At 51.7% G+C, this 230,686-nt stretch carries 212 protein-coding genes, 2 pseudogenes and 1 other annotated feature (2 of these 215 running past the window's edge); of the genes and pseudogenes, 95 read left to right on the forward strand and 119 right to left on the reverse strand.

The genetic code is table 11. The annotated features are described in order from the left end of the window. The 6 genes from sufB to leuC form a co-directional block, all read right to left on the reverse strand. Positions 1-1,015: the 5' portion of a Fe-S cluster assembly protein SufB gene (sufB, locus tag GCWU000342_RS03795; RefSeq protein WP_006905943.1), read on the reverse strand. It extends 398 nt beyond the left edge of the window; 1,015 of the gene's 1,413 nt are visible here — the first part of the coding sequence; the start codon lies at positions 1,013-1,015; its stop codon lies beyond the left edge, outside the window. 1 nt (position 1,016) lies between these two features. Further along, on the reverse strand, positions 1,017-1,769 hold the full coding sequence (gene sufC / locus GCWU000342_RS03800; RefSeq protein WP_045000257.1) for a Fe-S cluster assembly ATPase SufC: 753 nt from the start codon (positions 1,767-1,769) through the stop codon (positions 1,017-1,019). A 458-nt stretch (positions 1,770-2,227) separates the two neighbouring features. Further along, positions 2,228-2,776 (reverse strand): glutathione peroxidase, encoded by a 549-nt coding sequence (locus GCWU000342_RS03805; protein WP_006905945.1) that lies wholly within the window; start codon positions 2,774-2,776, stop codon positions 2,228-2,230. A 290-nt stretch (positions 2,777-3,066) separates the two neighbouring features. Continuing rightward, the gene (gene thrC / locus GCWU000342_RS03810) at positions 3,067-4,554 is read right to left on the reverse strand and encodes a threonine synthase (RefSeq protein ID WP_045000258.1); all 1,488 of its coding nucleotides are present in this window, start codon (positions 4,552-4,554) and stop codon (positions 3,067-3,069) included. A 178-nt stretch (positions 4,555-4,732) separates the two neighbouring features. Beyond that, positions 4,733-5,224 (reverse strand): 3-isopropylmalate dehydratase small subunit, encoded by a 492-nt coding sequence (gene leuD, locus GCWU000342_RS03815; protein WP_006905948.1) that lies wholly within the window; start codon positions 5,222-5,224, stop codon positions 4,733-4,735. Between the two features lie 14 nt (positions 5,225-5,238). Further along, complete coding sequence (leuC, locus tag GCWU000342_RS03820; RefSeq protein ID WP_045000649.1) at positions 5,239-6,501, reverse strand: 3-isopropylmalate dehydratase large subunit; 1,263 nt, start codon at positions 6,499-6,501, stop codon at positions 5,239-5,241. Between the two features lie 196 nt (positions 6,502-6,697). Between leuC and GCWU000342_RS03825 the strand changes: the two genes are divergently transcribed. Then, positions 6,698-7,597, forward strand: coding sequence for a LysR family transcriptional regulator (locus GCWU000342_RS03825; RefSeq protein WP_006905951.1), 900 nt, complete (start codon positions 6,698-6,700; stop codon positions 7,595-7,597). Between the two features lie 62 nt (positions 7,598-7,659). On the opposite strand, the gene GCWU000342_RS03830 is transcribed toward GCWU000342_RS03825, so the two are convergent. From GCWU000342_RS03830 to rho, 22 genes are all read right to left on the reverse strand, one after another. After that, positions 7,660-7,839, reverse strand: a complete 180-nt coding sequence (locus tag GCWU000342_RS03830; protein ID WP_156784478.1) for a hypothetical protein — start codon at positions 7,837-7,839, stop codon at positions 7,660-7,662. Between the two features lie 322 nt (positions 7,840-8,161). Then, positions 8,162-9,184: a ketol-acid reductoisomerase gene (gene ilvC, locus GCWU000342_RS03835; RefSeq protein WP_006905954.1), complete on the reverse strand. Its 1,023-nt coding sequence runs from the start codon at positions 9,182-9,184 to the stop codon at positions 8,162-8,164. Positions 9,185-9,230: 46 nt separating this feature from the next. Beyond that, the gene (gene ilvN, locus GCWU000342_RS03840; protein ID WP_006905955.1) at positions 9,231-9,731 is read right to left on the reverse strand and encodes an acetolactate synthase small subunit; all 501 of its coding nucleotides are present in this window, start codon (positions 9,729-9,731) and stop codon (positions 9,231-9,233) included. A gap of 237 nt (positions 9,732-9,968) precedes the next feature. Continuing rightward, positions 9,969-11,264 (reverse strand): PLP-dependent aminotransferase family protein, encoded by a 1,296-nt coding sequence (locus tag GCWU000342_RS03845; RefSeq protein ID WP_045000260.1) that lies wholly within the window; start codon positions 11,262-11,264, stop codon positions 9,969-9,971. Positions 11,265-11,491: 227 nt separating this feature from the next. Beyond that, positions 11,492-12,163, reverse strand: coding sequence for an LbetaH domain-containing protein (locus tag GCWU000342_RS03850; protein ID WP_006905957.1), 672 nt, complete (start codon positions 12,161-12,163; stop codon positions 11,492-11,494). 4 nt (positions 12,164-12,167) lie between these two features. Beyond that, entirely contained in the window at positions 12,168-14,480 is a 2,313-nt protein-coding gene (locus GCWU000342_RS03855; RefSeq protein ID WP_006905958.1) for a DNA topoisomerase, read from the reverse strand. A gap of 1 nt (position 14,481) precedes the next feature. Further along, on the reverse strand, positions 14,482-16,164 hold the full coding sequence (recN, locus tag GCWU000342_RS03860; RefSeq protein ID WP_006905959.1) for a DNA repair protein RecN: 1,683 nt from the start codon (positions 16,162-16,164) through the stop codon (positions 14,482-14,484). Positions 16,165-16,394: 230 nt separating this feature from the next. Continuing rightward, positions 16,395-16,880: an arginine repressor gene (argR, locus tag GCWU000342_RS03865; protein ID WP_006905961.1), complete on the reverse strand. Its 486-nt coding sequence runs from the start codon at positions 16,878-16,880 to the stop codon at positions 16,395-16,397. An 18-nt stretch (positions 16,881-16,898) separates the two neighbouring features. Continuing rightward, positions 16,899-17,747, reverse strand: coding sequence for an NAD(+)/NADH kinase (locus GCWU000342_RS03870; protein ID WP_006905962.1), 849 nt, complete (start codon positions 17,745-17,747; stop codon positions 16,899-16,901). Positions 17,748-17,774: 27 nt separating this feature from the next. Further along, positions 17,775-18,584 (reverse strand): TlyA family RNA methyltransferase, encoded by an 810-nt coding sequence (locus GCWU000342_RS03875; protein WP_044959711.1) that lies wholly within the window; start codon positions 18,582-18,584, stop codon positions 17,775-17,777. A 3-nt stretch (positions 18,585-18,587) separates the two neighbouring features. Continuing rightward, positions 18,588-20,468, reverse strand: coding sequence for a 1-deoxy-D-xylulose-5-phosphate synthase (gene dxs / locus GCWU000342_RS03880; protein WP_006905964.1), 1,881 nt, complete (start codon positions 20,466-20,468; stop codon positions 18,588-18,590). A gap of 37 nt (positions 20,469-20,505) precedes the next feature. Continuing rightward, positions 20,506-21,399 carry a polyprenyl synthetase family protein gene (locus GCWU000342_RS03885; RefSeq protein ID WP_045000269.1) on the reverse strand — a complete coding sequence of 298 codons (894 nt, stop codon included), beginning with the start codon at positions 21,397-21,399 and terminating at the stop codon, positions 20,506-20,508. Between the two features lie 20 nt (positions 21,400-21,419). Continuing rightward, entirely contained in the window at positions 21,420-21,656 is a 237-nt protein-coding gene (xseB, locus tag GCWU000342_RS03890) for an exodeoxyribonuclease VII small subunit (protein WP_006905966.1), read from the reverse strand. Positions 21,657-21,674: 18 nt separating this feature from the next. After that, positions 21,675-22,967 carry an exodeoxyribonuclease VII large subunit gene (xseA, locus tag GCWU000342_RS03895; RefSeq protein WP_006905967.1) on the reverse strand — a complete coding sequence of 431 codons (1,293 nt, stop codon included), beginning with the start codon at positions 22,965-22,967 and terminating at the stop codon, positions 21,675-21,677. Further along, positions 22,964-23,422: a transcription antitermination factor NusB gene (gene nusB / locus GCWU000342_RS03900; protein ID WP_006905968.1), complete on the reverse strand. Its 459-nt coding sequence runs from the start codon at positions 23,420-23,422 to the stop codon at positions 22,964-22,966. Before nusB ends, xseA begins: the two co-directional genes overlap by 4 nt. A gap of 139 nt (positions 23,423-23,561) precedes the next feature. Further along, a complete protein-coding gene (locus tag GCWU000342_RS03905) occupies positions 23,562-23,915 on the reverse strand; it encodes an Asp23/Gls24 family envelope stress response protein (RefSeq protein ID WP_006905970.1) in 354 nt (117 codons plus the stop codon). Between the two features lie 67 nt (positions 23,916-23,982). Beyond that, positions 23,983-25,056 carry a peptide chain release factor 1 gene (gene prfA, locus GCWU000342_RS03910; RefSeq protein WP_006905971.1) on the reverse strand — a complete coding sequence of 358 codons (1,074 nt, stop codon included), beginning with the start codon at positions 25,054-25,056 and terminating at the stop codon, positions 23,983-23,985. Beyond that, positions 25,049-25,942, reverse strand: coding sequence for a peptide chain release factor N(5)-glutamine methyltransferase (gene prmC, locus GCWU000342_RS03915; RefSeq protein WP_045000271.1), 894 nt, complete (start codon positions 25,940-25,942; stop codon positions 25,049-25,051). The genes prfA and prmC overlap by 8 nt, the downstream gene beginning before the upstream one ends. Further along, entirely contained in the window at positions 25,881-26,960 is a 1,080-nt protein-coding gene (locus GCWU000342_RS03920; protein ID WP_006905973.1) for a DUF1385 domain-containing protein, read from the reverse strand. The genes prmC and GCWU000342_RS03920 overlap by 62 nt, the downstream gene beginning before the upstream one ends. Positions 26,961-27,186: 226 nt before the next feature. Further along, complete coding sequence (rpmE, locus tag GCWU000342_RS03925; RefSeq protein ID WP_006905975.1) at positions 27,187-27,390, reverse strand: 50S ribosomal protein L31; 204 nt, start codon at positions 27,388-27,390, stop codon at positions 27,187-27,189. Between the two features lie 234 nt (positions 27,391-27,624). After that, entirely contained in the window at positions 27,625-28,548 is a 924-nt protein-coding gene (locus tag GCWU000342_RS03930; protein ID WP_006905976.1) for a carbohydrate kinase family protein, read from the reverse strand. Between the two features lie 73 nt (positions 28,549-28,621). Beyond that, positions 28,622-30,661: a transcription termination factor Rho gene (gene rho / locus GCWU000342_RS09910; protein WP_006905977.1), complete on the reverse strand. Its 2,040-nt coding sequence runs from the start codon at positions 30,659-30,661 to the stop codon at positions 28,622-28,624. Between the two features lie 261 nt (positions 30,662-30,922). On the opposite strand from rho, the gene GCWU000342_RS03940 reads away from it, so the two are divergent. Beyond that, a complete protein-coding gene (locus tag GCWU000342_RS03940; protein WP_169304663.1) occupies positions 30,923-31,438 on the forward strand; it encodes a DUF4364 family protein in 516 nt (171 codons plus the stop codon). On the opposite strand, the gene GCWU000342_RS03945 is transcribed toward GCWU000342_RS03940, so the two are convergent. From GCWU000342_RS03945 to nifJ, 5 genes are all read right to left on the reverse strand, one after another. Continuing rightward, positions 31,432-32,775 carry an MATE family efflux transporter gene (locus GCWU000342_RS03945; protein WP_006905980.1) on the reverse strand — a complete coding sequence of 448 codons (1,344 nt, stop codon included), beginning with the start codon at positions 32,773-32,775 and terminating at the stop codon, positions 31,432-31,434. The genes GCWU000342_RS03940 and GCWU000342_RS03945 overlap by 7 nt on opposite strands. 97 nt (positions 32,776-32,872) lie before the next feature. Beyond that, positions 32,873-33,436 carry a flavin reductase gene (locus GCWU000342_RS03950; RefSeq protein WP_045000657.1) on the reverse strand — a complete coding sequence of 188 codons (564 nt, stop codon included), beginning with the start codon at positions 33,434-33,436 and terminating at the stop codon, positions 32,873-32,875. Between the two features lie 34 nt (positions 33,437-33,470). Then, entirely contained in the window at positions 33,471-35,132 is a 1,662-nt protein-coding gene (locus tag GCWU000342_RS03955; RefSeq protein ID WP_006905982.1) for a putative manganese-dependent inorganic diphosphatase, read from the reverse strand. A 74-nt stretch (positions 35,133-35,206) separates the two neighbouring features. Then, on the reverse strand, positions 35,207-36,421 hold the full coding sequence (locus tag GCWU000342_RS03960; RefSeq protein ID WP_045000273.1) for a hypothetical protein: 1,215 nt from the start codon (positions 36,419-36,421) through the stop codon (positions 35,207-35,209). Between the two features lie 173 nt (positions 36,422-36,594). After that, positions 36,595-40,125 carry a pyruvate:ferredoxin (flavodoxin) oxidoreductase gene (gene nifJ, locus GCWU000342_RS03965; protein ID WP_006905984.1) on the reverse strand — a complete coding sequence of 1,177 codons (3,531 nt, stop codon included), beginning with the start codon at positions 40,123-40,125 and terminating at the stop codon, positions 36,595-36,597. Between the two features lie 324 nt (positions 40,126-40,449). On the opposite strand from nifJ, the gene GCWU000342_RS03970 reads away from it, so the two are divergent. Together GCWU000342_RS03970 and GCWU000342_RS03975 are read left to right on the forward strand one after the other, a co-directional pair. After that, positions 40,450-42,090, forward strand: a complete 1,641-nt coding sequence (locus tag GCWU000342_RS03970) for an ABC-F family ATP-binding cassette domain-containing protein (RefSeq protein WP_006905986.1) — start codon at positions 40,450-40,452, stop codon at positions 42,088-42,090. A 3-nt stretch (positions 42,091-42,093) separates the two neighbouring features. Continuing rightward, positions 42,094-43,371, forward strand: coding sequence for a DNA polymerase Y family protein (locus GCWU000342_RS03975; RefSeq protein WP_006905987.1), 1,278 nt, complete (start codon positions 42,094-42,096; stop codon positions 43,369-43,371). A 19-nt stretch (positions 43,372-43,390) separates the two neighbouring features. Here the strand turns inward: GCWU000342_RS03975 and GCWU000342_RS03980 are convergent, their stop codons facing one another. The 5 genes from GCWU000342_RS03980 to polA form a co-directional block, all read right to left on the reverse strand. Next, positions 43,391-44,755 carry a PFL family protein gene (locus GCWU000342_RS03980; protein ID WP_006905988.1) on the reverse strand — a complete coding sequence of 455 codons (1,365 nt, stop codon included), beginning with the start codon at positions 44,753-44,755 and terminating at the stop codon, positions 43,391-43,393. 114 nt (positions 44,756-44,869) lie between these two features. Further along, a complete protein-coding gene (locus tag GCWU000342_RS03985) occupies positions 44,870-45,148 on the reverse strand; it encodes an ACT domain-containing protein (RefSeq protein ID WP_006905989.1) in 279 nt (92 codons plus the stop codon). A 35-nt stretch (positions 45,149-45,183) separates the two neighbouring features. Next, on the reverse strand, positions 45,184-45,993 hold the full coding sequence (locus tag GCWU000342_RS03990) for an MBL fold metallo-hydrolase (protein WP_045000275.1): 810 nt from the start codon (positions 45,991-45,993) through the stop codon (positions 45,184-45,186). Beyond that, on the reverse strand, positions 45,980-46,576 hold the full coding sequence (gene coaE, locus GCWU000342_RS03995; protein WP_242649990.1) for a dephospho-CoA kinase: 597 nt from the start codon (positions 46,574-46,576) through the stop codon (positions 45,980-45,982). The genes GCWU000342_RS03990 and coaE overlap by 14 nt, the downstream gene beginning before the upstream one ends. A gap of 148 nt (positions 46,577-46,724) precedes the next feature. Beyond that, entirely contained in the window at positions 46,725-49,457 is a 2,733-nt protein-coding gene (gene polA / locus GCWU000342_RS04000; RefSeq protein WP_006905992.1) for a DNA polymerase I, read from the reverse strand. Between the two features lie 710 nt (positions 49,458-50,167). Between polA and mscL the strand changes: the two genes are divergently transcribed. Next, positions 50,168-50,596 (forward strand): large conductance mechanosensitive channel protein MscL, encoded by a 429-nt coding sequence (gene mscL, locus GCWU000342_RS04010; RefSeq protein WP_006905994.1) that lies wholly within the window; start codon positions 50,168-50,170, stop codon positions 50,594-50,596. Positions 50,597-50,926: 330 nt separating this feature from the next. Here mscL and GCWU000342_RS04015 read toward each other — a convergent pair whose 3' ends face one another. The 55 genes from GCWU000342_RS04015 to GCWU000342_RS04275 all read right to left on the reverse strand — a co-directional run bounded on the left by GCWU000342_RS04015 (position 50,927) and on the right by GCWU000342_RS04275 (position 100,632). After that, a complete protein-coding gene (locus GCWU000342_RS04015) occupies positions 50,927-52,189 on the reverse strand; it encodes a toxic anion resistance protein (RefSeq protein ID WP_006905995.1) in 1,263 nt (420 codons plus the stop codon). Between the two features lie 103 nt (positions 52,190-52,292). Beyond that, positions 52,293-53,654 (reverse strand): 5-bromo-4-chloroindolyl phosphate hydrolysis family protein, encoded by a 1,362-nt coding sequence (locus tag GCWU000342_RS09915; protein WP_006905996.1) that lies wholly within the window; start codon positions 53,652-53,654, stop codon positions 52,293-52,295. A 131-nt stretch (positions 53,655-53,785) separates the two neighbouring features. Beyond that, entirely contained in the window at positions 53,786-54,814 is a 1,029-nt protein-coding gene (locus GCWU000342_RS04025; protein WP_006905997.1) for a sugar kinase, read from the reverse strand. Between the two features lie 189 nt (positions 54,815-55,003). Further along, on the reverse strand, positions 55,004-55,627 hold the full coding sequence (locus GCWU000342_RS04030) for an ABC transporter permease (protein WP_006905999.1): 624 nt from the start codon (positions 55,625-55,627) through the stop codon (positions 55,004-55,006). Then, positions 55,627-56,397: an ABC transporter ATP-binding protein gene (locus GCWU000342_RS04035; RefSeq protein WP_045000279.1), complete on the reverse strand. Its 771-nt coding sequence runs from the start codon at positions 56,395-56,397 to the stop codon at positions 55,627-55,629. The genes GCWU000342_RS04030 and GCWU000342_RS04035 overlap by 1 nt, the downstream gene beginning before the upstream one ends. A gap of 13 nt (positions 56,398-56,410) precedes the next feature. Further along, positions 56,411-57,322, reverse strand: a complete 912-nt coding sequence (locus GCWU000342_RS04040) for a 4Fe-4S binding protein (protein WP_006906001.1) — start codon at positions 57,320-57,322, stop codon at positions 56,411-56,413. Next, entirely contained in the window at positions 57,306-58,199 is an 894-nt protein-coding gene (locus GCWU000342_RS04045; RefSeq protein ID WP_006906002.1) for a glycine betaine ABC transporter substrate-binding protein, read from the reverse strand. Before GCWU000342_RS04045 ends, GCWU000342_RS04040 begins: the two co-directional genes overlap by 17 nt. Before the next feature lie 157 nt (positions 58,200-58,356). Next, positions 58,357-59,022: an ABC transporter permease gene (locus tag GCWU000342_RS04050; RefSeq protein ID WP_006906003.1), complete on the reverse strand. Its 666-nt coding sequence runs from the start codon at positions 59,020-59,022 to the stop codon at positions 58,357-58,359. Between the two features lie 24 nt (positions 59,023-59,046). Next, positions 59,047-60,357, reverse strand: a complete 1,311-nt coding sequence (locus GCWU000342_RS04055) for an O-acetylhomoserine aminocarboxypropyltransferase/cysteine synthase family protein (RefSeq protein WP_006906004.1) — start codon at positions 60,355-60,357, stop codon at positions 59,047-59,049. 40 nt (positions 60,358-60,397) lie between these two features. Continuing rightward, the gene (locus GCWU000342_RS04060; protein ID WP_006906005.1) at positions 60,398-60,832 is read right to left on the reverse strand and encodes an RrF2 family transcriptional regulator; all 435 of its coding nucleotides are present in this window, start codon (positions 60,830-60,832) and stop codon (positions 60,398-60,400) included. Between the two features lie 27 nt (positions 60,833-60,859). Next, positions 60,860-61,795 carry a cysteine synthase A gene (cysK, locus tag GCWU000342_RS04065; RefSeq protein WP_045000664.1) on the reverse strand — a complete coding sequence of 312 codons (936 nt, stop codon included), beginning with the start codon at positions 61,793-61,795 and terminating at the stop codon, positions 60,860-60,862. Positions 61,796-62,057: 262 nt separating this feature from the next. After that, complete coding sequence (locus GCWU000342_RS04070) at positions 62,058-62,969, reverse strand: LysR family transcriptional regulator (protein ID WP_045000281.1); 912 nt, start codon at positions 62,967-62,969, stop codon at positions 62,058-62,060. A gap of 509 nt (positions 62,970-63,478) precedes the next feature. Then, positions 63,479-64,624: a lactaldehyde reductase gene (gene fucO, locus GCWU000342_RS04075; RefSeq protein ID WP_045000283.1), complete on the reverse strand. Its 1,146-nt coding sequence runs from the start codon at positions 64,622-64,624 to the stop codon at positions 63,479-63,481. A gap of 86 nt (positions 64,625-64,710) precedes the next feature. Next, positions 64,711-65,550: a rhamnulose-1-phosphate aldolase gene (gene rhaD / locus GCWU000342_RS04080; protein ID WP_006906010.1), complete on the reverse strand. Its 840-nt coding sequence runs from the start codon at positions 65,548-65,550 to the stop codon at positions 64,711-64,713. 265 nt (positions 65,551-65,815) lie between these two features. Continuing rightward, on the reverse strand, positions 65,816-67,075 hold the full coding sequence (locus GCWU000342_RS04085) for an L-rhamnose isomerase (RefSeq protein WP_006906012.1): 1,260 nt from the start codon (positions 67,073-67,075) through the stop codon (positions 65,816-65,818). 78 nt (positions 67,076-67,153) lie between these two features. After that, on the reverse strand, positions 67,154-68,554 hold the full coding sequence (gene rhaB, locus GCWU000342_RS04090; RefSeq protein WP_006906013.1) for a rhamnulokinase: 1,401 nt from the start codon (positions 68,552-68,554) through the stop codon (positions 67,154-67,156). A 176-nt stretch (positions 68,555-68,730) separates the two neighbouring features. Beyond that, positions 68,731-69,690, reverse strand: a complete 960-nt coding sequence (locus GCWU000342_RS04095) for an AraC family transcriptional regulator (protein WP_006906014.1) — start codon at positions 69,688-69,690, stop codon at positions 68,731-68,733. Between the two features lie 37 nt (positions 69,691-69,727). Then, complete coding sequence (locus GCWU000342_RS04100) at positions 69,728-72,079, reverse strand: glycoside hydrolase family 31 protein (RefSeq protein WP_006906015.1); 2,352 nt, start codon at positions 72,077-72,079, stop codon at positions 69,728-69,730. A 69-nt stretch (positions 72,080-72,148) separates the two neighbouring features. Next, positions 72,149-73,318, reverse strand: coding sequence for an ATP-binding protein (locus GCWU000342_RS04105; RefSeq protein ID WP_045000666.1), 1,170 nt, complete (start codon positions 73,316-73,318; stop codon positions 72,149-72,151). 288 nt (positions 73,319-73,606) lie between these two features. After that, the gene (locus tag GCWU000342_RS04110; RefSeq protein ID WP_006906017.1) at positions 73,607-73,906 is read right to left on the reverse strand and encodes an ArsR/SmtB family transcription factor; all 300 of its coding nucleotides are present in this window, start codon (positions 73,904-73,906) and stop codon (positions 73,607-73,609) included. 25 nt (positions 73,907-73,931) lie between these two features. Further along, complete coding sequence (locus GCWU000342_RS04115; protein WP_242649973.1) at positions 73,932-75,830, reverse strand: heavy metal translocating P-type ATPase; 1,899 nt, start codon at positions 75,828-75,830, stop codon at positions 73,932-73,934. Between the two features lie 67 nt (positions 75,831-75,897). Next, the gene (locus GCWU000342_RS04120) at positions 75,898-76,116 is read right to left on the reverse strand and encodes a cation transporter (RefSeq protein WP_006906019.1); all 219 of its coding nucleotides are present in this window, start codon (positions 76,114-76,116) and stop codon (positions 75,898-75,900) included. A gap of 511 nt (positions 76,117-76,627) precedes the next feature. Next, positions 76,628-77,644: an N-acetylmuramoyl-L-alanine amidase gene (locus tag GCWU000342_RS04125; protein ID WP_006906022.1), complete on the reverse strand. Its 1,017-nt coding sequence runs from the start codon at positions 77,642-77,644 to the stop codon at positions 76,628-76,630. Between the two features lie 9 nt (positions 77,645-77,653). Next, a complete protein-coding gene (locus tag GCWU000342_RS04130; RefSeq protein WP_330360267.1) occupies positions 77,654-77,935 on the reverse strand; it encodes a holin in 282 nt (93 codons plus the stop codon). Further along, positions 77,922-78,260, reverse strand: a complete 339-nt coding sequence (locus GCWU000342_RS04135) for a hypothetical protein (protein WP_006906024.1) — start codon at positions 78,258-78,260, stop codon at positions 77,922-77,924. The genes GCWU000342_RS04130 and GCWU000342_RS04135 overlap by 14 nt, the downstream gene beginning before the upstream one ends. After that, on the reverse strand, positions 78,257-79,618 hold the full coding sequence (locus GCWU000342_RS04140; RefSeq protein ID WP_006906025.1) for a hypothetical protein: 1,362 nt from the start codon (positions 79,616-79,618) through the stop codon (positions 78,257-78,259). The genes GCWU000342_RS04135 and GCWU000342_RS04140 overlap by 4 nt, the downstream gene beginning before the upstream one ends. Further along, positions 79,618-80,670, reverse strand: a complete 1,053-nt coding sequence (locus tag GCWU000342_RS04145; protein ID WP_006906026.1) for a hypothetical protein — start codon at positions 80,668-80,670, stop codon at positions 79,618-79,620. Before GCWU000342_RS04145 ends, GCWU000342_RS04140 begins: the two co-directional genes overlap by 1 nt. Beyond that, the gene (locus GCWU000342_RS04150; protein ID WP_006906027.1) at positions 80,667-83,006 is read right to left on the reverse strand and encodes an RICIN domain-containing protein; all 2,340 of its coding nucleotides are present in this window, start codon (positions 83,004-83,006) and stop codon (positions 80,667-80,669) included. Before GCWU000342_RS04150 ends, GCWU000342_RS04145 begins: the two co-directional genes overlap by 4 nt. After that, positions 83,006-85,606 (reverse strand): phage tail tape measure protein, encoded by a 2,601-nt coding sequence (locus tag GCWU000342_RS09920; RefSeq protein WP_006906028.1) that lies wholly within the window; start codon positions 85,604-85,606, stop codon positions 83,006-83,008. Before GCWU000342_RS09920 ends, GCWU000342_RS04150 begins: the two co-directional genes overlap by 1 nt. 10 nt (positions 85,607-85,616) lie before the next feature. Beyond that, positions 85,617-85,742, reverse strand: a complete 126-nt coding sequence (locus GCWU000342_RS10840; RefSeq protein ID WP_278081234.1) for a hypothetical protein — start codon at positions 85,740-85,742, stop codon at positions 85,617-85,619. A 44-nt stretch (positions 85,743-85,786) separates the two neighbouring features. Next, the gene (locus GCWU000342_RS04160; RefSeq protein ID WP_006906030.1) at positions 85,787-86,179 is read right to left on the reverse strand and encodes a hypothetical protein; all 393 of its coding nucleotides are present in this window, start codon (positions 86,177-86,179) and stop codon (positions 85,787-85,789) included. 55 nt (positions 86,180-86,234) lie between these two features. After that, positions 86,235-86,822, reverse strand: coding sequence for a major tail protein (locus GCWU000342_RS04165; RefSeq protein ID WP_006906031.1), 588 nt, complete (start codon positions 86,820-86,822; stop codon positions 86,235-86,237). A gap of 8 nt (positions 86,823-86,830) precedes the next feature. Then, on the reverse strand, positions 86,831-87,142 hold the full coding sequence (locus tag GCWU000342_RS04170) for a hypothetical protein (RefSeq protein WP_006906032.1): 312 nt from the start codon (positions 87,140-87,142) through the stop codon (positions 86,831-86,833). After that, on the reverse strand, positions 87,139-87,549 hold the full coding sequence (locus tag GCWU000342_RS09925; RefSeq protein ID WP_006906033.1) for an HK97 gp10 family phage protein: 411 nt from the start codon (positions 87,547-87,549) through the stop codon (positions 87,139-87,141). The genes GCWU000342_RS04170 and GCWU000342_RS09925 overlap by 4 nt, the downstream gene beginning before the upstream one ends. Further along, positions 87,539-87,853, reverse strand: coding sequence for a hypothetical protein (locus GCWU000342_RS04180; RefSeq protein WP_006906034.1), 315 nt, complete (start codon positions 87,851-87,853; stop codon positions 87,539-87,541). Before GCWU000342_RS04180 ends, GCWU000342_RS09925 begins: the two co-directional genes overlap by 11 nt. 2 nt (positions 87,854-87,855) lie before the next feature. Continuing rightward, the gene (locus GCWU000342_RS04185; protein ID WP_006906035.1) at positions 87,856-88,134 is read right to left on the reverse strand and encodes a hypothetical protein; all 279 of its coding nucleotides are present in this window, start codon (positions 88,132-88,134) and stop codon (positions 87,856-87,858) included. 10 nt (positions 88,135-88,144) lie between these two features. After that, positions 88,145-89,299, reverse strand: coding sequence for a phage major capsid protein (locus GCWU000342_RS04190; RefSeq protein WP_006906036.1), 1,155 nt, complete (start codon positions 89,297-89,299; stop codon positions 88,145-88,147). Beyond that, complete coding sequence (locus GCWU000342_RS04195) at positions 89,296-89,943, reverse strand: head maturation protease, ClpP-related (protein ID WP_049921534.1); 648 nt, start codon at positions 89,941-89,943, stop codon at positions 89,296-89,298. The genes GCWU000342_RS04190 and GCWU000342_RS04195 overlap by 4 nt, the downstream gene beginning before the upstream one ends. Then, positions 89,930-91,129 carry a phage portal protein gene (locus GCWU000342_RS04200; protein WP_006906038.1) on the reverse strand — a complete coding sequence of 400 codons (1,200 nt, stop codon included), beginning with the start codon at positions 91,127-91,129 and terminating at the stop codon, positions 89,930-89,932. The genes GCWU000342_RS04195 and GCWU000342_RS04200 overlap by 14 nt, the downstream gene beginning before the upstream one ends. A 7-nt stretch (positions 91,130-91,136) precedes the next feature. Beyond that, a complete protein-coding gene (locus GCWU000342_RS04205) occupies positions 91,137-92,786 on the reverse strand; it encodes a terminase large subunit (protein ID WP_006906039.1) in 1,650 nt (549 codons plus the stop codon). Next, positions 92,779-93,132, reverse strand: coding sequence for a hypothetical protein (locus GCWU000342_RS04210; protein ID WP_006906040.1), 354 nt, complete (start codon positions 93,130-93,132; stop codon positions 92,779-92,781). Before GCWU000342_RS04210 ends, GCWU000342_RS04205 begins: the two co-directional genes overlap by 8 nt. Positions 93,133-93,871: 739 nt before the next feature. Beyond that, complete coding sequence (locus GCWU000342_RS04220) at positions 93,872-94,309, reverse strand: sigma factor-like helix-turn-helix DNA-binding protein (RefSeq protein WP_045000289.1); 438 nt, start codon at positions 94,307-94,309, stop codon at positions 93,872-93,874. Beyond that, complete coding sequence (locus GCWU000342_RS04225) at positions 94,299-94,517, reverse strand: hypothetical protein (RefSeq protein ID WP_045000291.1); 219 nt, start codon at positions 94,515-94,517, stop codon at positions 94,299-94,301. The genes GCWU000342_RS04220 and GCWU000342_RS04225 overlap by 11 nt, the downstream gene beginning before the upstream one ends. A gap of 31 nt (positions 94,518-94,548) precedes the next feature. Beyond that, on the reverse strand, positions 94,549-94,917 hold the full coding sequence (locus GCWU000342_RS04230) for a hypothetical protein (protein WP_006906044.1): 369 nt from the start codon (positions 94,915-94,917) through the stop codon (positions 94,549-94,551). 69 nt (positions 94,918-94,986) lie between these two features. Then, positions 94,987-95,901 carry a ParB/RepB/Spo0J family partition protein gene (locus GCWU000342_RS04235; RefSeq protein WP_006906045.1) on the reverse strand — a complete coding sequence of 305 codons (915 nt, stop codon included), beginning with the start codon at positions 95,899-95,901 and terminating at the stop codon, positions 94,987-94,989. Positions 95,902-95,923: 22 nt separating this feature from the next. Then, a complete protein-coding gene (locus GCWU000342_RS04240) occupies positions 95,924-96,346 on the reverse strand; it encodes a single-stranded DNA-binding protein (protein WP_006906046.1) in 423 nt (140 codons plus the stop codon). Positions 96,347-96,361: 15 nt separating this feature from the next. Next, on the reverse strand, positions 96,362-96,571 hold the full coding sequence (locus GCWU000342_RS10435; protein ID WP_156784479.1) for a crAss001_48 related protein: 210 nt from the start codon (positions 96,569-96,571) through the stop codon (positions 96,362-96,364). Positions 96,572-96,605: 34 nt separating this feature from the next. After that, positions 96,606-96,890: a DUF968 domain-containing protein gene (locus tag GCWU000342_RS11080; protein ID WP_456299935.1), complete on the reverse strand. Its 285-nt coding sequence runs from the start codon at positions 96,888-96,890 to the stop codon at positions 96,606-96,608. After that, a complete protein-coding gene (locus tag GCWU000342_RS04250) occupies positions 96,847-97,458 on the reverse strand; it encodes a hypothetical protein (RefSeq protein ID WP_156784480.1) in 612 nt (203 codons plus the stop codon). The genes GCWU000342_RS11080 and GCWU000342_RS04250 overlap by 44 nt, the downstream gene beginning before the upstream one ends. Beyond that, the gene (locus GCWU000342_RS04255) at positions 97,367-98,023 is read right to left on the reverse strand and encodes a replicative helicase loader/inhibitor (protein WP_006906049.1); all 657 of its coding nucleotides are present in this window, start codon (positions 98,021-98,023) and stop codon (positions 97,367-97,369) included. Before GCWU000342_RS04255 ends, GCWU000342_RS04250 begins: the two co-directional genes overlap by 92 nt. Further along, a complete protein-coding gene (locus GCWU000342_RS04260) occupies positions 98,020-98,916 on the reverse strand; it encodes a phage replisome organizer N-terminal domain-containing protein (RefSeq protein ID WP_006906050.1) in 897 nt (298 codons plus the stop codon). The genes GCWU000342_RS04255 and GCWU000342_RS04260 overlap by 4 nt, the downstream gene beginning before the upstream one ends. A 1-nt stretch (position 98,917) precedes the next feature. Then, complete coding sequence (locus tag GCWU000342_RS04265; RefSeq protein WP_045000296.1) at positions 98,918-99,244, reverse strand: hypothetical protein; 327 nt, start codon at positions 99,242-99,244, stop codon at positions 98,918-98,920. Between the two features lie 151 nt (positions 99,245-99,395). Further along, positions 99,396-100,220 (reverse strand): LbetaH domain-containing protein, encoded by an 825-nt coding sequence (locus GCWU000342_RS04270; protein ID WP_006906052.1) that lies wholly within the window; start codon positions 100,218-100,220, stop codon positions 99,396-99,398. 5 nt (positions 100,221-100,225) lie between these two features. Continuing rightward, positions 100,226-100,393 (reverse strand): hypothetical protein, encoded by a 168-nt coding sequence (locus tag GCWU000342_RS10440; RefSeq protein ID WP_006906053.1) that lies wholly within the window; start codon positions 100,391-100,393, stop codon positions 100,226-100,228. Beyond that, entirely contained in the window at positions 100,390-100,632 is a 243-nt protein-coding gene (locus GCWU000342_RS04275; RefSeq protein ID WP_006906054.1) for a transcriptional regulator, read from the reverse strand. The genes GCWU000342_RS10440 and GCWU000342_RS04275 overlap by 4 nt, the downstream gene beginning before the upstream one ends. Before the next feature lie 50 nt (positions 100,633-100,682). Here GCWU000342_RS04275 and GCWU000342_RS09930 point away from each other — a divergent pair, with 50 nt between their 5' ends. After that, positions 100,683-101,348, forward strand: a complete 666-nt coding sequence (locus tag GCWU000342_RS09930; protein ID WP_006906055.1) for a DUF4145 domain-containing protein — start codon at positions 100,683-100,685, stop codon at positions 101,346-101,348. Between the two features lie 247 nt (positions 101,349-101,595). Here the strand turns inward: GCWU000342_RS09930 and GCWU000342_RS10445 are convergent, their stop codons facing one another. Both GCWU000342_RS10445 and GCWU000342_RS10450 read right to left on the reverse strand, forming a co-directional pair. Beyond that, the gene (locus tag GCWU000342_RS10445; protein WP_006906057.1) at positions 101,596-101,772 is read right to left on the reverse strand and encodes a hypothetical protein; all 177 of its coding nucleotides are present in this window, start codon (positions 101,770-101,772) and stop codon (positions 101,596-101,598) included. After that, positions 101,762-101,935 carry a ribbon-helix-helix domain-containing protein gene (locus tag GCWU000342_RS10450; RefSeq protein WP_006906058.1) on the reverse strand — a complete coding sequence of 58 codons (174 nt, stop codon included), beginning with the start codon at positions 101,933-101,935 and terminating at the stop codon, positions 101,762-101,764. The genes GCWU000342_RS10445 and GCWU000342_RS10450 overlap by 11 nt, the downstream gene beginning before the upstream one ends. A gap of 119 nt (positions 101,936-102,054) precedes the next feature. Between GCWU000342_RS10450 and GCWU000342_RS10150 the strand changes: the two genes are divergently transcribed. Then, positions 102,055-102,234 carry an Arc family DNA-binding protein gene (locus tag GCWU000342_RS10150; RefSeq protein WP_083790723.1) on the forward strand — a complete coding sequence of 60 codons (180 nt, stop codon included), beginning with the start codon at positions 102,055-102,057 and terminating at the stop codon, positions 102,232-102,234. On the opposite strand, the gene GCWU000342_RS11040 is transcribed toward GCWU000342_RS10150, so the two are convergent. Both GCWU000342_RS11040 and GCWU000342_RS10980 read right to left on the reverse strand, forming a co-directional pair. After that, positions 102,182-102,364, reverse strand: a complete 183-nt coding sequence (locus GCWU000342_RS11040; protein WP_006906059.1) for a ribbon-helix-helix protein, CopG family — start codon at positions 102,362-102,364, stop codon at positions 102,182-102,184. The two genes, GCWU000342_RS10150 and GCWU000342_RS11040, sit on opposite strands and share 53 nt — an antisense overlap. 65 nt (positions 102,365-102,429) lie before the next feature. After that, positions 102,430-102,636 (reverse strand): DUF739 family protein, encoded by a 207-nt coding sequence (locus tag GCWU000342_RS10980; RefSeq protein ID WP_006906060.1) that lies wholly within the window; start codon positions 102,634-102,636, stop codon positions 102,430-102,432. Between the two features lie 171 nt (positions 102,637-102,807). Here GCWU000342_RS10980 and GCWU000342_RS04300 point away from each other — a divergent pair, with 171 nt between their 5' ends. From GCWU000342_RS04300 to GCWU000342_RS04345, 10 genes and pseudogenes are all read left to right on the forward strand, one after another. Then, a complete protein-coding gene (locus GCWU000342_RS04300; RefSeq protein WP_006906061.1) occupies positions 102,808-103,239 on the forward strand; it encodes a helix-turn-helix domain-containing protein in 432 nt (143 codons plus the stop codon). 135 nt (positions 103,240-103,374) lie between these two features. Then, a complete protein-coding gene (locus GCWU000342_RS04305; RefSeq protein ID WP_045000298.1) occupies positions 103,375-104,346 on the forward strand; it encodes an Abi family protein in 972 nt (323 codons plus the stop codon). 10 nt (positions 104,347-104,356) lie between these two features. Then, on the forward strand, positions 104,357-104,590 hold the full coding sequence (locus GCWU000342_RS04310; RefSeq protein ID WP_006906063.1) for a hypothetical protein: 234 nt from the start codon (positions 104,357-104,359) through the stop codon (positions 104,588-104,590). A gap of 11 nt (positions 104,591-104,601) precedes the next feature. Further along, positions 104,602-104,868, forward strand: coding sequence for a DUF4177 domain-containing protein (locus GCWU000342_RS04315; RefSeq protein ID WP_006906064.1), 267 nt, complete (start codon positions 104,602-104,604; stop codon positions 104,866-104,868). 221 nt (positions 104,869-105,089) lie between these two features. Beyond that, positions 105,090-106,085: an IS30 family transposase gene (locus GCWU000342_RS04320; RefSeq protein ID WP_045000091.1), complete on the forward strand. Its 996-nt coding sequence runs from the start codon at positions 105,090-105,092 to the stop codon at positions 106,083-106,085. 41 nt (positions 106,086-106,126) lie between these two features. Next, on the forward strand, positions 106,127-106,447 hold the full coding sequence (locus tag GCWU000342_RS04325; protein WP_045000300.1) for a DUF3847 domain-containing protein: 321 nt from the start codon (positions 106,127-106,129) through the stop codon (positions 106,445-106,447). Positions 106,448-106,686: 239 nt separating this feature from the next. Beyond that, the gene (gene mobQ / locus GCWU000342_RS04330) at positions 106,687-108,147 is read left to right on the forward strand and encodes a MobQ family relaxase (RefSeq protein ID WP_006906067.1); all 1,461 of its coding nucleotides are present in this window, start codon (positions 106,687-106,689) and stop codon (positions 108,145-108,147) included. 61 nt (positions 108,148-108,208) lie between these two features. After that, complete coding sequence (locus tag GCWU000342_RS04335; protein WP_045000302.1) at positions 108,209-108,628, forward strand: nuclear transport factor 2 family protein; 420 nt, start codon at positions 108,209-108,211, stop codon at positions 108,626-108,628. Positions 108,629-108,640: 12 nt separating this feature from the next. Continuing rightward, positions 108,641-109,257 (forward strand): annotated as a pseudogene (locus GCWU000342_RS04340) (SAP domain-containing protein). A gap of 108 nt (positions 109,258-109,365) precedes the next feature. Then, positions 109,366-109,530 carry a transposon-encoded TnpW family protein gene (locus GCWU000342_RS04345; RefSeq protein ID WP_006906070.1) on the forward strand — a complete coding sequence of 55 codons (165 nt, stop codon included), beginning with the start codon at positions 109,366-109,368 and terminating at the stop codon, positions 109,528-109,530. A gap of 410 nt (positions 109,531-109,940) precedes the next feature. Here the strand turns inward: GCWU000342_RS04345 and GCWU000342_RS04350 are convergent, their stop codons facing one another. From GCWU000342_RS04350 to GCWU000342_RS04370, 5 genes are all read right to left on the reverse strand, one after another. Next, a complete protein-coding gene (locus GCWU000342_RS04350) occupies positions 109,941-111,251 on the reverse strand; it encodes a glycoside hydrolase family 1 protein (protein WP_045000304.1) in 1,311 nt (436 codons plus the stop codon). 166 nt (positions 111,252-111,417) lie between these two features. Further along, the gene (locus GCWU000342_RS04355) at positions 111,418-113,796 is read right to left on the reverse strand and encodes an alpha-L-rhamnosidase (RefSeq protein WP_006906072.1); all 2,379 of its coding nucleotides are present in this window, start codon (positions 113,794-113,796) and stop codon (positions 111,418-111,420) included. Then, entirely contained in the window at positions 113,793-114,659 is an 867-nt protein-coding gene (locus tag GCWU000342_RS04360) for a sugar phosphate isomerase/epimerase family protein (protein WP_049921540.1), read from the reverse strand. The genes GCWU000342_RS04355 and GCWU000342_RS04360 overlap by 4 nt, the downstream gene beginning before the upstream one ends. A 76-nt stretch (positions 114,660-114,735) precedes the next feature. Then, positions 114,736-117,036, reverse strand: coding sequence for a glycoside hydrolase family 2 protein (locus GCWU000342_RS04365; RefSeq protein WP_006906074.1), 2,301 nt, complete (start codon positions 117,034-117,036; stop codon positions 114,736-114,738). A 1-nt stretch (position 117,037) separates the two neighbouring features. Beyond that, entirely contained in the window at positions 117,038-118,531 is a 1,494-nt protein-coding gene (locus tag GCWU000342_RS04370) for an MFS transporter (protein ID WP_045000306.1), read from the reverse strand. A 217-nt stretch (positions 118,532-118,748) separates the two neighbouring features. Here GCWU000342_RS04370 and GCWU000342_RS04375 point away from each other — a divergent pair, with 217 nt between their 5' ends. Next, positions 118,749-120,065: a helix-turn-helix transcriptional regulator gene (locus GCWU000342_RS04375; RefSeq protein ID WP_006906076.1), complete on the forward strand. Its 1,317-nt coding sequence runs from the start codon at positions 118,749-118,751 to the stop codon at positions 120,063-120,065. Positions 120,066-120,071: 6 nt separating this feature from the next. On the opposite strand, the gene GCWU000342_RS04380 is transcribed toward GCWU000342_RS04375, so the two are convergent. From GCWU000342_RS04380 to GCWU000342_RS04415, 9 genes are all read right to left on the reverse strand, one after another. After that, positions 120,072-121,448 carry a TrpB-like pyridoxal phosphate-dependent enzyme gene (locus tag GCWU000342_RS04380; protein WP_045000308.1) on the reverse strand — a complete coding sequence of 459 codons (1,377 nt, stop codon included), beginning with the start codon at positions 121,446-121,448 and terminating at the stop codon, positions 120,072-120,074. A 193-nt stretch (positions 121,449-121,641) separates the two neighbouring features. After that, positions 121,642-121,889, reverse strand: a binding site (T-box leader). A 100-nt stretch (positions 121,890-121,989) separates the two neighbouring features. Next, positions 121,990-125,037, reverse strand: a complete 3,048-nt coding sequence (locus GCWU000342_RS04385; protein WP_045000681.1) for a type III restriction-modification system endonuclease — start codon at positions 125,035-125,037, stop codon at positions 121,990-121,992. Then, on the reverse strand, positions 125,021-126,112 hold the full coding sequence (locus tag GCWU000342_RS04390) for a PDDEXK nuclease domain-containing protein (protein ID WP_006906079.1): 1,092 nt from the start codon (positions 126,110-126,112) through the stop codon (positions 125,021-125,023). The genes GCWU000342_RS04385 and GCWU000342_RS04390 overlap by 17 nt, the downstream gene beginning before the upstream one ends. A 13-nt stretch (positions 126,113-126,125) precedes the next feature. Next, entirely contained in the window at positions 126,126-127,991 is a 1,866-nt protein-coding gene (locus tag GCWU000342_RS04395; protein WP_006906080.1) for a site-specific DNA-methyltransferase, read from the reverse strand. Between the two features lies 1 nt (position 127,992). Next, positions 127,993-129,117, reverse strand: coding sequence for a hypothetical protein (locus GCWU000342_RS04400; RefSeq protein WP_006906081.1), 1,125 nt, complete (start codon positions 129,115-129,117; stop codon positions 127,993-127,995). Continuing rightward, positions 129,114-129,233: a hypothetical protein gene (locus GCWU000342_RS11045; protein ID WP_408640211.1), complete on the reverse strand. Its 120-nt coding sequence runs from the start codon at positions 129,231-129,233 to the stop codon at positions 129,114-129,116. Before GCWU000342_RS11045 ends, GCWU000342_RS04400 begins: the two co-directional genes overlap by 4 nt. Before the next feature lie 685 nt (positions 129,234-129,918). Next, entirely contained in the window at positions 129,919-130,839 is a 921-nt protein-coding gene (locus tag GCWU000342_RS04405) for an IS3 family transposase (RefSeq protein ID WP_006906085.1), read from the reverse strand. Then, entirely contained in the window at positions 130,836-131,522 is a 687-nt protein-coding gene (locus tag GCWU000342_RS04410) for a helix-turn-helix domain-containing protein (RefSeq protein ID WP_045000311.1), read from the reverse strand. Before GCWU000342_RS04410 ends, GCWU000342_RS04405 begins: the two co-directional genes overlap by 4 nt. Positions 131,523-131,724: 202 nt before the next feature. Continuing rightward, the gene (locus tag GCWU000342_RS04415; protein WP_006906088.1) at positions 131,725-133,110 is read right to left on the reverse strand and encodes a nucleotidyltransferase family protein; all 1,386 of its coding nucleotides are present in this window, start codon (positions 133,108-133,110) and stop codon (positions 131,725-131,727) included. Between the two features lie 123 nt (positions 133,111-133,233). On the opposite strand from GCWU000342_RS04415, the gene GCWU000342_RS04420 reads away from it, so the two are divergent. The 39 genes and pseudogenes from GCWU000342_RS04420 (at position 133,234) to GCWU000342_RS04620 (ending at position 176,001) form a co-directional block, all read left to right on the forward strand. Continuing rightward, the gene (locus GCWU000342_RS04420) at positions 133,234-134,424 is read left to right on the forward strand and encodes an acetate kinase (protein ID WP_006906089.1); all 1,191 of its coding nucleotides are present in this window, start codon (positions 133,234-133,236) and stop codon (positions 134,422-134,424) included. A 171-nt stretch (positions 134,425-134,595) separates the two neighbouring features. Further along, the gene (locus GCWU000342_RS04425) at positions 134,596-135,129 is read left to right on the forward strand and encodes a YceD family protein (protein ID WP_006906090.1); all 534 of its coding nucleotides are present in this window, start codon (positions 134,596-134,598) and stop codon (positions 135,127-135,129) included. A 2-nt stretch (positions 135,130-135,131) separates the two neighbouring features. Continuing rightward, the gene (rpmF, locus tag GCWU000342_RS04430; protein WP_044958890.1) at positions 135,132-135,311 is read left to right on the forward strand and encodes a 50S ribosomal protein L32; all 180 of its coding nucleotides are present in this window, start codon (positions 135,132-135,134) and stop codon (positions 135,309-135,311) included. A gap of 360 nt (positions 135,312-135,671) precedes the next feature. Further along, positions 135,672-136,709 (forward strand): phosphate acyltransferase PlsX, encoded by a 1,038-nt coding sequence (plsX, locus tag GCWU000342_RS04440; protein ID WP_045000686.1) that lies wholly within the window; start codon positions 135,672-135,674, stop codon positions 136,707-136,709. Further along, a complete protein-coding gene (gene acpP / locus GCWU000342_RS04445) occupies positions 136,699-136,932 on the forward strand; it encodes an acyl carrier protein (RefSeq protein ID WP_006906093.1) in 234 nt (77 codons plus the stop codon). Before plsX ends, acpP begins: the two co-directional genes overlap by 11 nt. A 132-nt stretch (positions 136,933-137,064) precedes the next feature. Next, on the forward strand, positions 137,065-137,757 hold the full coding sequence (rnc, locus tag GCWU000342_RS04450) for a ribonuclease III (protein ID WP_006906094.1): 693 nt from the start codon (positions 137,065-137,067) through the stop codon (positions 137,755-137,757). After that, positions 137,747-141,307: a chromosome segregation protein SMC gene (smc, locus tag GCWU000342_RS04455; RefSeq protein ID WP_006906095.1), complete on the forward strand. Its 3,561-nt coding sequence runs from the start codon at positions 137,747-137,749 to the stop codon at positions 141,305-141,307. The genes rnc and smc overlap by 11 nt, the downstream gene beginning before the upstream one ends. Positions 141,308-141,358: 51 nt before the next feature. Next, positions 141,359-142,285: pseudogene (ftsY, locus tag GCWU000342_RS10985) on the forward strand (signal recognition particle-docking protein FtsY); the annotation flags it as partial. Between the two features lie 524 nt (positions 142,286-142,809). Beyond that, on the forward strand, positions 142,810-144,021 hold the full coding sequence (ilvA, locus tag GCWU000342_RS04465; RefSeq protein WP_006906097.1) for a threonine ammonia-lyase: 1,212 nt from the start codon (positions 142,810-142,812) through the stop codon (positions 144,019-144,021). Between the two features lie 93 nt (positions 144,022-144,114). Then, complete coding sequence (gene ylxM / locus GCWU000342_RS04470) at positions 144,115-144,453, forward strand: YlxM family DNA-binding protein (protein ID WP_006906098.1); 339 nt, start codon at positions 144,115-144,117, stop codon at positions 144,451-144,453. Next, positions 144,453-145,808 carry a signal recognition particle protein gene (gene ffh, locus GCWU000342_RS04475; protein WP_006906099.1) on the forward strand — a complete coding sequence of 452 codons (1,356 nt, stop codon included), beginning with the start codon at positions 144,453-144,455 and terminating at the stop codon, positions 145,806-145,808. The genes ylxM and ffh overlap by 1 nt, the downstream gene beginning before the upstream one ends. 75 nt (positions 145,809-145,883) lie before the next feature. Continuing rightward, positions 145,884-146,129 (forward strand): 30S ribosomal protein S16, encoded by a 246-nt coding sequence (rpsP, locus tag GCWU000342_RS04480; RefSeq protein WP_006906100.1) that lies wholly within the window; start codon positions 145,884-145,886, stop codon positions 146,127-146,129. Between the two features lie 36 nt (positions 146,130-146,165). After that, entirely contained in the window at positions 146,166-146,396 is a 231-nt protein-coding gene (locus GCWU000342_RS04485) for a KH domain-containing protein (protein ID WP_044958946.1), read from the forward strand. A gap of 125 nt (positions 146,397-146,521) precedes the next feature. Further along, positions 146,522-147,040, forward strand: a complete 519-nt coding sequence (gene rimM / locus GCWU000342_RS04490; RefSeq protein WP_006906102.1) for a ribosome maturation factor RimM — start codon at positions 146,522-146,524, stop codon at positions 147,038-147,040. Between the two features lie 14 nt (positions 147,041-147,054). Further along, positions 147,055-148,350: a tRNA (guanosine(37)-N1)-methyltransferase TrmD gene (gene trmD, locus GCWU000342_RS10160; protein ID WP_006906103.1), complete on the forward strand. Its 1,296-nt coding sequence runs from the start codon at positions 147,055-147,057 to the stop codon at positions 148,348-148,350. A gap of 163 nt (positions 148,351-148,513) precedes the next feature. Continuing rightward, positions 148,514-152,272, forward strand: coding sequence for an FMN-binding protein (locus tag GCWU000342_RS04500; RefSeq protein WP_045000315.1), 3,759 nt, complete (start codon positions 148,514-148,516; stop codon positions 152,270-152,272). Positions 152,273-152,281: 9 nt separating this feature from the next. Next, entirely contained in the window at positions 152,282-152,983 is a 702-nt protein-coding gene (locus GCWU000342_RS04505) for a ferric reductase-like transmembrane domain-containing protein (protein ID WP_006906105.1), read from the forward strand. A gap of 194 nt (positions 152,984-153,177) precedes the next feature. Further along, entirely contained in the window at positions 153,178-153,531 is a 354-nt protein-coding gene (gene rplS, locus GCWU000342_RS04510; RefSeq protein ID WP_044958880.1) for a 50S ribosomal protein L19, read from the forward strand. 224 nt (positions 153,532-153,755) lie between these two features. Then, positions 153,756-154,409 (forward strand): signal peptidase I, encoded by a 654-nt coding sequence (gene lepB, locus GCWU000342_RS04520; protein WP_049921545.1) that lies wholly within the window; start codon positions 153,756-153,758, stop codon positions 154,407-154,409. 11 nt (positions 154,410-154,420) lie between these two features. Further along, positions 154,421-155,266, forward strand: coding sequence for a ribosome biogenesis GTPase YlqF (gene ylqF, locus GCWU000342_RS04525; protein WP_006906109.1), 846 nt, complete (start codon positions 154,421-154,423; stop codon positions 155,264-155,266). Between the two features lie 37 nt (positions 155,267-155,303). Next, positions 155,304-155,888: a signal peptidase I gene (lepB, locus tag GCWU000342_RS04530; RefSeq protein WP_006906110.1), complete on the forward strand. Its 585-nt coding sequence runs from the start codon at positions 155,304-155,306 to the stop codon at positions 155,886-155,888. 8 nt (positions 155,889-155,896) lie between these two features. Next, positions 155,897-156,679, forward strand: coding sequence for a ribonuclease HII (locus GCWU000342_RS04535; protein WP_006906111.1), 783 nt, complete (start codon positions 155,897-155,899; stop codon positions 156,677-156,679). A gap of 18 nt (positions 156,680-156,697) precedes the next feature. Then, complete coding sequence (locus tag GCWU000342_RS04540) at positions 156,698-157,048, forward strand: YraN family protein (RefSeq protein WP_006906112.1); 351 nt, start codon at positions 156,698-156,700, stop codon at positions 157,046-157,048. A 30-nt stretch (positions 157,049-157,078) separates the two neighbouring features. Then, positions 157,079-158,017, forward strand: a complete 939-nt coding sequence (gene pgeF / locus GCWU000342_RS04545) for a peptidoglycan editing factor PgeF (RefSeq protein WP_006906113.1) — start codon at positions 157,079-157,081, stop codon at positions 158,015-158,017. Positions 158,018-158,035: 18 nt separating this feature from the next. Next, positions 158,036-159,385, forward strand: coding sequence for a DUF512 domain-containing protein (locus GCWU000342_RS04550; RefSeq protein WP_006906114.1), 1,350 nt, complete (start codon positions 158,036-158,038; stop codon positions 159,383-159,385). Between the two features lie 17 nt (positions 159,386-159,402). Next, positions 159,403-160,728, forward strand: a complete 1,326-nt coding sequence (gene der, locus GCWU000342_RS04555; RefSeq protein WP_006906115.1) for a ribosome biogenesis GTPase Der — start codon at positions 159,403-159,405, stop codon at positions 160,726-160,728. After that, complete coding sequence (plsY, locus tag GCWU000342_RS04560) at positions 160,725-161,390, forward strand: glycerol-3-phosphate 1-O-acyltransferase PlsY (RefSeq protein ID WP_006906116.1); 666 nt, start codon at positions 160,725-160,727, stop codon at positions 161,388-161,390. Before der ends, plsY begins: the two co-directional genes overlap by 4 nt. 2 nt (positions 161,391-161,392) lie before the next feature. Next, positions 161,393-162,400, forward strand: coding sequence for an NAD(P)H-dependent glycerol-3-phosphate dehydrogenase (locus GCWU000342_RS04565; protein ID WP_006906117.1), 1,008 nt, complete (start codon positions 161,393-161,395; stop codon positions 162,398-162,400). Positions 162,401-162,423: 23 nt separating this feature from the next. Next, positions 162,424-162,861, forward strand: a complete 438-nt coding sequence (gene dut, locus GCWU000342_RS04570) for a dUTP diphosphatase (protein WP_006906118.1) — start codon at positions 162,424-162,426, stop codon at positions 162,859-162,861. Between the two features lie 11 nt (positions 162,862-162,872). Then, positions 162,873-164,795, forward strand: coding sequence for a DNA gyrase/topoisomerase IV subunit B (locus GCWU000342_RS04575; RefSeq protein ID WP_006906119.1), 1,923 nt, complete (start codon positions 162,873-162,875; stop codon positions 164,793-164,795). Between the two features lie 10 nt (positions 164,796-164,805). Next, the gene (locus GCWU000342_RS04580; protein WP_006906120.1) at positions 164,806-167,049 is read left to right on the forward strand and encodes a DNA gyrase/topoisomerase IV subunit A; all 2,244 of its coding nucleotides are present in this window, start codon (positions 164,806-164,808) and stop codon (positions 167,047-167,049) included. Between the two features lie 45 nt (positions 167,050-167,094). Then, positions 167,095-167,814, forward strand: coding sequence for a hypothetical protein (locus GCWU000342_RS04585; protein WP_006906121.1), 720 nt, complete (start codon positions 167,095-167,097; stop codon positions 167,812-167,814). Positions 167,815-167,957: 143 nt separating this feature from the next. After that, positions 167,958-168,242: a co-chaperone GroES gene (locus GCWU000342_RS04590; protein WP_006906122.1), complete on the forward strand. Its 285-nt coding sequence runs from the start codon at positions 167,958-167,960 to the stop codon at positions 168,240-168,242. A gap of 54 nt (positions 168,243-168,296) precedes the next feature. Continuing rightward, the gene (gene groL / locus GCWU000342_RS04595; RefSeq protein WP_006906123.1) at positions 168,297-169,913 is read left to right on the forward strand and encodes a chaperonin GroEL; all 1,617 of its coding nucleotides are present in this window, start codon (positions 168,297-168,299) and stop codon (positions 169,911-169,913) included. A gap of 304 nt (positions 169,914-170,217) precedes the next feature. Beyond that, positions 170,218-171,102, forward strand: coding sequence for a DegV family protein (locus GCWU000342_RS04600; protein WP_006906124.1), 885 nt, complete (start codon positions 170,218-170,220; stop codon positions 171,100-171,102). 29 nt (positions 171,103-171,131) lie between these two features. Beyond that, entirely contained in the window at positions 171,132-172,427 is a 1,296-nt protein-coding gene (locus GCWU000342_RS04605; RefSeq protein WP_006906125.1) for an adenylosuccinate synthase, read from the forward strand. A gap of 17 nt (positions 172,428-172,444) precedes the next feature. Beyond that, on the forward strand, positions 172,445-174,877 hold the full coding sequence (gene leuS / locus GCWU000342_RS04610) for a leucine--tRNA ligase (protein ID WP_006906126.1): 2,433 nt from the start codon (positions 172,445-172,447) through the stop codon (positions 174,875-174,877). 58 nt (positions 174,878-174,935) lie between these two features. Next, positions 174,936-175,439 (forward strand): HD domain-containing protein, encoded by a 504-nt coding sequence (locus GCWU000342_RS04615; RefSeq protein WP_006906127.1) that lies wholly within the window; start codon positions 174,936-174,938, stop codon positions 175,437-175,439. 25 nt (positions 175,440-175,464) lie between these two features. Further along, complete coding sequence (locus GCWU000342_RS04620; RefSeq protein WP_006906128.1) at positions 175,465-176,001, forward strand: SEC-C metal-binding domain-containing protein; 537 nt, start codon at positions 175,465-175,467, stop codon at positions 175,999-176,001. A gap of 7 nt (positions 176,002-176,008) precedes the next feature. Here GCWU000342_RS04620 and GCWU000342_RS04625 read toward each other — a convergent pair whose 3' ends face one another. From GCWU000342_RS04625 to GCWU000342_RS04640, 4 genes are read right to left on the reverse strand one after another with little or no spacing between them, the layout of a single operon-like run. Beyond that, entirely contained in the window at positions 176,009-176,584 is a 576-nt protein-coding gene (locus GCWU000342_RS04625) for a xanthine phosphoribosyltransferase (RefSeq protein ID WP_006906129.1), read from the reverse strand. Further along, positions 176,581-177,912, reverse strand: coding sequence for a nucleobase:cation symporter-2 family protein (locus tag GCWU000342_RS04630; protein WP_006906130.1), 1,332 nt, complete (start codon positions 177,910-177,912; stop codon positions 176,581-176,583). The genes GCWU000342_RS04625 and GCWU000342_RS04630 overlap by 4 nt, the downstream gene beginning before the upstream one ends. Positions 177,913-177,967: 55 nt before the next feature. After that, entirely contained in the window at positions 177,968-179,236 is a 1,269-nt protein-coding gene (aroA, locus tag GCWU000342_RS04635; protein WP_006906131.1) for a 3-phosphoshikimate 1-carboxyvinyltransferase, read from the reverse strand. Between the two features lie 15 nt (positions 179,237-179,251). After that, a complete protein-coding gene (locus GCWU000342_RS04640; protein WP_044958847.1) occupies positions 179,252-180,349 on the reverse strand; it encodes a prephenate dehydrogenase in 1,098 nt (365 codons plus the stop codon). Between the two features lie 230 nt (positions 180,350-180,579). On the opposite strand from GCWU000342_RS04640, the gene GCWU000342_RS04645 reads away from it, so the two are divergent. The 37 genes from GCWU000342_RS04645 to GCWU000342_RS04825 all read left to right on the forward strand — a co-directional run bounded on the left by GCWU000342_RS04645 (position 180,580) and on the right by GCWU000342_RS04825 (position 225,690). Beyond that, on the forward strand, positions 180,580-182,658 hold the full coding sequence (locus GCWU000342_RS04645) for an elongation factor G (RefSeq protein ID WP_006906134.1): 2,079 nt from the start codon (positions 180,580-180,582) through the stop codon (positions 182,656-182,658). Between the two features lie 90 nt (positions 182,659-182,748). After that, positions 182,749-183,957: an NADP-dependent isocitrate dehydrogenase gene (locus tag GCWU000342_RS04650; protein ID WP_045000318.1), complete on the forward strand. Its 1,209-nt coding sequence runs from the start codon at positions 182,749-182,751 to the stop codon at positions 183,955-183,957. A gap of 11 nt (positions 183,958-183,968) precedes the next feature. Further along, positions 183,969-185,900: a ribosomal protection-like ABC-F family protein gene (abc-f, locus tag GCWU000342_RS04655; RefSeq protein ID WP_006906136.1), complete on the forward strand. Its 1,932-nt coding sequence runs from the start codon at positions 183,969-183,971 to the stop codon at positions 185,898-185,900. A gap of 11 nt (positions 185,901-185,911) precedes the next feature. After that, entirely contained in the window at positions 185,912-186,553 is a 642-nt protein-coding gene (locus tag GCWU000342_RS04660; RefSeq protein WP_006906137.1) for a redox-sensing transcriptional repressor Rex, read from the forward strand. Positions 186,554-186,579: 26 nt separating this feature from the next. Then, positions 186,580-188,094: a bifunctional ADP-dependent NAD(P)H-hydrate dehydratase/NAD(P)H-hydrate epimerase gene (locus GCWU000342_RS04665; RefSeq protein WP_006906138.1), complete on the forward strand. Its 1,515-nt coding sequence runs from the start codon at positions 186,580-186,582 to the stop codon at positions 188,092-188,094. 14 nt (positions 188,095-188,108) lie between these two features. After that, the gene (gene alr / locus GCWU000342_RS04670; RefSeq protein ID WP_006906139.1) at positions 188,109-189,272 is read left to right on the forward strand and encodes an alanine racemase; all 1,164 of its coding nucleotides are present in this window, start codon (positions 188,109-188,111) and stop codon (positions 189,270-189,272) included. Positions 189,273-189,397: 125 nt separating this feature from the next. Next, the gene (locus GCWU000342_RS04675) at positions 189,398-190,270 is read left to right on the forward strand and encodes a hemolysin family protein (RefSeq protein ID WP_006906140.1); all 873 of its coding nucleotides are present in this window, start codon (positions 189,398-189,400) and stop codon (positions 190,268-190,270) included. A gap of 44 nt (positions 190,271-190,314) precedes the next feature. Then, the gene (locus GCWU000342_RS04680; RefSeq protein WP_006906141.1) at positions 190,315-191,043 is read left to right on the forward strand and encodes a YebC/PmpR family DNA-binding transcriptional regulator; all 729 of its coding nucleotides are present in this window, start codon (positions 190,315-190,317) and stop codon (positions 191,041-191,043) included. Positions 191,044-191,193: 150 nt separating this feature from the next. Continuing rightward, positions 191,194-194,091, forward strand: coding sequence for a DNA translocase FtsK (locus GCWU000342_RS04685; protein WP_045000320.1), 2,898 nt, complete (start codon positions 191,194-191,196; stop codon positions 194,089-194,091). Positions 194,092-194,143: 52 nt separating this feature from the next. Beyond that, on the forward strand, positions 194,144-195,814 hold the full coding sequence (locus GCWU000342_RS04690; protein ID WP_006906144.1) for a formate--tetrahydrofolate ligase: 1,671 nt from the start codon (positions 194,144-194,146) through the stop codon (positions 195,812-195,814). Positions 195,815-195,825: 11 nt separating this feature from the next. Beyond that, a complete protein-coding gene (gene folD, locus GCWU000342_RS04695; RefSeq protein ID WP_006906145.1) occupies positions 195,826-196,674 on the forward strand; it encodes a bifunctional methylenetetrahydrofolate dehydrogenase/methenyltetrahydrofolate cyclohydrolase FolD in 849 nt (282 codons plus the stop codon). Continuing rightward, on the forward strand, positions 196,674-197,159 hold the full coding sequence (gene rlmH / locus GCWU000342_RS04700; RefSeq protein WP_006906146.1) for a 23S rRNA (pseudouridine(1915)-N(3))-methyltransferase RlmH: 486 nt from the start codon (positions 196,674-196,676) through the stop codon (positions 197,157-197,159). Before folD ends, rlmH begins: the two co-directional genes overlap by 1 nt. Positions 197,160-197,171: 12 nt before the next feature. After that, entirely contained in the window at positions 197,172-198,206 is a 1,035-nt protein-coding gene (locus tag GCWU000342_RS04705) for a PhoH family protein (RefSeq protein ID WP_006906147.1), read from the forward strand. Further along, on the forward strand, positions 198,203-198,697 hold the full coding sequence (gene ybeY, locus GCWU000342_RS04710; RefSeq protein WP_006906148.1) for an rRNA maturation RNase YbeY: 495 nt from the start codon (positions 198,203-198,205) through the stop codon (positions 198,695-198,697). The genes GCWU000342_RS04705 and ybeY overlap by 4 nt, the downstream gene beginning before the upstream one ends. 11 nt (positions 198,698-198,708) lie before the next feature. Next, complete coding sequence (locus GCWU000342_RS04715; protein WP_006906149.1) at positions 198,709-200,376, forward strand: putative polysaccharide biosynthesis protein; 1,668 nt, start codon at positions 198,709-198,711, stop codon at positions 200,374-200,376. Between the two features lie 10 nt (positions 200,377-200,386). After that, entirely contained in the window at positions 200,387-201,649 is a 1,263-nt protein-coding gene (locus tag GCWU000342_RS04720) for an aminoacetone oxidase family FAD-binding enzyme (RefSeq protein WP_006906150.1), read from the forward strand. Then, positions 201,646-203,298, forward strand: coding sequence for an NAD(P)/FAD-dependent oxidoreductase (locus tag GCWU000342_RS04725; RefSeq protein WP_006906151.1), 1,653 nt, complete (start codon positions 201,646-201,648; stop codon positions 203,296-203,298). The genes GCWU000342_RS04720 and GCWU000342_RS04725 overlap by 4 nt, the downstream gene beginning before the upstream one ends. Positions 203,299-203,350: 52 nt before the next feature. Further along, positions 203,351-206,038 (forward strand): DNA mismatch repair protein MutS, encoded by a 2,688-nt coding sequence (gene mutS / locus GCWU000342_RS04730; RefSeq protein WP_006906152.1) that lies wholly within the window; start codon positions 203,351-203,353, stop codon positions 206,036-206,038. A 20-nt stretch (positions 206,039-206,058) separates the two neighbouring features. Continuing rightward, positions 206,059-208,023 carry a DNA mismatch repair endonuclease MutL gene (gene mutL / locus GCWU000342_RS04735; RefSeq protein ID WP_006906153.1) on the forward strand — a complete coding sequence of 655 codons (1,965 nt, stop codon included), beginning with the start codon at positions 206,059-206,061 and terminating at the stop codon, positions 208,021-208,023. Next, the gene (miaA, locus tag GCWU000342_RS04740; RefSeq protein WP_006906154.1) at positions 208,020-208,970 is read left to right on the forward strand and encodes a tRNA (adenosine(37)-N6)-dimethylallyltransferase MiaA; all 951 of its coding nucleotides are present in this window, start codon (positions 208,020-208,022) and stop codon (positions 208,968-208,970) included. Before mutL ends, miaA begins: the two co-directional genes overlap by 4 nt. Next, positions 208,957-210,252: a methionine gamma-lyase family protein gene (locus tag GCWU000342_RS04745; RefSeq protein WP_006906155.1), complete on the forward strand. Its 1,296-nt coding sequence runs from the start codon at positions 208,957-208,959 to the stop codon at positions 210,250-210,252. The genes miaA and GCWU000342_RS04745 overlap by 14 nt, the downstream gene beginning before the upstream one ends. A 54-nt stretch (positions 210,253-210,306) precedes the next feature. Further along, positions 210,307-210,996: a RadC family protein gene (gene radC / locus GCWU000342_RS04750; RefSeq protein WP_044958814.1), complete on the forward strand. Its 690-nt coding sequence runs from the start codon at positions 210,307-210,309 to the stop codon at positions 210,994-210,996. A 14-nt stretch (positions 210,997-211,010) separates the two neighbouring features. Beyond that, a complete protein-coding gene (gene mreB, locus GCWU000342_RS04755; protein WP_006906157.1) occupies positions 211,011-212,024 on the forward strand; it encodes a rod shape-determining protein in 1,014 nt (337 codons plus the stop codon). Positions 212,025-212,033: 9 nt separating this feature from the next. Beyond that, a complete protein-coding gene (gene mreC, locus GCWU000342_RS04760; RefSeq protein WP_006906158.1) occupies positions 212,034-212,894 on the forward strand; it encodes a rod shape-determining protein MreC in 861 nt (286 codons plus the stop codon). After that, complete coding sequence (gene mreD / locus GCWU000342_RS04765) at positions 212,887-213,423, forward strand: rod shape-determining protein MreD (RefSeq protein WP_006906159.1); 537 nt, start codon at positions 212,887-212,889, stop codon at positions 213,421-213,423. Before mreC ends, mreD begins: the two co-directional genes overlap by 8 nt. Further along, positions 213,416-216,271 carry a penicillin-binding transpeptidase domain-containing protein gene (locus tag GCWU000342_RS04770; protein WP_006906160.1) on the forward strand — a complete coding sequence of 952 codons (2,856 nt, stop codon included), beginning with the start codon at positions 213,416-213,418 and terminating at the stop codon, positions 216,269-216,271. Before mreD ends, GCWU000342_RS04770 begins: the two co-directional genes overlap by 8 nt. Positions 216,272-216,293: 22 nt before the next feature. Next, complete coding sequence (locus GCWU000342_RS04775) at positions 216,294-216,992, forward strand: septum site-determining protein MinC (protein WP_044958809.1); 699 nt, start codon at positions 216,294-216,296, stop codon at positions 216,990-216,992. 2 nt (positions 216,993-216,994) lie between these two features. Then, positions 216,995-218,134: an FtsW/RodA/SpoVE family cell cycle protein gene (locus tag GCWU000342_RS04780; RefSeq protein WP_006906162.1), complete on the forward strand. Its 1,140-nt coding sequence runs from the start codon at positions 216,995-216,997 to the stop codon at positions 218,132-218,134. After that, entirely contained in the window at positions 218,131-218,526 is a 396-nt protein-coding gene (locus GCWU000342_RS04785; RefSeq protein WP_006906163.1) for a methylglyoxal synthase, read from the forward strand. The genes GCWU000342_RS04780 and GCWU000342_RS04785 overlap by 4 nt, the downstream gene beginning before the upstream one ends. Further along, positions 218,510-219,514 (forward strand): D-alanyl-D-alanine carboxypeptidase family protein, encoded by a 1,005-nt coding sequence (locus GCWU000342_RS04790; protein WP_006906164.1) that lies wholly within the window; start codon positions 218,510-218,512, stop codon positions 219,512-219,514. The genes GCWU000342_RS04785 and GCWU000342_RS04790 overlap by 17 nt, the downstream gene beginning before the upstream one ends. A 206-nt stretch (positions 219,515-219,720) precedes the next feature. Beyond that, the gene (locus GCWU000342_RS04795) at positions 219,721-220,137 is read left to right on the forward strand and encodes a hypothetical protein (protein WP_006906166.1); all 417 of its coding nucleotides are present in this window, start codon (positions 219,721-219,723) and stop codon (positions 220,135-220,137) included. 77 nt (positions 220,138-220,214) lie between these two features. After that, a complete protein-coding gene (locus tag GCWU000342_RS04800) occupies positions 220,215-221,582 on the forward strand; it encodes an HlyD family efflux transporter periplasmic adaptor subunit (RefSeq protein WP_156784483.1) in 1,368 nt (455 codons plus the stop codon). 21 nt (positions 221,583-221,603) lie between these two features. Then, positions 221,604-222,311, forward strand: coding sequence for a YggS family pyridoxal phosphate-dependent enzyme (locus GCWU000342_RS04805; protein ID WP_006906168.1), 708 nt, complete (start codon positions 221,604-221,606; stop codon positions 222,309-222,311). Between the two features lie 85 nt (positions 222,312-222,396). Then, positions 222,397-222,909 (forward strand): cell division protein SepF, encoded by a 513-nt coding sequence (locus tag GCWU000342_RS04810; RefSeq protein WP_006906169.1) that lies wholly within the window; start codon positions 222,397-222,399, stop codon positions 222,907-222,909. 58 nt (positions 222,910-222,967) lie between these two features. Next, positions 222,968-224,074 (forward strand): 3-dehydroquinate synthase, encoded by a 1,107-nt coding sequence (aroB, locus tag GCWU000342_RS04815; RefSeq protein WP_006906170.1) that lies wholly within the window; start codon positions 222,968-222,970, stop codon positions 224,072-224,074. Between the two features lie 14 nt (positions 224,075-224,088). Further along, positions 224,089-224,643, forward strand: a complete 555-nt coding sequence (gene lspA / locus GCWU000342_RS04820) for a signal peptidase II (protein WP_242649992.1) — start codon at positions 224,089-224,091, stop codon at positions 224,641-224,643. Positions 224,644-224,769: 126 nt separating this feature from the next. Continuing rightward, on the forward strand, positions 224,770-225,690 hold the full coding sequence (locus tag GCWU000342_RS04825; protein ID WP_006906172.1) for an RluA family pseudouridine synthase: 921 nt from the start codon (positions 224,770-224,772) through the stop codon (positions 225,688-225,690). Positions 225,691-225,820: 130 nt separating this feature from the next. On the opposite strand, the gene GCWU000342_RS04830 is transcribed toward GCWU000342_RS04825, so the two are convergent. Together GCWU000342_RS04830 and yneA are read right to left on the reverse strand one after the other, a co-directional pair. After that, positions 225,821-226,903, reverse strand: coding sequence for a tyrosine-type recombinase/integrase (locus GCWU000342_RS04830; protein ID WP_006906173.1), 1,083 nt, complete (start codon positions 226,901-226,903; stop codon positions 225,821-225,823). Positions 226,904-227,173: 270 nt separating this feature from the next. Beyond that, the gene (gene yneA, locus GCWU000342_RS04835; RefSeq protein WP_006906174.1) at positions 227,174-227,581 is read right to left on the reverse strand and encodes a cell division suppressor protein YneA; all 408 of its coding nucleotides are present in this window, start codon (positions 227,579-227,581) and stop codon (positions 227,174-227,176) included. A gap of 257 nt (positions 227,582-227,838) precedes the next feature. Between yneA and lexA the strand changes: the two genes are divergently transcribed. After that, positions 227,839-228,453 carry a transcriptional repressor LexA gene (lexA, locus tag GCWU000342_RS04840; RefSeq protein WP_006906175.1) on the forward strand — a complete coding sequence of 205 codons (615 nt, stop codon included), beginning with the start codon at positions 227,839-227,841 and terminating at the stop codon, positions 228,451-228,453. 908 nt (positions 228,454-229,361) lie between these two features. Here the strand turns inward: lexA and rsfS are convergent. Both rsfS and nadD read right to left on the reverse strand, forming a co-directional pair. Further along, positions 229,362-229,709 (reverse strand): ribosome silencing factor, encoded by a 348-nt coding sequence (rsfS, locus tag GCWU000342_RS04855; RefSeq protein ID WP_006906178.1) that lies wholly within the window; start codon positions 229,707-229,709, stop codon positions 229,362-229,364. Beyond that, positions 229,706-230,686, reverse strand: the 3' portion of a protein-coding gene (gene nadD, locus GCWU000342_RS10165) for a nicotinate (nicotinamide) nucleotide adenylyltransferase (RefSeq protein WP_006906179.1). The gene runs 468 nt beyond the window's last position; the window shows 981 of its 1,449 coding nt (coding positions 469-1,449); the start codon falls outside the window, past its right edge — the gene reads right to left on this strand; it ends in the stop codon at positions 229,706-229,708. The genes rsfS and nadD overlap by 4 nt, the downstream gene beginning before the upstream one ends.

Below are 230,686 nucleotides of genomic sequence, written 5' to 3' on the forward strand. Positions count from 1 at the left end.
TGTGGACCACCTTGCAGCCCGTGTCCAGGTTCTGCCCCTTTCCGGCAAAGGTGACGGAGGTGAACTCACTTCTGGCCCCCTCTCCCACCAGATAACTGGAGGGATAGAGGTAAGAGACGTGAGATCCGAAGGAGCCTGAGATCCACTCGATCTTGCCCCCCTCTTCCACCCTGGCCCGCTTGGTGTTGAGGTTATACATGTTCTTGGACCAGTTCTCAATGGTGGAGTAGCGCAGGGTCGCGTTCTTGCCGACATAGAGCTCGACACAGCCGGCATGCAGATTAGCTACATTATATTTGGGAGCGGAACAGCCTTCAATAAAGTGCAGATAAGCCCCCTCATCTACAATAATCAGGGTGTGCTCGAACTGACCGGCTCCGGCTGCGTTCAGGCGGAAATAGGACTGAAGGGGGATCTCCACGGAGACGCCGGGCGGGACATAGACGAAAGAACCCCCGGACCAGACCGCCCCGTGCAGAGCCGCGAATTTGTGATCGGTGGCCGGAACCAGTTTCATAAAGTGATCCCGGATCATCTGGGCATAGGGCCCATGCAGAGCGGATTCCAGATCGGTATAGATCACGCCCTGGGCAGCGACCTCCTCGCGGACATTGTGATAGACCAGCTCGGAATCATACTGGGCGCCCACGCCGGCCAGAGACTCCCGCTCCGCCTGGGGAATCCCCAGCTTCTCGAAGGTGTCCTTGATATCCTTTGGAACCTGCTTCCAGTCCTTGACCATATGGTTATCCCTGGGACGGATGTAGGTGACAATATTGTTCATGTCAAGACCGTCGATTGATGGACCCCACTGCGGAAAAGCCGTCTCCTCGTATATCTTCAGACAGGACAGGCGAAATTCGCGCATCCAGTCCGGATCCTTCTTCTCCTCAGAGATCTGCTCGACAATGGCGGGGGTCAGACCCTCCTCGACCTTATAGGCATCCTTCTCGTCATAGCGGAAGTCATACAAACTGCGATCAATATCGTCTACGTATGTTTTCTCTTTACTCAAATCAGGCCTCCTTGGGAAGATACTTCTCAAAGCCGTTCGCATTGATCTCATCTACCATAGAGGCGTCTCCATTGGCGACAATCTGCCCGTTGACCAAAACATGCGTCGCGTTCACCTCAAGAGCCTCTAAAATACGGGTGGCGTGCGTGATAATCATCAGGGCTCCGCCGACAGAATTCTTGTACTCCTCAATCCCCTTGGAGACAATACGGACCGCGTCCACATCCAGACCGGAATCGGTCTCGTCAAGGATCGCCAGAGAGGGCTTTAGCATGAGAAGCTGCAGGATCTCAGCCTTCTTCTTCTCACCGCCCGAGAACCCGACATTGAGATCTCTGTCCGCGTAGGAAGGATCCATCTCCAGAATTTCCATGGTCTTGGTCAGATCTTTCTTAAAGTCCCAGAGACGGATATGCTTGCCTGTGCGATTCTCCATCGCCGTGCGAATGAAGTTGGACAGGGTGATTCCGGGAACCTCAATGGGGTTTTGGAAGCTGATAAAAAGCCCTTTTCTGGCAATCTTGTCCGCGGGCTCCCCGGCAATCTCCTCTCCATCAAATCGGATGGAACCGGATGTAATCTCGAATCGGGGATCTCCCATAATGGTTGACCCCAGGGTCGACTTGCCTGCCCCGTTGGGTCCCATGATGACATGGGTCTGTCCGGCGCCGATTTGAAGGTTCAGACCATGCAAAAGCTCCTTGTCCTCAATGCGGGCATGCAAATCCTGAATCTCGAGAATATTGTTTGCCATGATAACCTCCTTAAAGCAGAGCCATATTCTCTCTCTCTGCTGTCTCTCTGATTTACGGCTAAAATTATATGGCAGAAGGGTCATCATCACTGTTGCAGTAACAACATTCTGATTTGATTTCAAACGCTTTTGCCCCTTTAGACCACACTGCGCCCTATTATAGCTTAATTCCCGGCTGACTGACAACGAATTAACGGTAGAATCCACACTGATTAACGATAGAATCCACGCTGAAATGCACGGCGAATTACACAGGGGAAATGCGCGCGCCAAGATTTTTCAATGTAAACGCAACAGCTTGTTACATTTACTCTGGAAGATCTCTGTGTTGCAGTTAGTCTGACAGGTGGCTTATCCATAGTGGCATGCATCCTATGGTCATGAATAAAGGGCGAAAGGACCAATGGTCCCCCGCCCCCTGCCATCACTTTCATTTTCCAAGTTCGGATTCTTCCGGTCTATGAAAAAAGTCTGCCGACTTCCTCGGCGAACTTACCCATATCATAGGTGGGCTCATATCTGCCGATGACATTGCCATCGCGGTCAACAAGAAACTTGGTGAAGTTCCACTTGATATCCGGATTCTTCTTATAATTCCTGTCCATCTTTAAAAGCAGGGCGCTCATTGCCAGAGCCTTCGGCCCCTTCCCAAAGCCCTCAAAGCCCTTCTGACTCTTCAGATAGCGATAGAGATCCAGCTGATGATCCCCATTGACCTCAGACTTCTTAAACTGCTCAAACTGCGTGTGGTACTTTAACTGGCAGAATTCGTGAATCTCCTGATCCGACTCGGGCGCCTGACCGGCGAACTGGTTGCAGGGAATATCAATGATCTCAAGACCCTGCTCATGGTACTTCTCATAGAGAGCCTCCAGGGGCTCATAATGTGGGGTGAATCCGCAACCGGTGGCTGTGTTGACGATAATCATGACCTTTTCCTTGTTCTCAGCCAGGGAAAACCTGCTTCCGTCCGCTCTCTCAAGCTCATAATCATAAATGCTGGCCATAGGAACTCCTCTCCTGATTTCAATCTTTCGTTTACGATGACTTAATTATATTGTGCTCAATTTATTTTGTCAAGCACGGATTCCATTTGCATAAAAAATGTATAGATTCATTTTGCATGTTACATAAAAAATGCTCGGATTCGCTTTTTATGAAAGTACACAGATTCACATTGTAAAAAATCCCGCTCACGGGGAGCGGGATTTCTGTGCCATACCCTCATAAAGTCGAAAAACACATAAGAGGGCTTGTCTTCTTTTGGTGCCTGTTCATGTGATGCACAGGCCGGAACTTAGAGTCCCAGAAAGCTGCATACCACCTGGTCCATCTGTTCGGGCTCACAGACGGTGTCATGGCGGATGGGAGCCGCCACAATATCAGAGACGGCCCTTGGAACGGGGCAGCCTGAAATCTCAGACAGGGGGCCGATCAGATCAAAGTCCTCCACATTCGCGTACTTGGGATCGATCGCCGTCATGACGGCGTGAAGGAACTTGTAGGGTGACGCGGTAGAGGCAATCACTGTCTTTGTCTCATCTGCCGTCTCCGCCTTGTACTTGCCGTAGACAGAAGCAGCGACGGCAGTATGTGTATCGATAACATAACCGCAGGTCTGGTAAATTTCACGGATGGCCTCTTCTGTCTGGTCCTCATCGGCGTAATTGCCGTAGAAATCCCCGAGCTTCTGTCTCATTTGATCCGTGATCTCATAAATCCCCTTCCTTGCGAGTGAATCCATGAGCCCGGCATTGACGATGTCGGATTCTCCCGCGATCTCATAGATCAGACGCTCCAGGTTGGAGGAGATCAGAATATCCATAGAGGGCGAGTTCGTCACCTGAAAGGGACGATTCTTATTATAGGTACCCGTCGAGAAGAAATCATAGAGAACCCGGTTCTCATTGGAGGCGCAGATCAGCTTCGCGATGGGAAGTCCCGCCCTCTTGGCGTAATATGCCGCCAGAATATTGCCGAAATTGCCGGTTGGGACAACGACATTGATCTTCTCCTTCGCCCCGATCTTCCCATTCTCCAAAAGCTTCACATAGGCGTAGACATAATAGACGATCTGGGGAACCAGACGGCCGATGTTGATGGAATTGGCAGAGGAGAACTGAAAGCCCTTCTCACGGATCTTCTCGTTTAAGACGGGATCATTGAACATGCGCTTGACCCCGGACTGAGCCTGGTCGAAGTTACCGTGAATACCGACCACATGCGTATTATCTCCCGTCTGGGTCAGCATCTGCCGCTCCTGAATGGCGGAGACCCCATCCTTGGGATAAAAGACAATGATCCTGGTCCCCTTGACATCCTCAAATCCAGCCATGGCGGCTTTTCCGGTATCGCCGGATGTGGCGGTTAAGATGACAATCTCCCTGTCAACGCCATTCTTCCTGGCCGAAGTAAGCATCAAATGAGGAAGGATGGACAGGGCCATATCCTTAAAAGCGATGGTTTTGCCGTGAAAGAGTTCCAGGTAGTATGCCCCCTGGGCATAAGTCATGGGGGCGATCTCCTCTGTGTCAAACTTGCTGTCATAAGCCAGGGCAATGCAGGATTTTAATTCTTCCTCCGTAAAGTCCGTCAGAAAATGACGCATCACCTCATAGGCGACCTCCTGATAGGTCTTTCCGATCAGATCCTCTGGACTGAAGTCAAATTGGGGCAATTGATCCGGGACATAGAGTCCGCCGTCAGAAGCCAGGCCCTGTAAGATGGCCTGGGAGGCCGTTACCCGATTCAAATAATCTCTGGTGCTCACGTAATGCAGATCCATGCTGTACCTCATCTATACTCGTACAATATCCGTTTTACAAAGAATTATAGGGGTGACAGGCCGCATACGTCAACGGCCGGGCAGGATCAAGGCGATCAAAAACGGAACCGAAGGCGGGCTGAAAGCAAGACACGGATAAAATCAAAAAGAGCTTCTATCAGGGGAATCGAAAGTCAACCTATCGATTGGTATTGATATAGTTGACCAGTCCCTCCGCGTCGATGATCTTCTGCATGAAGGGCGGAAAGGCCTGTCCCTGATAGGTCTTTTTTCTTGTGTGATTGGTGATGAGACCGGAATCGAAGTCAACCTCAACCTCGTCTCCCGCCTCAATATCAGCGGCCGCCTCTTTGCACTCCACAATGGGCAGACCGATGTTGATGGCATTTCGATAGAAAATCCGGGCGAAGGTCTCCGCGATGACACAGGAGACGCCTGCCGCCTTAATTGCGATCGGGGCGTGCTCTCTGGAGGAGCCGCAGCCAAAATTCTTTTCCGCGACAATAATGTCTCCGGTATCGACCCGGGAGACAAAGTCCCTGTCGATATCTTCCATGCAATGCCTGGCCAGATCTGCCGGATCAGATGAGTTCAAATACCTTGCCGGGATAATGACATCTGTATCGACATTATCCCCATACTTAAATACCTTACCGTGTGCTGCTTTCATCTTTTTCTCCTGTCTCAGATCAGATCCGCGGGTCCTGAAATCCTGCCGGTAACCGCACTCGCCGCGGCAACCGCGGGACTGGCAAGATACACCTCGGATGTGACATCGCCCATGCGGCCGACAAAATTGCGGTTGGTCGTGGATACGCATCGCTCACCGGCAGCTAAGATTCCCATATAGCCGCCCAGGCAGGGGCCGCAGGTCGGAGTGGACACGACGGCTCCGGCTTCAATAAAGGTCTTTAAATAACCCGCCTGCATGGCGTCCAGATAAATCTGCTGTGTGGCCGGAATGATAATGGTGCGAACCCGATCCGCCACCTTGCGCCCCTTTAGGATTTCCGCCGCCGCCTTCAGATCCGAGAGGCGGCCGTTGGTGCAGGAACCGATGACCACCTGATCAATCGCTATATCTTCTATCTGATCAATGGTGCGGGTATTCTCCGGCAGATGGGGAAAGGAGACCGTCGGCTTGAGCGAAGACAGATCGATGGTGTATTCAGCGGCGTAGTCAGCGTCCGCGTCAGCCTCATAGACCAGGGGCTTGCGGTCCGCATGCTCTTTGATATAGGCGAGGGTCTGGTCATCGACCGGGAAAATACCGTTCTTGGCTCCGCCCTCAATCGCCATATTGGCGATGGTGAAGCGATCATCCATGGACAAATACTGTATCCCCTCTCCGTCAAACTCCATGGACTGATATCTGGCGCCGTCAACTCCGATCAGACCAATGATATGAAGGATAATATCCTTACCGGAGATATAGGGGCCGGGCTTGCCGACCAGCTTGAACCGGATGGCCTCAGGAACCTTGAACCAGGCCTGGCCGGTCGCCATTCCCGCCGCCATATCAGTGGATCCGACCCCTGTGGAGAAAGCCCCCAGGGCGCCATAGGTACAGGTATGGGAATCCGCTCCAATCACGACATCTCCGGCCACAACAAGCCCCTTCTCGGGAAGGAGGGCGTGCTCAATCCCCATCTGCCCCACATCATAGAAATGACTGATCTCATGCTGACAGGCGAATTCGCGGACACACTTGCAGTGCTCGGCGGACTTGATGTCCTTGTTGGGGACAAAATGGTCCATGACCAGAGCGATCCTCTCCCTGTCAAAGACCCCCTTCGTATCCATGTCCTTCATGACATCGATCGCAACCGGAGAGGTGATATCATTGCCCAATACCAGGTCCAACTGAGCCATAATCAGCTGTCCCACCTCGACATGATCCAGACCGGCATGCGCGGCCAGGATCTTCTGCGTCATTGTCATTCCCATGCGTCCATCTCCTTGCTTCCCATAAAAAATGCCATAAATCATATTGCTTCTCTCATGTTAACATCAGAGGGGAAAGAAGAAAAATAGCAGCTTTGCCTGTATTTTATAACTTGAAGTTATGGAAAAGCTGTGTGACAATAGCCTCTGACAGGGATGATACAGGATTGATTCATTGCGCTGGGAGGAAAGTGTCGTCATGGCCGAGTCTTTATCCGGATATCGCATCTTCTATGAAGTTGCCAATTGCAAAAATATTTCAAGGGCGGCGTCTCAGCTCTATATCAGCCAGCCCGCCATCTCCAAGTCCATACAAAAACTGGAGGAGCAGCTGGGAGCCAAGCTCTTTATCCGCTCCTCCAAGGGAGTCCTTCTGACCCCCGAGGGACAAATGCTCTATGAGACTGTTCAGGAAGCCTTCTCATCCCTGGATTCCGGGATTGAGCGCCTGCGCCAGCGGGTATCCATGGGCATGGGTTCTCTTCGCATCGGCGTCTCCTCTACCCTCTGCAAGCATACCCTCCTCCCCTATCTGACGGAATTTACACGCAGGGAACCCAACGTCAGTCTCTCCATCACAACCGGCTCATCCAGAGAGACCTTATCCCTGATCGAGGAATACAAGGTAGATGTGGGGCTGGTCGGCAAGCCCGAGCGCATGGATGATATTACCTTTGAGCCGGAGACTTGCATTCAGGACTGCTTCGTGGCAGCGCCGGACTACTTAAAGCGCCTGAATCAGGACAGGATCGGGAAGGATCAGATTCTCTCCCGGGCCACTGTCATGATGTTAAATGAAGAAAACATGACCCGTCTCTACATCGACGACTTTCTCCGCCGCAGACAGATCCGAATCAGGGAGACCCTGGATATCTCAGATATGGATCTGCTCATCTCCTTCGCGAAGCTTGGCATTGGCGTCGCCGCCGTCATCCGCAACTTCGTCGAAGAAGACCTGGCAAATCATGTTCTTGTGGAGCTTCCCCTGCCCGGAGGCAGGACCATCCCCTCCAGAGAGATCGGCTTTGCCTACAAGAAAAATCACCTGCAGAACCCTGCTCTTGTTAAGTTCCTTGCGCTGAAGAAGGAACTGCAGTGATTCCGCCTGCATGAGTCAAATCAGGAGTTCATTCTTTTGATCCATTTGTTCTTCTCCATTCATTAGTAATGAAGAAAATGGTAGATGACATAAGCCGCCATCGCACACATCCATAGGACAAAAAGGATCAAACTGATCTTGCGATGCTTTTTCTCCTTGATATGTTCCCTCCAAATAACCACTATGATGGCAATTGTGTATCCGATTGCGACAATGACGGAGCCTAATATTCTATCATCCATACTCTCACCTGCCTTATAAAACTCTGTTTGTAGGTTTGCAATTTGTGCCGCTTCCTTGCAATAAATAAATCTGGATTGCCCTCTTGATTTCATTATCTACCTTTTTTTACGATTTGAAATCCTCAAAATAGATAATTTCTCTCTTCTATATTTGTTTGCATTTCACAAATTCAATTCATGAGAAGTCACTTTGGCTGCTGCATCATCAGCGAACAAAAAAACTGCGCATGTCAGTCTTTCTTTATGCACATGGCGGCGCTCAAAAAGAGCGGGTTCCCAAAGGAACCCGCCCCGACATTCAAGACATATGATCTGATAGAGATCAGTTGTTAATAAGCTTATCGCTCTCGTCATTCCAGCTGTAGAGCTTGCGGATCTCCTTGCCGACTTCCTCGCAGGGATGCTCAGCAGCCTTGCGCCGCATGGCCTGGAAGTTGATCTGGCGGCCGGCGGACATATCCTGCATGAACTCAGAGGCGAATTTACCGGACTGGATGTCAGCCAGAACAGCCTTCATATTCTCCTTGACGTCAGGCGTAATGATCCGGGGGCCTGCCTTATAATCCCCGAACTCAGCCGTATTAGAGATGGAGTATCTCATACCGGCGAAGCCTGACTGATAGATCAGGTCTACGATCAGCTTCATCTCGTGAATGCACTCGAAGTACGCGTTGCGGGGATCGTAACCGGCCTCGCAGAGAACCTCGAAACCGTTCTGCATCAGGGCGCAGACACCACCGCAGAGGACAGCCTGCTCACCGAAGAGGTCTGTCTCGGTCTCCGTTCTGTAGGTAGTCTCAAGAAGACCCGCGCGGGCACCGCCGATACCGGCCCCGTATGCCAGCGCCAGTTCAAGAGCATGACCGGTTGCATCCTGCTCTACCGCTACCAGACAGGGAGTTCCCTTGCCCTCAAGGTACTCAGACCGAACGGTATGACCGGGAGCCTTGGGAGCGATCATGGTCACATCGACATTGGCGGGAGGAACAATGCACTTGTAATTGATGTTAAAGCCATGAGCGAACATCAGCATGTTGCCGGCCTCGAGATTAGGCTCAATATCCTTCTTATACATATCGGCCTGAAGCTCATCATTGATAAGGATCATAATGATGTCGGCCCACTTGGCTGCCTGGGCCGTGGGGAGCACCTTGAGTCCCTGCGCCTCTGCCTTGGCCTTGCTCTTGGATCCCTCGTAGAGACCTACAACAACATCACAGCCGGAATCTCTCAGATTCAGAGCATGCGCATGTCCCTGAGAGCCATAGCCGATGACCGCGATGTGCTTGCCCTTTAAGAGATCAACATTACAATCCTCATTGTAGAACATTCTTGCTTCTGCCATTTGTCATTCCTCCTGATTAAAATTAGTATTTATTGCCAGACCTCGATTACTCGATGATCGTAACATCATCCGACCCGCGGGACAGGCCCGTCAGACCGGTTCTGGCCAGTTCAAGTATCTCGTATCCGTCAAGCATATCCAAAAAGGCAGCCAGTTTATCCTGCCCTCCGGTGATTTCGATCACCATGGAATCGTGAGTCACATCCACAACTCTTCCCTTGAAGATCTCCGTGATACTGAGCACATTCTGGCGATCGGAATCCTTGGCACTGATCTTGACCAGCATCAGTTCTCTCTGAACGGACGCACCGGTCTCCAACTTTTTGATGCTGATCACATCCTCCAGCTTAGCCAGTTGTTTTCGGATCTGATCCAAGATCAGGCGATCCCCATGTGCAACAATGGTAAGTCGTGTGAAGCGCTCATCCGCGGTGACGCCGGCTGAGAAACTGTCGATGTTGAATCCTCTTCTGGAGAAGAGGCCGGAGATGTGACTCAAGACGCCTGAGGTGTTCTCTACTAAAATGGATAATACCTGTTTTCTCATAAGGGTCAGCCTTTCGCCTCAACACGTTATTGAAATCATAGCACTTCGCCCTACCCTGTCAACGAAATACCGGCGATCGCGATATTCCAATCTATTATAGGGTCTATAACCATGAAATCATCTCAGATACATGATCTTTCCAAACCCAGGCCACTGCTGTTCTCTTTCATCTCATCTCCCAATAGAAAGGGAAAAAGACTGCTCACGGGATTTTGATCCGGGTACAAGCCCCTGCTTTCATTTGTTTTCTGAATCCTCAAGCAGTTTCTCAACAGAGACCAGCTTGACACAGAGGGCAAAGAGATCTGCTGCCTTAGCCAGATCCTCCACAGATGGATAGGTGGGCGCAATGCGGATATTGCTGTCAGCGGGATCCCTGTGGTATGGATAGGTCGCACCGGCACCGGTCAGTGTCACTCCCGCCTTCTTGCAGCGGCTGACCACCTTTTTGGCACAGCCCTCCAGGGTCTCGAAGCTGATGAAATAGCCGCCGTTGGGTACAGTCCAGGAGCCGATTCCCAGGCCCTCCAGCTGCTCATCGAAGGTCCTTTCCACTATTTCGAACTTGGGACGGATGACATCCGCGTGCCTTCTCATATGGGCCCTGATCCCGTCTAAATCCTTGAAATAGCGGACATGGCGCAGCTGATTGACCTTGTCGTGACCGATGGTCTGATTCTTCATCTGGTTCTTGATGTCCTCCAGATTATTCAGAGAGGTTGCCAGAGCTGCCACCCCTGACCCCGGGAAGGTGATCTTAGATGTGGAGGCAAATTTGTAGACCATGTCCGGGTTGCCTGCCTTCTTGCACTCATGCAGGATTTCAATCAGCTGATCCTGCCTGTCGTCATAGAGATGGTGCACTCCGTAGGCATTGTCCCAGTAGATCCTGAAATCCTTGGCCGCCGGCGCAAGCCTTGCGAAACGCCGCACCGTCTCATCGGAGTAGGAATATCCCTGGGGATTGGAATACTTGGGGACACACCAGATCCCCTTGATCGCCTCATCCTCCGATACGAGTTTCTCAACCAGATCCATGTCCGGTCCCTGCTCCGTCATGGGAATATTGATCATCTCTATGCCAAAGTATTCTGTGATCCCAAAGTGACGGTCATATCCGGGAACCGGGCAGAGCCATTTGATCTTGTCCAGCTTGCACCAGGGGGTATTTCCCATGACTCCATGTGTATAAGAGCGGCTGATGCAGTCGTACATGACATTGAGAGAGCTGTTTCCGTAGATAATGATATTATCCGGCTTGTTCTCCATCATGGCCCCGATCAGTTCCTTGGCCTCCGGCAGTCCATCCAGAACGCCGTAATTGCGGCAATCAGTCCCGTCCTCACAGGTCAGGTCGGAATCGGAATTCAAGATATCCATAAGTTCCATAGACAGATCAAGCTGTTCCTTGCAGGGCTTCCCACGGCTCATGTTCAGGGAGAGTTCCATGTCCTGATACTTTCGGTAAGCGGCTTTTAATTCTGCCCGCAGCTGCTCCAGCTCCTCTTTTGACATTTCAAGATATGACTTCACTCTAATCTCCTAACTCACGGGATCCGCCGCCGGCCTTTTCCGCATTTCCTTTTATGATTTCTTTCTTTTCCTGTAACGCCTTTCATTATCCTAGTGGATATCTCCGATGGCAAGTCTAAATTTGTTTTTCTGAGACGAATATTTGTCTCTGTCTCGCGGATTCTTTGTGCAGTTTTCTGATTCGAAATTGATTTGGCTTTTAAATTGCTAAAAGAATTTCCAAAAGATCAATTCTTGGCGACGATCTGTGTCCCCTTGCCGGACTTGAAAATGGACCGGGCCGGTACGACTCCCCTGACGCTGGAGAGGGGATAGATATTGGAGTGGGGGCAGATCACGGTTCCCGGATTGAGGACAGAATTACAGCCGACCTCGACATAGTCCCCCAGCATGGCTCCGAGCTTCTTTCGGCCCGTCTCAATCGTCTCCATCCCGTCTTTCACCAGAACCAGACTCTTGTCCGATTTGACATTGGATGTGATAGACCCGGCTCCCATATGGGAGTGAAAGCCAAGGACAGAATCTCCTACATAGTTATAGTGGGGCACCTGAACCACATTGAAGAGGATGGCATTTTTCAGCTCGGTCGAGTTCCCAACCACGCAGTTTTTCCCGACAATGGCCTTGCCCCGGATGAAGGCGCCGGGTCGCACCTCCGTCCTCTCATCAATGATACAGGGCCCGGTGATGTGGGCGCTTGGATCTACTGAGGCGGATCTGGCGATCCAGATATTCTCCCCCCGCTTTTCGTAGCGGTCAGGATTCAAAGTCGCGCCCAGCTTCATGATGAAATCTCCGATATCATCCAGAACCTCCCACGGATACTCCCTGCCGGCAAAAATCTCTCCGGCAATCGTCTCTTTTAAGTCGTACATCTGACTGATTTTACAAGCCTGCATCTTCTCACCCTTCCTTTCCTGACTTTCTGACGGCCTTCTTTTTGACAGCCCTGGTCTTTACGTTTCCTTTCGGCTTTGGATAACTGGCGGCGACCGCGGCAAACTGACTTCCAAGCAAGCTTTGATTTTGCATGGCTTTCACCCGGTCGACGCGCAATCGGATAAAAGCGTCCAGCTTCTTCATATATTCGTCCTCTGAAATGGTCCCCTCCGCCACATAGGTCAGTCCCTTCTCCCAGCTGGCTGTCAGCTCCGCGTTTAGCATCTGCGGCATGGACGCGGCAATCACATCAAAGACTAGCTCCCCGCGCAGGGTGGGGCTGATGATCTGCGTCTTCTTGTTGAGCGACAGGTAGGAAATGCGGATCAGTTTATTTAAGATTTCCGCCCGGGTCGCGGAAGTACCGATTCCCTGACTCTTGATCTGCGCGCGCAGCTCCTCATCCTCAATCAGTTGACCCGCATTCTCCATGGCCAGGATCAGAGAGCCTGAGTTATAGCGCTTTGGAGGGGAGGTCTCCCCTTCCTTTACACAAAAGGCAAGAAAGCAGACCGGATCGCCCTTCTTCAGCTTTGGCAGAAGCCTTGCGAGAAGCGCCTGATTCTCCCTGCTGTCCTCCGCGTCGTCTTTTTTCGTCTCATCCTGGCCTATGGCATTCCCCTCCTGCTCTTCCTCCTCTTTTCGACCGGATCCCCCCTCCTTTTTTTGAAAGGAGTAATGCATCACCTTCAGATAGCCCTCTTCCACCAGGTACTTATCCGAGGCAAAGAAGGACTCCCCCCAGGCGCAAACCGTCAGGTTGAGCTTCTCATAGACCGCCGGATCATAGAAAATCGCCAGGAAACGCCTCACAATGATCTCATAGACCATGGCCGCTCTTCTCGGCATCCGTCCCAGGGCTCCCAGTCCCTGTCCCGTCGGAATCAGGGCGTAGTGATCTGTGATCTTCTTGTCGTCCGTATAGCGGGTTTTGGCAATTCCCTTATAGAGTCCCTGATCCAGGATCTCCCTGACAAAGGTCCGCACTCCCGGAATTCCCGCAAGGCCCCGGATATTTTTGTCGATCTCCTTGGCGACCGCTGTTGACAGAACGCGCGCGTCTGTCCTGGGATAGGTCACAAGCTTCTTCTCATAGAGCTCCTGTATGATGGCCAGCGTCTCATCGGGCGAAATCTTGAAGAATCTGGAGCAGTCGTTCTGGATCTCGGCCAGATTATAGAGCAGAGGAGGATTCTTCTTCTCCTTCTTCCTGCCGATCTTTTGTATCTTTCCCTTGAGGCTGCAGGGATAATCCTCCTCTTTCTCCAGAGAGAGCGACTTCTTCGGCAGCTGATTCAGCTCCTCGATCAGGCCCAGGGCGTCCGTCCTCTCCTTGAACCCGTTCTCCTTATAGAGGAGGGGAGAATTCTCATAGCGGCTTCCTGGAACAGCCCGCCACTCCAGGCCCTTGAGAATGGCCTGCCTCAAGTCCCCTCTGCCCTGTCCCGTCCGATCTACACCAGGGCTTCCAAGCTCTTGTCCCGTCTGTTCTGCCCCAAGGCTGTCAGATCCCTGTCCCGTCTGTTCTGCCCCAAGACTGACGGAGCTCTGTCCCGGGGATTCCGGCAAAAGATTTACATCGCCCAGGACCCGATAGAAGGGGGTCTTCACAAAGTCGCGGATCTCCCTCTCTCTTCGAACCACCATTCCCAGCACGCAGCTCATCACCCGTCCCACAGAAATCGAGCTGTACCCTTCCTTGAGCATATTGGCGATGGCGCTCCCGTACTTTAAGGAGAGGATCCTTGAGAAGTTGATTCCCATCAGATAATCCTCTTTGGCCCGCAGATAGGCGGAAGCGGCCAGGTGATCGTAGTCGGACTCGTCCCTGGCTTCTTTGATTCCCCGCAGGATCTCCTCTCGGGTCTGAGAATCGATCCAGACCCGCTTCTGCACCTTGTCCTGGACGCCGGCCTCCTGAGCCACCAGGCGGTAAATATACTCCCCCTCCCGCCCCGAGTCTGTGCAGACATAGATGGTATCGACATCTGACCGGTTGAGCAGGGAAGCCACGATCTGATACTGCCTGGCGGAATTGGGCAGGACCTCATATCGGAAGGTCTCGGGGATAAAGGGCAGGGTATCCATGCGCCATTTTTTCAGGCCAGGGTCATAGGCCTCCGGATAGGACATGGTGATCAGATGTCCCAGGCACCAGGTTACAATCAGATGTTCCCCCTCCAGATATCCGTCTCTTCGGCTGGTATTCTCCCCCAGCGCGCTGGCGAACTCCCGGGCGACAGAGGGCTTCTCCGCGATAAAAAGTGACTTGCCCATGCTATTGATCCCTCTTCTCTTTTGCGGCTGCGTCCCGCATCTGACGGGCATTTTCCAGAACGCTTTCGCTGATCACATCCCCGGAAATCATGCGGGCAAGCTCCCTTACCGTCTCCTCCTCATCCAGCTGGCGGATTCCGGATACTGTCCTCCCGGCCTGCAGGGACTTTTCAATCAGAAAATGCCGGTCCGCCTCGGCGGCTATCAGCGGCAGGTGTGTGATGCAGATCACCTGCACCTCTCTTCCCAGGCGGCGCAGCTTACGGGCGACCGCCTGGGCCGTTTTCCCTGAGATACCGGCGTCCACCTCATCGAAAATCAGGCTGTCCACCAGGTCTTCTCTGGCTGCCAGTTCCGTCTTGATGACAAGCATAATACGGCTTAATTCTCCGCCCGAGGCCACCTGACTCAGTGGACGTGCCTCCTCTCCCGGGTTGGTGGAGATATAGAACTCCGCCTCGTCAATCCCTCCCGCCGTATAGGAGGATGTCTCTGTAAAGCGCATCTGAAAATTGGCGGAGAGAAAATTGAGGGACAAAAGGGCTTCTGATACTCTGGCGCAGAGTTTTTTTGCCGCCTGCTTCCTCCGGGCCGAAACCTGTCTGGCCAGATCCAGATAGGCCTCCTCTGCCCTCTTTAGCCTCTTCTTCAGTTCCTCCTGATAGCGGTCATAATCCTGCAGCTTAAAAAGCTCTTTTTGCTTGTCTTCTAAAGCGGCCAGAATCTCCTCGATGCTTCTTCCGTACTTGGCCTTGAGGTCATTGATCAGATCAAGCCTCTGCTCAAGCTCATAGAATCTCTCCTCATCGAACGCCGCATCCTCCAAATGGGAATCAATCTCTCCTGAGACATCCGAAATCAGAGACTCGACATCCATCAGGGCTGACAGATAGTCCCCGATTTTGCTGTCATAATCCTCCGCCTGGCGCAGGGAATGAATCGCCTGGGCGATCAGATCCCCGCAGGCGGACTCATCCGACAAAAGATGGCGGACCCGATCCAATTCCTCTGTGATCTTAGAGGCGTATTTCATCTTTCGATACTCCGCCTCCAGATTCAGGTCCTCTCCAATCGCAAGCTCCGCTTCCCTGATTTCCTCCACCTCATGCTCTAAAAAGGAGATCTCACGCAGGCGGGCGGACAGATCCAGGGAGGCCGAATCTGCCTCCTTCTTCAGATCGGCATAGGTCTGATAAGCCAGAGACAGATCCCCTTTCAGGCCGTCGAGCTCCTCTCCGGCAAAGGCGTCCAAAAGAGCCAGGTGTCTGCTCTTCTTCAGGAGTGTCTGCTGCTCATTCTGACCATAGACATCCAGGAAGGCCTCTCCGGCCCTCTTTAAGGTCTGGGCGGGCATGGTCTCCCCGTTGATCTTAGAGATGGTTCTGCCCGATGAAATGCGTCTTGAGAAGATGACCTGGTCGTCGTAGACGGGAATCTCAAGTTCAGCAAGGACCTGCCTCTGCGCCGGACTGGTCACGGCAAAGACAGCCTCTGCGAGCCCGTCTTCTTCGGGTCTGCGAAGGATCTCCCTGGAGGCCTTCTTACCCAGAGCGATCCCCAGGGCTCCCAGGATGATGGATTTCCCGGCCCCGGTCTCTCCGGTCAGGATATTCAGTCCCCCTCCGAAGTGAATTTCCTCCTCCTCGATCAGGGCCAGATTTTTGACATGCAGATCTAAAAGCATGTGTATCCTTTCTACTCTCTTCTCGTCCGCGTCATCTTAGCTGCCTTTTTTATCCGTATCATCGCGGCTGCCTTCCTCGCCCGCGTCATCTTTGCTTTTCTTCTCATCCCCACAATAGAAGGCTCGCTCACAGCACATCGATTGCTACAAATCTGATGCAAATCGGCGGAAGCAAAACCGGGCCTGTTAAAGCTCCCGGTCTCTCCCGTTAAGCCTTCCGGTCTCTCCCGTCAAGCCTCCCGGTCTCTCCTGGCTGCCGGACCGGTCTCTTCTAAAACATGCCGAAGCCTGGTCATCAGGGCCGCTGTATCGTCAATACTGCGGACAGCGCACATGACGGTATCATCTCCCGCGATGCTTCCCACAATCTCACCCAGCTGCATATTGTCCAGGGCGGCCGCCACGGCCATGGCCATCCCGGAGACCGTGCGGATGACCAGGATGTTCATGGCATTATCCATACTCAAAAAGCCGTCCCGAAAGATTCTCACATACTTCTCGCTCAGATCCTGCGGACTGCTCTGATAGGAGACGTAGACGAGGCGTCCGTCCGCCCTGGCCACCTTGGTCAGCTGCATCTCACGGATATCCCGGCTGACGGTGGCCTGCGTCACCTGATAACCGGCCCTTTTCAACTCTCTGGTCAACTCCTCCTGGGTCCCGATCTCTCTGGTTACAATCAGATCCAGAATTTTTGCCTGTCTGTCCTGCTTCACTGCTCGCTCCTCGTCTGTCTAATTGGACTGCATTTTGTTGCGGATACGCTCTAAGAAGTTCATCTTAGAGAGCTTCATCATCTTGATCTCCTCCCTGGACCGGTAGACCACAAGCTCTTCCCCGGGGACCAGCTGTCTTCTGTGATTGCCGTCGAAGGAGACCTCCGCGACCGGCTCGTCGCCCTCTCTTCTGGCCGTCAGTTTTACTGAGATGATATCATTGGGATCTAAGACAATAGACCTGGAATTTAAGGTGTGGGGATTGATGGGGGTCAAAAGAATCAACCTGGTCTTGGGATCGACAATCGGTCCCTTGGCCGATAGATTATAGGCCGTAGACCCGGTCGGCGTCGCGAATATCATACCGTCGCAGTGGTAGGTATAGAGGGGCTGCCCGTTGACATAGACCGTCAAACACAGGATCTCCATAGGCCGCCTTGAGACGATCACAACGTCGTTTAGCGCGACGGATTCCTGGTCCGGTTTTTTCTGCGCGTCATATACCATGCCCGCCAGAAGCATCCGGCTCTCAATCTCATACCTGTCCTCCATGAGCAGGTCGATGGCCTCGTCAACGCCGTCGGGATCCAGATCGCAGAGATAGCCCAGGTGTCCCCCGTTGATTCCGATTAGAGGGACCCCGCTGCCCAAAGTATTCTGCGCCGCCCGGATCATGGTTCCGTCTCCGCCCAGAGTCAGGATCCCGTCCGTATTCTCCGGAACCGGGATAGATCCCGGGTTCGTGGAATCCTGGGGATTCTCCAGACAGATCAGACTCCCTCCCCTGGACGCAATCACCGCCTTTAACCTGTCAATCCAGTCCCGGCTGACCTCCATATTTCTTGTGACAAGTAAGAAGTTCTTCATGGATAAAATCCTCCGGTCTCTATCTACTCACCGGTCCAGCTCTTCATGCGCCTGCTTCACGACAGTCTCGGGATCCACAGGCGGCAGCTCCTCCGCGAAAGAATCCGCGGACTTTTTCAGGTAAATCAGGTACTCGATATTCCCCTCCGGCCCCTTGATGGGCGAGTAATCCAGTCCAAGCACAGCAAAGGCATTCTCCCCCGCGTAAGAGATGACCGATTCGATCACCTCCCTGTGAACCCCGGGATCCCGGACAACGCCCCTTTTGCCCACCTTATCTCTTCCGGCCTCAAACTGCGGCTTGATCAGGCAGACCATCTCTCCTCCCTCGGCCAAGAGCGGATTGACGGCTGGCAGGACCTTGCTCAGCGAGATAAAGGAGACGTCGCAGGAGGCGAAATCCAAAGGCTGGCCGATCTCCTCTGCCGTCACATAGCGGATATTCGTCTTCTCCATACAGACGACCCGCTCGTCCTGGCGGAGCTTCCAGGCCAGCTGTCCATAGCCGACGTCGACCGCAAAGACCTTGTCGGCTCCATTTTGCAGCATGCAATCGGTAAAGCCGCCGGTAGAAGCCCCGATATCCATGCAGACCTTTCCCCTAAGAGAAATGGGAAAACTTGCCATGGCCCGCTCCAGCTTCAGGCCGCCTCTGCTGACATAGGCCAGGACTTTGCCGTGAATCTCAATATCCGCATCCGTCTTCACCTGGGTTCCCGCCTTGTCTTCCCTCTCCTGGTTGACAAAGACATTCCCCTCCATAATCATCGTCCTGGCCTTCTCGCGTGAGGGAGCCAGTCCGCGTTTTACCATAAGAACATCCAGTCTTTCCTTCAAGGCTCACTCCTCACTCGATAACAGGGAAATAATTTTCCGGGAGATCTTTTCGGCTGTCAGACCCTCCTCCTCCATCAAAGCCTCCACTGACCCGTGCGGGATGAAGTGATCCGCGAAGCCGACCAAAAAGGTCTTCCCCCTATAGCCGATTTCCTTCAGACAGATCTCAACATGCTCCCCGAAACCGCCTGCCAGGACATTCTCCTCCATGGGGACAACCAGATCGACCCGGTTGGCGTAGTCGGCCAGGATCGCTTCATCAACCGGCTTGGCAAAGCGCATATTGACCAGGGCGACATCATACCCCGCCTGAAGGAGCAATTCTCTTAAGCGAAGCGCGCGCTCCACCATAGACCCGATCGGGGCCAGAAGGATCATCTTTGTCCCTCTGCCGCGCAGGGGATAAATTTCCTCCGCCCGGCCCCTTTGAATCGGTTCCCGAAACTCCCTCAGTCCATCGAAAGCCGCCCCCCTGGGATAGCGAATCGCCACCGGCCCCTCTGTGTCAATAGCCCATTTGAGCATATCCGAAAGCTCCCACTTATTCTTGGGCGCCAGAATCACCATGTTGGGGATCAAAGAGAGATAGGAGAGGTCAAAGATTCCCTGATGCGTCTCTCCGTCCGGTCCGACCAGACCGGCCCTGTCAATCGCGAAAATCACATGCAGCTTCTGAATGGCGACATCGTGCAGAATCTGGTCAAAAGCCCTCTGCAGGAAAGAGGAATAGACGGCGAAAACCGGAATCAGCCCCTGGCTGGCAAGTCCCGCCGCGAAGGTCACCGCGTGCTGCTCCGCAATTCCCACATCGAAAAATCGGCCGGGATAACGGTTATGAAAGCGAACCAGACCGGTCCCCGTCTCCATCGCCGCTGTCAGCGCCAGAAGACGATCATTGCGCCCCCCCATCTTGCGCATCACTGTGGAGAAGACATCCGTGTAGGTCGTCGCCGGATTCTTCAGGGGCAGACCCGTCGCCATATCATAGGGCGCTGTCCCGTGGAACTTGGCCGGGTGACGCTCCGCCGGGGCGAAGCCCCTTCCCTTGGTCGTGAGCACATGGACAATCACAGGCCCCTCGATTTTGGTGGCCTCCAGGAAAATCTGCCGCATCCCCTCGATATCACTTCCGTCGATCGGTCCCAGATACATAATCCCCATCTGCTCAAACATCATCCCGGGAATAACCAGCTGCTTAATTCCCTCCTTGGTCTTGCGCATCCGGTCTACAATCCGATTGCCGTAGACCGGGATCTTTTCCAGAGAGCTCTGCATGCCGGACTTGAAATTCTTGTAGTTTTCCGAGGTCCTCATCCTGGCCAGGTTCATGGACAGGCCGCCCACATTGCGGGAAATGGACATGTTATTGTCATTTAAAATAATGACAAAGTTCTTCTTGAATTCGGCCGCGTTGTTCAGGGCCTCGTAGACCATGCCCCCTGTCATGGCCCCATCGCCGATCACAGAGAAAATCTTATAGTCCTCCCCCTTTAACTCTCTGGCCACAGCCAGTCCCAGACCGGCGGAAATAGAGGTTGAAGAATGGCCTGTCCCGAAGATATCGCAGTCGCTCTCCTCCCGCTTCGGAAATCCGGCCAGTCCTCCCATGGCGCGCAGTCTGTCAAAATCTCCCTTGCGTCCGGTCAGGATCTTATGCGTGTAGGACTGGTGCCCTACGTCCCAGACAATCTGATCTCTCGGCAAATCACAGATCGAGTGCAGGGCGATCGTCAATTCCACCACGCCCAGATTCGAGGCCAAATGTCCTCCCGTCACAGATAACTTCTCAATCAGGAAGGAGCGAATCTCCCGCGCCAGTTTTTCCCTCTCGAACGCGTCCAGTTTATGCACGTCGTTCGGGCCCTGTATTCGATCAAGAACCATAGTATCCCTCTGCCTTCGATCCGGCGATCACATCTCGCTACCTGTTGCGCCTGGCCAGATAAGCGACCAGCTCCATGAGAAAGTCATTTTTCCTGGGGAGAGAGGCAAGATTCTCAAGAGCCTCTCTTGTCAGGCTCTCCGCGTCCCTGCGGGCCCCCTCCAGACCGGCGAAGGTCACATAGGTGACCTTGTGGTTTCGCTCATCGCTTCCCACAGGCTTGCCGATGGTCTTCTCATCTCCGGTGATGTCCAAAATGTCATCTTCAATCTGAAAGGCCAGCCCGATCTTGGCAGCCGCCTGCTCCACGGTCAGCAGCTGACTCTCATCTGCGCCGCCCAAAAGAGCCCCAATGCACATGGCGGCCTCGATCAGCGCCCCGGTCTTCAGCTCATGAATGAAATCCAGCCGGTGCTTGTCCATCCCCTGGATGTGCTCCGACTCCACGTCAACGACCTGGCCGCCAATCATTCCGTAAATCCCCGCCTTTCTGGCCAGAAGAATCAGAGACTTGTGAACAGCCGGATTTGTCCCGTCTGTCTCAAGAGACTGAAGCGCCGTCTCAAAGGCGTAATTGAGCAGGGCGTCGCCCGCCAGAACTCCCATGGCCTCTCCAAAGCGGGCGTGCGTTGTTGGCTTCCCCCGGCGCAAGAGATCATTGTCCATAGCCGGCAGATCGTCATGGACCAGGGAATAGGCGTGTATCATCTCAATTGCCGCCATAAAGAAGGGCAGCGCCTGGGGGCTTGTCTGATCAAAGCAGGCGGCGCATTCTCTCATGAGAATGGGACGCAGTCGCTTACCCGGGCTCATAAGGGCGTAGGACATCGCCTCCATGATTGTCTTCTGATAGCCCTCTTCCCGGGGCAAAAAGCGTCGGATGATCCCCTCCGCCTCCAGAGTCCGCTCTTCCAGTTCCCTACGAACATCCATATCTCGCACCGCTTTCTGCGTCATTTTGACAGGGTCAGATCACTGGTCTGCCCCTGAGCGTCCAGAATCTGTACCTTCCGGTCGACGGCGTCAATCTTGTCGTTAATCGCCTTGATTACCAGGGTTCCCTCCTGATAGGCCGCAAAAGAATCCTCCAGACTGCTGTCCTTATTCTCCAGTCTGGCCAGGACCTGATCCAGATAGTCAAATGACTCCTCAATCGACAGGTCCTCCCATGTCTTTTTTTCTTCTGTCATTCTTCCTCCCCGGGCATATCAGCCCTTGAAACCGTCCTTTTTCAGAGAAATTCCGGACACCTCTGCGTCCAGCTGCCCTCTGTGCAGATAGATGTGGATAAAATCACCCACCTTAAGCTTCCCTGCGTCTTCAACCCGTCTTCCCGCCTTATCCTGCACATAGGAGAAGCCGGAGGCCAGCTTTCTGACCGGCGACAATCCGTCCAGCCGTTCCACCGCGACCGCTAAGAGCTGCTTCTTCTGCTCCAATCTTCGGTCCATATCCTGACAAAGACGCTGCCTTGCCCGCAGGACCTCTTCCCTCATCAGAGAAATTCGCCTGCTGGGATGAGCCTGGTCCAGTCGATGTCTGGCCCCGTCCAGACGCCCTCTTAAATTTCGGATCATCTCCTGCGGAGAAGCCGTTTCCAACCGGTGCTCGATGTCGGCCAGACGATTTCTGAATGTATTGAGCCGGTACTGCATGGCGGATGCCATACGCTCTCTTTTCGAGCGCAGGTCTTTTTGCAGGCTCGCGTAGTCAAAAACAGCCAGTTCCGCTGCGGCCGACGGCGTCGGCGCTCTCAGATCCGCCACAAAATCGGCGATCGTGGTGTCTGTCTCATGTCCGACCGCGGAGATCAGCGGGGTCCTGCAGTCAAAAATCGCCCTGGCCACAGACTCCTCGTTAAAGGCCCAGAGGTCTTCCATAGAGCCTCCGCCGCGGCCGACAACCAGAAGATCCATCCCCATGGCGTCCAGGGTCTGAATTCCCCTGACAATGGAGGCAACCGCCTTCTCTCCCTGTACCAGGGCAGGGTAGAGGACGATTTCAATGCCCGGATACCTTCTCTTGGAGACCTGAATGATATCGCGGATAGCTGCCCCCGTGGGAGCGGTCACGATACCGATTTTAGTCGCGTATCTGGGGATTTGCTTCTTATAGGAGGCGTCGAACATCCCCATCTCAGACAGCTGCTTCTTGAGGGCCTCGAAGCGCACATAGAGATCTCCCAGTCCCTCCTTTTCAATCTGAGAGGCGATCAGCTTATAGGAGCCCCCCTTCTCATAGACCTGAACCGTCCCGCTGACAACGACCTGATCTCCCTCCCGCATGGCAAAGGTCAGACCGGAGGCTCGCTGACTCCTCCACATAGCCGCGCCTAAGACACCGGAACTGTCCTTGAGACTGAAATAAATATGTCCCGACTTGTGATAGATCAGATTGGACACCTCACCCTTGACACGGATCCGGCGCAGGAGGAAATCCTCCTGAAAGAGGCCCGCGATATAGTGATTAACTTGTCCGACAGTATAGGTTTGACCGCTCATGAGATTTTTGCCAGAACCCCGTTGACGAAAGCGGGGGATTTATCCGTTCCATAGCGCTTTGCCAGTTCGACCGCCTCGTTGATGGCGATGCCGGAGGGCAAATTTTCAAACTTCATTTCATAGACCGCCAGCCGAAGCAGAGTCAGGTCCACCTTGGTCAGGCGGCTCAGCTTCCAGCCCTCAGAGGACTCCTCGATGATCCGGTCAATCTCCGGCAAGTGTCCGGCCGCGCCCAGGCATTTTGCCGTGATCTCCGGCCAGGACGCCTGGTCCAGCCGGATGACGGCCTTCTGATCCTCCTCCTCGGTCAAATCGTCTATTTCAAGCTCGGTATGATCGGTGAAGTAGAGATTCAGCTGATCCTGCATCTGATCTGCCGGGCAGAAATTAAGGACAAAGAGAATGCGAAATGCGGTTTCACGAATCTGACGCCTTATCATGGTCTTCTTCTCCATCTTCTGACTCTGGTGCCGCGCGGCCCATCCCTCCTCTGAGAGAAAAGCCGCGGGTCAATCCCTCTACAACAAAGAAAAAGGTGTCTGCTGTACAGACACCTGAATGATACAACAGATAGATTGTCTGTCCCTATCCCGCTCAAGACAAGCGCACGCCCTCGACGCGCACATTGACCTCAGAGACCTTGAGTCCGGTCATATTCTCGACCGTCGTCTTGATCCGGTCCTGTACCTGGGCACAGACCTTGGGAATCTCATAGCCGAATTCCAGGTTGATAATAATCGCCACCCGAAGCGTATTGTCATCCGCCCTGACCAGGCGGACGGACCTGGACAGCTTGGACGAGGTCGTCTTGGAAATAGAGCCGGCATCCAGATTCCCGCCCAGAGAGGAGACGCCGTCCACCTCACAGGCGGCCAGGCCGGCGATAATGGAAAAGACATCATTGGCCACGTTGACGCCCTCATTGATTGCGAAATGATTCTCAGCCATGCAAAGCCTCCTGCACTCAAAAGACAAAAAGCGGTAAAAACACGATCAAATTAACAAAAATATTATATCAATCCCTCTCCTGCTGCGCAAGCTTGGCGGCCTGATCCGCGGCCATCAGGGCATCTAAAAGCTCCTGAAGATCTCCGTTCAAAATCTTGTCCAGCTTGTACAGAGTCAGATTGATCCGGTGGTCCGTCACCCGACCCTGGGGAAAATTATAGGTTCGAATTTTCTCCGAGCGGTCTCCGCTTCCAATCTGCGCGAGGCGGCGGGCAGAGGCCTCCTCCTGCTGACGCAGCATTTCCATGGTATAGAGCTTGGCCCGCAGCAGGGCAAAGGCCTTGTTCTTGTTCTGCAGCTGGGACTTCTCCGTCTGACTGTAAATAACAATTCCCGTGGGATAGTGGGTCAGCCGTACGGCGGAATCCGTTGTATTGACGCACTGACCGCCGTTTCCGGAAGCCCGCATCACGTCGATGCGGATGTCCGCCGGATCGATAACTACATCTACCTCCTGCGCCTCGGGCATAACAGCCACGGTAACTGTCGATGTGTGGATGCGGCCGCCGGATTCTGTGGCGGGGACCCTCTGTACCCGGTGCACGCCGGACTCGTACTTAAGGGTGGAATAGGCTCCTCTTCCCCTGACCATGAAATTGATCTTCTTCATGCCCCCGATTCCGGTCTCCTCAAGCTCCATCACCTCGCATGCCCATCCTCTGGACTCAGCGTAATGGCGGTACATGCGGTAGACCTCCGCCGCGAAGAGGGCCGCCTCATCTCCTCCGGCGCCGCCGCGAATCTCAATGATCACGTTCCTGTCATCATTGCTGTCCTTGGGAAGAAGGAGGACCTTGAGCTGATTTTCCAGTTCCTCCGCCGAAGCCCTGGCCTCGGCCAGCTCTTCCTTGGCCAGCTGGCGCATCTCCTCATCGGACTCCGCGTCAAGCAGCTCCAGAGAATCCTCTATTGACTGTTTTTGCTTTTGATAGGCGCGAAAGGTCTCCACGATCGGGGCCAGCTCGCTCTGTTCTTTCATCAGCTCCGTGAATTTCGCTCCGTCCGAGGCGATATCCGGCTCCGCGATCTGACGCATGATTTCCTCGTAGCGGGCAACCAGATCTTCTAGCTTGTCAAACATGTATCATCCTTCCTTTCAGAACCCGATCCCTCCCTGAAAGGTCCTGTATGATCTCGATTTCCTCAAAGGGGCCGTCGGCCAGCATCTGCCGGACAGCCTGTCCCTGATCGAACGCGATTTCCATCAAGAGCCAGCCTCCTTCTCTCAGATAATCCGGAGCCTGACCCGCGATTCGCCGGTAGAAGGCGAGTCCGTCTTCATCCCCGTCCAAAGCCATACGGGGCTCGTGATCTCTCACCTCCGGCATCAGATCCTCCAGCTGCCCGGAGGGAATATAGGGGGGATTGGCCGTAATCAGGTCAAAGCTTCCCTCAATCTCCGCAAAGAGGTCTGAGAGGACAAATGCAGCGGATACCCCATTTCTTTTGGCGTTCTCTCTCGCGACAGCCAGAGCCTCGGGCGAGAGATCAGCGGCCAGTCCATGTATCGGTGTTTCCTGTCCCCGGGCGAGCGCGAGAAGGGAAATCAGGATGCAGCCGCTTCCGGTACAGAGATCAAGCAGACGGATTTCTCTGTCCGCGTTTGCCTGTCTATTTTTGACGCTGCCCGATTGAAGCGAGGCAAGAATCGTAAGTCCCTCCTCCACCAGAGTCTCCGTGTCCTGCCGGGGGCAGAGGACATGCTCATTGACCATGAAGTCAAGGCCCATAAAGGCCTGGCTTCCTGTGATCTGCTGGAGGGGAATTCGCTGCGCCCGCCGTTCGATGCAGCTGCGATATTTCCCGAGCAGAGCATCCGGCATCTGCTCTCCATCGGACAGAATTAAGTCTACATGCCTTCTGCCGCTTGCAAATTCCAGAAGATAACCTGCATCCAGCGCAAAGTCAGGAACCTGGGCTGTCTGCAATTGTTCTTTGCCCCAGGTCAGGGCCTCCCGATAGGTCATTTGCACGCTCCTTGGCTTCCACGCCTTCCATTTTCGTATGGATCGAATCAGAATGCTCCCGAACCGTTCCTAGATTCTCCCTCTGCCAGGTCTTCCAGTCAAAGACCGCCTCCACAGAAGCAATGCCCACTTCCATCATCTCATCCTCAGGCTCCTGCGTCGTCAGCCCCTGAATCCACAGACCGGGCGCAGACAAAATCCGCAGCCAGCGCGCATCGCTTCGGCCTGCCAGACGGATAAACTCATAGGAAATCCCGGCGATCAAGGGCACAAGCAAAATACGAAGAAGAAGCTGCAGCAAGGGCTGGTCAGCCCGAATCAGCATGAATACGAAGACAGAGATCATCAGAACCAGGAAGATGAAGCTGGTTCCGCACCGCTTATGGCGGCAGGACGCCCTGCGGACATTGACCAGATTCAGTTCCCAACCGTTTTCAATACAGTTAATGCACTTGTGCTCCGCCCCGTGATACATATAGGTTCGGTGAATATCCTCTGTCCTGCCGATGAAAAGCAGATAGACCAAGAATATTGCCACTCGAATAACACCCTCCAGAAGTGCCAGAAGAGCCGAAGATGAAATCACGCGGGCAAAGAAGCGGGAGAGACCATAGGGGAGGGCAAGAAACAGAGCCAGAGCAATCAGCAGGGAGAGGGCCAGCGTTCCAAAGAGTGCCGCCGTTTCTTTTCGCTTTTCCCCCGCAGGCGCATTTGTCCTCAGACAAGTCCCGTCGCTTCGAGAGCCGGCATTTTCCCTATCTCCCCCTTGCTCCTTGTCCTCATCTTCGAAATATTCTGCCGATTTCATCAGGCTTCTGATCCCCAGCAAGAGGGATGACAGGAAGTTCTCCGTTCCTCTTAAAATGGGAATCCGGGCAAAGCGCTGTCCCTTTCCTATATTTTCAACTGTGACCTCAATCTGTCCATCGGGCTTTCGAACCGCGATGGCATAGCGATCCTGATTTCGCATCATGATCCCCTCAATAACAGCTTGTCCGCCAATACCGGAATATGCCATAAATCACCCTTTATATTCTCATATTTGTCTGTCACATATCAATTTGCAATTTGCAGATCCCTGTCATCAAGTTATATCCCGGCGAAGGGCAGAAGATTTTACAGAGAATGCATTTACGCAGTAACCTTGGATATAAAGAAAAGAGACTGTGACCTATAGAAAAGATCGGCCGCGATAAGTGGTCGTCTTTCTATTGTCACAGCCTCTCTTGCGATCTGATATCGAATTACTCGCTGATGCCGTACTTCTTGTTGAAGCGGTCGATGCGTCCGCGGGCCTTGGCAGCCTTCTGCTGACCGGTGTAGAAGGGATGGCACTTGGAGCAGATCTCGACGTGAATGTTCTCCTTGGTCGAACCGGTGACGAAGCTGTTGCCGCAGTTGCATGTCACTGTTGCCTGATAATAATCCGGATGAATACCCTGTCTCATACTGATACCTCTTTATCATTGATACGATACGTTGATTCCCTGTTTCATGTCCCTGCGGACATACACGATACTATTTACATCCCGATAAACAGCTTTTTTATATTAGCACGGTCTCTCATCTTTTGCAAGGTATCTCCCAATCACTTTTTGCATCTTATCCTTATCCTTAATCGTTTCTTTCACAGATTACGAAAGGGGCTGTAATCAAACGCTCTCCCTTCAACATCTCGCAAATCAGCCAAAATACTGCTGATACATTTGTTCTAAATTTTCGACGGACAGATCCTGGTTGTACAGGAAAGGAGAGGCAATCGTAAAACCCGAAACAAGGGTGGCGTATTTCATACATATCTCAGCTGGAAACCCATTTTTGACTCCGTAAAGATAACCTGAGACAAAAGCGTCTCCCGCGCCGTTACTGTCAACGGGAGAAAATTGCTCCACAATATCCTGAAATATTTCTTTTCCGTCCGGGCTAAAATACTCTGCACCCTTTTTACCATGCGTACAAACAACGAATTGTTTATCCCGAAGAAGAGCACTTACCACCTCCTTCACTTTTTCTTCTGTCTTAAGGACATCCGAACTCATAAAAACGGCATTTGCGAAAGGAAGAAATTCCTGATGCCAGGGATTTATCCCGTCAAAATCATGAATATCCACCCAGATTTTATGTTTATGTTTTTTGAGAATAGGGAATAGATGTTTGACAAACTCACAGATATCTAACAGGATAATATCTGCCTCTTCAATGCTTTTTTCATAGGCAATGATGTCAAAATCCTGTCCAAATTTACCATAGTCCGTATAAATACTAATTCTCTCCCCATTTTTATTCATCAGATTCGTATGTCTTTCCGTGGAAGTCTCATCTTCAATATACTGATAGTTGATACCCTCGGATTCTAAGCTGGCCCGTATCTTTCGGCCTGCATCATCATTTGCCAGTTTGGTCAACAAAGTGACATTAAAACCCAATCTATGTAAATTGATAGCTTTCCCGGAAGCCGTTCCACCTAGTACATCTCGGCGGGCACTGGCAAAGCAGGTGCCTGCTTTTTTAGGAAAATCCTCTATATCAATAATTGTATCCCAGGAGCATGTTCCAATAACGAGTACCTTAAGTTGTTTATGCTTCATATTCATATAACCATCCATTTAAAATGACTGTCCTGGATTCTGCAACTTTCTACACAAACATCATCCAAACATCTGCGTACCCAAACAAAGATCAAAAAATCGGATGACGCAGAAGCTGCCGGATGAAGTCCTTATTGTCCTTGGTGTGGGCAAACATATTGAGCAGATCCTCCGTATTCTCTTCTGCCCGGCGGCCGTTAATCCCCCGGTGCATAATACGGGCCGCTTCCATCTCGTCAGCGTCCAGCAGGAGGTCTTCTCTTCTGGTTCCGCTGGCCACAATATCCACCGCAGGGAAAATGCGGCGTTCAGACAGCCTTCTGTCCAAAATCAGCTCCATATTGCCGGTCCCCTTGAACTCCTCGTAGACCACATCGTCCATACGGCTGCCGGTATCCACAAGAGCTGTCGCCAGAACAGTCAGACTGCCGCCCTCTCTCATATTGCGGGCCGCTCCGAAGAAGCGCTTTGGCATATAAAGAGCCGCCGTATCCAGTCCCCCAGAGAGAATGCGGCCGGAAGAGGTCACCGTCAGATTATAGGCGCGGGCCAGCCGGGTAATAGAATCCAGGAGAATGATCACGTCCTCCCCCTGTTCCACCAGGCGCTTGGCGCGTTCAATTACCATTTCAGAGACCTTGGTGTGGTGATCAGGCATCTGGTCGAAGGTGGAATAGATGATCTCCACATTGTCGCCCACGATGGTCTCCTTCATGTCGGTGACCTCCTCGGGGCGCTCATCGATCAGGAGGATCATCATGTGCATCTCGGGATGGTTTTCCTGCACACTCTTGGCCACTTCCTTGAGCAGGGTCGTCTTGCCTGCCTTGGGCGGAGAGACGATCAGTCCTCTCTGGCCCTTGCCGATGGGGGCAATCAGATCAATGACACGGCTGGCGACCGAACTTCCTTTTCGCTCGAGACGCAGCCGCTCCCTTGGGAAAATCGGCGTCAGATTCTCAAAGGACTGACGGCCCCGCAGCTCCTCCGGATTACGTCCATTGATACTGTTGATCCGAAGGAGGGCAGCGAACTTATCTGTGGGATTATTTCTCTTCTTAAGCCCCTCGACCCGGTCGCCGGTTTTCATGGCGAAGCGGCGGATCTGAGAGGGCGCCACATAGGCGTCGTCCTCTCCCGTCAGGAAATTATCCGTGTGCAAAAAGCCGTATCCATCGGGCATAATCTCTAAAATGCCATCAGCCTCGCTGGCGTCAGACATCTGTTCAGCCAGCTGGGGAGAAACGGCATCGCTGACTTCTTCCCTGTGAGGCCTGAAGCTGTGGCCATACTCACTGTAGGATCTGCGCGGCGACTCGTGGTAGGTCTCCTGCCTGTCTCCCCTCGATTCATCCCTGGAGTCGTAACTCCTGCGCGAATCGGCTGAATCCTGCTCATGGCGACGGGGCCGATCAAAGGTCTGTTCCTGCTCATGGCGGCGGGGCCGGTCGGAGGTCTGTTCCTGCTCATGGCGGCGGGGCCGGTCGGAAGTCTGTTCCTGCTCATGGCGACGGGGCCGGTCAAGCCCCTGTTCATTGTATCTGCGGTAGAAGCCGGAATATCCCCCGTGTCCCGCCGCGTCCGCGGATTCTTCTTCCACTCCCAGGTCCATATGTCTCTTGGGGCGGTGCTGGGTCTTCCCGATTTCCTCCCTCGACTGGTCCTCTGACAGCTGGTTCTCTGTCCTTCGAGCAGGTGTCCTCCGCTTTGCGCGCCCGATCTCAGGCGATGGTTGAGAATTCTCCGGATTCCCGCTCTCTCTCTTCTGCTCTTCCGAGCCCGCGCTCTCAGCGACCGCGGTTGTATCGGCGGACAGCTGATCCTCAACCCGCTTCTTCCGGGGTCTTCCTCTCCGCCTGACCGGTTTTACAGCTTCTCCATCGGTCGAAGCGGCATTCTCTGCCTCTTCCGTCTCGCTTCCCGTCGACTTCTCTGTGATCTTTCCTGTCCTCAGCGCTCTCTCCGCCGCCGCGACATCCTCAGTCTCTCTGGCATCTAAAGCCACCATCTCGGCGATCAGATCCGCCTTGCGTCGATTTGTGACGCGCTTGATCCCCCTCTTCTTGGCAATGGCCTTTAAATCGACCAGCTTCAGGGTTTTGTAACGGGCTTCCATAGCACTTGTAGCCATCAGCAACTCCTCAAAAATGAATATTTGATTCGACGAATGATTTCAAAGTGAATTTCATTGTCCAAACGGACCTATATGTGATGAATTCAATACTGGAAGTATATCTTATATATTCTGCGTATGCTATCATTATTTTAAATTTTATGAACAGGCAGGATATTGAGTCGCTTCTTGTAGCCGCAACTGTCTGGGCCATTGCCGGGCGCCAGGCAAGCTAAGCCGGCCAGAAAAGCTTATGCCATGGCAGGGAAGGATTTCATTTTGACCGAACAGAATCTCCTCTTCAAAATAATGGTTTTGCAATTGATCCACTCCGCTCAGGAGCCCTTGAGCAAGTCGCAGATCACAGACTTTTTCACAGATTTCCGCTACGCGGACTACTTTCGCGTTCAGTCTGTCATCTTTGAACTGCTTGAAAGCCAAATGCTGATCGAGGGTCCCAGATCCACAGTTCACCTCTACAGACTCAGCGAGGAGGGCGAGAGAACTCTTGAGGCCTTCTCGGACCGTATCAGCGAGGCAATCGCCGGAGACATCCGGGCCTATCTCTCATCTCAGGGCAAACGAATCTGCCGGGAGAACTCCCTGACCGCCAATTATGACAGGTCTGTCGGCGGCGGCTATATTGTCCGCCTGATTGCCAGAGAGGGGAATCAGGAAATCATCCGTCTCGATTTGCACGTGACCGGGAAAGAACAGGCTGAAGCCCTCTGCTACAACTGGAAAATCCGCTACGATGAAGTCTATATGCAGATCGTAGATCTCCTGCTTCAATAGAGCCGATATTTCTCTCGATACCGCGTCACAAGAAAGCCCGTCAGAAGGATAGCCCCCGTCTCGACCAGGGCCGCAATCATCCAGAGAGAGGTCCCTCCCAAAATAAGCGGCAAAAGCAGCACAAGAACGACCTGCAAAAGGACAGACCTGACCAGGGACAAAACCGCTGACACTTTTCCATTGCCCAGAGCTGTAAAGAGGGCTGAACCGAATATATTGAATCCCATAAAAAGATAAGCGACGCTGTAAATTCTCATCCCGCGCACGGTCAGCGCATACAGCTGTGGATTGTAGCCGACGAAAATCCCAGCCAGAAGACCGGCGCTGAGTTCCGCCAGAAGCGTCAGAATCAGACTGGCCCCTGCGAGGAGAGACAGACTGCGCCGAAAGAGATTGCGCAATTCCGCCTGATTCCTGGCTCCATACTGGTAACTGATGATTGGAGAAACGCCCATGGCGTAGCCAAAGAAAATGCCCACAAAAATGAAATTGACGTACATAATCACACCGTAAGCCGCAATTCCATTGGTCCCCATGTAGCAAAGGAGCTGTCTGTTGTAGAGCATGCCGATAAAGGAGGCGGCGGCGTTGGACAAGAACTCACTGGCGCCGTTGGTACAGGTTTTCACCAGAGCCCAGGGCATCCAGCCTGTCTTTCCCAATCGCAGCGGAGTCTTATTGGGCAGAATAAAAAAGACCAGAGGAACCAGCCCTCCCACCAGTTCGCTTCCCACGGTTGCCCAGGCAGCCCCTGCCAGCCCGAGGCCAAATCCTGCCACAAAGACATAATCGAGGATCATGTTCGTCACGCCGGCAATTACCGTGATCCAAAAGCCCATGCGGGGGCGTTCCGCGGCGATCAGAAAGCTCTGAAAAAAGTGCTGCAGCATAAAGGCGGTCATGCTGACCATACTGATCCTGGCATAGAGAACGCCATAGGGAAGCAGTTCCTCCGAAGCTCCCAGAAGCACTGCCGCCTGCGGGGCAAACAGGTATCCCAGCAAAGAGAGAAGGATCCCCAGGACCATAAGAGTATAGGTTGTCAGAGAAAAAATCTCCTTTGCCTGTCTCTCCTCCTTTTGTCCCAGCTTCAGAGAGACCAGGGCGACGCCGCCTGTACCGAACATAAAGCCCACTGCCGCGATCAACATCAGAAGGGGCATCACCAGATTCAGAGCCGCAAAGGCAACTTCTCCGGCGTAATTGGACACAAAAAAGCCGTCCACAATGCCGTAAATGGACGTGAAAATCATGGTCAAAATGGAGTGGCTGGTGAAACGCAAAAGCTTCCTGTCATCAAAATGATCCGCCAGACTGATTGCCTTTCTGTCGGCCATATCCTGCTCCTTTTCACACGGAATATTTCATATCGGCAAGCCTGTATCGCGCGTGTTTTCAGCGCGTGTTCTCAGCATATGTTCTCTTCGCCTCTTTCTATCTCTTTCTCACCGAACAGCCAAAGGTCCCCAGTTCCTGCCCCAGATCATAATAACTCCCGTGGCTGTAAACAATCGGATCCGCCTTTTCCAGGCAGAACTTGCCCCTCTCATCCATATATCTGCTGTCGGCATGAATCCGCAGGACGTCCGCAAGAAACATGGAGTGGCTCCCCAGCGCTATCTCCTGGCGAACCCTGCACTCCATATTGACCGGGCTCTCCGCGATCATGGGACAGCTGATCAATTCCGCCTCCTCTTTCGTGAGATTGCAACGCTGAAATTTATCCAGGTCTTTCCCTGAGGTCACCCCGCAGAAATCCGTAGCTCGCATCAACTCACGGGTCGTTAGATTCACTGTGAAAACGCCGCTCTCCTGAATCATCAGATAGGAGTGACGGGAGGGGCGGATCGAAATTGACAGCATGGGAGGATTGGTATTGATGGTTCCTGTCCAGGCCACAGTCAGAATATTATCCTCTCCCGCCTTGTTTCTACAGCTGACCATCACGACCGGAAGGGGATAGAGCATATTGCCCGGCTTCCAGGATTCTTTCTTCATTCCTCTCTCCATTCCTCTTCCCATTCCTTTCTCTTCAGATGGACCGGTAGTGAATCGCCTCAATCATCTGCGGCACCACCTGCTTCTTTCTGGATACAACTCCTGGGAGGATCGCGGAATTCTCTGCCATCCGATCTTCTCCATAAGCGTCAAGAACGATATCCCGGCTGTCCGTCCCCGCATAGAGCAGCTCGGTGCTCTGCTCCAAAATATTTGTCAGCATGACGAAGATCATATGCAGATTTTTCTCCACAATGACCGTCTCCATGTACTTGAGCAGTTTTTCCTTGATTGCTGCCAACTGCTTGGCGGAGACGCTGGACACCTGGGAGACGCCAAAATTGACATCCCCCGCGGTGAAGGTCTTAAAATCCGTGAACATAATCTCCTCCGTAGACTTGTTCCTGAAGTTGCTCCCCGCCTCGAACATGGCCATTGCGTGCTCTTCAATGTCAATATCCGCAATCTCTGCCAGGGTTCTCGCCGCGGCCTCGTCATAGGGTGTGCAGGTGGGGGAACGGAACATCAGTGTGTCCGAGAGGATGGCCGAACACATCAGGCCCGCGATTTTCCTTGGAATCTCGATCTTCTTTTCCTGATACATCTGATAAATAATGGAGCAGGAGCAGCCCAGGGGCTGATTGCGAAAGACAATGGGGCTGATCGTCTCCAGGCTTCCAAGCCTGTGATGATCGATGATTTCCAGAATATCCGCGTCCTCAATCCCGTCCACCGCCTGATTCTTTTCATTGTGGTCGACCAGGATCACCTTTTTCTTCTGCTTGGACAAGAGGATCCTGCGGGAAAACATCGCCACATAGTGCATCTGTTCGTCAACAATCGGGAAATCCCTGTGCCGGATCTTGTTGAGCCGGTCCGTCACATCCTCCAAATAGTCATCCATCCCAAACCAGATCAGATTCTTGCTCATCGTCATGAACTGGCGGATCGGCATGGCCTGATGAATCAGGCGGGCCGTCGTGAAGATATCATAGGTCGTAGAGATAATCACGATATCCTTCTCCCTGGCCATGGCAATAATAGAGTCCTCCACGCTGTTCACCCCGCAGATGATCAAGCAGGAGGGATTCTCATTGATGGCAATCACCTGTCTCTCCCAGGCATTTCCCGTAATCACCATGTCATTGGCGGCGATCTCCCGCCGCATATTGTCCCGGTCGCCGGATCCGATCACAACCTTGCCCCTGTGAAAGACACCGTGGTCATTGCCGGTCCAGAGCCTCCCGTCCAGGGTCTCTACAACATTTGCGTAGGAGGTGCGGGAGCTACTCATCGTCTCGTTGTCATAGACATTCATGTAGGACCTGGCAATGTCATCAGAAGTGATGATCCCCTCCACCTGGCCTTTGTCATTGACAATCGGAAGCGTGACCACATTCAGCTCGCGCATCTGCTCCCAGGCCCTTCGCAGGGAGTAGCTGCCCTTAACGCCCGGCGTGTATTTAAGGGCCAGATCCTTAATCTGGGCGCTGACATCAAATACCGTTTCCGGCTCCTCACACTGGAAGGTTTTTAAGACATAGCGAGTCTCCTCGTTCATCTCTCCCGCCTTCTTTGGTACATATGTCCCCTTATCTGTCATATTCTTGAAATTAGCATAGGCAATTGCCGAGCATATGGCGTCCGTATCCGGATTCTTATGTCCCAGCACCCAAATCAGATCATCACGATTCATCTTTTCTCCTCAGGCACTTTATTGTCTAAAAGAAAAATGCAGCAAAACTGCTGCATTTCCCCTCGATATCATCATCAGAATATTCCAAACAGTTTCAGCAGAATCACAAGCAGAGCGACAAAATCAACAGCGGCGAAGGTCGAAACCAGCGCAAAGCGTTTTCTGAGTGAAGTTGCTCTCGAATCAGCCTCTTTTAACTCCTCTTCCCTATGATCCAGTTCCTTCAGAAGGGCCTGAATATTTCGATAGGATTGGACGTTTTCCTTGTGCACCTTATTGGCAATGTCGGATTTGACTCCGTCAAGTCCTCCATTCATGCTGGCGATCGCCTCTGTCAGCTCCTCCGACATCATTTTTACGGTATCATCCAGCTTGGATCGCATCCCCAGCATCTGCCCGTCCATATCCCGGGTCATCTGCGTCACCTGACTTCCCATGTCCTGGGTCAGCTGATTCAGCTGTTGATCCATATTCTGGGCCAGCTGGCTCACCTGATCTCCCATGTTCTGGGTCAACTGGTTCACTTGCTGATCCATCCCGCTCGTCATCTGCTGAAACTGCCCTGTCACAGACGACTGCATCTGACTCAGCTGATCTCCCATATTCTGGGTCAGCTGGCTCATCTGCCGGTCCATCCCGCTCGTCATCTGCTGAAACTGTCCTGTCACAGATGACTGCATCTGACTCACCTGATCCCCCATATTCCGGGTCATCCGGCTCATCTGCTGATCCATCCCGCTTGTCATCTGCTGAAGCTGTCCTGTCACAGACGACTGCATCTGGCTCATCTGATCCCTGAGAAAGGCATCCTGATCAGCCCTGCTCTCCTCTGTCTGCTTCAGGGAATCCGAAAGCTTCTGATTGAGAGCTCCCATATCGCCGGACAGCTTGCTGAGAACCCGGTCAACCTGATCCTCGACATCTCCGGCGATGCTGTCCGCCTCTTCCTTCTTCTCAGAAATCAGTTGATTCAGGCGGGATTTCTCCTCCTCCTTGACCCGGACAATCGCATCCAGCTCCCGGACCTGGTTCTGCCTGGACAGGATCAGATTCTGCAGCTGTGTCGCCTTCTGGCGGAAGGAATCAATCTCAGCCAGAAAAGCCATATCCTCACTGTTGAACTGCTCTTCGGCCGAATCAACCTCTTCATCATCAGGCCGATCGAAGTTCTCCTCTTCAGACGGATTGGTCTCCTCGTCCTGAAGTCGATCCCTGTCCGTATCGCCAAAGCGATCGATATCCGCATCATTTGGCAGAATATTGAATTTGATCTCTGAAGTCTCTGGCATAATGGCTACATCCTTTCGTAACATATGGATCATTCTATCATCACTGGAAAATCTTGACAAGATAAACAGCCCCCGGGCCTAAGCTCGGGGACTGTTTATCAGGTCATATGAGAGCCTCATACTCTTTGATTCGAGGTGATCCTCTTTGGAATTTGAAGTGACTCTTTTTGGAATCAGTCTTCCGGCTTTTTGTAGAGGTTCACCAGCTTCTGAAGGTGTTCATACTTATCTCTCGCATCCTGCTCGGACTTGGCGAAGAGTTCGGCTGCCTTCTGCGGGTCGAACTTCTGCAGGGCCGCGTATCTGTTCTCACCAAGAAGGAATTCCTTATAGTCTCCGCTGGGCTGCTTGGAATCAAGAGAGAACTTGCTGTCAGCCTGGGGATTGAAGCGGAAGTTGAACCAGTAACCGGACTGAACTGCCAGCTTCTCCTCTGTCTGCGCCTTGCTCATGCCCTTCTTGATACCGTGGTTAATGCAGGGCGCGTAGGCGATGATCAGAGAGGGACCCGGATAAGCCTCTGCCTCGGCAATTGCCTTGACCGTCTGCTGCATGTCGGCGCCCTGAGAGATCTGAGCAACATACACATAGCCATAGCTCATGGCAATGGACGCAAGATCCTTCTTCTTAGTCTCCTTACCGCCGGCAGCGAACTGGGCAACCGCGCCGATCGGTGTTGACTTGGAGGACTGACCGCCCGTATTGGAGTAAACCTCCGTATCGTAAACCATGACGTTGATATCCTTGCCGGATGCCAGGATGTGGTCAACACCGCCGAAGCCGATATCATAGGCCCATCCGTCACCGCCAAATACCCACTGGGATTTCTTGGCCAGGAAGCTCTTCTCGTCAAGGATCTCCTTTGCGGCCTCAGATCCCTCCTTCTCAAGCTCGGCAATCAGGATATCGGTCGCGGCGCCATTTGTTGCGCCGACACGGAAGGTCTCCTTCCAGACTGCAATCGCATCCTTCAAGCCTGCGGAAGCTGTGGTCTTCTCCAGGGCATCCAGCTTGTTCTTCAGCTTGTCGCGCATAGCGTTCTGAGCCAGGAGCATGCCGTAACCGAACTCGGCCGCATCCTCAAAGAGTGAGTTGGACCATGCGGGTCCGTGTCCCTTGGCATCTACCGTATAGGGTGTAGAGGGTGAAGAGTTGCCCCAGATGGAAGAACATCCTGTTGCATTGGCAATGTACATGCGATCGCCAAAGAGCTGAGTGATCAGCTTGGCATAAGGAGTCTCTCCGCAGCCTGCGCAAGCGCCTGAGAACTCAAGCAGGGGCTGCTTGTACTGGGAACCCTTGACCGTATTGGGCTTGAACTTCTCTACAACATCATCCTTGACGGGAAGCTCAACTGCGTAGTCGAAGTACTTCTGCTCACCCTCGTTCTCCTCGAAGTTCTGCATGGTCAGAGCCTTGTTGCCCTTCATGCCGGGACATACATTGGCGCAGGAGCCGCATCCGGTACAATCGTAAGCGGATACAACAACAGCGTACTTGTAATCGGTGGGTCTGAGATCCTTGGCTGCAAAGCCCTCGGGAGCATTGGCAACTTCGTCATCAGTCAGAGCAATCGTACGAATCGCTGCGTGCGGGCAAACGTAAGAGCAGAAGCCGCATCCGATACAGTTGTCAGAATTCCACACGGGAACATCAGTTGCGACACCGCGCTTCTCGTAAGCTGCCGTCCCGTTCGGAGTGGAACCGTCCTGATAGGGAAGAACGTCAGATACAGCAAGCCTGTTGCCGGTCTGTGCATTGACCTTCTGCTGGATATTCTTGACAAAGGCGATTGCGTCTGCGCGTCCGGTTGAGGGAACGGCAGCCTCAAGGTCATCATCTTTGGCATCCTTCCAGGAGGCGGGAACATTTACCTTGTGGTAAGCGGTTGCACCGGCGTCGATGGCATCCCAGTTCATCTTAACAACGTTATCACCCTTCTTGGCGTAAGATGCCTTAGCCGCATCCTTCATGAGCTTCAATACCTGCTCCTCGGGAATCAGCTTGGTCAAAGAGAAGAAAGCGGACTGGAGAACGGTGTTGATCCGTCTTCCAAGGCCAATCTCCTTACCGATCTTTACACCGTCGATAATGTAGAAGTTGATATCATTCTCGGCGATGAAGCGCTTTACCTGTCCGGGAAGCTTCTCATCTAATTCATCCTCGGTCCACTGGGTGTTGAAGAGGAAGGTGCCGCCGGGAACCAGATCCTGAACCATGGGATACTTGTAGATATATGCCTGGCAGTGGCATGCTACGAAGTTGGCCTGGCTGATCAGATAGGTCGAACGGATGGGGGTATGGCCGAATCTCAGGTGAGACACGGTAACGCCTCCGGACTTCTTGGAATCATAGTCGAAGTAAGCCTGGGCATACATATCGGTGTTATCGCCGATGATCTTGATGGAGTTCTTGTTGGCTCCAACGGTTCCGTCTGCGCCAAGTCCCCAGAACTTGCAGTTGGTAGTCCCCTTGGGAGTGGTAACCGGATTCTCATGAACATCGAGAGAGAGGTGGGTTACATCATCCTTGATGCCAATCGTGAATTCCTTCTTCTCGTCATTCTTGAATACGGAAATGATCTGGCCGGGCGTGGTGTCCTTAGAGCCAAGACCATAGCGGCCGCCGAAGACGGGAACCTGATCGAACTTGCTGCCTCGCAGGGCCGCAACAACATCGAGGAAGAGGGGCTCGCCAAGAGCGCCGGGCTCCTTGGTGCGGTCAAGGACATTGATCCTCTTGACTGTGTCGGGAATTGCCTCAATCAACTTCTCTGCAACGAAAGGACGATAGAGACGAACCTTGACAACACCGACCTTCTCGCCGCGGGCCATCAAAAAGTCAATGGTCTCATCGATGGTCTCACAGACAGAGCCCATAGCGATAATCACTGACTCCGCATCCGGGGCGCCATAGTAATTAAAGAGACCGTAATTGGTGCCAAGCTTCTGGTTCACCAGATCCATGTAGTGCTCAACGATCGCTGGCATATCATCATAAGCCTGGTTGGATGCCTCACGGGTCTGGAAGAAGATATCGGGGTTCTGTGCAGACCCCATCTCACGGGGATGTGTGGGATTAAGCGCATTCTGACGGAAGGCCTTTAAGGCATCCTGGTCAACGAAATCCTTGAGGTCCTCGTAGTCCCAGGTCTCGATCTTCTGGATCTCATGGGAGGTGCGGAAGCCATCGAAGAAATTGATGAAGGGAAGACGCCCCTTCAGGGCAGCGGCGTGCGCTACAGGCGTCAGGTCCATAACCTCCTGTACAGACGACTCACAGAGCATGCAGACGCCTGTCTGACGGGCGGCGTATACATCGGAATGATCTCCGAAAATGCTCAGTGCGTGAGAAGCGATGGCCCTGGCGGACACATCGAAGACGCCCGGCAGTCTCTCACCGGCGATCTTGTAGAGGTTGGGGATCATCAGCAGAAGACCCTGAGACGCGGTATAGGTCGTGGTGAGGGCGCCTGCGGCAAGAGAACCGTGGACGGCACCGGCAGCGCCGGCCTCGGACTGCATCTCGGTGATCTGTACGACCTGGCCGAAGAGGTTCTTGCGCCCCTGGTTGGCCCACTCATCGGTTGCCTCAGGCATCACTGACGAGGGGGTGATGGGATACATAGCCGCTACATCGGTAAATGCATAAGAAGCATGTGCCGCTGCATGGTTACCATCCATGGTTTTCATAGTTCTTTTCATGTTGGTTCCTCCTAATAGATTTGCGTAACATCCTAGTAGCCGTCTGCCACACGGCCCCATCAAACGTTATAAATAAAGTGTAGGGTCTTTATCATGGAAAATCAACAAATTTCCCCTGAATCTCTGTTTTTAATTGTAAACATCGTCGAAGATCGCTTGTAAGACACCAACAGGTTTCCTTCTGCACTCCCCCTGCTCTCCTGGCAAAAGCGGGGCAAATCGTGTACACTTGACCAGAACTCTGGCAATGGGCCCATGTCATCTGTGAACGTATTCTGACGCCCATACCATTCATACACTAATCTAAGACAAGGAAGAACAAGCATGATCCAGGCAGTCAACGTATCTCTTCGTTTCGGCAAGAAGGCCCTCTTTGAAGATGTGAATGTCAAATTCACCGAGGGGAATTGTTATGGTCTGATCGGCGCCAACGGAGCCGGCAAGTCCACCTTTCTCCGCATCCTCTCCGGCGCTCTGGAGCCGACCACAGGCGACATCGTCATCAGTCCCGGTCAGAGACTGTCCGTCCTGGAGCAGGATCATTTTAAATACGACGATTACACAGTCCTTGACACGGTCATCTCCGGCAATGCCCGCCTCTATGAGATTATGAAGGAAAAGGACGCCATTTACGCCAAACCCGATTTCTCAGATGAGGATGGCGTCAAGGCGGCGGAGCTGGAAGCCGAGTTCGCCGAGATGGACGGCTGGAACGCGGAATCCGACGCCCAGACCCTGCTCAACGGCCTCTCTGTTGACCCTAACTGGCACTACTCTGTCATGAAAGATGTCCCCACAGACATCAAGGTCAAGATCCTTCTGGCACGCGCTCTCTTTGGAAACCCTGACATCCTCATCTTAGACGAGCCGACCAACCATCTGGATCTGGACGCCATCGCCTGGCTGGAGGAGTTCTTAATCAACTTTGAAAATACAATCATTGTGGTCTCCCATGACCGCTATTTCCTGAACAAGGTCTGCACCCACACTGCCGACATTGACTATGGAAAGATCCAACTCTACGCCGGCAACTACGACTTCTGGTACGAGTCCTCTCAGCTGATCATGAAGCAGCGCAAGGAGGCCAACAAGAAGAAGGAGGAGCAGATCAAGGAGCTCAAGGAGTTCATCTCCCGCTTCGCGGCCAACGCCTCCAAGTCCAAGCAGGCAACCTCCCGCAAGAAGGCGTTGGAAAAGATTGAACTGGACGATATCCGTCCCTCCTCCCGCAAGTATCCCTACATTGACTTCCGCCCCAAGAGAGAGATCGGAAATGAGGTTCTCTCCGTGGAGAACCTGACCAAGACCATCGATGGAGAACTGCTCTTAGATCATTTGACCTTTAACCTCAATTCCACCGACAAGGTCGCCCTGGTAGGCTCGAACGAGGCTGCCAAGTCCGTCCTCTTCCAGATTCTGGCCGGCCAGATGGAGCCCGATGAGGGGAGCTACAAGTGGGGCATCACCACCTCTCAGTCCTACTTTCCCAAGGACAACAGCAAGATTTTTGACAACGACATGATCATCGCCGACTGGCTGACCCAGTTCTCCGAGATCAAGGACGCCACCTATGTCCGCGGATTTTTGGGCCGCATGCTCTTTGCCGGCGAAGACGGCAACAAGAAGATGCGGGTCCTCTCCGGAGGTGAGAGAGTTCGTGTCCTCCTCTCCCGCATGATGATCGAGGGCTCCAATGTCCTCATGCTGGACGAGCCCACCGACCACCTGGATATGGAGTCCATCACAGCCTTAAACACCGGACTGACCAAGTTCCCGGGCGTCCTCATTTTCTCTTCCCGCGACCACCAGGTCGTACAGACCACAGCCAACCGCATCATCGAGATCCTGCCGAATGGAACTATTGTCGACAAGGTATCCAGCTACGACGAATATCTGGAGAGCGATGAGATGGCCAGAAAGCGAACCGTCTACTCCACCACGGAGGACGAGGAAGAAGACGATTGAGTTATGCCCGATCCCATTATCTTTCACGTCGACGTCAACTCCGCCTTTCTCTCCTGGACCGCGTCAGACCGCATGGCAAAGGGCATCGACAAAGTAGACCTGCGCGATCTCCCCTCTGCCATCGGAGGCGATCCCAAAACCAGGCATGGCATTATTACCGCCAAGTCCATCCCCGCCAAGCGATACGGAATCGTCACCGGAGAGCCGGTCAGCCAGGCCCTGCGCAAGTGTCCCTCCCTGATCCTCGTCCCCGGCGATTATTCTCTCTACGCCCGGCAATCTCAGGCTCTGATGGACCTTCTGCGCAAATACGCCCCTGCCGTGGATCCCTTTTCCATCGACGAGGCCTTCTGTGATATGACCGGAACCGCCAGCCTCTATGGCGATCCGGTCCTTTTTGCCCACAAGCTCAAGGATGAAATCCGCAGAGATCTAGGCTTCACCGTCAATGTTGGCATTTCCTCCAACCATCTTTTGGCTAAGATGGCCTCTGACTTCACCAAGCCGGACCGGGTTCACACGCTCTGGCCCCGGGAGATTCCCCGGAAAATGTGGCCTCTTCCCGCGGCTGATCTCCTCTTCGTGGGCGAATCTACAGCCCAAAAGCTCAAGAGTCTCGGCATTCTGACCATCGGAGATCTGGCCGGGACACCTGAGGATCTTCTGGTCTCGCACTTTGGAAAGCACGGATCCCAGATGCTGGCCTACGCCAACGGGACGGAACCGTCAGACCTGACTTCCCGTCACAGGAAAAGCAGAGGCTTCTCCAATGAAATCACGATCTCTCACGATCTGGTCGACCGGGAAGAAGCCAGGCTCATTCTCCTCTCTCTCTGCGAAACTCTGGCTGCCCGGATCAGGCTTCAGGGGGACAAAATCCGTCTGGTCGGCGTCTACTACAAGGACAGCAGCTTCGTCTCCGCCTCCCGGCAGACAAGGTTAAACCGATCCAGTTCCTCAACGCAGACCATCTATGAGACCGCCTTGTCTCTCTTACATGAGCTCTGGGATGGAAGGCCTCTTCGTCTGCTCGGCGTTCGCGGCTCGGAGATTGACAAGGACAGCGGCAGCTATCAGATGGATCTCTTTGATGCCGGAAAAAACAGGAAACTGGATCAACTGGACGCCGCTGTAGATCAGATTCGGGATAAATTCGGCGATTCCTCCATCAGACGAGCTGTCTTCCTGGGAGCGGATGAGACCGACTTAAAGAAACGCAGGTCAAATCGCAGCAGGAAAAAGCCAGAGGACCCGACTGAGCCGGAAACTCCGTGCTGCTAAAACATGACAAAGGCTGCGCTTAATTTTTAAAGGAGTGTATGGGAGCTGGAATTCTGCCGCCGCGGTTCACGAAATCCGAGCATCCGAAAGCGGATACCGGCTGTACGGGAGCTGTTCCGAGCAGACCTCCCAGCTCCACACTGTCTCCGACGTCTTTGCCGATGACAGGAATCAGACGAACCGCCGTCGTCTTCTGATTGATCATACCAATTGCCATCTCATCCGCGATAATCCCGGAAATGGTATCCGCGCTGCTGGCCCCGGGGATGGCAATCATGTCAAGTCCCACAGAGCAGACGCAGGTCATTGCCTCAAGCTTCTCCAGGGTCAGGGCATTGGCCTGTACAGCGTCAATCATTCCCTGATCCTCCGAGACAGGGATAAAGGCTCCGGATAAGCCCCCGACATAGGACGAGGCCATAATGCCGCCCTTTTTGACCTGGTCATTGAGCAGGGCCAGGGCCGCGGTCGTACCGGGAGCCCCCACCCGTTCCAATCCGATCAGCTCCAGAATATCCGCGACAGAATCTCCGATCGCCGGCGTCGGGGCCAAAGACAGGTCAATGATCCCGAAGGGGATGTTCAGACGCTTAGAAGCCTCCTTGGCCACCAGCTGCCCCACGCGGGTAATCTTAAAGGCCGTCTTCTTAATCGTCTCACAGAGGATTTCAAAGCTCTCTCCCCTGACAGACTCCAGAGCTGTCTTGACCACACCCGGCCCGGAGACGCCGACATTAATAATCGCATCCGCCTCCGTCACCCCATGGAAGGCACCGGCCATAAAGGGGTTGTCATCGGGGGCATTGCAGAAAACCACGAGCTTGGCGCATCCCAGAGAATCCTCCTCTTTCGTGTAGACCGCAGTCTCGTGTACGATCTCTCCCATGAGGCGGACAGCGTCCATGTTGATCCCTGTCCTGGTGGAGGCAAGATTTACAGAAGCGCAGACCAGCTCGGTCTCAGCCAGAGCCTGGGGGATCGATCGGATCAGGTTCTCCTCCGCGGCCGTCATCCCCTTGGAAACCAGGGCGGAGTAGCCGCCGATGAAATTGATTCCCAGCTGATGGGCCGCCTTATCCAGCGTGTGAGCGATAGTCACAAAATCCTCTGGTCTCTTACAGGCCGCGGCGCCCACCAGAGCGATGGGGGTGACGGAAACCCTCTTGTTGACGATGGGGATCCCATACTCCCGTTCTATCTGACTTCCCACCTTGACCAGATCCCGCGCGACGCTGGTCAGCTTGGTGTAAATCTTCTCATTGACAGAATCTAAATCAGAATCAATGCAGTCGAGAAGGCTGATGCCGATGGTAATGGTACGGACGTCCAGGTTCTCCTCTTCTACCATGTGATTTGTCTCAAGAACCTCATACTGGCTAATCATTGCATATCCTCATATCATTTCCTATTGTCACGCGCACTTTCTTCTTGTTGTCACGCGCGCTGTCTTAGCCCGCTTTTCGGGAGCGGATGAACTGGTCTCCTCTGACACGGTCAATCAAACGCGGTGCATCATCTCAAAGATCTCTTCCTTCTGGCACTTGATCTGCACTCCCTTATCCCTGCCGATCTGATCTAGACTCTTCTGCACATCTTCAAGCTGCAGAAGAGCACGGTCAAAGTCAACGATCATCATCATGTTGAAGTAGCCGTTTACAATGGTCTGGGAAATGTCTAAGATATTGATCTGCTCCTGAGCCAAATAGGTGCAGACCGCGGCAATAATCCCTACCGTATCCTTGCCGACAACAGTAATAATTACTTTGGTCTTCTCCATATGCTTCTCCTTTATCCGGTCCTTTCTTCCTGTATTCAGACAACAACCCTCACGGAGGGACGATCTCTGTGGGCTACCGTAATCGGAAAGTCGCTGCCCTGATAGGGATTATCTCCCAGCGTCACCTCCAGACGAACTGTCTCGTAGGCCAGTTCTTCCAGATTGTTCTCATGCGAGAGATGACCCAGCAGAATATGCTTGATCTTGTCATGCAAAAGCCGCCCCAGAAGCTGCCCCGAGGATTCGTTGGACAGGTGTCCCCGAGATCCCAGGATTCTCTGCTTGAGAGGATAGGGATAGGGCCCGACCTCCAGCATTTTCACATCGTGGTTGGCCTCCAGAAGCATGGCGTCCATTCCCTGAAGGCGCTCTATCGTATAGTCGTCATAGGCGCCGAGGTCGGTGCAGACGGCGACCCTCTTATCCCCATCTTCTGTTCTTTGCCGCATGGTATAAGCCACGGGATCCGCCGCGTCATGAGAGATATGCATGGGACAGATCTCCATATCTCCGATTGTAAATGTCTGGTCCGGTCGAATCACATGATAGAGCGATGGGTCAATGGTTCCCAGACTCCGCTTTGTGGCAACGGCGTCTATTGTCCCCTGGGTGGCATAGATCGGCAGGTGATACTTCCGGGCCAGAACACCCAGTCCGCTGATGTGATCAGAGTGTTCATGCGTCAGCAGGATCGCGTCCATATCTAAGCTGGTCATATCAAAAGAGTTAAGGCCCGCCTCGATCCGTTTGGCGCTGATCCCTGCGTCTACCATCACATGACTCTGATCTGTCCCGACACACACGCAATTTCCGCTGCTGCCGCTCCTCACACTAAATAATTCCATCACCTAAAATACTCCGAATCTGCCGATAGGATTCTTCCACACTTCCGCTGTTGTCAATCACATGTGTACAGTTCCTTCGAAAAAGCTCCTCAGATAACTGGGAGGCGAAAATCGCATTGATCTTCTCATCGCTGTAGCCCCGCGACTTTCTCAATCGGTCTCTGCGACGATTCTCATCCGCGTAAATATACCATAATTCATCACAGATTTTTTTGTAACCGTCCTCAATCAGAAGCGCCGCTTCCACAACGAAGTAGGGGGTTCTTCCTTCCTTTTTCCTGTCGGCAATCTGCCGGATCAGCTCTGTCTTGACCGCAGGGTGAATCAAATCATTCATTCGCGCGCGCAGGGTCGGATCTTTGAAAATCAGCTCCGCCGCCCTCGTCCGAATCAATCCTCCCTCCGGATCAAAGGCATTTTTCCCGCGAAAAAGCTCCTGAAGACTGCCGTGCAGGTCTGTTCCCGGCCTGATCAGCTCCTGGGCCAGCTCATCGGTTCGGACGACACAGGCCCCGTATTTCTCCTCAAGATATGCCAATAGCAGGCTTTTCCCCGCTCCGACTCCGCCGGTGACCCCAATCACTTTCAATCTAAATCACTCTCCATCCAAGTCACTCTCCATCCAAGTCACTCTCCGTCCAAGTCACTCTTTATCCAAGTCACTCTCCATATTCGATTTGTCCCGGCCCTTCAGGCACGGACAGCGTCAACCGCTCATGACAATGGAAGCTTCATTTGGCATCATACCAGTTCCTGCCGCTGTGCGTGTCAATTTCCAGCTCGACGGAGAGCTGAGCGGCTCCCCTCATCTCCTGATCCAGGATTTCTCTGACCTCTTGCTCTTCCTGCTCGAAGGTCTCAACCAGGAGCTCATCGTGAACCGTCAGAATCAGGCGCGACCGCAATCCCTCTTTGGCAAGACGATCGTGAACCCGAACCATGGCAATCTTGATAATATCCGCCGCCGTCCCCTGAACAGGCGCATTCATGGCAACTCGCTCTCCGAACTGCCGCTGCATGAAATTGGAATTCTTCAACTCGGGAACAGGCCTGCGTCTTCCAAAGAGAGTGACCGCGTAGCCCTCCTTCCTGGCAAATTCCACAAGGCCATCCAGATAGTCATGCAGCCTGGGATAGGCGGCAAAATATCCGTCGATATATTCCTGGGCTTCCTCTCTGGAAATTCCCAGATCCTTGGCCAGACCGAAGGCCGAGATCCCGTAGACGATTCCGAAGTTGACCGCCTTGGCGTTAGACCTCTGCTGATCCGTGACCTCTTCAAAGGGAGTATGGAAAACCAGAGAGGCTGTCGCCCGGTGAATGTCCTTTCCCTGCCGATAGGCCTCGATCAACTTGGGATCCTGGGACAGATGCGCCAACACGCGAAGCTCAATCTGCGAGTAATCGGAATCGACAAAGACGCAGCCCTCCATGGCGGGGAAAACCCGGCGGATCTCCTTGCCGAGCTCCATGCGTATGGGGATATTCTGCAAGTTAGGCTCCGTCGAGGAGAGACGTCCGGTGGCCGTCACTGTCTGCTGAAAAGAACTGTGTATCCGACCATCATCCGCAATCACCTTGGCCAGTCCATCCGCGTACGTCGACTTGAGCTTTGTCAGCTGGCGAAACTCCAGGACATCTCTCACAATCTGATAATTGACAGCCAGAGGGTCTAAAACATCCGCGGCAGTGGAATAGCCCGTCTTGGTCTTTCTGGCGCCGGGCAGCCCCAGCTGACCAAAGAGAACCTCTCCCAGCTGCTTTGGAGAATTGATGTTAAAGGTCTCTCCCGCCTCCCGGTAGATACCCTCCTCCAGCTCGTTAATACGGCCGACCAGCTGATCTCCATAGCTCTTAAGGGCCTCTTTTTCAACCGCGATTCCTGCCGTCTCCATGTCATAGAGCGTATAGACTAAGGGGAGCTCTACTTCTTCGTAGAGAGCGCGCATCCCCTGCTCCTCCAAACGTTTTAATAGCTTCTGAGGGGCCCTGGAAGCAACATAGGCCTGATAGCAGGCATAATGCATCCGATGCTCTACCTCCTCAGGATCCTCCCAGATCTGGTCCGCCTTCTTCTTTCCAAAGAATTCAGAATAGGATGGAATGCTCAGGGCAAGCTGGTCTCTCGCGATATCCTCTGTCGGATAAGAGGAGGACAGAGGATCTAAAAGATAGGCCGCCACCTGCAGGTCAAAGGACCTGCCGCGGTCTGAAAAGCTAAGCTGTGACAGCGCCTCTTTTAAGTCCAAAAAAGCAAGGTTTTTCCCCGCGTCCGCGAGAGCCTGCAGTCCGCGCCGCAGGTCAGTGGATTGGATCAGGTCCCCGGAGCCGTCATCCGCTTCAGAACCAAACAGGCTCAGCTGCCTGGCCTCTGTGTCCGCTTCCGCAAAAAACGCCTTCCCCTCGAAGGAGATGGCAAGCGCCCGGATCTGCCCGGCCCTGGCGGCCGAGTGATCCTTGAGAAAGAGTCCTGCCCCGATCCATGTCTCCTGGCTTTGCCCGGCCCTTTCAATCATCTCCTCAAAGGCCGTTCTCGATGTCAGATGAGAAAATCGACTGGTCAGATCCTTCTCTTCCCTGTCAACAGACTCCTTGTCAAATCGGAGAAGGATATTCTTAAATCCCCAGTCCTTACAGAGACGATAGGCGTCATCTGTGAAGATATTCCCTATCTGAGCCGCTGCCAGATCATAGTCGATTTTTGCGTGAACATCGATCGTTGCCAGTGTCTTACTGAGTCTGGCCTGATCCCAGAAGTCAACAATGTTCCTGGCGGCTCTGGGCGGTTTCAAGTCCTCGGCGTGCTCATGAGCGGCCTCAATGGAACCATAGGCCGCAATGATATTAATCGCCGTCTTCTCTCCGATCCCGGGAACCCCCGGGATATTGTCTGCCGTATCCCCCCAGAGGGCCTTCACATCGATGAACTCGGTCGGACTGACCTGATAGGTCTCCCTGACGTCTTTGGCATAATAGCTCTCGGTCTCCGTGCCGCCCTTTTTGGTCTTCGGAATCATAATCTTGACCTTGTCCGTAGCCAGCTGCAAGAGATCGCGATCCCCGGACAGAATTGTCACATCCATCCCGGCAGCTTCTCCGATTTTTGACATGGTCCCCAGCAGATCATCCGCCTCCAGCCCCTCCTTGGTCACCAGGCATATCCCCATGGCGGCGAGCATCTCCTTTATCATGGGAACCTGCTCCCTTAACTCGGCTGCCATGGGCTTACGGGTCCCCTTGTAGTCGGCAAACATTCGGTGGCGAAAGGTCGGAGCCGACAGGTCAAATGCCACCGTCAGATGATCCGGCTTCTCCTCCTCCATTGTCTTAAAGAGAATATTCAAGAACCCATAGACCGCGTTCGTGTGCTGTCCCTTGCTATTGGTCAGGTCAGGCAATCCGTAAAATGCCCGGTTTAAAATACTGTGACCGTCGATGAGGAGAAGCTTGCTCTGCTCTGCCATAGGGATACCTCTTGTCTGCAAACAATACTGTTCCTATTATGCCACCAAGCCCCGCCTCCTGCAATCCATGCAGGCTCTGTCAGACTTGTAGCCTGCGAAGCTTGCAGGACTTGCTCCCTGTCAAGCAACTGCTAAACGCAGGCTCTGTCAAACAGCCCCCCTGTCTTCCTGCCTGTCTGACCCGCTTTGTTAAACAGCAGCGTAACGCCTTCTTTTATTCGTACGTCAGGCAGCTTTCCCGCTTTCCTCCCAGTAATCCCGGTAATCATCCTCGCTGGAAAAAAGCATGTAGCAATTCAGCACATAGCCCATATAGCCCTCATTGGTGTAATATCCCTTCATTCTGTCCTCCTGTCCCTGCAAGATCTGCCATAGCAGCGGAGCCTTCCCGCTTTGCCTTCCTCTTTCGGGTGATCTAAGGATAGTCTTTCATGTGCACCATTTATGGGATATTTATAAGCCTTCCGTTCAACCTTCTGTTCAAATTGAAAAGGCTGAATGGAAAGAGCAAATTCCATCTTCTCTTTCGAAAGATTGGATTGATTGGATTGATCTTTTCTCCCTATGGAAAAGGGGCTAGGTATTTTCTCCATTCACCGCTATAATAGTGAACAGTCGTATGCACATGGCAAACATTCGATTGCGAAAATTCATCTATTATCGCCCCGCCCGCAAAATACGGGCACAGATTATGCAGAAAAGGAGTTCCAATGAAAAAGTTTATAACTGAATTCAAGGAGTTCGTTGCCCAGGGCAATGTCATGGACATGGCCATTGGCGTCATCATCGGCGCAGCCTTCAAGGCCATCATTGATTCTCTGGTCAAGGATATCTTAAATCCCCTCATCGCTCTCTTCACCGGCGACGATTTGAGCATGCTCTCCATCAAGATTGCCGGCGCTCAGCTGACCTACGGAAACTTCATCTCCGCTGTCATCAACTTTTTCATCATCGTCCTGATTCTCTTTATCATGATCAAGGCTGTCGCCAAGGCCAAGAATATCACAGCCAAATCCGAAGAAGAGGCTTCTGAGCCGACTGAGAAGGAATGCCCTTACTGCAAGCGCATGATTCCCATCGGCGCAACCCGCTGCGGATACTGCACCACAAAGCTTAAGGGCTTCCAGGGGCAGGAATAAACATCTTTTTCCATTGAAACTGTGGAATGCGCATGTGAATCTACGGAATATGCATGTGTGTCTATGGAATATACATGTGAATCTATGAAATATATGCCGTGAACATTCCCTAATTATGAATCAATATGCGCCCGCCGGGCGCACGCAAGAATCCCCCTCTCCACGGGTTGTCCATGGAGAGGGGGATTCTTATCTTTTCACTACTGCAGAGGCCTCTTTGCCAGCACATCTTGTCCTATCATTCAAAAGGACAAGGGACATGGCCGATCCTTTCCGCTGAAAAGGGCAGGCATAAGACCCCGAAATCCATCACGAAAGCCGGGAAAAAGCTCAATTCTGCGCCGCCTGAAGCAGCTTCTCCTTGAGCTGGTTCTCGATTCCGACCAGCTGCTTCTCGGCATCGGCTCTCTTGGCCTTGCCATCCTTCTGGATCTGCATTACCTCATCCAGAGTGGAGATCAGCTGATTGTTGGTGTGCTGGAGAGTCTCAATATCCACAATGCCGCGCTCAGACTCCTTGGCCGCCTCGATTGTAGCGGACTTGAGCTTGTCCGCGTTCTTACGCAGAAGCTCATTGGTCATATCTGTGACCTCTCTCTGAGCCTTAGCCGCCTGGGTCGCGTGCTCGACGCCCAGAGCAATGACCATCTGATTCTTCCAGAGCGGGATGGTATTGACAATGGTGGTCTGAATCTTCTCCGCCATCATGGTGTCGGAGGATTGAACCATACGGATCTGGGGCCCGGTCTGTACAGAGATGGTCCGGGTCAGCTCCAGATCATAGAGCTTCTTCTCAAAGCGGTCGCACTGAGCCGCAAGATCCTTGGCCGCCTGGGCATCCTCGGCGGAGCCGGTCTGAGCCGCCTTGGCCTCCAGCTCCTTGAGCTGGCCGTTTCGCACGTCGGCAAGGCGCTTCTTGCCGGCGATAATATACATGGTCAATTCCTTGTAGTAATCCAGGTTCATCACATACATCTGATCCAGCATGGCGATATCCTTGAGCAGGGTCTGCTGATGCTTCTCCAGCTCTCTGGTGATCGTTCCCACATTGGTCTCTACCTTGGAGTACCTGGCGCGAAGCGTCTCGATCCTGTTCTGCGCCCTGTGGAAAATGCCAAATAAGCCCTTCTCCTGCTCACTTGCGTCGAAATTCTTCAGCTCGCCGATCAGGTTGGTGATCATGTCTCCAACCTCTCCCATATCCTTATTGCGGACAGAATTTAAGGTCTGTTCGGAAAAGGAAGCCATCCTCTGCTGGGTTCCTGCCCCGTAGCTTAGGATCCCGTTGGAATCCGTCAGATCGATTTTGTCTGCAAATGCCTCAGCCTGCGCTCTCTCCTGGGGGGTCAGAATCGAGTCATCCATCTTAGCCTCCGCCGGGTCAGCTGCCACCGCGACCTGGGGAGCTGCGGGGCTTCCAAAGCTTAAGGTCGCCTGAGACTGCTGCGCAAGGCCCTGATCCTGCGCCGGATTCGCCTCCTCCTGAGCCATCGCCTGAGCCTGCTGAACAGCTGCTGCGGGCTCTGCCATCTGATTCTGTCCTGCCGCCGCTGCCTCCTGCGGATTGGTCTGATTGAATTCCAATTCTGCCATCTCTTTCTCCTCTCCTTTTATCCTGAAAACATCTCATTGATAGCAATGGAATATTAGCTTCGCGAATATTTCATTGTGCGTATCCAACATTGGTATTTCTTATCTAATTCTCTTCTTTTTGCGCAGATCCTGCCAGCGCGGATGCATAGTCCCGGTCTCCAAAGGGAGCCTCCGCAGCAGCCGTCTGCGTCTGTCCGGGGCCTGCCGCACTTGCTGTCGCGCCAGAGCCGAAGCTCAGCCCGCTCTCGTAGTCGCGAATGCTCTTGCCTGACAAACCATCCTGTCTCATCATGGTCTCCATGACCGAGATATCAGAGCTGACATCAAACAGGACATTCTGGAAGAGATCATTCAGGAGCTTCTCAAACGCATCGTTAATGATATCCATGGAGTCTTCAATCTGAGCCTTGGTTCGCTTGACATTGTCCAAGTGGCCAGACTGGGAATCCAGTTCTATATAGGCATCGAGAAGCTTCTGAATCGTCGGAAGGTAGAAGTCTATCATGCGGCGGATATCTCTGGCGGACTCGGGATGCTTCTTCACATTTTCAAAGATGTTTCGCATGATCTGTTCCAGCCGGTCTAACTTCGCCGTCATGGCGTGATCCGGGATTCTGTCATTGGCAGCCCGAACCTCCCTGATATAGTTCTCCCCCTCCTGTGTCAGTTCAAGGATCTCCCGTTCAGCCGGAGACATGTTTGCCTCCTGCTCTCTCCTTTGATCACGCTCCCTCTCCCAATCAAGGTACTGCTTATAAGCCTGATCCGTCAGAATGATCGTAGACATGTCCCGATCAAAATGAACCAGAGGCAGATAGTCATTCTCCCTCATCTTTTTCAGATTGACCTTCACTTCGTCCTCTGTCTGTCCCGCCAGGCGAGCCAGATCCCGAATACTGATCACTTCCTTATCCTGAATCAGGTTTCCATAGCGGCGATAGGTATCCGCCAGCTTATGGTCCTTAGCCCCCAGCAAAGCCAGACGGCAAAAGGCTGCCGCGGCGGCAGCAAAGCCAAACCCACTCATCAGGCCAGCCATGCGAAGAACCGGAATGAACATGAGCGCAAAACTGCCGAGACTCAGAAGGGCAAAAAGGCCAAAGCCCGACCAGCCTAAGATCTGCTTCCCAAGGCCGGTCATCTGTGATACATCCCTGGCTGAAAAATTATTTCTCCGATCGGATACGCCCCCGAAAACCCGGTTGACCTCCGTCCGAAAATCACTGTTGCCGAAAACCCGGGAGGCATTGTCCCAGGCTGTCCCGGAAGCCTGTCCCATCTGCCCGGCGGCCTCCTGCACGGAAGCGGATACGGAAGACGCCACCTGTCTGGTCGCCTGATTAACCGTCTTGGTGATGTCTGATGTCAGCTTGGAATAGTCCCCGCTCTTCAAGGCGTAGTTGACAGAGTCCAGAATATCCTGTCCTGCACTGATCAGATCATCACTGCCCTTGCGTTTTTCCATGAAAATCTCCTGTCCGCCCAACTTTCATTATATGTGCAGAAACAGTCCCTGTGAGGAACCGCAAACTCCAGCTATTATCTTATAATATCCCTCTTTCTGCCGCAACTACCGATCCATTTTGGAAACTGCCCCTACCGATCCATCTCGGAAACTGCCCCCGCGGCCTTGTGATCCCGGATAATTCCCTGTATCTCAGTCAGATCTGTATTCATCAGGTCTCCGGGCACCGTATTCTTGAAGGAACCCGTGGCATTTCCATACTCCAGGGCCTTCTGATAATCCCCTGGATTGGCCAGAAGTCCATAGAGGACGCCGGACAGGTAGGCGTCTCCGGAACCGATCCGGTCCACAACGTCAATATGGTCATAGGGGGCCTCCTCATAGAAGGTATCTGTATCCGCGGCATAGAGCTTGGAGCCGAAATTGTGCAGCTTGGGTGATAAAACCACACGCTCGGTCGAGGCGACAAGGCGTATGGGATAGTCTTTTGTAAAGGATTTCATAATTTCTCTGACATCCCCCTTCTTGCCGAAGGTCAGGCGCGCTGTGGAGTCGGAGCAGAAGAAGATATCCACATAGGGAAGGATCTGCTCAATGCAGGCCCTGGCCTCCTGGCCGCTCCAGAGATTTCCCCGGAAGTTCACATCAAAGGAAATCAGCGCTCCCTCCTTCTTAAAGCGCTTGATCATCTCAATGGCATTGGCTCTGATCTGCTCTCCCAAGGCCAATGTGATCCCCGAGACGTGAAAACAGCGGGCAGAACTGTAGATGACCGGATCCAGTTCTCCGATATGCAGGGTCTGGAAGGAGGTATTCATGCGGTCGTAGACAATGCGGGGCTTTCTTGGGTAAGCGCCGTACTCGTAATAATAGACTCCCAGCCGGGCGTTTTTGCTGTGATCATAGACCAGAAAATCGTCACTGACCCCGTTCTGACGCACCCGTTTCTTAATGAAATCCCCCAGATCATTGGCCGGAAGCTTGGAAATCACCCCCGTCCGCAGTCCCAGCATAGCGACCCCGGCCGCCACATTCATCTCCGCGCCTCCGGCTGTGCGCAGCATAAATTCTCCCCCATTGAGCCTCTCGTTGAAGGCCGGGGTCAGACGCAGCATAATCTCTCCCAGTGTCAGAAGGTCAAAAGACTGATGTTCACTCATAGGCTTCTCCTCTTTTCCCGATCAGGCAGGTGTTTAAAAGCACATCGCTGACAAGCACAGAAAAACTGCCGGATGATCCGACAGTTTCATTATAGAATATGATCCGGGTCATCTCATTAGAGAAGTTGACCTGCTTCTTGCATATCTTGCGGTTCGCTTCCCTCTGTCAGCGCCGGTGAAGAATCCACCTTAAAGAGCCGGTTCTCTCTTCAGGCGCTTTTCAACAGCCCCCAGGATCACATTGGCAAGTTCCGCAATAAACATACAGAGAATCGTCGCAAAGGCAATCTTAGGCACGTTCATGGTCCGCATCCCGGAAAAGAGCAGACTTCCCAGACCGCCGGCGTTGATCGTAGCCGCGATGGTGGCAATCCCCGTGGTAGAGACAATGGCCAGCTTGATGCCGGCGACAATCATAGGGGCCGCGAGAGGGATCTGCACTCTGCAAATCATCTGCATATGCGTCATGCCCATTCCGCTTGCCGCCTCTAAGATTGCAGGATCCACCTGTGTCAGTCCTGTCATGATATTCCTAACCAGAAGATACTGGTTGTAGAGGACAAGGACCAGGATGGCTGTTCCCCTTCCAAGCCCCGTCAGAGGAATCAGGATGGCAAAGAGAGCCAGAGACGGAATGGAATAAATCGCGGAGAAAACCTGAATACAGATATTGCTGGCCCTGGGAAATTTAAGCAGAACCAGGCAGATCAGACTGGCCAGGGCAATGGAAATAAGCAAGGTCAGAGCGACAATTTGCAGATGCTGCAAAAAGGCATTGGCAAAGAGATCTATGTGATCGAAAAAGTAACGCATCAGATTCCCTCTCCATCGACCAGGCTGTCAGATCCGGTCTGTAAGGTCGCCAAAAGCGAGCGGACAAAGTCGTCGGCCGGATGATCTAAAATATGCCGCGGGCTGTCATACTGGATCACTCTTCCCTGATCCATAATCAAAACCCTGCTGCCCAGCTTGAGAGCCTCTCGAATATCATGAGTCACAAAGAGATAGGTGGCCTTCGACCCGGAATGGATCCGCTTTAACTCGTTCTGCAGACTCTCCCGGTTGATGGCGTCGATGGCACCGAAGGGCTCATCCAAAAGCATGAGTCCGGGATTCGTGACCAGCGCTCTCGCCAGACCGACTCTCTGCTGCTGTCCTCCGGACAGCTGGGCCGGATAACGCCCCCGAAACTCCTTTGGATCTAAAGCGACCAATGAGAGCATCTCATCGACTCCGGCGTCCGCCTTCTCCTTGTCCCAGCCCAGGAGCCTAGGCAAAACCTTGATATTCTCCTCGACAGTCATATGCGGGAACAGCCCGACCTGCTGAATCACATAGCCGATCCTGCGTCGCAGGCTGACCGGATCCTGACCGCAAATATCCTGCCCCATCACCGTAATCCTCCCGGAATCCACTTCCAGAAGGCGATTGACCATCTTGATCAGAGTCGTCTTCCCGCATCCGGAGGAGCCTAAAATGGTGACAAACTCGCCCTCCTCGATCTGAATGCTCACATCATCCAGGGCCTGGTAGTTTGCTCCCGGGAAGCGTTTATTGACATGTTCAAATGTGACTGCGTACATGCAATTTATCTCCTTAAGAAACTGCCCTTTCAGACCTCGGAACAAGCGTAAGCGCTCCAGAGGGACACTGTGTCTGGCAGATGCCGCAGCCCACACAGGTGGATACATCCGCAGACACCTTTTGAATCTCCCGGTTCAGGGTAAAGACTGAAAAATGACATCTTCGCGCGCATTTTCCGCAGCCAACGCACTTGTCGGCATCGAGTTTGATAATGGTTTCTGTGGCTGGCCAGACTCCCAGGGAGTCTCTTCTCTTCTGGCTGCGAAAGAGATAACAGCAGTCAGAGCAACAGTTGCAGACCCCGGATGGATTGACTGTGTGCATCAGCCCTTCCCGGTCAGCCGCTATGATCATCTCCTTGGCCTCTTCCTTGGTCAGTGTCTTGGAAATGCCCCGGTCCGCAAAGCTGTTAGGCCCTCCCCGATAAGAGAGGCAGGTGGACCGGCTGTGTCCGCAATCACCGGTCAAGGACCTGCAGTCACAGGGATTTAAGTAGATGGTCTCCTCATGCGCGTCGACAAACCGCAGCGTATCCTCTAATGAGAGAATTCGGTCGGGCGTAGGGACTTCCCCCTTAAGGCTGTCATAGTAACGGTCAAAATACCAGGTATCCAGCGTCCCCTTCTCATGGCGGGTCAGCTGATTGTAGCGATCCTGATGGGCGCAGACAAAGACATCGAACATATTGTAGAAATTGGACAGCTGAAAGATCCCCCTGTCATAATCAGCATAGGAGACAAGGCCATCTCTGTAGCACTGCCGCACAAATCCAGGCTCGTAATCCGCCTCGGTAAAGGTGTCCGGAGCATGCAAGATCAGATCACGCTGCCTGTCATCAAAGAAGAAATCAATGAGATAAGCCGCGTTCTCCGGGAAATCAAACCGCCCGCAGATCTTCTCTTTTTCCTCACTTAATGCTCTCATACAATTCCTTTGCCACATCCTTGTACTCTTTGCCCTTCAGATCGACCTCAGCATTGGCCCTGGTGATATTCTCCGTCGTAATCTTCGGGCTGATTTTATTTAAAGCCTCGGCAATCTTCGGATTTTTCTCAAGAACCTCGTCGCGGACAACCGGGGCCAGGTTATAGGGAGGCCACGCCTGTTTGTCATCCTCCAGCAGCACGTACTTGCTCGTGTCTGACAGCTGCCCCTCCGTTGTGTAGGCCGGCGCCGCGTCCGCCTGATTCTGGTCCAGAACCTGATACTTGAGCGCATTATCATAGACATTCGTGGATTTCCAATGGAATTCTCCGTACTTTGCTGTCAACGCTGGAATTCCATCGGTCCTCTGGTCAAATTCTCCCTGAGAGGCAAAGCGGATCCGTTCGGCATTTTTCTGCAGATCAGAGATAGTCTTGATCCCATACTGATCCGAAGCCGCCTTCGTGATCACGATGCCCTGGCCGTCATTGGCAGGGGAATAGTCAAGCCAGCTGATCTTAAACTTGTCCTCATAGGCCTTCTTGACCTCCTGATAGACCTCGTTGGCACTGGTCCTGGGCTCCTCCTTCAGAACGGAAATCAGACCGGTTCCCGTGTACTCCGGATACAGATCAATGTCGCCGGTGGTCAGAGACTGATGGATGATCGAGCTCCCCAGATCAGGAGTGCGCTCTACCTTGAGCCCCGCGTCCTCGAGGGCAAGAGCGTAAACCTCCGCCACAATTTCATTCTCGGTAAAGCCCTTGGATCCGATCCGAATGGCGGACCCCGACTTGTCGGCGGACTTGGACCCGCAGGCAGCGAAAGCCATCAGAGCGGTCGCCGCGACTAAAGTTAGTGAGAGAAGTTTCTTCATAGCGTATCTATCCTGCTTTCTGTTTCCTGGAACTCTTTCTGTTTTCTGTAATTGAAAATCCTCTTCCCGTCCTCCCGGCTTGATATGCAGCCGAGAACTCTTTTCTTTTCATCTTGCCAAAAGGGGGCTTTTCAGCCTCTGATCTGAAGCTCTGCTTTTAATTTCCTCTTGCCTGTCTGGCAGGCTCCTTGACCCGCATATAGCCCGTCCGGCTCCGATAGAAGGCGTCTAAAAGAGCGCCGCTGACCAGAGAGAGAGCAGCGACCGATATCCCGCCGATCAAAAGATAATCCGTTCTGAGCAGTCCCAGACCGGTCACGATAATCTTGCCAAAGCCACCGCCCCCGATATAGGCGGCCAATGTCGTCGACGCGATCACCTCGACAAAAGCCGTCCGAAAACCCGCGAAAATGTAGGGAAAGGCAAGGGGCAGCGTCACCTCTTGAAAGACCTGTCGCGGACTCATTCCCATGCCGGTTGCCGCCTCGATGGTGGCGGCAGGCACCGCATTGATCCCGGAGCTTGTATTGACCAGAATCGGGGGAATGGCCAGGGCCACAAGAGCCACAAGAGCTGTCTTTACTCCGATTCCGAGGAAGGGCAGAGCAAGCATGAGAATCGCCAGACTTGGGACGATTCGAATCAATCCAAAGAGATGCTCGGCCAGGGCTCTTCCCAGTGGGCTCTTAGAGACCAAAATCCCCAGGGGAAAGGCGATGATAAATGCAATCAGGGCCGCCAGTACGCTGATATAGATATGACTGGTCAGCATGCCGAAATAGTCGGCGGATTGTGTCTGGAAGTATTGGATGATGGAATTCATGGAAGCCTCGTTAGGATCAGGGGATTAGTCCTGAATTGCCTCAAATGCCTCGGTCAGATCCTCAATGATATCATCAATATTCTCGGTTCCGATCGAGAGACGAACTGTGTTGCCCTTGATCCCGATCCTTTCCAGTTCCTCCCGGGAACTCTCTGAATGGGTCGTGGAGGCGGGGTGAACAACCAGAGACTTGACGTCAGCGACGTTGGCCAGAAGAGAAAAGAGTCTCAGCTGGTCGATCCAATCCCTGGTCCTCTTCTCATCTCCCCGAATATCAAAGGTGAAGATAGAGGAACCGCCATTGGGCAGATATTTCCTGTAAAGTGCCTGTTGAACGGGGTCCCCGGAGACAGAGGGATGACTGATAAACTCGACTTCCGGGCGATTCTTTAAGAAATCGACAACCTTAAGGGCATTTTGGGTCTGGCGCTCAACGCGAAGCGAAAGCGTCTCCAGTCCCTGCAGGAGAATCCAAGCGGAAATCGGGCTGATACAGCCCCCTTCATCGCGAAGGAGAATCGCTCGGATATAGGTCGCGATAACCGCGGGCGCCGTGTCTTTGGCAAAGACCAATCCGTGATAGGAGGCGTTTGGCTCTGAGAGCCAGGGCCATTTTCCTGTGCCGTAGTCAAAGGTTCCGGCATCGACGATCACCCCGCCCAAGGTCGTCCCGTGACCTCCGATGAACTTGGTCGCCGAGTGAACAACGATATCTGCTCCATAGGAAATGGGGCGAATCAGATAGGGTGTGCCAAAGGTGTTGTCTACGATCAGAGGAAGGCCATGCTTATGAGCCAGATCGGCCCAGGCCTCAATATCGACCACTTCTCCGGACGGATTTCCAAGACTCTCAATATAGAGAGCCCTGGTGTTATCCAAAATCGCATCCTCCGCCGCCCGCAGATCCGTCGGATTGACAAATGTCGTCTTCACCCCGAAGTCCTCAAAGGTATGCTCTAAGAAATTAGCGGTTCCTCCATAGATATTGTTGGCAGATACCAGGTGATCCCCCGCTTTGGCGACCGCCTTGAAGGCATATGTGACCGCGGCGGCGCCGGACGCGACAGCCAGAGCCGCCACTCCGCCCTCCAGGGCAGCCATCCTCTTCTCGAAGATGTCCTCGGTGGGATTGGTCAGACGGCCGTAAATATTACCGGCAGCTTTGAGCGCGAATCTGGCCTCCGCGTCATCGCAGTTGTCAAAGACAAATGACGTGGTCTGGTAAATGGGAACCGCTCTAGAATCCGTTGCTGGATCCGCCGCCTCCTGACCGACATGCAGGGCCAGGGTCTCAAACTTTAAATTCCTGTCTTTTAATTCTTTGGGTCCTGTCATCTGCTATCCTCCTTTGGAGCTTCTGATAAGTGACCTGGGATCAAATCACATAGTTATCGGCCAGCTGACGCTGATGATCGACCAGGTCTGCCAGCGTAATATGATCTACCACCTGATTGACAGCTTCATAGATCTTCCGATAGACATCATAGGTAACCAGCTCCGGGTGATCGGCCAGATCAGGCTTCCCATCCTCCAGTCCTTCAACGGGAGCCAGACTCCCCTCGGTCAGGCGAAAAATCATGCCGACGGTATATTCTTTCGGATCTCTCGTCAGCAGGTACCCGCCGCCGGCGCCGCGTACACTGCGCACATAGCCCGCTCTGTTCAAGACAGAGATAATCTGCTCCAGGTATTTCTCTGAAATTGCCTGCCGCCGGGCAATGTCCTTAATGCTGATCGGCTCTCCTGTATTATAAGCCGCCAGATCCAGCATCAGACGCAACGCATAGCGTCCCTTGGTCGAGATCTTCATTCTTCCTCCTTTGTCCGCTCACATCCCTCAGTCGCTGAAGAGAGCCGTGGACAGATAGCGATCACCGGAATCGGGGAGCAGGGCGACGATCGTCTTGCCCGCATAGTCCGGGCGATTTGCCAGCTCAACAGCCGCCTTTAAGGCAGCGCCGGAGGAAATGCCCACCAGAGCGCCTTCTGTCTGGGCAAAACGCCTGCCCTCCTCGAAGGAGTCCTCATTCTCCACTGTAATAATCTCGTCATAGATGGAGGTGTCGAGCGTCTCAGGGATGAATCCGGCTCCGATTCCCTGGATCTTATGAGGACCCGTTTTTCCTGTGGAGAGGACCGGAGATCCGGCGGGCTCAACCGCGACGATTTTGACCTGGGGATTCTTCTCCTTTAAGTATCTTCCGACGCCGGTCAGTGTGCCGCCGGTGCCGATCCCCGCGACGAAGACATCTACCTTGCCTTCTGTCTGCTCCCAGATCTCAGGTCCGGTCGTCTCATAGTGCGCCTTTGGATTGGCCTGGTTTTGGAACTGGCCCAGGATGACCGATCCCTCGATCTCCTTTTGCAGCTCCTCCGCCCTGGCGATCGCGCCCTTCATTCCCTTGGCCCCGTCCGTCAGAACCAGCTTGGCCCCATAGGCCTTGAGCAGGTTGCGCCGCTCGACCGACATAGTGTCAGGCAGGGTCAGAATCGCCTTATAGCCCTTGGCAGTCGCCACCGAAGCAATGCCGATCCCGGTATTGCCGGAGGTGGGTTCAATGATGGTAGCGCCTGCCTTCAAGATCCCCTTCTCTTCCGCGTCCCTGATCATGGCCTCCGCGATGCGGTCCTTGACAGAGCCGGCCGAATTGAAGTACTCAAGCTTGGCGTATACCGCGCCCTCTCTGACGCCCGCTGCTCTGCTGTAACGGCTTGCCTTTAAAAGGGGGGTATTGCCAATCAGTTCCGTGATATTCTCATATGCCTTGCTCATGATAATCTCCTGTTCTCCGACGGTGTCGGTCATTCTTAACTTTTATTCTCACTTATCTTTTGTCTGCGCAAATCCATCATCAACACAATCAAGATCAACAGGAACTCGATGTGTATCGGTGGAGGCTCTGCATTTTCTGTTTCCTGGATGACATGTTCGCCCCTTAATTCCTATTAGTTTAGTATGATTACTATGATTTATATTTTAGCAGACTGATTTTAAAAGTCAAGCTCTTTCCTCAGATCCTCTCCGCGTCCTATCTTCAGATAAGCACCTGATTCTTATAGGCTTCCAGCTCTCTGATATAGCGCTGTCCCATGGGAGAGAGCGCTATCCCCTTTCGGGTCAGATAACCAACCCGCATGATCTCGCTGCTCTTCAGTTTGACTGCCGTGTACTCCTGACCGTTTAAGTCCTCACAGATAATCCCGGAGCAGAGGGTATAGCCGTTTAAACCCACCATGAGGTTTAAGATGGTAGCCCTGTCATTGCACTTGATCACCTGCTTATAGTCATAGGTGGCGAGGACTTCCTCCGAGAAGTAAAAGGAATTGAACTGGCCCTGGTCAAAAGAGAGCAAGGGGTAGGGGTCCAGTTCCTGAAGCCGGATGCAGTCCCTTTTGGCAAGGGGATGGTTTTTAGACATATAGACATAGATATGGCAGTCCATCAGGGGTGTGAAATCCAGCTCATTTTCCTTAAAAAGCTTTGTCAACACCTTGCGGTTGAACTCGTTCAGATAGAGAATTCCGATTTCCGACCGGAAATTCTTCACGTCATTGATCACCTCAGACGTCTTGGTCTCATTGATGGCAAACTCGTACTTGTCCATGCCGAATTCCCGGACCGTATTCACATAGGCCTGAACCGCGAATGTATAGTGCTGGGCCGATACGGAGAACCTGGTTCTGACCTGGTCCTTGGTCACATAGCGGGATTGGAGGAGCTCGTACTGCTCTACCACCTGGCGGGCATAGCCGATGAACTCCTTGCCCTCCGGCGTGATCTGAATTCCCCGATTGGTTCTGCGAAAGAGATCAATCCCGATCTCCTCCTCCAGCTCTTTGATGGAAGCAGACAGGGACGGCTGTGATATAAAAAGCTGGCGGGACGCCTTATTCATAGATGTAGAATTTGAAACGGCAATGGCATAGCGCAATTGAGTGATCGTCATGGCAGGATACCTCCTTCTGTGAATTCTATCTCTGAATGTGCAGGAAATGTTGTTTTCGCTTCGACATTTCAGCTTCCTTCTGTCGCGCGCATCCCGTCTTTTGCAGATGTTCGTGCAGACCTGAAATTGCCTATAGCCTATTTCAATAGATAAGCTAAGTCAATAGGAGATTCATAAGTCTCTACCGGCAGAGGAAATTTCATAGTCCCTGGCGGCAGAAAAACATCCGTAAATAACACAATCCGCGATCCGTGAGCTTTCTATCTCATGAACCTTGGAATGCACGCGCCGCGGGCTTTCTATTTCATAAACTGTGGAGTACACGCGCCGCGGGCTTTCTATTTCATAAACTGTGGAATACACGCGCCGTGGGCTTTCTACTTCATAAACTGTGGAATACACGCGCCGTGGGCATTCTACAGTCATGAAGAAAAAGCCGACCGCCGATATTTCTCCGCGCAATTACGGAGAAATACCGACAGTCGGCTCTTTCACGCCTGGATCTTCAATTACATGAGCTGACGATACATGGCGATGACGTCCTCTTTCGTCGCCTCCCTGGGATTACCAGGGCAGCAGGCATCCGCCAGAGCGTCCGCGGCAAGAATTTCCAGATCCTCCTCCCGGATCCTCTCATTCTTCTGTGGAATGCCCACATCCTCCGAGAGCTTTCTGACTGCGGCGATGGCCGCGTCCCTGTACTCTTCCTGGCTCATGGAATCGACACTCTCGACGCCCATGACGCGGGCGATCTCGCGGTACTTCTCCCCCGTGTAATCGCGGTTGTACTCCATGGACAGGGGAAGAAGCTGAGCGCAGGCCATACCATGAGGGGTATCGTAATGCGCGGACAGGCAGTGAGCCATGGAATGATCGATCCCCAATCCTACATTGGAGAATCCCATGCCGGCGATATACTCCGCCATCGCCATGCCCTCCCGGCCCCTGGGATCATTATTGACGGCAGCGCGCAGATTCTGGCCGATCAGCTTGATTGCCTCCAAGTGGAACATATCGGTCATCTCCCAGGCTGCCTTCGTGGTATAACCTTCAATGGCATGGGTCAAAGCATCCATCCCGGTGGCTGCCGTCAGCCCTTTGGGCATAGATGACATCATCTCCGGATCAACGACTGCGATTGCAGGAATATCATTGGTATCGACACAGACAAACTTGCGCTGCTTCTCAACATCAGTGATGACATAGTTGATCGTCACTTCCGCGGCAGTGCCTGCCGTGGTAGGAACGGCGATGGTTGGAACAGCGTGATTCTTCGTGGGCGCAATGCCCTCCAGAGAGCGGACATCCTCAAACTCCGGATTCGTGATAATCACCCCGATTGCCTTGGCCGTATCCATGGAGGAGCCTCCGCCGATGGCGACAATGGCATCCGCTTTCGCTTCTCTAAAGGCCTTTACTCCCTCCTGAACATTCTGAATGGTGGGGTTGGGCTTAATCCCGTCATAGAGACTGTAGGCAATCCCCGCCTCTTCAAGAAGATCTGTCACCTTGGCTGTCACTCCGAACTTGACCAGGTCCGGATCCGAAGTGACAAAAATTTTCTGATAGCCGCCGCGCTGAAGCTCGGGGACAATTTCTTTGATCGCGCCCTTTCCGTGATAGGAAACGCCATTGAGTACTATCCTGTCTGCCATAGTAACCTCCTGTAAATTCATAAAATAAATCCTGTACAAATCTTCGTTGTGCCAACCTGCTCACTCCTAATCACCACGCAGAATCATTAGAGATCTCCGTACTTCTTCTCATAGAGGAAGCGCTCCGGAAGCTCGACGCCGAAATCCTTAGCCAGCTGACGGAATTGATCCGGCTGAATCGTCTGCCGCTTCTTTTGAGACATGGATAAAACCTTGACCAGGATCTCCGCCGACTTCTCTACGGTGTGCATCAGGCCAAAGGTAGCGTCGAAATCCTCGCCAGCGGCGAACATCCCATGATGGGCCCAGATTGCCACATCATATTTCTCCATCAGCTTGGAGGTCGCAACGGCAATCTCTCTTCCGCCCGGAACCATCCAGGGGACAACGCCGATTCCGTCCGGGAAGACTACAGGACATTCCGTAGCCATCTCCCAGAGTTCTCTGGTAAATGCCTCAGATGTCAGGGGGAGCACAAAGGTCAGAGCGATGGTATTGGCCGGATGGCAGTGGTAAATCACCCGATATCTGCCGCCTGTCAGTTCTTTTTTGACCTCATGGTTCATCAGGTGAGAGGGGAGCTCGGAAGTCGGTCTTCCGCCGCTCTCCAGGCCCCAGACAAGGCGGTAATTCTCCCCCTTGTCGTCAACCTCGATCATAGCCATGGTATCCTGCGGATGGATGATCAGATTGCGCAGGTACTTGCCGGATCCGGTTACCAGGAAATACTCTCCTCCCAGCTTGGGAACGCTGGTCCCGATGGGCTGCCAAGCCTGGGGTCTTAAGTCCTCCCGAATCTCCTCGACCTCCTCGGGCTTGACCCGGTAGGTCAGATTGCCGCCGTTTCTCTCATGCCAGCCCTGTTTCCATCCATCATCTCCCATATGGATAAAACCATTGACAAACTTCGCGTCTAAAAACCTCATCCCATCTCTCCTCTCACCTATGCATGCGCTATGCCCGGTCTGGTCGGCATCTCTGTACGAGGGCAGTTGCTCTCATCTATATCTATGCGTGATCTATGCCTGAGCAATACCCATCTGTAAAAGGGCTTGCGCCGCTGATTGACGATCACCGACAGCTTCCGTATATGTGCATTATCTCCCGGTTCTCCTGCAGAGGTCAACTGTCAAGAATAAAATCTGTGTCCTGCGCGCAAATTGGCGCGCAGACACAAATTCTCAGCCGCCGTCACTGGCGCCTGGCCAGGACTTCCCTCTCATAGCTTTCCAGCTCGTCAAACCAGGACATGTCGCCCACTACATTCTCCTGTCTGCAGTACTCCTCCCAGACAGCGCCAAAGTCGTAAAGCTTCATCTCCTCCTGGGCAACCATGAGCTTGGTGAAGTTCTCCTGATCCTGCAATGCCTTCAAAGATTCACTGGGGAGGACTAGCGCGTTCAAGAGGGCCTTCTGCCAATTGCGGAAGCCCACAGTCCATGCGCTGACCCGATTGATGGAAGCGTCAAAGAAGTCAAGAGCCATATTGACGCGTCCTAAGGCGTCATTTCTCACAATCTCCTTGGCCATCTCTTTGGTCTCATCGTCAAAGAGAACAACATGGTCGGAATCCCAGCGAACCGGTCTGGTAATGTGGAGGGCGAACTCAGGGTAAAAGCAGAGCAGAGCCGGAATCTTGTCGCTGACCACCTCTGTCGGGTGGTAGTGTCCGTTATCCATCAGCGGGATGCACTTGTTTGGATGAGAAGCCGCGAAGGAGAGAGTGAACTCAGCGGATCCGACCGTATAGGACTCGACGCCGATCCCGAAGACCTTGGACTCGACACAGGGCTTTACCTTGGCGAAATCGAAGGGCTCGGAGAGAATCTGCTCAATGGAGTCCTTATAGCGCATTCTCGGCCCCATGCGGTCTGCCGGAATATCCTTAAAACCATCCCCGGTCCAAATATTCATGGTGCAGGGAAATCCGGTCTCCTCGGCGAAATAATTGGAGATACGAATGCAGGCCTTGCCGTGCTCGATCCAGAAGCTGCGAATCTCCTCATCCGGCGAGGAAAGGGTCAGGCCCTTGGCCATGGGATGGCTGAAAAAGGTCGGATTAAAATCCAGGCCGATGCCGTGTTTCTTGGCGAAATCAACCCATTTCTTAAAGTGCCTGGGCTCAATCTGATCGCGGTCCACCCAGGGATTTTCCTCGTCAAAAACGGCATAGCTGGCGTGCACATTGATCTTCTTGGTTCCGGGGGTCAACTTTAATACTTCCTCAATATCCGCAAAGAGCTCCTCCGGAGTTCTGGCCCTCCCTGGGTAGTTGCCGGTCGTCTGAATCCCGCCGGACAGGCCCCTTCCCTTTTGATCAAAGCCAAGGACGTCGTCTCCCTGCCAGCAGTGGAGAGAGACCGGCACCTTTTTCAGGATCTCGATCGCCCGGTCGGTATCTACTCCGACCTTTGCATATGCCTCTCTTGCCGCCTCATATCTTGCGCTCATACCTGCTCCTTTCCTGAAAGGATCAATCCTTCCTCTTTCTCTGATTTTTATCCTTCTCTGATTTTAAAAAACACTGGTTCACGGCTGATAAGACCTGATCTCAAAGGAATCCCGGATCAGCTTCCTGCCCGCCTGCAGGTCTTCTACCTGGTCCGCGGCAATCATCTGGGCGAGAATGTTCCCAATCGCCGTCGCCTCGGTCGGGCCCGCGAGTACCTCCCGCCCCGTAGCTCTGGCCGTCAGTTGATTTAAATAGTCCGCGTTGGCGCCGCCGCCAACGACATGAATCCTCTCATAGGACACCCCGTTGACCGCTTCCAACTCCTGAATGGTCCTTCCGTAGCAGACCGCCAGCGAATTGTAGATCACACTTGCCAGCTGACCAATCCCCTGCGGAACCTCCTGTCCCTTTTCCTCACAGGCCGTCTGCACCTCTCTTGCCATACTGGCCGGGGTCAGGAAACGGGGATCATTGGCATCGACCAGGGATTTGATCTTCTCTTTTTCCGCCAGACGACATATTTCCGCGAAGCTCATATCAGGGGCAATTTCTTTGCGGACTGACTGGATCATCCACAGGCCCATAATGTTCTTGAGATAGCGGAAGCGATCATTGTAGCCTCCCTCATTTGTAAAGTTGGCCGCTCTGCTCTCCGGGGAACAGTTGGCTTCTTCCAGTTCCGTTCCCATCAGTGACCATGTCCCGGAAGAGATATAGAGAAGATTGCTATCCTGACTGGGAACAGCCATGACGGCCGAAGCGGTATCGTGGCTGGCCGGCAGCACAATCTTACAGTTGAATCCAATCTCCTCCTGAAGCTCGGGGAGAAGTTCTCCAATGCAGGTTCCCGGTTTTGTCATGGGCTGAAAGATCCGCCTGGGATAGCCCAGGCGATCGATCAGATCCCAGTCCCAATTCCTGCTCTTGGGGTCTACCAGCTGGCCGGTCGTCGCGTTGGTGTATTCCTGGGCCTTGACTCCGGAGAGCAGGAAGTGAAAATAATCCGGGATCATCAGCATGGCGTCCGCCTGCTCCAGGATCTGTGGACGCATTGTCTGATCCGCCGCCAGCTGGTAGATGGTGTTGAAGATCTGCTTTTGAATTCCGGTTCTGGCATAGAGCTGATCCTCAGAGATCTTTTTATACACGAGTTCATCCGCCCCGCCCGTTCTCTGATCCCGATAGCCGTAAGCCTCTCCCAGGCGTCTGCCATCCCTGTCAATCAGAGCATAGTCAACTCCCCAGCTGTCGATGCCGACAGATTCCGGAATTTTGCCCATCTCTTTGCACTTAATCATCCCCCTCTTGATCTCCTCAAAGAGCTGGATGAGATCCCAGGCCAGATGCCCCTGTCTTCGGACCATCCCATTGGGAAAGCGGTGAATTTCCTCCAGCTGCATCCTTCCATCCTCAAGGTGGGCAAGGATGTGACGTCCGCTGGAGGCCCCAATGTCGACAGCCAGATAGTACTTGCTCATCGAATCCCTCCTTTTGCTTGCTGCACTTGATCGATTCCTTACTGCATTTGGCAGCCCTCGCTTCCATGCCCTAATCCTACCCTCAAAACGGCAGCAAAAAAAGGACAGTTTTTGTGTGAAAACTGTCCTTTTTTGTCAAGGGTAAATATCATGTGGACAAGACCAGCAGAAGCCCTCTATGCCCTGTGACTCAGCCGGTAAGCCCTCGGTGTCTCTCCATACTCCTTTTTAAATAATCGGTAGAAGTAGGACTGGTTTTCATAGCCCACCTTCATGCCGATTTCGTCCACGCGCATAGAAGTCTGAGTCAAAAGATAAGCCGCCTGCTGCAGACGCTTTGCCTGAATCAGACGGGTGTAATTGCGGCCGGTCAGCCGTCTGATCTCCTTGGACAACCAGAACAGGTCATAGCCCAGGATAGCTGCCAGATCGGATAATTTCCCATCGACATAATGGTCTTCCACATAGTTTAAAACCGCAAGCTGCAGGTTGGCCCCCCTGTCCGAGGCCTCAAGGGCAATTCGGTCAGAGTAATTGACCAGGTTGAGAAAAAGCAGTCCCATACTGATCTGATTGATCGCCCTCTGGTTGGTCTCATGGTTCCAGAGACTCCAGATCAGATTTTCCAGCAGGTTCTGAATTGGAAGAATATCCGCCACCTGAAAGTGAAGATAAGAAGTCTCCCCTCTTCCCTGAAGGGCGTCGAGAAGAAAAGCGCGCAGGGGACTCTCTGTCTCCCCCAGCATACGCAGACCCTCATCAAAGAACTGGGGAAGGACAATGAAGTTGACCGCGATATCCTCCTCTCCGGCCGGAAAGAGTTCCTGCCTTGCCTTCTGGGACAAAAAGAGGATCTCCCCCTCTCTGAGAAGAATATCGTCCCCGTCCACCACATGGTGGGTGAAGCCCTGGCACATATAAACCACTTCAATATAGTTGTGCCGATGGGGAGGGAAGTAGGCAAAGCGGGTCGACGGCCGCACCGTAATCAGACGTCCCCGTTCCAGGAGCTTGTCCGCATCAACGGTATCCGCCCTCCTGCTCGTGTAAATGTCCGCATCAGGTCCGTTTCCCGCAAGAATCCCCTCTTCTTCCGGACTGATCCTGCGCAATTCATTTAAAAGCTTTACATTCATCTCCAGCCAATCTCTTTACCTGTATTTCCTCATCCCTCTACTTCAGCTCGTAGCTGTTTCCTCCCAGGGGCTCTTCGACCCTGATATGCGCATAGGGATGACCATATCCGTTCACAGTCTGCCTCCCGATCAGCCGGCCATCCTCCTGGATAAATTCGTAGATATCCACCTTGCCCTGCCGATAGTCGAAATCCTCTCCGTTATCCCGATAGTGGCGATAGCTGCCCCTGCCCGGGAAGACCTTGAGAATTAGGCTGTCATATTCCCTCTCCCCAACATACTGCATGACTTCCCAGTTGGGGATAATCGCCCCGGCTCTGGCAAAGAGGGGGAGCTGGTCTAAGGCCGCGCTGACCACCTGATAGGACCCTCCCTCATAGACAGTCCCGGTAAAATAGTCATACCAGGTTCCCTGGGGGAAATAGACAAGGCGCCGGGTCTTCCCCTGATCCACAACAGGAGCCGCCATCAGGTCCTCGCCGACCAGAAACTGGTCATTGATCGCAAAGACATTGGGATCATTCGGATAGTGGAGCACCAAAGGGCGCATCAGCGGAAGACCCGTGAACTCCGTCACCCGGCAGAGGTCATAGAGATAGGGCAAGAGCCGGTAGCGCAGCTCGACGTATTCCCGGTAAATATCCAAAACCCTGCTTGTAAACTGCCAGGGCTCCTGAAAGAGGCAGAATACGGCGGAGTGGTTGCGAAAGAGAGGAGAAAAGACGGCTGCCTCAATCCACCGCGCCATAAGCTCGCCATTGGCGTCCCCGGAAAAACCTCCGAGATCCGTCCCTGCCAAAGAGAATCCGGACAGGCCAAGGTTGCATAGCTGGGGAATCATCATCTGCAGATGGGACCAGATTGACTGGTTGTCCCCGGTCCAGACTGTGGCGTACTTCTGTCCGCCGGCATAGGTGGCCCGCGTAATGACAAAGGGCCGCTTGCCATTGGCCTTTCTCAGCCCCTGGCTGGTCGCCTTGGACATAAGATAACCGTAGACATTATGTATTTTCGCGTGGGATATAGGCTGATCTTCCCGATGAAAGCAGACGTCATCCGGCAGTTCTCCCCGAAAAGAAGCCGGTTCATTCATGTCATCCCAGGTAGCGTCGAATCCCCAGTCCGTCAGAATCTTCTCTTTTCCCGCCCACCAGTCGCGCACTTTCCGGCGCCCGAAGTCCGGGAAGACGGTATCTCCCGGCCAGACGGCATTGACATAGACCTGACCGTTTCTATCCCTGGCAAAGTAATCGCCTTCGATTCCCTCATCATAGACGGCATATCCCGGATCCTTCTTGACCCCGGGATCGATGATCGGCACCGCGTGAAAGCCTTTTTTATGTAGGTCTTTCAGCAGTTCCTGGGGACAATCGCCATAATATTTTCTGTCCCAGGTAAAGACCCGGTAACCGTCCATATAGTCGATATCGAAATGGATGGCATCACAGGGGATTCGATATGCTCGCATCTGATCTGCGATCCGACGGAAGACGCGGGCAGAGTCATAGCCCAGGCGGGACTGCTGATAGCCGAGCGTCCACAGCTGGGGCAGGGGCTGGCGCCCGGTCAGCTCCGTGTAGAGGGAGACGAGGCCGACCATATCGGGGCTGTAGAGGATGTACTCCACATGATTCCCCCCATTTGCCTGGTAGTAATAGAGCTCCGGGTCATCTCTTCCCAGGTCGATATGGCTGCGGCAGGGATTGTCATAGAAGAAGCCAAGCACTCCCTGGTCCCTTCGGACAATGAGAAAAGGGATGGACTTATAGGTGGCTGTCACCTGTTCCGTGTGTGTCTGGGGGATATCCGAATTCCAGTTGTCAAAGGCATAGCCCCTCTTATCCAAAAAGCCGGTCTTGTCACCCAGGCCATAGAAATGTTCATCTGCGTGCATTTGCCTGGTCACAATGAAGGAGGGAACCTGCTTGATCTTCTCTAAAGGGTTCTCATGCCCCTCCTCCTCCATCACGGTCTTATTATCTGAAACCGCCCCGAAGATCCCGCCCAGCTTCTCCTCGGTCTCAGAGGTCATGCGGGCCGGCTTGACCAGTTCCTTGTCCCCGCTTGCGGCCAGTAAATTTCCTTTGGTATCGTAAATTGTGTTGGTGAAATCATCTCCGATCACAAGAGAGAGTCTGCCTGTCTTAAGGGTCAGCCTGGCCCGGGCCCCACTGCCCTTTCTGAGGGTGATGTCCACGTCCTGATGGAGGTCTTCTTCCACGGCATAGGATTCATCCTCCCCGCTCTCATAGGCGACAAAGAGCTTGATCAGATCCTCCCGCAGGATATCCACCGAGGCCTCAGCCCCCTCGTAGTGCAGACGGATGACAGACCCCTCCCGGTCATATCCCAGCAGCTTTCCCAACTTCTGATTCTTCTGTTTTGCCATACAGATTCCTTCTCTTCCCGACACATCTGCGATAAGCAGCGCAGATACCCCGGTGATTTTGATTTTACATTATGATTCCGAATCCGGTCTGCATGGTTCCGAATCCGGTCTGCCCGCTTTTTCGTACCAGTCCAAAAAGCTGTGTTTGACCCCCTGTTCCTTGTAGGCGATTACCGTCTGCAGGTTGACATTTTCCACGCTCCGAAAAATATTCTTCTCTACATACGGATTGGTCTTCTTGAGCTCTCTGATCAGGGCCTTGATTTCGGCCCGCTTGGACCCGGTCTCTGCCCCTCCCACAACGGAACAGGAATCCGTCAGACGGCAGGCGCAGAGGATAAAGCGCAGGTCATTGTAGCGGGCCCAGTGGATAATGTCCGCCTCACGGACCAGATAGAGGGGGCGGATCAACTCCATCCCCTGAAAATTCGTGGAGTGGACCTTGGGCATCATGGTCTGAATCTGGCCGCCATAGAGCATGCCCATCAGGATGGTCTCAATCACATCGTCAAAATGGTGGCCCAGAGCGATCTTATTGCAGCCCAGCTCCCTGGCCTTGGCGTAGAGATGGCCACGCCGCATGCGGGCGCAGAGATAGCAGGGATTTTCAATCTCCTCTCCGGCCACGATATCATAGATGGAAGATTCAAAGACCCGGATAGGGATTCCCAGAAGCCTGGCATTATCTGTGATCCTCCGGTAGTTCTCCTCATTATAGCCCGGATTCATAAGCAGAAATTCCAGACTGAAGTTCTGCTTCCCGTGCCGCAGGAGCTCCTGAAAGAGCTTGGCCATTATCATGGAGTCCTTGCCTCCGGAAATACAGACGGCGATCTTGTCTCCGTCTTGGATCATGCCATACTCCCTGATGGCCCTGGTGAACTTGCACCAGATGTCTTTCTTAAACTTCTTGATCAGGCTGCGCTCAATTTCTCTGGTCCGGTCGGCGACCCTGTCCTCTTTCTCCATAAATCGCGAGAGCTGATAGCGAATATAAGCCTGGTAGCCGTGCTCGATCGAATAGATCTCATAGCCCAGAGCTGACAGGTCTCTGGCGACCTCCTCCGAATGTTCTCCCGAATAACACAGGAGGTAGACTGGCCGATCCAGGGGAAGCTCCTCTTTTCTTTCGACGACCTCCTCCCAGAAGATATTTCCGGCTCCCTCGATGGTATCCTTTGCAAACTCCTCCTGACTTCTGACGTCGATCAGGCACTTGTCCCTCGGGTCCTCCATCATCTGCTCTATAGTGCGAACATAGGCCCTTCGTCCTGAGTCTGTCTCCTCTGCAGCCACAGGGAATTTTCGTCCAGGCCCCGCTTTCTCTTTGGCCACAGAGACTTTCTCAACCGAAGTCTCTGCGCCTGTGACAGAAATTCCCCGATCAACACTCTGCTCATCTTTGGCAGAAGTCCTCCGATCAACATTCTTCTCGTCTCCGGCAGAAGTCCTCCGATCAACACGCTTCTCCTCTCCGGCAGAAACGCTCTGCCCCATGCCGTCCTGATTTATCTCCTGACTCACCTCTCACTCCTCTTCCACATGCTCTAAGGCGGTGCCTATAATGCTCGATACATGCGCGTCTGCCAGAGAATAATAGATCTGTTTTCCATCTCTTCTGGCCTTGACCAGACGAGTGTTCTTTAAGATCCGCAGCTGATGGGAAATCGCCGGCTGGGTCATGGACAGGGTCTCCGCCAGATCGCTCACGCAGATTTCACCCTCGCTGAGAGCGCAGAGAATGCGGATACGGGTGGCGTCTCCGAAGATTTTAAAGAGCTCTGCCAGTCTCAGCAGAGACTCCTCCTTGATGTCAAAAGCTTTCATATTGTCCGAGCCCTATCTCTTTTTTCTACAGTTTCTTTACAAAGAGTACCCGAACCGCGTTGATTACGCAAATAACCATGACGCCCACATCGGCGAAAATCGCCAGCCACATATTGGCGATCCCGAGAGCGCCGAGCACAAGGCAGGTCAGCTTCACACCGATGGCAAAAACCAGGTTTTCATAGACAATCCTCATGCACTTTCTCGCAATTCGGATGGCCTTAGCAATCTTCACGGGATCATCATCCATGAGAACCACATCGGCGGCCTCAATCGCAGCGTCAGACCCCATAGCCCCCATGGCGATTCCAATATCCGCCCGGGTTAAAACCGGGGCGTCGTTGATCCCGTCTCCCACAAAGGCAACCGTCTCTTTCCCCTCTTTTTGACTCAGGATATCCTCCAGGGCAGATACCTTATCCTGGGGCAGAAGCTGGGACCGGACCTCGGAGATTCCCACCTGATTTGCAATATTTTCCGCCACAGCGCGACTGTCCCCGGTCAGCATCACCTGACGGCTGACCCCAAGCTTCTTTAACTTGTCAATCGCCTCTTTCGAGGACTCCTTGACCTGGTCCGCAATCACAATATGGCCGGCATATGCCCCGTCCACTGCCATATGAACAATGGACCCCACAGAGTGACACTCGATGAAATTGATCCCGACGGTATCCATCAGTTTGCCGTTTCCACAGGCCACCTGATGTCCGTCGACCCGGGCAATCACACCCTGCCCGGAAATCTCTCTCACATCTCGAATGACCGAGAAATCAATCGGCTTGCCATAGGCTTCTTCCAGAGATTTCGAAATCGGATGAGAGGAATTGGCCTCTGCGTGAGCCGCCAGACGAAGCATTTCTTCATGGTCGAAGGTCGCATGGTGCAGACCGCTGACCTGGAAATTCCCCTTGGTAATGGTCCCGGTCTTGTCCATGACAATGGTCTTAATCTTGGACAGGGTCTCCATATAATTGGATCCCTTGATGAGAATCCCCGAGGAAGAAGCTCCGCCCAGGCCTCCGAAGAAGCTGAGGGGAATAGAGACAACGATGGCACAGGGACAGGAAATAACAAGAAGGGTCAGGGCTCGATAAATCCAGTCGCCCCAGTCGGGATTGAGACCCATAATAAGGCGAATGACAGGGCCTATGAATGCCAGAGCAAGGGCTGAATATACGACAGCCGGGGTATAATAGCGGGCAAACTTGGAAATGAAGTTCTCTGATCTGGACTTTCGGGAGGAGGCGTTCTCCACCAGGTCTAAAATCTTAGAGGCTGTGGACTCCTCAAATTCTCTTGTCGTCCGGATTGTCAGAAGGCCATCCTGATTGATACAGCCGGAGAGGACTTCTGATCCTTCCGCGACCTCTCTTGGGGCGGACTCTCCGGTCAGAGCGGCCGTATCCAGACTGGATTTTCCCCTGATCACCGTCCCGTCAATGGGAATCTTCTCCCCAGGTTTTACCGTGATTGTCGATCCGACTCCTACCTGATCCGGATCAACCTGGACTGTCGTTCCGTCTTCTCTCAACAGATTGGCGTAGTCCGGACGAATATCCATGAGAGCTGTGATGTTCTTTCGGCTCCGACCGACAGCGACAGACTGGAAGAACTCCCCGATCTGATAGAAGAGCATAACCGCGACACCCTCGCGGAAATCGCCCAGAGCCATGGCTCCGACGGTGGCGATCGCCATGAGGAAGGCCTCATCAAAAGGCCGCCTCTTGGCGATATTTCGAGCAGCTCCCTTTAATACCGGCCAGCCCAGGAGAAAATAGGGAATCAGGAAGAGGCCATTTTGGATGTATTGCCCGATTCCCTCCGGAAAGGGAAGCAGGGAAATAAGAATCCAGAGAAGGCCGCCCAGCACAATTTCTTTGAATGCTCTCTTCTGTTTTTTGTTCAGATCACGAAACCAGGACATGAAAGCTCCTTTCATCTTTTGTTCAGATCACGAAACCAGGACATGAAAGCTCCTTTCATCACTCTGTTCAGAAGAAAATCTCGCAGTCGTCCTCCACCTTCCGGCAGTTTTCCAGTACGCGCGGCATGACCTCCGCGGGATCGGCTCCATCTTCAAATTCCACCTTCATCTGAAGCAGCATAAAGTTGACCAGGGCATCTTTCACTCCATCGGTTTTTTGTGCTGCCTCTTCCATCTTGTTGGCGCAGTTGGCGCAGTCAACATCGATCTTGTAGCTCTTCTTCATGGAATTTCTCTCCTCTCCTGCATCGAAATATCAAAATTGAATGACGTCTCTATACATATGATTAGTTGTTCATATGTTTATGTTTAGATGGTATCTTTCTTTGATGCTTCTGTCAAGACTTGTTTTTATTAAAAGAACTCTTTTTACAGCTGGAATTACCGGGTCTTTAACGACATGATTTCTAAAATAATGACTCAAAACATGACCACAAAAAAGAAAAGCCCCCAAAACAGGGACTTTTGCGAAGCAAGATACGGGAGTCGAACCCGAAAAGGCTAATATCCCGCAAACGCCGTAAAATCAGCATTTTCCAAAATCTTCCGTATTTACGCTGTTTGTAAATGATTCTTGTCTATCAAATTTGAATGCTGAAAACCATATTTTTACAACATGTATGACACAAAATATGACACGATTATGCACCCCAAGATTATAGCTGCGGATAGAGTACATCGACAAACTTTATTTCATTTTTCAATAAAAAAAGAGGAGGCCGAAGCCCCCCCTCATTTCACTTTACATATCTCTCTCCATCCATAATCAGGCATACCCAGCCGGAGGGTGTACGCCCCCAAGTGGAGATCGACAGGTGGACAATCTCTTTGAGAGTGAAAACCGTACCATGCGGGTAGCTCTTAATCACCGCATGATTGAGCCCGGCGCCATCACGCACACGCAAGGATGATGCGGTTACAGTGTAGTTGTGGCCAACCTCCCACCCATCGGATGGGCCTTGTGTGCCTCCCGCACTGTACTCTCCTCGATCTGCAGCATAAGCCGCCCCCCGCATCTCAAGACAAACCCAGCCGGAGGGTGTACGTCCCCATGTAGAGATCGACAGATGGACAATCTCTTTGAGCGTAAAGACTGTCCCTCTAGGATAGGACTTTATAATGCCGTGATTCAGGCCCGCACCGTCGCGCACCCTCAGGCTGCCGACGATCACCTCGTAGTTGTGGCCCACGATCCAGTCCCCTGCAGGAGCCAACGCAGGTGTTTCCTCCGGCGCAGATTGTTCTGCTGGCACGCTTGCGGTCGCAATGCCTGCCTTAAACACAGCCCACACAGAATCATTGAGCAGTTCATTGGCATTGGGGCAGAGCTTCCCGTTGACATCGTAGTGGCGGAGGATATGGGCGCTGTCAATTCCATGCCTCTCGCAAATCTCTCTTCCCAAGGCCTGCGCTCTAGCGATTGTCGCATTACCGATTCTGCCATCTGCATGCACGCACATCTCAATAGATATGCTATTAAAGTTGTTTGCTCTCAGATAGTAGGGGATGTGCCAGCTCTGGGGCCTGCCTCCTACGGAGTAAGCGACTGTGTCCTCCGGCACAGACAAGATTACCTCAGCGTCATCCACAAAATAATGCGCTGACGCGATCGGGCCTTCGCCCCTAGCAAAATAATTGCCGTTCCCCCGGGCTGTATCCCCTCGATTGGCCGTGTAGTGATAAATCAGGTAGATTATCTTGCTTCTTTTCCCGCCATGCATCCTCGGATTAGCGGGTATATAGGCATAACTCATGCGTCCTCCTTATCCCTGTACATTTGCCTGATCTGTCTCATCACCAGGCTTATATGCTCCTGCGCTGTCTACCTCCGGAATACCGGCAATAGAAGTTAAGATAGATACAAGTCCGGCAAGTACACTGGCGGACCCAACCATAATCCAGTTGACCTGACCCATAACCGCAGATGTGCCGATCGTAGCGATAGCGGTCTGTGCAGCGGTCTTTACCGCACGCACTGCCGCCGCCTTTACCCACGCAACTGTGTCAACGCTGGGGTTAAATACCGCACTCTTAAGCATTGTCATTTTCTTTCTCCTCTCTTCTGTCCTTATGGACAATCTCATCAATTCGATGGTGCGCCGATTTTGCAGACTGCTCGACGGTGAGCAGTCGATTGCTTATATCTGCGACTGTGCTCCGGAAGGCCTTCTGGTCTTCCTTAATTTCTGTTGTATCTTTTTGGATGTTTTGCAGTGCGGTTTCAATCTTGGCTCCTCTTGCCGCTTCCAGCCTCGCCTTCTCGATCTCTTCCCGCACATCACCCCCGTTGTTATGCACCGCCGTAAGGATCCCAAAAACCACGGTCCCAATCAGGGATGCAAGGGCTACTAAAATTGCTGGCTCTATCACTTGTACCGCCCCCTCACGTAAATCCTCACGGTATGCGACTTATCCAGGCCATCACTGCCCGTCGGCTGGTAGAGGGTAAAGTACACACGGCCTAAGCTGTCAAGGTTTGGATCCTCGGAACTTGATGTAACCCAGCCGTCCCGATCGGTATCAAGATGCACATCCTCTAAGGCGATCAGCTTGATCGGCAGATGAAAGTACTCTCTGTATGACCAGATCTCAGCACTCCCAACTTTGCTCCATCCAGAGGTGGAGTCGACCCCAGCAATCACCCACATCTCGCAGAGGCCGCTTTTCCACTTGCGCCAGCTCCAGGTTGTGCGCTCTGGGCTAAAGTACTGATCCATCACATAATCCTTTGTGTCATCTGTCTTTGCTTTTAAGTCTGAGATTGATGCGAGCACAGATCCAAGGATTTCCCGGAATTCGTCCTTAATCTTAGCTTCTAAATTTTTGGCGTTTCGCCCGCCTTCAAAAGCCTCTTTCCACTCCTCGACGGTTCCTCCGACAGATGTATTAATTGGATCGCTCAAATCTCTGAAATTGATTCTTTTTGCTATAATTTCAGCCTCGTCATTTGCAGAATGCGCTTCGATCGCGACAGCGTGTTCGCCGTTAGTCACAATTAGTGAGCTCGATCCATTCGACACAAGAGTTGCGTTGGAAACACTCTTCATTTCTCCGTCTAAATAATCGTGTGCATTGTACATCTCCAAGTGTGCGCCAGAACTCTGTCCTATCCGCACGGCCTTTCCGTCAAAAACAAGCGCGTTCCCGCTCAACTGCATCAAGGTAGTGTTACTTGTGTCTTTGATCTTATAGGATCCGCTTGCATCCAATGCCACATATGGAGTCGAGTATGTCAATCCATCCTCCGACTTTCCAAGGGTAATTCCTTCTTCTGTCTCTCTGATCAGATTTTTAAGCATTTTTGTCTCCTCCTTTGCTTCTGCCGCTGTCTGCTTAGCTCCATCAGCCGCTGACTGTGCCTGACTCGCCTTATCAGATGCCTGCTTGGCGGTGTCCTTGGCCTTGCCTGCGTCGTCTTTAGCCTCCGTCACTGCCTTCTGTGTCCGGTCGCCGCCGCCGACAACTCCCGTCACTGTAGGCGTTTTTGCCTTGCCGTCGGCTCCCAAGAGCTCCACGCGCACGGTATCGCCCTTTTTGACGGCCACGGTTGTGGCGATCGGCACGCTCTGGGAATCGTCCCCGCTGATCGTCACGCCGCCCATATCGATGTAGACAGTCCCGTCAACGCTGTCTGACGTAGCCAGTGCTGTCACGGTAGTCGTCGTCGCTGTTTCTTTTGGCTCTGCCTGTTGCTCGGCAAAAATTTTTGCCATGTCTAATCTGTCCATCACACCTCCTTAAGCGTTAGCTTTTGCGTCAGGCTCGATAAGCTGATCGAGTCGATATTTTTTATCATGCATTTTCGCCGGATGCCGTCTAAATCTGTATACATGACGATCTCCCCACAGGAGCAAGGGAAGTACATCGTGGTCATTGTGTAGCTGATGGTATAGCCGTTGTTTGCCGCATAGCTATCGGCTAAATCTTGTGCAGCCGCTTGCGTCTGTGGCTGTAAGTCGCTGATGCTATATACTTTTGCCCTTGTGTACCCCCTCCTCTGGAGGGAGGCTCTGGATGATGGACGCACGTCTGCTTGTGCTACAATCTCCCGATTGTCACCGCTATAGATCACGATCGCCCGGCTCTCCATGTCATAAAGAGTCGTACTCCGCTCGATACCATCATCAAGGATCATAGACCGCTCCGATGTCGCATCAAGTTCCCAGCGCACACCCCTGGATGCAGGAGCGATATAAGGCTCGGCTGTGATGCGCCCGTGGCCGTCGACGGACAAATAATTCCTTGACACCGTGCAGATGTCTTTCATGATGCTAAGATAAGACTCCCCCAAGTCATAAGCTTTCGAGGATCCGTATCTATAGTTGAGCGCTCCTGCCTTTGCTCTAAAAGTTTTTTCACAGACTTTTGCCACCGACTCAAGAGCAGTTAAAGCATAAGCGCCTTTCCCGATCGTCCAATGATTGCCGCAAAAGTCCTCTTTCAGCGTCCAAAGGACGGATTGGAGTTCGTACTCGATCGAGTGTAAACCTGCACTTACAGAGTCACCAGTGATGCCTGATACCACAAAAGTGCCGATTTCAGATTTATAATCTGTCCCTGGAATCGTGTCTACGATCCGAATCCAGCTGTCCTCGATATAGTCACTTTCAACAACCTTAATTTTTGCACTCGCCCTTGTCTCTGTCTCATGGCCAAAAGATAAGGAGCAGTCCTCAAGGACTACTCCTGTTAACTCTCCCCGGATGGAGTTGAGATCATGCGGATCTACTTGTAAAAACTCCCACGCATGCTCCACTCTTGGATCTTTCCAGTCAATCATATGCTCTCAACCCCCATCTTTACACTTACGGATCCATGCTCGTGACCTCTTGCTGTATGGCTAAGATCTACGGAGGCGATCGCGACTTTCTCCCACTCTCCATAAGGAGAGCGATAGATCACATGATGCGCATCTGCCAAAGCCAAGAAGTCCTCGCGAGTCGAATGCTCTACATGAGCATTCAAGTAAATTCCGGATACTGTCTTTTCTTGCTTTTCGGATGCACCAAAGCGGTAGATCGGATACTTTCGACCTGTGGTCACTGCAGAGGCGATTTGTGCCTGTAAGATGTCGCTTACAGATGGAGCCTCATCTTTAGCAAGACCTAAAGCGCACTCGTAAGCCTCGCCTTTCTTTTTATACGTCCAGAGATACCAGTCACAGGTGACCTTGGCCTGATTTACTGTGGTATACGCGCCCCATTTAGAGCCGTTTTTTGCTAAAAAGCAGACTCGCCAATCCACTCCGATCGGTGGAGCGATGAGGAATCTTGTATCTGCTCCCTGGTCAGTCAGCCGATCGCAAGGTTCCATACGGTCTCCAAAAAGGAGATAACACTCGGTGATCTCCTGCGTTTTGGTGGATCCGATGTAGTGATTCCCGATTTTTGCCAAGGATCCGACGACAGAAAGCCCCGCATTCGTGGCAGCTGACAAGGTCATCTTTTTTGTGACGGAAGTCTCGGCTCCGGCATTTGTGACGATCTGCATATAAAGATCAATCGCAGCCCCATCTTGCGGGATAAAATTCAGTTTAGAATTTGGGATTGTGACCTGCCCCATCCTTGGCTGACCGGATGCTGTATAAGAGCACAAAGGCTTGCCACTCACGGATGCCTTAATTTTTATGCGATTCCCACCATGCTTATAGTCACTCTCATATGCCACAGAAAGACCCTCGACTGACCAGGACACGGATCGTATGGTCAAGGCTGCCCTCCATACAAATTTAAAAAGCTTAGAAGCTGCCGCACCATGAGCATTTAGCCCGCTTTTATCCATATAGTCCTTTTCGTATCTGCGGACTTGTAACTCAACCTCCGCATAGTCGCATGTGGTATTATCCAAGGTTACTCCGATAGATGAGGGGCTTTTTTTCAAGGCTGTGTCGGCAGTCGTGATGTTCGGCTCTCCGGAGAGGCCCCATCCGGAGTTAGAAGCGGATCCGTCTCGTAAAGATCGGTAAGAACTCCATGCCGAGATAGACTTATCAGGGGCTTGTATCCTCACTCTATATCTGGCCTGATAAGTCGTCCCTTCGCCTCTCCACTCCGGATAAAAGTTTTCAGACCCCTTTACTGAGATCCAGTACGTCCCCTTGATCTGCAGATCTGCAGGCATTGACATATCTGCCGCAAGCATGTCCGCTCGCTCAAAAATCCATCGCTGAGCTAAGCTGTTATTTTTTGGATATAGCTGCAGATTTGTTTCCTGTTTAATGTTTCCACCAATAACATCAAGGCAAAGTGTCTCCCCGTTGGCGGCAGTGTTATGGATTTCATAAGTCGGCACAAGCACGCCGTTAAATTTAGCTAAGCCGGCCGGGACGATCAGCCAGCGCATATCCTGCTCCGGTGAATGATGCTCTCTGACATCCTCAAGCGACCACTGATCGACCGGAGTTGACTTGCCAACCCGATCATCTCCGACAGCGTCCAGATACTTAAAAGAGTGTGTAGGGATGATATGGCTGTAGCCGTTGGCCGCGTAATCCCTGACCCAGTAAACCTGATGATTGCGCCCGTTGTAGGCCGATACCATAGCACGCGCGCCGTTTGCTGTGCTTTCCCAGGCGATCCCAACGACAATCTTAGGATCTAAGGCTGACCGTATGGTGTATGTTCCTTGCGGGACCGGATCCGCAGGCACAAAGGCCCACATCTGATCTAGGGCCGTACCCTCATCCGTGGATAGGCCGATGTCACCGCCTGCAGAGGGCGTCCCTGTGCCTACGCACTCGATCAAAAGAGTCGGTTTGCTGTAAGACCTGATCTTATAGGCCTGATACTGCCTGCCAGCAATTGTAATCTGCTTACCATCTACCGGGTCTATCTTATACGCCTGCGAGGCTTTTCCCGTGGGATCCCTCTGTTGGATGGTCCTTGCGGTCGTGATATTTTCGTCCAGCAAGCCCAAGGCTTTCCCGGATTTTGACATCATAAGCCGCCTACTCCCGTCTTGCATCGTCCACACAGTGACAAATTGCGCATCGGTGCCGTTGGCTGGCCAGACTTGGATGTTCGCCCCGTTTAAGGTCGTATCTCCCGCACAGTCCAATACAAGGTCTGGATTGGCCCCGTTGACGAGGATATATGTTCCATCTGCTATTGTTGCCATTAGTACATCCTCCCCTTTCTGAGCATTTCCGCGACAAAATCTGTGATACGGCTGTCCATCTGCGCCGTGTCGTTAAGTGTGATCCCATCAACAACTACCTGATACGTTGGTCCACTTGACAACATGGATTCTAAAATCCTGCCACGCTCCGCATTTTGGGCTAGCAATTTTGAGAGGAGTCCGGCGATCTGTAGAAGAACCTCACCGCCTCCGGATTCTTCCCGGACGATCTTTCGGAGGTCGTCAAGCGCACCCACAAACTCAGGTCGCTTCTCTCCAACTCCGATAATCTGCGGTCCAGAAAAAATGCCACCTCGATCGTACCAGTCGATCCCGATATGCGGCAACTCCGGTGGAAATTTGCTTAGATCCAGCCCACCCGAGACGGTAAAGTGAGGTAGCTTGATCTTTGGAAATTCCAAGTGCAGCCCTGCCCAAAAGCCTTTGATCGCATCAAGTCCAGATCGAAAAAACTCTTTTGCTTTTCCCATCTTGTCGCCAGCTCCTGCGGCAAATTCGCCTAATCTTGCGAGCCCATTTTGCACACCTCCGGACAGTTTCTCGCCGATAGAATCTCTGATGGATCCCATCTTCTCTCGCGCGGATGCTGCCATTTCATCAAAGCGTCCACGGGCATTTCCGACCATCTCTCCGAGCTTTCCTCCTGTGATGTTGTTAAGAAAGTCATAGCCTGTCATAAAATGCCCTTTGACGCCTTCCATTGTAGCGGCGACAGCTCCTTGCAGTCCGCCGCCGTGCTCATCATAGGCTTGCCGCATCGCGGATAAGTGCTGTGTCATGGTTGCCTTTGCAGCCTCCCACGCAGCTCCGACTACTTGCCCAATGGGGCTGTTAGCCACATGATCCTTTAAGGCATTCCATTTTTCCTGTACGCCGTTTTTAATTCCTTCCCAAGCTTCATGTGTTTTCTGCTTGATCTCTCCCCATTTTTTCTGGATATTTTCGCCAAGTTCTTTTGCTTTTGCTTTGATCTTGTCCCAGTTTTTATAGAGTAATACCCCCGCAGCAACTGCTCCGCTAATCGCAAGCACAATCCAACCGATAGGGCCGGTTAGTACGCCAATAGCAGCACCAATCGCAGGGAGAGCTCCAGCAACTGCGCCGACAAGAGAAATGACCTTTCCGATGATGAAAACGAGTGGCCCTATCGCCGCAACAATGAGACCGATTTTTACGATCATCTCCTGCTGCCCTGGTGACAATTTCTGGAACCACTCATTCAGTTTTTGCATGCCGGCAACCAACTTTTCGATGATCGGTGTTGCCATCGTCTGGACCGTCTCGAATAGTTGTGCACCGGTCGATTTTAAGCTGTTCATCGCAATCTTCATGCGATCTACCGGCTTGACAGTCCGATCAAAGGTTCCCTCAGTCGCCCCTGCGTAGTCCTGTAGGCTTTTTCCCATTGCATCGAGACTCAGCTTGCCTTCCATCATGGCTTTGGCTAGCTGTGGCCCGGCTTTTGCACCAAAGATTTCTGTGGCAGCTTTCATCTTGTCTGTAGAGCTTGCTCCTGATTTCATCTTGGCATCAAGCTCCTCAAGCATTTTTGTGGCCGGTTTCCCTTCCTTCGCTGCATTTTTAAGCACGGCCTTCATTCCAGTCATTGCCGTTGATGCGTCTATTCCGTTTTTATCTAGGCTTGCTAAAAGAGTTGCGGAGTCTGATGCAGATAACCCTATTTCCTGCAAAGACGGGCCTAGCTGCGTCATGCTTTGTGACAAGCTTGTGACGGAAATCCCCGTATCTTGGCTCTGCTTAGTCAGCATGTCTAAGAAATCACCTGCCTGCTCTGCCGGAATGTTGAATGCCGCCATAGCCGCCTGCGAAGAGTCAACTGCCTGTGTGACATCTTCGCCGTTTATTTTTGCAAATTTTACATATTTGGCAGATAAATCTTCGAGAGCCTGTCCGGTCAAGCCAAAGCGAGTGTTTACCTCTCCAATTGCATCTCCTGCAGTCTTAAAGTCAGTCGGTACAGAACTTGCGATTGACCTCATCCGGTTTTCCATGTCCTCTAGGGCCTCGCCAGTTGCCCCCGTCTTGGTCTTGACGCTATCCGCGCCTTCTTCAACTTCCTTCCATGCGGCTCCGGCCGCAACTCCGATCCCGACAATCGGTGCTGTCACATGTGTCGAAATGCTCTTCCCTACCGATGTGATTTTGGCTCCAAAGGATTTCATGCGAGCACTTAAAGCTTTTAGACTCTGCGCTCCGGAAGACCCAAATCGCTTCGCTTCTTTGGTTAGAGCCGTCAAGGAAGTCTTAGTTATTGCGATCTCTCGTTCGAGTTTGCGATATTCCTGGCTGTTTTTATCAACTCCTTTTGCATCCAGCTTTTCCTGCGCCTGCTTCAAGGCATCAAGCTTTGTCTTTGTCGCTTGAATCCGATCGGCTAAAAGTTTCTGCTTTTCTTTCAGCAAATCGACATTCCCGGGGTTTAGCTTTAGAGCCTTATTGACATCGCTTAGCGATCTCTGTGTGCCTTTGATCGACTTCTGGGCTTTCGAGAGGGCATCAGACAGTCTTGTCGTGTCTCCGCCAAGCTGGATTGTGATGCCTTTGATTGTTCCAGACATTTTTCACCTCCTAAAAAGCATCAAAATCGGCTTGAACTGCAACCCGATCTTCCGTCTTGCATTCTCCATTAAGCGAATTCCACTCGACAATATAATCAACCCACATGCCCATCGTCATTAGCTTTGCATCATTCATGCTCAATCCTCTTGCCACACCTGCGGCGAGAATCGTGTTAATCGTCACTCCGTCGCCTTTTTGAGTTCCTTCAGGGACGGAGTCCGGGAGTTTTTTGATGTGAAAAATGACTCTACTGTTTCCGGAATCAGCTCCTCCATGATATCCATGACGCAGAAATCGTCTCCCAACTCAGTGATCCATGCCACAAAGTCAGGGATCGAGTCATCACAGAGCCTTGCCATCGCCCAAGCAATCTGAGCGATACAGATTACACCAAGATCTTCGAAAAATACCGCGGTCCGCTCCGTGTCATCCTTGGCACTAAAAGCCTTAATGATTGTCGGAATCATGATCTTTGACGGATCCGTCCCGAACTGTGCCTTATAAACAAAAGTCCACGCAAAAGCGGTTGAAAATGCCACCTCTCTGTCTCCGATTTTTAAAGTTTTTACCATGCTTACCTCACTTAAAAAAACAAGTGCGGCAGGTTATCCTGTCGCACTTATATCGTCAATGCCCGGGAGTTACAGTGGAGTCCTTTTCATAAGGTTTTTCTCCATATAAAGAGTTGTAGCCGGCATCACCCTGTTCAGCACTCGCCTTCACAATCCTTGTGTCAAGCCTGGGCTTTGCGGAGAATGAAAGCTTTGCCTCATTGTACTTCTTCTTTTCTTCAATCGTCTCTGAGGAAATGTCCGGACGAGTTGCAAGGCAACGGTAGAAAACATGTCGCCGCTGGTTGATGTCTCCCTCGAACTCGCAAGCCATCGCAAACTCTGCCGGCTTTGCTTCTGAGCTCTCAAAGATCACTCCATTCTTGTCCTTGATCTCCTTTAGAATCTTGACCCGAAAATCCTCCGGGACGTCAGCAATGGTCAGATCGCCACTATATCCGTTGTTCGTCACAGTACTGACATACGTGGCATTGTCTGCATAAAATGAGTCGGTTGATCCCTCTGCCTTCAGCGCCAAATTGACGGCTCCGGGGATCTTAAACTTTTCTCCATAAGTCGGGACTCCGTCATCACTTGTCGATGTGATCGGCCAAACGATGACATTCCTTAGTCCATAGGTTACCTTATTTTTCTCTGTTCCCATTTTTCCTCCTAACAATAAAAAACAGTCTGAAACATCTTTTCTGTGTCAATCCAATTGGAGGCACCGCCAGACCAGGGGATCTCATACTTACAGAAAAGATCGATCAGGATTTTTTCCGCTTCTAAGTCCTTTACCTTCGTGTAAAGTTCGACCGCAAAAGACGGCGTCCAGTCATAGACCGTGTTATCGGCATAAAACTGCACTTTTTCAGTTTCAAAATACGCGATGTATTTTTCAGATTTTGGCGGATCCTTGAATTGATAGTATGCAAAAGGGATCTTAGACTCCTTTAGTATTTGAGTGATGGTCTCATACTTCATAATCTCATCTCCTCGACCGCATCAGCAAATCTCCTTGATGCCTCATGATTTACTTTGGCTATATGCGGGAAAGTTTTCGACCGCCTCCCCGTCTTTGCAATTACATGTCCAAACTCCAGAAGATGCGTCAGCTGATAATGCTTGGAATTGTGGACTTCATAATTCACAATTCCAACTGCATTCTCATCGACTTTTACCTTCCAACTTTTTGCGTAAGAGCCAGGCGGGTATCTGCGATCAAATCCATCCGTCCGTACAGGGGATGTCTCCTTGAGTTCTTTCGCGCCATAATCAGCAGCTTCTTTTGCGGCCTCGTTCACTTTCTTTATGACTTCCAACTTCATGTCATCAAGCGCTCTATTGACCACATCACTTAGCTGATCGATGCGGACGATTTCATCTTGCAACTCCAGTCACCTCTCTGTAGTAAAGCTCTATACCTCCGTCTTCGGTCGGATAGGTGCGATATATGAAATATTTCTCCCCCTCAATTTCCAAAAAACTCTCTTTCTTGTAGTCAGCCTCATCTCTCAGAAACACCATGCCTTGCGGATTTAACCCGGCCTGCGCTACGGATGCCCACTCCTGCCTTGAGATGCCGTGAAGCGTTCCAATGACGCTCCTCCTCACTTCTTCGCCAGGGATCTGCTGCCCGATTCCATCAAGTCTATACTTGATGGAAATTAGAATTACATCTGCAATTCTCTCCATGCTCACCTCCGGTTATAATCTCCGCAGAGTGCAAGAGCAGCCTTAAGATGCTCATAGGCCTGTCCAAAGGTCTCCGCATTACTGTCATACCCAAACTGGGATTTCAAGTATAGTTTCAACGCCTGCTGAATCAACGGGTCTTCTGGATCCACTTTTACAACTCCACCAATCAACAAGTCCATCAGGCAGGCCTCCACGACCTGCCTGATCTCCTCATCTCTTGATCCGATTCTCAGCCATCCTTTGGCTGAGTTAATCAATTCTGCGCTAATCTCAGCCATCAAGCCCTCCTTATGCGGTCTTCACAGTCAAAACAGCAAAGGATTTGTCATTGATCAGAGCGCACTCGCTTCTCTCGTAGCCGGAATAGATATACTTGTGTGCCTTGATGTCCTTGTCGGTCTCGACCATGATGTCGGAAACGACGTTGTTCACAACCTGCTTTGGGTCTCCGATCAGAAGCTCGTTGTCTGCAACGCTATCCTCGATCTTAATGGGGGCACCCAAAAGATAGCCCTGGATTCCCTCTGTCGCATTGGGCTGGAAGATCAGACGGCCATCGCCATCCGTCAGGGTTGCAAGACGGTTATACAGCGTCGCTCTTGTGCAGTACACCGCAGGAGTCTTGGCCTTCTGCAGAGATGCAAAAGCACCGCAGATCTCTTCATAAGTTGCTTTGCCTACTGCCGCTGTCGTCTTCTTGTTCCCGGCGTTCACGCCTGCCTTAATGGTTGCGACCATATCATTTGCGATTGCGTCTCCGATACTAGAGGCGATCTCGCTTACAAGATAAGCCTCTAAAGCATCGATACTCATCTCCGCCTCCGCATAAGACAGCTCAATCGCCTTCACAAAGTCATTCCCGGACAGGGTCACCTTAACAATGGTGTTCTGCTCATCGTCTACAGGTGCAGTCCCTTCTGCGGTCTTTGCCTGCTTTGTTCCGGCTCCCTTTACAATTGCAGTATGCTTCACGACTTCAAGGATCGTGCCGGTGCGGTATGTGGTCACATCGCCCACAATCGTGTGCGTCTTAGACACAAGGTCCCAGATTTCATTTAACATGGTTGTGGGAAGCGGTGCCGGCGTGTTCTGCGTCGTGTGAGTGAATGCGGTGTTCTCCAGAGCGGTCATCTGATCAGCTCTCCCTGAAATCTGCTTCAAAAAAGCGTTCTTATACTCAACACTTGCTACGTCTGCAACTGCTCCAATAGTCTTGTTTTCTTCTCCCAACTTTCTTTCCTCCTTGAATCTTGCGTTCACATCAGTTCCCTTCTCAAGCGCCATTTCCTCGGCATGCGCCGTCTTCTCCGCTTCAAAAGCGGACTCAATCTGATTAATCTCCGCTTTCTTAGCTTCTGCCTCCTCCAACTTTCCCGCTCTTGCAAGCTCTGCGCCTTCTGCTTTCAGCTTGGCAATCTGCTTTGTCTTTTCTGCTAAGTTCATCTCTCCTCCTTTGCAAAATACGCTAAAAGATTTTCTTTCCGTTCCTGCATCTTCCGGATCACAGACGCCTGAATCAACTCTCCTCCAGACGCAACCAATGCTACCGGCTCAATCTCTTTCGAACTCTCCCCGGCAATTTCATCAATCAACCCATAATCAACAGCATCTTGTGCAGTGATCCATGTCTCTGCATCCATCAGGTCTAAAGCATCTTTCTCGCTCATGCCGGACTTGGCCACATATGCCTCCGCAATCGCACGATTTGCCTGTTTCAGCACCTCTGACGCATGATTCATGTCTCTGTAGTCTCCTGCCGTGTATGCGCTGACATTGTGCACCATCATCTGAGCTGTCCGTGTGATGTCCGATTTCCCGGCGCATGCGATCATTGATGCCGCAGATGCAGCAAGACCGACAACATGGATCTTGACATCTCCCTTATAGCCCTGAATTGCCGCATAAATTTCTGATGCGGCAAAGACATTTCCGCCGGCAGAATTAATGTCAATATCAACCTTTTCTCCGCTGGCCTCTTCTAGCTGCCTCAAGACAGCGGATGGGCTCGTGCATTTTTCGCCGAAGTACTCATAAATCCATGCTTCTTCGTCCGGAACAATTGCGCCTTTGATTTCAATCTTCGCCACCTTCTCCTCCTTTCTCCAAAATTCCATTTCCTACAGTCTGCGTGTCCAATCGTCGAATTGGGACATCTCCTCCGGGGATCGGAGCCATATTAAGAGCTGCTCTCCATTCATTGGGAGTCATCGCCCCCCTGTCGACCATTGACACCAAGCTGAGTTTTGTGGAAATTGACGCAGAATCCCAGGCACTTGCTTCGAAAACAATTTTGTTCCCAAAAGACCGCTCCCGGCGTGTGAACAATTTCCTCGTGTATTCCCCGCCAAGCTGGATTAAAACCGGCTCGACCTCTGCGTCGAAATAAGCATTGTACTGTCCCTCTGAGAATTTCGATGACACGATCTCTGCATTCGTATTAAAAAGATCAAAGATCCTTTTTGTTGTCCGGTCCATCTGCAGGGCGTTTGGCACATAGTCGGTCGGAGTGATTTGCTTTGCATCTGCTTTTGCGTCAACCGCTGCAACGCCTGTGCCGTTCGATGTGGCCAGAAAATTGTCTGCAAAATCCTTTGCCTGCGTTTTTAAATCCTCCGGCCGCATGCTGTTCGTGAAGCTCAAAAGCCAGCGAATCACAGAGCTGTTCTTGATCGCATTCATCACCCCTTGATCCATCGTCGTGACGACATCAAGCAATGGCGTGAGCGCAGGTGCAATCGGTGTTCCGAAGATGTCGTTCTCGTTGAAATCCTGCCTTAGATGGATGATATCCTCGTATGGAAAGGTGTAGGCCTTATTGTTCATCATCTGGAATTCCAGCAAAAGTTGACCGTTCTTGTCATAAATTGCCTTGACTGTTCTCCCGATAATGGGATAGATCTCAATTGGGCTACCGTATTCATCCCGAATGATTAGCGCAAAAGCGTTCGCATTCAAAATCAACTGAGTCGCCATCTTCTCCTGCAGCATCTGCCCTGTCATAAGCGAATTTGGCTCTTCAAGCAAAAATTTAACCGCATTTGATGGATTGACAGTCATTTCCTTGTGTCCATCCTCAAACACGGTTTCTCTTATATGTTTTGCCAGAAGTTTCCCGATTGCTTTCACTTTTGGCCGTATGCAGCTCCTCACGATATCTGCGTCATAGATCTTTCCTGACCAGCTGATATAATTGTTTCCAACCTGTTGCATCAGCTCCACGCCAGACACTTGCTTCGCCGCAAACATACTTTTGATTTTTGATATAATTCCCATTTTCACCTCAAATCAAAGATAAGTAATCTTCCCTTTTGTCTAAAAGAACTGTATAGGCATCCAGAAGAGATGCTGTCCCGTCAATCCTCTTGGTCTGTGATCGTCCCTTGTTCGGCTGGATATTCCCGTTTACATCCGATTTGACGTAAGTATTCGCAAAGCACCATCGATCGATAGGATTTGCGTCATACACGATGTTTCCGGCCTGAAAGTCTGCCTTAAGATCCTTCATCGGTTGAGATAAGGTTACGGCCCCCTGGCGGATTGGGATCATCGTACTTTTCCCAAACTCTTGGCAGAAAAGAGACAAGAGACTGTCATCAATATGCCAAGGATCATACCCAATATACAAAGGCCATATGTCTTCCTTATCTCGCATTTCTAAAAACCAGTCAAGAAACACCCGCTTATGGACTTTATTCCCTGGCACTACTCGGATCAATCCTCTACTCTCCCAGATGTCATAAGGCACATCGTCCGGATGGTGCCGGTCCTTTGTCATGTCGAGCTTGGATTGTGGAATCCAGTACATGGATTTTACATAGATTTTAGGATCATCCGGGCGCATGCCTATAAGCTTTGCACTGTTCAAGTCAATGCTATCGGCAGCATCCATTCCACCGATTGCATATTTGAAATTTATTTCTTCCGGGATCTTCTCGTCATTGGCCAGCTCGTCCCAAGATAACCATGCGGCATCGGCATTCTCTTTCAAGTTGAAATCCTTGACTAAGACGGTCGGAAGGAAGGTGTCATCAGACTTCCCTTTTCCCACGCATCCCTCAAGGAATTCCTTACTCTTGATTGTGCCTAGCCCTGGATTAGCCTTGACCCATTTTCCGGGCTGATTCCACTCATCCCTTTTGTCCAGCTCATATATGATCGGCAGAAAGCGCTCGTCTTTGATCGTCCCTTCAATCACCCCCTTTGCATACTCGTACTGACTATCGAAAATTGATTCTCTAACAAATCCGCTTGTCGTGATGCACCAGAGCATCGGCTGAGATCTGGAGGACATCGACTGCTTCATCAAATCGTAGACGTCACGATTCTTAATCGCCGCCAGCTCGTCGATTACGATGCAGTGGCCATTCAATCCGTCCAGACTGTTGGTGTTGCTTGCCAGGGGCTTTATAAATCCCATGTTCACATCGCAATATAGATCGCTTTGACGTTTCCGCACATGCTTCGCAATCGTCTTTGACTGACGCACCATGTTGACACATTCCGTGAATCCCTTCATCGCCTGGTCTCTTGCGGTAGCGATTTGATAACATTCGGGGGCGCCCTCTTTGTCAGCGATAAGCATGTAAAGCTGAATCGCCGAAAGAAGCGTTGTTTTCCCGTTTTTTCGACCGACAATATTCAATACTTCTTGATATCGCCGGTGATCGTTGTCATCCAAAAATCCATATGCCGCCTGCAGCATTGCCTTCTGGTAGAGTTCAAGTTTCAGAAAATGTCCTGCCTGCCCTTGAGATTGTTTGCAAAATTGCTCAATAAATTCGATTGGCCGATGTGCACGGTCATCATCAAAGTGCCACCTGTCTTGATGATGGAGATCCTCTAAGAGCCTTTCATACTCTCGTTTTAACTTCTCGCACGCTGCAACCTTTCCATCAAGGACAGCTGTTCCATACTTTTCTAAATCAGTCACTTAAAAAAGCCATCAGTTCATCATCGGTGGCTCGTGATTCAACTGCTGGCAGCATCGCGTCAAGTTGTTTCATTGTCCGCTGATACTGTGCGGACAAGCTGATATAGATGTCGGCGCTCGGTCTCTTTCTTTCGTAGGGCTCAAGACTGGCTGACTGGCGGAAGCCTTCGGTCCATCCATTTTCATCAAGATCCGCCTCCAAGTCATCAAGCGTCACTTTTTGATAAGCAGCCTTTTCTATCATCCGCTCAGCGACTAGGCCATGCGCTCCGGATATTTCTTTGTATTTTGCTTTCATTGCACGGATCTCTTTTGCGATCCTTTTCTCTTTTTCTGTTTTTGCCATTTTTCATTGATTCTCCTTGAAAGTAAGGGGGTGTCTAATTTTTACCAGTCAGTAAAAGAAACCTTCGGCACCGGTGCGGTGTTTTCCAACGCCAACCCGATTTATGGGGGGAGTACCCTTGGATCACCAGAATCATCAAAAGAAATTTTCCTTCGACGCTCCATCTGTCTTCCGCAATATTGATGGAGTCTGTCATGACAATCCTTGCAGACGTACTCAAGATTCTTCCAGTCCAAGGTCACCGAAGGATCATTGATCGTCTTAGGAGAGATATGCCTTCGGTGATGGACAAGAAATCCTGCTGCCTCATGGCACTCTTCACACAAGCCTCCGTCAATCCCCCACCTATGCTTGATGTAACTATCCCTGCACTCATGCCAGGCTTTACTGGCATAGAACCCCTTTGCATACCCATGAGCCATATCGCCCCGCCTTCTTACCTAATGCACTAAAAAAGGACGCCATCCCTGACATCCTTTCACTCGTATATTGCAGCCCCACCGCTGACTTCGCAGGTCTCTGCCCACGCGCCCGCCAAACTAAATTTGACACTCCTCTTTCATTCGACATTTAGGCAATGGCTGTGCCCTGCTGCCTCATGAATCTCTTATCGCAATCATACTGGCCCAGATTCGAGGGGATATACGCATCAGAGGAATTCAAAGAAAAACTATTGTATATGGGCCAGTAATTATGTGAGTGGTTCTCTTTCGATTTCCACGTTATCATCTTACACCGGTCAAAGGTGTTTTTTGGTGTCGTCTTTCAGCACAGACTTTCCGAATTCATACAATGCACGACCATGCAAATGCTTTACCCAGTCAAGAGAATAATTTAGCTTTCGTGCCACATCACTCAGAGAGAGCATGTCAACATATCTCATACAGAGAATCTGAACATAATCTGTATTCCCCAAGCTCATAATCTCATCTATAATTTTTGCCCTGTGACGCGCTGTATCGGCTATGTCTTCTGCGATCTCCGCTTCAAGATCTGCCACCCTGACAATTTGCCTCTCTAAAGTATCTCCATTTGGAGAAGACCTTACTGGTTCTGATGAGTAATCCATACCAGAGATATAACCGATCTCCTCGTTCAACCTTTCAAGCTCTTTCTTTTTCATCGAGATTCGCATTGACAGATATCGAATTGTGAGAAGATACTCTTTAGGCGTCAACTGCTGCCTCCTCATCCTGCTGCTTCACGCTTATCAATTTCCTGTTCTTTTTATACTTTGTCTTTGCTTTCTCCAAGGACTCCTCCCTGGTCACCTGTCCACAAGTAAGCATCACCATATACCGACCATAGGAAACCCCTTCGACCTTTGCCAGCATATCCACCTTTGTGATCCGGTCGGCCGCATTATACCGGTGCCACCACTTCACCCAAGTCTCTTGGCCGTCAGGATGGCAACAATCACTTTTTCGCATCATCCTCCCGCCTCTCATATAGATCGCTCGTACCGCAGACAACCTCTCTTTCCTCGTCGCTCATCTTATAGCCATACCTCTCAAGTACGAAATAAAATGCGTGTACCTTCTTCCCTGTATCTGCCTTATATTTGCCATCACTCATCATCAGATTCGCAGCTCTCGCGTCCGCTTCTACAACACACATCATTTTTTCCAGCATACTTAAATTTTTGATTGTCTCTGCCGTATCTGCGCGATCCTCTTCTGTGATATTCCAACTCTCCTTCCCAGAGAAAAAGCTCACAAGTGTATTCTCCCCGACCAGACTATACCAACCGAGGATCTGATCAAACAACTCTCTTTCGATTTCCACCGTGTCTTTTGGACCCTTAATGTCTTCTGATATGATGTGCTTGATGAAGAGACTTCGCTTATCAGCCGCTTACCGCATGATTTCTTTGATCTTCTTCCCGTTCTTCCGCAGCTTTTCCTGACGTAAATCCCATGCGGTCTTCTCCCTCTTTTGCTTCTTGGCCTTGCGTATAAGATAAAGCCGTCCATATTGCTCCAAGTAAAAAACGTCTTCTGTTTTTTCTGGGATTTCAAACCTCTTGACATCACTATCAAGATCGAAACTGAGAATCGTCTCCCACTTATCAGAGTAGATTTCTCTCTCCGCGCCCTCTGGCGCCTTCTGCATGCCATGCTCTTTGAGCTTATCCGTCAAGATTTGCAGAGTCTCTTGCGCCTTTTCCTTTCTTTGCTCCCGTATAACCGCAAACGCTAAAGCATTCGAGTTTTCCGCTTCCTCTAAAATCTGGTTGCGCTTCTTTACGTCTTTGATCTTCTCCAGCTGGTAGAGATCCATGAGCGACAGTTGAAATCCTTCCTCCTGTTCCTTCGCTTTTAGGGCCTTGGAGTCAAGCTTAGCTATCTCCAGGCGGTGCTTGATGGTCGGTCGGCTGAAACCGGTCTTTTCGGCAATGCTCGCCTCCGTCTCCCCCAGGTCAAGCATCATCTGGAAGCCATTGGCCTGCTCCCAAATGGTCAGGTCATTGCGCTGCATGTTTTCCTCTAGCATGATTGACACTTGCTCCCGCTCTGACAGGCCCTCTACAATCCTGCATGGGACCATCTTCACGCCGGCAAGTCTGGCCGCCGCGCATCTCCGGTGACCGATCAGAATTGTGAAATTCCCCTTATCCCCTTCTTTTGGCATAACAGTCAAGTTCTGCATCAGGCCATTCTTCTTGATGGAATCTGTCAACTCTGCCAGATCCCCGAGATCCTTTCTCGGGTTCCCAGGATGCGGGAAAAGGTGCTCTATGCTAATGCTTATCGTATTTTTGAATATCATATTTACCCTCTTTTCTCTTCATTCAGTTGAATGGAAGCTCCTCTTGCATCTCGTCCGGAACAGGAGCAAATCCATCAGCCCCTATATCCTGCTGCCTCGTGCTCTCTTCCTGCCTCTCCTCTGCTGCCTTCTTGGACTCCGCGAACTCGATGTTGTTCACTATCACCTGGAAGCCATAGACCATTTGTCCGTCCCGGTTCTGATAATTGTTATTCTGCATTTCGCCGTCTAAGACGACCTTGGTCCCCTTTTGCAGGTACTTCTCGATAAATTCCCCGGTCCGACCAAATGCCGTGCAGTTAAAGAAGTCCGCCGCTGGGCCATCCTCACGCTTGTACCTCCGGTCGACAGCCAGAGAAAATCGGGCAATGCATGTGTTATTAGGGCCTCCGTATCTTATCTCCGGATCCCTGGTCAATCTCCCCATCAGTATCAGCTTGTTCACTCTTGCGCTCCTCTCTTAGAACTGTCCTTTTTCAATTCTCATTTGCAGCACTACCCGATACTTCCTCATTGCGCATAGTTGCGCCTGCATGGATATCTTCGTTTCCTCGTTGATCTCATTCTCATTCACGAAAAACGCCAACCTTGCAATTCTCACATTCAGATTTCCAAGCTCTTCCAGGCGATCATTCATCCGTCGAAATTTTGCGGTCTGTTCTTGTGTCATTCTGTTTTTCTCTCTGCCTTCATGGTTTACTTCTTCACAGCAAGTTTTTCCCATAGCGCCGTATAAAATCCTCAATTGTTGCTCCGTAATAAAGCAACCAATGTGCTTCCGCGATCTGTTGGAGCAAGATATCATATCTTCCTTGGTCATGTAGGAGCCGGTGGCACTCCTCACAGAGCCTTACTGTCAAACCGTCCTCATCAGCTAATCTCCTGTTACTGGATCCATGCCACATATGGTGCGTGTGATCTGCCAGCCTGCCACAAATGAAGCATTCACTCTTCTTCTGCGGGATGATGCTTTTTCCAGTTCCTGTCATATCTCTCCATCATCTCCTTAAGTTCTCTAGGCGTCAGCGTCTCTACTCCGCTATCCTTTGCCTGTGCCACTGTAAGCTCGATCAAGTGGCTCATCTCCCTTGTGTCGTAGGTGTGAGAACCTCGCAAAAAGCAAAACTTTGAGTAGGCGCATCCGTCTCGGTACGACTCTCCCAGCGGATAAACATGGATTCCTTCTGCATCAAGCATGGACTCCAGATTTTCCGCCTTTGTCTCAAAGGTCGGTATCTTGTCCTTGTCGTACTGGTAGTACATGCAATCACGGATCAGGGAATTCTTCACATGGTTTGCGCTTACCCTTTCCACATCTGCAATTTTCCCGACCAGGACATGAAAATATGCGTTTGCACTAAGCGACCTTTTGCTTCTGTGCTCTTTGATCTCAAACCGCTTGCATGGATCTTGATCCATCAGCCAGGCTACAATCTTTTTTGTCGTCCCGATCATCGTTATTCCTCTAAGCCTCCGCAATTCCCGAATGGAGCTTTCGGAAGGTTCGCATATGCTCTGTGATCTGCTCCACTGTGGCAAGCTCTCCCTCAGGCTCATTTGTCGTCTCTATCGCCCGTGAAGCATCCCCTGACAGGCTCTCGGCGATTGCTTGCGTATAAGGCCTCAGGTTTTCCGGGAGCTTTGCCTCTTCCCGCACTCGGGCCGCCACGGTCCTGAAGTTTCGGATAAAGTGAGACTGTCCCACACTCTCCACTGTGTCAGCATCCATCATGGCCCACTCCCTGAGATTCCCCGGAGCTCCAACTGCCTTTCTAACCAGTGGTGGGAGTTTGTCGAATTCCTCCTCGCTGTAGTATCCGGCTCGACCTATCGCCTTTCTCACCAGAGCCCAGGCTTCTAGCTCCGTCATGTCGCTTTCCGCCGGCTTCTTGGCTTTTTGGATCCCGTCAATCACTTGCCCGGGAGAGGGTGGGAAACCGGAGGTGTCGTTTGTCAAGCAGACCTTAAGCCCCTGCGACGCCTCGGCGTAGTTGTAATGCTCCAAGACCATATGCCAGGCAATGATCATGTTTCGCGTCTCGGCATCCGTGTATCTGGCAAAGACACGTGGATAGGTGGCCTTAACGACGTAGATCAGCTTTGCAACTTCCTCTCGTGTCATAACTTTATCTCCCCGTTAATCACTCCGAGCAGGTAGTCGTCTACATGATCCCCTGGGCTGTCTCTTCCCGTTTGGCTCTTCCCCCGGTTGGCGTAGTTGCCATCAAGGATCTTTGCCAAGTTTGCGTCCTTGAGGATCCAGTCAAAGTTAGCCGACCAGTCTCGGCTATTCGCTCCCTTGAGGAAGTCGGACTCTTCGGCCATTGCGAAAGCTCTGCTTAGATCATCAAGGCTGTACTTCTTGAGCCTGGCCTTGATCGCTTTCTTGCGGGCATCCGACAAAGCAGTTACACGACTTAAAGACGGGCAAAGGCGGTTATACAGGTCGGCTACCTCCTGGTAGTCGACAAGAAAGCGCTTGCCGCTTTCTCTTTTATCTATCTCTTTATCTATCTCTTTATCTATCTCTTTATCTATCTCTTTATCTATCTCTTTATCTATCTCTTTATCTATCTCTTTATCTATGTCACTTAATTCGTCACATTGTGACGCTGGCAGTAGTGTCTTGATTGCTGCATTTTTTGCTCTTAACCTCCGCATCCTCTCAGCGGAACCGCGCTCACTCCCGACTATGCAATCGTATCCAGCGATTGAAAGGCAGCCGTTCTCATCCTTGTAAACAAGGCCGAGGCGGCTAAAAAGGGCTATCGCCGCACGTACTGTGTCGATCTCGAAATACTTTGTATCTCTCTGGATCTTCTCAACATCGTATGGGACTATGATTTCGTTTAGCGTCCGCTGAAGCTTGCCGCCGGTTTCAACCGTCATAAGGCACAGCATCTGATACAGCACGACATAATTTGCCCCGTCTTTTTGGCTCATCAGGAAATCGACAGCATCGCTGTCCATGAAGTCCTTTTTAAGCTTGATCCAGTAGAATTTTCTCTCCGCCACGTCAACCTCCCATGCAGTCCTCTATGCTCATCTGCGCCAACTCCTCGTCTCTGTGTGCGTCAAGCCAGGCCCGGATCGTCTCGCAATTCTTCCAGACAGATCGCCGCCGTGCGCTTTCTTGTCGGTAGTAGCTTTGCACCACATCAAAATCTTGGTAGCTGGGCTGGAAATAGCCCTTTGAATTGCTTACCACCGGATGCTCCGGTGTGCTTGCCTTGCGAATCATCTCTCGAATCGTCCGGTCATCAATCCCTGTAGCGGCGACAAGATATGTCCTGCCGACGGCATTTTTTGAGCCGAAGGGGATGTAGTCTAAAATGTCGGTCATTTTTGTCTCATTTCGTTTGTAATGCTTCTGAGGAATCAGCGCTAATGGCCTGATTCCTCTTTTCATGCCATCCATAAAACTGCGGCCATCAATCCGACTGCTCCAGCCCAAAGGGCGACAGTCTTTAGCACATCAAGTATCCTTACTTTTCTCATCTTTTTGCCTCCTCTTCTGTGGCTAACGCCTCCGCGAATTTTACGTACTTTTTATACATTCGTCCGGACTCCTCAGAGTCGGCGTATGCTTTTTTAATCAGCTCCTCCGACGTACCTAAAAAGCACCCAACTGACCACATTTTTGTTTTTGGGTTGTAAAAAAAATCTCTGAGGCTCGACCAGGAGTTTTTGAAGATAAAGTTGTCTGTGTCTTTAAGTTCAAAATCTTCTCCGTACCAAAACGTCACCCGAGCATTGCCGCACACCCAAGCATTGCCGTACACCCGAGCATTGCCGTACACCTGAGCATTGCCGTACACCCAAGCATTGCCGTACATCCGAGCATTGCCGTACACCTGAGCATTGCCGTACACCCAAGCATTGCCGTACATCCGAGCATTGCCGTACACCTGAGCATTGCCGTACACCCGAGCATCACCGGACACCCGAGCATTGCCGTACACCTGAGCATTGCTGGACACCCAAGCATCACCGCACACCCAAGCATTGCCGTACACCCGAGCATCGCTGGACACCAGAGCATTGCCGGACACCAGAGCATCGCTGGACACCCGAGCATTGCCGTACACCCGAGCATTGCCGTACACCCGAGCATTGCTGGACACCCGAGCATTGCCGTACACCTGAGCATTGCTGGACACCCAAGCATCGTCGCTATGACTTAAATTCTCTTCTTTTTCAACAAATCCGCCCAAGTCACCGGCTTTTACGTCGCCAAAGTCGATTAATGCTTTGATCCGATAAAGCTGTCTAAACTCTGTGTCTTTTGTGTCAGAGGTCAGCTCAAATTTCTTTTCCATCGCTTTTACCTCTCTTGTGCATAGTAAAAAAGTGTCAGCCATACAATCCCGCCCATCACCATAGCGGCGGGGATCAGGCTCTCACTGTCTAAAAGCATCGCCCCGATCACGAAAGCCGCCGCCGCTAAAGCGGTGATCGAGCGCAAGATAGTGTTGTGCAACCTCCTCTTCATTTAGCCCCTCCTATCAACTCCAATCTGTCGTGGTCATCCAGTCCCTTGCTCAAGATGCGGATCTCTCTAAGGGTCATAAAAGACGGGTCCCTCATACGGCGGTAGAGGGTCGATCCTCCGATCCCTAACCTCTTGGCCAGCTCTGGATCGCTAAGCCCTTCCCGCTCCTGATACTTGCGTATGATGCTTTTAGTCCTTCGGTTCTCTATGTCTGTCTCTGACGGCTTTAGTTTTGGCATTGTGGTCCTCCTTTCTGTTGTTGTAAAATCTCCCTATTGGGAGGTACAAAATGAACTTCATAAGTAAACCGGCAAATTATTTTTATGATGGCTTTTCTTTTGACTACGAGAAGCCGGCCACTTGTCCCTATTGCGGAATAGGAACGGATGCTCAACTTAGAGACTCTCATTATTCCTATGTAGAGGATGGATACTTATTAACTGCTGTCGGAACTTGCACTGCATGTAATAAGGCTTTCATGTTTGGCTCATTCCACAAAGACGATGATTCCGGTGTAGCCAAGAATGTTTTTATCTACCCCTCCGTCACATACGAGAAATTTCAGAATGAAAGTATTTCTAAATTTTCTCCTCGATTCATTGACGTATATAATCAATCCCTTCAAGCTGAATTTAATGGCGCAATAGATATCGCTGCTATCGGATTCCGGACGTCTCTTGAAATACTGATTAAAGATTTCGCAATTAACGTCCTTGACGATGATTCTTCTAAAGTTTCAGAATTAAAACTCATGGGCTCCATCTCAGAATATTTGAGCGAAGATCTAGCGAAATCTGCTGACGTAATCCGGATTCTTGGCAATGACTACACTCACTACCAGAAAAAATATCCTGATATGGATTTTGTAATTCTTAAGAAATACATGGAGATCTTCGTCAAACAGGTTGAGGTTGACTATATGATCAAAAATCCTCCGGTCGCCCGAAAGTCCTAATCTGGCTCTCTCTCCGCAAGCAGTTTTCCATCAAAACTCCAATACTGAATCACCTCCCGATTGACATCGTCTGCCGTTCCACGACCCCGGATTGATCTGGTTTCAATAACTTGAATCACTCTTGCGCTGTCCGTACCTCTTGGCCGGACAGTTTTTTCACTCTTCACCCTTCCTCCTTTCCGATCTTTACGCTGAGGCCTAATGCTTTCAGCACAAGATCCGCCCGCACTGTCATGGCGATGTTCAATTAAACCTTGATATCAAGCTTTAACTTCATCTTGGCCAACTTCTGTATGCAGACGTTGGCTTTTTGTAACTCATCGTTAAGTTCATTCAGTAGACTCTTAATTTCTTCAATATTTGACTCCACATACACCGGGCATTCCACGGTAGTAGTCTTCGTTGCGCTTTTCTTACTCGCCATCTTTCTTCCTCTTCTCATTCTGCCTTCTGTACTCACTCAGCCACTCCCTTAGGATTTGATTGATCAGCCCGTTCTTCGTGTAGCCTAGATAATCCGCTATTTCTTTTACCTGTTTATCCAGTTCCTGCGGCATTCGTATCCCTGTTACCTTTCGTCCCTTCATTTTTCGCTCCTTTTTGTTGCCAATGTGTTGTCACAATAATAGTCTGTTGCCATTTCGTTGTCAATAACTATTTGTTGCCATTTTGAAAACTATAATGAGCGATAACAGGAGGTAGAATTATGACAAAAGAACGCCATCATTTCGCCGTACGAACAGATCGTGAAACACTTGATAAGTTCAAGTATGTCGCAGAATTCAATGCCCGTAGTGCCAACCGTGAACTTGAACTGCTAATGCGCCAGCACATCAAACGTTTTGAGGATTCTCACGGCAAAATTGATCTAACCAATGCCGTATAGCGTGAATGCAGATCTGATTCACACTCACTCCCATCTTCTCCGCTTCTTCTTTCAGCGCTTCGTATATCTCTTCGGGGATACGAAGCGTTATTTGTTTGGCATCACTCTCCATCTCTCCTCTTCTCCTCATTCTGCCTTCTGTACTCGCTCAGCACTGCCATAATCAGTCCTGTTAAAGTTCAATTACTTGAACTATCAGGTAAAAAAATAGGGGGCCGCATCGGATAAGTTGACATCCAGTAACTCACACCAAGCGATAATATCCTTTTGGGTAAATTGTACTTCCCCAGTCATCTTCCTAGAAAGAGTCGTATTAGATATGCCCAATTCCTTTGCAAACTTCTCCTGCGTCCCAAACTTTTCAATGATCCTCCCGCGGAGCTTGTTATAAGAGAAACCCATTTTCTCACCTCCTATCTTTCTATATTTGTTGGTTCAATTCTTTGAACTTGATTCGAGTTTAATTCTTTGAACTTCGCTTGTCAACAGAAAAGTTTAATTTTCTTTAACTTTTTATTGCAATGTTTCAGTCGACGAATTAAAATACAGTTATCCAAGCTAGGAGGTTACGACATGAAGAAACAGCTTACCGATGCCGAACGTAAATGCCGTGATCGAATCATTGAACTTATTGAGACGAGATGCGGCGGCAGTCAACAAGTATTTGCAGACAGAGCTAATATAGGAAAGTCTTCTGTGTCTCAATATGTAAATGGAACCAATACCCCCGGAAATGTTACAGCCGGGAAAATTGCATCCGCATTCAACGTCAATCCGGCCTGGATTATGGGATTTGATGCCCCGATGGTCACTGAGCCAGGGAATGAAGAGGATGACTACTACATCAATGAGGAGGCAAGACGCTTAGCCGATGCCATGCATAAGGATCCCCGCTATCAAGTCCTCTTCGACGCCAGCCGCAAGGTCAAGCCGGAGGACATCGAGAAGGTCAAGCGGATGATTGACCTGATGCGTAGCGACTACGATGGGGACGACCCGGCGTGAGGGATTGGAAGCGGCTTGACACTTGTGCCCTAAATGGTATACTAATACCCGAAGCGAATGGCTGGTGACCGGCCACAAAAGAGCTTTGGGCCCAATACCGCCCAAGGCTCTTTTTGTATTTAAGAGGGGACCGATATGCAAAGTCACACAATGTATGAATTAGTTGACAAACAGGTTGAGAAATTAAATAGCCAAGGACTAATCATACATGATTATGACGATTTGAAAAATGATTTGAGAATTTACGGATATTCAAATCTAATAAAAAGCTATCGTGATCCTTATATGCATTTTGACGGGACTACCAAACGGTATCGAAACGGTATAACATACGAGCAAATATGTTCACTCTATCTGATGGATAAGTCCTTAAGAACCTGCATCATGGCCGCAATGCTTGACCTTGAAGAATATATTAAGACTCAGCTTGCAGAGGTTTTATTGTGCTCTTTCGGAGAAAAACAAGAAGATTACCTACAGTTCAAAAATTTCAGAGATCGATCCAAGCCTTATACACCGGATCGTTTTACTTTAGAGGGGGTACTAAATTCCCTAACAGAGGCTTCTCTGTCAGGGAAAAATCCAATCAAATACTATAGAGAAAAGTATGGCAATGTTCCTCCGTGGATTCTGTTGAAAGGTGTATATTTTGGCACGACAATAAATTTAATTAATTCGCTAAAGCCAAAAGAAAGGGACATGTTTGCGTCATCTTTCTATCCACCGGAAGATGAATTCATTCAATCTTTGAGCCGTGCGCAACTCCAATCACTAATGATGGATACACTTTATATTGCTAACGCATATAGGAATTGCGCGGCTCATGGCGGGCGAATTTATGATTTTGATACTTCTAACAGGTTCCATGATAGGAGTTTGTTCACGAAAATCCCAAACCCCCACATACGAGGATTCAATCTGTTCCTTTTCCTACTATGTCATCTGCAATACAGAGAGCCGTATAAATCTATAATGAATACCCTAAATTATGAGTTGAATTTTCATTTAGAGAAATACAGCGAGGATGCAACTTACCTTAGCCAATATCTGGGGGTTGAAATTTTGCTAAAAACTGATCTTGATCACCCTAAATCGAAACCTAAATAAAGAGGACAGTATGGGAGTTATTGAATCAGATGTCAGAGTGGTAGAGCTGGACCTTCCGGAGTCAGTCGCCGGGTACACCATGCGGTCAGCTGACGACTACTACACGATTGTACTCAACAGCCGGCTGAATGCGTCCCGAAATCTGGCCACATACAGTCATGAGATGGCGCACATCATGAGGGAGGACTTCTCTTCTTCCGCTGATGCCGGACTGATCGAGATATATGCACACAATGAGTTATAAAGGAGGTAACTATGGGATTGTTTAATGCGGATATGATTCCAGGAAAAGCTGCAGGGTCTAAAAGTGATAAATATGTTGTGCTACAGGTGATCCTTACAGAAAAGTTAATCGGTACAGGATCCGGAATAAGCAGCCTATCAAATTTGCAGAAGGTCATCAATGATCAAGCAGCCAAAGGGTATCGATTACACACCATCACAACGGCCTCATCCGGCTCCAAGGGTTTTCTTGGCGGCGATAAGATTCAAGCCACTATGGTGTTTGAAAGACTAGATTAGTATAACAAAAGCCCCCTGGTTAGCGCCAGAGGGCAGAACTCCGTGAAGTGAATCACTAAGTCCTCAGCAAACATAGTGTAACACTTCTCGGAGCACCTGAAAATTAAACAGGTGTTCTTTTTGTACGCTTGAATATACACTCTAAGTGCAACAATTAAAAAATGACTCATAGCCTTGGTATAATGGTGTTTGCTAAGACATCCAAAATCCAAGGAGGAACTATGAGTCATTACAAACATCTTACACCAATTGAGAGAGAAAAGATATTTCTTCTCCACTCTCAGAATAAAACATTGACCTATATAGCCAAGACTATTCATCGTGATAAGTCAACAGTCTCCAGAGAAATAGCTCGCAACAGCTATAAGGGAGCTTATTCACCAAGTGTAGCTCATACTAAATATTTGAAACGTCGTACCAACTGCAAACCTAAACTCAAACTCTCTAATCCTAAAATATTCAAATATGTTAGAGATAAGTTTCTAAAATTAAAATGGTCACCTGAACAAATATGTGGTCGGCTAAAACTGGAGAAATCCGAGCGATATATCAGTTATGCAACAATATATCGTGCTATATATTCTGGAATGTTTGACACTGACAAGGAACGTGCTTCGAATGGTAATCGTGGTGCCATCCGCAAACTTCGTCATCGTGGGAAATCACGACATGCACAATGGTACATTGAAAAACGCGGGAAAATTCCAATCAGCAACAATATTTCAGATAGACCTAAGGAAGCTAATAACCGAATCCGCATAGGAGATTGGGAAGCCGATACGGTTATTGGCAAGAGAGGCGGGGCTTGCCTTGTTACTCTGGTTGACAGAAAGAGTCGTTTTCTTCTAAGTTCTAAAGCCAAGAAGAAAGATTCTGTGTCTGTAAGAGATACTATGATTTCCTGTCTTACAGGGCAACCTTGTCACTCAATTACACCTGATCGAGGCATGGAATTTGCGAAACACGCTGAAATTTCCCTTGCACTCGAAAAGGTTAAATTTTATTTTCCGCTGCCACATCATCCTTGGCAACGAGGAACAAATGAAAATACAAATGGACTTCTTAGAGAGTATTTTCCTAAGAGTTACGACCTTGATGATGTGACAGAAGAATATATACAAAGCAAAGTGGATGAAATGAACAAACGACCACGAAAATGCCTTGGATTCAAAACACCCTATGAAGTCTATCATTCAATCGTGTTGCACTTAGCTTGACAATTCAAGTGCTCAAAATTAGAAAGAAAGGAAAAGACAAAATGAAAAACATAGAAGAAAAAATTTTAATGGCAGATGAAGAAATCAAGCAGTTACAAAACAAAAGAAAAAAACTCATCAGCCAACAGAAACAGGAAGAAAGAAAAAAGAGGGATAAAAGAATATATGAAAAGGGAGCAGTCTTTGAAAGTATATTTACAGAAAGCAAGAACTTAACCAAAGATGAATTTTATCAGCTAATCACATCACTAATTCATAAAGAAGAAGCTAATCTCAAAATACAAAAAATCATAGAGAAAAGAGAACAAATAGAAAATCAATATATAGAAAACCAAGATGAAGAAACAGAGATAGAAGAATAGTCCCTTGTTTACAAGGGTGCACTTATACACCCTAAAGGGTGTGTGCGTTCTCCGAAGGCTCTTAGCAGAGAGCATATCAGCTAAAGCTGATACAGGGGAGGTACACTCCCCTACGGAAATAAATTTCCTACCCCTTATGTACTTCCCAAAAGAAATCGGATAAAAGTTATCCGATTTTTTTAGGAAGTCTTATCCATCGCCACCATACCCATATCAGAAAAGAGAGGAGGTTTTCTCTTATGGCGATATATCATCTTTGCATAAAGATTATCTCAAGAAGTAAAGGCAAAAGTGCAGTAGCAGCTTCCGCTTATCGAAGTGGCGAAACAATAAAAAATGAGTATGACGGAATAGTACATGACTTTACAAGAAAAGGCGGAATAACCCATACAGAAATTTTATTGCCGCAAAACGCACCACAGGAATTTTCAGACAGAGGAACATTATGGAATAGCGTCGAGAGAATAGAAAAAAGTAAAAATTCTCAGCTTGCAAGAGAAATAGAAATTGCCCTACCAAAAGAATTAGACAATGAAAAACAAATTGAACTTGTACAAGAATATGTAAAAGAAAATTTTGTAAAAGTCGGTATGTGTGCCGATATTGCCTTACACGATAAAAATGACGGAAATCCACACGCTCATATCTTACTTACTATGCGACCGCTAAACGAAGATAAAACATGGGGAGCAAAATCAAAAAAAGAATATATCCTTGACAACAACGGGGAAAAGATAAAACTCAAAAACGATAATTACAAGACAAAGAAAATTGACACAGTTGATTGGAACGAACAAGATAAAGCGGAACAATGGCGAAAAGCATGGGCAGACATTGCAAACAAATATTTGGAAGAAAACAGCATACAGGAAAAAGTCGACCACCGTTCTTATCAAAGACAGGGGATAGAGCAAATACCTACCATTCATTTAGGAGTATCAGCAAGTCAAATGGAAAAGAAAGGCATAGCTACCGACAGAGGAAATATCAACCGAGAAATCAAACATCAGAATAAGCTATTAAGAGAAATTGCACGAAGAATAAAAGTATTGCTAAATTGGATAAGGGGAATTGGAAAAGAAGAAAAAGTAGAAAATGAAAATATAAAGTCTACCCTCCCAACCAAAGAAAATCTGTTATCAGTTTTGGAAAATCTTATCCGTAAAAACGCAGATAAGAATAATGCAGACTTAGAGAAATATATTGAAAGTTATCAGCTACTCAAAGAGAAAAACATTACAAGTATCAATCAATTAAAAGATAGCATTACCGATTTACGAGATAAGAATTATAAGACCACAAGAGCCTTAAAAGATACCGAGAAAAAGATTGATGAAAAAACACAACTCATAGACCAATCAGAAAAATATTTGAAGTACAAGGATACCTACAAAGCCTATACTAAGTTAAAGAAAAACAAACAGGAAGATTTTTATAATGAGCATACGGCAGAACTTATTTTATTTGAAAGTGCAAAGAAACATCTCAAAGAACATTTAGGAGAAAGTAAGACCTTAGCCATCAGTAAATGGAAATCAGAACTTAACACTTTGAAGAAAGATAAAAAGAGCCTTTACAATCAAATATTGGAGGTACGAGAAGAAGTTGAACAGGCTGAAAAAGTTAAAACCTGTATAGAGCAGTTACAGGAGCATTCAAAGGAACTATCACAGGTAAAGAGAAATGAATTAGACATATAAAACCAATTGAAAAAATGGTATAATTATAAATAGTTATTTGATTTTGGAGGAGCTTAAATTTATGAATGAAAGAGAGAAAATCATTCGTTTATGGTTTGATATGTGGCTTACACAACAAGACTTAGGGATAGATGAAATTTTTTCTGATGATGTAATTTATATTGAGAGTTGGTGTCCTAAGTATGAAAACCGTCAAACAGTAAAGCACTGGTTTAACGAGTGGAATACAAGAGGAATAGTGCTTGCGTGGGATATAAAGCAATTTTTTCATAAGGATAATCAAACTATTGTAGAATGGCACTTCAAAAATAAAATGAATGAGGGGAAAGTTGAAGAATTTGACGGTATTTCTTTGATTGTTTGGACAGCCGATAATAAGATAAAAGCATTAAAAGAGTTTGGCTGTAATTGCAATAACTACAATCCTTATAAAGAGAGTAAAAGTCCATTATTTAGAGATGAAAAAGTAAATTGGTTTTGAGGAGATGAAATATTGATAGAAAGTAGACCGGAGTTTGATAAAATTACATCGTTTGATGAGTTTAATAAATACTATTGGTATCGTGAAGAACTTTCGCAGATATGCAAGTCATTAGAATTAGAATATAAAGGTACAAAACAGGAACTCAATTATATTATTGAACAGTACTTTAAGGGTAATTTGATTAAAAAGTCATCAACAAAAAATGAAAAGAAACAAGTAAATACTATTACTTTAGACACGCCATTACTTAAATGTAGGTTCTCTTTTAACATGCAATTTAGAGAATATTTTTCAATTTTGACAGATGTTTCACCATTTAAATTTACTGCTGATATGGCTACTGCTTGGAGAAAAGTAAAAAGAGAAAATGATTTGAGTTTTACAATTCAAGACATGCTGAAAGTTTATTACGGAAAATCAGATTATGCCAAGTATGATAATTCAGTTTGTCAATGGAATCAATTTTTAAAGGATTTCTGTGCAGACGAAAATAGTCGCAACTATTCAAACAAACTAAAAGTAGCTTCCATTCTTTGGAAAGAAGTTAGAAGTTCAAGAAATGAAAAAATTTATTCAAATAATCTTTTGACTGATATGCAGGTAAAATAAAAGAGTATTGCAAGTAAGATATTCTCAGATTGCTAAACTAACAATTTTATAAAAATTAACACAGGAACAGTAAATCAAAAAAGGTTTACTGTTTTTTCTTTGCCTAAAAACGGAAAGGAGGACTTATGGAAGAAGAAAAAAGAGAAGTAAAAGCACCACCTAATAAACAGTTAATTATGGATATTGGAAAGACAAAATACACTGTAAACCTACATTTCAAGCAAGGAACAGGCGAAACATACAAAGATAAAATACTAAAACTAATCAAGAGAGAAACAGAAAATATATAAATTTGTCAAAAAATTTTGTTTATGTCCTTGACAAATCTTCCCGAATGGTTCAATTGTTCTTTAAAAAAACACATTTAAGACATAATATATTAAAAAAGCACCAAAATCAAATGTTATGATTTCGGCGTTGACTACATATTTTCTCTAAAATACCTTCTGAGCCTTCAGGATACCATCCGCAAAATCTGGTTCCGCACCACAATCCCTCTCTAAAAAGAAACGGCTCTCACTGTAACAATACCGGCCGCCCGCGATCGGGCAGATCTCACTCCCTGCTCACGCAGGCGCTTGAACATCAGGCGGCTGTCATCATAGAGCACTTCGGACTTGGAGGCAAAGAGATAAATCGGGGTACAGCCTGTGAAGAATCCCGTCCTTTACACATGAAACTGATATATTCCGAACGACCTCTAACTGCGGAGAGATCCGAGATAGGCAAGGCTTTCCTTAGGATGTCTGGCAAAACCATTCTCCCGGTCCACAGCAATCAGTCCGAAGGTCATGGCGAAGCCTCTCTGCCACTCAAAATTGTCCAGAAGGCTCCAGTAGAAATATCCCTTCACCGGCAGGCCCCTGGCGATACATGCGGCGACACTCTCTGTCGCGCGGTCAATATAGACACGGCGGACCGCATCATCCTCCGTGGCGATTCCGTTCTCTGTGACAATCAGATCTCCATGAAATTTCTCTGCCACCCTGGCAAGAACATTGCCGATTGCCTTCGGATAGTTCTCATAGCCCATCTGTGTAAAGGAAACCGCGTCCCTCGCATCCACACTTCCGCTCTCGTCGAAGCACTTTCTGGTGTAGCACTGACATCCCAGGAAATCATCCTCCTCAATAAAGGGAAGATAGTGTAGGAATTCATCTGCCCACTCGGTCTCGGCATAGGCTTCGCCTCCCGGATAGGCCTGCAGATCGTGCAGGGAAAGGGTCAGTCCCACCTTGATCTCAGGCGCAAGCTCTCGAATAACCTTCTTTGCCGCCAAATGTGCCTTCATGACAATCAGATCTCCTGCAGTGCTTCCCGGTGAGACGAAAGTCGCCAGCTTTCTTGGATCCTGAAAACCGAATGCGGCAGCGCTGTCCATTGCGGCGGCCATCATGTCCGACTGCATGTTGATGCCGACCTGTACATCCCCCGCCTTCTTCTGCATGCTCTCCGCCTTCTCCTTATTGGTCATGGCCGCATGCTGCATCCGCTGCATCATGTCCTTCATAAGCGCCTCCAGCTGGATACGCATATTGGCTTCATTAATGGTGCAGATATACCTGACTTTACCGGCAAGAGCGGGCAGTACATAGCGCACATAGCGTTCAAAGCAGCCAACCGTCTTCTCATCCTCCCAGCCGCCCCGTCGGATCAGCCAGGCAGGAGAACTGAAATGGTGCAGAGTTACAACCGGTTCTACTCCCTGGGCCAGACAGAAGTCAACCATCTCAATATAGTGGCCAAGCTCTTCCTGATCAAAACTTCCCTCCTCCGGCTCAATGCGAGCCCACTCAATGCTGAAACGATAGGCGTTCAATCCCGCTTCCTTTAAGAGCAGAATATCCTCCTGATAGCGATTATAGTGATCTACCGCCGCCCCTGAGGGCTCCGAGAACTGGGAGTGCTTTAAATGCTCCTGTATCCAGTAATCACTGTGAATGTTGTTCCCCTCCACCTGATGGGCCGCTGTTGCAGCACCCAGAAGAAATTTCTCAGAAAATCGCGCCATTTGCTCCTCCTTCTCACCTGATTCAAAACAATCGAATTCTTGCGCCGCAATCCTTTCATTGCCATGAACCATCTGCTGTCTCTATTCCATACAGAATACATCCTTATGTTTCAGGATCTTTCCCGCTGCTCTGACTCTGAAAAAGACCCTCTCCCGACAGACCGGATCACCCCTGTCCTGCCAGGATCTCCCTTCGCTCATAACTTCCGGCTGCCAGTGTCTCTGTGGCTCCAGACGGGAAAATCACCTCTGTCTCTGCGGGAACTGTCACCGCAAGGAATAGTGCTTTCCGCCGTCCAGATCCAGTTCCCTCTATATCTCCTGACAGGACAGTCCTTTCCCGATCTCCTGTATCCCTGATCTCCCAGGTTACCCGGATCTCTCCCCGCGGACTCCGATAACTCCCGCTCACCTTACCCAGACGCTCATCGACAATCGGACGGATCCGAATTTGCTCAAAGCCCGGCGCCTTGGGCTGAATTCCCAGAATATACTCGTAATAGAAGCGTCCCACACTGCCGAAGGCATAGTGATTGAAGGAGACCATATTACCACCGGACATCTTGGTCTCATTAACGCTTCCGTCCGGCATAAGCCCGTCCCAGCGCTCCCAGATGGAGGTCGCCCCTGCTTTGACCTCATACATCCATCCCGGACATTTCTCAGACAAAAGCAGATCATAGGCCAGCTTTTCCTCTCCTCCTTCTGCCAGCAGGGGCAGAAGATACTGGGTTGCGTAGAAGCCGGTTCCAATCCCCTCTTCTCTCAGCTTCTTAACCAGAGTCTGAAAGACTTTCCCATAGAGTTCCGCATCCCTGTCTGTCTTCTCTTCTGGCAGGAGACTTCCCAGATCACCCAGAACGAGAGAAAGTGCCATGACATAAGCCCCCTGGTAGTCATCCTTCATCTGTCCGTTCTTTTTGATGAAGGCCTGAATATAGGCCTCCCTGCTATCCCTGTATTGTTTTCCGTAATGGTCGGCGTCCTCTTTTTTCCCCAGCCTTTTGGCCAGTGCAGATAAAATCCGAAGGTCATTGATCAAAAAGGCATTGGAGACCGGCCCATTATGCATAGCCATATAAGCCGTATCCCTACCCAGGGCCAGCCAGTCCCCCAGGTTTGGGGCAATCCACAGATTCTTCTTGCCCAGCAAGCCGCCCATATGAGATATCTCACAGTCCACATGAGCCCTGATGCTGTCATACTGTTCCCTTAAAGCTGCCTCGTCCCCGTACAGATCAGCGATCAGCTGGGGGAGAATGGTCACTGCATTGCCCCAACCCAGCATATTCATAAATCCGATCTTGCCGGGCCCGTCCGCCGGAACCACCGGGGAGACATACTTCTCTGCATGATCCATCTGCGTGTAACGGATATCCCGCAGGAATTTTTCCAAAAAGATCTTCGTATTAAAATTATACATGCCGGTGCGGGCAAATGCCTGACCATCCCCCGTATATCCCTCTCTCTCGTCCCGCTGGGGGCAGTCCGTGGGGACCTCAATGTAATTGCTCTTCTGACTCCACAGCTGATTTTGGTAGAGGCGGTCGACCAGAGGATTCCGACAGGTGAATCTTCCCGTCCGTTCCATATCCGTATACACTGCAAAGGCGGTCAGAAGCCCCTCCCGGTAAGGACATCCCGTCAACTCCACATAGCGAAAACCCATGTAAGTAAATCTGGGAAGATATGGTCTCGTCTCCCCTCCCTTATAATAGACCGTTTCCTGCTTTGCCTTGCGCAGATTGGCCGTGTAGAGAGTCCCCTCCGCTGTCAGCAGTTCCCCGTGGCGCAGAGTGATCTTGGCCCCATCCGGCTGACCGCTCAAATAGCGCGGATCAATCCGGATCTGCCCGGCGAAATTCTGTCCGAAATCCAGAATGGTCACCTCCTGCCCGGCCTCATTTTCCCCATGAGAAATAACTGTGGGCAGCGGCATCTCCTCCTGACGTCTGGTCCGTGCAAGGGGAGCATCCAGATTCCCGGGAAGCGTCTGCTTTGAGGCAATTACCTTCCAGGAGGCCGGCCTGTGACGACCATGTGCATGGTAGATCTCTCCATCGTATAAGCCCGCATATTCATAGGGGCTCTCTTCTCCCACAACCGTATCCGGCGTACTGGAAAACACATCCTTGCTTCCGTCCTCATACACCAGCTCCAGGATCCAGGCTGCCGCGGCGTGACTGCCGTAGATCTGCGTCTTATTCTCAAAGGTAAATCTCCCGCAGTACCAGCCCTGGCCCAGATAGACGCGCAGGCTGACAGTCTCTGAATCCGCCTGCTGAAAGAGGTCTGTCAGATCATATTCATTGACCTGCAGTTCTCTCGGATAATAAGTAAAACCGGGGGCAAAGAGAATATCTCCAATCTTCTCTCCGTTGAGTTCGGCTTCATAGACGCCCAGCGCCGTGATCGCAAGTTTTGCCTGCATAAGCTGCCTGTCTGCAGCAGGCCTGATCTCCTGGACAAAGACGTCCACCTGCCCCTCCACATAAGGAGTATCCGACTGGATCAGGCACTCGCAAAGTTCCTTCCAATCACTCATAAAATTCCTTTCTCTTCTGATTTTCTCTTTGCCTCGGCAGCCGTCTCTCCCAGATGGGTCTCCAGCCAGGCTCCACTGACCTGCAGGGATGAGATGGCATTCTTGTTCACCCATCCGTCATGCTGCTCTAGAATCACCGCCTGACAGGCATTCTCTTTTGCCTGTGCCAGAATTTTTCCTAGAGGCATATTCCCCTGTCCCAACTCCATCTCTCCGGATCTGCGGATAGATGCGGTGGCGCCTGCCGGTCTCGTTCCCCGGTCACACAGGTGCAGCAGATGCTGTCTTCTGCCCAGCTTCTCCATCCAGACCAGGGGATCGGCCCCTGTCTCCGCGGGCCAGTAAGCGTCGAATTCGAATGAAACCAGCGCTGGGTCTGTCTCTGCAATGATCCGATCATAGGCAACCATCCCGGCGTGATCTTTCTCCTCTGCTTTGCAGGAATTCTCCCTGATTCGGACAAATTCACAGTTATGATTGTGATAAAGGAAGTCATAGCCCCGATCTGCAGCTGTCTGTCCGACCCGGTTGAGACGGGCAATCAGGTCTGTTAAGGCCACATCGTCCGAATAGTCGAAATGATACATTCCAGTCAGCACAATCCGCCTCGTCCCATAAGAGGCGGCCTCCTTCAAGACATCCTCCAGATTCTTCTCCAGCGTTCCCAGATCACTGTGCAGGGCGATGACAGAGAGTCCACTCTCAGCCAGCATCTCTTTCCAGGGAAGGTTCCCGCCAGCTCCCATGGCCATACCGGACAGTCTTGTAAAGAGCCGTATGGTCGCAGGCAGCTTATGGGTCATAAAGCGGTTCAACTCGATTCCTGCAAAACCGGCCTCCTTCACCGCTCTCAAGGCAGACATAGCCTCCTCTTCTGTCTTCACATTACTTCACAGCTGTACCTGCTGTATTCCTCTTTGCATCCGCCACTTCCTTAACTCAAGATTTCTTCTTTGGAATTCCCTGCAGGACACGATTTAACTGCTTCACCGCTTCCTCACCAACTCCGCCCTGCTTCAGGAGAGAAACCATAGTCATCCGCCCCAGCATCTTCTGTAAAGCGGGGTTATCCTTGACACTGTCCGCCACATCTCCCCGGCTGGCAGAAGCCTGCTCCATCATGGTATTGACGACAGCCCCTGCCTGCGGATCCTCGCGGATCTCGCCCAGCTTATCCCAAACGGACCAGAAATCCGGATCGATTTCTTCCGCATCGAACCAGTTATCAACCGATCCGAGAGAAGAATTGAAGATATAGTCTGCATCCTTCCCATCCACCTTATGAATCCGCATCCCGTCTACCGTCGGCTGGCCACAAGCTGCTCCGCCTTCAATGTCTCCGAATCCTCTGGCTGCAATCCACTGGCTCCCGACATTGGGGATAACAAAGTGAAAAACAGTATTTCCCCTTTGCTCAGCGACCTTGTTCCCATTCACATAGAGCGCAACCCGGGGTTGGTTGGAATAAACCGTAATCTTCGTCTCATCGCTCTCGCGATTCTCGTATTTTTTGCCACAGAGATGCACAAAAGGTTCCCTCTTGTTCCAGGCTGCCTTGTAAAGGTAGAAGGCATCCTTTCGATAGCTTCGGTCAAAGGTCACCAGCCCCTTCTGGTTCTCTCCGTGCCTGCCGCCCTCATCACGTCCATCGGCGGCAAAGTCAAAGAGGTTCCAGACATGGGTCGCCCAGAGCCAGGGACGTGCCTGGATCATCGCCAGATTGTGTTCGTGATAGAGAGCCTGATATCCCTCCGTATAATCGCTTCTGACGGGATCTTCCGCCTGGTAAGCCGGGTTGGCATCCGCGCCGTACTCGGAATATCCGATTGCCATCTGCGGATGGTCCTGGTGAAATGCATCGAAGAAATGATCCGCCTCTTCCAGCTCTCCCACGTACCAGCCGAAGTAAAGATTGTAGCTGTTGACATCCGGCACCTCAAGCAGGGGAGAATCGGTCTCTAACATGAAGACATTAGCCATCGTCGTCTTTCTGGTCGGATCCATGGCATGGGCTAAGTTATTTAAGGCCCTGTGATTATCCAGCAGTTCTTCATTCACGGCACTTGCCACCGTTATCTCATTGGACAGACCCCAGACAGCAATAGAGGCGTGGTTGTAATTCTGGGCAATCAGTTCCCGCATCATCTGCAGGGTACACTCCCGGCCCTTTGGCATGAACATGGTAATAAAAGGAATCTCAGCCCAGACCACAATTCCCTCACGGTCGCACAGGTCATAGAAGTACTGGGCGTGCTGATAGTGAGCCAGCCGCAGGGTATTGGCTCCAATCTCCCTGACGAAGGCCATATTCTGATCCAGGACTGCTTTTGTAATGGCATTGCCCATTCCCTTGACGTCCTGATGCATAGAGACACCTCGCAGTGGATAGGGATGGCCATTTAAGAGAAAGCCCTTCTGCGGATCAATATCAAAAGTTCGGCAGCCGAACTTTTCAGAAAGGGTCTCATCCGCAAGAGCCGCCACAACCGTATATAAATAGGGATCTTTGATTCCCTCCCAGCGGCGGGCATTTTCAATCCTCACCGTGCAGATCGCGTGTCCGCTCTCATCCGTTCTGACTTCCTCTTTCAGAATCGCCTGTCCCTCTCCATCCATAATCTGAAAGCGGACTTTCTGACCAAAAGCCGCAGATGTTCCCTGTTTAACCCAGGTCTCCAGAGTCACATCCGCGTATCCCAGGTCCAGATCCAGCAGGGGAGTGACCTTCAATCCGCAGGAGCCGAAATAGTCCCGGTCGAAGTGAACCAGAGGCAGGCTAAGAACCCTCACTGCCCGATAGAGACCGCCGTAGAAAGTAAAATCAGCCTGCTGCGGATAGACGCGGTCACTGTCCCCATTCTCGCAGGAAACAACGATTTCCAGTGTCTCTGTCTTCAGAAGCTCCTCCGTGATATCAATTCGAAAAGTCGAAAAGCCATTCTCATGATGGCATTTGCACGCCCCATTGACATAGACCTCCGCCGTATAGGCCGCCCCCTCAAATTCCAGGTAGACGCGGCCATTCTCGTATAACGGTATTTCTTCAGCCTGCAGGGCGCGCACGTACCAGCACTTGCCGCGATAATAATCATTGCCGCCATCCTGTCCGTCAACCGCATTCCAGGTATGCGGAAGGCTGACCGTCTCAGCCTCTGGCATGACTGCTCTGATCGCCGCATCCTGTGCTGAGGAAGCGAACTTAATGAATTTCCAATTCTCACAAATATCTACAGACGACATATCAATTCCTCCCTGCTGCTCCCACTGCGTTTCTTTTAGCCAGCGCCGCTCTCTTATCTGCAATATCCTTCTGAATCTGAACCATAGAAGCCTTGTCCAGCTTGCAGAAATGCATGGCGATCAAAGTGCAGACCCAACCAAGCATCGACAGACCATAGCGAAGGATAATACACATCCACAAAACAGAAGAGGTCAGTTTATCTCCCGGCTGAGGCATTACAGTCGTATACCCGATCACGGCTACTCCGCCTGCCGCAATCGCAGCGCTGAAGGAAGATACGATCTTGTCAATCAGACTGTATGTTCCTGTCACAACCGCTGGAATATACTTTCCGCTGCGATTCAGTTCATAGTCAATGATATCTGCCATAAATGCCGTATTGGCCATCGTAACACACATCTTAGACCCATTTCCCAGCAGATCCAGAGCAAGATACAGAATCATCGGAATGCTCATCATGACAGCAATCCGGCGCGTATCGCTCAGCGCAAGAAAAACAATCATCAGAGCCGTCACCGCCAGGCAGATCTTGGCCCAGGTGACGGTCGCCTCCTTATTGCCATGCTTGCCCGCATATTTGGCCCCGAAGAATCCAAAGATAATAGAGGGGAGCATACTGACAACTCCCAGCATGGTGGACATGCTCATATTGCCAATCACAATACCGAACATCAGCGTGCTGACAATCGCCTGCGAGGAAGTCTGCTGGGCGATCTTATCGGACGCTGCCGCCGCAATATAGCATTTGAGCGGATTGTTATGAGCTAAAACCTCAGCCATGTCGCGAAGCTTCAGCTTTTCTCTCTTCTCTGTCAGCCCGGCGAAATTCTCCGGGATATCAATCTTGCGAACCGAGAGGCAAACCGCCACCATCCCAAGAAAGGTAACCGCCAGGCACACATAGCAGGCTGCCGCCAGGAAAGCCTGATTGTATTTCCCTCCAAATTTTGGCAGGAGAACAACATTTAAGACCACCATCAGAGCCATGGGCACCACATACTGGAAGGCCGCCTGCCAGACGCCGATCATGGGCCGCTGTTTGGGGTCATTGGAGAGCAGAGCCGGTATGGTCTGCACTGTCATGTTGACGCAGGTATAGCCGACTACATAGAGCATATACAAAAGAATAAAAATTGGGATTCCATGACCTTTGCCGGATGCAAAGTTGAACAGAAAAAGCAGGGCAAAAGCCTCAATACACCAGCCACAAATAACTAGCACACGGATTTTCCCGTATCTGGTATTGACCCGGTCATAGACAAATGCCATAAGCGGATCTGTAATCGCGTCAAAAATACGGGTGAAGGTCAGAATATAGCCAACCGTCAGCGTTGCAATTCCATAGCCGATGTTGGCGGAATAACTGGCCAGTCCGACCAGGGAATAGACCCCCATACTCATCAGGGCATTCATGGCAAACAAAATCACCTGTGCTGTCCTGGCCCTTCGATAGACCGGTCTCTTTTCTCCTTCTGCCTGTAATACTTCACTCATTGCTTTTCCTCCCTCATTTCTTGAAAATATCTTTGCTCTCATCAGGAGCATCCCTGCGGACGGCTCGATGTCATCTTCAAATAGATTATAGAAAGGCAATTCATAGACTACGTTCTAAAATTCGCTATAATGTTATTATATTCGTCAAAATTAATTTGGCGGTTTACCCAAAACTCAGCTCTGTTTTTTGTATATTCTGTCTGGTTCGGAGGCAATCATGAATGATCCCCTTCTGGCAAAAATTTCCTTCTTCAACGATATGGTTCAGGCAAGTTATCCCGCTTCTCTCTGGTCTTATGACGATCAGCTGGAAGAAGAAAATGCCCTCACACCAAACGCAGTTCTCCGTCCCCGCTATTTCTCAGACGAGTACATTCTCAGTCAGCTCCTTCTTCGCAAAAGCCAGGGACAGCTGTCCCCCCTGATCCTGGAGTACCGCGTCGGCATTCGATGGATCGCCGCCTTTGAGCCGCTTTCACCTGCACCGGAGAATCCAACAAGGACGCAGACGGACTCCTCCCCCTCTTCACAGACCGCCGTCAACCGCATCTGGTTTCTAGGTCCTTATCTCAGCGGGAATCTCTCGACGCACCTCCTGCGTAAGGGACTCCAGTCCTATGACCTGTCTCCCCATATCCAGCGGCAAATGCTGACTGCCTTCGATGAGATTCCCTCCGTCTCCCAGGATGCCCTCTTTACCCTAGCCATCCAGCTTCACCGTCTCCTGACGCATCAGACTCTTCCCCCCACTTCTATCCGCATCCTGTCTGCCGGCAAGCAATATTCTCCTAAGGCTTCCCGGAAGGCTTCTGAGAAGGAACTCCTGACACAAATGGTTCTGGGAGAGGCCAGATCCTCCTATCAGACCAGTCACAGCGGAATCCGCCAGAGTGAGCTTCTTCTGCTGGACAGCATTCGAAACGGGAATCTTGATTACAAGCAGCTTCTGTCCCACAGTATGCGCCTCAGCAGCGGGATCAAATCCATGAATGTTCCTCCCTTACGGCTTGCGCAAGACAACGGGATCACCCTGTTGGCTCTGGTCAGCCGGGCCGCAATTGAGGGTGGACTCCCGGCAGATATTGCCTACGATATGAATGACCGTTATCTGGACAGTCTGGAACAAAGCCAGGATATTGAAGAAGTTCAGGCGGCGATCTTCGATTTCCTGGATGACTTTGTGCAGCGGATCTATCTGATCCGAAACTCTGCCGGGATCTCCCATGAAATCCTGGAAGTATGTCATTATATTGAAGCCCATCTCTCATCTGTCCTGACTGCTGCGAATCTTGCCCCCATATCCGGCTACAGCCCTTACTATTTCTCCGATAAATTCCAGCGGGAAATGAAGATCCCTCTGAGTGCCTATATCCGTGAGAAAAGACTGGCAAGAGCCGCCCGTATGCTCAAAGAAACAACCGCCGCCGTCACAGAAGTGGCGGCAGCGGTCGGAATGGAAAGCCGAAGCTATTTTTCCGTTTCTTTCAAGCGAAAGTATGGGATGTCACCGGCTCACTATCGAAAAACAAGATAAGAGATCTTACAGGTCAAATGCCGGAATCGACGCGAAACCTCTCTGCAGATCCTCATCGGTTGGAATATAGTCTGCCATCTTCCCGTCATTATAGGATTCGTATGCCTTCATATCAAAATAGCCGGTGCCTGTCAGGCCAAATACGATATTTTTCTCTTCTCCTGTCTCTTTGCAGCGAAGCGCCTCATTGATCGCCGCGCGGATGGCATGGCTGGACTCCGGCGCCGGAAGAATTCCCTCCGTACGGGCAAAGAGCTCTGCGGCCTCAAATACAGAAGTCTGCTCAACGGAGACCGCCCTCATATATCCGTCATGATAGAGCTGAGACAGAACGGGACTCATTCCATGATAGCGCAGTCCCCCCGCATGATTGGGGGATGGAATGAAATCATGCCCCAAAGTATACATCTTGGCAATCGGTGTCACCATACCGGTGTCACAGAAATCATAGACATATCTGCCCCGGGTCAGCGACGGACAGGAAGCCGGCTCGACTGCGACAATATCATAATCCGCCTCTCCTCGCAGCTTCTCTCCCACAAAGGGAGCAATCAATCCGCCCAGGTTCGATCCGCCGCCCGCGCAGCCAATGATCACATCCGGCTTGACACCCAACTTGTCCAGTGCCGCCTTGGTCTCCAGACCAATGATACTCTGATGAAGCACGACCTGATTTAAGACAGATCCCAGCACATAGCGATAACCCTCAGACTGAACCGCAACCTCAACAGCTTCAGAAATTGCGCAGCCAAGAGAGCCGCTTGTCCCCGGATGATCTGCAAGGATCTTCCTCCCTACTTCCGTCAGATCAGAGGGGGATGGAATAACGCTTGCGCCATAGGTCCGCATGACCTCTCTTCGGAAGGGCTTCTGCTCATAGGAGACCTTGACCATATATACCTTGCAGTCAAGGCCAAAGAAAGCGCATGCCATCGAGAGAGCTGTCCCCCACTGGCCCGCTCCGGTTTCTGTTGTAACCCCTTTCAGTCCCTGCTTCTTGGCATAATAAGCCTGGGCGATTGCGGAATTCAGCTTATGACTGCCGGATGTGTTGTTTCCCTCGAATTTATAGAAAATATGCGCCGGCGTATCCAGAGCCTTCTCCAGAAATTCAGCGTGAACCAGCGGCGACGGGCGATACATCTTATAGAAATGATAGATTTCATCCGGAATGGCAATCTCTCGATCCGTGTTATTTAACTCCTGCTCAGCTAATTCCCGGCAGAAGACACCGGAGAGCTCATCAGCAGTCATGGGCTTTAATGTGCCCGGATTCAAAAGGGGCGCCGGCTTATTCTTCATGTCGGCACGCAGGTTATACCATGCCTTAGGGATCTCATTTTCTTCCAGATAGGTCTTGTAGGGTGTCTTGCTCCTTGCCATTGTGTCTCCTTTCCTCGATCTGCTATCAGATCGAATGCCGGACATCTGCGTCCGCAAACCTGTGTCATACCGCGTGAACGGATGCAGGGGATCGATGAGAATCCACAGGCATTTTATAACCATGAGTCTTCCGCGGAGCAAAGCACACAACAGGTATCAAATGATTATAAAAAAGCCCTCGTCCACTACGATACGTAGGGACAAGAGCCTGTACTCCTGCGGTGCCACCCTATTTGACGCGAATCCTTCGCGCCCACTCATGCATACGAACATATGCGGGATCTTGATCACGGAGATCCTGCTCCGTCTCACCTACTGAGTTACCCGTTCGGCTCGCCCTCAGAAGCCCATTCAGAATACAATTCCTGTCGCCATCACACCATCGGCGGCTCTCTTGAAAGAATCGAGGCATTCCTACTATTTCTTCCTCACTGGTTTGTCGCTTACTATATCCTTTGATCTCGAGATTGTCAACATATATTCATCATTCCGTGTTACTAATAAGTTACGCAGGCATTTTTTGCTCAATCGTTGCCATTTTTTACTTTGTCACCAAATCCAACAGGCTCTGATAGCTGTCTACCACATCGTAAACAACATCTCCGTTACTGATTGCCTTAAAGTGCTCTCTGGCACAGTGAATCTTTGATTCCTCGATTAGTCTAAGCTGCATTGAATTCATTGAGCCCTTTGTTTCCGCAACAAAGTATATATGCTTCACTGTGCCTTCATAGAACGCAATCGCCCAGTCAGGGTTATAGTGCCCAACCGGTGTGGAGATATAGAATCCATCCGGGAGCTTCACATATACCGCCACATTGGTATTCGTATCCAGCTCTGTTGCAAACTTCTGCTCGTTGCTGGAATCGTATACGATATGGTCATACAGATGCTTCTTCGCCTTCATGGCATTCACACCAAGACGTCCCTTGATGGTCGGATCAGTAAATACATCGGTGCCGTAATGGTCATCCATGACATCATATGTAATGTGCTCAATGATTGCCGTTGCCTTTTCATCATTGATAAGGGCTGCCGCCTTGATAATGAACTCTTCAGGGTTATCCTTAAACTGACCAAATACACTCGGCTGAATACCCTTCAAAATCTGAACGACTGCCTTGCGTGTAAGCCCTGTCTCTTCCACGAACTTTCCAATCAAGTCATATTTCACATTGGAGCTGGCAGTAATGGTGTGGCCATAGCTTACAGACTCTTCCCTCAAAAAAGAAACTCCGGATATAAGCTCTTCCTTGGATTTAATCTTCTCCATGATTCCAGTTTCCACCTTGAAGATGATTTTAGATACACGAAGTTTCCGATCCAGGGACTGAATCGCCTTATGAATCAGCTCATCGGTATCGAAGTCAACCACATAGGTGGATTTGGCATTAATTTTCGCCCACAATGCTTTAAATTCCGGCATAGTAAGCTTGTTTTCATCCACATGCAGCTCCACATTATTACTGCGCGCGTTTTCAGGCATCATGGACTTTCCGTCATAAATGGAGTCAATGATTTCAATGACAGAAGCAGACGAATCTGCCACTTCCTCCGCAATCTTGATTTCATTGTTGGCCTTATCGGCATAGTATTTATCCGTGAGATTACCTTTCCTGTCAATGTAGCCGTTCACGATCAAATCGAAATGAATAGCTCTTGCGGTATCCTGATCCACAACCTGCTCATTGCCCTTATCGTCTTCAATCACCTTGCCTACAAACAGGTCTGCTGTAACAGCACGGGGACGATCCGCCACTGCCTCTGCGATTTCCGTCTGCAAGCCCTTAGCAAAGCTGTCATAGCTTTCGCTGGCGACAACGGTCAGCACATTGACATTCTGTACATCTTCACCCAGCACATTAGTGTCCATGCGCTCACCGTCCTGATTGACGCACAGACGCAGGCCGCGACCTACCTCCTGACGCTTGCGTACTTCACTGCTGCTCTGCTTCAAAGTACAGATCTGGAATACATTCGGATTATCCCAACCTTCCCGCAGGGCAGAATGGGAGAAGATAAAACGAACCGGAGAGCGCTTCGGATCGCGATCCAGCAGCAGCTCCTTGTTCTTCATAATCAGCTCATAGGCATCTACATCATCCGTCGTGGTTTGCTTACGTCCCACCTTGGAGTCAATCATCTTACCCTTTTTGTCGATGGAAAAATATCCGGCATGGGTCTTCTCAGCGGGAATCGCATGCAAATACTTGATATAGTCATCCTCGCCAATACCGATCTGCAAATTGCCGATAATATCGTTATACTCTTCCACAAACATCTGCGCGTATATGCCATCTGTTCCCTGACCGGCTTCATCATAGAGGCGATATTTTGCCACCTCATCAATAAAGAACAACGACAGCACCTTGATGCCCTTGTAAAATAACTCTCGCTCCCTCTGGATATGGGACAAAATCGTTTCTCGAATCTGAATGCGACGCAGTTGATCCTCGCTGACCTTGCCGATGACATCACCGGCATAGATTTTGATACCGTTCAAAAATTCCACGGAATCATCCCGGCCGTCGATGCGAGATACCACAAAGTTCTGCTTATACTCCTCCATGTTGCCGGAATTATCATACAGATTGAATCCCTCGGAAACAGTGCGAGTAACCTTACGGGTACCGCTTGCTCCCTTAACATCAAACTGAATTGTTGCCGTAGGCGCAGCTTTCGAGAGGTTAATGTTCTCCAAATAAATGTAGCTCTCCGTGGCTGTGCTTCCGGATTCAGAGATACCCTTCACCGCGATTTTCTTTACCAGCCGTTTATTGTAGGCTTCCATAGCGTCCAGACGGTAGACCATGTTGTAGATACTGTCGCTTTTATGGGTTGCGGAATAACGCAGAGTCAGCAGGGGATTGAACTGCTTCAGGTTCTCCTTGGTTTGCTTACCCTCTACGGACTGAGGTTCATCAATAATCAGAATCGGATTCGTCTTGGCTATGATATCAATCGGACGGCGGGAACGGAACTCATCCAGCCTCATGCTGATGCGTCTTGCGTCCTTACCTCTGGCATTGAAGGCCTGAGAGTTGATAATCATGGCACAGATGGAATTATCCGATGCAAATCGGTCAATTTCCGTCAGCTGAGCAGAGTTATAGACGAAGAACCGTACCTTCTTGCTATATTCCTCAGCAAAGTGCTCCTGCGTCACCTGAAAGGACTTGTAAACTCCCTCGCGGATAGCGATACTCGGCACAACCACGATGAACTTACTCCAGCCGTAATGCTTGTTCAGCTCATACATGGTCTTGATGTAAGTATAGGTCTTGCCGACACCAGTCTCCATCTCAATGGTCAGGTTGAAGTGACCTTCCAGTTTAGGTGATGGCTTCAGCTGGTTCGTCCGCTGTACCTTCTGCAAATTTTCCAGAATGATGCGATCAGAAAGCTCCGGTACGATCTTGTGGTTGCTCCAACCGGTGAAATCCTCCTCATCGGTCAATGACTGCTGATAATAGCCGTTGCCTCTGTCCATCATGTAGGAGGGTGTCAGATACGGCTGTCCGGCAAAGACATCCACCACAGCCTTGGCGGCATCAGCCTGAAATTTCTGATGTTTAAATCGCAGTCTCATCGTCTTCGTCTCCATTCTCATCCGACAGCTGTTCTTCCAGCAGCTTTTGCAGAGCTTCCTTACTCGGCAAGACAGTCTCATATTTGCTTGCAAAAATCTGCGTATTGTCCTCCGGCAGGGTCATTTCCACAACGGCATTGTTCTTGTCTCTACACAGCACAATTCCGATTGTAGAGTTCTCATCCGGCAATTTTACCTTTCGGTCATAGTAGTGGACATACATCTGCATCTGCCCGATATCCTGATGCTTCAATTCGCCGATTTTCAAATCGAACAGCACAAAGCAACGCAGCAGGCGATTATAAAAAACCAGATCCACCATAAAATGCTCTTCGTCAAAGGTGAACCGAACCTGTCTGCCGATGAATGCAAAACCAGTACCAAGCTCCAGCAAAAACTTCTGCAAATTGTCGATAATGCGGCTCTCCAGCTCGCTCTCGGAGTATTCCGGCAGTTCCTTTAAACCGAGAAATTCCAACACATATGGGTCTTTGACGGCATCTTTTGCGGTCTCAACCTTCTGCCCTTCCAGTGCCAGGCGATAAGCCTTATCCTTATCGGTACTAAGGGCAATGCGCTCATAGAGCGAACTATTGTATTGCCGTTTCATTTCCGTGAGACTCCAGTCATTTTTAACAGATTCAATTTCGTAAAAATGCCGTTCATCCATATTATCCATCCGCATGAGCTTGAGGTAATGCGACCAGCTCAAATAAAATTTCCTGCCGGTGCTGACTGCTGGAAGGTTCTCGAATTGGCTAAACACTGTTTCGCTAATTTGATCTGTGGAATAAACCCTGTAAAACTGACGGATGTTTTTCAAATTTGCAACTGAAAAACCCTTTCCGAATTTCTCAGTAAGGTATTTTGACAATTCCTGCAAAATTTGTTTTCCATAAGCAGCTCTGTTCTGACCGTGCTGTTCCTCTTCAACGATCATTCTGCCGATTTCGTAGTAGGCATAAACCATAGCAAGATTAACGGCAGATTTTGCTTTCTTTCTGGCCTGTGCCAACACTTCGGAAACACTCTCAAGGAAGTTTTGGTTAATCGGGGAGATTTCGTTTTTGCTCATATTCTTCCCCTCCTTACAGTACTTTCACAGAAGTATCCGGTGTCAGCTCCTTAAAAATCTGTGTCACATTGATTTTTGCCGGACTGCTGGTAAAGCTGCTGTCGCGGAATACCGCACGCAGCGGTTGACGCTTCGCAATCGTCTTAATGACGCTGTCCGGGATATTCTCGTCAAAGCAGGCAATCAGGTCGCCATCATTGTAGTTGTGTACCGTGCAACCCTCGATGTCCTCGGACTGATACGGCAGAGACAGCGGCAAGCCCCACTCCAACAGGCAGCCAAACAGCAGATCAAGGTCAGTGCGGTCTTCCTTGATGTTGCTTTCCAGCAGGTCGAGAACATTCTGCTCGTAATCCGCAGGGGCGTAATATACATCCTTCATATTGGTATCATCCAACTTTAGGACACGGAAACCGCCGTCAAACTTTGCATCCGGGTGTTCCTCGGCAATTTTCCTGGCTGCGCGGCGGATGCGCTCCTTGCCGATTTCGCAGATGTTGGAGTAACCTGCCTTGTACGCTGTTCCATTTATATCAGTTTCTTCAGGTAATTGAACGGCTACAAATTTACAGTGCTTGCTGTTTTCGGCATTATATTGCATAAGCGCATGTGCTGTAGTGCCTGAACCAGAGAAGAAATCCAGAACCACAGAATCACCTTTCAAGTTCGCTAAAGTCAGTAATCTTATCAAAAGACGAACAGGTTTTGGACCATCAAATACCCCGGCATCCATAATATTGGTTACTTCTTTTGCGCCTTCCTGGCTATGCCCCACATCCTTGTAGAACATAATAGATGTCGGTGCCATGCCATCATATTTCAACTCCATCAGAAATCTTTTTATACAAGGTACACTGTTACCGTCTGCACCAAAATAAATTCTATTATCCTGGAGTCTCTCTAAAAATGCATTTTTAGAGAGACTCCAGCAGCGACCTGCTGGAGGCTCTATTACTCGCCCCGATGGGGCGGTAATAGGATAGTCACAAGACGCTGTATAGGTTTTTACTGACATATCACTCGGCTTCCAAACTCCTCGTGGATCATTGTCAGGATTTTGGTAACGTGCATTTGCTTCAACAGTTCTTGGCAATCTTCCAATTACGAACCGTGTTATGTTCTTTGCATACATTAGAACATAATCATGGCTGTTTGATATAAACTTTGCATCATTTTTAGGAGCATATGCTCTTTCCCATACCAACTGTGCCACAAAGTTTTGCCCGCCAAACACCTCACTGCAACACTTTTTTAAATTTTCCTGCTCGTTATCATCAATGCTGATAAAAATAACGCCATCATCAGTAAGCAGATTTCTCGCCAACATCAGACGAGAATAAATCATGCTGCACCAATCCGAATGAAAACGTCCATTGGTGTCTGTGTTCTTGAACATACGGTTGCCGTCTTCATCGTACACACCACTATCCTCATCATAGTCTGCCACAGACTGCTTGAAATCATCCCGATAGATGAAGTCATTTCCCGTGTTGTACGGCGGATCAATATAGATCATCTTTACCTTGCTGAGATAGCTCTCCTGCAAGAGTTTTAGCACTTCCAGGTTATCGCCCTCGATATAGAGGTTTTCCGTGCTGTCCCAGTTGACACTCTCCTCCTTGCAGGGGCGCAGGGTCTTGCGGATGGGTTTGTTTGCCTCCACGATGGCAGCCTTTTTTCCCACCCAGGTGAACTCATAGGCTTCATCACCCTCAAGCACATCGCCGGACAGCATCTGCCGCAGCAGGTCAAAATTGATGGCTTTTTTCGGCTTACCGCTCTCGTCCTTAGTCTCGGTTATGCAGTTCGGGAACAACGCCCCGATTTTTTCTATATTCTGTGCGGTCATATCAATGGATTCCATATGCATTTTGTCCATGTTAGTTTTCCTCCTCTAGTGGCTTCAGTCTCAGCAAAAAATCTGTAAACAGGATTGCATTCAGTGCTGCTTTTCTTGTTGGATATGTTTCATAAAAACTGTGTGCTGCACTATGTCTCCCAGGCACATCTGCAATCGTTTCTTCCAGAGAATTGCAGTCATACATGATAAAGTCATCGTAATATGACTTGAATATCTCCAAATAATTGTTCTGCGAGGCAAGCGTTGAAAAATATTCCTTGGTCTTGCTTATTCTTTTTCGCCCATTGTCATGAGCCTTTCTGTATATAATTCCTTCCCATTGAGTGCTTAGAACAATAACAGTAATAGCGTACTCTTTCCGATGATAGGCCTGAACTGCCTGATGGAGAATTCTCATCAAATATTCCGGCAAATCAAGTCCGCGCCATTCTTTTTTCATTCCTTCAATGACAGGCTTTGTATAGTATCCATAGATTGCACGATCAATCTTTTTTACTCGATTGTTGCTTTTGCGCGTACTCCCGACGATATCAATCACATCGAATGTCAACTTTATATCGGCACACCAAATTGAACCTGGGAACCAGTGCGCATAATACATCTCAGAGAGATATATTCTTTTGATTTTATCTGGCTTAATCTCTGGCAGTGAGAAAGCCCGCAGGCTCTCAAACAATGGCGAAAAATCCAAAGATTGAATCCATTTAATCACCGGGGAATCATATACCGCTGCTACAGAATCGTACATTCTCTGTGCAGCCAATACACTTGTTCGTAACGCATCACTTTCAATCAGGGATTTCAACCCCACAACCATAGGACTATAGTCAAAATCAATATAGAGTCGTGGTATGTTTGCGAAATTCTGAATTATTTGCTGCACAGTCGGATTATGAATTTCATTGTAAAAATTTCGTTGAGCAGCAACGATTGGTTCTGTCATCTTTGTTATAGAACAAAGAGTTTCCTGCATTTTTTGTATAGCCTCTGGCTGTTGAAATAAAGGCTGATAAGCAGAATACAGTTTGTTGCTCATTCCGATACTCTTAAACAACAACGATGGTAATGCCGATACCGCTTCTTCATTATCTTCAATCTTTTCCAGAGGCTCATTATTCTTTGATTCATCGTGGGTATCGTTCAATGAAGTCCCTCCCAGTCTATTCTCAGCTTCTTAATCTCAGTCTTCAGCTCCATCTTCCGATTGAGTTGCTTCTCTTTCTTCATTTTTGCTTCCAGTACAGCAATCTGCTTTTCCAGCTACTCTCGTTGTTTCTGCTGTTCGACGCTTTCCTTTAGCGTTGTATCTTCGCCGCCGGTAAGGCTGTCTCCTGCAATTTGACGGATTAAATTCTCGTATACTGAATCTATCGTCAGACCATCCAGATGCAGCGACGGTTCTTCCTCTGCGATCCTCTCTGTGCGGTAATAGCGGTTAACCTTGAATACCGCTTCACTGGAACCGATAGCTTCTTTATCCTAAATTATTCATCCCAACAGGGAAAATGCGGCAGGAAGCAGCATAACTACTGTATTTGATACGATTATTTCTTTTATCTGATAGGTGAACAAAAAAAGCTCGTATCTCTGGTAGAATGTGGTTGTCAAGATCAAAAAAAAACAAGAAAAGGAGCTCTCTGTGACCATCTTAAACACCACAACCCTTGAAAGCAATAGGCGTGTCAAAATAAATTTTACCGGCGTCCAAGGATAACTGTGTTGACGAGTAAAAAACCAGCCGGTATTCACCGAGGTTTTTCAGATGGATCGCCTTGTCTTCCAGCCTCCGATTTCAAAGTCATCTTTTCAATGTAAAGGTAACATATAATCAGCGCATTTTGACATAAGAAAGCCCCGGGAAAAGTTAATTTTGGTGTGCATCCCGTCAAGTAGACAATTGAAAAACAAAAAAGTTTTCCTGTCCGGCATTAATGCCGGGCAGTTTTCATGCTGTCCCCAACAGTTTTATTTCATGGTATTCCATTGGGGTCATGACTTTCAGTTTTCTCTGTACACGTTTGCCCGTATAATAGGTCATATATTTTTCAATTGCTTTAAGAAGTTCTTCTTTCGTTCTGAACTTACGCCCATAGTACATTTCACGTTTCATGATTCCCCAGAAGCCTTCCATAGGCCCGTTATCAATACAGTGCGCCACTCTTGACATGCTTTGAGTCATCCCTGCGTCCACGACTTTCTGTCGGAACTCTTTTGATGTGTATTGGTATCCTCTGTCACTATGAAAAATAGGGGTTGCTCCTGGAGCGCTCTCTATAGCCTTATTAAACGTTGTGAATACAAGCGAATTATCATTGTGATTGCCATAAACATAAGCAACTGGTCGCCTGTCGCACAGATCCAGTATAACACTCAGATAAATCTTCCCTTTCCTCTCATCTTCACCGGTGCCATATTTGAATTCACTGACGTCTGTAACCCATTTTTCATTCAGTTTGTCAGAATGGAATTCCCTGTTCAAAATGTTTTCTGCTATGTATGCCGGATCAGAGGCCGGTTTTGTGCAGCAGTTATAGCGATGTTTTATGATGGAGCGGATCTTCTTTTTTCGGCATATACGGAGAACGCGCTTGTCGTTAACACGGATATCGTAATCATGCTCCAGCGTGTCACGAATACGCCTGTATCCCATATCCGGATGCTCCTCATGGATCTGATTCACTTTTTCGGCTATACGCTTGTTAAGAACGTCATTTTCATTATCCGGCCTGCTTTTCCATTTGTAGTATGAAGTCCTGGTGATATGCCCGAGTCTGCACAAGCGACTTACAGGATAATCCGGATGTTCCTCGATAAGCTCTTTTATTGTGATATAGATATCCAGATGCCGTGTCCGTTTCAGCGTCACCTCCTCTCGACGGCATTGAGTTTTTTTAAGAAGTTGATCTCCATTTGCTGTTGCTTGGTCTGCGCTTTAAGCAGCCTGTTTTCTGCTTGAAGTCTTTCCGTTTCGGTCAGTTCTTCCATCGGCTTGCTCCGGCCGCGGCGGTCATACAGTCCTTCAACACCTCGTTCTTCATATTTCTTTACCCAAGTATAGACTTGGCCATAAGAACAGTCATACTCCTTTGCTGTAAGCGCATAGTTCATGGCGTTGGCAGTACAGTGCTCCACAATCGCTATTCGCTCATCCAGAGTCGTTTTCCTGCCCTTGTTATCTTTAACCATGAGATAATCACCTTTCGGACGTGATTCGGTCAATTCCTCATGGTTATTATATGCCTTCACCCAGCTTCCGATAGTACTCGGTGCCAAAATCCCATGTTTTTTTGCAAGTGACTGCCGGGTTATTCCTCCGGCCATGTACTCCTTTACAACCATCTCCTTAAAATCTGCGGAATAGTTGCACAGATCACTGTTATGTGCTTCTAAGCCTTCCTCGCCCCATGCATCAAAGACATGCCACCAGCGTCTAATGATACTTGCCTCTATGCCATAGGTCTTTCCTAATCTCCAAAAAGATACTCCCTGCTCCTCATGTTCTTTCAATACCTTAAGCTTGAATTCTTTCGTGTACTTCCTTCTCGACATGACAATGCTCCTCATATGGTGGATTTTGGATATTTCCAATGTCTACCATATGGGGAGCATATCATTGTGTCGGACTTACAGCGGTTTTTCCTATTCCTGATTCAGGAATACTCACAGCGCGTATTTCATGGTCTGTGACAGCAAATGCATGTGAAGCCTTATTCCATTGCCTTGTCATGGGAAAGGGCCTGGGAGATCAGGACTACACAAGCAGGAGCTTCTGCTCGTGGATCCGGGGGATCCTTTGCCTGCACTTCAGCTGCATCTGTGTGCAGTAGATCTCTTCGGCCAGAAGATCCATCTGGTAGTTGCGTGAGATGGCCCGGGTCAGCAGGGGATTCTGTTCGGATGCAAGCATTTTTCTGTAATCGGAGTGGCGCACGAGGAGAGGACGGCTTGCCCTTTGCCCAAGCTGGCCTAGCATTGGCCCTGCGTCTTCTCGAAGACCGATGACCTGCAGATAGGGGATGGATCCGACTTCCTCCAGAAGCTTTTTGTCCTCAGACTGATAGTCCAGAAGAAGATGACAGAGGGCGCGGCAGATACGGCCGCCGGTGTAGGATTTGTTCGAGATCATGTCCTCGACAAAGCTGCGAAGGCCACGGAACTGTCCCGCCCGCGCCATGATCCTCGCGCAAAGCTCATTGTCCAGATCCAGAATCTCTCTTTTACCGGATGGACTTTGAAGCCGGCTGATCAGACAGGCGTACGCGGAGTCGAGATCCCCGGGAAGCAGATAGCGCTGGTTCTCGATGCGGTCAATACATATTTCGGCAGCCAAAGGCGGCATCTGCGAGCGAAGAAAGTGAAAATCAGAGAGCCTGGACCGTATAGCGCTGGCGGACGCGGTACCTGTGGGCGAGACATCCCTGCCGTGGTAGTCGCTGTCGCGTTTGATCAGGGCAAGATTCCAGGAAAGCTTCTCTTCCTCAATCGCGGCCAAATAGTCAATGGCCAGAGTGTTGTTTGGCGAGGAGAGTATTTGCTCGATTTGATCGACGGACAGAGGAGAAGAAAGAGAGCCTGATGCTTTTTTGGCATGTGATTGAGAGCAGAGATCCCGATAGAGGGCCTCGGCGATCAGTCTGCGGGACGCTTTCGGGTAACTGATTCCCTCCTGAAGTTTTTTCTGAAGCTCGAAAGAGAGGAGCTCCGCCGTATCGCCGGGGGCAGATGATCGATCAGTCCCTTCTGCGCGTCCGGAACAGGGCCGGGTATGGGGGCTGAGGAGTCGCTCATAGTGGGCTGCCCTGCGCAGGAGAGCCATATCTTCGGTCTCAGCCCCGAAGAGAAGGGTGTCGACCAGACCGCTGGCGGCCAGCAGGCGGACACCGGCGCGCGCGTAATCGACAGACGCGGAGCTGGCATAGAGGCCGGGGAGCATGAGAATCAGATCGGCGCCCCCGGCAAGGGCCATATGAGCCCGGTCGCGAACCGGCAGAAGGGCCGGTTCTCCGCGCTGGGTAAAGAAGCCGCTCATGGCAACCAGGACGCGGTCGGCGCCGAGGACCTCTCTGGCGTAATGGATCTGCCTGAGATGGCCCCTGTGAAAGGGATTGTATTCCGCTATGATGCCGACTGTTCGCATAGAGTATCCTCTTCTCACCATCCGCCCCTTCAATTCCTGTCTTGTTCCACTTTTTCCACCAGTATATAATGATGTAATGGCGGGGTCAAAACCGGCCCCGGAGGACAGAACAAGGAGAGTAAGATGAATATTTTGGTGATTAACTGTGGAAGCTCATCTCTGAAGTATCAGGTGATCGACTCCGAGACAGAGCTGGTTAAGGCCAAGGGACTCTGCGAGCGCATTGGCATTGACGGCCATTTCTCGTATAAGCCCGAGGGGGGGATCAAGGAAGAGGCTGACGCGCCTATGCCCAGCCATACCGAGGCGGTACAGATGGTCCTTGACGCTTTAACCAACGCTAAGACCGGAGTCTTAAAGAGTCTGGACGAGATCGACGCGATTGGCCATCGCGTGGTCCACGGGGGTGAGAAGTTCACCGGGTCTGTGTTGATTACAGATGAGGTGATCCGGGGGATTGAGGAAGAATCCGACCTGGCCCCCCTTCATAATCCGGCCAATATTATCGGCATCAATGCCTGCAGGCAGTTGATGCCCAATGTTCCTATGGTCGCTGTATTCGACACGGCTTTTCACCAGTCCATGCCCAAGAAGGCCTATACCTATGCCCTTCCCTATGAGTACTATGAGAAGTACAAGGTCCGCCGCTATGGCTTCCACGGAACATCCCACAGCTTCGTGTCCAGACATGGCGCAGAGCTCGCGCATCTTGATTACGGGAATTCCAAGATTATTGTCTGCCATCTCGGCAATGGAGCCTCTGTCACCGCCGTCAAAAACGGCGAATCCATTGATACCTCCATGGGACTGACCCCCCTGGAGGGGCTGGTGATGGGGACCAGGACCGGCGATATTGACGCTTCGGTTGTCGAGTACCTCTGCAAGAAGGAGGGACTGACCGTGGAGGAGGTCCTCAACATTTTCAACAAGAAGTCCGGGCTGGCCGGGGTCTCCGGGGTCTCCTCGGATTTCCGCGATCTCTTTTCCGCCAGTGAAGAGGGAGATGAGAGGGCCGGCCTTGCTCTGGATATGTTCTTTTACCGGACTGCCAAGTACATCGGCGCTTATGCCGCGGCCATGAATGGCGTCGATCTGATCTGTTTCACCGCGGGTCTAGGAGAGAATTCCGGTCCGGCCCGGGCCAGGATTCTGGACTATCTGACCTTTATGGGTGTGAAGGTTGACCAGGAGGCCAACATGGCGGCTTCAGGCGTCGATGCCAGAATCTCTGCCGATGATTCCAGGGTCATGGTCTATGCGGTTCCCACCAATGAAGAGCTGGCCATTGCCCGCGAAACGATCGCGTTGCTTTGAGCTCTGCTCTGATCTGACCTGTCCCGGTTAGCTGACCCGGCCTCCTTGCGGCCGCAGTGGCTGATACCTGGTGCGCGCGGCGCACACGGTTGCGAGCGGTAAAAGCAGGATTTTCATTGACAGGGCAGATCCGGGTATGTATAATATTTCGAGTGTGAATGGGAGCGGCCTATGATAATTGACCTTGCGGAATCTCTCTCCAAGCGTAATTTCTCCGAAGATGTTACGGTCTCCTTCGACAGAGATGTCCTGCATATCATGTCTGAGGACTATCCTATTCTCAAAAAGGAGCCATTCGAGTTTCATTTTGTCAATGAAGAGAACAGACGACTGTATGTTCACGCTGAAGGTGAGCTGCAGGTCGCGATTCCATGTGACAGATGCCTGAGGAGGACGCGGGTGCCCTTTTCACTGGTTATTGATCGCATCCTGCGTTTATCGGACGGGATGATTGTGATTCCAGAAGAAGAGAGCGACACGCTTGCTTATCCGGCGGATGGATACAGCATTGATTGCGACATACTTGTTTTCGATGAAATTATGGTCAATTGGCCGGCGAAGGTTCTCTGCCGAGATGACTGCAAGGGTTTGTGCCCGGTCTGCGGTCAGAATCTCAATGATAAAGACTGCGGGCATGACCGATTTGTGCCGGATCCGAGAATGGCAGGGATCCAGGATCTGTTTCAGAATTTTAAGGAGGTGTAATCATGTCTATCTGTCCTAAGAATAAGTCTTCTAAGGGAAGAAGAGATCGCAGAAGAGCGAACTGGAAGATGAGTGCTCCCACACTCGTTCGCTGCAGCAAGTGCGGTGAGCTTATGGTTCCCCACAGAGTTTGCAAGTCATGCGGTTCTTACAACAAGCGTGAGATCATTGCTCAGGCTTAATCAGAAGAAACGAGATCGGCCCGGCGGGAAATCCGCCGGGCTTTTCTTAACCGTCTGTTTCTTTGCGCTCTATGCTTTTAAAAGAATGCCGACGGAAATTGAAAGATTTTGTAAGGGAGGATTCAAAAGCCGCGGCAGGCAGGTGGACCCAAAGCCGCTTTCTTGCGCGGAAAGTTTCGATATAGTAGACTTAATCAGAATCCTCCGCAGATGTCTGATTTTCGACAATGAATGCCCGGGAAGCCTACAGACATCATATGCGGGAGAGATCTTCGCAGGGGATGATGCTCAGCAAATTTGACAGCTTTCAACAATGAAGAAGATCCGGCATATGCGTTCGTTTTCAGCCGGGGAGGAGATATGGCAGATATGACAAGAGTTGCCCTGGACGCGATGGGGGGAGATAATGCTCCCGCTCAGATTGTCAGGGGCGCAGTTGATGCGGTGAATGAGCACCAACAGATCAAGGTCTTTTTGGTTGGCCGCCGGGAGGAGATCAAGAGAGAACTGGATCAGTATCAGTTCCCCGCAGACCGAATCGAGATCCGCGACGCGACAGAGGTGATTGAGACGGCTGAGCCGCCGGTCAGGGCGATCCGCGTCAAGAAGGATTCCTCTATGGTAGTCGCTCTTAATATGGTCAGGAATGGGGAGGCGGATGCCTTCGTCTCGGCAGGGTCTTCCGGAGCGACTCTGGTGGGAGGAACTCTTTTGGTCGGCAGGATCCGCGGGATTGAGCGCGCGCCTCTGGCCCCCCTGATTCCAACGAGAAAGGGAGTCTCGCTTCTGGTGGATTGCGGGGCGAATGTGGACGCCAGAGCAGATCATCTGCTCCAGTTTGCCATCATGGGATCCCTCTATATGCAGCATGTCATGGGAATTGATCATCCCCGGGTTGCCCTTGTGAATATCGGGGCGGAGGAGGATAAGGGAAACGCTCTGACCAAGGAGGCCTATCCTCTGCTGCGCGACTGTGACCAGATCAATTTCACAGGCAATATTGAGGCGAGAGATATCGCGGAGGGGGCAGCGGATGTCATTGTCTGCGAGGCATTCGTCGGCAATGTGATTCTGAAATTTTACGAGGGAGTTGCAAAGACCTTGATTTCAGTGATCAAGGAGGGCCTGATGTCCACTCTGATCTCTAAAATCGGCGCCGCTCTGGCCCTGCCGGCCCTAAAGAAGACGATCAAAACCTTCGATGCCAGTCAGTATGGCGGAGCTCCTCTTCTGGGAGTCAAGGGGCTGGTTGTCAAGGCTCATGGATCCGCGACGGCCAAGGAGATTAAGAATTCCCTGATTCAGTGCAGGCAGTTTTCAAAACAGAATGTAAACGGCTATATTGAGGAATATGCCAGCAGACAATTGGCAGAGAAAGGAGAGAAGAATGGAATTTGAAGTGTTGAAGAAGCATATCAGCGAGGTCCTGGGGGTAGACGCCAATGAAATCACGGAGGACATGGAGTTCGACAAGGACCTGGGCGCGGATTCTCTGGATACCTTCCAGATCCTTATGGACGTCGAGGAGGAGCTTGGCATGACGGTCGACGAGGAGAAGGCAGAGTCCATCAAGACAGTCGGAGATGCTGTCCGTCTGATCAAGGAGACAATGGAGGCTTAAGAGACAGGAACATCAGGGAGAGAGAGCGGTGAAATGCCCAGGCAAAGTCACAGCTCATCCTCCCTTTTCTGATATTTATGGCAGTCAGATCATTGCGGTTTTCGCGCGTATTTGACCGCTTCGAGGCAGGCTATGAGAAATGAAACGTTAGAGGCAAAGATCGGCTATCAGTTTCAAGACAAAAGTTTATTGAGGCAGGCATTGACCCATTCCTCCTTCGCCAATGAGAGGCATATGAAAGCGCACTCGGACAATGAGCGCCTGGAGTTCCTGGGAGATGCGGTGTTAGAAGTGGTATCCAGTGAATTTTTGTATTTAAACTACCCGGATCTGCCGGAGGGGCGTCTGACTCCTCTTCGGGCCAGTCTGGTCTGCGAGCCGACGCTGGCGATTGCGGCCAGAGAGATTGGGCTTGGCGCCTGTCTGCGTCTGGCCAGGGGAGAGGATCAGTCCGGGGGAAGAGAGCGGGACAGTATTCTGTCGGACGCTCTGGAGGCCGTCATCGGCGCTGTTTTTTTGGACGGGGGAATTGAGCCTGCCAAGGCGCTGATTATCCGCTATATCCTGACGGACATCGAGCACAAAAAGCTCTATCATGACTCCAAGACCAGGCTTCAGGAGATGGTTCAGGCCATGGAAGAGGCCAGTCTGGACTATGTGCTGGTCAGGGAAGAGGGACCCGATCACGCCAAGCGTTTCGTGACAGAGGCCAGACTTGACGGCAGGACAATCGGGCGCGGAGAGGGAGGATCCAAGAAGGCGTCGGAGCAGGAAGCCGCTTATCAGGGACTCTTGTATTTAAAGGAGAGAGGACATGTATCTTAAGAGTATTGAGATCCATGGCTTTAAGTCATTTGCCAACAAAATTGTCCTGGATTTTCACAAGGGCATTACAGCTATCGTTGGCCCGAATGGGTCCGGCAAATCCAATGTCTCAGACGCGGTGCGCTGGGTTTTGGGGGAGCAGTCCGCCAGACAGCTGCGCGGCGCTTCCATGCAGGATGTGATTTTTGCCGGCACGCAGAATCGAAAAGCCCTGGGCTATGCCTATGTGGCCATCACTTTGGATAATTCTGATCAAGCTCTTCCCGTCGATTACAAGGAGCTGACAGTGGCCCGCAGGGTCTATCGTTCAGGCGAGTCCGAGTATCTCCTGAACGGAACCCCCTGCCGTCTGCGAGACGTCAACGAGCTCTTCTTTGACACAGGCATCGGCAAGGAGGGGTACTCGATCATCGGGCAGGGGCAGATTGAAAAAATCCTGTCCGGCAAGCCGGAGGAAAGACGGGAGCTCTTTGACGAGGCGGTCGGGATTGTCAAGTATAAGCAGCGCAAGAAGGTCACCTTAAAGAAGCTTGAGGACGAGAGAGAAAATCTGGTTCGCGTGACCGATATCCTCTCGGAGTTAGAGCGCCAGGTTGGTCCTCTGCAGAAGCAGTCTCAAACGGCCAGGCGCTATCTGGCGGCAAAAGAGGAGCTGAAGCATCTGGACGTCAATATGTTTTTGATGGAGGCTCAGCGTCTCAAGGGACAGCTTCAGGACATTTCCGATAAATACCGGATCGCTGAAGATCAGATGGATGAGCAGAAGAAGTCGCTCGCGGATCTGAAGCTGACCTACTCTAAGATGGAGGAGGACCTGAATCAGCGCGACCTGCAGATGGAGGAGCTGCGCAAGAGACAAAAAGAAAATGAATTGACCAAAAGCCGACTGGAGAATCAGATTACTCTTCTTGAGGAGCAGATTCGGTCCGCGGAGAATGCCGACGCCAGTATTTTAGACCAGATACAGACTGCCCGGTCTGACAGGAAGGATCGGGCCGAAGAACTGAGCCGGCATGAGAGAGCAAGGGAGGAATTAAACGCCTCCTTGCTTGCCGCAAGAGAAAAGCTTGCTGCCGCGAGGTCAGAATATCAGGACCTTCAGGACAGGTGTAACGCCGTGTCCGCCGAGGCTGAGGAGGGACAGAGAAAGCTCCTGCAGCTGGTGGCCGAACGGGCAGACTTAAAATCGGAGGAGCAGAAATATAAGACGACGCTGGAGCAGATCAACATCCGCAAATCAAGGCTGACTCAGCGTATGTTAGAGCGCAGGACCGAAGAAGGCGATATTGGAGCCAAGGCGGACCAGGCCCAAAAGGCCTATGAAAAATCCAGGGCCAAAAGGGATGCGATTCAGGAGAAGAAAGAGACTCTTGATGCCGATCAGCTCAACTGGAAGAACAAGCGACGGGACCTGCGCCAGGATATTGACCAGAAGACAGTTGCCTATCACAGGTCCAATTCCCGCCTGGAGTCCCTTAGAAATATCGCCGAGCGCTATGACGGATATGGCAATGCCATTAAGAAGGTCATGGAGCAGAAGAGAGAGTATCCCGGCATCGAGGGACTCGTATCTGAATTGATCCATGTTCCCAAGGACTATGAGACAGCAATTGAAACGGCTCTGGGCGGGAACATTCAAAATATTGTCACCGACACAGAGACAACGGCCAAGCGCATGGTGACCTTCCTGAAGGAAAACAGGGCCGGACGCGCCACCTTTCTCCCCCTGACCTCTGTGAAGGGGAGAAGTCAATCTCAGACAGAGCCGCTTCTGAACGAGCCCGGGGTCATAGGAGTTGCCAGCCAATTGGTTCAGACAGACTCCAGATACAGAGGGATTGTTTCTTATCTTCTGGGGAGAATTCTGCTCGTCGATCAAATTGATCATGCCATCGCCCTGGCCAGGGCGAATCACTACAGTCTGCACATTGTCACTTTAGATGGCGATTATCTGAGACCCGGCGGATCCATCTCCGGCGGACGCTTCAAGCACAGCGGAAATCTTCTGGCAAGAAACCGCGAGGTAAAGCAGCTGGAAGAAGAGGTCGCCGGGTTAAAAGAGGCGCTGAGTCAGGCCCGCATGCATTTGGAGGAAATTGACACGGCCCTTGCTCTTTTGTCTGATGATCGGGCGGAAGTCCAGGCAGAACTGGAGGCCGCTAACCTCGAGGTCAATACAGCGAAACTGCAGTGGGAGCAAGCAAAGGAGATCAGCAGAAACTCCGAGCAGGCGTTTGCCTCCCTGCAAAAAGAGAAGGCCTCCTTAGACGAACAGATCAAGGAGATCAAAGAGGGACAAAAAGAGCTGGATCAAAGGCGGCAGTCATCCGGTCAGAGGGAAGTCCGGCTGAAGGAGCGCATCAGCGTCTTAGGCACTGAGCTTGAGAAGCTGAACCTGTCCGCGGCAAGCGCTTTTGAGCAGTTGTCTGCGATTCAGATGGCTGAGGCGGCAGCCCGGCAGAAGGTTGACTTCGAGGAAGAAAATATCATAAGGCTCAGAGCGGAGGTCGACCGGGCAGATCAAACGATTGAGGAGCTGACCAGGCAGAAAAAGACAAGCGGGGAAGAGGCCCAGGGAAAGAAGGCGCAGATCGAGGAGATCAAAAAGACCATCCTGGCTGCCGAAGACAGGCAGGAGGAGATCGAGACATCTCTGAAAGAGAAGCAGGAAGCCTACGTCAGTCTCAATGAGGCCTACAAAAGCGGCTTTGAGGAGAGAGAGAAGCTGTCCGATGTTATCAACAGCCTGGATAAGGAGCTCTATCGACTGGAGGCTCAGCGGCAGAAAGCCCAGGAGGCCTTGGAGAGCCAGAACAATTACATGTGGCAGGAGTATGAGCTGACCCTGCACGCGGCCATGGAGCTTATGGATGAAAATCTGAAAGACCGCAGTCAGATGCAGCAGCGCATCCGTTCGATTCGGGACGACATCCGTTCGATGGGAAATGTCAATGTCAATGCCATTGAACAGTACAGAGAGCTGGCGGAGCGCTATGAATTCCTGAAGACCCAGCACGATGACCTGGTCAGGGCGGAAGACCAGCTGGTGCAGATCATCGAAGATCTGGATCAGGGGATGCGGCGTCAATTCAGTGAGGGATTCCGTCGGATTCAGGACCAGTTTGACGCCACCTTTCGAGAGCTGTTCGGCGGCGGCAAGGGAAGTCTGGAATTGACAGAGGGAGAAGATGTTCTTGAGACAGGGATTCGGATTATCGCGCAGCCTCCGGGCAAGAAGCTGCAGAATATGATGCAGATGTCAGGCGGCGAGAAGTCCCTGACAGCCATCGCTCTTCTCTTTGCCATCCAGAGCTTGAAGCCCTCGCCATTTTGCCTGCTCGACGAGATAGAGGCCGCTTTGGATGATGCCAATGTCGACCGCTTTGCCAGATATTTACACAAGCTGACCAGGAATACCCAGTTCATCGTGATTACCCACCGGAGGGGAACGATGAACGCGGCGGATCGGCTCTATGGAATTACAATGCAGGAGAAGGGAGTCTCTACCCTGGTATCTGTCAACCTGATTGAGAGCAAGCTGGACGATTAAAGGCCGCAGACAGGTTGCGGCGACAAGAATTGTCATGGACAAGGAGTGGCTATGGGTTTTTTCAGCAGATTGAAAGCCGGTTTGAGCAAGACAAGAGACGGCTTCGTGAAGAATATGGACTATGTCTTCAGCGGTTTCTCCCGAATTGATGAGGACTTCTACGAGGAACTGGAGGAGGTTTTGATCAGCGGAGATCTGGGAGTCCAGACGTCCATGCGCCTGATAGAGAACCTGCGCCAGGAGGTGAAGGATCAGCACATTAAGGAGGCGGGGGACTGCCGTCAGCTTTTGATTGATGATATCCGCCGCCAGATGGACGTCGGCGAGAATGCCTATGATTTTGAGCAGGAGACATCCGTCCTCATGATGGTTGGCGTCAACGGGGTGGGAAAAACCACCACAGTCGGCAAGCTCGCCGCCAAATTCAAGCAGGAGAAGAAAAAAAGAGTCCTGATCGCGGCGGCGGACACCTTCCGCGCGGCAGCCAATGAACAGTTAAAAGAATGGGCTGATCGTGCCGGTGTCGATATGATCGGGGGCCAGGAGGGCTCTGATCCGGCTGCGGTGGTTTTTGACGCGGTCCAGTCCGCCAAGGCCAGAAATTGTGATATTCTTCTGGTCGATACGGCGGGACGGCTCCACAACAAGACAAATCTCATGCATGAGCTGGAAAAAATCAACAGGGTGATCGACCGTGAGTACGAGGGTGTTCACCGTGAGACTCTGGCAGTACTGGATGCGACAAGTGGTCAGAATGCCCTGGTCCAGGCCAGAGAGTTTGCGGCGGTCGCCAATGTCACAGGCATCGTCCTGACCAAGATGGACGGTTCCGCCAAGGGAGGAATTGCCGTCGCCATTCAATCGGAGCTGGGAATTCCGGTTAAGTATATCGGGGTCGGCGAGACCGTCGAGGATCTGGAGCGATTTGATGCCGACCAGTACGTCAATGCCCTCTTTGATCTGAAGGATGAAGACGATGATATTGCCGCGGATGCAGAGGGCCAAGCCCGGGCCGGTGAAGTATCCGTCTCTGAGGTGGAGGCAGAGCTTTCAGATTCTGTCGAGCAGGAAACAGAAGCTCCCGAGAGAGAGGAAGAACTTTCCGATCAAACAGAGGATAAGATAGAAGTGTCTGAGGGAGAGGCTGAACTTTCCGATCAAGCTGAAATGGAAGCAGAAGTTTCTGAGAGTGAGACCGGGATTTCGGATCAAACAGAAGATAAGATAGAAGTGTCTGAGGGAGAGGCTGAATTTTCCAATCAAGCTGAAGAGGAAGTTGAAGCATCTGCGGGAGTGTCCGAGAGGGAAACTGAACTTTCGGATCAAGCCGAAGAAGAAATAGAAGCGCCCGACAGAGAGGCTGAACTTTCCGATCAAGCTGAAGAGAAAGCAGAAGCGACTGAGACGGAGTCTGAACCAAAAGAAGAGAAGCGAGGCGCTTTCTTTGGATTTTTCCGCAGAAAGCGCAAAGAGTAACGCAAAGAGCAGAGGAGGAAACTGGAATGTTGGATTTAAAGGATTTTGAGGAAGCGTCCCAGATCGTCAGCCAGGTGGCCAATGACACCAAGCTGGTCTACAGTGACTTCTTCTCGAATGCCTGTGGCAATAAGGTCTATCTCAAGCCCGAAAACATGCAGGTAACCGGGGCCTACAAGGTGCGGGGGGCATATTACAAGATCAGTACTCTCAGCGATGAGGAGAGGGACAGGGGATTGATTACCGCCTCAGCTGGAAATCATGCCCAGGGGGTGGCGAAAGCGGCCAAAAAATTTGGGGTCAGGGCGACAATTGTCATGCCGACAACGACGCCTCTGATCAAGGTAAATCGGACAAAGAGCTACGGGGCACAGGTCCTTCTCTTCGGTGATGTTTTTGACGACGCGAACGCGAGGGCCCTGGAGCTGGCTGAGGAACACGGCTATACCTTTATTCCTCCCTTTGATGATCTGGCGGTTGCAACGGGACAGGGAACCATTGCCATGGAGATCTTCAAGGAGCTGCCCCTGGTGGAATATATTCTGGTTCCGGTAGGAGGAGGCGGGCTGGCCACCGGCGTCTCCACTCTGGCCAAGCTGCTGAATCCCAAGATCAGGATTATCGCTGTGGAACCCGTCGGAGCGGCTTGTCTGAAGGCCTCTTTTGAGGCGGGGAAGCCAGTCATGCTCCCGAGCGCCAATACGATCGCCGACGGCACTGCGGTAAAAAAGCCCGGGATCAGTATTTTTCCTTATCTGCAGAAGAATATTGACGAGATTATTACCGTCGAAGACGATGAGCTGATTGTCGCCTTTTTGGATATGGTCGAGAATCATAAGATGATTGTCGAAAATTCCGGGCTTTTGACGGTGGCGGCCCTGAACCATCTGAAGGTGAAAGGGAAAAATGTGGTATCCGTTTTGTCGGGCGGCAATATGGATGTGATTACCATGTCTTCGGTTGTTCAGCAGGGTCTGATCTTCCGCGACCGCATCTTCACCGTCTCCGTCCTGCTCCCGGATAAGCCGGGCGAGCTGGCCAAGGTGGCGCAGACCATCGCCGGGGTTCAGGGGAATGTCATCAAGCTGGATCACAACCAGTTCATCACGACCAACCGAAGCGTGGCAGTGGAATTGACCATTACTCTGGAGGCCTTCGGAACAGAGCATAAGAATCAGATCATCGATACTCTGGAAGAGGCGGGCTATCGCCCCAAGATCACGAGAACAGTTCTCTGAAAGCCGGACTGACTTGGTTGAATGATTACATGCTGTAAAGATATTATACTTGACACCATGCGAAGGCTTGTCTAAAATAGCCAGGTGGAAAGAATGGAAGAGAAAATTATACGCGGATACCTGTATGATTTCTATGGACAGCTGCTCAATGCGCATCAGAGAGAGATCTATGAGGCATATGCCTTTGATGATCTGTCGCTCTCTGAGATCGCCGAGCAGGAGGGGATCTCAAGACAGGGAGTCTACGACATCATTCGCCGCTGCACCAGAAGTCTTGAGAATTACGAGCAGGCGCTGCATCTGGTCGCCAGGTTCATGAAAATCAAAGAGGATATTGAGAGAATCCAGAAGCTGACAGAAGGCGACAGGGTCACAGAGAATAGCCTGGGAGAAATTCGCAGAATTTCACGGGGGATTCTGGAGGAATTGTAATGGCTTTTGAGAGCTTATCTGAAAAACTACAGAATGCCTTTCGCAATCTGCGCGGAAAGGGCCGTCTCTCGGAGGACGATGTCAAGCTCGCCCTCAAGGAGATCCGCATCGCTCTTCTTGAGGCGGATGTCAACTACAGGGTTGTCAAGGATTTCACCAGGGCGGTGCAGGAGAGGGCGGTCGGAACCGATATTTTAAACGGCTTAAACCCCGCCCAGCAGGTTGTCAAGCTGGTGGATGAGGAACTCACCAGGATGATGGGGTCCGAGACAAGGGAGATCGCCTATCGCCCCGGCCAGGAGATCACTGTGATCATGATGATCGGACTCCAGGGCGCAGGTAAGACGACGACTGCGGCCAAACTGGCTGGCAAGATGAAACAGAAGGGCAAGAGACCTCTTTTGGTCGCCTGCGACATCTATCGCCCCGCGGCTATTGATCAGCTGCGCATCAACGCGGAGAAACAGCAGGTTGCCTTTTTCTCCATGGGAGACAAGAATCGGCCCTCCGATATTGCCAGAGCCGCTTATGAGCACGCCAGGAAGAACAATAACAATGTCCTGATTCTGGATACGGCCGGTCGCCTTCATATTGATGAGGATATGATGGCCGAGCTGGAGGAGATCAAGTCCGGGGTGGACGTAGCCCAGACCATCCTGGTTGTCGATGCCATGACCGGTCAGGATGCGGTCAATGTAGCTCAGACCTTCGATCAGAAGGTCGGGGTTGACGGAGTGATTCTCACCAAGCTGGACGGCGACAGCCGGGGCGGAGCGGCTCTCTCCATCCGCGCCGTCACAGGCAAGCCTATTCTCTATGTCGGCATGGGCGAGAAGCTGTCTGATCTGGAACAGTTCTATCCGGATCGCATGGCCTCCAGAATTTTAGGTATGGGCGATGTCCTCTCCCTGATCGAGAAGGCGGAGCAGGAGATTGACGCCGAAGAGGCCGCCAAGCTGACTGATAAGGTTAAGAAGGCGGAGTTTGACTACAACGACTATCTGACCTCTCTGTCGCAAATGCGTAAGATGGGAGGCATTTCCTCCATCCTCGGTATGCTGCCGGGGCTTGGAATGGGCGTCTCCAAGTCACAGATGAGCCAGATTGAGGGCGCAGTCGATGAGAAGAAGCTTGCCAGAACCGAGGCGATCATTCATTCGATGACCCCGCAGGAACGGTCAGACCCCAAGATCATGAATATCCACCGCAAGCACCGGATCGCCAGAGGAGCCGGTCTTGATATCGCTGAGGTCAACCGCTTTGTCAAGCAGTTTGAGCAGACCCGCAAAATGATGAAGAAGATGCCCGGTCTCATGGGAGGCAAGGGCAGGAGAAGAGGGGGATTCCCCTTTTAACAGCAGCTTGATCCGCAGGTCAAAGATCCTGCGATCGAATAAAGTAACGATTCACATATCATTGGAGGTAACAAGATGGCAGTAAAAATCAGACTCAGAAGAATGGGACAGAAGAAGGCTCCTTTCTACAGGATTGTCGTAGCGGATTCTCGCGCTCCTCGCGATGGCCGCAACATCGCTGAGATCGGCAGCTATGATCCCAACCAGAATCCCTCAGCGGTAAGCGTTGACGCAGAGGCCGCGAAGAAGTGGCTCGCTAATGGAGCACAGCCAACAGAGACGGTTGCTCGCCTCTTAAAGAGTGCCGGCATCGAGAAGTAAGGCTTTTTGTTCCAGGCAAAGCACGAGGTGATTGAGATGAGAGAATTAGTCGAAGTGATTGCCAAGTCACTGGTAGATGATCCGGATCAGGTTGAAGTGTCGGAGCGCAAGGCCGGAAGGACTACGATTGTAGAACTCAAGGTCGCTTCCTCTGACATGGGCAAGGTTATTGGCAAGCAGGGCAAGATCGCAAAGGCGATTCGGTCTCTTGTCAAGGCCGCGGCGACCCGTGAGAATTGCAGGGTTGTTGTGGATATCGTCGAGTGATTCGGATGACGCAGTGAAAAGAGCGGGCAGGTTCCCCAGGAGCCTGTCTGCTTTTTCTCATATATCGGGCCGGCGAGGAGTATTTTTGTCATCAATTACCGCGTATCAAAGGAGAAGGAGTCGGGATGCAGGATTATTTTCAAGTGGGTGTGATCACATCGACACATGGTCTCAAGGGAGAGGTGAAGGTCTATCCGACCACAGAGGAGAGCCGCCGTTTTGATGATCTCTGTGGACAGAAGGTATATGCCGGGCGGGATGGAAGCCTGGAAGAACTGACGATTGTCTCTGTGCGCTATTTCAAGAAGCAGGTCATCCTTCGCTTTGCGGAGAAGAATAATATTGATGAGGTCAGTTCCTTAAGACAGGCCAGGCTTCTGATTTCACGAGAGCAGGCCCTCCCCCTGGAGGAGGGGGAATATTACGTGGCAGACCTGCTGGGACTGAAGGTTGTTGCGGACGACGGAAGAGAACTGGGGATACTGACAGATGTTCTGACGACCGGAGCCAATGACGTCTATGTCATTGGACGCCAGGGGCAGTCAGATCTTATGATTCCCGCCATCCGACAGTGCGTCCTCAAGACGGATCTTGAGGCAGGTGAGATTCTGGTTCATCTTCTCCCCGGACTCGAAGATCTTTAACATGGAGAAAACAGATGCAATTTCACGTCATGACTCTTTTCCCTGAAATGATTGCGCAGGGATTGGCAAACAGCATAACGGGACGTGCTCTCAGGGAGAAATTGATTTCATTAAACTGCGTCAACATTCGCGATTACAGCGATAACAGGCATGGCAAGGTGGATGACTATTCCTATGGCGGCGGAGCCGGTATGCTGATTCAGGCGGAGCCGGTCTATCAGTGTTATCAGAACCTGCTCTCTCAGATTCCGGACGGCCATAAGAAACGGGTGATCTATGTGACACCGCAGGGAAGGCCGTTTTGCCAGGAGATAGCGGAAGAACTGGTTAAAAATGATGACCTCATTTTCCTCTGCGGACATTATGAAGGCGTTGACGAGCGGGTCCTGGAGGAAATTGTCACAGACTATGTCTCGATCGGCGACTATGTTCTGACGGGAGGGGAACTGCCGGCCATGGTCATGATCGATACCATAGCCCGTCTGGTTGACGGAGTTTTGGGAAATGACGCCTCCGCCGAGATCGAGTCCTTCCATGGAAAGCTGTTGGAGTACCCCCAGTTCACCAGGCCTGAGGTCTGGCATGACAAGGCGGTTCCATCGGTTCTTTTGTCCGGAGACGCCGCCAGAATTAGGAGCTGGCGGATCAAGGAGTCGATTCAGAGGACGAGAGAAAGAAGAGAAGACCTCTATCGGGATTACTGCAGATTGGTCCAGTTAGAGGAGATCCTCCTGCGGCACAAGAGAGAATACGCGGATCTTTTAAATCTGCTGGAGCTGGGATATGGGGAGATTGTCTGCTGGGACAGAAATGTGATTCTCATGCGCGACCGGAGGGACCAGGCCTCTTATTTTGCGCATCCGACCGGAGATACATTTATCAGGGATATTGCTACAGAGGACCCTGTCAAAGAAGCCGAAAGTCCTGTTTCTTTTTTGAAAAAACAGGGATTGATCCGCGAACAGGACAGACCGGGGATTCGCCGCTTTATTATGCATGATACGGATGATATTAATGAGGCGAAGCAGCTGGCAAAGCTGCTTGGCTTGACGGAGGTCAGACGGACCAGGCTTTTAGTCTACACGCCCAGGGAGAGGCCGGCGAATGCCAGAATCCGCGCCCTGAGAGAAAAACTGAAGGACAAGGTGTCCCCTGAAATGATCGCCTTTATTGAAGAGGGGATCACATCAGGTCTTATGGAGGGGCTGAGGCCGGTATATTACCTGGACGAGGAAGATCCATTCCCGGTAGGAGATCTGGAGTCATTCGGAATCTACGCGGCAAAAGGACCGGTGCTGCTTCTGCAGTGATTTTTAGTTTATTGTATTTGCTGTCGAATTTGATGATTTGGTGTTTTGTTGGATGAATACTTGACTTTTTTATCGATCCCCGATAAGTTAGTTAATGCTAATGTTAGGTAGTGCTAATACCCTCTTATCTTCAGACGGGGAGCATTTCTTAGAAAGGGAACGTATGAAAGTCAGGCACATTTTCAGTTCAATTCTGACCCTTGCCCTGATCATTGCGATCAGTGCAGGGATCATTTTTGTGATCAGCCAGGGAGGGGACAAGAGCTCTTCGAAGGAATCGAAGAATCAGCAGGAATCCCTCGCCGACTCCGGGAAGATGTCGGGCGCAATGGCCGAGGCACAGAAAGAGGGTTACAAGGATGGCCGCTATGAAGGAAGCGCCCAGGGCTATGGAGGTCAGGTGACGGTCGCGGTAACCATCAAAGACGGCAAGATCGCCGAGATCGAGATCCTGTCTCAGAATGAGTCGCCGGAATACTTCGCCAGGGCAAAGAAGGTCTTAGAGCAGATCAAGGCGACCAACAGTCCGGACGTAGATGCTGTCTCCGGAGCCACCATTTCTTCTGACGCTCTGAAGCTGGCGGTTTTCAGGGCCTTGCAGCAGGCGCTTCCGGATGGCAGGTCTGTGGCTCAGGAGTCAAATCTGGAAGGGAAAATCGAGGAGCATCAGCGTCAGGCCAAGGAGCAGTCGCAGGAGAAGCAGAAGGCCCGGAAAGCCCGCCTGGATCGCCTGCAGAAGACCGTGTCTCCCACCGTTTTTCCCAAGGACAGTAAACTAAAGGACGGAAGCTATCAGGGGTCCGCGGATGGCTTTGACGGGAAGATCACGGTGCGTGTGACTGTCGCGAATGGGAAGATCGCAGATGTCGAAGTCCTCAGCAATTCAGATACGCCCTCTTATTTCAATCGGGCTCTGGCTGTCATTGGCCGGATGAAGGGAAGAGAGACCGGATCTGTCGATACGGTCTCCGGGGCAACCTACAGCAGTCGCGGAATCATCGACGCGGTCAACAACGCCCTGTCCAAGGCGATTGTGAAGAACCCCGAAAAGTCAGAAAGTGGGCAGATCCCGACGCCTGAAGTCAAGCCGGAGAATCCATCCAGGCCTGATCCCAGTCAGCCGGACGGTCCCTCTAAACCGGATCCATCCAAGCCGGATCCGGGCAAGGATTCTAAAGAGAAATGGACCCTCAAAGACGGCGACTACCAGGGGTCTGCTGACGGATTCAAGAGTGAGATTACTGTTCAAGTCAGTGTAAAGGACGGAAAGGTAGCGGATATCAAGGTGGTCGAACAGTCAGATTCCCGCCGCTTCTTCCAGCGCTCACTTGCCGTGCTTGAGAGCATGAAGGGGAAGAAGTCCGGTTCGATCGACACGGTTTCCGGGGCGACATACAGCAGCCGCGGGATCATCAACGCGGTCAACGACGCTCTGTCAAAGGCGGTCGAGTTGAATCAATCGGGCACAGGAGAGGAAGTCTCCTTCTTTCAGCCGATGGGCGGGACAACAAAGCCCTTGCCCAAGCAGGGGAAGATCCTTGAGGATAAGACCAGAAAGAACATTGCAGCTCTTTTGCGCAAGGGAGAGCTGAAATCAGGAAGCTATCAGGGGCTGGGAGCAGGCTTTAACACTTCCAAGGGCAGGCTGAAGACCCAGGTCTCCATCGAGGACAATGAAATCAAAGACATTGAGGTCGGACAGGGCAAGGACTACGCGGATGACGGCGAGGAGTACCGGGCCAGAGCCGTCAAAGTGGTGCCCTTCCTCATGGATAAGAAGAAGGGCCGGCACAACATTGCCGTCATGAAGCTGCACCACGACTATCTCGATCGGATTCTCGCCGCGGATAATCCTAAGAAAATGGCCGAGAAGCTGATTGGCAAGGACTATGCCGCTAAAATCAGCGATTCGAAGAAGGCGAGCGAGGTATCAAGGGCGATCAAGGCCTTCCTTCAGGAGAAGATGGGGGAGAGAGATGTCTTTGACGCTGTTTCAGGGGCCACCATCAGCGCCGGAGGACTGGCCAGGTCTGTCGATCAGGCCCTGGAGCTGTCTGAGACAGACGCGAAGACGGGAAATGAGATCGTCTCTATTTCTATCGTCTCCCCGTCGGATATCAATGTCTATAACAAGCAGTCTGAATTGAAGCAGAATCGGAAGAAACCGCTGGATCTGAGCGGACTTGTTGTGGAGCTGACCAAAAAGGACGGAAGTAAGGTTTCAGTTCCTTACGCCAGCTTCGGACAGTATGGACTTGAGATTCGGGCACAGGACGGCCAGGAGATCAAAGACGGAATGGACATTTCCAAGTTCGTCAAAAACGGAACGCTGATTACGGATATCACCCATAAGGAGTCCAAGCGGAGCGCGAGACTTGGAATCGTCTTTGGAGCTTACAGCAAGGACTATATCGTGTCCATGGAATACAGGATCGGTGATGGAGACTGGAAGACACTGGATCAACCGCAGATGTCTGATGAGAAGAGCGAGAATATCTCTGAGCGGCAGACGATCAAGCTTTCCAGCCAGGAGCTTGGAAAGAAGCTTCGCTTCAGGACCCGCGCAAAGAGCGGACAGATTTATCTCTATGAATCCAATGAGGGAATCGCGTTTAAGAAGATGACCCTGCCCTGCATGGATTCCTCTTTTGAGGACAATGAGAACGCCAATTTCGCTCTCTTTATCACCGTGGATGAAGACAAGGCAGATCAGCCCTCTCCCAATCCCGGTCAGCCCACAGGAGAAGATGAGATTCAGGCGGATTTTGCCGCAAGCTATCTCAATCACCAGAAAGTAGAAGGGATTCCTGTGAAAACCGGAGAGGGGGTTTTAGTCCGTCAAGTCCGGGGCCTTCCGGGAGGACTTTCCTATCGAGACGGGAAAATCAGCGGAGCCATTGACATCGCGGATTCTGAGTTCGACGATTCCATGTCCAAAGAGTATTCGCTTACAATTCTTGGAAGTAAGGCCGGTCAGGAGCTGACGGTTCAAAAGAAGCTTCTTGTCTTCCAGGATAAGGATCGGGACGGCATCAGTGACAACGATGAGGGCGAGCACTATGCGAACCAGTTTACTCCGCTCTTTAAGGGACAGACCTACCAGGAAAAGGCGATCTATAAAGAAGCAGGGGATCCGGAGCCGACAATGGAAGAGTATCGGGCCCTCTTTAAAAATATACCGGACGACGATTCCGTGACGATTGAAGTGCTGAAACATCCGGACATGTCAGTGGCAGGGAACCAGATTGTTAAGCTGCAATTTAAGTCAAAGTATGTCTCAGGCCTGTCTAAGGTCAGCGTCGCCCTGATTGTGGAGAAGGCCGGAAGTCAGCCGGAGGGGCCTGCTCAGGAAGCAAAGGCGGGAGATATCCAGGTGAATTTCCCGGCGGTGAGCTTAAACCATCAGGTTTTCTCTGATACAAAGGTATCCTGCTCCTCCGGGATAAAGCTGATCTCTGCGGAGGGCCTGCCCAGCGGATTGTCTCTTTCCAATGGAAGCATCACAGGTAAGATCGACATTCCCGATGCGGATTTTGACGGGAGCTTCTACCGGACCTATCCGGTTAAGCTCTATGGAAAAAAGGCCGGCAAGAAGATTGTCATGAGTACAAGCCTGGGCGTCTACCAGGATCGTGACCGGGACGGAATCAATGACAATGATGAGGGCGATCACTATGCAAATGAGTTCACAGCTCAATTTAAGGGCTCTCTGATTATCAACAAAAAGGTTGGCGACCCGGCTCCGACAGAAGACGACTACAAGGCCATGATTAAAAATCTGCCAGACGACGGGTCTGTTCGCATGGAGATTGTCGGGAGCCCGGATATGACCAGGGCCGGCTACACAGTGGTCAAGCTGCGCTTTCATTCCACTTATGTGACCGGGGTTTCCAGCAAGAGCATAGGGATCAGAGTAGAGTAGGAGAGATCTATGAATTTGATTGCAGGCTTGCTGATCGCGCTTGTCTTTTACGGCGCGGCAGCGGATCTAATGAAAAAATACAGCAGAGGATTCTATCTCTGCTTTTACGCTCTCGTCCTTCTCATGGTCGTGATCTACAGCAGAGGATATGATCAGGTCATGCCGGCGGGGCTGAAATTTGTCACGGACCTCTTTCACAGAGGGGTCATGGCAACAGCGACCTTTATCATCGTCATGTATCTGGGCGTCATCAGAAAGCATAGCGCTCTCACAAGGCGATATATGCGGATTCGGGGAGAGATGTCCATTGTGGCTTGCCTGATGGCTCTGACCCACAACATTCTCTTTGGAATTCACTATTTTGTCGCTTTCTTTGACAAGGACGCTTTCATGCCAGTTCAGACCAGAATCGCGGCTCTGATCAGCATGACGCTGATCGCGATGATGATTCCCCTTTTTGTGACATCCTTCGGGACGGTGCGAAGAAGAATGAAGGGAAAATCCTGGAAGAATCTCCAGAGGCTGGCCTACCCCTTCTACATCCTTCTCTACGTGCATGTCATGGTTCTTTTTTCCATGGCGCCGGAGAAGAACCGGCTTTCGATCATCGTCTACACGGTGATTTATGTCGCCTATGTCGTTCTGCGCCTCAAGAAGGCCATCCTGATCCACATGCAGAAGAAGAGCGCGGCGCAGGCGCGTCTGGCGTAAGAGCCCGGATCCCGGGCGAGACGCTGGCTTTCGACGCGGCGCTTTGGATGCCGTGACGGATACCCGCTTTCGTCGCCGGCGAAAAAGCTTGCCGGCAATCGGACCTTGTGCTATAGTTGCACTGTTGTTTATTTGGAGATGGTCCTCTGTTGCGGACGGCATTAAGAACATCGAGATGAATGTGGAGGAAACCCATGAACGCACACGAGATAATCGCTAACATTGAGAAGGAACAGCTCAAGGATCAGGCCCCGGATTTTAACGTGGGTGATACGGTCCGCGTACATAACCTGATTAAGGAGGGCAACCGCGAGCGTATCCAGATTTTTGAGGGAACTGTTTTGAAGAAGCAGGGCGGAAGCAACCGTGAGACATTCACAGTCCGCAAGTTCTCCAACGGGATCGGCGTTGAGAAGACCTGGCCCCTGCACAGCCCCCGGGTTGAGAAGGTTGAGGTGGTTCGCCGGGGTAAGGTTCGCCGCGCCAAGCTCAATTATCTTCGCGACCGTGTCGGCAAGTCCGCCAAGGTCAAGGAGATCATCCGCTGATTCTGCGGGAATAATGAAGCATGAAAAAGGGAGAGCTGACTCTTATATGCCTTGTACGCTCGACGAGGTGAGCGGGGATATGAGAGGAGGCTCTCTTTTTTCGTCTTCCTTTGACGTGCGCACACTGTCTTTGCTGTTTCTTTTGACGCGCACGCCTGCTTTCTTGAAGGGCCGGGAGGGATCAGATAAAATAGTAGCAAGTTTTTTCGACCAAGGAGCGCCTTATGTCCAGATTTCGACCTGATCCCGGACACATGAACAAGAATATCTTTCTACAGAAGAGTGAGGAATCGACCCGGCGGACAACAAAGAATCTCTCGTTTTCACAGCGAAGAAGACCCAGATCAAAAGAGGAGATCAAAGCCCGCCTGATCTGGACTGCTCAGATCTGCTCGGTTATTTTCCTGGCCTTTTTCCTGGTTTTTTCGTTCGGGAGGACAATAACGATTTCCAGTTCTTCCATGGAGCCGACCCTGCGGGCAGGGGATCGGGTCCTTGTCAATCGCCTGGTATATCATATTCGAAAACCCAGAGCCGGGGACCTGGTTGTCTTTCGCCCGTCCGGCAGGCAAAATGCCCAGTATATGGTAAAGAGGCTGATTGCCAGACCCGGCGATACCGTCTATATTTCCGGAGGCAGGCTCTATGTCAACAACAGTGCCTTCCGCCAGGGAACTGTCAGCTTCAGCGGTATCGGTTACGCCGGAAATCTGGCGGAGAAGACGCAGCTGGGGGATGATCAATATCTGGTGATGGGCGATAACTTCAACAACAGTGAGGATTCCCGCTACGCGAGCATTGGTCTGCTCTCCAGGAGGGACTTTGTCGGTAAAATTTGGTTTGATGTCAGCCTGTCCCACTTCGGGCCCGCGTCATAAGAGGAGTTGAGATGAATATTCAATGGTTTCCGGGCCATATGACCAAGGCAAAAAGACAGATGCAGGAGGATATCAAGCTGATCGATCTGGTGATCGAGCTCTTGGATGCCCGTATTCCTCTGGCCAGCAGAAACCCGGAGATTGATCAGCTGGCCAGAGATAAGGCGCGGATGATCCTGCTCAATAAGGCCGACCTGTCTGACCCCAAGATGACCTCCCGCTGGAAGGAATATTTTGAGCGTCAGGGGATGACTGTTCTGGCGCTGGATTCCAGGTCAGCTTCTTTGCGCAAGCCCATGCAAAAGGCGATTATGGACGCGACAGAAAAGAAGAGGGCCCGCGACCTGCGGCGGGGGATTAAAAACCGGCCGGTCAGAGCTATGATTGCGGGTATTCCAAATGTCGGCAAGTCGACTCTGATCAACTCACTGGCCGGCAGGGCAGCGGCCAGAACCGGAAACAAACCGGGAGTTACCAAGGGAAAACAGTGGATTCACCTGAGAGACAATATTGATCTTTTGGATACGCCGGGGATCCTCTGGCCCAAATTTGAGGACCAGGAGACAGGAATCCATCTGGCCATGATCGGAGCCATCTCTGATCATGTTTTGCAGGTGGAAGATCTGTCCCTAAAAGTCATTCATTTTCTCAGAGAGGCTTATCCCGGAGTCCTATCGGACCGCTATGCCGTTGACGAAGAGAAAGAGGATGTCGATATTCTGTCGGCAATTGCCCTAAAGAGGGGCTGTCTTGTGCGGGGAAATGAGATAGACTACCGAAAGACAGCGGATCTGTTTCTGGATGAGTTCCGCAAGGGACAGCTGGGCAGGATCAGCATTGAGATGACGGCGGAGTAAGAAGGGTATTTTGCCAAAGAGATGATAAGGAGTTCACGTGGAAGAGCAGAAGAGACAGGAGACAATCGAGAAGAGACAGGAGAAGAATCCGGTCAGAGAGGTCTTATCGACAATTTTATATCTGGCCCTGGTGATTTTGGCCGCCTATCTGATTGTGACTTTCGTGGGACAGAGAACAGAGGTCAACGGTTCCTCTATGGAGAACACGCTGGATAACGGGGACAACCTGATTGTCGACAAGATATCCTACCGCCTGGGAAGTCCAAAGCGGTTTGACATCGTGGTTTTTCCCTACCCCCAGAACCCGTCCACCTATTTCATCAAGCGGGTGATCGGTCTTCCCGGCGAGACAGTGCGGATCGACAGCTCCGGCAAGATCTATATCAACGGGCAGGTCTTAGAGGAGAATTTCGGCAGAGAGGTCATTTCCAATCCGGGCCTGGCGCAGGAGCCGATCAAGCTGGGAGAGGACCAGTACTTTGTCCTGGGGGACAACCGAAACAACTCTATGGACAGCCGGGATTCGAGGGTTGGCCTGATCAGTGGAAAGAGTATGGTCGGCAAGGCCTTTCTCAGAATCTGGCCGCTGAATAAGTTCGGTCTGGTCCGGCACAGTATGTAGGAGGCAATATGACAGACCAGGAGCCCATCGGGCGGATTCGCGAGCATATGCGGGCCTGTCCCGAGGAGAAGCTTGAGACCTTCATCGACGCGTATGCGTCTGATGGCAGAAGCGGCGTGAAGACAATTGTGGAACAGGCGCGAAGGAAACTGGATCGGCGAAGGAGGGAAGAAGCCCGCATTGATGAACTCATGGTCTTTGAGAGAGAGGCCTGGCAAAGCTGTCAGTATGTCGCTGGAATGGACGAGGTGGGGCGTGGACCTCTGGCGGGACCTCTTGTGACGGCAGCCGTGATTCTTCCCAGGGGGCATCGGATCCTCGGAATCAATGACTCCAAGAAGGTCTCCGCCAAAAAGAGAGAGGAGCTCTACAGGCAGATTATGGAGGAGGCTCTTGCGGTCGGCATCGGGATGAATTCACCCGGGAGGATCGATCAGATCAATGTCCTTCAGGCCACCTATGAGGCTATGCGAGAGGCGGTCAGTCAGCTGGATCCGGCGCCGGAGCTCGTCTTGAATGACGCCGTGACCGTGCCGGGGCTTCTGGTCAGGCAGATCCCGATCATACACGGGGATGCCAGGTCGATCAGCATCGGCGCGGCTTCCATTGTCGCCAAGGTGACCCGGGATCATATGATGGAGGATTACGACAAGACTTATCCGGGCTATGGCTTTGCCAAGAACAAGGGATATGGAACGGCGGATCACATCAGGGCCTTAAGAAAGATGGGGCCCACCCCGATTCATCGAAGGTCATTTATCGGACATTTCACAGGCCCGCAGTCTGTCTGACGGGGGACGGGGATTACTATGGGGAGTGTCAATCGAAGAAAAGAGGGGAGCTTCTATGAGCGCAGGGCAGGCGACTATCTGACCGGGCAGGGTTTGACCCTTGTTGAATTCAACTTTTCCTGTCGCCTGGGAGAGATCGACCTGGTCGCAAGAGAGGGGACCTGTCTGGTCTTTGTCGAGGTCAAATACCGACGCAGCCGCCGCTTCGGCCTCCCGGAGGAGGCAGTTGGTCCGTCCAAGATGAGGACAATTCGCAAGGTGGCTGGCTATTACTGCCTGACGCACGGGATCTGCCAGACGACACCTGTCCGCTTTGATCTGGTCGCGATCGAGGGAGAAGAGATCCGGCATTACCGGGGGGCCTTCTGACAGGTATCTGATGGAATAAGAGGTGAGACTTTGACGTCAAGCGTATCGGGTTCATCATTTGAGCTGAAGAATTTTGTACTGAAAAATAAAGAGAGGGTTTTTTCCCTGCGCACATATGAACAAAAGGGTTCGGGAAGAGAGAATGCAAAGAGAAAGGCGGACGAATTGGATGGATTGCCCCTGCTTGCGTTTGAGAGTCTGTCGAGGGAGGCCTGGATTCGTCACTGCTTTACCACCCGCGCCGGGGGCGTCAGCCGGGGGATTTTTCGGAGTCTCAATCTCTCCTACACCAGGGGAGATGATCCAAAGGCTGTGACAGAGAACTATCGACGGGTGGCCAGGGCTATGGGAACGGACCTGGCGCACATTGTGACCTCTGACCAGACCCACACGACCAATATCCGCCTGGTGACGGCCGAGGACGCGGGCAAGGGAATTACAAGAGAGAGGGACTACAGGGATACGGACGGCCTGATCACGGACGTCCCGGGTCTGCTTCTGGCAACCTTCTACGCTGACTGCGTCCCTCTCTATCTGATTGATCCCGTGCACAGGGCGATCGGCCTGTCCCACTCGGGCTGGAGGGGGACCCTTGGACGTATGGGGGCTAAGACCGTCAGGGCCATGGGAGAGGCCTATGGGAGCAGGCCCCAGGATATGCTGGCCGCGATCGGCCCCTCGATCTGCCGCGATTGCTATGAAGTCAGCCGTGATTTAGCGGAGAGCTTTACAGAGGAATTCGGTCCTGGTGTTGCGGATTTTACGGATCAAGAGCATGGGCAGCTGGACCTCTGGGAGTGCAACCGACGCGTGTTTTTAGACGCGGGTCTCTCCTCTGACCGGATCATTGTCAGCAATCTCTGCACCTGCTGTAATTCAGATAAGCTTTTTTCCCACCGGGCCTCCCATGGGAGAAGGGGAAATCTTGGGGCTTTTCTTATGATTACCCCGCGCGTGATTGACAGATGAAGATAAGGAGCCGGGAAGATGGGTATGGAATCCAGCGCGTCCCATACAATTGAATATGTCAGACCGGGTTCGGCTGCCTATGACGCGGGCTTAGAGGCGGGTGACGTGATCGTCTCCATCAACGGACACAGGCTGGCCGATATTTTTGATTATCATTACTACTCGGACGAGGAGGATCCGACTCTTTTGATTCGGGACGCCCAGGGACTTGAGCATCTCGTGGAAATAGAGAAGGATGAGGGCGAGGACTTAGGCGTCACTTTTGTCAACGGCCTCTTAGATGACTACCGATCCTGCTCCAACGCATGTCTCTTCTGCTTTATTGACCAGAACCCGCCGGGGATGCGAAAGACCATCTACTTCAAGGACGACGACACCCGCCTCTCATTTCTGCAGGGCAATTATGTCACTCTGACCAATATGAAGGAAGAAGAGATCGACCGTCTGATCGCCTATCGCATGGAACCGATCAATGTTTCTGTCCAGGCCACAGAACCCCTGCTCCGGGAGAAAATGCTCCACAATCGTTTTGCCGGTCAGCTCATGGACAAGCTCAAAAAGCTCTATGACGCGGAAATTTCCATGAATGGACAGGTGGTCTTATGTAAGGGCTTAAATGACAAAGAGCATCTGGACCGGACCATAAAGGATCTCTTGTCCTTCTATCCCTATATGGGAACGCTCTCCGTCGTCCCCGTCGGCCTGACCAGATTTCGCCAGGGTCTCTATCCCCTAAAGCCCTTCAAGAAGGAGGACGCGAGGGAGGTTGTCGAGCAGATCCGCAGATGGCAGGCCTTTTCTATGGAACGATTTGGTCATCCCTTCGTCCAGGCCGGAGATGAGTTTTACCTTCTGGCTGAGGAGGAAATTCCCCCGGAGGAGGTCTATGACGGATACACACAGCTGGAGAATGGCGTGGGGATGCTTCGTCTTTTGATGGAGGAGTTTCGGGCGGCTCTGCGGGATCTGGACGCGGATGAGGAGGTGAAAAAGGAGCAGGAGCTGTCCATCGCGACAGGGCTTTTAGCCGCCCCCTTTATTCGCGCGCTCTGCGATCAGGCCCAGGCAAGATTTCCCGGAATTAAGGTCAGGGTCTACACCATTCATAATCATTTTTATGGGGAGCGGATTACTGTGTCGGGACTGATCACAGGAGGGGACTTGATCAGCCAGCTGGCCGGTCAGAAATTGGGAGAAAGACTCCTCCTTCCATGCAATATGTTGCGCTCCGGAGAGAATGTATTTCTAGATGATGTGACAGTGGAGGAAGTGGAGCAAACTTTACAAGTACCGGTCGATATTGTAGAATCGGGCGGAGATGACCTGCTGGAGGCAATTCTTAAGTCCCGCAGGAATCATATACGTTAAGCGGGAAAGAGGAGCATATGAGCAAGGCGGTTGTGGCCGTGGTCGGACGCCCAAATGTAGGAAAATCAACCCTGTTCAATGCCCTGGCAGGCGAGCGCATATCCATCGTCGAGGATACGCCGGGGGTGACCAGAGATCGTATCTATGCGGATGTCAGCTGGCTTGATCATGAGTTTACAATGATCGACACCGGGGGAATTGAGCCGGATTCCTCGGATATTATCTTGAGCCAGATGAGAGAACAGGCTCAGATTGCCATCGATACGGCGGATGTTATTATTTTCATGACGGATGTCCGCCAGGGGCTGGTGGACGCGGACGCCAAGGTGGCCGATATGCTCCGCCGCTCTAAAAAACCGATTGTCTTAGTTGTCAACAAGGTCGACGACTTCGACAAGCATGTGATGGACAGCTACGAGTTCTACAATCTTGGGATCGGGGATCCCCATCCGATTTCCGCCGCGGGCAAGCTGGGTTTTGGAGATATGCTCGATGCTGTGATCGCGCATTTCCCGGAGCCCGATATCCTGGACCGGGAGGACGACACGCCGCGGATTGCCGTCGTTGGAAAGCCGAATGTGGGCAAGTCCTCTCTGATCAACAGGCTCTGCGGCAAGCAGAGACTGATCGTCTCCGATATCGCGGGCACGACCCGTGACGCGGTGGATACCAGGGTCAGGTTCAACAAAAAGGACTATATCTTCGTCGATACCGCCGGACTCAGAAGAAAATCCAGAATTCAGGGGGACATTGAGCGCTACTCCATTGTTCGCGCGGTCGCCGCGGTGGAGAAGGCCGATGTAGTGGTTCTTGTGATCGACGGGGCGGAGGGAGTCTCTGAGCAGGACGCCAAGATCGCCGGAATCGCGCACGAGAGAGGCAAGGCCGTGATCATCGCCGTCAATAAATGGGACGCGGTTGAGAAGGATAATCACACCATGTCTGACCAGATTGACAGGATTCACAAGACCTTGTCTTTTATGCTCTACGCCAGAATTATCTTTATTTCCGCCCTGACCGGACAGAGACTGGGGCAGCTCTATGAGGCCATTGATCAGGTGATTGCCGCCTCTACCATGCGGGTGGGGACAGGCGTTCTCAATGAGATCGTCGCAGAGGCTGTCGCCATGCAGCAGCCTCCCACAGACAAGGGAAAGCGCCTGAAGATCTTCTATGTGACCCAGGTGGCCGTCAAACCGCCCACTTTTGTTGTGTTTGTAAATGACAAGAAGCTCATGCATTTCTCCTATGTCAGATATCTGGAGAATCAGATCCGTCAGAATTTCGGATTTGAGGGAACGCCCCTGCGCATGATCACCAGACAGAGGGATGACAAGTCATGAGTCCATTTGTAATTGCAGTCCTGGTTTCCCTGGGGATCGGATATTTCTGCGGAAATTTTCTCTCAGGTTTTCTCCTGGGAAAGCGCGCTCACGTAGACTTAAGAAAAGAGGGCAGCGGCAACATCGGAACGACCAACGCCCTGCGCATTTTGGGGCCGAGAGCGGCCCTTATCACTCTGATTCTGGATGTCTTAAAATCCATGATTGCTGTCGCTGTCATACATCTGATCTATGGAGGAAATCCCCTTTACGCGAAAGAACTGATCCATGTTCTCGCTCTGCTGGCGGCCTTCGGGGCCGTTATGGGACACGATTATCCAATTTATATGCGCTTTCAGGGCGGCAAGGGGGCGGCGACCTCCCTCGGCTTGATTTTAGCCTGTTTTCCGCAGACCTTTCCCCTGATCGCCATTGTTTTTTTCGCGGCGGTGATTAAAACCCGCTTTGTCTCTCTGGGATCGATGCTGGCGGCCTTCATCTTTTTTGTTCAGGTGCTGGTTCTCGGATCGACCGGTCATCTGATGTTTTATCAGAATCAGCTCTCTTGGGCATATCTGGTCAGCGGGCTTGTCCTGCTTTTCATCTTGATTCGCCATCGCAGCAACATCAAGCGGCTTTTGGCAGGAGAGGAGAATCCCATCTCCCTGCATAAGAAGGAGTGAATATGGCTCGGATTTGCATTCTCGGAGCTGGTTCCTGGGGGACGGCCTTGGCCGTCCTTCTTGTCGGAAACGGACATACGGTGACCCTCTGGTCCCATCGAGAGGAAGAGGTTCTTGCGATGCAGCGGACCTCTGCCAATGAGAGTAAGCTGCCCGGAGTGGTCTTGCCCCGTGAGATCCGCTACAGCAGCCAGCTGAAGGAGGCTGTCAAAAATCAGGATCTCCTCGTCTTTGCGGTTCCATCAAAAGCGACCAGAGAAACGGCAAAAAAAATAAAGGACCTGATCCCGGAGGATCAGAAGATCGTCTCCGTCTCAAAGGGGATTGAAGAGGGGACCCTTTACAGTCAAACCCAAATCCTTGAGGACGTTCTGAAGGGAGCCCTTACCGCCGCCTTGTCAGGACCATCCCATGCGGAAGAGGTTGTCAGGAGGATTCCGACCCTGGTAGTCGCGGCCTCGAAGAGTCATGATCTGGCCCTTCTGACCCAGGAGCTTTTTATGAACGCCAACTTCCGGGTCTATATCAGCCCGGACCTGCTTGGGGTGGAAATCGGAGGCTCTCTCAAGAATGTCATTGCTCTTGCGGCAGGGATGTCCGACGGACTTGGCTATGGGGACAATACCAAGGCAGCTCTGATTACCAGAGGCATCAAGGAGATCACCCGCCTCGCGGTCGCGATGGGAGCCAAAGAGGATACCCTGGCCGGGCTCTCCGGCATCGGCGACCTGATTGTCACCTGCCAGTCCATGCACAGCAGAAATCGTATGGCGGGCTATTATATCGGACAGGGCGATTCCGCGCAGGAGGCCATGGACAAGGTGAAAATGGTGGTCGAGGGAGTCTATTCCGCCAGGGCAGCCAGGGCTTTAGGCCAGAGATACGGGGTGGATCTTCCGATTATTGAGCAGGTTAACCGGGTTCTCTTTGAGCAAATGGATGTCAGGAAGGCGGTTCTTGAACTGATGGGAAGAGAGAAGAAGGCGGAGCTGGACCACTGTTCCTGGTAGAAGATCTGTGTGGGGAGGATGAGATGAAAATTGCACTGAGAAAAATGACAGAAAGCGCCCAAATCCCTGTCAGAGGGAGTCTGCAGGCGGCGGGCTACGATTTGTTCGCGGATCTTTCCGAGGCGGTGACGATTCTGCCTCAGGAGACAAAAATGGTCGGGACCGGCATTGCCTGCGCCATTCCGGAGGGCTATTTCGGGGGGATTTATGCCCGCTCGGGTCTCTCCGCGAAAGAGGGACTGCGCCCGGCCAACTGTACCGGTGTCGTGGACTCTGATTACAGGGGAGAGATCAAGGTCGCTCTGCACAATGATTCAAAGGAGAGCAGAACGATCCTGCCCGGCCAGAAAATCGCTCAAATGGTAGTACAGGCTTTTTTGCCCGTCGAGTTTGAAACCGTAGAGGATCTGGACGCAACCGAACGCGGAGGCGGCGGATTCGGCTCTACCGGAAAGCTTTAAAGGAGTGATCTATGGCGAAGAAGAAGAGCTACGACGAGAGCAGCATCCATGTTCTGGAGGGGCTGGACGCCGTTCGCATGCGCCCCGGCATGTATATCGGGTCAACATCGACCAAGGGGCTCAATCATCTGATCTATGAAATTGTCGATAATTCCGTCGACGAGCACCTGGCCGGTGACTGCGATACCATCCATGTCAGCCTGAATCTGGACGGCTCCTGCACGGTTGAGGATGACGGAAGGGGAATCCCTGTGGGCATGCATGCTAAGGGCGTCTCCGCGGCCCGTCTCGTTTTTTCCACCCTGCACGCTGGAGGCAAGTTTGACAATGAAGCCTATAAGACGTCCGGTGGCCTGCACGGTGTGGGCTCCTCTGTGGTCAATGCCCTCTCAAGCTATATGGACATTGAGATCAGGAGAGACGGGGAGATTCATCACGATCACTACGCCATGGGAAAGCCCACGGAGAAGCTGGTCAATGGGCTTTTGCCCGTCATCGGAAAGACAAAAGAGACCGGAACCAAGATCACCTTTCTGCCCGACCCGCAGATCTTCGAAAAGACCCGTTTTTCAGAGAAGGATGTCAAGTCCCGTCTGCATGAGACCGCCTACTTAAATCCCAGGCTGACCATTATCTATGATGACCTGCGGCAGGAGACGGCGGAGCATCTGGTTTTCCATGAGAAAGAGGGAATTCGGGGATTTGTGAGGGAGCTCAACAAGAAGGCGGAAGGGCTGACCGATGTCATCTACTACAAGGGAGAGTTTGAGGGGATTCAGGTGGAAGCTGCCTTTCAGTATGTCAATGAATTTCACGAGAATATTCTGGGCTTCTGCAACAACATCTATAACGCTGAGGGCGGAGAGCACATCACGGGCTTTAAGACTCAGTTCACGACGGTGATCAATTCCTATGCCAGAGAGTTAGGGATCCTGAAGGATAAGGACGCCAACTTTACCGGAACGGATGTGAGAAACGGCATGACGGCCGTCATCTCCATTAAGCATCCGGATCCCCGTTTTGAGGGGCAGACCAAGACCAAGCTGGACAATAAGGATGCCTCCAAGGCCACAGCCAAGGTGACCGGAGATGAGATCGTCCTCTATTTCGACCGGAACTTAGAGACCTTAAAGACAGTCATTTCCTGCGCCGAGAAGGCGGCCAAAATCCGAAGAACAGAGGAGCGGACCAAGACCAATCTTCTGACAAAGCAGAAGTTCTCTTTTGACCAGAATGGGAAGCTGGCCAACTGTGAGTCCAGGGACGCCTCCAAATGCGAGATTTTTATTGTGGAGGGAGACTCCGCGGGCGGGTCTGCCAAGATGGCGAGAAATCGTCTCTATCAGGCCATCATGCCCATCAGGGGCAAGATCTTGAATGTGGAGAAGGCTTCCATCGACAAGGTCCTGGCAAACGCGGAGATCAAGACCATGATCAATGCCTTCGGCTGCGGATTTTCCGAGGGCTTTGGCAATGACTTCGACATCAAAAAGCTCCGCTATGACAAGATTATTGTCATGACGGACGCCGATGTTGACGGAGCCCATATTGACACCCTGCTTTTGACCCTCTTTTATCGCTTTATGCCGGAGCTGATTTATGAGGGCCATGTCTACCTGGCCATGCCTCCCCTCTATAAGGCCATGCCCGCGAAGGGAGAAGAGGAGTATCTCTACGATGACGCTGCCCTGGAGAAATACCGAAAAAGACAGACCGGATCCTTTACGCTCCAGCGCTACAAGGGCCTGGGAGAGATGGACGCCGCGCAGCTTTATGAGACGACCATGAATCCCAAGACCCGGCGGCTTCGCAGGGTCGGAATTGAGGACGGACGCATGGCCTCCGACGTCACGGAGATGCTTATGGGCAATGAAGTCGGTCCCCGCCGCGATTTTATCTACGAGAATGCCAATGACGCCGATCTGGATGTATGAGGGACTGTAAATGACTGAGAAAATAAGAGAACAGATTATTGAAACCGAGTACTCGGATGTCATGCAGAAGTCCTATATCGACTATGCCATGTCGGTCATTGTGGCCAGAGCCCTGCCGGATGTCAGAGACGGTTTAAAGCCCGTCCAGAGGCGCACCCTCTATGATATGCATGAATTGGGGATTCGCTACGATAAGCCCTACCGCAAGTCTGCCCGTATCGTGGGTGACACCATGGGTAAATATCATCCTCATGGAGACGCCTCGATTTATGACGCCCTGGTGGTCATGTCCCAGGATTTCAAAAAGTCGGTTCCTCTGGTGGACGGCCACGGCAATTTCGGGTCGATTGAGGGAGACGGAGCGGCTGCCATGCGATACACGGAGGCCCGCCTGTCTCAGATTGCCCAGGAGGCATACTTAGCAGACCTGGACAAGGACCTGGTGGACTTCATCCCCAACTTTGACGAGACGGAAAAGGAGCCGGAGGTTCTGCCGGTTCGGATCCCCAACCTCTTGGTCAACGGGGCGGACGGAATCGCGGTCGGGATGGCGACATCCATTCCCCAGCACAATCTGGGAGAGGTGATCGACGGCGTCATCGCCTACATGAAAAACCCGGAGATCAACACCAGACAGATGATGGAATATATTCCGGGCCCGGATTTTCCGACCGGCGGCATTGTGACCAACAGGGATGAGCTGCTGGCGATTTACTCGACCGGCGCAGGCAAGATCAAGATCCGGGGGAAGGCCTCGATTGAGAAGATCAAGGGGGGAAGGGAGGCGATTGTTGTCTCTGAAATTCCCTACACCATGATCGGGGCGAATATCGGCAAGTTTTTAAATGACACCTATGCCCTGGTCGAGTCCAAGAAAACGTCTGATATTGTCGATATTTCCAATATGTCCTCCAAGGACGGGATCCGCATTGTCATCGAATTAAAGCGGGGAGCGGACGCGCAGAATGTCCTGAATCTTCTCTACAGGAAAACACGTCTGGAGGATACCTTCGGCGTCAATATGCTGGCTGTTGCCGAGGGAAAGCCGGAGACGATGGGAATTGTCCCCATCATCCGTCATCATGTGAACTTTCAATATGAGCTTGCCACACGAAAGTACACAAACCTGCTCAAGAAGGAGAAGGAGAAGAAGGAAATCCAGGAGGGCCTGATCAAGGCGGTTGATGTCATCGATCTGATCATCGAGATCCTGCGCGGGTCCAGGAGCGTCAAGATGGCCAGGGCCTGTCTGGTAGACGGCATCACGGAGGGAATCCGTTTTAAGAGCGAGCAGTCAGAGAAGGACGCCAGGCTTTTGCACTTCACCCAGCGTCAGGCGGACGCCATTCTTCAGATGCGGATGTATCGTCTGATCGGCCTTGAGATCGAGCAGTTAAGAGCTGATTATGAGAAAACCATGCAAAATATCCAGGAGGACATGGATATTCTGGAGCACAGGGCTTCAATGGCCAGGGTGATTATCAGAGATCTCAAGGAGATCAAGAAGACCTTCGCCCGAAAGAGAAGAACGCTGATTGACAATGTGGCTGAGGCCGTCATTGAGGAAAAGCCCATTGAGGAGCAGGAGATGGTCGTTCTCATGGATCGCTTCGGCTATGTCAAGGCGATTGACCTGTCTGTCTATGACCGCAATCAGGAGGCCGCGGACAAGGAGAACAAGTATGTGATTCACTGCTCCAATCTGGACCGGCTGGCAGTGTTCAGCTCGACCGGACAGCTGCACTTGATCAAGGTCTTGGATATGCCGGGAGGAAAATTCCGGGATAAGGGAACCCCCATTGATAATTTGTCCAAATTTGACTCCGCCAGGGAAAGGATCCTTTTCGCGGAGGCGCTTGGCGCGGTCAAGGAGAGCAAGGTCTTCTTTGGGACCAGGGCAGGTTATATCAAGCAGGTGGACGGGGCAGAATTCGACGTCTCCCGCTATAGCTCCATCGCGAGCAAACTGGGGCAGGGAGATGAGCTCGTGGCCGTCGGGACGATCCGGGGCGCGGAGACGCTGGTTATGGAGACCAAGTCCGGCTACTTCCTCCGCATTCCGGTTTCTGATATTCCGGAGAAGAAGAAGGCGGCTGTCGGGGTGATCGGAATCAAGCTGGGCCGGGCTGACCGGGTCAGCCAGATGTATCTTCTGACGGATCAGGAGGGCGGATTGACCTCTCTGCACAATAAGAAGGTGGTTCTCAACCGGCTTCATATCGGAAGCCGGGCGACAAAGGGGGTCAAGCGCTGAGGATCGGGCCCTGTTTTTGACGGAAGCAAGAAGGAGAAGAGGATTATGGACAAGTTCAATGGCGGGCTTCGCCCGGGTCTGGTCGTCAATTGGAGTATTGATCTTGCCCTGCAGGGACTCTTTATCGGCCTTGGAATTTATCTGTTCAGAAAGTCGGCGGAGGGACAGAGTCTGGCCGCCTACCTCCTGCTCTCGGGATTTCTGATCCGGGGTCTGTCGTCCATGGCGGTCTATGTGGTCAAGGGACATTACCGGAGTCTTGGCAATGACAGCTTTCGAAGCGGCCTGCTTTTGACCCTGGCCTGTGCCCTGGCAGCGATTCGCATGGGGGCCGTCACAGAGCATTTTTCTCTCTTTTTGGGCGTCCTCTTTCTCTATGCCGGAGCGGGCTTCGCCCAGTCCGCTCTTCAGATTCTCCTCCTGAAAAGAAAGTTCTGGTATCTGCCCCTGCTCTTTGCCATTCTGACCGCAATTTGCGCGATTCTTCTGATTCTGGATCCCGGAGCCCTGATCAGCGGCAAGTTCGAGAGGGCCTGTTTTGCCATGGTATTTGTCGGAGTCATGGGGATCTTCTCGCAAATCTTATCCCTGATGCAGCTTCTTTTCAGCAGACACCTGGAGAAGAAGGAGTTCAGGCGGATGCAGGAGGCAAACCGCAGCTTCATGGCGGATGAATCTACGGAAGTGATTGCGGATGGAGCTGAGGCAGGGGACATAGCTTCAGAGGATGACATGCAGATCCTTTCGGAGGATGAGTCGGAGTAGAAGGCCATGTGATGTTCACAAAATATTCATATTTTTATTGCCTTTTTCCCTTGAAGTGTTCCGGGTGAAAAACTAATATAGTCCTATGAGTTAGCACTCTATTTTAACGAGTGCTAATAACTAGACATCAAGGAGGTTATTACATGAAATTAGTTCCCTTATCTGACAGAGTTGTTCTGCAGCAGGTTGAGGCAGAGGAGAAGACCGCTTCCGGCATTCTTCTGTCATCCGCGTCCCAGGAGAAGCCCCAGGAAGCTCTGGTTATAGCTGTTGGTCCCGGAGGTCTGGTGGATGGCAAAGAGGTCACCATGCAGGTCAGCCAGGGACAGAAGGTCATTTATTCCAAGTATGCCGGCACAGAGGTGAAGCTGGACGGTCAGGAATATGTCATTGTCCGCCAGAACGATATTCTCGCTGTTGTAGAGTAAGGTTTTCTGTTTTCGATGAGTTTGCATCAATTACTGTGAAAGAAGGTAAGAAAAATGGCTAAGGAAATTAAGTTTGGAGCGGAGGCCAGGGCGGCTCTGCAGTCCGGTGTAGACCAGCTGGCTGACACGGTGCGGGTCACCCTCGGCCCCAAGGGACGCAATGTCGTCCTTGACAAGTCCTATGGCGCACCCCTGATTACCAATGACGGAGTCTCGATCGCCAAGGAGATTGAACTGGAGGATCGCTTTGAGAACATGGGCGCTCAGCTTGTGAAGGAGGTCGCCACCAAGACCAATGACGTTGCCGGCGACGGAACCACAACGGCGACAGTTTTGGCTCAGGCTATGATTCACGCCGGTATGCGCAACCTGGCTGCGGGCGCCAACCCCATCGTACTGCGCAAGGGTATGAAGAAGGCAACCAATGTTGCCGCAGACGCTCTGGTTGAGATGTCTTCTCCGGTTGCGTCCAAGGATCAGATCGCCAAGGTTGCGGCGATTTCCGCCTCCGATGAGCAGGTCGGCGAGATGGTTGCAGACGCCATGGAGAAGGTCTCCAATGACGGAGTCATCACTATTGAGGAATCCAAGACCATGCAGACGGAGCTGGATGTGGTTGAGGGAATGCAGTTCGACCGCGGTTATATCAGCTCTTATATGGTGACCGATACGGACAAGATGGAAGCTGTATTGGACGATCCCTATATTCTGATTACGGATAAGAAGATCTCCAATATCCAGGAGATCCTGCCTCTCTTGGAGCAGATCGTACAGCAGGGGCAGAGACTTTTGATCATCGCCGAGGACGTTGAGGGAGAGGCTCTGACAACCCTGATCCTCAATAAGCTTCGCGGCACGTTCAATGTGGTTGCCGTCAAGGCTCCCGGCTATGGCGACCGCCGCAAGGAGATGCTGCAGGATATCGCAATCCTGACCGGCGGCACGGTGATCTCTTCTGAGCTCGGTCTTGAGCTCAAGGAGACGACCATGGATCAGCTGGGTCGCGCCAAGAGCGCCAAGATCACCAAGGAGAACACCACTCTGGTAGACGGAGCCGGTGATAAGGATGCCATTGCTGCCAGAATCAAGCAGATTCGTGGTCAGATTGAAGAGACCACTTCCGACTTTGACCGCGAGAAGCTGCAGGAGCGCCTGGCCAAGCTGGCAGGCGGCGTCGCTGTAATCCGCGTGGGCGCAGCCACCGAGACAGAGATGAAGGAAGCCAAGCTTCGCATGGAGGATGCCTTAAACGCGACCCGCGCCGCAGTGGAAGAGGGAATTATCGCAGGAGGCGGTTCCGCTTATATCCACGCTGCCAAGAAGGTGCACGATTTGGCTGAGCAGCTGGAAGGCGATGAGAAGACGGGCGCTCAGGTTATCGAGAAGGCCCTGGAAGCTCCCCTTTTCTACATCGTTGACAACGCCGGTCTCGAGGGATCCGTTATCATCAACAAGGTCAGAGAGTCTGAAATCGGCTTTGGATTTGACGCTTATCATGAGAACTATGTCGACATGGTAGAGTCAGGGATCCTGGATCCGGTCAAGGTTTCCAGAACCGCTCTTCTCAACGCGGCGTCTGTTGCCAGCACCCTGCTCACAACAGAGTCTGTCGTTGCCGACATCAAGGAGGATACGCCGGCCATGCCCGCCGCTGCACCCGGAATGATGTAATGTCATTCGCAGGATAAGTTTTTCCAATCTGAGAGATCTCTTCGAACGCGACCATATTCTGGCCGCGGTTGGAGAGGTCTCTTTGCTTTTATTTTGTGTGACTGCATACTTGTTTTTCCGATGCTTTTTGGCGTGAACCGGCCCGGGTTATTTACAAGGTTGGCCCGGCTTTTTTGCACCTACTTGTCCAGACCTTTTACATGTCGGGCTTCAGCAGCTTCGTTGCGTGAACTCTGTGTATGTGCTAGTATTAGACGCGTGTGAAAAGCCATGAGTGGACGCAGGAAACAGAAGGATACAGGCAATGAGCAGAGTGGCAGTTGCAACGGATTCAAACAGCGGCATTACGCAGGAAGAGGCGAAAAGACTTGGCGTCACGGTCCTGCCGATGCCTTTTTATATTGACGGACAGCTTTACCTGGAGGGAGTTGATCTGAGTTCTGAGGAATTCTATAAGAAACTGACCTCAAGCCGGGACATTTCCACCTCCATGCCTGCTGTCGGCGATGTCATGGACTGCTGGAACAGACTTCTTAAGGATTATGAGGAAGTGGTCTATATTCCCATGTCTTCCGGACTTTCTTCCTCCTGCCTGACGGCCAGGAACTTCGCTGAGGAGGAGGAATATCAGGGGAAGGTGTTTGTCGTCGACAATCACCGGATTTCCGTCACCCTGAAGCTCTCTGTTATCGAAGCTAAGAAAATGGCTGACGCCGGAAAGTCCGCCGATCAGATTCGCCGGGTTCTCGAGAAGACGGCGCATGAGTCATCGATCTATATTACGCTGGATACCTTAGAGTATCTGAAGAGAGGCGGACGGCTCACCCCGGCGGCCGCGATGATCGGGACCCTGCTTCACATCAAGCCGGTGCTGCAGATCCAGGGAGAGAAGCTTGACACCTTTGCCAAGGCCAGAACGATAAAACAGGCAAAGCAGATCATGTTAGACGCGGTCGCGTCCGATCTCAGGAATCGTTTTGCCGGATTGCCCATGTCTGACATCACGATATCCATGGCCCACATTCAGAGCAGGGAGGAGGCAAACCTCTTCCGGCAGGAGGCGAGGGCTCTCTGGCCGGATCAGGAGATTATCATTGATCCCCTGCCGTCGAGCATCGCCTGTCATCTGGGCCCGGGCGCTCTTGCGATCACCTGCACCAGGAATCTGGATGATTCCTATTATGCGTAAGCTGTTCTATAGATACAGGAGGATTTGTCATGGTTAAAGCAGTCGTTGGAGCCAATTGGGGCGATGAGGGCAAGGGAAAGATCACGGATACCCTGGCAGATGACGCCGATGTTGTCATCCGCTTTCAGGGCGGCGCCAATGCCGGTCACACCATCGTCAACGAGTATGGAAAGTTTGCCCTGCACACCATGCCCTCCGGCGTCTTTCATCCCAGTATCATGAATATCATCGGCAACGGTGTGGCCTTCGATATCGAGAAGTTTATGGCGGAACTGGATGACGTCACATCCAAGGGTGTGCCTGTTCCTCAGATTATGGTCTCAGACCGTGTGCAGGTGCTCATGCCCTACCATGTCACGTTCGACTCTCTGGAGGAGGCCCGTCTGGCAGGCAAGTCCTTCGGGTCCACAAAGTCCGGTATCGCCCCCTTTTATTCCGATAAGTACGCAAAGATTGGCTGGCAGATCAATGAATTCTATCAGAGCGATGAGGTCCTGAGAGAGAAGATTGCCCGTATTGCAGCGATCAAGGACACCATGCTGGTTCACCTCTACGATGCGGATCCCATTGATCAGGAGGCGCTTTTGACCTGGATCAAAGAGATGAGAGATCGCGTCAAGCCCTATCTTGGCAACGTATCCCTCTACCTGGATCGGGCAATCAGGGAGAACAAGACCATCCTTCTCGAGGGACAGCTTGGGACGATGAAGGATCCCGACCACGGAATCTATCCCATGGTCACTTCTTCCTCACCCCTGGCGGCCTATGGGGCTATCGGCGCCGGAATCCCCCCCTATGAGATCAAGAAGATCGTCGTCGTCTCCAAGGCCTATTCCTCCGCGGTCGGCGCCGGCGAATTCGTCTCAGAGATCTTTGGCGATGAGGCGTCCTCCCTGCGAAATCACGGCGGGGATGGCGGTGAGTATGGGGCGACGACCGGACGCCCGCGCCGGGTCGGCTGGTATGACTGCGTCGCCTCAAAGTACGGCTGCCGTCTGCAGGGATGCACGGATGTGGCATTTACGGTATTGGATGATCTGGGATACCTGGATCAGATTCCTGTCTGTGTGGCCTATGAACTGGATGGCAGGCAGATCAGGGAGTTTCCAGTGACCAAGGATCTGTCCCGCTGCAGGCCTGTCTATCAGTATTTCAAGGGCTGGAAGTGCGATATCCGCGGAATTAAGAATTTTGAGGACCTGCCCAAAGAGGCCAGGGACTATGTCAATTTTATCGAGGCAGAGTTGGGCTATCCCATTACAATGGTGTCCAACGGACCTGCTCGTGAAGACATTATCTATCGCCAGTCTCCCCTGAAGAAGTAAGAGGAAAGAGGATTCCCATGCAGTATAACTTCAAGAAAATCGAGCCCAAGTGGCAGAAGCGCTGGGCGGACGCTCAGATCTTTCGGGCCGTTGACTTCGCGGATCAGCCCAAGTGGTATGGCCTGGTAGAGTTTCCTTATCCCTCCGGCGCAGGGATGCATGTCGGACATATTAAGGCCTATTCCTCCATCGAGGTCCTGGCCAGAAAACGCCGGATGCAGGGCTATAATGTTCTCTTCCCCATCGGATTTGATTCCTTTGGCCTTCCGGCGGAGAACTATGCCATCAAGACCAACACGCATCCGCATGTGATTACGGAGAAGAATATCGAGCATTTTTCCGAGCAGCTTCGCAGAGTGGGTTTTTCCTTTGACTGGGACAGGTGCTTCGCAACCAGCAGGCCAGACTATTATAAGTGGACCCAGTGGATCTTCCTGCAGCTCTACAAGCATGGTCTGGTATTCCGCTCCAAGACGCTTGTGAATTACTGCCCCAACTGCAAGGTCGTCCTCTCCAACGAGGATTCTCAGGGGGGCAAGTGTGATATCTGCGGTTCGGATGTGGTTCAGATGTCCAAGGACGTCTGGTTTTTGCGCATTACAGACTATGCGGACAAGCTCCTGGACGGCCTGAATGATGTCGATTATCCGGACTCCGTCAAGCAGCAGGAGATATCCTGGATCGGGAAGTCCGAGGGGACCTTCGTCAATTTCCCCGTCGCCGACAGCGAGGGGAAAGCCCTGGGTGACAGCAGGCTGGAGGTCTATACGACTCGCTGTGACACCCTCTACGGGGTCACCTTCATGGTCTGTGCCCCTGAACATCCCATTTTGGATCAGTACAGGGATCGTATCAGCAACTGGGATGACATCGCCGGCTATCGCAGGGAGTCATCCAAAAAGACCGAGTTCGAGAGAACGCAGCTTGTCAAGGACAAGACCGGGGTCAGGATTGATGGACTGACGGCCATAAACCCCATCACGGGGGAAGAGATCCCGATTTTCATCTCCGACTATGTCATGATGGGCTACGGTACCGGGGCGATCATGGCCGTGCCCGCGCATGATCAGAGAGACTGGGAATTTGCCAGGAAGTTCGGCGTCAGGATCATCCCTGTGATCGAGGGAGGAGATATCGAGACGGAGGCCTATACCGGCGAGGGCCCCATGATCAACTCCGGCATTTTAAATGGCCTGACCAAAAAGAAGGACTCCATTGCCAGAATGCAGACCTATCTCAGGGAGCACGGCCTGGGTCACAAGGGAGTTCAGTACAAAATGAAGGACTGGGCCTTCAACCGTCAGCGCTACTGGGGAGAGCCCATTCCCCTGGTTCACTGCCCTGACTGCGGCGTCGTTCCCCTGCCGGAGGACCAGCTGCCCCTGACCCTGCCTGATGTGGAGAATTTTGAGCCGGGCACGGATGGACAGAGCCCTCTTGCCAGGATCGATTCCTTTGTCAATTGTACCTGCCCCAATTGCGGCAAGCCCGCCAAGAGAGAGACGGATACCATGCCCCAGTGGGCAGGCTCTTCCTGGTACTTCCTGCGCTTTACAGACGCCCACAATGACAAGGCTTTCGCGGATCGCAAGAAGCTCGATTACTGGATGCCCGTCGACCACTACAACGGCGGTATGGAACATGTCACAAGGCATCTGCTCTACTCCAGGTTCTGGCATCATTTTCTCTATGATATCGACCAGGTCGGATGCCCGGAGCCCTACGCAAAGAGAACCTATCAGGGACTGATCTTAGGGCCGGACGGGGAGAAGATGTCCAAGTCCAAGGGCAATGTCATCGATCCCTTGGATATTGTCAGAGATTACGGGGCGGATACTCTGCGGACCTATGTGATGTTCATGGGAGACTACGCGTCCGCTGCCCCCTGGTCCGACGAGTCCTTAAACGGCTGCCGCCGTTTTCTGGACCGCGTCAGCAGGTTTGACGAGATCGCGACTCTTGACAGGGAAAATCCAGCCATTGAGGTCTCTTTACACAAGGCGATCAAGAAGGTGTCAAATGACATTGAGAATATGAAGTTCAACACGGCGATCGCAACCCTCATGGCTCTGACCAATGAGTTCCAGAAGGCCGGCGCTGTGACCAGGGATGACGTCAGGATTTTCCTGCAGCTTTTATCCCCCTTCGCGCCCCATCTGACCGAGGAGATGTGGGAGAGCATGGGCTACAATACGGACGGCACAAGCTTCTGCACCACATCCGCCTGGCCTGTTTATGATGAGGATAAGACCAAGGACGCGACTGTGAAAATGGGCGTTCAGGTCAACGGCAAGGTCCGCGGCAGCATTGAGATTGCAAACGGAGCCTCCAGAGATGAGGTTTTGGCTGCCGCCAGAGCGGAGGAGAATGTCGCCAGGTATCTTGCGGCCGGCACTCTTGTCAAGGAGATCTATGTCCCCGGTAAGATCATCAATTTTGTCGTGAAGTAGGCAGATTATTTCGGCAAGATCATCAACTTTGTTGTGAAGCAGGAGGTTTTTATCCTATATGATTCAACTTTCCGAGCAGGTGAATCCGGATTATATCATACTGGTGGAGGACATCCTCTCTGACGCGGATTTTCAGAGTCTGGAGCAGTATCGTCAGCACATCAGCTCCAACCGCCTCCAGCACAGCATCAATGTCTCCTATCTGTCCTGGTGGCTGGCCAGGAAGATGAATGCCGACGAGCGCATGGCCGCGCGGGCAGGCCTCCTGCATGATTTCTGCATGTATGACTTTTATGATCCGGCAAATGCCTGCAATGAGTCCCAGCTTCTGCACCACCCCAAGGTTGCCGCAGAGACCAGCAGGTCTCATTTTGAGATCAGTCAGATTGAGTACGAGGCGATCCTGACCCATATGTATCCCTTCGGGCCCAGGCCCCTCTCTAAGGTAGGATGGATTGTCTCCCATGCGGATAAGATGTCCGCCTTCTCGGAGATGACCCATGTCAGGCTTGGTTTAAACCGGAGGGGACGATTGATTCCGCTCTGCGGAAATTGCGCTTGATCCCACAAGTGAAAGGAAAAGACAGATGGCTTTATTTGATGAGTGGAAGAAAATCGCTTATAACGAGAATCAGCCCAGCCAAGCCCTGCAGGCCTTCTGGGACGATTATTTCAAGAAGGAGAAATCCGTCTACGAGATCCTTTTGGCAGACCCCGACAAGGTCGTTGAGGGCAGCGTCAGGGAGCTTGCGGACCGGTTCGGCATCACGGTTCTTGAGATGACCGGATTTCTGGACGGGATCAATGAGAGCCTTCTGACTCCGAATCCGGTTGAGACCATCGAGGAGGACAGCAGGGTTTCTCTGGCATTTGATAAGGAACGCCTCTATAAAAATATGGTCGACGCCCGTGCCGACTGGCTCTATGAGCTTCCCCAGTGGGATAAGATCTTCTCCGCGGAGAAGAAGAAGGAGCTCTACCGCGAGCAGAAGCAGTCAACGACGGTTGTCAAGCCAAAGAAAATCGGCAGAAATGATCCCTGTCCCTGCGGGTCCGGCAAGAAATACAAGTTCTGCCACGGAAGAAAAGGGGCTGAGCCGCTGCCCGGCTACGAGCAGGCCTGACCCTGCCCTAGTCGGCCGCAAAGATCACGCCTTCACTGCTGAATTCACGGATCTTTGCCTGGGAGTACACTTCGTAGCCCATCGCGCGGTACTTATCGCCGCCGCCCTGGAAGGCCTTTTCGATGGCAATACCAATGCCTGCCACCTGGGCATGGGCCTGATCACAGAGGTCGATTAGACCGCCCAGAGCCTGGCCGACTGCCAGAAAGTCGTCAATGATGAGAACCCTGTCTCCGTCGGCCAGGAATTTTTTGTCGACGCGGATGGTATATTCTCTCTTCTTGGTGTAAGAATAAACCTTAGAACTATAGACATTGTCTCCCAGGGTGACGGAGGCAATTTTTTTTGCGAAAACAAGGGGGACCTTCAGGGCATAGGCGGCCGTCAAAGCCATGGCGATCCCGGAGACCTCCAGGGTCAGAACCCTGGTGATCTGCCGATCCTGAAAGTGTTCGGCAAAGTCATGCCCCATAGCCATCATAAGCTGCGGATCTACCTGGTGGTTGAGGAAATGGTCTACCTTCAGAATGTTTCCGGGGAGAATCCGTCCCTCGTCTGTGATGCGGTCTTCTAAGAGTTTCATGCATTTTCCTTTCTTGCGGGCAGAATAACGTTGAGGATAAGAGCGGCCAGGGTTCCGGTGGAAATGCCGGAAGAGAAAATCATCTGCAGAGCCTGGGGCAGGTTCTTGAGAATCTCGGGACGAACCGTCACACCGATTCCCAGGGCAAGTGAGACGGAAATGATCAAAAGCTCACGGTCGCCCAGATGGATGGAGGAAAGAGTCTTGATCCCCTGCGCGGCAACCAGGCCGAACATGATGACGCCGGCGCCGCCCAGAACAGGCTGGGGCATCACAGAGATCAGGGCGGCGAATTTAGGGAGAACACCCATGACAGCCAGAAGAATCCCGGACAGCATCATGACTCTTCTGGAGGCGACCTTGGTCAGGGTAATCAGGCCGACATTCTGAGAGAAGGAAGTGTTGGGGCCGGCGCCAAAGAGGCCGGAGATGGCGGAACCGACCCCGTCCGCCAGGACGCCTGCGGCGACGCGGTCAGAGGAGAGACGGCTGTGTGAGGATTCTCCGATGGCGATCACGATGCCGACCGTTCCAATGGTGGATACCAGATAGGCGGGAACGAAGGCCAGGGTTGAAGCCAGGTCAAAATGAAAGCCATAGCGGAAAATCATAGGGATGGAGAACCAGGAGGCGGATGTGACCTGTCCCAGATCAACCATTCCCAGGGGGATACAGATCAGGTAGCCGAAGACCATGCCGACGAAGACCGCGGCGGACTTGAGAATTCCCCTGCCGAAGTGGTTTAAGAAGAGGGTAAAGAGCATGACGACAAGGGCGACGGCCAGATTGCGCAGGGAGGCATAGTCTGCGGCTCCGGATCCTCCCGCGGCCCAGTCCATGCTGACAGGGAGCAAGGTGATTCCGATCAGAGAGACGACGGTTCCGGTAATGAGAGGAGGGAAAAAACGCATCAGCGGTCTGATAAAGCGACTCAGGATGATCTCGACGGCAGATCCGGTTATGGTCGCGGCCACAATGCCAGCAATCCCGAACTGTGCCCCCACGGAAATCGTCGGATTGACAAAGGTGAAGTCGGTCCCCATCATGCCGGAGACCCGGGATCCGACAGGTCCGATCCCCTTGGACTGAATGAAAGTCGTGAGCCCCGACGCGAAAATTGTCGCGGAAACCATGATCGTTGTTTGCTCGACAGAGAAATTGAGGGCATTACAGACTACCAGGGGGACGGCAATGATCCCGGCGAAGGCGGCCAGAATGTGCTGGAAGGCAAGAAGGAAAGAGAGGCCGAGGGGAGGATTGTCCTCGATGCCGTAGAGAAGCTCATCCTGGTTCTGATTCATAGGACCTTCATCTCGATTCTGATTCATAAGAACTCCTTTTTCTGTAATTAACTGCTGCTGACAGATTCATTTGACAACCGGCTCACTGACCGAGAAGAAGCTGCAGACTCCGATAAAAACCGGGGTAGGAGACGCTGACACAGTCCGGATCATCCAGATGAACCGGGCCGTCGGCGAGCAGAGAGGCGACAGCGAAGGTCATGGCGATCCGATGATCATGGCAGGTGACAATATCAGCCCCCCTGAGTGACGCGCCGCCGCAAATTACCATGCCGTCATCCGTACCTGTCACAGATACTCCCATGGCGGAAAGGTTTTTTACCATGGACTCAATGCGGTCGGACTCCTTGACGCGAAGCTCGTGGGCGTCGGCGATGGTGGTCTCACCCTCGGCACAGGCCGCCATGAGTGCGATGACGGGGATCTCATCGATCAGTCTTGGGATGATGGGGCCGTCAACTCTGGTGCCATGCAGCTCGGCAGAGCGGACGAAAAGATCCGCCACCGGCTCCTGCGAGACGGTGTGAGGATTGATTTCTTCAATGTCAGCCCCCATTGCCCTGGCAATATGCAAAATCCCGTCCCGGGTCGGATTGATGTTGACGTTTTCAATGATGATTTCCGAACCCGGGATGATCGAGGCTGCCGCAATCCAGTAGGCGGCGGAAGAGATATCTCCGGGCACATGGATCTTTTGGCCAGTCAGGTCTGGATTCGGAGAAATGCTCACCGTCAGTCCATCTTCGATCAAATCGGCGCCGAAGGCGCGGAGCATGCGCTCAGAGTGGTCTCTAGACTTGGCGGGCTCTGTCACAGAGGTCTTTCCCTGGGCGTAGAGTCCGGCCAAAAGGACAGAGGACTTGACCTGGGCAGAGGCCAGGGGAGAGAGATAGTCAATTCCTCTCAGTGCGGAGGGCTCGATATCCAGGGGGGCGCAGCCGTCGTCCCTGCGCGATCTTATCCTGGCTCCCATGGCATGCAGAGGATCAATAATACGGGTCATAGGCCGCCTTTGAATCGAGGCGTCGCCAGTTAGAGAGGAGGGAAAGCTCTGCCCGGCCAGAATGCCGGACATGAGGCGGGCTGTGGTGCCGGAATTGCCCACATTCAGAATTTCTTTGGGTTGCTGCAGGCCGTGAAGGCCCCCGCCTAAGATACGGATGTGATCCCCATCCTGGATGATATCAACCCCCAGCTGACGAAAGCACGCGATGGAGGACCGGCAGTCCGCTCCATCTAAGAAGCCAAAGAGCTCCGTCATCCCCCGGGCGATAGAACCGAGCATGATCCCCCGGTGAGAGATGGACTTGTCTCCCGGAATTCTGATCCTGCCGTGAAGTGACTGTGGCATATCCTGTCCTTTCTCTCAGCGCCTGTGAATGGTGTAGTGATGGGCGGCGAGCAGCCGCATGGCCTGCTCCATGGCGTCCTCGTCGTAGAACTCGAGCTTTAATACGCCGTCCGAGAACTCGCGGTTGTGTACAATACCAATGTTGCGGATACTGATTCTGCCTGCGCTCAGGATGGATGCGACGGAGGCAATACCGCCGATCTCGTCGATCAGATCGCAGTAGAATTCATAGATATCCGGGAGAGCGCCCTTGCCACGGATGGGGAGGGAGTCCCGGTATTCCTTGGCATCCGCGAAGAGCCTGCGGATCTGCTCCCCGTCCCCCGCGGCAATTCTCTCCCGGAACTGGTCCAGCTGCCTGCGATAAGCCTCGAAAAGGACAAGAATCTCATCCCGATTGGCCAGGCAGATATGCTCCCACATGAGAGGGGAGGAGGAGGAGATGCGGGTGATATCTCGAAAGCCGCCGGAGGCAATGGCCTTGAGCGTATTCTTATCATCGTCGGACGCCTGGACAAAGTTGACAAGAGACGCGGAGATGATATGGGGCAGGTGGGAAATGGCCGCAGTCGCGTGATCGTGCTCCCTGGGATCCATGAGCATGATTTTGGCGCCGAGGGACTTGATAAAGGAAGAAAATTCTCTGACCCGATCGGATCGGATATCGTCTGTGTGCGTGATCAGATAGTACGCGTTCTCAAGCAGATTGTCTTTGGCGTGTTCATAGCCGATCAACTCCGCCCCCGCCATAGGGTGGCCGCCGATGAAGTTGGAGCTTAAGCCCTCCTCGGTGACAGCCTTTCGGATCTGGCCCTTGACAGAGGAGACGTCCGTGATGATACTGTCGGCTTGAATCAGGTCCTTAAGCTGCCTTAAGTAGGAGATGTTCACACCGACCGGAGCGCAGAGAAAAATCAGGTCACACTGGCCGAAAGCAGAGAGGGGAAGGGCTTGTCCGTTGCGGATAATCCCCTCTTTATGGGCCATGGCAAGAGACGCGGCATTCGGATCATTGGCGATGATCTCGATTGTTGGGTGTTTTTTGCGAATGGTCTTGGCAATGGATCCTCCGATCAGACCCAGGCCCAGAAAACCGATCATTTGATAGCTCATGATTCTCTCCTTAACTTTACTTATCCTAGCAGAAAACCACATTCTCTTCTATATAGGACTTTCATAAGACTTTCCCCAGTCAGAGTTTTTCCTGTCGGTAAAATATCAGATAATTTTCTTCTGATTTGCTTGTCTGTCTTTTGTTCATTCAATATAGACAAATTACATTGCGCAGGCGAAGAGAAATGAGTAAAATTTAACTATAAAATTTCAAATAAGGAGGGTGCTGTATGAGGGTTTTTACCAGTGATAAAATTCGCAACGTCGTTCTGCTGGGCCACGGAGGTTCCGGCAAAACCTCTCTGGCGGAGTCCATGGCCTACTTATCCGGTCTTAAGGACAAGGCGGGGAGCGTCGAGGCGGGCAATACCATCAGCGACTATGACGGGGTCGAAAAGAAGCATAAGTTTTCCGTGCACTTGTCCCTGTTGCCCCTGATCTGGGGGGAGACCAAGATCAATCTTTTAGATACTCCCGGCTACCCCGACTTTGTGGGAGAGGTAGAGGAGGCGGTCTCTGTCGCTGACGCCGCGGTTATCGTAGTCTCCGGGAAAAACGGAATTGAAGTCGGTACCAGGAAGGCCTGGAATCTCTGTGAGAAATATCACCTGCCAAGAATTATTTTCGTGACTGATATGGACATCGATGAGGCCTCTTACCGCCAGGTGATTGAAGACCTGCAGGCCCTCTACGGCAAGAAGATCGCCCCCTTCCACCTCCCCATCCGGGAGAACGGTCAATTCGTCGGATATGTCAACATCATCCAGCAGAAGGCAAAGCGCTGGAACGCGACCGGCGGCATTGACAAGATGGATGTGCCGGACTATTCCTACGAGAATCTGGACCAGTTCCGCGAGGTTCTTCTGGAGGCGGTTGCGGAGACCTCTGAGACCTATATGGACCGCTATTTCAACGGGGATACCTTCTCGGAGGATGAAATCCGTCAGGCCATGCGGGTCAGTGTGATTGACGGCTCTGTCGTTCCGGTCATGATGGGATCGAATCTGAGTCACCGGGGGATGTACACTCTGATGGCGGACATCGTGAAATACTTCCCCTCACCGGACCGCAGATCCTGTGTGGGCATAGACCCGAAGACGAATGAAGCCTTTGAGGCCGACTACGACTTCTCCAAGCCCAAGAGCGCCTATGTGTTTAAGACCCTGGTAGATCCTTTTGTGGGACAGTACTCTATGATCAAGGTGAACTCCGGCGTCCTCAAGACAGATGATCTGCTCTACAACGCGGGCAGGGACAGAGAGGATAAGATCGGCAAGATCTATCTTCTGACCGGATCCAAGGCCCAGGAGGTTTCTGAGCTGCACGCCGGAGATATTGGGGCTTTAAGCAGGGTCGCCGACCTGTCCACAGGCGACAGTCTCTCGACAAGGGCGCATCCTGTCACCTATCTGCGTCCGGTCATCAGCAAGCCCTACTGTTATCTGGCCTATCAGGCAGAGAAGTCAGGAGATGATGACAAACTGCAGCAGGCTCTGCAGAAGATAGCCAGAGAGGATCTGACCCTGCGCACGCAGGGCGATCCGGCGAATCATCAGTCGCTGATTTATGGGATTTCCAGAGCTCACCTGGAGCTGATTGCAGAGATTTTAGCGGATAAGTACAAGCTGACCATGCTTCTCGACAAGCCCCTGGTCGCTTACCGGGAGACCATTTTAGGCAAGTCCGACGTGGAGTATAAGCATAAGAAGCAGACGGGCGGACACGGCCAGTACGGGCATGTCAAGATGACCTTTGAGCCATCCGGCGATCTGTCTGTTCCATTCGTCTTTGAGGAGAAGGTTGTGGGAGGATCTGTTCCCAAGAACTATTTCCCGGCTGTAGAGAAGGGGCTGGCCGAACGGGTTTTAGAGGGACCGCTTGCCGGCTACCCGATTTACGGAGTCAAGGCGACCCTCTATGACGGCTCCTACCATCCGGTTGATTCCTCCGAGGCGGCCTTTAAGACGGCAGCGTCCATGGCTATGAAGGAGGGCATCCTGCAGGCGAAGCCCATCCTCTTAGAGCCGATTGCCTCTCTTGAGGTCACCGTTGCGGATGAGCGCATCGGAGATGTGATGGGGGATTTGAACAAGCGAAGGGGAAGGGTTATGTCCCTGGATCCTGTCGAGGGAGGCTATCAGGTTGTCCGCGCGGAAGTACCCTATTCCGCCCTCTATGAGTATGGAACCAACCTGCGCTCTCTGACCTCAGGGGACGCGAGCTATTGCTACGAGTTCCTGCGCTATGATCCCTGCCCGGCCGACGTGCAGGAGGCGCAGATCAGCATCCGGTCGGCTCAAAATGCTTGAAAAAAGACTTTCCTGTGTTAAAATTCCTACAAGCGTTTGATTGATGATCAGGCAGCCATTCGCTGCCTGATTTTTTTGAAGGAGACAGCTATGGCAAGAATTCAGATGACGACGCCTCTGGTGGAAATGGACGGCGATGAGATGACCAGAGTCCTCTGGAAGATGATCAAGGAGGAGTTGATCCTTCCCTATATTGAGCTCAAGTCGGATTACTACGATCTTGGCCTTGTCAACCGGGATCAGACCGACGATCAGGTCACTATTGCTTCCGCGAAAGCCAGTCTGAAGTACGGGGTTGCGGTCAAGTGCGCGACTATTACCCCAAATGCTGCCCGTGTCCAGGAGTATAAGCTCAAGCGGATGTACAAGAGCCCAAACGGAACGATTCGGGCGATTCTGGATGGAACCGTCTTTCGCGCTCCCATCCTGGTCAAGGGAATCAGCCCCAATGTCAGAAGCTGGAACAAGCCCATTACCATTGCCCGTCATGCCTATGGAGATGTCTACAAGGCCTCTGAGATGAAGATCCCTGGACCCGGCAGGGTGGAACTGGTCTATACCTCTTCAGACGGTCATGTAAAGCGGGCTTTGGTGCACGACTTTGACGGACCGGGTCTGGTGCAGGGACAGCATAATCTCATCGCTTCAATCGAGTCCTTTGCCAGAGCCTGCTTCACATTCGCTCTCGACAGGAGACAGGATCTGTGGTTCGCGACCAAGGACACCATCTCCAAGCAATACGACCACAGCTTTAAGGATATTTTTCAGTCAATTTATGACAGAGACTACAAGGAGGCCTTCGAACAGGCGGGGATTGAGTACTTCTACACCCTGATTGACGACGCGGTTGCCCGTGTCATGAAGTCGGAGGGAGGCTTTATCTGGGCCTGCAAAAACTACGACGGCGATGTCATGAGCGATATGGTCTCTTCCGCCTTTGGCTCTCTTGCCATGATGACCTCCGTATTGGTGTCCCCCGGGGGCATCTATGAGTACGAGGCTGCTCACGGAACCGTCCAGCGTCATTACTACAGATATCTGAAGGGAGAGGCCACCTCGACCAATCCCATCGCGACCATCTTCGCCTGGACCGGCGCTCTGAGAAAGAGGGGAGAACTGGATCATATTCCGGATCTGGTCGCGTATGCCGACCGGATGGAGGCGGCATCTTTGGCCACGATTGAATCAGGACAGATGACCGGAGACCTGGCGAGGATCACGGATCTTACGGATCCTCAGGTGCTCGACTCAAGGTCATTTATCCGGGCGATACGAGCGAATTACGAGAAGCAGAACTGAGGAGTGTCTTCATGATCCTTTCCTGTCAGAATCTCTCCAAGTCCTTCGGAGAGGAAGTTATCCTGGACAGAGTCTCCTTTCAGATGGAAGCCGGAGAAAAATACGCGATCGTGGGCCCGAACGGCTGCGGCAAGTCGACTCTGCTCAAAATTATCGTCGGCCAGATGTCCGCGGACGGTGGAAATGTCACCTTTGCCAGAGAGGCAAGTCTTGGCTATCTGGCCCAGTATCAGAAGGACTCCCTGGAGGGGAGCGTACTGGATATCGTTTTGGACTCCTGCCGCGAGCTGATTGAAGAGGAAGACAAATTAAGAGCGATGGAAGCCGGGATGTCCCGGCTGAAGGGAGAGGAGTTAAACCGACTCTTAGAGGACTACCAGACGGCCTCCGAGTCCTTTGAGCGAAGGGGAGGGCTGACCTTTCGCTCCGAGGCGGCCGGCATTTTAAAGGGACTTGGCTTCGGCGAGGAGGACTTTGACAAGAGACCGGATCAGTTATCCGGCGGGCAGCTGACAAGGGTATTTTTAGCCAGGCTGCTCCTCTTAAAACCTGATCTTCTGATTCTTGACGAGCCCATTAATCACCTGGATTTGACTTCCATTCAGTGGCTGGAGACCTTCCTCGTCAATTATCGGGGAGGGCTTTTGATTGTGGCCCATGACCGCTATTTTTTAAACCGGATTGCGGACCATGTGCTTGATCTGTCGAATCACTCCTGTCACTGTTACAGGGGGAATTACAGCTCTTTTGTCGCCCAGAGGGAACTGATCATGGAAACCCGACGGCGGGAGTATGAGAGACAGCAGAAGGCGATTGAGCATCAGGAAGCTGTGATCGATAAGCTCAAACAGTTTAATCGGGAGAAATCGATCCGACGGGCGGAGAGTCGGCAGAAGGCCCTGGATAAGATGGAGACGGTGCAAGAGCCCCTGGAGGAAAGGCATGCGATGCGACTGGAGCTTGCGCCCGAGGAAGAATCCGGCAAAGACGTCCTTGAAATCGAGAACCTGTCTATGGGCTTTGGGGATCAGGAGCTCTTTTGCGGGCTGAACCTCTTGCTTCGGCGAGGGGAGCGGCTGGCGATACTGGGAGACAACGGCAGCGGCAAGACGACTCTGCTTAAGATCATCAACCAAAAGCTCACGGCCAGAACCGGACGGATCCGGCTCGGAGCCAGGGTCTTCATCGGTTATTATGATCAGGCGCAGCAGGAGCTGGATGATACCAAGACTCTCTTTGATGAGATGTCGGACGCCTATCCCGGTCTGACCAACACCAGAATTCGAAATGTGCTCGCCGCCTTCCTCTTTACAGGAGACCAGGTCTACAAGAAGATTTCCTCTCTCTCCGGCGGGGAGCGGGGCCGCCTGTCACTGGCGAAACTGATGCTGTCCGGGGCCAATTTTCTGATTTTAGACGAGCCGACCAATCACCTGGATATGGAGTCCAAGGATATCTTAGAGCGGGCTTTAAACGCCTATCAGGGAACCCTTCTCTATGTCTCCCATGACCGCTACTTTGTCAACCGTACGGCGAGCCGAATCCTGGAGCTGGAAGAGGGGCATTTCACAGAGTATCTAGGCAATTATGATTACTTTCTGGCCAAGAAGCAGGAGCTGCAGGGAGAGAATCACAGCGACCGCGGGCAGGCAGATTCTTCCGCTGACGATTCCGGGGACAGCGCTAAGGAGGGTGGCAGGTCAGATTGGACCGAGCAGAAGAAGCTGGCCGCCGCCCGGCGAAAGCTGGAAAATTCCAGGGCCAAATTGGAGGAGGAGATCTCCGGCAAGGAGGAGCGGGTGATAGAGATCATGCGGCTCTTTGAGGATCCGGACATCGCGTGCAACTCCGCCAGACTCAATGAGCTCTCTGCTGAGCAGGAGAGACTTCAGAATCAGATCGACAGCCTCTATGAGGCCTGGGCCTCCTTAGATGAGGATTGAGAGGAAGAAGAATGGAGAAGAAGACGATTTCCCCGGCGGTGATCCGCCGGCTTCCAAGATATTATCGCTATCTGGGGGAACTGCTGGATCAGGAGGTGGAGGGTATATCCTCCTATGAGCTCTCCAAGCGGATGCACTCAACGGCATCGCAGATCCGGCAGGATCTCAATAATTTTGATAACTTTGGTCATCTGGGTTACGGATATAATGTCAAGAATCTGCGCGACAAAATCGGAGAGATTCTTGGACTGGACCAGTCCCGCAATCTGATTGTGATCGGGGCAGGCCACCTCGGGCAGGCCATCGCCAACTATGCTCAATTCGAGCGCATGGGCTTTACCCTGACCGGTCTCTTCGATATCAATCCCGACCTGGCGGGAAAAGAGGTGCGCGGCATTCCAATTCTGATGCTGGATGATTTAGACCGCTTTGCCCTGGAACACAGGGTGGACATTGCGGCCTTAACCATTCCCAAAAGTGCCGCGCAATCTGTCGCCAGGCGGCTGACAGGACTGGGCGTTCCCGCAATCTGGAATTTTGCCCATGTGGATCTGGAGGTGGGAGAGAAGACGGTTGTGGAAAATGTCCACCTGTCCGATTCTCTCATGGAGCTCTCCTACAATCTGATGAGCCGCAGTCGAGATTCGAAATGAGCAAGTAAGGGGTGAAAATAGGCGACATGAAGAGAATATATACGGTCAGTCAGGCCAGAGAAGCCGATGTCAGAACCAGTCAATTGCATAAAATCCCCGGGCTTGTTCTGATGGAGCGGGCTGCCCTGTCAGTTTCGGACTACATTGAGGACAAATACGCAAAGCGGACGCGTATTTTATGTCTGGCGGGGACAGGAAACAATGGGGGAGACGCCATGGCTCTCTGCCGCATTCTCTTTGTCAGGGGCTTTGATGTCAGCTACTGCCTCCTGGGGCCGGAGTCCAGGCTGAGTGAGTCGGCGAAGATCCAGTACCAGTCCCTGCTCAGCTACGGTCTGTCTTCTCTGGCTGTCGAAGAGACTGATTTTAAGAGCTTTGACCTGATTGTCGACGGAATTTTTGGAATCGGTCTCTCCAGGGATATTCAACATCCTCTTGCCGAGCTGATCGGGGAGGTCAACGCATCGGGCAGGCCGGTAATCGCCATGGACATTCCATCCGGTCTAAACGCGGACACAGGCGCTGTTATGGGAGCCTGCATCCGGGCGAGCGAGACCTTCAGCTTTCAGTTTTTAAAGCCCGGGATTCTGCTGGGGCAGGGAAGAAGCGTTTGCGGACAGGTGCATCTGCCCGAGATCGGCATCGACGCGATTGAGACAGGCGCCACCCTTCCCGTTTGTCTGGCTCTGGAGAGAGAAGATCTGGATGGATTTCTTACTGACAGGGACGCGACCGGAAACAAGGGAAGCTTCGGCAAGGTTTTGGTCGTCGCCGGATCAGAGGAGATCTGCGGCGCCGCGGTCCTGTCCTCTCAGGCGGCCCTGCTCTCAGGAGCCGGGATGGTTCGCGTATATACGCATGAGAAGAACCGGACAGTGATTGGAACCGCCTTTCCGGAGGCCCTGATCACGACCTATGGGAATTCGTGGAGCAAAGACGAGATCAAAGAGGCTATGGATTGGGCCGACAGTATTTTGATTGGGCCGGGGATAGGAAGGTCCGATCAGGCGCGGGAAATGCTCGACTTCGTCCTGTCCGACCCGGCGCTTCCCGCGGTAATCGATGCCGATGCCTTAAATCTGCTCTCTGAGGAGCCCAACAGCCTCTTAAAGCCCCATGGCAAGTGGATTCTGACCCCACATATGGGGGAGATGGCCCGGCTGACCGGGAAAGGCATTTCATGGCTCAAAGAGCACGCGCTGGAAGCGGCGGAGACATTTGCCCGAGATTACCAGGTCGATCTGATTCTCAAGGACGCGACAACAGTCACTGCCCTTCCCTGCGGAAGGACCTATCTCAACAGCAGCGGAAACAGCGGCATGGCGACGGCCGGAAGCGGTGACGTTTTAGCCGGCTTATGCGCCGGCTATCTGGCTCAGAAGATAAATCCTGAGGAGGTCGCCGCATACGCCGTCTTCATCCATGGTATGGCCGGGGATCTGGCTGCAGCCAAAAAGGGAAAAGGGGCCATGATCGCCGGAGATATATTGGAGGCTTTGCCCCAGATCACAAGGGATGGCGGGGCAATAGTCGCAGTTTAATAAAGAGGTTTTCTATGGATCACAAGCGAGTTTGGATGGATATTGATTTGGATGCCGTGCGGGCCAACGTGGACGCCATGTTTGATCGCATGCGGCCGGATTGCCGGATGATGGCTGTCGTAAAGGCAGACGCCTACGGGCATGGGGCGCGGGAGATTGCCGCTCTTCTGGAGCCGGATCAGCGGGTCTTCGGCTATGCTGTCGCCACCGTGGACGAGGCCTATGAGCTGCGCCGCCATCAGATTTCAAAGCCGATTTTGATTCTGGGCTACAGCTTTCCGGAGGAATATCCGGCGATGGTTCGGCTGGGAATACGGCCAGCGATTTTTTCCTATGAGTCAGCACTTGCTTTTGACCGGGCGGCTTCTCAGGCGGGGATGATTGCCCCTGTCCACATCAAGATCGATACAGGGATGAGCAGGATCGGCTTTCAGGTCGACGAGGAAGACCTGTCGCAGGCTGCCAGGATTGCGCAATTGAAGCATCTGAGAATGGAGGGGATTTTCACCCACTTTGCCAGGGCGGATGAGAAGGACAAGAGCCATGCGTACGCGCAGGCAGACCTCTTTCAGCAGGCGATCGACCGGCTTGAGAGGGCCGGTGTGGAGTTTGAGATACGCCACTGCTCCAATTCCGCCTCAATTATGGAACTGCCCGAGCTGAATATGGATATGGTCCGGGCGGGCATCAGTCTGTACGGACTCTGGCCCTCAGAGGAGATGGATCCGAATTTTCCCCTGTCCGCGGCCATGTCCCTCGGATCTCATATTACGCATATCAAGACCCTGGGAGAGGGCAGGTGTATCTCCTATGGGGGGACCTATCAGGTCAAGGGAAAGGCAAAAATCGCGACCATTCCCGTCGGCTACGCGGATGGCTATGCCCGCGGCCTGTCGAACAGGGGATATGTGCTGATTCAGGGTAAAAGAGCTCCGATTGTCGGCCGCATCTGCATGGATCAGTTTATGGTGGATGTCAGCGCCTTTGACCATATCGCCGTTGGAGAGAAAGTCACCCTGTTAGGCGAAGACGGGAAAGAGCGAATCAGCCTTGAAGAGCTGGGCCGCCTGTCCGGACGATTTAACTATGAGTTTGCCTGTCTGCTGGGGAATCGGAGAATTCCAAAGGTCTTTCATCGAAAGGGTCAGGTGGTCTCTGTCCGTGAGGACTTGCGATAGGACAGCTCCCGGCTCTTCCTGAAGTAAGTCGGAGGGCGATCCTTTTGGAGTAGACGGAGGGGAAATTCCAGGAGGATGTTCCTGAGATATTTGAACTGGGGATTTCAGCATTGAGAGGAGATCAAATGGATCCGGATGAAAGCAGTAAAAACAAATTTTTCTCCCGTCTCTTTCACAGGGATGAAGCGTTAAGCGAGGACGAATTTGAGGAGGATCTGATCTCCAAGATCAGGGAGGGACATGAGCAGGGAGTTCTGTCCGCCCGTGAGGTGACGATGATTCGCAATATCTTTGCCTTTGCGGACAAGGACGTCAAGGATATCATGCAGCATCGGTCCAACATTGTCGCGATTGACGGAGAGAGTACCATGCAGGAGGCGGTGGAGCAGATGATTGAGAATCACTACTCCCGCTATCCGGTTTACATCAAAAATCTGGACAACATCATAGGTCTTGTCCACATCAAGGACACCCTGCGCTATGTCGCGGAAGGGCATGACATGTCGGTCAAGCTCCGCGATCTGGAGTATATGGTTCGCCGGGTGATCTTCGTTCCGCAGACGCACTCGATCGATACGCTTTTAGCGCAGATGCAGCACAGGAAGAATCACATGATCCTCGTGCAGGACGAGTACGGACAGACCTGCGGCCTGCTCTCCATGGAGGATGTCATTGAGGAAATCGTCGGCAATATTCAGGATGAATATGATGATGAAGATGAACTTGTCGCCAGACTGGGAGACGGAGCCTATATGATGCAGGGGTCTACCCCCCTGGATACTGTGGCGGACACACTGGGCATCGACCTGTCAGATGAGGAAGCGGAGACTCTAAACGGCTTCCTCCTGGAAAAACTGGGACGGATTCCGCAGGACCATGAGTCCTTCGACGTCACAGCCAGGGGGTATCACTTTCATGTGATCGATGTGGAGCACATGGTGGCCCTTGGAGTCAGGATCAGCAGGGAGGCCTCCCTTGAAGACGGGGCACCGGCGTGATAAAATAGATTGAAAATTTTATCTGGAAAGGGATATTTCAAACCATGTCAGGACATTCAAAATTCGCCAATATCAAGCATAAAAAAGAGAAGAATGATGCGGCTAAGGGCAAGATATTTACGGTTATCGGACGTGAGATCGCGGTCGCTGTCAAGGAGGGGGGACCTGATCCGGGTAATAACAGCAAGCTGCGCGATGTCATCGCCAAGGCCAAGGCGAACAATGTTCCCAATGATACCATAGAACGCGGGATCAAGAAGGCTGCGGGAGACGCGGATTCCGTCAACTATATTCAGGCCACCTATGAGGGCTATGGCCCCAGCGGTACAGCTATTATTGTGCAGTGTCTGACCGACAACAAGAATCGGACCGCGGCCGATGTCCGCAATGCCTTCAGCAAGGGACAGGGATCCGTCGGAACACCGGGCTGCGTCTCCTATATGTTCGACGAGAGAGGACAGATTATTGTCGACAAGGAAGCGACGGATATGAGCGCCGACGACATCATGATGATGGCCCTTGACGCCGGCGCCGATGACGTGGAGGAAGAGGACGATTCTTTTGTGATCACAAGCTCTCCCGCGGATTTCTCGGCTGTCAGAGAGGCTCTGGAGAAAGAGGGACTTCCTATGGCAGATGCCTCTGTCACAATGGTTCCCCAGACATATGTACAGCTGACCTCTGAGGAGGACATCCGAAACATCAACCGGATCCTGGACCTGCTGGATGAGAGCGACGATGTGCAGGAGGTCTATCACAACTGGGAAGAGTAAGAGCCGATCATCCGAAGCTGCCGGATCTTTGCGAGGGACAAGGGGATATGCGCCTTGCGAATATCCCGCGATTATGAATCAGGAAAGAATGACAAAACCAGGAGGTCGGTCAGGTCTCCTGGTTTATTCATAGGGAATGAACATCAGGGTATGGCAAATCAGAAAAAAAAGCGAACAAGTGCATCGGCGAAGTCATCCGCCGGCAGGAAGAGGGCTGAAAAGAGGACTTCTGCGACAGGCAGAAAATCCTCTTCCCCTGTCCCAAAGAGCGATCTGTCCGAGATTATCCTCTGGATTATGATCGCGCTTTCTGCGCTGATGTTCATCTCCTGTATCGGTGTGGGGGGAGTCTTCGGATCCTATCTGTCGACCTTCCTCTTTGGGATTTTCGGGCTTGTGGCCTATGTATTCCCGATTTTTCTCCTTTTTTTGACATTCTTTCTTCTGGCGAATCCGGAGAATTCCTTCGCCTTAAAGAGGGGGCTGGGGCTGGGGCTGATTCTTCTGGATCTGGACATTGTCCTGGAATTGCTGCGCGAGGGTTCCTTCCCGTCCGGCGCGCTGGCCGCCATGCAGTATGCCAGATCCTATCATACGGGCGGAGGCCTGATCGGGGGTTTTTTTACGGCCTATTCGGTCCGCTTTCTGGGGCTTGCGGGAGCCTATATCTTTGTCCTGCTTCTCCTGGTCATCTCCCTGATTCTCGTCACGGAGAAGTCCATCCTGGATAAGCTCCGCGAGGGACAGTCCCGCCTGTCTGTAAGGGCTGAGGACACAAGCAGGGAATACCGGATTCGCAGGCAGATCCGTCTGGAGGAGAAGAAGACCAAGAGGGAAGAGCATCTGGCGGAGCTGGAAGCTCGCCAGACCCAGGCAATGGAAGAGGCTCAGGCGGCAAGAGAAGCCCGCAGACAGACCTCCAGGGACGCTATGCTCCATGATATGACGGTGACAGACAAGGGAACAGGAGACGGCCGATTCAGCCGCAAGGCAGAGGGGGTCGATTTCAAGAATGCCAGGGTGGATGCTCCCCAGGCCAATCAGGAGTTAAAGACCGATGAAGTCAGGGAAGTGCATATCAATATCTTTGATGAGAACGACCGGGCCCAGGTGGACCGCCTGTCGCTGACCTCGCAAGACGCTTTGTCCAAACAGCCTCTGACGATCCATGAGGAGGAAGACGAGTCCGCCTCCAATGAAGAGGTCATTTTCCATACATCCGGGGCATCCGCTGTCAAGATGGACCGGAGCTCTTCCCATACATCCAAGGCATCCGCTGCCAACAGGGACGAGAATCCCGTCAAGTTGACTGAGTTGAATCCAGGGTCAGAGCAAGATTACGAAGACAGCCTGGGGGATGACTATGCCGACGCGCAGGCTGTCAGCCCGGAGCGACTTATGGCAAAGCCCGGATCGGCTTCTTCAGACAGGGGAAGAAAAGAGATCCCCGGTGCGGACCTGCCCGGAGCTCTGTCCTCCGGGGCCGCGGGGTCTTTGGCCGCGATTCGCCATGAGGACGCTGCTTTTGAGGGAAGCAAGGCGAAATTGCCGCGGGAGGCCTATTCTTTTCCTCCGATCAGCCTTTTGTCCAGGGACAAGTCCGGTCCGTCCGGGAATCGGAGAACGGGACTGGAGAAGACCGCGCACAAGCTGGAGACTGTCCTGCACAACTTCGGGGTGAACGCGCATGTGACAGATGTCTCCGTTGGTCCTGCTGTCACCCGCTATGAAATTCAGCCGGAGATCGGAGTCAAGGTCTCGAAGATCGTCAATCTGGCGGATGATATCAAGCTGAATATGGCTGCCTCCGACATTCGCATTGAGGCCCCCATTCCGGGGAAGGCCGCGGTCGGCATTGAAGTCCCCAACAAGGAGACGCAGCTGGTTTCCTTCCGCGATCTTATGGAATCGCAGGAGTTTCGCAGGGAGAAATCCAATATTGCCTTTGCCCTGGGTAGAGACATCGGCGGAAAGGTGATGATCTCCAATATCGCCAAAATGCCCCATCTTCTGATTGCCGGGGCTACCGGCTCCGGTAAGTCTGTCTGCATCAACACCATTATTATGAGTATCCTCTACAAGGCGCATCCGGACGACGTCAAATTTATTATGATTGATCCGAAGGTGGTAGAGCTGTCTGTCTACAACGGGATCCCCCATCTTCTGATTCCGGTTGTGACCGATCCTAAGAAGGCTGCCGGCGCTCTCAACTGGGCGGTCAGGGAGATGACCGACCGCTACCAGAAGTTCGCGGACGCGGGCGTTCGGGACATCAAGGGCTATAATTCGCATATCAGAAACGGAAAGATCAGGCAGGTGATCAACGGGCAGGAGACAGAGGTCGTCACAGAGAAAATGCCTCAGATTGTGGTCATTGTCGACGAGCTGGCAGATCTGATGATGGTCGCATCCTCCGAGGTCGAGGAGGCGATCTGCCGTCTGGCTCAGCTGGCCCGTGCCGCCGGGATTCACCTGATCATCGCCACCCAGAGACCGTCGGTCAATGTCATTACCGGACTGATCAAGGCCAACATGCCCTCCCGTGTGGCCTTTGCCGTAACCAGCGGGGTCGATTCCAGAACCATTTTAGATATGGTGGGAGCGGAGAAGCTTCTGGGCAAGGGAGATATGCTCTATTTCCCCCAGGGAATTCCCAAGCCCCTTCGCGTCCAGGGCGCCTTCGTCCCCGACGACGATGTGGCCAGGGTCGTAGACTATATTACCAGTCACAATGAGAAGACCCAGGGAATGGAAGAGGAGATCCAGAGACAGATTGAGGAGAATCCGGGGATGACGGCAATTGACGGCAATGGTTCCCCGGAAGACGATCGGGACCCTCTGTTAGAGGAGGCAGGCCGCATTATCATTCAGTCCGGACGCGCCACGGCGGGTGGACTGCAGCGCCAGCTCAAGATCGGTTTCAACCGGGCGGCCCGCATTATGGATCAGCTGGCTGAGGAAGGCGTGATCGGAGAATCTGAGGGGACCAAGGCCCGCAAGGTCTTGATGTCGATGGATGAATTTGATCAGCTCTTTCCCCTGTCATAGATCTCATTAACTCGCACAGAATCAAGTGTTCTTGTGACAAAGGAGGTTTTCCATGAAGACAGATATCCAGATTGCCCAGGAGGCCAGGATGCTCCCGATTCGCGATGTCGCCGCCGGGCTCGGCATTAAGGAGGATGACCTGGAGCTCTATGGCAGGTACAAGGCCAAGCTCTCTGACCAGTATATGAGAGGACTGAAGAAAGAGAAGGACGGCAAGCTCATTCTCGTGACCGCGATCAATCCGACTCCTGCGGGAGAGGGGAAGACTACGGTTTCAGTCGGTCTCGGACAGGCCTTTGGCCGTCTGGGCAAGAGGGCGATTCTGGCTCTTCGCGAGCCCTCTTTGGGGCCTTGCTTTGGCATTAAGGGCGGCGCCGCGGGCGGCGGCTATTCCCAGGTGCTTCCCATGGAGGACCTGAATCTGCATTTCACCGGTGATTTTCACGCGATCACCTCCGCCAATAATCTTTTGGCCGCTCTTTTGGATAATCATATCCAGCAGGGCAATTCCCTGCAGATCGATTCCAGGCAGGTCGTCTGGAAGCGCTGCCTGGATATGAACGACCGGGTCCTTCGCAATGTAGTGGTGGGCCTGGGAGCGAAGGCGGACGGCTTTGTCAGAGAGGACCATTTCGTCATCACGGTGGCTTCTGAGATCATGGCGATTCTCTGTCTGGCCAGAGATATGGCTGATCTCAAGGATCGCTTAAGCCGTGTGATTGTCGCCTATAACCTGTCCGGAGAGCCCGTGACTGCGGGTGATCTTAAGGCTGTCGGGGCCATGGCGGCTCTCTTAAAGGACGCCATGAAGCCCAATCTTGTACAGACCTTGGAGCATACGCCAGCTCTGGTTCACGGGGGACCTTTTGCCAATATCGCCCATGGATGCAATTCTGTCCGGGCTACCGCGATGGGACTCAAGATGGCTGACTATGTCATTACGGAAGCCGGCTTCGGGGCTGACCTGGGAGCCGAGAAATTCCTGGATATCAAGGCTCCCATGGCCGGCCTGCATCCCGACTGCGTTGTACTGGTGGCGACCGTGCGCGCCCTCAAGTATAACGGCGGACTTCCAAAGGATCAGCTGACCGAGGAAAACCTGGCGGCGCTGGAGAGGGGAATCGCCAATCTGGACAAGCACATTGAGAACCTGCACAGCTTCGGTCTGCCCATCGTGGTGACCCTCAATTCCTTTTTGACGGATACGCCCGCGGAGACAGACCTGGTCCGGGACTTCTGCCAGAAGAAAGGCTGTGAATTTGCCCTGTCGCAAGTGTGGGCCAAGGGCGGCGAGGGAGGAATCCCCCTGGCCGAGAAGGTCCTTGAAGTTCTTGAGAATAAGAAGAGCGAGTATCATCCTCTCTATGAGCCCTCTCTTCCCCTTGAGGAGAAGATCAAAAGGATCGCCGACAAGATCTACGGGGCTGACGGTGTCGATTACAGTCCGGCCGCCCGGCGCCAGTTGCAGAAGATTGTCTCCATGGGCATGAACCATTTCGCTGTCTGTATGGCAAAGACCCAGTATTCCCTGTCCGATGACGCCGGGAAACTGGGCCGTCCCGAGCACTTCCGTGTCACTGTAAGAGAGATCTATCCCGCTGCCGGCGCCGGTTTTGTCGTCGTTGTTCTCGGCAATATCATGACCATGCCCGGTCTTCCCCGGGTTCCCGCAGCCAATCATATCGACGTGACGAATGACAGTGTGATTACAGGTCTCTTCTAAGTGAGGTTTTTATGGCTAAGATCATTGACGGAAGGGCAATTTCCGCGCAGATCAAAGAGGAAGTAAAACAGGAGGCAAAGGCCCTGGCAGCCAGGGGGATCAAAGCCTGTCTGGCAGTCGTACAGGTGGGAGATCATCCCGCCTCATCGGTCTATGTCAGGAATAAACACAGGGCCTGCGCGGCCTGCGGGATCAAATCTCTGGAATTTCATCTGCCAGAGAGCTGCGGTCAGGAGGATCTCCTGAGGCAGATCCGCGATCTCAATGCCCGGGAGGATGTGGATGGGATCCTGGTTCAATTGCCCTTGCCTCGGCAGATTGACGCAGACGCTGTCATTGAGGCGATCGACCCGGCCAAGGATGTAGACGGTTTCCTCCCTGAGAACCTGGGCAGGCTCTTGATCGGCCAGGACGGCTTTTTGCCCTGTACCCCAGCCGGCATTCTTGAATTGTTAAAAAGGAGTCATATCCCCTTGGAGGGAAAGGAATGTCTGGTTCTGGGGAGGAGCAATATTGTGGGCAAGCCGGTCGCCCTTCTGATGTTAAGAGAGCACGCGACCGTGACGATTGCCCACTCCCGTACCGCGAATTTGCCCGAGCTTATGCGACGGGCGGATATTCTTATCGCCGCCATTGGCCGGGCGGATTTCGTCAAGGGGGCTGACCTCAAGGAGGGAGCGGTTGTCATAGACGTGGGAATCAACCGCATGGAGGACGGAAGCCTGCATGGGGATGTGGATTACGAAGATGCCTTTGACAGGGTGTCCGCGATCACACCTGTACCCGGCGGGGTCGGGCCCATGACCATCGCGATGCTGATGAAGAACTGCCTCCGGGCCGCCCGGGCCAGGAGAAGCTGATGGGACCGAGAATTCGCCTGCTCTGCGTGGGCAGGATCAAGGAGAAATTTTTCAGAGACGCCGTCTCAGAATACAGCAAGCGGCTGAGTCGTTACTGCAGTCTGGAGATCACAGAGCTGGCGGATGAGAAGATCCCGGAGGGCGCCTCCCGGGCGCAGGAAGAGCAGATCCTCAAAAGAGAAGGGGACCGCCTTCTTGCCTCCATCCGGGAGAGGGACTATGTCGTCGCCCTGGCCATCGACGGGCGGATGATGGATTCGCTTCAACTGGCAGAGCATTTGGATCGCCTGAGTCTGGGAGGACAGTCGTCAATCACACTGGTCATCGGAGCTTCCCTTGGCCTGTCCGAGGAGCTTCTTGCCAGGGCGGATGAAAAGCTTTCTTTTTCGCCCCTGACCTTTCCCCATCAGCTCATGCGGGTGATTGTACTGGAACAGATTTACCGGGCTTTTCGCATCAGCAGAGGGGAACCCTACCACAAGTAGAAAGGATCGGAATTGAGTCTAATTGAAGGATCTATCGATATTCCTCTGGATCACCTGGAGAATATCTTCGGCCAGTTTGACCGCAACATCAAACTCATCGAGCAGACCTTCGCGGTCAGCCTGATCGCCCGCGGCGATTCCATCAAGATCATCGGGGAGAGAGATGGCGTCGAGCGCGCCAGAGATGTCCTGGACTCCCTTTTGGCTCTCTCAAAGAGCGGAGAGAGTATCCAGGAGCAAAATGTCCGCTACGCCATGTCTCTGCATGAGGATGGGATGAATCCCGTGCAGACCATCTTAAAGGTCGACGGAGATGTCATCGCGCACACGGTTGCCGGAAAGCCGATCAAGCCGAAGACGCTGGGTCAGAAGGCCTACGTCGATGCCATCCGGCAGAAGATGATTGTCTTCGGCCTGGGCCCGGCCGGGACCGGAAAGACCTACCTGGCTATGGCCATGGCTATTATGGCTTTTCAGAGAGAGGAGGTCTCGCGCATCATCCTGACCAGACCCGCAATTGAGGCCGGTGAGAAGCTCGGCTTCCTGCCGGGTGACCTGCAGAGCAAGATCGATCCTTACCTGCGTCCGCTTTACGATGCCCTCTATGAGATCATGGGCGCCGAAAGCTATCAGCGCAATATGGAAAAGGGTCTGATTGAGGTGGCCCCCCTGGCCTACATGCGAGGGAGGACTTTGGATAATGCCTTCATCATCTTGGATGAAGCGCAGAATACGACGCCGGCGCAGATGAAGATGTTTCTGACCAGGATCGGCTTCGGCTCCAAGGCGGTGATCACCGGAGACGCCAGCCAGAAGGATCTGTCAGCCGACCAGAAGTCCGGTCTGGATGTCGCGGCTAAAGTCCTTTCGGGTATTGATGATATCGCGGTCTGTCAGCTGACCGGCAAGGATGTCGTGCGGCATCCTCTGGTGCAGAAGATTGTCAATGCCTACGAGGAGTATGAGAAGAAAGAGACGAGGATACGCAGGGACGCCATGCGAATCGGCAGCAAGACGGGTCCCGCAAGAAGAGGACACAGGGCATGACCATTCATTTAGAAGAAGAGTGCGGGCTTGATCTGCCCTTTGACTACAAAAAACTGCTGGAGACTGTGATCCGAAAGGCCCTGGATTATGAGCGCTTTCCCTTTGAGGCGGAGGTCTCCGTGACATTGGTCGATCTGGATCGTATGCATCAGATCAATCGGGAATACCGGCAGATTGACCGGCCGACGGACGTCTTGTCTTTTCCCTTCATCGACTATCCGGCCCCCGGAGATTTCTCGGAAATAGAGAAGACAGACGATTTCTTTAACCCGGACAGCGGCGAGGCTGTTCTGGGAGATATCGTCCTCTGTATTCCAAGGCTGGTCTCCCAGGCTCAGGACTATGGCCACTCGACCAGGCGGGAATTCGCCTTCCTGATCGCTCACAGTATGTTACACTTAATGGGCTATGACCACATGACAGATGCGGAAAGGATTGACATGGAGCGCCGTCAGTCCGAGATGCTGGACCAGTTGGGGATCTACCGATAGAGAGAAGGCGTATGGGTAATGAGCAGCAGAACAAGTTGAGAAAGAGCGACAGCTCTTTTCTGATGCAGGGATCCATCCTGGCGATCGCCTCCATTGTCAGCAGGGTCATAGGCCTGATCTACCGGATTCCCCTGACCAACATCATAGGGAAAATGGGCAATGACTACTATGGAACGGCATATGAGATCTATAATCTGCTCTTGATCATCTCATCCTACAGTATTCCGCTTGCCGTCTCCAAGGTGGTCGCCGCCAGGATGGCCAATCAGGAGCACAGAAATGCCTTTCGCGTTCTCAAGGGGGCTCTGGCCTTTGCCGCTGTGTCCGGAGGCCTGGCCGGTCTCATCGTCTATTTTGGCGCGGATTTTCTGACCGGTGAGCTCTTAAAGACCCCCTATGCCGCGATCGCTCTGCGCGTGCTGGCGCCGACCCTCTTTATTGTCGCCATTGTCGGTGTCCTGCGGGGATTTTTCCAGGGACTCGGCTCCATGATTCCCTCCGCTGTCTCTCAGATCATGGAGCAGATCGTCAACGCCATCATATCCGTCGCAGCCGCCTACACCCTCTTTTCCTTTGGAGGCCGCGTCGCCGCAGACCGATCTGATACCGCCCAGGTTGCTGCCGCCTATGGAGCGGCCGGCGGAACCTTGGGAACGACTTCTGGATCCGTCATGGCTCTGCTGGTCATGCTCTTTATCTTTCTGGCCTTTTTACCCGGCTTCTTCCGTCGCATGGCAAGAGAGAAGACGGGGACGGTCAGCCCCTACAGCGGGATCATGCGGACACTGGTTCTGACCATTGTCCCGGTTCTGCTCTCCACGACCATTTATAATATTGTTCTGATCATCGATCAGGGGATTTTCAAAAACCTGGCTGTCCTGCAGGGGATTCCGCGCGAGCAGATCTCCTCCTGGTGGGGAGTCTATACCGGAGAGTATCGGGTCATACAGAATGTGCCCATCTCGATCGCCTCCGCCATCGGCGCCTCCGCGGTTCCGACCCTGACCATGGCCTTTCACGCAGGGAAGATGGATCTGGTCAAAAGGCAGCTGGAAAATGCCACCCGTTTTGTCATGCTGGTGGCCATCCCCTCAGCGGTGGGGCTGGCCGTTTTGGCCAGGCCGATTATGCTTCTTCTCTTTCGGGATCCCGATCCGACCTCAGCCATGATGATGGTGGTGGGAGGGCTGACGATCGTCTTCGTCTGTCTCTCGACCCTGTCCAACAGTCTTCTGCAGGGAATTGATCACCTGAATCTGCCGATCATTCATTCCCTGATCGCGACAGGAGTGCAGGCGCTCTTTTTGGTCGTGGCCATGCTGGTTTTCCATCTGGGAATCTACGGTCTGATCATGGCATACACGGTGGACGCGCTTCTGATTTCCTATCTCAATCACCGGTCTATCATGAAATACGCCGCTCCCCGTCCCCTCCTAAAGGAGACTTACATCCTGCCTCTGGCGGCCTCAGCCATTATGGGACTGGCGGTTTTTTTAGCCTATCGGCTGGCCATGCTTTCCCACAGCAATTTGCTGGCGACCTTCTTCGCGGTAGTCGTCGGGGCCTTTGTCTATTTTATCGCGATCATCCGGCTGGGGGCGATCAATGAGGAGACCCTCCTTCGTTTCCCCAAGGGCAGCCTTTTGGTTGGCCTTGCCAAAAAGATGCATTTGATGTGAGGAGTTTTCCATGCAGGCCTATGATCTGATTGTAATCGGCGCCGGCGCTTCCGGTATGGCAGCCGCGATCGCGGCCGCTTCGCGTGGCGCCTCGGTACTGATCCTGGAGAAAAACAAGCAAGTCGGCAGAAAGATTCGCATGACCGGCAACGGCAGGTGCAATTTCAGCAATTTGAGGCAGGGTCGCTTCGCTTATCGTGGAGCAGACCCTGACTTTGCTGTCAGGGCCATGGAGAAATTCGGGCTGAAAGAGACCCTGGACTTTTTCTTTGACCTGGGAATTCTCCCCTACGAGAGAGAGGGCTGTCTCTATCCGTCCACGCAGGAGGCCGCCTCTGTGCAGAAAGCTCTGCTTTGCCGTCTTTTGAAGCTGGGCGTGTCCATTCATACCGGGGAGTCCTGCCGGGGTTTTGCAGCCGTCCGACAGAAGGATTTCCGTTACCGGGTCGCTTTCGTCGACCTGAAAAGTCAGAGCAAAGGGGACTATCTCTGCCGCAGTCTTCTTCTGGCCAGTGGGGGAAAGGCTGCCCCTGCCAGCGGATCTACGGGGGATGGCTACTATTGGGCCGAGAAGCTCGGACACAGGATTATTCCTCCGGCGCCGGCTCTGGTTTCTCTGAAGTCCGAATGGCCTCTCCTTGAGGATCTGGCCGGTCTTCGTCTGCAGGCAGGGATTCAGCTTCTGATCGACGGACGAGAAGCTGCTTATGACCAGGGGGAGATCCAGTGTAATCGAGACGGTATCTCCGGTATACCGGTCCTTCAGGTCAGCCGCGATGCCTCATACGCCTTGAACGAGGGCTCCTTGGTCAGCGCCCGTCTTTTGATCCTCCCCTGGCTTGCCATGGAGCAGAGAAAAGAGAAGCTGTCTGAAATCCTTTTTGGAAGGCAAAAAGAGAGCCTGGAGAGCTGTCTTCAGGGGATCCTTCCCGGCCGTCTACTTGGCCTTCTGAAAGAATGGACCGGCTATTCCTTGGACAGGAGAGTGGGAGGACTGGATGCGCGTGAAAGAGAAGATTTGCTGAACAGACTTCTTTCCCTTGAGATCCCCATTGTGGGGACCGGCGGTTATCAGCAGGCGCAGACAACCGCCGGCGGCCTGGCTACCGATCAATTTTCATCAGACAGCATGGAGTCTTTGCTTTCTCCGGGCTTTTATGCCGCCGGAGAGGTCTTGGACATCGATGGAATCTGCGGAGGCTACAATCTGCAGTGGGCCTGGACCTCCGGCTGTCTGGCAGGCGCGGATATCGCAGGAGAGAGGCATTTATGATTCGATTGACACAGCTGCATCTGCCCGTTTCATCAGAGGGCCAGGACAAAGAGGAAGAGAGAAGAGCTCTGCGAAAGAAAACAGCCTCTCTTCTTGGAATTCCGGAAGAGAGGATCAAGATGCTGCAGATTCTTCGCCGGTCGATCGACGCCAGGAAGAAGCCCCGGCTCTTTTACAGCTACAGTCTCGCGGTTTCCTGCGGGAAGGAGGAGAAGCTTCTCAGGCGGCACGCAGGGGACAACCGAATCAGCGCCTATCATCCTCAGCGCTACCTTCTGCCTGATCCAATCGCTGGCCGGCGCGTATCAGGCCGGGCAGAGGAGAAACCCGTGATCATCGGAAGCGGCCCCGCGGGGATCTTTGCCGCCTACCTCCTGGCCCTGGCGGGCTTACAGCCTCTGGTGATTGAGCGTGGCAAGACTGTGGACGAGCGGATGGCGGATGTGGAGGCCTTCTGGAGAACAGGTCGTCTGGATCCCTCGTCCAATGTCCAGTTCGGAGAGGGAGGAGCGGGGACTTTCTCTGACGGAAAACTCAACACGCAGGTCAGAGACTCTCTCGGGAGGAATCGATTTGTCCTCGAGACACTGGCTGCCTGCGGCGCTCCGCAGGAAATCCTGATCGATGCCAAACCCCATATCGGAACGGATATTCTTGTCCTTGTCATGCGAAATCTCAGGCAAAAGATCATCGATCTCGGCGGCAGTTTTCGCTTTCAGACCAGGATGACGCGGCCTCTGATTCGGGAGGGGAGAATCGAGGGACTCTATTTTCGCAAAGGATCCTCTTCGGACCGGGAGGAAGAATTTCTTCCCTGCAGCCGCCTTGTCCTGGCCATCGGCCACTCCGCCAGAGACAGCTTTGAGACCCTGTACAACGAACAGGTGCCCATGGAGGCCAAGCCCTTTGCCCTGGGATTTCGCGTCGAACACCCGCAGAAGATGATCGACGACTCCCAATACGGCAAGACAAGCAGGCCGCCGGTTCCCGCCTCCTATAAACTTGCCAGGAGCTTACCGGGCAGAAGAGGTGTATACTCATTTTGCATGTGCCCCGGCGGATATGTGGTCAACGCCTCTTCTGAGACAGGACGCCTGGCGGTCAACGGGATGTCTTATGCCAATCGGGGAAGCGCCAATGCCAATTCAGCCATCGTTCTCACCGTGGGAAAGAGGGAATTTGACATGCGTGATCCGCTGGCGGGAATGGCCTATCAGAGAGAGATGGAAAAGAGAGCCTATGCCCTTGGTCAGGGATCGATTCCCCAGCAGCTCTGGGGAGACTATTTGGTCAATCGCCCGTCCTCGTCCTATGGAAGCTTTGCCAGCTGCGCAAGGGGGGACTGCAGACTGACCAATCTCCGCGGTTTCTTATCGGAGGACATGGAGGCAGACCTGATCGATGCCATGTCTTTCTTTGGAAAAAAGATCTCGGGCTTTGACGATGAAAACGCCATCTTGAGCGCCGTAGAGAGCCGGACATCCTCACCGGTTCGCATTTTGCGGGGAGAGAACTTTCAGTCGAAGATTAAGGGGCTCTATCCCTGCGGGGAGGGGGCCGGCTACGCGGGAGGAATCACTTCAGCGGCAATGGACGGGCTGAAGGTGGCGGAGGCGATCATCAGAGAGTATGCTGATACTGTGACCTGACGCATCGGATTTTAATAAGATGTATCCGTTTTTATAAAATGAAAGTGTTTCTATGCTGACATACAGTGATCTGGAAAAAAACCCACAGTTCCTCAAGGATCTGACCCCTATGATGGAACACTATATTGCCACAAAGAGGGAGAATCCGACCTGCATTCTCTTCTATCGCCTTGGTGACTTCTACGAGATGTTCTTTGACGACGCGATCTCTGTCTCCAGGGAATTGGAGCTGACTCTGACCGGCAAGGCCTGCGGCCTTCCGGAGCGAGCTCCCATGTGCGGAGTCCCCTATCACGCGGTGGAGTCATATCTCAACCGACTGGTGCAAAAGGGCTACAAGGTTGCCATCTGCGATCAGCTGGAGGATCCCAGGGAGGCAAAGGGGATGGTGAAACGGGGCGTCACCCGCATTGTAACCCCCGGAACCAATATGAACGCGTCCTCGCTCGAGGAGGGGAAGAACAACTATATTCTCAGTATCATCTATGTGGGCAATACCTTCGGTCTTTCGGCGGCGGATGTGTCCACCGGGGATTTCTTCGTCACGGAACTGGATTCTGACCGAAAGCTCATGGATGAGTTGTCCAAGTATCATCCGTCGGAGCTGGTCTGCAATGATTCCATGTCCATGTGCGGACTTGACTTAGATGCCCTGAGGGATCGCTTCCATATGGCGATCAGCCCCCTGGAATCCTATTACTTTGAGGATGAGGCCTGCCTGAACCTGCTCAGAGAGCATTTTCATGTATCAGACCTGACAGCCCTGGGCCTTAAGGATTTCCCGATCGGGAGCATTGCGGCCGGAGCCCTGCTTAAGTATCTGATTGAGACGCAGAAGTCAGATCTGGCAAACATGTCCGCTATCTCACCCTACCGGGGTGGAAACTACATGCTGCTTGATGCCGCCACCCGCCGCAACTTAGAGCTTGTGGAGACCTTGAGAGAGAAGGAGAAGAGGGGATCTTTGCTCTGGGTCCTGGACAAGACCAGGACGGCGATGGGGGCCAGGATGCTTCGCTCCCGTATTGAACAGCCATTGATTGACGAAGAGGAAATTATAAACCGCTATGACGCCCTGGATGAAATGCTCTCGGACATGATCAGCCGCGAGGAGATCCGGGAGTACTTAAATCCGGTCTATGACCTGGAGCGGCTGATCACAAGGATCACCTATCAGACGGCCAATCCGAGAGACCTGGTCGCCTTCGCGTCCTCTGTCGCCGTCCTCCCGGCCATCCGTGCCCTTCTGGCGGATTTCTCATCCCGGAATATGAAGCGGATTCTCGACGACATGGATCCGCTGGAAGACATAAAGACTTTGATTTCGTCAGCCATCGCGGAGGAACCGCCGATCTCCTCCCATGAGGGGGGCATCATCCGAGCGGGCTACAACCAGGAGATCGATCGGCTCAGAGCCGCGGCCACAGACGGCAAGCAGTGGCTGGCGGAGTTAGAGACCAGGGAGCGTGAGAAGACAGGAATCAAGAATCTGCGCATCAAGTACAACAGGGTCTTCGGATACTATCTGGAGGTCACCAATTCTTACCTGAATCTGGTTCCCGACTACTTCATCCGAAAGCAGACTCTGACCAACGCGGAGCGCTTCTATACACCAGAGCTCAAGGAGCTGGAGAATACGATCCTGGGATCCGCTGACCGCCTTCTTGCCTTGGAAAATGAGCTTTTTTGTCAGGTGCGCGACCGCGTCGGCCAGGAGGTGGTCCGCATTCAGAAGACGGCGAGGGCCATCGCCTCCTTGGACTTCTACCAGTCTCTTGCCAAGGTGGCAGAGGACAACCGTTTCTGCAGGCCGCGGCTGAACAAAAGAGGGATCTTGGAAATCAAGAACGGGCGTCATCCGGTAGTGGAGAAGATGCTGCGCGACGGAGATTTTATTGCCAACGACACTTATCTGGACAACAAGAGCCACCGGCTCTCCATCATCACCGGTCCCAACATGGCCGGAAAATCCACATACATGCGCCAGAACGCCATTATTGTCCTCATGGCTCAGGTCGGTTCCTTCGTGCCTGCAGAAGCTGCCAACATTTCAGTGGTGGACCGTATCTTCACCCGCGTCGGCGCGTCAGACGATCTGGCCAGCGGACAATCGACCTTTATGGTAGAGATGAGCGAGGTCGCAAATATTCTCCGAAACGCGACCTCCAAATCTCTTCTGATCCTGGATGAGATCGGGAGGGGGACCTCCACCTTTGACGGCCTGTCCATTGCCTGGGCCATGGTGGAATACATTGCCAACAGCAGACTGATCGGGGCAAAGACCCTCTTTGCCACCCACTATCATGAGCTGACAGAGCTTGAGGGGAGGATCGACGGGGTCAATAACTACTGCGTCGCCGTCAAGGAAAAGGGGGACGAGATCGTCTTCCTCAGGAAAATTGTTCCCGGCGGAGCTGACCGAAGTTATGGAATTCAGGTGGCCAAGCTGGCCGGAGTACCGGACGGGGTCATCGAGCGGGCAAAGGAAATCTCTGAAGAACTGTCCGATCATGACATCACTCTGATCGCCGCGAATATTCTGCCGGAAGCGAAGAGAGGGGCCAGAAAACCGCCATCTTCCCTGGATGAGGTTGATATGGGCCAGATGAGTCTCTTTGACACCATAAAGGATGATGATATCATCAGAGAACTGCGCGATATGGATATCTCCAATCTCACGCCTCTGGAGGCTTTAAACCGTCTGAATGAGATGCAGAACAAGGTGAAAAATCGCTGGTAAATATATGCGAGGGTGCGCTTATGGATAGACAAGATATCGCTCTTTTGAGCCAGGAGACAATTGATAAGATTTCCGCGGGAGAGGTGATCGAGCGCCCGGCCTCCGTCGTCAAAGAGCTGACGGAAAATGCCATTGACGCCGGGGCGACGGCCATTTCGGTAGAGATCAAGGAGGGGGGCATTGACTATATTCGCGTCACGGATAACGGATGCGGCATCCCCAGGGAGCAGATTTCTCTGGCCTTCCTGCCCCATTCCACATCAAAAATCAGGTCGTCGGAAGACCTTTTAGCCATTCATTTGCTGGGCTTTCGAGGAGAGGCGCTCTCGTCAATCGCCGCGGTTTCCAGGGTAGAGCTGATCAGCAAGACTTCCGAGTCCCTGACCGGGTCCCGCTATGTCATTGAGGGGGCAAAAGAAATCTCACTGACAGAAATCGGAGCCCCGGACGGGACGACCTTTATTGTCAGGCAGCTCTTCTTCAATACGCCTGCCCGCCGCAAATTCCTAAGAACGGCCGCCACAGAGGGCAATTACATCTCCGACATCATGGAACGCCTCGCCCTGTCTCATCCCGGGATCTCATTTCGCTTTATCTCCAATGGGAAGCAGAAGATGGCGACGGCGGGAAAGGGAAGTCTTAAGGACGCAATCTATCAGATCTACGGAAGAAGCGTCGCAATGGACCTTCTTCCTGTCCGCTGTGAGAGAGAAACATATACCCTGGAGGGATTTATTGGCAAACCCTCTTTAACCAGAGGAAATCGCAGCTTCGAGAATTTTTTCATCAATGGCCGCTATGTGAGAAGTCAGCTCTTATCGAAAGCCCTAGAAGAGGGATACAAGGGTTATATGATGCAGCACCAGTACCCCTTCTGCGTCCTGGAGCTGACCTTCCCGGACGGAAGCGTGGATGTCAATGTCCACCCGACCAAGATGGAGGTTCGCTTCGACGACGCGGATGAAGTGTACGCCGGCCTTGCGTCCGCTGTTTCCCAGAGACTGCTTATGCGCGAAGACATCTCCAATATCCCCATTCAGAGCCAGAAGCCGGCCAGGACGCCGGCCCCGTCGGCAAAAGCGGCAGGGGCTGAGCCCTTCGAGCGGTCCCGTCTGGAAGAGATCCGCCGTCAGATTATGGATGATATCAAAAATGACTCTCCCTACGAGAAGCAGTATGATCGCCCGATCAGCGCAAGCCATACAGACGACGCGAGCCGTAAAGACAAGGGAATCCATGAAGATGATGTGAGCTGTAAAGATGACGGAACCTCAACAGGTCTCTCAGATCAAAAGAAAAGGAAGCTGAGGGAAGAGCCTTCGGGCCGGGAGATGAATCTTTCGGAGAGGGCCAAAAAGGGCTTTGGCGATTATACGCAGCCCAAATTTTTCAGCCAGGAGGCCAGAGAGAGCTTTACAATCGTGGGACAGGTCTTCGGCACTTATTGGATCATTCAGTATGCCGACAAAATGTATATCATCGATCAGCATGCTGCCCACGAAAAAGTCCTCTATGAGCGCACAATGGCTCAACTGAAGGACAAGGAGATGACCTCGCAGCTGCTCTCTCCCCCGATCATCGTCAGCCTCTCCCCCCTGGAGCAGGAGGCTTATGACAGGTGCTCCGATGCCTTTTACCGCATCGGATTTCGCCTGGAGCCCTTTGGAGGCAAGGAGTATGCCATCAAGGGGGGTCCGGGAAATCTCTTTCAGATCGATGCCAGGACGCTCTTTTTGGATATGATTGCCCAGGCCTGTGACTTCAAGGCGAACGCCTCCTCCGAGCTTGTCATGGAGAAGGTGGCCTCCATGTCCTGCAAGGCCGCTGTCAAGGGAAACAGTAAGCTCTCTCTTGCCGAGATCAAAGAGCTGATCGCAGAGCTTCTGACTCTGGAAAATCCCTATCACTGTCCCCATGGCCGCCCGACGATTATTTCCTTTAGTCACTATGATCTGGATCGCAAATTCAAGAGGATTGTCACATGAAGCCCTTGATTATTATCGCCGGCCCGACCGCGGTCGGAAAGAGCGCCCTCTCAATCAGAATAGCCAAAGAGGTCGGCGGAAGCATCATCTCCGCGGATTCCATGCAGGTATACCAGGGCATGGATATCGGCTCAGCCAAGATCAGAGAAGATGAGATGGAGGGGATCCCCCACTATCTGATCGACTGCGTCAAGCCGGATCAGCCCTGGAATGTCGTTATCTTTCAGGAGAGGGCCAAAAAGGCCATGGCAGAGATCTATGCCCGCGGCCGCATTCCGATGATCGTGGGGGGGACCGGATTTTACATTCAGGCGATCACCAGAGATATTGATTTCACCTCAATGCAAGAGGATGTGGAATTTCGACAGAGGATGGAAGCTCTGGCAGAGGAAGAGGGACCCGAATTCCTGCACGAAAAGTTAAGGGCCGTTGATCCTTCGGCGGCAGACCAGATCCATTTTAACAATGTAAAGCGTGTTGTGCGCGCCCTGGAATTCTATCATGTCAGCGGCCAGAGAATCTCTGACCACAACGCCCGGGAGAGGGAAAAGAAGAGCCCCTACAATCTGGCTTATTTTGTCTTAACGCAGGATCGAAAGACCCTCTATCAGCGCATTGACAAGCGGGTCGATCGCATGATGCAGGAGGGCTTATTAGACGAGGTGGCAGCTTTAAAGAGGGCCGGTTATCATCAGGGAATGGTCTCCATGCAGGGACTGGGTTACAAGGAGATCCTGGAATATCTGGATGGCAGGATCAGTCTGGATCAGGCGGTATATCAGATCAAGAGAGACAGCAGACATTTCGCCAAGCGCCAGCTGACCTGGTTTCGAAGGGAAAAAGACGTTGTCTGGCTGGATAAATCTGCCTTTGGCAATGATGAGGATCTCATCGTAAAAAGGGCTGTCGAGCTTTTGAAGAAGAGAGGAATTTATGGAGCAGATTGAAGAGATGTACCATAAGCTGGGCATCAGTCCAGCCGTCTGTCATTACGCGCACAGAGTTTTAGACGGCTTGAAAAGCCGTTTTGAGGAAATTGATCGGCTGACGGAATACAATCAAATGAAGGTGATCGCCGCCATGCAGAAGAACCGGGTCTCGGCAGACTGCTTCAACTCCTCCAGCGGCTACGGCTACGATGATTTGGGAAGAGAGACCCTGGAGAAGGTCTACGCGGATACATTCGGCGCGGAGGATGCTCTGGTCCGCCCTCAGATCACCTGCGGAACGCATGCTCTTGCCCTTGCCCTGATGTCTAATCTGCGCCCGGGAGACGAGCTCTTGTCTCCTGTCGGCAAGCCATACGACACCTTGGAAGAGGTGATCGGCATTCGGCCCGCAAGAGGCTCTCTCGCGGAGTATCAGATCAGCTACCGACAGGTGGACCTCCTGGAAAACGGCGATTTTGACTATGAGAGCATCCGCGCCGCAATCAACGAGAAGACCCGCCTGGTGACAATCCAGCGGTCCAAGGGATACCAGACCCGGCCGACCCTGTCCGTGGAGAAAATCGGACAGCTGGTCCGCTTTGTCAAGGAGATTAAGCCGTCTTTGATCGTCATGGTTGACAATTGCTACGGTGAATTCACGGAGACAATCGAGCCTCTGGATGTGGGCGCGGATATGATGGTCGGCTCCCTGATCAAAAACCCCGGCGGAGGTCTTGCACCGATCGGGGGCTATATTGCCGGAAGCAGGGCCTGTGTGGAAAACGCCGCGTATCGATTGACTTCCCCGGGGCTGGGCAAGGAGGTCGGCGCTTCCCTCGGGGTCATGAGGGACTTCTTCCAGGGCTTTTTTCTGGCGCCGACAGTGACAGGGGCGGCCATGAAGGGGGCAATCTTCGCGGCAAAGCTCTATGAGAGCCTGGGCTTTTCGGTGCTTCCCAATGGAACAGAGAAGAGGCATGATATTATCCAGGCGGTGACCTTCGGAAGACCGGAGGGCCTGATTGCCTTCTGCCAGGGCATCCAGGCGGCGGCCCCGGTGGATTCTTATGTGAAACCGGAGCCCTGGGATATGCCGGGCTATGATGATCCGGTCATTATGGCCGCGGGCGCGTTTGTCCAGGGATCCTCCATCGAGTTGTCTGCGGACGGGCCCCTGCGCCCCCCCTATACAGCCTTTTTTCAGGGAGGCCTGACCTGGCCTCACGCCAAGCTCGGAATCATGATGTCCCTGCAGAAAGTCTATGAGGCTAATCTTGTGACGGATAGTCAATTATGCTAATATGTTTTTGGCTGACCGATGATATCGCTCTTGTGCAAGACCAATGAGGCAGGCATGAGGAGCAGGAATCATTTTGACAATAGATACGCTGACAACGCGCCGGATCGGAAGTTGGATCGCTGTGGCTGCGCGGCCTTGACGGACGCGGAGCTGATTGCCATTCTTCTTCGGAGCGGGACAAGAGACTGCGATGTCTTAGCTATGGCTGAGGAGCTTCTTCGTCTGCGACAGCACTCGCTGGCTGATCTGGTCAATATCTCCAGGGATGAACTCATGCTTATCCCCGGTATCGGACCGGTCAAGGCAAGAGAATTGCAGTCTGTTTTCGAGTTGTCCAGGCGAATTGCCAGCAATACGAGGCGCAGGAAGTTAAAACTGACTGAGACCAAATCCATTGCAGGCTATTATATGGAACGGCTGCGACACGAAGACAGTGAACTTCTGGTTGCGGCCTATTTTAATGTGAGAGACGAGCTGGTATTTGAGTCTGTCATCAGCCTGGGGAGCAGTGACCGAACGGATTTTCCCATTCGCAAAATCTTCTCGCTGGCCCTGACGCATCAGGCCAGTCAGCTGGTGCTCCTGCACAATCACCCCAGCGGGGATCCCACCCCTTCGCAGGCCGACTATCTGGCCACGCAGGAGGCCAAGATGGCAGGGCAGTATCTTGAAATCGCCCTGCGGGATCACATTATCATCGGCGATCACCAGTATTACAGTTTCCGTCAGGGGGAACTGATCTAGGAGGAGGAGATCCTATGAGCAACGCATACGGTATTGATTTTGGAACGGGGAATCTCAAGATCTTTTCCAAGGCTTCCAACGACATCACCAATATCAAAGACACCATCGCTCTTGTGAATCGCAATCAGATGTATTCCTACGGCGATGCCGCCTATGCCATGTATGAGAAGGCGCCGGCCAATATTGAGGTTTCTTTTCCTATCATCAACGGAGTCATTGCCGACTTCGACAATATGCAGACCATGATCTATGCGGTCTTAGAGGCGGATCTAAAGGCCAATATCAAGAGAAGCGATATTGTGGTCGCTGTCCCGAATGATATCACTGAGGTGGAGAAGAAGGCCTTCTTTGATATTTTCGCCAAGGCCAAGGTCAGGCCGCATTCCATTCGAATCTGCGAGAAGCCCCTGGCTGACGCCATCGGCATGGGGGTGGACGTCAATGAGCCCAAGGGCGTCATGGTCGTCGATATGGGAGCCGATACGACGGAGATCTCAGTCGTATCTCTCGGCGGAATCGTAATCTCCGAGCTTCTTCCCATGGGAGGCAACCAGCTGGATGATTCTATCGTCACCTATATTCGCCGGCAGTTTAATCTGGTCATTGGCCGCAAGACCGCCAAGATGCTCAAGGAGGAGATCGGATCCGCCATCGAGGATGCCCAGGGAGCTCTGATGATTGTCGGAAGAGATGTGGTATCCGGACTTCCCATGGAGTTCGAGGTGGACGCAAAGATGGTCTATGAGGGAATGAGAGATGACCTGCAGAATCTGGCGACCGCGATCAAGCTGCTCTTGGAGAAGGTTCCGCCGGAGCTTGCCAAAGACATTGTTCACAGCGGCATTTACCTGACAGGCGGCGGATCCAATATTCGCTCTTTAGACTCCTTCATCAAGTCCATCACAAATATCCAAATGAACGTGGCCGAGCGGGGAGAGGAGACGGTTGTCATGGGACTGAGTTCCGTTGTGACAGATGCCCATTACTCCAGGTTCGGCTATGAGATGAAGTCAAGGAATATCAACTAGGGTTTATTCATGAAGAGACGCAGGCGCAACGCATTATCCGGTCGATTTATTTTTACAAGTCTCCTTTTCATCTGCGGCATTTTGCTCTTTGCGGGCTATTCAGCCAATTTCAACGGAGGCATCTTCACAAGAGCTGCCTCTGCGATCTTTTTGCCCATGCAAAGGGGGATTGACGCCATCGGCAGTCACATCTCGGTGAACACGGAAGAGGCTAAGTCGAGATCTGCCCTGATCCAGGAGAATCAAGAGCTCAGGAGTCAATTGGCGGATGCGCAGGATCAGGTCAGTCAGCTGCAGAGACAAAAGACCCAGCTCAAGGATTTGCAGGAGCTCTATCAGCTGGATCAATCCTACGGACAGTATCCGAAGACAGCCGCGCACGTGATTGCCAGGGATTCCTCCAATTGGTTCAATTCCTTTACAATCGACAAGGGGGCTGCCGATGGAATGAAGGTCAATATGAACGTGATGGCCGGCAAGGGACTGATCGGGATCATTACGGAGGTCGGCACGCATTACGCGATTGTCGACACGATTATCAATGACGCAAGCAGTGTCTCCGCCCAGATTTCCGATAAGGGTCAGAATCTGATCACTACCGGATCGCTCAAGGATATGACGGAGTCGAATGTCATCCGCATCAGTTCTCTGGAGGATCCGTCAGCCAGTGTGGCGGCAGGTGACGCTGTCGTCACCTCCAACATTTCAGACAAGTATCTGCCGGGTATTTTGATCGGCTATGTGACCAATCTGACCAATGATGCCAATAAACTCACCAGGTCCGGCAGTCTGACCCCGGCAGCGGACTTCAAGAAGCTGCGGGAGGTTTTAGTGATTACGCAGATCAAGGAGACCGGAGATCATGAATGAAACTCTCTATCAGGCGCGCCGTTTCCTTGTGACAGGGCTTATGATTTTCACATGTCTGCTTCTGCAGATGGGGGCTTTGCCTAAACTCAAGCTGGGAATTGTCATGCCGAACCTCATGGTGATTTTGACGTCGACCGCGGGCTTTATGCGCAGCCAGAAGCAGGGGATGCTCATGGGCTTTTTCTGCGGGATCGCCCTGGATTTGTTCTCCTCCCAGGTCTTTGGCTACTATGCCCTGATCTATCTTCTGATCGGCAGCTTAAACGGCCTCTTTCGCCATCTCTTTTTCGGGGATGACCTGAAGATGCCTCTGGCCATGATCGCGGCTTCTGACCTGCTCTATGGACTGATGATCTACATCAGCGCCTTCTTCCTTCACGGGAACAGAGAATTTCTGTTTTATCTTCTGAACATTATGATTCCGGAGGCTGTTTATACCGGGGTCATCTCGCTGATTCTTTATCCTCTGATTTATCGCATCTATCGCTGGATGCAGGAGGATAAGCAAAGGAGGCGCAGTCTTGGCTGATTTTTTCCAGAAAATTCGCGATCGGCTGGCCGGTTCCCGGCTGGAAATTCTGCTGACGCTGATGATGATATTCGCCGCGGTGCTTTTAGCCAGGCTTTTCTATCTGCAGATCATCCGAGGCGCTTACTATCAGAACAATTACAAGCTGCGTGTCGAGAAGACACAGTTAAAAGATGCCTCCCGGGGGAATATCTATGATCGCAACGGAAACCTCCTTGCCTATAACAAGCTGGCCTACGCCGTCACAATAGAAGATACAGCCTCCTACAAGAATGCCGCGGAGAAGAATCGGACGCTCAATGAAAAGCTGGCCGAAATTATTGAGAAATTAAAGGCAAACGGAGATCACATCAAGAATAATTTCAGCATCTTCATTGACGGGAGTGGAGAATACCAGTTTTCTGTGGAGGGAAGTGCCCTGCAGCGCTTCCGGGCCGATATCTACGGCCGATCCAATGTCAACGATCTGACCTACAATAAGAAGCTGGGTTACGACGAATCACAGGCGACCGCAAATCAGATTATGGATTACCTGATTCAAAAGCGCTTCTCCATTGACTTAAACCGCTATGACAAGGAGACGGCCTATGAAATCGCTATCCTGCGATTTGAGATGAGCCTTAACTCCTATCAGAAGTACATCGCGACAGAGATCGCCACCAATGTCTCTGACAAGACAGCCGCTTATATCAAGGAAAACGCCAAGTCCCTGCCCGGTGTTGACATCAAGGAAACGACGGTTCGCAATTACGCGGATGCGGAGGCTTTCTCATCAGTCATCGGTTATACAGGAACGATTTCCACGGAGGAATTTAATCGAAAATCCGCGGAGGATAAGACCGTCGCGATCACCGACCAGGTGGGAAAGGCCGGTCTGGAGCAGTCCATGGACGAACAGCTGACCGGAAAGAAGGGGACCAAGACGGTATACGTCGATAATGTCGGAACTCCTCTGCAGGTAGGGGCCTCAAAGGACCCGGTCGCGGGCAACGATGTCTATCTGTCCATTGATAAGGATCTTCAGGTCAAGACCTACAAGCTCTTAGAGCAGGAGGTCGCCGGCGTTATTCTGACCAAAATGAGCAACACCAAGAAGACCAGTACGGATCCGAACGCCGGCAATTATGCCGACAAAATTCTGCCCGTATATGACATCTATATTCAGCTGGTCAACAATCATATGATCGATGTGGACAAGCTCAATGCGGAGGGGGCCAGTGATCTGGAGCGGGCAGTCGCCGCTAAATTTGACGATCACCTGCGTCAGAGTCTGGACAGGCTCAAGAGCCAGCTGCAGAGCGATTCGGGGCTGGCCTACCGGTCGCTGGGGGATGAGGGACAGGACTACGCTACCTATATTGTCAAAAAGCTAAAGGCGGACGCTGTCTTTAACGCGGACAAGATCGACAATAAAGACCAGATGCAGCTGCGCTGGGCCAATCAGGATCTGTCGGTCAATGACTACCTCAAGTACGCACTGAAGAAGAACTGGATTGACATCAGCAAAATCCCCGGCTTATCCAAGTATCTGGATACGGACCAGGCTTATCAGGGCCTCATCGAGTACATTTTGGGAAATCTTCAGGCAGACCAGGACTTTGCCGCCCTGTCCAGAAGGTACACCATCTTAAATGATGAGGTCTCTCCCAATGCCCTCTGCGCGATTTTATATGACCAGGGAGTTCTGCCCAGGGATGACAGTACGAGGAACGCTCTGGCGTCCGGCAGTCTCTCCGCCTATGGATTCATTCAGAGCAAGCTTCGCAGTCTGGAGATCCGGCCCGGACAGCTGGGCCTCAATCTCTCCACTGCCTCCGCAGTTGTCACCGATCCCAGGACAGGAGAGATCCTCGCCTGCGTTTCCTATCCGGGATACGACTCCAATCAGCTTGCCAACGCGACAGACTCCTCCTACTACAAGAAGCTGACCCAGTCCTCCTCGCGTCCCCTTTTTAACTACGCGACCCAGCAGAAGACGGCGCCGGGTTCTACCTTTAAGCCGGTCACAACCGTCGCTGGTATTTCCGAGGGAGTCATTACCGCCTCGACAACCATACGGGATGAGGGAGTTTTCACCAAGGTCTCAAATCATCCCAAGTGCTGGTCCTATCCCGCCTTCACACATGGGACGCTCAATGCTCAGGAGGCCATTCGCCATTCCTGCAATTATTTCTTCTATGAAGTCGGCTATCGGCTGGCGTGCAAGAGCGGAGGAGCTTACAATGATGGTGCCGGGATCAATCTGATTCAGAAGTACGCGCAGATGTTTGCCCTGGACCAGAAGACCGGAGTGGAGATTCCGGAAGCGGAGTCTTCCATAGCAACGCAGTATCCGGTAATGGCGGCGATCGGGCAGTCGGACAACAACATGACAACTGTCGCTTTGGCACGCTACGCGACCGCTGTCACCAATAATGGCACGGTCTATCAGATGACCCTCCTGGATCATGTCTCCGACAGCAATGGGAACGTGATTCAGAAGTATAGCCCCACCGTCAAATCGCAAATCACAGAAGTCTCTTCCGACACCTGGAATTTTATCCATGTCGGGATGAGAGAGGTTGTGACCGACATGTCCACGATGCGAAATTTTTCGGTTCCGATCGCCGGCAAGACGGGTACGGCTCAGTCCTCGACAAGCACGGCGTCACACGGGCTTTTCATTGGATTTGCCCCCTATGACAATCCGACCGTCTGTCTGGCGGTGCGGATCCCCTACGCCTATGAGTCCTTCTACGCGGCGGATGTCTCCAGGGATATTATCGGCTGTTATCTGGGAGACGCCGCATCTAATGCGCTTGTCGGAACGGGAGCCATTCAGGCCGGAAGCAGCGGACACGGAGATTAAGAGGAGAGTTAAGGAGAATAAGATGAAGCAGACTGTCATAATCAAGAGCAGCAAATACGGAATGACCTTGTTTTTGGATGACCGGATTCCCTTTGAGGACCTGATACGCGATATCTGTCGCAAGTTCCATGACAGCAAATCCTTTTTTGGCGCCAGCTCCTTTGCCCTGGGCATTGAGGGGCGCAAGATGACAGCCAAAGAGATCCAGGTCGTCGTAGAGGCCATTGAGCTCAATTCAGAGATTCACATTTCCATGCTTCAGGAGACGGACCCTATGACTGACAAGCTCCTGGTCAAGTCTATGGAGGAAGCCAGATTATTAAATATTTACAGGAATGCCATGATTATCAACGGCAGCGTCCGCAGGGAAAAGAAGATTTCTTCCGACACCAGCGTCATTGTCCTGGGAGACCTGTCCGCCAGGGCGAGTATTCAGGCGGCCGGGAACGTCATTGTCATGGGAACCCTTTCGGGTCAGGTGACGGCGGGGTATCCGGATAATGATGACTGCTATATTGTCGCCAATCAGTTTGATAATCATGACCTGACCATTGGAAGCGTCAGCGGAAGCCCGGTGGAAGAGAAGAAGTGGTCCTTCCGCGCCAGAAAGAGCAAAAACCTGCCCAGGGCAGTCGCCGTGTTTGAGGGAGCTCTGATTATGGAGCCCCTTTCCAGCGGTCTTGTGCCCCAGTTGACCGGTCGTAAGCTCAAGGAAGAATAGGTATGTTCTCAAATTTTTTTCGAAATTATCGCTTTCGAGATTACAACTTTCGCCTCCTGATCTCGGTGGTCGCGCTGACCGTCATCGGAATCTTTGTCATCGCTTCCGCCAATCCGGATTTTTTTAGCAAGCAGCTCCTTGGTCTTGGCCTGGGTCTGCTTGTCATGCTGGTTATTTCTCTGGTCGACTATGATTTTCTCCTCAATTTTTCGCGGATCTACTATCTTTTGACCTGCCTTTCTCTTTTGGCCGTCTTCTTCTTTGGAAAGACGACGGGAGGAGCGACCCGGTGGATTCGCCTGAAGGGATTTCAATTCCAGCCCTCTGAGCTGGCTAAGGTTCTGCTTGTCCTCTACTTCGCCAAATATCTGTCCGATCACACCGAGGATATCAATGAGGGAAGAAGACTCTTCATCACCTGTCTTCTGGCAGCCGTCCCATTGATTCTGATCGTGAGAGAACCGGACTTGTCTACGACGATCGTCACCTTTTTGATCATCGTCTCCATGTTGTTTATCGCGGGTTTAAGTCGTAAAATAGTAGCGACAGCTCTTGGAGTCACAGTGCCTGCCATCACCTTACTGATCTTCTTTATCTATTGGAGAGGACCGGCCCTGGCGGCCAAGGCCGGATATCAGCTGAAGCGCATCCTGGCCTGGCTGCGTCCGAATGAGTTTCCGGAATCCTCCTATCAGCAGCAGAATTCAATCATGGCCATTGCCTCAGGTATTTTCTGGGGGAAGGGAATCAATAATACTGCTGTCGACTCCGTGAAGAATGGCAACTACATCTCAGAGCCGCAGACAGACTTTATCTTTGCGGTTGCGGGGGAAGAACTGGGCTTTGTCGGTTCTCTTGTCATTGTCGGTCTGCTCTTTTTCATTGTCTATCTCTGCTTTCAGACAGGCTCTAAGGCTAAGACCCTGTCGGGGAAGCTGATCTGTGTGGGAATCGGCTCTCTGATTGGCTTTCAGAGCTTTGTCAATATCTGTGTTGTATCGGGTCTGATGCCCAATACGGGTTTGCCCCTGCCCTTTGTTTCCTATGGCTTAACATCACTTGTCACTTTGTACTTTGGCATAGGTCTGGTTCTCAATGTCGGACTGCAATCAGGCCGTCGAAGAGGAGGTTTACGGTTTTGAATATCGGATTGATCGCCCATGACGCGAAGAAAAAACTGATGCAGAATTTCTGTATTGCCTACAGGGGGATCCTTACGCAGAATGAGCTCTATGCGACAGGGACGACCGGGAGACTGATTGAAGAGGTCACAAACCTGAATATCCATAAGTATCTGGCCGGCCACCTGGGCGGAGCACAGCAGCTGGGGGCTCAGATTGAGCAAAACGAGATGGATCTGGTCATTTTTCTTCGCGACCCCCTGACAGCGAAATCCAATGAACCGGACATCAATCCCATTGTTCGCGCTTGTGACGCCAATAATATTCCCCTGGCCACCAATCTGGCGACCGCTGAACTTCTGATTAAATCACTGGATCGAGGAGACCTTGAGTGGCGTGAAATGTACAGGTAAAAAATACATCCCGGTGAAAAAATATATCGCGGCCCTTCTTCTGGTCTGCCTCTTTGTTTTTGTCGCCTGCGGGGACAAAAAGCAGGCCTCTGACTATCGGATCACAGACACATCGACGGATTACGGTCTGACTGCCTCCCGACAGGAAGCCTGTAATCTGCTCTCCGCGGGGACAGTCATTCCCCGCTTAGACGATGTGAACACGGCGACCAATTCACAGGGTTCTGCTTTTCAATCCGCTCTGGTCATCAATGAGACCAGCGGACATGTCCTCTACAGCAAGCAGGCGAACCGCAAGGCCTATCCCGCGTCCATGACCAAGGTTCTGACCTTTCTGACGGCCATGCGCTGCGGTCAGCTGTCAGATACGCTGACAGTGTCAGAGAATGCCCTGCGTGTCATGGAAGGGTCTACGATGGCCGGTCTTCGGGCCGGAGATCAGATTAGTCTGCAGGAGGCCCTCTACGCTATGATCCTTCCCTCCGGGAACGACGCGGCCATCACGATCGCCGAGGGACTGGGCGGGTCGACGGAGCATTTTGCGGAAGAGATGAATGAGACGGCCGCCTCTATCGGGGCGACGCACACGCACTATGTGACGGTCAACGGTCTTCATGATGACAATCACTACACGACCGCAAATGACATGTATCTGATCTTCCATGAGGCTTTAAAATATCCTATTTTTCGCGATATCATCTCTTCCAAAACTCATACGGGGAGCTTTCAGTCCTCCGGAGGCCTGAAGAGGACTCTGACCTGGAAGAATACCAATCGCTATCTGCAGGGCAGTATTCAGTCCCCATCCGATATGACGGTTGTCGGCGGCAAGACCGGAACCACGGATCAGGCAGGAGCCTGTCTGGTTTTGCTCTCAAAAAATGCCAGGGGAGAGGAGATCATCAGCATTATTTTCAAGGCTGACAATCACGCGGCCCTCTATAAGCAGATGAATCATCTCCTGGAGGTCTACGGTCAGAACCGCTAAGAAATCCGGAACCGCAAGGAAATCAAGAACCGCAAGGAAATCCAGAATCGCCAGGATATCCTGCAGAAATAAGCCGGAGAAATTCCGACGTAAATTCGAGGACAGGACAGGCCGGAAAATTTCAAGACGCATTGTACTTTGGCAGGCCATATACTATAATTTTTTCAGGGTAATACAGATCATTGATATGTATTGGAGGGGTGAATATGGTAGAAATCATTGCAGGAGTCAAGGGTACCGGGAAGACGAGACGCATGCTGGATTCTGCGGAAGAAGATGTTCGCAGTGCCGATGGGCTGGTCGTCTATATCGATAAGAGTGATCAGAGGATGTTGGAACTCAACTCCAAGATCCGCATGATCGATATGAGTCGTTACCCGGTTTCCAATTTAGACGGTTTTGTCGGTTTTCTCTGCGGAAGCCTGTCACAGAACCGGGACATACAGAAGATCTATCTGGATTCTTTTCTGGCCATCGCCCATATCACGGCAGAAGAGGATATCAGCAGGGCTGTTCATTTTCTGGAGCGTGCTTCTGACAAGTTCGACGTCGACTTCATTGTGAGTATTTCAAAGAATCCGGCCGAACTTCCCGGGGACGTGTCTGATCTCGTCTCTGATTGAAATGATTTTGAATGATACAGGAAGCGGGGGTGGCGGATGCGACCTCCGCTTTCCATATAGTAAGGCAGACAGAAAAAATGGCCAAAGTCACACGCTTTCATCGAAATTTACAAATGAATATCGGGTTGATCGTAGGCGTCATCCTTGTTATTTACGTTCTCTTTCATCTTTTCAGCTATGTCACCAAGAAGCATGTGGCAATCTATCAGGTCAACAGCGGAACAATCTCTACCAGCAAGCACTATGAGGCACTGGCGCTCAGGAGCGAGTCCCTGGTCCAGGCGGAGGCGGACGGTCAGATATACCACTTCAAGGCCAACGAAGCTCAGGTCGGCAGTGATTCAATCGTCTATTCTCTGGATCAAAGCGGAGAGATCCAGCAGCTTTTCACACAGGCGCAGCTGAATACTTCCGCGCTCAATGAGACAGAGCAGAGACAAATCGTCAATTCTCTGAGCGACTATGTCAGGACCAAAGATGACAACCGATTCTACAAGGTCTATGATTTCAAGAATCAACTGGAGGCAAATCTCTATGATTCGCTTCAGCAGACCGTCTTCGAGACCTACAAGTCACAGATCAATGAGGCGAAGCAGAGAAATACCTTTCATACGTATCAGGCTCCCTCTCCGGGGCTTTTGGTCTATGCCACAGATGGCGACGAGGGACTGAACCTTGACAACTTCACGCGTGAGTCCTTCGATACATCCAAGTTAGACTACAAGGATCTGAAAAATGTTTCCTCCGTCAAGGCAGGAGATCCTGTCTACAAACTGATCAGCTCAGAGCAGTGGAAGATGCTTGTCGAGGTCGACGATGAGATGGCCTCTCAGATCACTTCATCCTCCAATGTCCAGCTGGTTTTTGACAAGGATCAGCGGTCTGCCTGGGCCGCCGCTTCTGTCATCGAGAAATACGGGAGGAAGTACCTGGTCCTCTCCTTAGATGACTCCATGGAGCGCTATGCGGACCTGCGCTTTGTCGGAGTGACGCTCAATCTGGACCGGGCTTCCGGACTGAAAATTCCCCTTTCCGCGATCACTAAGCAATCCTTCTATAAGATTCCCAAGAGCTATTTTTTCAAGGGAGGCAACAGCAACGATCTTGGCCTGCTCCGCAAGAAGGGCAACGGCAGTGAATTCATTGTCCCGACGATTTTCGCCGAGGATGAGGAGGATTACTTCATCAACGCGGATCAGCTGAAAGAAAGCGATATCCTGATCAAACAGAACAGCAGCGAGAGCTGGCAGGTCAACAGCAAGTCTGAGGAGCTGACCGGAGTCTATCAGGTCAACAAGGGATTCGCGGAATTTAAGCCCATTGAAGTCCAGTTCCAGAACAAGGAGTTTGCCGTTGTCTCATCGACGACTTCTTACGGACTGGTTCTCTACGACCGTATTGCCCTTAACAGCAGTCAGGTCAAGGAAGGGGACATGGTGCAGTAGCCAAAGAGAAGAGGAGGCAAAATGCTTGCAGAAAATTTAAAGACCGTCCGGGAAAATATCACAGAGGCCTGCAGGAGGGCCAACAGAGATCCGTCAGAGGTAACCCTGGTCGCCGTATCAAAGACCAAGCCGGAAGCAGATATTCAGGAGATTTACGGGCAGGGCGTCCGTGATTTCGGCGAGAACTACGTGCAGGAGCTGGTCGAGAAAATTGATCATCTGCCCGGGGATATCCGCTGGCATATGATTGGGCATTTGCAGCGCAACAAGGTGAAGTACCTGGCGCGAAGGGCTGACTCCATCGCCTTGATTCACTCCGTTGACACCTACCGTCTGGCTGAGGAAATCAATATCCAGGCCAAGAAGAACAAGAGAATCATCGATATTCTGGTAGAGGTCAATATTGCCGATGAGGACTCCAAATTCGGGATCAGCAGGGAGGACGCTCTGTCTTTGATCCAGGATATCGCCGGTCTTGACGGCATACATATCAGAGGACTGATGACATCCGCGCCAAATGTCAAAAACGCTGAGGAGAATCGGGCTTACTTCCGGTCGATCAAAGCCCTTGCGGTTGACATCAATTCTCGAAACATTGATAATGTGGAAATGGACATTCTATCTATGGGAATGACCAATGATTATCAGATTGCCATAGAAGAGGGTTCCACCATGGTAAGGGTGGGAACCGCGATTTTCGGAGCAAGAGACTATCACAGGAAGTCATGAGGATATGACCTGTGAGCACGCGATCATTTGAAGTGCTGCAGGCGTGATTTGGGAATGATTCATAATGATGAATAAGAGGTGAAAGATGGGCTTTTTCGATAAGATGTTAGACGCCATGAAATTATCGGATGAAGATGACGAGTACTACGATGATGACATCTATGAAGAGGATGAGAAAAGATCTGCCTCATCCTCCCGCCGCAAGAATTCCGCAAATGACGCTCCTGCCTCTGAGGAGAGCAGCAGGTCTGTGGCCGCGCATTCATCCAAAATTACGCCCATGCGGTCTGCCAGGCGGGGCAGCGTCTCAGGAATGGAAGTCTGCGTGATTAAACCGGCTGTTTTTGAGGATTCCAAAGAAGTCATCGATACGATTCTATCTGAAAAACCGGTGATCATGAATATGGAGGGACTGGATCTCTCCCTGGCCCAGCGGGTCATCGATGTTGTCAGCGGAGCCTGTCTCGCGCTGAACGGAACTCTGCAGAAGGTTTCTTCTTATATCTTTATTGTAACTCCGGCTTCTGTCGACATCTCCGGCGACCTGCAGGGGATCATGGATTCCTTCGACATTTCCGGGATTCAGACAGGATTTTAAGTGATTGTTAATTTTGGGCGCCTTGAACATTGCTTCAGGGTGCTTTTTTGGAGTAAGCATGCATTATCATCGTCTTCCTGTCTCATATGAGGACAGACATTCCTATGATATTCTAATTGAAGATTCCTTCAGTGCGCTTAAGGCGGAAATTCAAAGACTGCCGAGTTACTATCAGAGGGTCTGCATTGTCACTGACTCAAATGTTTCCCAATTCTATCTGGATCAGCTGAGGCAGGAGCTTCAGGGGATCTTTCAGCAAATCGTCGTCCATATTCTTCCCGCGGGTGAGACAAGCAAAAATCTCGCATGCGCGGAAGCTGTTTATGAACAGATGATAGAGGCCCGTTTTGATCGCCACGACCTTCTGATTGCTCTTGGGGGAGGAGTCGTCGGAGATCTGACCGGTTTTGTCGCCGCGACTTATATGCGGGGGATTGACTACATACAGATCCCGACCAGTCTTCTGGCTCAGGTCGATTCCTCTGTCGGAGGCAAAACGGGGATTGATTTTCGAGCCTATAAGAATATGGTCGGAGCCTTTAAGATGCCTGTCCTGGTCTATATGAATATCAGCTGTCTTAAGACGCTTGATCCCCTTCAGTTTACCTGTGGAATGGGAGAGGTGATCAAATACGGCTTTATTCAGGACAAGGGTTTCTATCGGTGGCTTCAGACCAACGTCAAGCGTATTATGAGTCGGGATCTTCCAGCTCTGGCTCAAATGGTCTATACCTCCGCGGATATCAAGAGAAGAATCTGTCAACTGGATCCGAGAGAAGAGGGGATCCGGTCCCATCTTAATTTCGGACATACCATCGGTCATGCTGTAGAGAAGCTTTCCTCTTTTCGGCTCTATCACGGACAATGTGTTTCGATCGGGTCTGCCGCGGCTCTTTATCTGTCCCATAAGCTGGGGAAAATAAGCACTGCGGATCTCAAAGAGGGGATTCAGACTCTGACAGACTTCGGATTGCCTGTATCTGTTGATCCGGGGGACTTTCCGCAGATGACGACAGACAATATTCTGCTCGCCTCAAAGTCCGACAAAAAAATGCAGGGAGACCGAATCCGCTTTGTCATCCTGGACGCGATCGGACAGGCAGATACCTATCTGGATTTTGTCGATGATGATCTGCGAGAGGCGATTGACTTTATTCGCGCGTGATGAGAGTAGACGTGATGGGAGTAGATATGGCGCATTCCGACAGGACAATAAATTCCATAATCTGGCGGCTGACCGGAGGCCTTTTTATTATTCTTCTCGTCGTCTTCGATCACTGGACCAAAGGACTGGCGCTTGTTAGACTTAGATCAGGAGATCTCGATTTGATCCCGGGAATACTGAAATTGCACTATTTGCAAAATACCGGCGCAGCCTTCTCCATCCTGGAGGGACAGCAGAGCTTTTTTCTGCTTCTGACGCCGCTTTTGATTCTGTGCATTGTTGTTTTTGCTCTGACGACACCGCCTTCAAAAAAATTTTTGCCCTTACATATCACCTATTGTTTTCTGATTTCCGGAGCTGTTGGTAACTTCATTGATCGTGTTGTTCAGGGCTATGTTACAGACTTCATTTATTTCTATCTGATCGATTTTCCTGTCTTTAATGTGGCGGATATCTATGTGACGATATCAATGATCGCCCTGATCCTCCTGGTTCTTTTTGCCTATCGGGATGAGGAGCTGGAAGAGATTCTTCCCTGGAAGAGATGGGGCTTAAAACGGAAAAAATAAAGACACAAGGGATGGTGGAATAGAAACAGGGGATTGCCAACTGGCAATTTGCGGATCAACCGGCAATGTCATTGACAGATATTCGCAGATCAACCGGCAATGCTATTGATAGATGTGGGATGAAACATGCAGGAATTCAAACTAAACTGCACAGGAGAAGAAAGTGGACTGCGAATTGACCGCTACCTGGCGGATCATCTGGACGGACAGTCCAGAAACAGTATCCAGAAATTGATCGAAGAGGGGCTTGTTTTGGTCAACGGAAACGCCTGCAGAGCCAGCTACAAGCTGCAGGAGAAAGACCAGATCTTTGTTTCCGTTCCAGACGCTGTTTTGACGGAACTTCGGCCGGAGAGGATTCCCCTGGATATTCTCTATGAGGACGATCAGCTCCTGATTGTCAATAAGCCCAAGGAAATGGTGGTGCACCCTGCTCCCGGACACAATACGGGAACCCTGGTCAACGCCATTATGTACCACTGCGGAAAAGAGCTCTCCGGAATCAACGGAGAAATCCGCCCGGGGATTGTTCACCGGATTGACATGAATACGACCGGCTCTCTGATTGTATGTAAAACAGACGCCGCCCATCGCTTCATCGCGAGCCAAATCAAAGAACACTCGGTTCATCGCGTCTATCGCGCGATTGTATACGGACATCTCAATCCGACAGAGGGAACCATTCGTACAAGCATAGGCAGGGATCCCAGGGATCGGAAGAAAATGTCTGTCGGCGTGAAAAACGGACGGCAGGCTATAACGCATTACCGTGAACTGGCCCGCCTCAGGAACAATTTCTCTTATGTAGAATTTGAGCTTGAGACGGGACGGACCCATCAGATTCGTGTCCACATGGCCTCTATTGGCCATCCGATTCTCGGCGACCAGGTCTACGGGCCTAAGAAAAGCCCCTATCACCTGGACGGACAGACCCTGCACGCCATGACGATCGGATTTGTACATCCGACAAGCAAAAGGTACGTGGAATTCACAGCTCCCCTGCCGGAATATTTTCAACATCTCCTGGCGATCCTGGGAGAAGAATGACCGATTTAAAAGAAGAGGACCGGAGTGAAAAGAAGATGGCCGATATCAGTGAGGATGGCTGTCATCAACTGAAGATGACCGGTATCAGTAGAAGATGATCGATATCAGCAGAAAAATCCAGGCCTGCGAATCAGGTCTGATGATTAGGATTGATATCTTTTCGATTGAAGTCAACTGCATTGGCGGCCTGACGCTTGTGCTCATCCTCAATTGCCGCGTAGTAATCGATGGTTGTGTTGATATTCTCATGCCCGAGGACGTCCGCGACCAGCCGGATATCACCTGTCTCCCGATAGAGGGCTGTTCCATAGGTTGAGCGAAGCTTGTGTGGCGTAATGTGTTTGCCCGGGACGGCGATCCTGGCGTATTTTTTAACCAGTTTCTCGATGGCGTCGACGGAGATCCGCTTGCCCTGCAGAGAGTAGAAGAGGGCCTGCTGATGGCCTTCCAGAGGACTGATGGTCTGCCGCTCCCCCTCAATATAATCAGACAGGGTTGAATGAACCGGTTTCCCGAAATAGATGATGTCCTGTCCCCCTCCCTTGCGTACAATAACAAGGCTGTTTTCTATCAGATTGACGTCATTTAAGTCCAGGCCCCGGCATTCCGACACACGCATACCGGTATTTAATAAAATTGTCAAAATGGCCAGATCTCTCTGCTGTGTTTTCAGGCAGTATTTTCGCTGACGGTCTGACATCTGCTGGTTGCCGATTGTAATGGCATTTAAGATATCCTGCACCTCGTAGTTATTCATGCGGACGATATTCTTGTCCTTCTTGAGTCTGGGCATCGCCACAAGGGCTGCCGGATCCTCCGAAATATGCTTGTGAATCAGCTGATATTTATACATGCCGCGCAGGGCAGACATCTTGCGGGCAATGGCTTTCTTGCCATTTTCATGGTATTCCCCATCCACGTTAAGACTTAAATAGCGCTGGTACTCGAGGATATCCTCAGATTGAATCTGCTTTAAGATTTCCAGTTTCATTGACTTCGGATCGATATCCTTTAGCTGGGGATTTTTCTCCCGCAGAAATCGCAGAAAGGTCAGCAGGTCGTAGGAATAAGAAATCAGTGTGGAGGTCTGTGTCGTAAGCTCCTTGGAGTAGATAAAATCAACGCAGAAGTCCGGAAGCTGATCCAGCAGGCTGCGCAGCTTCAGAGTCTGTTTCTTTTGTTTGTCCTTGTAGTATTCAGAGTCCCGAGCCATGGTATCTAGTATATTCCTCCTCAAACAGATATATCATGCGGAAAAACAGATATTTATCCGCTAGATTGATAGAGATAGTTTACTCCTCTTTCAGAACCCTGTCAATCACCGAGATTAAGCATTTTGGGATTTGTATCACAGGAACTAACTTAACTATTTGAGACTTGTCATGTATCAGATCACTATCCATTACTTGCCTACTACATCCCCTTATTTTTATAACATAGCTATCAATCTTAAATTTCCCGAAGGCCTTCGGATTTTAGATCTCTATTGAACCTCAGCATAGACCGGTACGACCAGAGACATTCCGGAATAAATATTCTGACTGGTCAAGTGATTGGTCTCGATGATCTTGTTCACGTATTGGCGGCGGCTTACCGATGGATCCTTCTTATACTGATCAGCCAGCTTATAGAGCGTGTCGCCCGGATTGATCTCAATGGACCGATAACACTCCTGATAGGTCTTCTCCTGTGACGCCGATGCAGTCATGGGCCGGTTCAGGAAAAAAATCGCGAGCAAGGCGATGACGATTAAGACAAGGGATATCGCCAGCTCCACTCTGGTCTTATGCCGCTGTCTGGATGATCTGCTCCCTGCCCGGCCGCTTCTTCTATTTCTATCAATGATAAGCTCTTTCTTGGTCCCATATCCGCTAAAACGACTGGTCATCATCTTCTGTCCTCCCGTGTTCGATTATCTGTTCGGAACAACTGTTCGATTCATATCCTAGCAAACAGTTGTTCGGGTGTCAAGCATTTATCGAACATATTTTTGCGAATATGTGTTTGCTTTTTAAAAAGAGCTTTTCTATAATAGAAGTAACTTCATTCCAGAGGATTTCCGACCGCATCCCAGACCAGAGGCTTTTCTGCGGCGATTTCTTTGGCAGGATGATGTAAGCGGAATTTAATTTTGGAGGTGTTGGAGCTATGTCCTATGGCAAGATCACAGAGAAGCAGATGCAGATTTTGGAGTACATTAAGAATGAGATTTTAAGCTCCGGCTACCCTCCCACGGTTCGCGAGATCTGTGACGCGGTGGGTCTTAAGTCCACCTCTTCTGTCTTCGCCCACCTGGAGAAGCTTGAGAATAACGGCTATATTCGCCGTGATCCGACCAAGCCCAGAGCAATTGAAGTCGTGGACGATAATTTCAACCTGACCCGCAGAGAGGTCGTCAATATTCCCATGCTTGGACAGGTGGCTGCCGGTCAGCCTCTTTTGGCTGTTGAGAATATCAGCAATTATTTTCCTATTCCGGCAGAGTTCATCCCCAAGGAGCAGACCTTTATGCTCAAGGTCAAGGGGGAATCCATGATCAATGTCGGCATCTTCGACGGAGATTTTATCATGGTCGAGAAGCGACCGACCGCCCGCAACGGGGAGATTGTTGTCGCTCTTGTCGATGATTCCGCCACGGTTAAGACCTTCTACAAGGAAGAGGATCATATCCGTCTGCAGCCGGAGAATGATGATATGGACCCCATTCTTGTCCCAGACTGTCAGATCCTCGGTAAGGTTTTCGGCGTATTGAGACTCTATTGATCCGGCTTTCGATGGTGACCGAGACCGGTTTATTCCATTTCATTATTACTTTTACCAATGCTCATACATCTTTCTGAAAAAGATCAGGCCCCCTGAGATAGATCCTCAGAGGGCCTGATTACGGCAAGCACATGCTTGCGGAACGTGTATATGACTGTCACAAAACGGGATACCGCGCTTGAAGCTGTCCTTCGGCAAACCAGAGCGGGCGATAGAGGAAAAAGAACAGGAAGTCGCGCCTTCTACTCATCTTCTGCTTGGCCCTTCTTTGAGATATGATATTTTATGATAATAATTACGATACTTAATGGTAGATAGGTTAGCCAGAAGGTGATTATGGTATAGCCTGATATGAATGACCAGAGACTCATAGTCATTCTTGTAAAATAGCTAACCAAAATGAATCCGATAATCTGTGCACACAAAATAAGCAATATACGTCCTATTAGCTTCTTAAATTCAGCTTTCACATCCATCAATGACCATTCCCCCATCGCTTACTAAATGTCCAAGATCCTACATATTGCGTTCGTGCCCGGTCCAAATAATATCTATTTTCATAGCGCATATATCTCTTACCAGCTACTCAGCTCCTGCTTTGCCCTTCTTTGAAATAAGGTACCATACGATATAAATTACTGTCTTCAATAGTAGATAGAATAGCCAGGAGGCGATAAAAACATAGTCAGACACAAATGACCGGATACTCCTGGCCTCGCCAGTAAAATGGGTGATCAGAAAGTATACGATAATCTGTATACATAACGCAAACAATGCGAGTCCTATATCTTTCTGCAAACGCTTCTTCACTGATACCACCTCCCCCGAATTTCTGTCTTCCCTCCTTTATCTTTCCTTCTTCAGGTAAATTCAAAATAGCATGTTTTAAGACTGAAAACAAGATTTGATCACAAACTCTCGATTTCAACCTCTCTCCCATCGGTCCAGATCCGCTCCAGGTCATAGAAGAGACGATCTTCCTCAGAGAAGATGTGAACGATAAAATCTCCATAATCCATCAGAATCCAGGTGGAATTGCGGTTTCCCTCGACCTTGGGCTGAGCCATGCCGATTTCTCTCATCTTCTGTCCGACAGAATCCTCCATGGCCTGCAGCTGACTCTGATTGCTGCCGCTTGCCACGATAAAATAGTCGGCAATGGTAGAGATACCGCGAATATCAATGATACGGATATCCTCTGCCTTTTTCGCTTCCAAAGCCTGAAATGCCACTTTTACCTGCTCTTCTATTGTCATGATTGAAATCTCCTTGTCTGAATGATGTCTCGATAGGAATCGAGAGTCTGTCTGCTGCTTACATCGATCTCTGCCCCGGATGCCTCCAGAAACGCGATGGTATCCTCCAGAATCAGAGTCACTGCCAGGTCCAGGTCGTAAAAGGCAAGCTGTCTGATGTCGGACAGGTGAGGAGCCCGGTCCCGTCCCGGCTCAATATAGTCGGCCACAAAGATGATCTTGTCTAAAAGCCCCATGGCAGGACTTCCGGTCGTGTGCAGCCGAATGGCCCGAAGGACAGCCGGGTCCTGCACTCCATAGATCTCCTCGGCAAAAAGAGCGCCAACCTTCGCGTGAAGCAGCTGAGGTGCCTTCTCTTCTCCCGGGCTGATCAAAAGCCCACGCTTTTTGGCGATTTCTATCAGCTGATCATTGGACAGGTATTTGGCACAGTCATGCAGAAGCCCCGCGATCTGCGCTCTTGTCATGGGGTAGCTGTGGGCCATGGACAGAGCGCATGCCGTGTGCATAACTCCCAGGGTATGAACATAGCGATGGGGACTGAGCAGGCCTTGCAGAGACTTCTCAATGGCCACGATATCATACCCTGTGACGTTCTGGTAGAGAGCGTGTGTTCGGATGTAATCGACAACCTTAGACGGCGTATAAGCAGAGATATCCTCTTTTTCTGCGACCATCCGGCGAATCTGTGTCGAGGAGATGTCCATCTGCCCGCAGTCAAGAATATGAAAGGAGCCCTGATATGTGTCAGACAGCCGCTTGATCTTTTCCTGTAAATCTTTCCGGCGCAGCCTGCTCTCTTCCACCTGGAAGCTTTCCACCTGGAGACTTCTCGACTGGATTTTTCCTGTCTTAGAACTCTTCGGGGCCTTTGCCGGTCCGGCGCCGTGAGAAAGTCCAGCCTGGGATTTTGTCCCGGCAAAAGAATCCTGCGCCCCTGTGGCAGCTCCCGTTTCCTTCTCTACTCTTCTGGTCAG

Origin of the sequence: Shuttleworthella satelles DSM 14600, from assembly GCF_000160115.1 — a bacterium.
Classification (GTDB): domain Bacteria; phylum Bacillota; class Clostridia; order Lachnospirales; family Lachnospiraceae; genus Shuttleworthia; species Shuttleworthia satelles.

Coding starts and splice junctions, on each gene's coding strand:
- GCWU000342_RS04550 (WP_006906114.1), top strand. CDS start 158,036: ATGGGTATGGAATCCAGCGCGTCCCATACAATTGAATATGTCAGACCG.
- GCWU000342_RS04320 (WP_045000091.1), top strand. CDS start 105,090: ATGAGTCATTACAAACATCTTACACCAATTGAGAGAGAAAAGATATTT.
- GCWU000342_RS04535 (WP_006906111.1), top strand. CDS start 155,897: ATGACAGACCAGGAGCCCATCGGGCGGATTCGCGAGCATATGCGGGCC.
- xseA (WP_006905967.1), bottom strand. CDS start 22,967: ATGAGCGGTCAAACCTATACTGTCGGACAAGTTAATCACTATATCGCG.
- GCWU000342_RS04180 (WP_006906034.1), bottom strand. CDS start 87,853: ATGGAGAGAATTGCAGATGTAATTCTAATTTCCATCAAGTATAGACTT.
- GCWU000342_RS10450 (WP_006906058.1), bottom strand. CDS start 101,935: ATGAAGGGACGAAAGGTAACAGGGATACGAATGCCGCAGGAACTGGAT.
- rhaD (WP_006906010.1), bottom strand. CDS start 65,550: ATGAGGTTTTTAGACGCGAAGTTTGTCAATGGTTTTATCCATATGGGA.
- GCWU000342_RS04160 (WP_006906030.1), bottom strand. CDS start 86,179: ATGGTAAAAACTTTAAAAATCGGAGACAGAGAGGTGGCATTTTCAACC.
- GCWU000342_RS03970 (WP_006905986.1), top strand. CDS start 40,450: ATGATCCAGGCAGTCAACGTATCTCTTCGTTTCGGCAAGAAGGCCCTC.
- rhaB (WP_006906013.1), bottom strand. CDS start 68,554: ATGAGCAAGTACTATCTGGCTGTCGACATTGGGGCCTCCAGCGGACGT.
- GCWU000342_RS04345 (WP_006906070.1), top strand. CDS start 109,366: ATGGAAGAAGAAAAAAGAGAAGTAAAAGCACCACCTAATAAACAGTTA.
- mreC (WP_006906158.1), top strand. CDS start 212,034: ATGAAGAGACGCAGGCGCAACGCATTATCCGGTCGATTTATTTTTACA.
- GCWU000342_RS04325 (WP_045000300.1), top strand. CDS start 106,127: ATGAAAAACATAGAAGAAAAAATTTTAATGGCAGATGAAGAAATCAAG.
- ylqF (WP_006906109.1), top strand. CDS start 154,421: ATGAATATTCAATGGTTTCCGGGCCATATGACCAAGGCAAAAAGACAG.
- radC (WP_044958814.1), top strand. CDS start 210,307: ATGAGGAGCAGGAATCATTTTGACAATAGATACGCTGACAACGCGCCG.
- smc (WP_006906095.1), top strand. CDS start 137,747: ATGTATCTTAAGAGTATTGAGATCCATGGCTTTAAGTCATTTGCCAAC.
- GCWU000342_RS04500 (WP_045000315.1), top strand. CDS start 148,514: ATGAAAGTCAGGCACATTTTCAGTTCAATTCTGACCCTTGCCCTGATC.
- GCWU000342_RS04685 (WP_045000320.1), top strand. CDS start 191,194: ATGGCAAATCAGAAAAAAAAGCGAACAAGTGCATCGGCGAAGTCATCC.
- GCWU000342_RS04585 (WP_006906121.1), top strand. CDS start 167,095: ATGGACAAGTTCAATGGCGGGCTTCGCCCGGGTCTGGTCGTCAATTGG.
- GCWU000342_RS04615 (WP_006906127.1), top strand. CDS start 174,936: ATGATTCAACTTTCCGAGCAGGTGAATCCGGATTATATCATACTGGTG.
- GCWU000342_RS03825 (WP_006905951.1), top strand. CDS start 6,698: ATGGCCGAGTCTTTATCCGGATATCGCATCTTCTATGAAGTTGCCAAT.
- GCWU000342_RS04335 (WP_045000302.1), top strand. CDS start 108,209: ATGAATGAAAGAGAGAAAATCATTCGTTTATGGTTTGATATGTGGCTT.
- GCWU000342_RS04145 (WP_006906026.1), bottom strand. CDS start 80,670: ATGATTGACTGGAAAGATCCAAGAGTGGAGCATGCGTGGGAGTTTTTA.
- GCWU000342_RS04485 (WP_044958946.1), top strand. CDS start 146,166: ATGAGAGAATTAGTCGAAGTGATTGCCAAGTCACTGGTAGATGATCCG.
- GCWU000342_RS04250 (WP_156784480.1), bottom strand. CDS start 97,458: ATGAGCCTGAGGGAGAGCTTGCCACAGTGGAGCAGATCACAGAGCATA.
- GCWU000342_RS04410 (WP_045000311.1), bottom strand. CDS start 131,522: ATGTCGAGAAGGAAGTACACGAAAGAATTCAAGCTTAAGGTATTGAAA.
- dut (WP_006906118.1), top strand. CDS start 162,424: ATGAAAATTGCACTGAGAAAAATGACAGAAAGCGCCCAAATCCCTGTC.
- lspA (WP_242649992.1), top strand. CDS start 224,089: ATGGGAGTAGATATGGCGCATTCCGACAGGACAATAAATTCCATAATC.
- GCWU000342_RS04645 (WP_006906134.1), top strand. CDS start 180,580: ATGAGGGTTTTTACCAGTGATAAAATTCGCAACGTCGTTCTGCTGGGC.
- GCWU000342_RS04095 (WP_006906014.1), bottom strand. CDS start 69,690: ATGAATGTAAAGCTTTTAAATGAATTGCGCAGGATCAGTCCGGAAGAA.
- rpmE (WP_006905975.1), bottom strand. CDS start 27,390: ATGAGACAGGGTATTCATCCGGATTATTATCAGGCAACAGTGACATGC.
- GCWU000342_RS03950 (WP_045000657.1), bottom strand. CDS start 33,436: ATGAAGAAAGAATCCTGGAAGCCGGGCAATATGCTCTATCCCCTTCCG.
- prmC (WP_045000271.1), bottom strand. CDS start 25,942: ATGACCTATCGGGAGGCCCTGACCTGGGGCAAAGAACAATTGCAGACA.
- rho (WP_006905977.1), bottom strand. CDS start 30,661: ATGGCTACAAGTGCTATGGAAGCCCGTTACAAAACCCTGAAGCTGGTC.
- prfA (WP_006905971.1), bottom strand. CDS start 25,056: ATGTTTGACAAGCTAGAAGATCTGGTTGCCCGCTACGAGGAAATCATG.
- GCWU000342_RS03905 (WP_006905970.1), bottom strand. CDS start 23,915: ATGGCTGAGAATCATTTCGCAATCAATGAGGGCGTCAACGTGGCCAAT.
- GCWU000342_RS03870 (WP_006905962.1), bottom strand. CDS start 17,747: ATGAAGAACTTCTTACTTGTCACAAGAAATATGGAGGTCAGCCGGGAC.
- GCWU000342_RS03930 (WP_006905976.1), bottom strand. CDS start 28,548: ATGGATGGTTATATGAATATGAAGCATAAACAACTTAAGGTACTCGTT.
- mscL (WP_006905994.1), top strand. CDS start 50,168: ATGAAAAAGTTTATAACTGAATTCAAGGAGTTCGTTGCCCAGGGCAAT.
- GCWU000342_RS03830 (WP_156784478.1), bottom strand. CDS start 7,839: ATGGATGATAGAATATTAGGCTCCGTCATTGTCGCAATCGGATACACA.
- GCWU000342_RS09915 (WP_006905996.1), bottom strand. CDS start 53,654: ATGGAAAAACGCAAGGGCAGTGATGATCTGATCAGTGCAGGACAGGAT.
- GCWU000342_RS03980 (WP_006905988.1), bottom strand. CDS start 44,755: ATGATTAGCCAGTATGAGGTTCTTGAGACAAATCACATGGTAGAAGAG.
- GCWU000342_RS04375 (WP_006906076.1), top strand. CDS start 118,749: ATGAATGATCCCCTTCTGGCAAAAATTTCCTTCTTCAACGATATGGTT.
- mutL (WP_006906153.1), top strand. CDS start 206,059: ATGGATAGACAAGATATCGCTCTTTTGAGCCAGGAGACAATTGATAAG.
- ilvC (WP_006905954.1), bottom strand. CDS start 9,184: ATGGCAGAAGCAAGAATGTTCTACAATGAGGATTGTAATGTTGATCTC.
- GCWU000342_RS03955 (WP_006905982.1), bottom strand. CDS start 35,132: ATGAATCGTGATGATCTGATTTGGGTGCTGGGACATAAGAATCCGGAT.
- ffh (WP_006906099.1), top strand. CDS start 144,453: ATGGCTTTTGAGAGCTTATCTGAAAAACTACAGAATGCCTTTCGCAAT.
- GCWU000342_RS04675 (WP_006906140.1), top strand. CDS start 189,398: ATGGATCCGGATGAAAGCAGTAAAAACAAATTTTTCTCCCGTCTCTTT.
- fucO (WP_045000283.1), bottom strand. CDS start 64,624: ATGGCAGACAGGATAGTACTCAATGGCGTTTCCTATCACGGAAAGGGC.
- GCWU000342_RS04360 (WP_049921540.1), bottom strand. CDS start 114,659: ATGTCTGCCTTGAGAGCGGTGAAGGAGGCCGGTTTTGCAGGAATCGAG.
- GCWU000342_RS03850 (WP_006905957.1), bottom strand. CDS start 12,163: ATGCAGGCTTGTAAAATCAGTCAGATGTACGACTTAAAAGAGACGATT.
- GCWU000342_RS04130 (WP_330360267.1), bottom strand. CDS start 77,935: ATGACAATGCTTAAGAGTGCGGTATTTAACCCCAGCGTTGACACAGTT.
- lexA (WP_006906175.1), top strand. CDS start 227,839: ATGTCCTATGGCAAGATCACAGAGAAGCAGATGCAGATTTTGGAGTAC.
- trmD (WP_006906103.1), top strand. CDS start 147,055: ATGCAATTTCACGTCATGACTCTTTTCCCTGAAATGATTGCGCAGGGA.
- GCWU000342_RS09930 (WP_006906055.1), top strand. CDS start 100,683: ATGAACTTCATAAGTAAACCGGCAAATTATTTTTATGATGGCTTTTCT.
- GCWU000342_RS04270 (WP_006906052.1), bottom strand. CDS start 100,220: ATGGAAAAGAAATTTGAGCTGACCTCTGACACAAAAGACACAGAGTTT.
- GCWU000342_RS04800 (WP_156784483.1), top strand. CDS start 220,215: ATGGCCAAAGTCACACGCTTTCATCGAAATTTACAAATGAATATCGGG.
- GCWU000342_RS10150 (WP_083790723.1), top strand. CDS start 102,055: ATGACAAAAGAACGCCATCATTTCGCCGTACGAACAGATCGTGAAACA.
- GCWU000342_RS04275 (WP_006906054.1), bottom strand. CDS start 100,632: ATGCCAAAACTAAAGCCGTCAGAGACAGACATAGAGAACCGAAGGACT.
- GCWU000342_RS04355 (WP_006906072.1), bottom strand. CDS start 113,796: ATGAGTGATTGGAAGGAACTTTGCGAGTGCCTGATCCAGTCGGATACT.
- GCWU000342_RS04745 (WP_006906155.1), top strand. CDS start 208,957: ATGGAGCAGATTGAAGAGATGTACCATAAGCTGGGCATCAGTCCAGCC.
- GCWU000342_RS10445 (WP_006906057.1), bottom strand. CDS start 101,772: ATGGCGAGTAAGAAAAGCGCAACGAAGACTACTACCGTGGAATGCCCG.
- GCWU000342_RS03885 (WP_045000269.1), bottom strand. CDS start 21,399: ATGGATGTTCGTAGGGAACTGGAAGAGCGGACTCTGGAGGCGGAGGGG.
- yneA (WP_006906174.1), bottom strand. CDS start 227,581: ATGATGACCAGTCGTTTTAGCGGATATGGGACCAAGAAAGAGCTTATC.
- GCWU000342_RS04120 (WP_006906019.1), bottom strand. CDS start 76,116: ATGAAGAAGAGCTACAAGATCGATGTTGACTGCGCCAACTGCGCCAAC.
- rsfS (WP_006906178.1), bottom strand. CDS start 229,709: ATGACAATAGAAGAGCAGGTAAAAGTGGCATTTCAGGCTTTGGAAGCG.
- aroA (WP_006906131.1), bottom strand. CDS start 179,236: ATGCCACAGTCACTTCACGGCAGGATCAGAATTCCGGGAGACAAGTCC.
- GCWU000342_RS04190 (WP_006906036.1), bottom strand. CDS start 89,299: ATGAACTTAGCAGAAAAGACAAAGCAGATTGCCAAGCTGAAAGCAGAA.
- GCWU000342_RS04380 (WP_045000308.1), bottom strand. CDS start 121,448: ATGGCAAGGAGCAAGACACCCTACAAGACCTATCTGGAAGAAAATGAG.
- GCWU000342_RS04650 (WP_045000318.1), top strand. CDS start 182,749: ATGGCAAGAATTCAGATGACGACGCCTCTGGTGGAAATGGACGGCGAT.
- GCWU000342_RS04315 (WP_006906064.1), top strand. CDS start 104,602: ATGGGATTGTTTAATGCGGATATGATTCCAGGAAAAGCTGCAGGGTCT.
- aroB (WP_006906170.1), top strand. CDS start 222,968: ATGCATTATCATCGTCTTCCTGTCTCATATGAGGACAGACATTCCTAT.
- mreD (WP_006906159.1), top strand. CDS start 212,887: ATGAATGAAACTCTCTATCAGGCGCGCCGTTTCCTTGTGACAGGGCTT.
- GCWU000342_RS04625 (WP_006906129.1), bottom strand. CDS start 176,584: ATGAAACTCTTAGAAGACCGCATCACAGACGAGGGACGGATTCTCCCC.
- GCWU000342_RS04680 (WP_006906141.1), top strand. CDS start 190,315: ATGTCAGGACATTCAAAATTCGCCAATATCAAGCATAAAAAAGAGAAG.
- GCWU000342_RS11080 (WP_456299935.1), bottom strand. CDS start 96,890: ATGACAGGAACTGGAAAAAGCATCATCCCGCAGAAGAAGAGTGAATGC.
- GCWU000342_RS04045 (WP_006906002.1), bottom strand. CDS start 58,199: ATGAAGAAACTTCTCTCACTAACTTTAGTCGCGGCGACCGCTCTGATG.
- nifJ (WP_006905984.1), bottom strand. CDS start 40,125: ATGAAAAGAACTATGAAAACCATGGATGGTAACCATGCAGCGGCACAT.
- GCWU000342_RS04505 (WP_006906105.1), top strand. CDS start 152,282: ATGAATTTGATTGCAGGCTTGCTGATCGCGCTTGTCTTTTACGGCGCG.
- GCWU000342_RS04085 (WP_006906012.1), bottom strand. CDS start 67,075: ATGAGCGCAAGATATGAGGCGGCAAGAGAGGCATATGCAAAGGTCGGA.
- GCWU000342_RS04070 (WP_045000281.1), bottom strand. CDS start 62,969: ATGACGATCACTCAATTGCGCTATGCCATTGCCGTTTCAAATTCTACA.
- GCWU000342_RS04050 (WP_006906003.1), bottom strand. CDS start 59,022: ATGAATTCCATCATCCAATACTTCCAGACACAATCCGCCGACTATTTC.
- GCWU000342_RS04265 (WP_045000296.1), bottom strand. CDS start 99,244: ATGACCGACATTTTAGACTACATCCCCTTCGGCTCAAAAAATGCCGTC.
- cysK (WP_045000664.1), bottom strand. CDS start 61,795: ATGAGCAAGGCATATGAGAATATCACGGAACTGATTGGCAATACCCCC.
- GCWU000342_RS04350 (WP_045000304.1), bottom strand. CDS start 111,251: ATGGCGCGATTTTCTGAGAAATTTCTTCTGGGTGCTGCAACAGCGGCC.
- GCWU000342_RS04825 (WP_006906172.1), top strand. CDS start 224,770: ATGCAGGAATTCAAACTAAACTGCACAGGAGAAGAAAGTGGACTGCGA.
- acpP (WP_006906093.1), top strand. CDS start 136,699: ATGGAATTTGAAGTGTTGAAGAAGCATATCAGCGAGGTCCTGGGGGTA.
- GCWU000342_RS04140 (WP_006906025.1), bottom strand. CDS start 79,618: ATGGACAGATTAGACATGGCAAAAATTTTTGCCGAGCAACAGGCAGAG.
- GCWU000342_RS09920 (WP_006906028.1), bottom strand. CDS start 85,606: ATGTCTGGAACAATCAAAGGCATCACAATCCAGCTTGGCGGAGACACG.
- GCWU000342_RS04395 (WP_006906080.1), bottom strand. CDS start 127,991: ATGGACAAAATGCATATGGAATCCATTGATATGACCGCACAGAATATA.
- GCWU000342_RS03975 (WP_006905987.1), top strand. CDS start 42,094: ATGCCCGATCCCATTATCTTTCACGTCGACGTCAACTCCGCCTTTCTC.
- GCWU000342_RS04600 (WP_006906124.1), top strand. CDS start 170,218: ATGAGCAGAGTGGCAGTTGCAACGGATTCAAACAGCGGCATTACGCAG.
- rimM (WP_006906102.1), top strand. CDS start 146,522: ATGCAGGATTATTTTCAAGTGGGTGTGATCACATCGACACATGGTCTC.
- GCWU000342_RS04105 (WP_045000666.1), bottom strand. CDS start 73,318: ATGATGGAGGACCCGAGGGACAAGTGCCTGATCGACGTCAGAAGTCAG.
- plsY (WP_006906116.1), top strand. CDS start 160,725: ATGAGTCCATTTGTAATTGCAGTCCTGGTTTCCCTGGGGATCGGATAT.
- GCWU000342_RS04310 (WP_006906063.1), top strand. CDS start 104,357: ATGGGAGTTATTGAATCAGATGTCAGAGTGGTAGAGCTGGACCTTCCG.
- leuC (WP_045000649.1), bottom strand. CDS start 6,501: ATGGGAATGACAATGACGCAGAAGATCCTGGCCGCGCATGCCGGTCTG.
- GCWU000342_RS04720 (WP_006906150.1), top strand. CDS start 200,387: ATGCAGGCCTATGATCTGATTGTAATCGGCGCCGGCGCTTCCGGTATG.
- lepB (WP_049921545.1), top strand. CDS start 153,756: ATGTCCAGATTTCGACCTGATCCCGGACACATGAACAAGAATATCTTT.
- GCWU000342_RS04830 (WP_006906173.1), bottom strand. CDS start 226,903: ATGGCTCGGGACTCTGAATACTACAAGGACAAACAAAAGAAACAGACT.
- leuS (WP_006906126.1), top strand. CDS start 172,445: ATGCAGTATAACTTCAAGAAAATCGAGCCCAAGTGGCAGAAGCGCTGG.
- rlmH (WP_006906146.1), top strand. CDS start 196,674: ATGGGACCGAGAATTCGCCTGCTCTGCGTGGGCAGGATCAAGGAGAAA.
- rpmF (WP_044958890.1), top strand. CDS start 135,132: ATGTCTATCTGTCCTAAGAATAAGTCTTCTAAGGGAAGAAGAGATCGC.
- GCWU000342_RS04580 (WP_006906120.1), top strand. CDS start 164,806: ATGACTGAGAAAATAAGAGAACAGATTATTGAAACCGAGTACTCGGAT.
- GCWU000342_RS04725 (WP_006906151.1), top strand. CDS start 201,646: ATGATTCGATTGACACAGCTGCATCTGCCCGTTTCATCAGAGGGCCAG.
- xseB (WP_006905966.1), bottom strand. CDS start 21,656: ATGACAGAAGAAAAAAAGACATGGGAGGACCTGTCGATTGAGGAGTCA.
- GCWU000342_RS04630 (WP_006906130.1), bottom strand. CDS start 177,912: ATGAATCAGAATCGAGATGAAGGTCCTATGAATCAGAACCAGGATGAG.
- polA (WP_006905992.1), bottom strand. CDS start 49,457: ATGGCAGAGCAGAGCAAGCTTCTCCTCATCGACGGTCACAGTATTTTA.
- GCWU000342_RS04150 (WP_006906027.1), bottom strand. CDS start 83,006: ATGGCAACAATAGCAGATGGAACATATATCCTCGTCAACGGGGCCAAT.
- GCWU000342_RS10440 (WP_006906053.1), bottom strand. CDS start 100,393: ATGAAGAGGAGGTTGCACAACACTATCTTGCGCTCGATCACCGCTTTA.
- GCWU000342_RS04805 (WP_006906168.1), top strand. CDS start 221,604: ATGCTTGCAGAAAATTTAAAGACCGTCCGGGAAAATATCACAGAGGCC.
- GCWU000342_RS04605 (WP_006906125.1), top strand. CDS start 171,132: ATGGTTAAAGCAGTCGTTGGAGCCAATTGGGGCGATGAGGGCAAGGGA.
- mreB (WP_006906157.1), top strand. CDS start 211,011: ATGAGCAACGCATACGGTATTGATTTTGGAACGGGGAATCTCAAGATC.
- leuD (WP_006905948.1), bottom strand. CDS start 5,224: ATGAAAGCAGCACACGGTAAGGTATTTAAGTATGGGGATAATGTCGAT.
- GCWU000342_RS04540 (WP_006906112.1), top strand. CDS start 156,698: ATGGGGAGTGTCAATCGAAGAAAAGAGGGGAGCTTCTATGAGCGCAGG.
- GCWU000342_RS04300 (WP_006906061.1), top strand. CDS start 102,808: ATGAAGAAACAGCTTACCGATGCCGAACGTAAATGCCGTGATCGAATC.
- GCWU000342_RS03985 (WP_006905989.1), bottom strand. CDS start 45,148: ATGGAGAAGACCAAAGTAATTATTACTGTTGTCGGCAAGGATACGGTA.
- rplS (WP_044958880.1), top strand. CDS start 153,178: ATGAACGCACACGAGATAATCGCTAACATTGAGAAGGAACAGCTCAAG.
- GCWU000342_RS04715 (WP_006906149.1), top strand. CDS start 198,709: ATGGGTAATGAGCAGCAGAACAAGTTGAGAAAGAGCGACAGCTCTTTT.
- ylxM (WP_006906098.1), top strand. CDS start 144,115: ATGGAAGAGAAAATTATACGCGGATACCTGTATGATTTCTATGGACAG.
- GCWU000342_RS04665 (WP_006906138.1), top strand. CDS start 186,580: ATGAAGAGAATATATACGGTCAGTCAGGCCAGAGAAGCCGATGTCAGA.
- GCWU000342_RS04385 (WP_045000681.1), bottom strand. CDS start 125,037: ATGAGACTGCGATTTAAACATCAGAAATTTCAGGCTGATGCCGCCAAG.
- GCWU000342_RS04795 (WP_006906166.1), top strand. CDS start 219,721: ATGGTAGAAATCATTGCAGGAGTCAAGGGTACCGGGAAGACGAGACGC.
- GCWU000342_RS04040 (WP_006906001.1), bottom strand. CDS start 57,322: ATGAGAGCATTAAGTGAGGAAAAAGAGAAGATCTGCGGGCGGTTTGAT.
- ilvA (WP_006906097.1), top strand. CDS start 142,810: ATGTTGGATTTAAAGGATTTTGAGGAAGCGTCCCAGATCGTCAGCCAG.
- GCWU000342_RS04305 (WP_045000298.1), top strand. CDS start 103,375: ATGCAAAGTCACACAATGTATGAATTAGTTGACAAACAGGTTGAGAAA.
- GCWU000342_RS03855 (WP_006905958.1), bottom strand. CDS start 14,480: ATGGGCAAGTCACTTTTTATCGCGGAGAAGCCCTCTGTCGCCCGGGAG.
- GCWU000342_RS04200 (WP_006906038.1), bottom strand. CDS start 91,129: ATGGGAATTATATCAAAAATCAAAAGTATGTTTGCGGCGAAGCAAGTG.
- GCWU000342_RS10980 (WP_006906060.1), bottom strand. CDS start 102,636: ATGGGTTTCTCTTATAACAAGCTCCGCGGGAGGATCATTGAAAAGTTT.
- GCWU000342_RS04775 (WP_044958809.1), top strand. CDS start 216,294: ATGAAGCAGACTGTCATAATCAAGAGCAGCAAATACGGAATGACCTTG.
- GCWU000342_RS04060 (WP_006906005.1), bottom strand. CDS start 60,832: ATGAAGATCTCGACCAAGGGACGCTATGCGTTGCGTCTGATGCTGGAT.
- GCWU000342_RS03805 (WP_006905945.1), bottom strand. CDS start 2,776: ATGGCCAGCATTTATGATTATGAGCTTGAGAGAGCGGACGGAAGCAGG.
- GCWU000342_RS04590 (WP_006906122.1), top strand. CDS start 167,958: ATGAAATTAGTTCCCTTATCTGACAGAGTTGTTCTGCAGCAGGTTGAG.
- GCWU000342_RS10435 (WP_156784479.1), bottom strand. CDS start 96,571: ATGACACAAGAACAGACCGCAAAATTTCGACGGATGAATGATCGCCTG.
- ybeY (WP_006906148.1), top strand. CDS start 198,203: ATGACCATTCATTTAGAAGAAGAGTGCGGGCTTGATCTGCCCTTTGAC.
- GCWU000342_RS04810 (WP_006906169.1), top strand. CDS start 222,397: ATGGGCTTTTTCGATAAGATGTTAGACGCCATGAAATTATCGGATGAA.
- GCWU000342_RS04125 (WP_006906022.1), bottom strand. CDS start 77,644: ATGAGTTATGCCTATATACCCGCTAATCCGAGGATGCATGGCGGGAAA.
- der (WP_006906115.1), top strand. CDS start 159,403: ATGAGCAAGGCGGTTGTGGCCGTGGTCGGACGCCCAAATGTAGGAAAA.
- GCWU000342_RS04780 (WP_006906162.1), top strand. CDS start 216,995: ATGTTCTCAAATTTTTTTCGAAATTATCGCTTTCGAGATTACAACTTT.
- plsX (WP_045000686.1), top strand. CDS start 135,672: ATGGCAGATATGACAAGAGTTGCCCTGGACGCGATGGGGGGAGATAAT.
- GCWU000342_RS04100 (WP_006906015.1), bottom strand. CDS start 72,079: ATGGCAAAACAGAAGAATCAGAAGTTGGGAAAGCTGCTGGGATATGAC.
- GCWU000342_RS04015 (WP_006905995.1), bottom strand. CDS start 52,189: ATGGCAGAATTGGAATTCAATCAGACCAATCCGCAGGAGGCAGCGGCG.
- GCWU000342_RS04370 (WP_045000306.1), bottom strand. CDS start 118,531: ATGAGTGAAGTATTACAGGCAGAAGGAGAAAAGAGACCGGTCTATCGA.
- dxs (WP_006905964.1), bottom strand. CDS start 20,468: ATGGTTCTTGATCGAATACAGGGCCCGAACGACGTGCATAAACTGGAC.
- GCWU000342_RS04025 (WP_006905997.1), bottom strand. CDS start 54,814: ATGAGTGAACATCAGTCTTTTGACCTTCTGACACTGGGAGAGATTATG.
- GCWU000342_RS03960 (WP_045000273.1), bottom strand. CDS start 36,421: ATGCCAGAGACTTCAGAGATCAAATTCAATATTCTGCCAAATGATGCG.
- GCWU000342_RS04640 (WP_044958847.1), bottom strand. CDS start 180,349: ATGAGCTATCAAATGATCGGTTTTCTGGGCCTGGGTCTGATCGGAGGA.
- sufC (WP_045000257.1), bottom strand. CDS start 1,769: ATGGCAAACAATATTCTCGAGATTCAGGATTTGCATGCCCGCATTGAG.
- rpsP (WP_006906100.1), top strand. CDS start 145,884: ATGGCAGTAAAAATCAGACTCAGAAGAATGGGACAGAAGAAGGCTCCT.
- ilvN (WP_006905955.1), bottom strand. CDS start 9,731: ATGAGAAAACAGGTATTATCCATTTTAGTAGAGAACACCTCAGGCGTC.
- recN (WP_006905959.1), bottom strand. CDS start 16,164: ATGCTTTTAGATCTGCATGTCAAAAATCTGGCCCTGATCGAGGAGGAG.
- GCWU000342_RS04035 (WP_045000279.1), bottom strand. CDS start 56,397: ATGTACGCAGTCACATTTGAACATGTCAATAAACGCTTCCCGGGAGCA.
- groL (WP_006906123.1), top strand. CDS start 168,297: ATGGCTAAGGAAATTAAGTTTGGAGCGGAGGCCAGGGCGGCTCTGCAG.
- GCWU000342_RS03945 (WP_006905980.1), bottom strand. CDS start 32,775: ATGGCCGACAGAAAGGCAATCAGTCTGGCGGATCATTTTGATGACAGG.
- alr (WP_006906139.1), top strand. CDS start 188,109: ATGGATCACAAGCGAGTTTGGATGGATATTGATTTGGATGCCGTGCGG.
- GCWU000342_RS03990 (WP_045000275.1), bottom strand. CDS start 45,993: ATGGAATTATTTAGTGTGAGGAGCGGCAGCAGCGGAAATTGCGTGTGT.
- GCWU000342_RS04210 (WP_006906040.1), bottom strand. CDS start 93,132: ATGGCAAAAACAGAAAAAGAGAAAAGGATCGCAAAAGAGATCCGTGCA.
- GCWU000342_RS04565 (WP_006906117.1), top strand. CDS start 161,393: ATGGCTCGGATTTGCATTCTCGGAGCTGGTTCCTGGGGGACGGCCTTG.
- GCWU000342_RS04165 (WP_006906031.1), bottom strand. CDS start 86,822: ATGGGAACAGAGAAAAATAAGGTAACCTATGGACTAAGGAATGTCATC.
- GCWU000342_RS04185 (WP_006906035.1), bottom strand. CDS start 88,134: ATGGCTGAGATTAGCGCAGAATTGATTAACTCAGCCAAAGGATGGCTG.
- rnc (WP_006906094.1), top strand. CDS start 137,065: ATGAGAAATGAAACGTTAGAGGCAAAGATCGGCTATCAGTTTCAAGAC.
- GCWU000342_RS04055 (WP_006906004.1), bottom strand. CDS start 60,357: ATGACAGGACCCAAAGAATTAAAAGACAGGAATTTAAAGTTTGAGACC.
- GCWU000342_RS04235 (WP_006906045.1), bottom strand. CDS start 95,901: ATGATATTCAAAAATACGATAAGCATTAGCATAGAGCACCTTTTCCCG.
- GCWU000342_RS04420 (WP_006906089.1), top strand. CDS start 133,234: ATGAATATTTTGGTGATTAACTGTGGAAGCTCATCTCTGAAGTATCAG.
- nusB (WP_006905968.1), bottom strand. CDS start 23,422: ATGGAGAAGAAGACCATGATAAGGCGTCAGATTCGTGAAACCGCATTT.
- GCWU000342_RS03920 (WP_006905973.1), bottom strand. CDS start 26,960: ATGGCATATTCCGGTATTGGCGGACAAGCTGTTATTGAGGGGATCATG.
- GCWU000342_RS11040 (WP_006906059.1), bottom strand. CDS start 102,364: ATGAGGAGAAGAGGAGAGATGGAGAGTGATGCCAAACAAATAACGCTT.
- GCWU000342_RS04115 (WP_242649973.1), bottom strand. CDS start 75,830: ATGTCCTGGTTTCGTGATCTGAACAAAAAACAGAAGAGAGCATTCAAA.
- thrC (WP_045000258.1), bottom strand. CDS start 4,554: ATGGATCTGCATTACGTGAGCACCAGAGATTATTTGAATCGGGTAACG.
- mobQ (WP_006906067.1), top strand. CDS start 106,687: ATGGCGATATATCATCTTTGCATAAAGATTATCTCAAGAAGTAAAGGC.
- GCWU000342_RS04575 (WP_006906119.1), top strand. CDS start 162,873: ATGGCGAAGAAGAAGAGCTACGACGAGAGCAGCATCCATGTTCTGGAG.
- GCWU000342_RS04110 (WP_006906017.1), bottom strand. CDS start 73,906: ATGAAAGCTTTTGACATCAAGGAGGAGTCTCTGCTGAGACTGGCAGAG.
- GCWU000342_RS04660 (WP_006906137.1), top strand. CDS start 185,912: ATGGAGAAGAAGACGATTTCCCCGGCGGTGATCCGCCGGCTTCCAAGA.
- GCWU000342_RS04170 (WP_006906032.1), bottom strand. CDS start 87,142: ATGAAGTATGAGACCATCACTCAAATACTAAAGGAGTCTAAGATCCCT.
- mutS (WP_006906152.1), top strand. CDS start 203,351: ATGCTGACATACAGTGATCTGGAAAAAAACCCACAGTTCCTCAAGGAT.
- GCWU000342_RS04690 (WP_006906144.1), top strand. CDS start 194,144: ATGAAGACAGATATCCAGATTGCCCAGGAGGCCAGGATGCTCCCGATT.
- GCWU000342_RS04425 (WP_006906090.1), top strand. CDS start 134,596: ATGATAATTGACCTTGCGGAATCTCTCTCCAAGCGTAATTTCTCCGAA.
- GCWU000342_RS04415 (WP_006906088.1), bottom strand. CDS start 133,110: ATGCGAACAGTCGGCATCATAGCGGAATACAATCCCTTTCACAGGGGC.
- GCWU000342_RS04365 (WP_006906074.1), bottom strand. CDS start 117,036: ATGTCGTCTGTAGATATTTGTGAGAATTGGAAATTCATTAAGTTCGCT.
- GCWU000342_RS04030 (WP_006905999.1), bottom strand. CDS start 55,627: ATGCGTTACTTTTTCGATCACATAGATCTCTTTGCCAATGCCTTTTTG.
- abc-f (WP_006906136.1), top strand. CDS start 183,969: ATGATCCTTTCCTGTCAGAATCTCTCCAAGTCCTTCGGAGAGGAAGTT.
- GCWU000342_RS04390 (WP_006906079.1), bottom strand. CDS start 126,112: ATGAGCAAAAACGAAATCTCCCCGATTAACCAAAACTTCCTTGAGAGT.
- GCWU000342_RS04255 (WP_006906049.1), bottom strand. CDS start 98,023: ATGACACGAGAGGAAGTTGCAAAGCTGATCTACGTCGTTAAGGCCACC.
- miaA (WP_006906154.1), top strand. CDS start 208,020: ATGAAGCCCTTGATTATTATCGCCGGCCCGACCGCGGTCGGAAAGAGC.
- GCWU000342_RS10840 (WP_278081234.1), bottom strand. CDS start 85,742: ATGAATGATGCAAAGCTAATGACGATGGGCATGTGGGTTGATTATATT.
- folD (WP_006906145.1), top strand. CDS start 195,826: ATGGCTAAGATCATTGACGGAAGGGCAATTTCCGCGCAGATCAAAGAG.
- GCWU000342_RS04620 (WP_006906128.1), top strand. CDS start 175,465: ATGGCTTTATTTGATGAGTGGAAGAAAATCGCTTATAACGAGAATCAG.